Origin of the sequence: Galbibacter orientalis DSM 19592 (genome assembly GCF_000260115.1) — a bacterium.
In the GTDB taxonomy this organism is placed as follows: Bacteria; Bacteroidota; Bacteroidia; order Flavobacteriales; family Flavobacteriaceae; genus Galbibacter; species Galbibacter orientalis.
Window position 1 is genome coordinate 1,896,200 of sequence record NZ_JH651379.1, and the last position, 224,666, is coordinate 2,120,865.

General features: G+C 35.7%; 193 protein-coding genes, 2 tRNA genes, 2 pseudogenes and 1 riboswitch (1 of these 198 cut by a window edge). Of the genes and pseudogenes, 117 read left to right on the forward strand and 80 right to left on the reverse strand.

Features of this window, described 5'->3' with window-relative positions; translation table 11 throughout:
• The 4 genes from JOOMADRAFT_RS08375 to JOOMADRAFT_RS08390 form a co-directional block, all read left to right on the forward strand.
• A protein-coding gene (locus tag JOOMADRAFT_RS08375) for an aconitate hydratase (protein ID WP_008612553.1) crosses the window boundary here: on the forward strand, positions 1-1,328 show its 3' portion. It extends 937 nt beyond the left edge of the window; only the last 1,328 of its 2,265 coding nucleotides appear in the window; the start codon falls outside the window, past its left edge; its stop codon occupies positions 1,326-1,328.
• A 146-nt stretch (positions 1,329-1,474) separates the two neighbouring features.
• Positions 1,475-2,155, forward strand: a complete 681-nt coding sequence (locus JOOMADRAFT_RS08380; protein ID WP_008612554.1) for a Crp/Fnr family transcriptional regulator — start codon at positions 1,475-1,477, stop codon at positions 2,153-2,155.
• Between the two features lie 58 nt (positions 2,156-2,213).
• Complete coding sequence (locus JOOMADRAFT_RS08385; RefSeq protein WP_008612555.1) at positions 2,214-3,119, forward strand: anti-sigma factor; 906 nt, start codon at positions 2,214-2,216, stop codon at positions 3,117-3,119.
• Between the two features lie 83 nt (positions 3,120-3,202).
• Complete coding sequence (locus tag JOOMADRAFT_RS08390; RefSeq protein ID WP_008612556.1) at positions 3,203-3,763, forward strand: TlpA family protein disulfide reductase; 561 nt, start codon at positions 3,203-3,205, stop codon at positions 3,761-3,763.
• 7 nt (positions 3,764-3,770) lie between these two features.
• Here JOOMADRAFT_RS08390 and JOOMADRAFT_RS08395 read toward each other — a convergent pair whose 3' ends face one another.
• Positions 3,771-4,670, reverse strand: a complete 900-nt coding sequence (locus JOOMADRAFT_RS08395) for a MerR family transcriptional regulator (protein ID WP_008612557.1) — start codon at positions 4,668-4,670, stop codon at positions 3,771-3,773.
• A 225-nt stretch (positions 4,671-4,895) separates the two neighbouring features.
• Here JOOMADRAFT_RS08395 and JOOMADRAFT_RS08400 point away from each other — a divergent pair, with 225 nt between their 5' ends.
• Complete coding sequence (locus JOOMADRAFT_RS08400) at positions 4,896-5,834, forward strand: NAD-dependent epimerase/dehydratase family protein (protein WP_008612558.1); 939 nt, start codon at positions 4,896-4,898, stop codon at positions 5,832-5,834.
• 238 nt (positions 5,835-6,072) lie between these two features.
• Positions 6,073-6,696 (forward strand): HPP family protein, encoded by a 624-nt coding sequence (locus tag JOOMADRAFT_RS08405; RefSeq protein ID WP_008612560.1) that lies wholly within the window; start codon positions 6,073-6,075, stop codon positions 6,694-6,696.
• On the opposite strand, the gene JOOMADRAFT_RS08410 is transcribed toward JOOMADRAFT_RS08405, so the two are convergent.
• The 3 genes from JOOMADRAFT_RS08410 to JOOMADRAFT_RS08420 all read right to left on the reverse strand — a co-directional run bounded on the left by JOOMADRAFT_RS08410 (position 6,685) and on the right by JOOMADRAFT_RS08420 (position 7,508).
• The gene (locus JOOMADRAFT_RS08410) at positions 6,685-7,053 is read right to left on the reverse strand and encodes a group III truncated hemoglobin (RefSeq protein ID WP_008612561.1); all 369 of its coding nucleotides are present in this window, start codon (positions 7,051-7,053) and stop codon (positions 6,685-6,687) included. The two genes, JOOMADRAFT_RS08405 and JOOMADRAFT_RS08410, sit on opposite strands and share 12 nt — an antisense overlap.
• Before the next feature lie 217 nt (positions 7,054-7,270).
• Positions 7,271-7,354 (reverse strand) — tRNA-Leu (locus tag JOOMADRAFT_RS08415).
• Between the two features lie 81 nt (positions 7,355-7,435).
• Positions 7,436-7,508, reverse strand: a tRNA-Lys gene (locus JOOMADRAFT_RS08420).
• 154 nt (positions 7,509-7,662) lie between these two features.
• Here JOOMADRAFT_RS08420 and JOOMADRAFT_RS08425 point away from each other — a divergent pair.
• A complete protein-coding gene (locus tag JOOMADRAFT_RS08425) occupies positions 7,663-8,178 on the forward strand; it encodes a shikimate kinase (RefSeq protein WP_008612562.1) in 516 nt (171 codons plus the stop codon).
• On the opposite strand, the gene JOOMADRAFT_RS08430 is transcribed toward JOOMADRAFT_RS08425, so the two are convergent.
• The 6 genes from JOOMADRAFT_RS08430 to JOOMADRAFT_RS08455 all read right to left on the reverse strand — a co-directional run bounded on the left by JOOMADRAFT_RS08430 (position 8,170) and on the right by JOOMADRAFT_RS08455 (position 13,828).
• Complete coding sequence (locus JOOMADRAFT_RS08430; RefSeq protein ID WP_008612563.1) at positions 8,170-8,673, reverse strand: phosphoribosyltransferase family protein; 504 nt, start codon at positions 8,671-8,673, stop codon at positions 8,170-8,172. The two genes, JOOMADRAFT_RS08425 and JOOMADRAFT_RS08430, sit on opposite strands and share 9 nt — an antisense overlap.
• 252 nt (positions 8,674-8,925) lie before the next feature.
• Complete coding sequence (locus JOOMADRAFT_RS08435) at positions 8,926-10,350, reverse strand: amidohydrolase family protein (RefSeq protein WP_008612565.1); 1,425 nt, start codon at positions 10,348-10,350, stop codon at positions 8,926-8,928.
• Between the two features lie 219 nt (positions 10,351-10,569).
• Positions 10,570-11,484 (reverse strand): AraC family transcriptional regulator, encoded by a 915-nt coding sequence (locus tag JOOMADRAFT_RS08440; RefSeq protein WP_008612566.1) that lies wholly within the window; start codon positions 11,482-11,484, stop codon positions 10,570-10,572.
• A 7-nt stretch (positions 11,485-11,491) separates the two neighbouring features.
• The gene (locus JOOMADRAFT_RS08445) at positions 11,492-12,325 is read right to left on the reverse strand and encodes an SDR family NAD(P)-dependent oxidoreductase (protein ID WP_008612567.1); all 834 of its coding nucleotides are present in this window, start codon (positions 12,323-12,325) and stop codon (positions 11,492-11,494) included.
• A gap of 265 nt (positions 12,326-12,590) precedes the next feature.
• Complete coding sequence (locus JOOMADRAFT_RS08450) at positions 12,591-12,989, reverse strand: RNA-binding S4 domain-containing protein (RefSeq protein ID WP_008612568.1); 399 nt, start codon at positions 12,987-12,989, stop codon at positions 12,591-12,593.
• Between the two features lie 65 nt (positions 12,990-13,054).
• Entirely contained in the window at positions 13,055-13,828 is a 774-nt protein-coding gene (locus JOOMADRAFT_RS08455) for a hypothetical protein (protein WP_008612569.1), read from the reverse strand.
• A gap of 166 nt (positions 13,829-13,994) precedes the next feature.
• On the opposite strand from JOOMADRAFT_RS08455, the gene JOOMADRAFT_RS08460 reads away from it, so the two are divergent.
• The gene (locus JOOMADRAFT_RS08460; protein ID WP_008612570.1) at positions 13,995-14,939 is read left to right on the forward strand and encodes an FKBP-type peptidyl-prolyl cis-trans isomerase; all 945 of its coding nucleotides are present in this window, start codon (positions 13,995-13,997) and stop codon (positions 14,937-14,939) included.
• A 154-nt stretch (positions 14,940-15,093) separates the two neighbouring features.
• Here JOOMADRAFT_RS08460 and JOOMADRAFT_RS08465 read toward each other — a convergent pair whose 3' ends face one another.
• The 3 genes from JOOMADRAFT_RS08465 to JOOMADRAFT_RS08475 all read right to left on the reverse strand — a co-directional run bounded on the left by JOOMADRAFT_RS08465 (position 15,094) and on the right by JOOMADRAFT_RS08475 (position 17,742).
• The gene (locus JOOMADRAFT_RS08465; protein WP_008612571.1) at positions 15,094-15,672 is read right to left on the reverse strand and encodes a porin family protein; all 579 of its coding nucleotides are present in this window, start codon (positions 15,670-15,672) and stop codon (positions 15,094-15,096) included.
• Between the two features lie 55 nt (positions 15,673-15,727).
• A complete protein-coding gene (locus JOOMADRAFT_RS08470; RefSeq protein ID WP_008612574.1) occupies positions 15,728-16,681 on the reverse strand; it encodes a transketolase family protein in 954 nt (317 codons plus the stop codon).
• Between the two features lie 215 nt (positions 16,682-16,896).
• Positions 16,897-17,742, reverse strand: a complete 846-nt coding sequence (locus tag JOOMADRAFT_RS08475) for a transketolase (RefSeq protein ID WP_008612575.1) — start codon at positions 17,740-17,742, stop codon at positions 16,897-16,899.
• Between the two features lie 247 nt (positions 17,743-17,989).
• Between JOOMADRAFT_RS08475 and tgt the strand changes: the two genes are divergently transcribed.
• The 15 genes from tgt to rfbA all read left to right on the forward strand — a co-directional run bounded on the left by tgt (position 17,990) and on the right by rfbA (position 33,064).
• The gene (tgt, locus tag JOOMADRAFT_RS08480; protein ID WP_008612577.1) at positions 17,990-19,120 is read left to right on the forward strand and encodes a tRNA guanosine(34) transglycosylase Tgt; all 1,131 of its coding nucleotides are present in this window, start codon (positions 17,990-17,992) and stop codon (positions 19,118-19,120) included.
• A 92-nt stretch (positions 19,121-19,212) separates the two neighbouring features.
• Positions 19,213-20,292, forward strand: a complete 1,080-nt coding sequence (locus JOOMADRAFT_RS08485) for an LptF/LptG family permease (protein WP_008612578.1) — start codon at positions 19,213-19,215, stop codon at positions 20,290-20,292.
• Positions 20,279-21,181 (forward strand): DMT family transporter, encoded by a 903-nt coding sequence (locus JOOMADRAFT_RS08490; protein ID WP_008612579.1) that lies wholly within the window; start codon positions 20,279-20,281, stop codon positions 21,179-21,181. Before JOOMADRAFT_RS08485 ends, JOOMADRAFT_RS08490 begins: the two co-directional genes overlap by 14 nt.
• A 48-nt stretch (positions 21,182-21,229) precedes the next feature.
• A complete protein-coding gene (locus tag JOOMADRAFT_RS08495; protein WP_008612580.1) occupies positions 21,230-22,183 on the forward strand; it encodes an acetyl-CoA carboxylase carboxyltransferase subunit alpha in 954 nt (317 codons plus the stop codon).
• Positions 22,184-22,352: 169 nt separating this feature from the next.
• Positions 22,353-23,894, forward strand: a complete 1,542-nt coding sequence (dnaB, locus tag JOOMADRAFT_RS08500; protein WP_008612581.1) for a replicative DNA helicase — start codon at positions 22,353-22,355, stop codon at positions 23,892-23,894.
• A gap of 630 nt (positions 23,895-24,524) precedes the next feature.
• Positions 24,525-25,322, forward strand: coding sequence for a 3'(2'),5'-bisphosphate nucleotidase CysQ (gene cysQ / locus JOOMADRAFT_RS08505; protein ID WP_008612582.1), 798 nt, complete (start codon positions 24,525-24,527; stop codon positions 25,320-25,322).
• The gene (locus JOOMADRAFT_RS08510; RefSeq protein WP_008612583.1) at positions 25,323-25,736 is read left to right on the forward strand and encodes a DUF2061 domain-containing protein; all 414 of its coding nucleotides are present in this window, start codon (positions 25,323-25,325) and stop codon (positions 25,734-25,736) included. It begins immediately after the preceding gene.
• A 2-nt stretch (positions 25,737-25,738) separates the two neighbouring features.
• A complete protein-coding gene (gene cysC / locus JOOMADRAFT_RS08515) occupies positions 25,739-26,332 on the forward strand; it encodes an adenylyl-sulfate kinase (protein WP_008612584.1) in 594 nt (197 codons plus the stop codon).
• A gap of 44 nt (positions 26,333-26,376) precedes the next feature.
• On the forward strand, positions 26,377-27,282 hold the full coding sequence (gene cysD, locus JOOMADRAFT_RS08520; RefSeq protein ID WP_040879991.1) for a sulfate adenylyltransferase subunit CysD: 906 nt from the start codon (positions 26,377-26,379) through the stop codon (positions 27,280-27,282).
• 23 nt (positions 27,283-27,305) lie between these two features.
• Complete coding sequence (locus JOOMADRAFT_RS08525; RefSeq protein WP_008612588.1) at positions 27,306-27,689, forward strand: four helix bundle protein; 384 nt, start codon at positions 27,306-27,308, stop codon at positions 27,687-27,689.
• Positions 27,690-27,721: 32 nt separating this feature from the next.
• A complete protein-coding gene (gene cysN, locus JOOMADRAFT_RS08530; protein WP_040879993.1) occupies positions 27,722-28,978 on the forward strand; it encodes a sulfate adenylyltransferase subunit CysN in 1,257 nt (418 codons plus the stop codon).
• A gap of 325 nt (positions 28,979-29,303) precedes the next feature.
• On the forward strand, positions 29,304-30,569 hold the full coding sequence (locus tag JOOMADRAFT_RS08535) for a nucleotide sugar dehydrogenase (RefSeq protein WP_008612590.1): 1,266 nt from the start codon (positions 29,304-29,306) through the stop codon (positions 30,567-30,569).
• A gap of 79 nt (positions 30,570-30,648) precedes the next feature.
• Positions 30,649-31,743, forward strand: a complete 1,095-nt coding sequence (gene rfbB / locus JOOMADRAFT_RS08540; RefSeq protein ID WP_008612591.1) for a dTDP-glucose 4,6-dehydratase — start codon at positions 30,649-30,651, stop codon at positions 31,741-31,743.
• Between the two features lie 66 nt (positions 31,744-31,809).
• A complete protein-coding gene (locus tag JOOMADRAFT_RS08545; RefSeq protein ID WP_008612592.1) occupies positions 31,810-32,169 on the forward strand; it encodes a four helix bundle protein in 360 nt (119 codons plus the stop codon).
• A gap of 34 nt (positions 32,170-32,203) precedes the next feature.
• Entirely contained in the window at positions 32,204-33,064 is an 861-nt protein-coding gene (gene rfbA, locus JOOMADRAFT_RS08550; protein WP_008612593.1) for a glucose-1-phosphate thymidylyltransferase RfbA, read from the forward strand.
• Between the two features lie 224 nt (positions 33,065-33,288).
• On the opposite strand, the gene JOOMADRAFT_RS08555 is transcribed toward rfbA, so the two are convergent.
• From JOOMADRAFT_RS08555 to JOOMADRAFT_RS08590, 7 genes are all read right to left on the reverse strand, one after another.
• Positions 33,289-35,235 (reverse strand): DUF349 domain-containing protein, encoded by a 1,947-nt coding sequence (locus tag JOOMADRAFT_RS08555; protein ID WP_008612594.1) that lies wholly within the window; start codon positions 35,233-35,235, stop codon positions 33,289-33,291.
• A 1,687-nt stretch (positions 35,236-36,922) separates the two neighbouring features.
• Complete coding sequence (locus JOOMADRAFT_RS08565; RefSeq protein WP_008612595.1) at positions 36,923-37,666, reverse strand: shikimate dehydrogenase family protein; 744 nt, start codon at positions 37,664-37,666, stop codon at positions 36,923-36,925.
• 42 nt (positions 37,667-37,708) lie between these two features.
• Complete coding sequence (locus tag JOOMADRAFT_RS08570) at positions 37,709-38,740, reverse strand: DUF368 domain-containing protein (protein ID WP_008612598.1); 1,032 nt, start codon at positions 38,738-38,740, stop codon at positions 37,709-37,711.
• Positions 38,741-38,742: 2 nt separating this feature from the next.
• Positions 38,743-39,657, reverse strand: a complete 915-nt coding sequence (locus tag JOOMADRAFT_RS08575; RefSeq protein WP_008612599.1) for a DUF368 domain-containing protein — start codon at positions 39,655-39,657, stop codon at positions 38,743-38,745.
• Positions 39,658-39,689: 32 nt separating this feature from the next.
• Positions 39,690-41,090: a tetratricopeptide repeat protein gene (locus JOOMADRAFT_RS08580; protein WP_008612600.1), complete on the reverse strand. Its 1,401-nt coding sequence runs from the start codon at positions 41,088-41,090 to the stop codon at positions 39,690-39,692.
• Between the two features lie 87 nt (positions 41,091-41,177).
• Positions 41,178-42,371 (reverse strand): aspartate aminotransferase family protein, encoded by a 1,194-nt coding sequence (locus JOOMADRAFT_RS08585; RefSeq protein ID WP_008612601.1) that lies wholly within the window; start codon positions 42,369-42,371, stop codon positions 41,178-41,180.
• Entirely contained in the window at positions 42,371-44,173 is a 1,803-nt protein-coding gene (locus tag JOOMADRAFT_RS08590) for an OstA-like protein (protein WP_008612602.1), read from the reverse strand. Before JOOMADRAFT_RS08590 ends, JOOMADRAFT_RS08585 begins: the two co-directional genes overlap by 1 nt.
• A gap of 313 nt (positions 44,174-44,486) precedes the next feature.
• On the opposite strand from JOOMADRAFT_RS08590, the gene JOOMADRAFT_RS08595 reads away from it, so the two are divergent.
• The 4 genes from JOOMADRAFT_RS08595 to JOOMADRAFT_RS08610 all read left to right on the forward strand — a co-directional run bounded on the left by JOOMADRAFT_RS08595 (position 44,487) and on the right by JOOMADRAFT_RS08610 (position 54,256).
• Positions 44,487-47,618: a SusC/RagA family TonB-linked outer membrane protein gene (locus tag JOOMADRAFT_RS08595; protein ID WP_008612603.1), complete on the forward strand. Its 3,132-nt coding sequence runs from the start codon at positions 44,487-44,489 to the stop codon at positions 47,616-47,618.
• Between the two features lie 30 nt (positions 47,619-47,648).
• Positions 47,649-49,271 carry a RagB/SusD family nutrient uptake outer membrane protein gene (locus JOOMADRAFT_RS08600; protein ID WP_008612604.1) on the forward strand — a complete coding sequence of 541 codons (1,623 nt, stop codon included), beginning with the start codon at positions 47,649-47,651 and terminating at the stop codon, positions 49,269-49,271.
• A gap of 361 nt (positions 49,272-49,632) precedes the next feature.
• Positions 49,633-52,794, forward strand: a complete 3,162-nt coding sequence (locus JOOMADRAFT_RS08605) for a SusC/RagA family TonB-linked outer membrane protein (RefSeq protein WP_008612605.1) — start codon at positions 49,633-49,635, stop codon at positions 52,792-52,794.
• A gap of 13 nt (positions 52,795-52,807) precedes the next feature.
• Positions 52,808-54,256 carry a SusD/RagB family nutrient-binding outer membrane lipoprotein gene (locus tag JOOMADRAFT_RS08610; protein WP_040879628.1) on the forward strand — a complete coding sequence of 483 codons (1,449 nt, stop codon included), beginning with the start codon at positions 52,808-52,810 and terminating at the stop codon, positions 54,254-54,256.
• Between the two features lie 153 nt (positions 54,257-54,409).
• Here the strand turns inward: JOOMADRAFT_RS08610 and JOOMADRAFT_RS08615 are convergent, their stop codons facing one another.
• The 5 genes from JOOMADRAFT_RS08615 to JOOMADRAFT_RS08635 all read right to left on the reverse strand — a co-directional run bounded on the left by JOOMADRAFT_RS08615 (position 54,410) and on the right by JOOMADRAFT_RS08635 (position 60,661).
• Positions 54,410-55,681 carry an adenylosuccinate synthase gene (locus JOOMADRAFT_RS08615; protein ID WP_008612607.1) on the reverse strand — a complete coding sequence of 424 codons (1,272 nt, stop codon included), beginning with the start codon at positions 55,679-55,681 and terminating at the stop codon, positions 54,410-54,412.
• Positions 55,682-55,699: 18 nt separating this feature from the next.
• Positions 55,700-56,143 carry a Fur family transcriptional regulator gene (locus JOOMADRAFT_RS08620; protein ID WP_008612608.1) on the reverse strand — a complete coding sequence of 148 codons (444 nt, stop codon included), beginning with the start codon at positions 56,141-56,143 and terminating at the stop codon, positions 55,700-55,702.
• A 124-nt stretch (positions 56,144-56,267) separates the two neighbouring features.
• Positions 56,268-58,472 carry a RelA/SpoT family protein gene (locus JOOMADRAFT_RS08625; RefSeq protein WP_008612610.1) on the reverse strand — a complete coding sequence of 735 codons (2,205 nt, stop codon included), beginning with the start codon at positions 58,470-58,472 and terminating at the stop codon, positions 56,268-56,270.
• Positions 58,473-58,603: 131 nt separating this feature from the next.
• Positions 58,604-59,836, reverse strand: coding sequence for a M48 family metallopeptidase (locus JOOMADRAFT_RS08630; protein WP_008612611.1), 1,233 nt, complete (start codon positions 59,834-59,836; stop codon positions 58,604-58,606).
• A gap of 27 nt (positions 59,837-59,863) precedes the next feature.
• Complete coding sequence (locus JOOMADRAFT_RS08635) at positions 59,864-60,661, reverse strand: TrmH family RNA methyltransferase (protein WP_008612612.1); 798 nt, start codon at positions 60,659-60,661, stop codon at positions 59,864-59,866.
• Between the two features lie 279 nt (positions 60,662-60,940).
• Between JOOMADRAFT_RS08635 and JOOMADRAFT_RS08640 the strand changes: the two genes are divergently transcribed.
• From JOOMADRAFT_RS08640 to JOOMADRAFT_RS08655, 4 genes are read left to right on the forward strand one after another with little or no spacing between them, the layout of a single operon-like run.
• Positions 60,941-61,612: a TetR/AcrR family transcriptional regulator gene (locus tag JOOMADRAFT_RS08640; protein WP_008612613.1), complete on the forward strand. Its 672-nt coding sequence runs from the start codon at positions 60,941-60,943 to the stop codon at positions 61,610-61,612.
• Positions 61,609-63,255, forward strand: a complete 1,647-nt coding sequence (locus JOOMADRAFT_RS08645; protein WP_008612614.1) for a peptidase domain-containing ABC transporter — start codon at positions 61,609-61,611, stop codon at positions 63,253-63,255. The genes JOOMADRAFT_RS08640 and JOOMADRAFT_RS08645 overlap by 4 nt, the downstream gene beginning before the upstream one ends.
• A gap of 3 nt (positions 63,256-63,258) precedes the next feature.
• A complete protein-coding gene (locus JOOMADRAFT_RS08650) occupies positions 63,259-64,626 on the forward strand; it encodes an HlyD family secretion protein (protein WP_008612615.1) in 1,368 nt (455 codons plus the stop codon).
• 6 nt (positions 64,627-64,632) lie between these two features.
• Entirely contained in the window at positions 64,633-66,048 is a 1,416-nt protein-coding gene (locus JOOMADRAFT_RS08655; RefSeq protein ID WP_008612616.1) for a TolC family protein, read from the forward strand.
• Between the two features lie 178 nt (positions 66,049-66,226).
• On the opposite strand, the gene JOOMADRAFT_RS08660 is transcribed toward JOOMADRAFT_RS08655, so the two are convergent.
• From JOOMADRAFT_RS08660 to JOOMADRAFT_RS08670, 3 genes are all read right to left on the reverse strand, one after another.
• The gene (locus JOOMADRAFT_RS08660) at positions 66,227-67,522 is read right to left on the reverse strand and encodes an amidohydrolase family protein (protein ID WP_040879994.1); all 1,296 of its coding nucleotides are present in this window, start codon (positions 67,520-67,522) and stop codon (positions 66,227-66,229) included.
• 93 nt (positions 67,523-67,615) lie between these two features.
• A complete protein-coding gene (locus JOOMADRAFT_RS08665) occupies positions 67,616-70,621 on the reverse strand; it encodes an amidohydrolase family protein (RefSeq protein WP_008612618.1) in 3,006 nt (1,001 codons plus the stop codon).
• A 182-nt stretch (positions 70,622-70,803) separates the two neighbouring features.
• The gene (locus JOOMADRAFT_RS08670) at positions 70,804-71,871 is read right to left on the reverse strand and encodes a DUF3810 domain-containing protein (protein WP_008612619.1); all 1,068 of its coding nucleotides are present in this window, start codon (positions 71,869-71,871) and stop codon (positions 70,804-70,806) included.
• A 140-nt stretch (positions 71,872-72,011) separates the two neighbouring features.
• Here JOOMADRAFT_RS08670 and JOOMADRAFT_RS08675 point away from each other — a divergent pair, with 140 nt between their 5' ends.
• The gene (locus tag JOOMADRAFT_RS08675) at positions 72,012-73,475 is read left to right on the forward strand and encodes an aminoacyl-histidine dipeptidase (protein ID WP_008612620.1); all 1,464 of its coding nucleotides are present in this window, start codon (positions 72,012-72,014) and stop codon (positions 73,473-73,475) included.
• A 222-nt stretch (positions 73,476-73,697) separates the two neighbouring features.
• On the opposite strand, the gene JOOMADRAFT_RS08680 is transcribed toward JOOMADRAFT_RS08675, so the two are convergent.
• The 3 genes from JOOMADRAFT_RS08680 to JOOMADRAFT_RS08690 are packed head-to-tail and all read right to left on the reverse strand — an operon-like array spanning position 73,698 to position 76,430.
• Positions 73,698-74,813: a peptidylprolyl isomerase gene (locus JOOMADRAFT_RS08680; RefSeq protein WP_040879995.1), complete on the reverse strand. Its 1,116-nt coding sequence runs from the start codon at positions 74,811-74,813 to the stop codon at positions 73,698-73,700.
• Positions 74,814-74,847: 34 nt separating this feature from the next.
• The gene (gldI, locus tag JOOMADRAFT_RS08685; RefSeq protein ID WP_008612623.1) at positions 74,848-75,420 is read right to left on the reverse strand and encodes a gliding motility-associated peptidyl-prolyl isomerase GldI; all 573 of its coding nucleotides are present in this window, start codon (positions 75,418-75,420) and stop codon (positions 74,848-74,850) included.
• The gene (locus JOOMADRAFT_RS08690) at positions 75,417-76,430 is read right to left on the reverse strand and encodes a DHH family phosphoesterase (protein WP_008612625.1); all 1,014 of its coding nucleotides are present in this window, start codon (positions 76,428-76,430) and stop codon (positions 75,417-75,419) included. The genes gldI and JOOMADRAFT_RS08690 overlap by 4 nt, the downstream gene beginning before the upstream one ends.
• Before the next feature lie 74 nt (positions 76,431-76,504).
• Between JOOMADRAFT_RS08690 and JOOMADRAFT_RS08695 the strand changes: the two genes are divergently transcribed.
• Both JOOMADRAFT_RS08695 and JOOMADRAFT_RS08700 read left to right on the forward strand, forming a co-directional pair.
• On the forward strand, positions 76,505-77,533 hold the full coding sequence (locus tag JOOMADRAFT_RS08695; RefSeq protein WP_008612626.1) for an alkaline phosphatase D family protein: 1,029 nt from the start codon (positions 76,505-76,507) through the stop codon (positions 77,531-77,533).
• A gap of 151 nt (positions 77,534-77,684) precedes the next feature.
• Positions 77,685-78,104 carry a nucleoside-diphosphate kinase gene (locus JOOMADRAFT_RS08700; protein WP_008612629.1) on the forward strand — a complete coding sequence of 140 codons (420 nt, stop codon included), beginning with the start codon at positions 77,685-77,687 and terminating at the stop codon, positions 78,102-78,104.
• A gap of 281 nt (positions 78,105-78,385) precedes the next feature.
• On the opposite strand, the gene JOOMADRAFT_RS08705 is transcribed toward JOOMADRAFT_RS08700, so the two are convergent.
• Both JOOMADRAFT_RS08705 and JOOMADRAFT_RS08710 read right to left on the reverse strand, forming a co-directional pair.
• Entirely contained in the window at positions 78,386-78,682 is a 297-nt protein-coding gene (locus JOOMADRAFT_RS08705; RefSeq protein WP_008612630.1) for a DUF721 domain-containing protein, read from the reverse strand.
• Positions 78,682-79,095, reverse strand: a complete 414-nt coding sequence (locus JOOMADRAFT_RS08710; RefSeq protein ID WP_008612632.1) for a lipocalin family protein — start codon at positions 79,093-79,095, stop codon at positions 78,682-78,684. The genes JOOMADRAFT_RS08705 and JOOMADRAFT_RS08710 overlap by 1 nt, the downstream gene beginning before the upstream one ends.
• A 179-nt stretch (positions 79,096-79,274) precedes the next feature.
• Between JOOMADRAFT_RS08710 and JOOMADRAFT_RS20295 the strand changes: the two genes are divergently transcribed.
• Positions 79,275-79,436 (forward strand): hypothetical protein, encoded by a 162-nt coding sequence (locus tag JOOMADRAFT_RS20295; RefSeq protein WP_008612633.1) that lies wholly within the window; start codon positions 79,275-79,277, stop codon positions 79,434-79,436.
• Positions 79,437-79,490: 54 nt separating this feature from the next.
• Here the strand turns inward: JOOMADRAFT_RS20295 and recF are convergent, their stop codons facing one another.
• Positions 79,491-80,573, reverse strand: coding sequence for a DNA replication/repair protein RecF (gene recF / locus JOOMADRAFT_RS08715; protein WP_008612634.1), 1,083 nt, complete (start codon positions 80,571-80,573; stop codon positions 79,491-79,493).
• A gap of 206 nt (positions 80,574-80,779) precedes the next feature.
• On the opposite strand from recF, the gene JOOMADRAFT_RS08720 reads away from it, so the two are divergent.
• The 7 genes from JOOMADRAFT_RS08720 (at position 80,780) to JOOMADRAFT_RS08750 (ending at position 87,231) form a co-directional block, all read left to right on the forward strand.
• The gene (locus JOOMADRAFT_RS08720; RefSeq protein ID WP_008612635.1) at positions 80,780-81,559 is read left to right on the forward strand and encodes a tetratricopeptide repeat protein; all 780 of its coding nucleotides are present in this window, start codon (positions 80,780-80,782) and stop codon (positions 81,557-81,559) included.
• A gap of 62 nt (positions 81,560-81,621) precedes the next feature.
• On the forward strand, positions 81,622-82,104 hold the full coding sequence (gene ribH / locus JOOMADRAFT_RS08725) for a 6,7-dimethyl-8-ribityllumazine synthase (protein ID WP_008612636.1): 483 nt from the start codon (positions 81,622-81,624) through the stop codon (positions 82,102-82,104).
• A gap of 241 nt (positions 82,105-82,345) precedes the next feature.
• Complete coding sequence (locus JOOMADRAFT_RS08730) at positions 82,346-82,639, forward strand: hypothetical protein (RefSeq protein WP_008612638.1); 294 nt, start codon at positions 82,346-82,348, stop codon at positions 82,637-82,639.
• Positions 82,639-84,474 carry a DNA mismatch repair endonuclease MutL gene (gene mutL / locus JOOMADRAFT_RS08735; RefSeq protein ID WP_008612639.1) on the forward strand — a complete coding sequence of 612 codons (1,836 nt, stop codon included), beginning with the start codon at positions 82,639-82,641 and terminating at the stop codon, positions 84,472-84,474. Before JOOMADRAFT_RS08730 ends, mutL begins: the two co-directional genes overlap by 1 nt.
• Before the next feature lie 16 nt (positions 84,475-84,490).
• Positions 84,491-85,234 carry a rhomboid family intramembrane serine protease gene (locus JOOMADRAFT_RS08740; protein WP_008612640.1) on the forward strand — a complete coding sequence of 248 codons (744 nt, stop codon included), beginning with the start codon at positions 84,491-84,493 and terminating at the stop codon, positions 85,232-85,234.
• 91 nt (positions 85,235-85,325) lie between these two features.
• Positions 85,326-86,189: a rhomboid family protein gene (locus tag JOOMADRAFT_RS08745; protein ID WP_008612641.1), complete on the forward strand. Its 864-nt coding sequence runs from the start codon at positions 85,326-85,328 to the stop codon at positions 86,187-86,189.
• Between the two features lie 28 nt (positions 86,190-86,217).
• Positions 86,218-87,231 (forward strand): endonuclease/exonuclease/phosphatase family protein, encoded by a 1,014-nt coding sequence (locus tag JOOMADRAFT_RS08750; protein ID WP_008612642.1) that lies wholly within the window; start codon positions 86,218-86,220, stop codon positions 87,229-87,231.
• Between the two features lie 76 nt (positions 87,232-87,307).
• Here JOOMADRAFT_RS08750 and JOOMADRAFT_RS20510 read toward each other — a convergent pair whose 3' ends face one another.
• From JOOMADRAFT_RS20510 to JOOMADRAFT_RS08825, 15 genes are all read right to left on the reverse strand, one after another.
• Positions 87,308-87,637, reverse strand: coding sequence for a DUF6122 family protein (locus JOOMADRAFT_RS20510; protein WP_008612643.1), 330 nt, complete (start codon positions 87,635-87,637; stop codon positions 87,308-87,310).
• Between the two features lie 16 nt (positions 87,638-87,653).
• A complete protein-coding gene (locus JOOMADRAFT_RS08760) occupies positions 87,654-88,274 on the reverse strand; it encodes a WbqC family protein (RefSeq protein ID WP_008612644.1) in 621 nt (206 codons plus the stop codon).
• A gap of 297 nt (positions 88,275-88,571) precedes the next feature.
• Entirely contained in the window at positions 88,572-90,128 is a 1,557-nt protein-coding gene (gene lepB, locus JOOMADRAFT_RS08765; protein WP_008612645.1) for a signal peptidase I, read from the reverse strand.
• Between the two features lie 130 nt (positions 90,129-90,258).
• Positions 90,259-90,960, reverse strand: a complete 702-nt coding sequence (gene dapB / locus JOOMADRAFT_RS08770) for a 4-hydroxy-tetrahydrodipicolinate reductase (RefSeq protein WP_008612646.1) — start codon at positions 90,958-90,960, stop codon at positions 90,259-90,261.
• A gap of 51 nt (positions 90,961-91,011) precedes the next feature.
• Positions 91,012-91,488, reverse strand: coding sequence for a hypothetical protein (locus JOOMADRAFT_RS08775; RefSeq protein ID WP_008612648.1), 477 nt, complete (start codon positions 91,486-91,488; stop codon positions 91,012-91,014).
• Complete coding sequence (locus tag JOOMADRAFT_RS08780) at positions 91,472-91,696, reverse strand: hypothetical protein (protein ID WP_008612649.1); 225 nt, start codon at positions 91,694-91,696, stop codon at positions 91,472-91,474. The genes JOOMADRAFT_RS08775 and JOOMADRAFT_RS08780 overlap by 17 nt, the downstream gene beginning before the upstream one ends.
• Before the next feature lie 300 nt (positions 91,697-91,996).
• Positions 91,997-92,761, reverse strand: a complete 765-nt coding sequence (locus JOOMADRAFT_RS08785) for a DUF5683 domain-containing protein (protein WP_008612650.1) — start codon at positions 92,759-92,761, stop codon at positions 91,997-91,999.
• The gene (locus tag JOOMADRAFT_RS08790) at positions 92,761-93,657 is read right to left on the reverse strand and encodes a ParB/RepB/Spo0J family partition protein (RefSeq protein ID WP_008612651.1); all 897 of its coding nucleotides are present in this window, start codon (positions 93,655-93,657) and stop codon (positions 92,761-92,763) included. Before JOOMADRAFT_RS08790 ends, JOOMADRAFT_RS08785 begins: the two co-directional genes overlap by 1 nt.
• Entirely contained in the window at positions 93,658-94,431 is a 774-nt protein-coding gene (locus JOOMADRAFT_RS08795; protein ID WP_008612652.1) for a ParA family protein, read from the reverse strand. It abuts the gene before it with no gap.
• A gap of 766 nt (positions 94,432-95,197) precedes the next feature.
• Entirely contained in the window at positions 95,198-96,079 is an 882-nt protein-coding gene (locus tag JOOMADRAFT_RS08800) for an SDR family oxidoreductase (protein WP_008612653.1), read from the reverse strand.
• 277 nt (positions 96,080-96,356) lie between these two features.
• A complete protein-coding gene (gene scpA, locus JOOMADRAFT_RS08805; RefSeq protein WP_008612654.1) occupies positions 96,357-98,486 on the reverse strand; it encodes a methylmalonyl-CoA mutase in 2,130 nt (709 codons plus the stop codon).
• Positions 98,483-99,859: a methylmalonyl-CoA mutase subunit beta gene (locus JOOMADRAFT_RS08810; RefSeq protein ID WP_008612655.1), complete on the reverse strand. Its 1,377-nt coding sequence runs from the start codon at positions 99,857-99,859 to the stop codon at positions 98,483-98,485. The genes scpA and JOOMADRAFT_RS08810 overlap by 4 nt, the downstream gene beginning before the upstream one ends.
• Positions 99,860-99,914: 55 nt before the next feature.
• Entirely contained in the window at positions 99,915-100,241 is a 327-nt protein-coding gene (locus JOOMADRAFT_RS08815) for an FtsB family cell division protein (RefSeq protein WP_008612656.1), read from the reverse strand.
• 1 nt (position 100,242) lies between these two features.
• Positions 100,243-100,851, reverse strand: coding sequence for a uridine kinase (gene udk, locus JOOMADRAFT_RS08820; protein WP_008612657.1), 609 nt, complete (start codon positions 100,849-100,851; stop codon positions 100,243-100,245).
• Positions 100,852-100,980: 129 nt separating this feature from the next.
• Positions 100,981-101,859, reverse strand: coding sequence for an IS982 family transposase (locus JOOMADRAFT_RS08825; protein WP_008610872.1), 879 nt, complete (start codon positions 101,857-101,859; stop codon positions 100,981-100,983).
• A 471-nt stretch (positions 101,860-102,330) separates the two neighbouring features.
• On the opposite strand from JOOMADRAFT_RS08825, the gene JOOMADRAFT_RS08830 reads away from it, so the two are divergent.
• The 9 genes from JOOMADRAFT_RS08830 (at position 102,331) to JOOMADRAFT_RS08870 (ending at position 114,552) form a co-directional block, all read left to right on the forward strand.
• A complete protein-coding gene (locus tag JOOMADRAFT_RS08830; protein WP_008612658.1) occupies positions 102,331-102,747 on the forward strand; it encodes a hypothetical protein in 417 nt (138 codons plus the stop codon).
• A gap of 165 nt (positions 102,748-102,912) precedes the next feature.
• Complete coding sequence (locus JOOMADRAFT_RS08835) at positions 102,913-103,998, forward strand: efflux RND transporter periplasmic adaptor subunit (protein ID WP_008612659.1); 1,086 nt, start codon at positions 102,913-102,915, stop codon at positions 103,996-103,998.
• A 25-nt stretch (positions 103,999-104,023) separates the two neighbouring features.
• Positions 104,024-107,266 (forward strand): efflux RND transporter permease subunit, encoded by a 3,243-nt coding sequence (locus JOOMADRAFT_RS08840; RefSeq protein ID WP_008612660.1) that lies wholly within the window; start codon positions 104,024-104,026, stop codon positions 107,264-107,266.
• Positions 107,256-108,707, forward strand: coding sequence for a TolC family protein (locus tag JOOMADRAFT_RS08845; RefSeq protein ID WP_008612662.1), 1,452 nt, complete (start codon positions 107,256-107,258; stop codon positions 108,705-108,707). Before JOOMADRAFT_RS08840 ends, JOOMADRAFT_RS08845 begins: the two co-directional genes overlap by 11 nt.
• 311 nt (positions 108,708-109,018) lie before the next feature.
• Positions 109,019-109,342: a four-helix bundle copper-binding protein gene (locus JOOMADRAFT_RS08850; RefSeq protein WP_008612663.1), complete on the forward strand. Its 324-nt coding sequence runs from the start codon at positions 109,019-109,021 to the stop codon at positions 109,340-109,342.
• Positions 109,343-109,480: 138 nt separating this feature from the next.
• Positions 109,481-109,720, forward strand: a complete 240-nt coding sequence (locus tag JOOMADRAFT_RS08855) for a DUF7218 family protein (RefSeq protein ID WP_008612664.1) — start codon at positions 109,481-109,483, stop codon at positions 109,718-109,720.
• Between the two features lie 108 nt (positions 109,721-109,828).
• Entirely contained in the window at positions 109,829-111,622 is a 1,794-nt protein-coding gene (locus JOOMADRAFT_RS08860; RefSeq protein ID WP_008612666.1) for a rhamnogalacturonan lyase, read from the forward strand.
• Between the two features lie 141 nt (positions 111,623-111,763).
• Entirely contained in the window at positions 111,764-113,203 is a 1,440-nt protein-coding gene (locus JOOMADRAFT_RS08865; protein WP_008612667.1) for a glycoside hydrolase family 88/105 protein, read from the forward strand.
• An 11-nt stretch (positions 113,204-113,214) separates the two neighbouring features.
• The gene (locus JOOMADRAFT_RS08870) at positions 113,215-114,552 is read left to right on the forward strand and encodes a TolB-like translocation protein (RefSeq protein ID WP_008612668.1); all 1,338 of its coding nucleotides are present in this window, start codon (positions 113,215-113,217) and stop codon (positions 114,550-114,552) included.
• Positions 114,553-114,730: 178 nt separating this feature from the next.
• Here JOOMADRAFT_RS08870 and JOOMADRAFT_RS08875 read toward each other — a convergent pair whose 3' ends face one another.
• The 9 genes from JOOMADRAFT_RS08875 to JOOMADRAFT_RS08915 all read right to left on the reverse strand — a co-directional run bounded on the left by JOOMADRAFT_RS08875 (position 114,731) and on the right by JOOMADRAFT_RS08915 (position 130,734).
• Positions 114,731-115,744 (reverse strand): family 43 glycosylhydrolase, encoded by a 1,014-nt coding sequence (locus tag JOOMADRAFT_RS08875; protein WP_008612669.1) that lies wholly within the window; start codon positions 115,742-115,744, stop codon positions 114,731-114,733.
• Entirely contained in the window at positions 115,745-117,886 is a 2,142-nt protein-coding gene (locus JOOMADRAFT_RS08880; RefSeq protein WP_008612670.1) for a hypothetical protein, read from the reverse strand.
• A 5-nt stretch (positions 117,887-117,891) separates the two neighbouring features.
• Entirely contained in the window at positions 117,892-121,518 is a 3,627-nt protein-coding gene (locus JOOMADRAFT_RS08885; protein WP_008612671.1) for a DUF4450 domain-containing protein, read from the reverse strand.
• Between the two features lie 3 nt (positions 121,519-121,521).
• A complete protein-coding gene (locus JOOMADRAFT_RS08890) occupies positions 121,522-123,066 on the reverse strand; it encodes a glycoside hydrolase family 28 protein (RefSeq protein ID WP_008612672.1) in 1,545 nt (514 codons plus the stop codon).
• Positions 123,067-123,282: 216 nt separating this feature from the next.
• Complete coding sequence (locus tag JOOMADRAFT_RS08895) at positions 123,283-124,698, reverse strand: purine-cytosine permease family protein (protein WP_008612673.1); 1,416 nt, start codon at positions 124,696-124,698, stop codon at positions 123,283-123,285.
• Between the two features lie 9 nt (positions 124,699-124,707).
• The gene (locus tag JOOMADRAFT_RS08900; protein WP_008612674.1) at positions 124,708-125,859 is read right to left on the reverse strand and encodes an alpha-hydroxy acid oxidase; all 1,152 of its coding nucleotides are present in this window, start codon (positions 125,857-125,859) and stop codon (positions 124,708-124,710) included.
• Between the two features lie 6 nt (positions 125,860-125,865).
• A complete protein-coding gene (locus tag JOOMADRAFT_RS08905) occupies positions 125,866-127,239 on the reverse strand; it encodes an FGGY-family carbohydrate kinase (protein WP_008612675.1) in 1,374 nt (457 codons plus the stop codon).
• Between the two features lie 10 nt (positions 127,240-127,249).
• Entirely contained in the window at positions 127,250-128,527 is a 1,278-nt protein-coding gene (locus JOOMADRAFT_RS08910; protein WP_008612676.1) for a sugar isomerase, read from the reverse strand.
• A gap of 110 nt (positions 128,528-128,637) precedes the next feature.
• Positions 128,638-130,734, reverse strand: coding sequence for a bifunctional rhamnulose-1-phosphate aldolase/short-chain dehydrogenase (locus tag JOOMADRAFT_RS08915; protein WP_008612677.1), 2,097 nt, complete (start codon positions 130,732-130,734; stop codon positions 128,638-128,640).
• A gap of 177 nt (positions 130,735-130,911) precedes the next feature.
• Between JOOMADRAFT_RS08915 and JOOMADRAFT_RS08920 the strand changes: the two genes are divergently transcribed.
• From JOOMADRAFT_RS08920 to JOOMADRAFT_RS08930, 3 genes are all read left to right on the forward strand, one after another.
• Positions 130,912-131,973 carry a GntR family transcriptional regulator gene (locus JOOMADRAFT_RS08920; protein WP_008612678.1) on the forward strand — a complete coding sequence of 354 codons (1,062 nt, stop codon included), beginning with the start codon at positions 130,912-130,914 and terminating at the stop codon, positions 131,971-131,973.
• Positions 131,974-132,049: 76 nt separating this feature from the next.
• Positions 132,050-133,348, forward strand: a complete 1,299-nt coding sequence (locus JOOMADRAFT_RS08925) for a rhamnogalacturonan acetylesterase (RefSeq protein WP_008612679.1) — start codon at positions 132,050-132,052, stop codon at positions 133,346-133,348.
• Positions 133,338-136,214, forward strand: a complete 2,877-nt coding sequence (locus tag JOOMADRAFT_RS08930; protein WP_245547662.1) for a glycoside hydrolase family 2 protein — start codon at positions 133,338-133,340, stop codon at positions 136,212-136,214. Before JOOMADRAFT_RS08925 ends, JOOMADRAFT_RS08930 begins: the two co-directional genes overlap by 11 nt.
• A 69-nt stretch (positions 136,215-136,283) precedes the next feature.
• Here JOOMADRAFT_RS08930 and istB (JOOMADRAFT_RS08935) read toward each other — a convergent pair whose 3' ends face one another.
• Complete coding sequence (gene istB / locus JOOMADRAFT_RS08935) at positions 136,284-137,015, reverse strand: IS21-like element helper ATPase IstB (RefSeq protein WP_008612681.1); 732 nt, start codon at positions 137,013-137,015, stop codon at positions 136,284-136,286.
• A 16-nt stretch (positions 137,016-137,031) separates the two neighbouring features.
• Positions 137,032-138,576, reverse strand: coding sequence for an IS21 family transposase (istA, locus tag JOOMADRAFT_RS08940; protein WP_008612682.1), 1,545 nt, complete (start codon positions 138,574-138,576; stop codon positions 137,032-137,034).
• 435 nt (positions 138,577-139,011) lie between these two features.
• Between istA (JOOMADRAFT_RS08940) and JOOMADRAFT_RS08945 the strand changes: the two genes are divergently transcribed.
• From JOOMADRAFT_RS08945 to JOOMADRAFT_RS08970, 6 genes are all read left to right on the forward strand, one after another.
• A complete protein-coding gene (locus JOOMADRAFT_RS08945; protein WP_008612684.1) occupies positions 139,012-139,800 on the forward strand; it encodes a hypothetical protein in 789 nt (262 codons plus the stop codon).
• Between the two features lie 164 nt (positions 139,801-139,964).
• On the forward strand, positions 139,965-140,330 hold the full coding sequence (locus tag JOOMADRAFT_RS08950; RefSeq protein ID WP_008612685.1) for a hypothetical protein: 366 nt from the start codon (positions 139,965-139,967) through the stop codon (positions 140,328-140,330).
• Between the two features lie 267 nt (positions 140,331-140,597).
• Positions 140,598-141,068 (forward strand): DUF4339 domain-containing protein, encoded by a 471-nt coding sequence (locus tag JOOMADRAFT_RS08955; protein WP_008612686.1) that lies wholly within the window; start codon positions 140,598-140,600, stop codon positions 141,066-141,068.
• Entirely contained in the window at positions 141,068-141,406 is a 339-nt protein-coding gene (locus JOOMADRAFT_RS08960) for a hypothetical protein (RefSeq protein ID WP_008612687.1), read from the forward strand. Before JOOMADRAFT_RS08955 ends, JOOMADRAFT_RS08960 begins: the two co-directional genes overlap by 1 nt.
• Positions 141,407-141,957: 551 nt before the next feature.
• Entirely contained in the window at positions 141,958-142,869 is a 912-nt protein-coding gene (locus JOOMADRAFT_RS08965) for a hypothetical protein (protein ID WP_008612688.1), read from the forward strand.
• A gap of 135 nt (positions 142,870-143,004) precedes the next feature.
• A complete protein-coding gene (locus tag JOOMADRAFT_RS08970; protein WP_040879635.1) occupies positions 143,005-143,757 on the forward strand; it encodes a hypothetical protein in 753 nt (250 codons plus the stop codon).
• 52 nt (positions 143,758-143,809) lie between these two features.
• On the opposite strand, the gene JOOMADRAFT_RS08975 is transcribed toward JOOMADRAFT_RS08970, so the two are convergent.
• Complete coding sequence (locus JOOMADRAFT_RS08975) at positions 143,810-145,060, reverse strand: site-specific integrase (protein WP_008612690.1); 1,251 nt, start codon at positions 145,058-145,060, stop codon at positions 143,810-143,812.
• A gap of 437 nt (positions 145,061-145,497) precedes the next feature.
• Between JOOMADRAFT_RS08975 and JOOMADRAFT_RS08980 the strand changes: the two genes are divergently transcribed.
• A complete protein-coding gene (locus JOOMADRAFT_RS08980) occupies positions 145,498-145,872 on the forward strand; it encodes a YkvA family protein (RefSeq protein ID WP_050989677.1) in 375 nt (124 codons plus the stop codon).
• Between the two features lie 35 nt (positions 145,873-145,907).
• Here JOOMADRAFT_RS08980 and JOOMADRAFT_RS08985 read toward each other — a convergent pair whose 3' ends face one another.
• The 8 genes from JOOMADRAFT_RS08985 to crcB form a co-directional block, all read right to left on the reverse strand.
• Positions 145,908-146,333, reverse strand: a complete 426-nt coding sequence (locus tag JOOMADRAFT_RS08985; RefSeq protein WP_008612692.1) for a universal stress protein — start codon at positions 146,331-146,333, stop codon at positions 145,908-145,910.
• A 26-nt stretch (positions 146,334-146,359) separates the two neighbouring features.
• A complete protein-coding gene (locus tag JOOMADRAFT_RS08990) occupies positions 146,360-147,553 on the reverse strand; it encodes an MFS transporter (protein WP_008612693.1) in 1,194 nt (397 codons plus the stop codon).
• Positions 147,546-148,130: a phosphatase PAP2 family protein gene (locus tag JOOMADRAFT_RS08995; RefSeq protein WP_008612694.1), complete on the reverse strand. Its 585-nt coding sequence runs from the start codon at positions 148,128-148,130 to the stop codon at positions 147,546-147,548. The genes JOOMADRAFT_RS08990 and JOOMADRAFT_RS08995 overlap by 8 nt, the downstream gene beginning before the upstream one ends.
• Before the next feature lie 74 nt (positions 148,131-148,204).
• Entirely contained in the window at positions 148,205-148,549 is a 345-nt protein-coding gene (locus tag JOOMADRAFT_RS09000) for a DUF190 domain-containing protein (protein ID WP_008612696.1), read from the reverse strand.
• Positions 148,546-149,859, reverse strand: coding sequence for a voltage-gated chloride channel family protein (locus JOOMADRAFT_RS09005; RefSeq protein ID WP_008612697.1), 1,314 nt, complete (start codon positions 149,857-149,859; stop codon positions 148,546-148,548). The genes JOOMADRAFT_RS09000 and JOOMADRAFT_RS09005 overlap by 4 nt, the downstream gene beginning before the upstream one ends.
• 9 nt (positions 149,860-149,868) lie before the next feature.
• Entirely contained in the window at positions 149,869-151,149 is a 1,281-nt protein-coding gene (eno, locus tag JOOMADRAFT_RS09010) for a phosphopyruvate hydratase (protein ID WP_008612698.1), read from the reverse strand.
• A gap of 4 nt (positions 151,150-151,153) precedes the next feature.
• Entirely contained in the window at positions 151,154-151,693 is a 540-nt protein-coding gene (locus tag JOOMADRAFT_RS09015; RefSeq protein WP_008612699.1) for an inorganic diphosphatase, read from the reverse strand.
• A 2-nt stretch (positions 151,694-151,695) separates the two neighbouring features.
• On the reverse strand, positions 151,696-152,070 hold the full coding sequence (gene crcB, locus JOOMADRAFT_RS19860) for a fluoride efflux transporter CrcB (protein ID WP_008612701.1): 375 nt from the start codon (positions 152,068-152,070) through the stop codon (positions 151,696-151,698).
• 15 nt (positions 152,071-152,085) lie between these two features.
• Positions 152,086-152,146, reverse strand: a riboswitch (Fluoride riboswitch).
• 461 nt (positions 152,147-152,607) lie between these two features.
• On the opposite strand from crcB, the gene JOOMADRAFT_RS09020 reads away from it, so the two are divergent.
• The 14 genes and pseudogenes from JOOMADRAFT_RS09020 to JOOMADRAFT_RS09075 form a co-directional block, all read left to right on the forward strand.
• On the forward strand, positions 152,608-153,282 hold the full coding sequence (locus JOOMADRAFT_RS09020; RefSeq protein WP_008612702.1) for a response regulator transcription factor: 675 nt from the start codon (positions 152,608-152,610) through the stop codon (positions 153,280-153,282).
• Between the two features lie 28 nt (positions 153,283-153,310).
• Positions 153,311-154,570 (forward strand): sensor histidine kinase, encoded by a 1,260-nt coding sequence (locus tag JOOMADRAFT_RS09025; protein ID WP_008612704.1) that lies wholly within the window; start codon positions 153,311-153,313, stop codon positions 154,568-154,570.
• A gap of 110 nt (positions 154,571-154,680) precedes the next feature.
• Positions 154,681-155,148: a PepSY-like domain-containing protein gene (locus JOOMADRAFT_RS09030; RefSeq protein WP_008612706.1), complete on the forward strand. Its 468-nt coding sequence runs from the start codon at positions 154,681-154,683 to the stop codon at positions 155,146-155,148.
• Between the two features lie 382 nt (positions 155,149-155,530).
• Positions 155,531-156,244 carry a glycosyltransferase gene (locus JOOMADRAFT_RS09035; RefSeq protein ID WP_008612707.1) on the forward strand — a complete coding sequence of 238 codons (714 nt, stop codon included), beginning with the start codon at positions 155,531-155,533 and terminating at the stop codon, positions 156,242-156,244.
• Positions 156,241-156,870 (forward strand): annotated as a pseudogene (locus JOOMADRAFT_RS19865) (lipid-A-disaccharide synthase N-terminal domain-containing protein). The gene JOOMADRAFT_RS09035 and the pseudogene JOOMADRAFT_RS19865 overlap by 4 nt, the downstream one beginning before the upstream one ends.
• A gap of 69 nt (positions 156,871-156,939) precedes the next feature.
• Positions 156,940-158,595: an ArnT family glycosyltransferase gene (locus JOOMADRAFT_RS09040; protein ID WP_008612708.1), complete on the forward strand. Its 1,656-nt coding sequence runs from the start codon at positions 156,940-156,942 to the stop codon at positions 158,593-158,595.
• A gap of 151 nt (positions 158,596-158,746) precedes the next feature.
• A complete protein-coding gene (locus JOOMADRAFT_RS09045) occupies positions 158,747-159,499 on the forward strand; it encodes a methyltransferase family protein (protein ID WP_008612709.1) in 753 nt (250 codons plus the stop codon).
• 33 nt (positions 159,500-159,532) lie between these two features.
• A complete protein-coding gene (locus JOOMADRAFT_RS09050) occupies positions 159,533-160,126 on the forward strand; it encodes an HD domain-containing protein (RefSeq protein WP_008612710.1) in 594 nt (197 codons plus the stop codon).
• A 29-nt stretch (positions 160,127-160,155) separates the two neighbouring features.
• A complete protein-coding gene (locus JOOMADRAFT_RS19680) occupies positions 160,156-160,827 on the forward strand; it encodes a phosphatase PAP2 family protein (RefSeq protein WP_008612714.1) in 672 nt (223 codons plus the stop codon).
• Between the two features lie 25 nt (positions 160,828-160,852).
• Positions 160,853-162,127: a TolC family protein gene (locus JOOMADRAFT_RS09060; protein WP_008612716.1), complete on the forward strand. Its 1,275-nt coding sequence runs from the start codon at positions 160,853-160,855 to the stop codon at positions 162,125-162,127.
• A gap of 10 nt (positions 162,128-162,137) precedes the next feature.
• Positions 162,138-163,064, forward strand: a complete 927-nt coding sequence (locus tag JOOMADRAFT_RS09065) for an efflux RND transporter periplasmic adaptor subunit (protein ID WP_008612717.1) — start codon at positions 162,138-162,140, stop codon at positions 163,062-163,064.
• 17 nt (positions 163,065-163,081) lie between these two features.
• Positions 163,082-166,189 carry an efflux RND transporter permease subunit gene (locus tag JOOMADRAFT_RS09070; RefSeq protein WP_211206190.1) on the forward strand — a complete coding sequence of 1,036 codons (3,108 nt, stop codon included), beginning with the start codon at positions 163,082-163,084 and terminating at the stop codon, positions 166,187-166,189.
• 106 nt (positions 166,190-166,295) lie between these two features.
• Positions 166,296-166,613: a DUF6660 family protein gene (locus JOOMADRAFT_RS20730; protein WP_083833461.1), complete on the forward strand. Its 318-nt coding sequence runs from the start codon at positions 166,296-166,298 to the stop codon at positions 166,611-166,613.
• Between the two features lie 103 nt (positions 166,614-166,716).
• Positions 166,717-169,350 (forward strand): annotated as a pseudogene (locus JOOMADRAFT_RS09075) (efflux RND transporter permease subunit); the annotation flags it as partial.
• A 103-nt stretch (positions 169,351-169,453) separates the two neighbouring features.
• On the opposite strand, the gene istB (JOOMADRAFT_RS09080) reads toward JOOMADRAFT_RS09075, so the two are convergent.
• Both istB (JOOMADRAFT_RS09080) and istA (JOOMADRAFT_RS09085) read right to left on the reverse strand, forming a co-directional pair.
• Positions 169,454-170,182 (reverse strand): IS21-like element helper ATPase IstB, encoded by a 729-nt coding sequence (gene istB, locus JOOMADRAFT_RS09080; RefSeq protein ID WP_008610934.1) that lies wholly within the window; start codon positions 170,180-170,182, stop codon positions 169,454-169,456.
• A gap of 17 nt (positions 170,183-170,199) precedes the next feature.
• Positions 170,200-171,744: an IS21 family transposase gene (gene istA, locus JOOMADRAFT_RS09085; RefSeq protein ID WP_008610833.1), complete on the reverse strand. Its 1,545-nt coding sequence runs from the start codon at positions 171,742-171,744 to the stop codon at positions 170,200-170,202.
• Positions 171,745-171,906: 162 nt separating this feature from the next.
• Here istA (JOOMADRAFT_RS09085) and JOOMADRAFT_RS09090 point away from each other — a divergent pair, with 162 nt between their 5' ends.
• From JOOMADRAFT_RS09090 to JOOMADRAFT_RS09130, 10 genes are all read left to right on the forward strand, one after another.
• Positions 171,907-173,733, forward strand: a complete 1,827-nt coding sequence (locus tag JOOMADRAFT_RS09090) for a TolC family protein (protein WP_280985324.1) — start codon at positions 171,907-171,909, stop codon at positions 173,731-173,733.
• 11 nt (positions 173,734-173,744) lie between these two features.
• On the forward strand, positions 173,745-174,977 hold the full coding sequence (locus JOOMADRAFT_RS09095; RefSeq protein WP_008612720.1) for an efflux RND transporter periplasmic adaptor subunit: 1,233 nt from the start codon (positions 173,745-173,747) through the stop codon (positions 174,975-174,977).
• A gap of 104 nt (positions 174,978-175,081) precedes the next feature.
• The gene (locus tag JOOMADRAFT_RS09100) at positions 175,082-175,420 is read left to right on the forward strand and encodes a P-II family nitrogen regulator (protein WP_008612721.1); all 339 of its coding nucleotides are present in this window, start codon (positions 175,082-175,084) and stop codon (positions 175,418-175,420) included.
• Between the two features lie 13 nt (positions 175,421-175,433).
• Positions 175,434-175,850, forward strand: a complete 417-nt coding sequence (locus tag JOOMADRAFT_RS09105) for a Fur family transcriptional regulator (RefSeq protein WP_008612722.1) — start codon at positions 175,434-175,436, stop codon at positions 175,848-175,850.
• 10 nt (positions 175,851-175,860) lie between these two features.
• On the forward strand, positions 175,861-176,337 hold the full coding sequence (locus tag JOOMADRAFT_RS09110) for a Fur family transcriptional regulator (protein WP_050989681.1): 477 nt from the start codon (positions 175,861-175,863) through the stop codon (positions 176,335-176,337).
• A gap of 29 nt (positions 176,338-176,366) precedes the next feature.
• Positions 176,367-177,083, forward strand: coding sequence for a ZIP family metal transporter (locus JOOMADRAFT_RS09115; protein ID WP_008612724.1), 717 nt, complete (start codon positions 176,367-176,369; stop codon positions 177,081-177,083).
• A gap of 119 nt (positions 177,084-177,202) precedes the next feature.
• Positions 177,203-177,379 (forward strand): hypothetical protein, encoded by a 177-nt coding sequence (locus JOOMADRAFT_RS20300; protein WP_008612725.1) that lies wholly within the window; start codon positions 177,203-177,205, stop codon positions 177,377-177,379.
• A gap of 23 nt (positions 177,380-177,402) precedes the next feature.
• Positions 177,403-177,759, forward strand: coding sequence for a SpoIIAA family protein (locus JOOMADRAFT_RS09120; RefSeq protein ID WP_008612726.1), 357 nt, complete (start codon positions 177,403-177,405; stop codon positions 177,757-177,759).
• An 11-nt stretch (positions 177,760-177,770) separates the two neighbouring features.
• Positions 177,771-178,667 carry a cation diffusion facilitator family transporter gene (locus tag JOOMADRAFT_RS09125; RefSeq protein ID WP_008612727.1) on the forward strand — a complete coding sequence of 299 codons (897 nt, stop codon included), beginning with the start codon at positions 177,771-177,773 and terminating at the stop codon, positions 178,665-178,667.
• A 10-nt stretch (positions 178,668-178,677) separates the two neighbouring features.
• The gene (locus JOOMADRAFT_RS09130) at positions 178,678-180,642 is read left to right on the forward strand and encodes a heavy metal translocating P-type ATPase (RefSeq protein WP_008612728.1); all 1,965 of its coding nucleotides are present in this window, start codon (positions 178,678-178,680) and stop codon (positions 180,640-180,642) included.
• 210 nt (positions 180,643-180,852) lie between these two features.
• On the opposite strand, the gene JOOMADRAFT_RS09135 is transcribed toward JOOMADRAFT_RS09130, so the two are convergent.
• The gene (locus JOOMADRAFT_RS09135) at positions 180,853-181,710 is read right to left on the reverse strand and encodes a helix-turn-helix domain-containing protein (RefSeq protein WP_008612730.1); all 858 of its coding nucleotides are present in this window, start codon (positions 181,708-181,710) and stop codon (positions 180,853-180,855) included.
• A gap of 101 nt (positions 181,711-181,811) precedes the next feature.
• Between JOOMADRAFT_RS09135 and JOOMADRAFT_RS09140 the strand changes: the two genes are divergently transcribed.
• The 30 genes from JOOMADRAFT_RS09140 (at position 181,812) to JOOMADRAFT_RS09280 (ending at position 217,072) form a co-directional block, all read left to right on the forward strand.
• Positions 181,812-183,713: a heavy metal translocating P-type ATPase gene (locus tag JOOMADRAFT_RS09140; RefSeq protein ID WP_008612731.1), complete on the forward strand. Its 1,902-nt coding sequence runs from the start codon at positions 181,812-181,814 to the stop codon at positions 183,711-183,713.
• Positions 183,714-183,831: 118 nt separating this feature from the next.
• Positions 183,832-185,781, forward strand: a complete 1,950-nt coding sequence (locus tag JOOMADRAFT_RS09145) for an FTR1 family protein (protein ID WP_008612732.1) — start codon at positions 183,832-183,834, stop codon at positions 185,779-185,781.
• 165 nt (positions 185,782-185,946) lie between these two features.
• Positions 185,947-186,363, forward strand: coding sequence for an HYC_CC_PP family protein (locus tag JOOMADRAFT_RS09150; RefSeq protein WP_040879644.1), 417 nt, complete (start codon positions 185,947-185,949; stop codon positions 186,361-186,363).
• A gap of 136 nt (positions 186,364-186,499) precedes the next feature.
• Positions 186,500-190,327, forward strand: a complete 3,828-nt coding sequence (locus JOOMADRAFT_RS09155) for an efflux RND transporter permease subunit (protein WP_008612734.1) — start codon at positions 186,500-186,502, stop codon at positions 190,325-190,327.
• Positions 190,324-191,556: a TolC family protein gene (locus JOOMADRAFT_RS09160; RefSeq protein ID WP_008612735.1), complete on the forward strand. Its 1,233-nt coding sequence runs from the start codon at positions 190,324-190,326 to the stop codon at positions 191,554-191,556. The genes JOOMADRAFT_RS09155 and JOOMADRAFT_RS09160 overlap by 4 nt, the downstream gene beginning before the upstream one ends.
• A gap of 2 nt (positions 191,557-191,558) precedes the next feature.
• A complete protein-coding gene (locus JOOMADRAFT_RS09165; protein ID WP_008612736.1) occupies positions 191,559-192,125 on the forward strand; it encodes a helix-turn-helix domain-containing protein in 567 nt (188 codons plus the stop codon).
• Positions 192,126-192,190: 65 nt separating this feature from the next.
• Positions 192,191-194,602 (forward strand): multicopper oxidase domain-containing protein, encoded by a 2,412-nt coding sequence (locus tag JOOMADRAFT_RS09170; RefSeq protein WP_008612737.1) that lies wholly within the window; start codon positions 192,191-192,193, stop codon positions 194,600-194,602.
• A gap of 11 nt (positions 194,603-194,613) precedes the next feature.
• Positions 194,614-194,805 (forward strand): SHOCT domain-containing protein, encoded by a 192-nt coding sequence (locus JOOMADRAFT_RS09175; protein WP_008612739.1) that lies wholly within the window; start codon positions 194,614-194,616, stop codon positions 194,803-194,805.
• Between the two features lie 67 nt (positions 194,806-194,872).
• Positions 194,873-195,196: a four-helix bundle copper-binding protein gene (locus JOOMADRAFT_RS09180; protein ID WP_008612740.1), complete on the forward strand. Its 324-nt coding sequence runs from the start codon at positions 194,873-194,875 to the stop codon at positions 195,194-195,196.
• A gap of 122 nt (positions 195,197-195,318) precedes the next feature.
• Positions 195,319-195,909, forward strand: coding sequence for a DUF3347 domain-containing protein (locus JOOMADRAFT_RS09185; RefSeq protein ID WP_008612743.1), 591 nt, complete (start codon positions 195,319-195,321; stop codon positions 195,907-195,909).
• A complete protein-coding gene (locus JOOMADRAFT_RS09190; protein WP_008612744.1) occupies positions 195,910-196,362 on the forward strand; it encodes a heme-binding domain-containing protein in 453 nt (150 codons plus the stop codon). It begins immediately after the preceding gene.
• 197 nt (positions 196,363-196,559) lie between these two features.
• Positions 196,560-196,697: a hypothetical protein gene (locus JOOMADRAFT_RS20305; protein WP_008612746.1), complete on the forward strand. Its 138-nt coding sequence runs from the start codon at positions 196,560-196,562 to the stop codon at positions 196,695-196,697.
• Between the two features lie 16 nt (positions 196,698-196,713).
• The gene (locus JOOMADRAFT_RS09195) at positions 196,714-197,379 is read left to right on the forward strand and encodes a DUF2231 domain-containing protein (protein WP_008612747.1); all 666 of its coding nucleotides are present in this window, start codon (positions 196,714-196,716) and stop codon (positions 197,377-197,379) included.
• Positions 197,380-197,429: 50 nt separating this feature from the next.
• Positions 197,430-198,659: a permease gene (locus tag JOOMADRAFT_RS09200; protein WP_008612748.1), complete on the forward strand. Its 1,230-nt coding sequence runs from the start codon at positions 197,430-197,432 to the stop codon at positions 198,657-198,659.
• Between the two features lie 2 nt (positions 198,660-198,661).
• Positions 198,662-199,219 carry a helix-turn-helix domain-containing protein gene (locus JOOMADRAFT_RS09205; protein WP_008612749.1) on the forward strand — a complete coding sequence of 186 codons (558 nt, stop codon included), beginning with the start codon at positions 198,662-198,664 and terminating at the stop codon, positions 199,217-199,219.
• A 77-nt stretch (positions 199,220-199,296) separates the two neighbouring features.
• Positions 199,297-202,023: a heavy metal translocating P-type ATPase gene (locus JOOMADRAFT_RS09210; RefSeq protein WP_008612750.1), complete on the forward strand. Its 2,727-nt coding sequence runs from the start codon at positions 199,297-199,299 to the stop codon at positions 202,021-202,023.
• 18 nt (positions 202,024-202,041) lie between these two features.
• Positions 202,042-202,530: a DUF305 domain-containing protein gene (locus JOOMADRAFT_RS09215; RefSeq protein ID WP_008612751.1), complete on the forward strand. Its 489-nt coding sequence runs from the start codon at positions 202,042-202,044 to the stop codon at positions 202,528-202,530.
• A gap of 20 nt (positions 202,531-202,550) precedes the next feature.
• The gene (locus tag JOOMADRAFT_RS09220; protein WP_008612752.1) at positions 202,551-204,284 is read left to right on the forward strand and encodes an efflux RND transporter periplasmic adaptor subunit; all 1,734 of its coding nucleotides are present in this window, start codon (positions 202,551-202,553) and stop codon (positions 204,282-204,284) included.
• 239 nt (positions 204,285-204,523) lie between these two features.
• The gene (locus JOOMADRAFT_RS09225; RefSeq protein ID WP_040879647.1) at positions 204,524-204,928 is read left to right on the forward strand and encodes a hypothetical protein; all 405 of its coding nucleotides are present in this window, start codon (positions 204,524-204,526) and stop codon (positions 204,926-204,928) included.
• Positions 204,929-205,131: 203 nt separating this feature from the next.
• A complete protein-coding gene (locus tag JOOMADRAFT_RS09230) occupies positions 205,132-209,532 on the forward strand; it encodes a CusA/CzcA family heavy metal efflux RND transporter (protein ID WP_008612754.1) in 4,401 nt (1,466 codons plus the stop codon).
• Between the two features lie 32 nt (positions 209,533-209,564).
• Positions 209,565-210,764 (forward strand): efflux RND transporter periplasmic adaptor subunit, encoded by a 1,200-nt coding sequence (locus tag JOOMADRAFT_RS09235; RefSeq protein ID WP_008612755.1) that lies wholly within the window; start codon positions 209,565-209,567, stop codon positions 210,762-210,764.
• A 33-nt stretch (positions 210,765-210,797) separates the two neighbouring features.
• Complete coding sequence (locus tag JOOMADRAFT_RS09240) at positions 210,798-212,054, forward strand: MFS transporter (protein WP_008612757.1); 1,257 nt, start codon at positions 210,798-210,800, stop codon at positions 212,052-212,054.
• Between the two features lie 50 nt (positions 212,055-212,104).
• Positions 212,105-212,317, forward strand: a complete 213-nt coding sequence (locus tag JOOMADRAFT_RS09245; RefSeq protein ID WP_008612758.1) for a hypothetical protein — start codon at positions 212,105-212,107, stop codon at positions 212,315-212,317.
• A 53-nt stretch (positions 212,318-212,370) separates the two neighbouring features.
• The gene (locus JOOMADRAFT_RS09250) at positions 212,371-213,060 is read left to right on the forward strand and encodes a HupE/UreJ family protein (protein ID WP_008612759.1); all 690 of its coding nucleotides are present in this window, start codon (positions 212,371-212,373) and stop codon (positions 213,058-213,060) included.
• 11 nt (positions 213,061-213,071) lie between these two features.
• Positions 213,072-213,704, forward strand: a complete 633-nt coding sequence (locus JOOMADRAFT_RS09255) for a hypothetical protein (RefSeq protein ID WP_008612760.1) — start codon at positions 213,072-213,074, stop codon at positions 213,702-213,704.
• A 183-nt stretch (positions 213,705-213,887) separates the two neighbouring features.
• Complete coding sequence (locus tag JOOMADRAFT_RS09260) at positions 213,888-214,193, forward strand: SpoIIAA family protein (RefSeq protein WP_008612761.1); 306 nt, start codon at positions 213,888-213,890, stop codon at positions 214,191-214,193.
• Positions 214,194-214,271: 78 nt separating this feature from the next.
• The gene (locus JOOMADRAFT_RS09265) at positions 214,272-215,123 is read left to right on the forward strand and encodes an RteC domain-containing protein (protein WP_008612762.1); all 852 of its coding nucleotides are present in this window, start codon (positions 214,272-214,274) and stop codon (positions 215,121-215,123) included.
• A gap of 295 nt (positions 215,124-215,418) precedes the next feature.
• Positions 215,419-215,703, forward strand: a complete 285-nt coding sequence (locus tag JOOMADRAFT_RS09270) for a helix-turn-helix domain-containing protein (protein ID WP_008612763.1) — start codon at positions 215,419-215,421, stop codon at positions 215,701-215,703.
• A 3-nt stretch (positions 215,704-215,706) separates the two neighbouring features.
• Positions 215,707-216,426, forward strand: coding sequence for a hypothetical protein (locus JOOMADRAFT_RS09275; protein ID WP_008612765.1), 720 nt, complete (start codon positions 215,707-215,709; stop codon positions 216,424-216,426).
• Positions 216,410-217,072: a P-loop NTPase family protein gene (locus JOOMADRAFT_RS09280; RefSeq protein WP_008612767.1), complete on the forward strand. Its 663-nt coding sequence runs from the start codon at positions 216,410-216,412 to the stop codon at positions 217,070-217,072. Before JOOMADRAFT_RS09275 ends, JOOMADRAFT_RS09280 begins: the two co-directional genes overlap by 17 nt.
• Before the next feature lie 49 nt (positions 217,073-217,121).
• Here JOOMADRAFT_RS09280 and JOOMADRAFT_RS09285 read toward each other — a convergent pair whose 3' ends face one another.
• From JOOMADRAFT_RS09285 to JOOMADRAFT_RS09310, 7 genes are all read right to left on the reverse strand, one after another.
• Positions 217,122-217,451: a YnfA family protein gene (locus JOOMADRAFT_RS09285; protein WP_008612768.1), complete on the reverse strand. Its 330-nt coding sequence runs from the start codon at positions 217,449-217,451 to the stop codon at positions 217,122-217,124.
• The gene (locus tag JOOMADRAFT_RS19875) at positions 217,451-217,657 is read right to left on the reverse strand and encodes a GDCCVxC domain-containing (seleno)protein (protein ID WP_083833466.1); all 207 of its coding nucleotides are present in this window, start codon (positions 217,655-217,657) and stop codon (positions 217,451-217,453) included. The genes JOOMADRAFT_RS09285 and JOOMADRAFT_RS19875 overlap by 1 nt, the downstream gene beginning before the upstream one ends.
• 11 nt (positions 217,658-217,668) lie before the next feature.
• Entirely contained in the window at positions 217,669-219,015 is a 1,347-nt protein-coding gene (locus tag JOOMADRAFT_RS09290; protein WP_008612769.1) for a dihydrolipoyl dehydrogenase family protein, read from the reverse strand.
• Between the two features lies 1 nt (position 219,016).
• A complete protein-coding gene (gene merTP, locus JOOMADRAFT_RS09295; protein ID WP_008612770.1) occupies positions 219,017-219,619 on the reverse strand; it encodes a mercuric transport protein MerTP in 603 nt (200 codons plus the stop codon).
• Positions 219,616-219,990, reverse strand: coding sequence for an ArsR/SmtB family transcription factor (locus JOOMADRAFT_RS09300; RefSeq protein WP_008612771.1), 375 nt, complete (start codon positions 219,988-219,990; stop codon positions 219,616-219,618). Before JOOMADRAFT_RS09300 ends, merTP begins: the two co-directional genes overlap by 4 nt.
• A 153-nt stretch (positions 219,991-220,143) precedes the next feature.
• Positions 220,144-220,800 (reverse strand): class I SAM-dependent methyltransferase, encoded by a 657-nt coding sequence (locus JOOMADRAFT_RS09305; RefSeq protein WP_008612772.1) that lies wholly within the window; start codon positions 220,798-220,800, stop codon positions 220,144-220,146.
• A 296-nt stretch (positions 220,801-221,096) separates the two neighbouring features.
• Positions 221,097-221,591 (reverse strand): N-acetylmuramoyl-L-alanine amidase family protein, encoded by a 495-nt coding sequence (locus JOOMADRAFT_RS09310; RefSeq protein ID WP_008612774.1) that lies wholly within the window; start codon positions 221,589-221,591, stop codon positions 221,097-221,099.
• 189 nt (positions 221,592-221,780) lie between these two features.
• Here JOOMADRAFT_RS09310 and JOOMADRAFT_RS09315 point away from each other — a divergent pair, with 189 nt between their 5' ends.
• Positions 221,781-222,068 carry a hypothetical protein gene (locus JOOMADRAFT_RS09315; RefSeq protein WP_008612775.1) on the forward strand — a complete coding sequence of 96 codons (288 nt, stop codon included), beginning with the start codon at positions 221,781-221,783 and terminating at the stop codon, positions 222,066-222,068.
• 16 nt (positions 222,069-222,084) lie between these two features.
• On the opposite strand, the gene JOOMADRAFT_RS20660 is transcribed toward JOOMADRAFT_RS09315, so the two are convergent.
• Entirely contained in the window at positions 222,085-222,333 is a 249-nt protein-coding gene (locus JOOMADRAFT_RS20660) for a hypothetical protein (protein ID WP_040879650.1), read from the reverse strand.
• Between the two features lie 5 nt (positions 222,334-222,338).
• Here JOOMADRAFT_RS20660 and JOOMADRAFT_RS09325 point away from each other — a divergent pair.
• On the forward strand, positions 222,339-224,666 hold a 2,328-nt coding region (locus JOOMADRAFT_RS09325; protein ID WP_008612777.1), incomplete at its 3' end, for a TraG family conjugative transposon ATPase.

Here is a 224,666-nt window from a genome sequence, read left to right on the forward strand (position 1 = left end):
AGATTAATTTAGACGAATTAAGACCTCATTTAAATGGACCTTTTACTCCAGATTTAGCAACTCCTGTTGGAGAGCTTGGAGTTAAAGCAAAAGAAAACGGTTGGCCAATTAAAGTAGATTGGGGACTAATAGGGTCTTGTACAAACTCTTCTTATGAAGATTTAACAAGAGCTGCTTCAATTGCTAAGCAGGCTGTAGATAAAAAGATTAAATCTAAAGCCGATTTCGGAATTAATCCTGGTTCAGAACAAATTCGTTACACTGCAGAGCGTGATGGAATTTTGAAAATATTTGAAGACCTTGATGCTACAGTATTTACAAATGCTTGTGGACCTTGTATTGGACAATGGGATAGAAGTGACTTAAAAGGAGAAGAAAAGAATACAATAGTACACTCTTTTAATAGAAACTTTTCAAAACGTGCAGATGGTAACCCTAATACACACGCTTTTGTAGGTTCTCCAGAAATGGTTGCTGCAATAGCAATTTCAGGGCGTCTAGATTTCAATCCTATGACAGATACTTTAATCAATGAGGATGGAGAAGAAGTTAAATTAGACGAGCCAAGAGGTATTGAGTTACCGCCAGAAGGGTTTGCTGTAGAAGATGCAGGATATGTGGAGCCTTTAGTAGATGGTACTGGAGTTAATGTTTCTGTAAGTCCAGAATCAGAAAGGTTGCAATTGTTAACGCCTTTTGAGCCAATTGGAAGTGAAATAAAAGGTGCTAAATTACTAATCAAAGCTTTCGGTAAATGTACTACAGACCATATTTCTATGGCTGGACCTTGGTTGCGTTTCCGTGGACACTTAGATAATATTTCTAATAATATGCTTATCGGTGCTGTAAATGCATTTGGTAAGAAAACAAACTTCGTTAAGAATCAATTAACGGGAGAATATGGAGGAGTTCCAGATGTTGCTAGAGATTATAAAGCTAAAGGGGTTTACTCTGTAGTAGTTGGAGATCATAACTATGGAGAAGGTTCTTCTCGTGAGCATGCTGCAATGGAGCCTAGACATTTAGGAGTGGCTGCTGTAATAGTGAAATCTTTTGCTCGTATCCACGAAACAAACCTTAAAAAACAAGGAATGTTAGGGTTGACTTTTGCAAATGAAAATGATTACGATTTAATCCAAGAAGATGATACTTTTAACTTCTTAGATTTAAATGAATTTGCACCAGACAAACCTTTAACTGTGGAGGTAGTTCATGCAGATGGTTCTAAAGATGTGATTAAATTAAATCATACTTATAACGATTCTCAAATTGCATGGTACAATGAAGGATCTGCATTAAACCTTATTAAAAAGCAAAATGCTTCATAAATAAGATTTTTAAACATCTCTTGGGTTTATCCTGAGGGAATTATTATAAATTTTCAAAAAGCTCTCGAATTTTCGGGAGCTTTTTTTTGTAAGTAACGAGTTGTTTTATAGACTATAATGCTAACTGGTAACTTAAAATAGTCAAAATGACATGTACGTGGTCTTTAATAGATGTAAACCTTTTCAGTATTCTATGTCCTCATAAATATGCTTGTTACAAAGAGAATCACACTTTTCATAAGTATTCTAAAGAAGATTATATTTATTTTGAAAAGGATAATGCTGATAAAATTTACCTCATAGAGAGTGGTAAAGTTAAGATTGGTTACTATACTGAAGATGGGAGAGAAATTGTTAAAAGTATCCATGGAAAAGGAGATGTATTTGGAGAAAAAGCTATTATAGGGGAAGAAAACCGTAATGAGTTTGCCGTAGCTTTGTCAGATACTTCTATTTGTTGTTTGTCTATAGATACAATTTTGGAACTCATGAGAGATAATCAACATTTCAGTTTGAAAATATATAAATTTATAGGACTTCGTTTTAAAAAGATTGAAAGAAGGTTGTCTATTCTACTGTTTAAAGATGTTAAATCACGACTCATAGAATTCCTAAAAGAGTTGTCAGAAGAGTATGGATATAATTGTAAGCATACTGGAGAGCATATAATTAAACATCCCTACACACAAAAAGATATGGCTAGTCTGTTAGGGACTTCAAGACCCACATTAAATGGATTATTTAATGAGTTAAAAGACGAAGGAGTGTTAGTGTACTATAGAAATGAGATTATTTTATCAAAAAATCAAGAAATGTTAGCTAGCTAACATTTCTTGATTTTTACAATTGGTAGCTTTAGGGGATAAATAATTAAATAAAATAATCATGATTAGAATAGTAAAAAATGGATTGGCATTGATGCTGATAGGAGTTTTAACGCTTGTTTCTTGTAGTAGCGATGACGATAATAATGGGCCAGATTTAGAAGCACTCCGTTTAAATATTAATGGACTAGAAGATCTTGGAGAAAATTATGTTTATGAAGGATGGGTTATAGTTAACGGTAGTCCAGTAAGTACAGGAGTGTTTACAGTAAATTCTGAAGGAGTTCTTTCTCAAACTAATTTTGAAATAGAAGAGACTGTATTAGATGCAGCAACAACTTTTGTTCTTTCTATAGAGCCTTCAGTTGATTCTGATCCAGCGCCAGCCGATACAAAAATTTTAGTAGGAAATTTTTCTAATGACAATGCTTCGTTAACAACAGGTATTGTTGGAGATTTTACTGATGCTACCGGAAGTTTTTTCTTAAGAACACCTACAGATGAGACTGGAACTAATAACGGAAATGATGAAAATGGAGTGTGGTTTGGATTACCAGGAATGCCTCCAGCAGCGGGTTTAGAGCTTCCTGATTTACCAGATGGTTGGGTTTATGAAGGTTGGGTTTATGAAGGTTGGGTTGTTGCAGATGAAGGGCCAATTACAACTGGTACTTTTACCGCTCTTGATGCTGTAGATAGTGGGAACCCTTTTAGCGGAGCTGAGGCTAATGCTGGTCCTCCTATTCCTGGGGAAGATTTTTTCTTAAATGCGCCTAGTGGATTTGCTTTTCCGTTGGATGTAAGAGGGAAAACAGTTGTTATTTCTGTAGAACCATCTCCAGATAATTCTCCGGCACCGTTTACATTGAAGCCTTTGGTGGGAACTGCAGGTACTGCAACAGCACCAGAGGTACATAGTTTAGGTTTAAATTTAGGAAGCTTGCCAACTGGTACTGCTACTCGATAAATTTTTGTAATTTTAAAGAAGTTTTTTGCTAAAAAAGTGTGCTTCCATTGTATATGAAAGTACACTTTTTAAATTATTAAGATGTGCATATAAAAAAATCAACCGTTAGTAATTTATTATTTCTAGGATTAATAATTGTTTTATTATTTACTCCAATTGGAACATATATAAAAGTACATGTAACAAGGCTGTTAGCCATGAGTCCTAGTGTTGAAACTACTGAAGAAAGAAAGGTGTTAGAAAATTACAATTGGAGTTTGGTTAGTTTAGAAGGTGAACAATTAGAATTTTCAGATTTAAAAGGAAAAGTTGTACTTGTAAATTTTTGGGCCACATGGTGCCCACCATGTATTGCCGAAATGCCTTCTCTGCAAAAACTGTATAAGGATTATGGAGATCGGGTGGTTTTTGTCTTTGTTAGTAATGAAGAAAAGAAGACTTTAGCGAAGTTTTTAGAAAAACATCAATATACACTTCCAGTGTTTAATAGTTTTTCTGAAGTACCTAAACATTTAATTTCTAAATCTATACCTGCTACGTATTTAATCTCTAAAGATGGAGGTATTGTTATTGATGAAAAAGGAGCCGCTAATTGGAATAGTGACAAAATGAGGAGTACGCTAGATAAATTAGTGTCAGAATAAAAAAAGATTATATAGCGTGTACGGCTTCATCAATTCTTCTAAAGGTTTTTACGTTTTTCAATGTATCAGAGATATTAATATCTTGTATTTGACTTCCTAGCACCCATATATTGTTAGTCTCAGAATTGCCAACATAAGAATTAAATTCTTCTAAATAACTATTTACATTTTCCTTGAGTGGGGTAATTGTAAAATAGCTAACAAAGGTAATATTTTGATGATGCTGTGCAATATTTTGGAGTCCATGAACGGGCAGTGTTTGCCCTAAGTAAATCGACTTATAACCTCGTAACATTATTTCGTAATTTAGATATAACAATCCTATTTCATGAATCTCATTATCTGGTAGAAATAGCACAAAAACACGGTCTGTATGGATGGGAGCTTGTTGTTGGAACTTCTCTGTGTTAATAATAATTTTTTGTTTGATTAAATGAGTTATAAAATGCTCATGCGCAGGAGATATCGTTTCGGTTTGCCATAAAAGACCAAGCTCATCAAGAAAAGGAATGAAGATTTCAAAAAATATTTCTCTAAAGGATTTTACAGCTAGAAGACTATTGTAAACAGAAAAAAATAGACTCTGATCAAAATTCATCATTGCTAATTTTAAATCGTTTAAATAGTAGTTTTTCTGATTCTTATTACTGGTAATTTCCTTCACTAAAATAAATAAATCCTTTTCAGGAAGTTTAGCTATTTTAGAAATCTTATGCCCATTATTGTATAATGTTGTTATGTTTAGCAGCTTCTGTAAGCTTTTTAAAGAGTAGTAACGAATGTTAGTGTCGGTTCTATTAGGTTCAAGTAGGTTGTATCTCTTCTCCCAAATACGAATGGTATGTGCCTTTATTCCTGAAAGGTTTTCAAGGTCTTTAATGCTAAAATGTTCTTTTATAATGTTCATCTCAAACCGAAAAGTCTTTAAACAAAAGTAGTGATTTTAAAAAGATTGTCTATGGCTTGTTTTGAATAAAAAAAATTACAATTAAATTCTCAATAATAAAGAGAAGTTAAAAAATAAAAAAAATGCTTTTTGCTTTAAAAACTCCTTAAAATTTAAGGATATTTGCGAATGTGAAAATTTGAAGTTTTCAAAGGATTGTTTTTTACAAATTTTTTAATTTCTAATATGGGTAAAATACTTATAACTGGCGCTGGAGGTCAATTAGGATCGGAGTTAACTGCTGCTTTGGCAGATAAATTTGGAGGCGCTACTATTATAGCTACGGATATAAACGAAAATGCAAAAGATAAATTTGATTATTGCACTTTTGAGGTTTTAGATGTTCTTGATAATAATCGCTTAGTTGAGCTTATTGATAAATATGAGGTTTCCGAAGTATATCATTTAGCAGCAATTTTATCGGCAGTTGGAGAGAAGAATCCACTATTTACTTGGAAATTAAATATGGATAGCCTTTTAAATGTTTTAGAACTTGGAAAGGCAGGAAAGATTGAAAAAATTTATTGGCCTTCATCAATAGCGGTTTTTGGAAAAAATACCCCTGCAGATAATACACCTCAAGATTGTGTAATGGATCCAACAACAGTTTATGGAATATCTAAACTTGCTGGAGAACGATGGTGTGCTTATTATTTTGAAAAGTACGGGGTAGATGTACGTAGTTTAAGATATCCAGGATTAATTGGTTATAAGTCGGCCGCTGGTGGTGGTACTACAGATTATGCGGTTGATATTTTTAGAGCTGCCATTGAAGGAGAGGAGTTTGAGTGTTTCTTAGCAGAAGATATGTACCTTCCAATGATGTATATGCCAGACGCTATAAAGGCAACTTTAGATTTGATGCAGGCTCCAAAAGAAGATATTAGTATTCGCTCATCTTACAATGTTTCTGCAGTTAGTTTTTCGCCTAAAGAAATATATAGTGAGCTTTTAAAATATTACCCTGATTTTAAGATTAAGTATAACCCAGATTTTCGTCAGGAAATTGCTGCTTCATGGCCAGATAGTATTGACGATACAAGAGCGCGCTTGGATTGGGATTGGCAGCATAATTATGATATGTCTAAAATGGCAAAAGATATTTTAGACCATCTAACAAACTAGTTTAGAGAAAGTAAATATAGCATAAAAAGAGACCTAAATAATATTCCAACGTAAGTCCTTTGTTTAACAAAGAGTAGGTTTTGGAGCGTATAAATTTGTTCTTTCTTAATCAGAAATGTATAAATTATAATTTAATCCTAACATTTTGTTTGATTATTTTAATTTATGGTAGGTCTATTAAGAGTGAGTTATTTTTGTGCTGAAAAAAAAGAAATTTCTTTAGAAAATTGTAAATCCATTGAAAAAGCAAATTAAAAGAAGCGCGAGGATAACACGGTATGTTGTTTATAAAGAAACGCTAATAGATATAAAAGAACACTTTTGGTCGTTTATTGGAGCTTTTATTGGAATTGGTTTAATGGCTTTTTTTCACAGCGAATCCTTATCAAGATATGAAAATTTATTCCTGATAGGTTCCTTTGGAGCCTCGAGTGTGTTGGTGTATGGTTCCATTCAAAGTCCATTTGCTCAGCCTAGAAATTTAATTGGTGGTCATGTTATTTCGGCTATAATTGGAGTAACAGTTTTTCAGATTCTTCCAGATATAATATGGTTAACCGCACCATTGGCTGTGGCTTTGTCTATTGTGTTTATGCAAATAACAAAAACGTTACATCCGCCAGGAGGGGCTACTGCATTGATAGCAGTAATAGGTTCTGAAAAGGTTAAAGATTTGGGATATATGTATGTAATTTCTCCAGTATTAACAGGATGCCTTATTTTATTAGTAGTAGCTTTAGTTTTTAATAATATTACTTCGAGTAGGCAATATCCTACTAATAAAAAGTACACACGTATTTTTAAGCTAAAAAAGAAAATATTGAATAATAAGGTGTTAAAGAAAGCAGGGTTAACTTCTTAAATATTCAATTTTATATAAAAACATTTCGGCCATTTTTTCAGCACGCCATTTTGCTTCATCAGCTTTTTCTCCTTCAAAATTATCATTAAGGGTCTGAAAAAAAAGAAGTTTCCATCGGTCAAAATGTTCTTTTGTTACAGGTAGTTTGGCATGTGGAGCAAAAGGTCCTCCGTAGTATGTGTGATTTTCCAATAAAACAGTTTCCCAAAAACGATACATTTTTTCAAGGTGAATAGACCATTTATCTTGAATAACTTCATTAAAAATATCCTTGAGCAAATCGTCTTCTCTAACTTTATCATAAAATGTATTTACAAGAAGTTTTATGTCGTCTAGCTGGGTTATGTCTTTTTTCATTTTATAACTGTATATCAAGTGGCTATTGCATGCTATGCAAAAGTAAATCAATATTTATGTAAAAAAAGGATAAAGCCTTTTAAAAACGAGATTATGGGCTTAAAATTTGATGTTTCAGTTCCTCTGTATGAGTATAATGATAATTTACAATAATTTGAATAAATAGAACTATATACATTAAAAAAGGCTCAGGAAATTACTTCTGAGCCTTTTGTTGTACCGGGAATGGGAGTCGAACCCACACGCCCTAATGGACACATGGCCCTCAACCATGCCTGTCTACCAATTCCAGCATCCCGGTGTTTGTAGGTAGCTAAAATAAAAAAAGTTAAGCAAGAAGCTCAACTTTTTTATCTTTAATGACATTTAAATTGTCATTTTGTGACCCGACTGGGGCTCGAACCCAGGACCCCAACATTAAAAGTGTTGTGCTCTACCAACTGAGCTATCGAGTCATTACGTAATGTTAAAAGTACGTCGCAAACTTTTCCCGTTTGCGGGTGCAAATATAAGATGATTTATTTATTATTCAAGCCATTTTTACTATAAATTTGTCTTTTTTTTATGTTGAATATATAAAACAGTGAAAATTAATAAATTGGAAAATAAATGATGCAGATTTTAATAGGGTATATGGGAAGCGGAAAATCTACAGTGGGGAAGGTTTTGGCAAAAAACAACAATTTAATGTTTATCGATTTTGATGATTATATTGTGGAAAAAGAGAATTTATCTATCCCAGAAATCTTTAAATTAAAAGGAGAAATATATTTCAGAAGAAAAGAAACAGAATATTTAACCGAATTACTTTCTCAAAAACCAGAAGCAGTAATTTCTTTAGGAGGAGGAACTCCTTGTTTTGGAAATAATATGGAGGTTGTTTTAGAGGCTACTCCGAATGTTTTTTACTTAAAACTATCTGTTGATAAATTAGAAGAGCGTCTTCAGAAGGAGAAAGCACAAAGACCTTTAATAAAAGATATTGCCGATAAAGAATTATCAGAATTTATAAGGAAGCATCTTTTTGAAAGAAACTTTTATTATCTAAAGTCGCATCACATTATTTCGGTAGCGAATGAAACTCCAGAGGAAATTGCAACTAAAATCTCAGAAAAATTAGCCTAAATAGACGGCGTCATTTCCCTCTTCAAAAACAACATCTACATGTTCTTGTAACGAAGTGGAGAGGGAGATTCCTTTGAAATCAGCTTTTACAGGGTATCTTTTATGATTTCTGTCTACTAAAACTACCGTTTTTAATTTCTTTAAAGGAACGTTTAAAAAATGTTTAACCACATAAATAAGAGTTCCTCCAGAATTTAAAACATCGTCTACTAAAATAACGGCTTTGTTTTGGTATTCTTTTTCGCTTATAGATGTTTGAACAGGAGTTAAAAGATTCTCTTTGTCAATTTTAACTTCGCAAAAAGTAGTTTTAATTTCAGAAATTTCTGTAATTACTTTATTTATTTTTTTTGCTAATTCTAGTCCGCTAGAAGCAATTCCTGCAATAACAATTTCTTCTTCATCTACATAAGTTTCATAAATTTGATAAGCGATACGCTTTATTTTATGCTCAATTTCTGTATGGTTGAGAATTTTATTTTGTTGAATTGTCATTGCTCAATAATTTTATCCAAAGATACTAAAGTTTGATTTTGTATGCATGAAAAGTTAATAGATGCATCCAAATTTTTAATAACAATAGTTTTTGGATAAAGATTTAAGACCGCTTCGCTGAAAGAAAAAAGAGGCAAAGTTTTAAATTTGTGGATGAGCCAATTTGGAAATTTAAAAATGTAAATTAAGGAATAAAAATCTTAGGATTCCTGACTTCGGACTTTTTCTTTTACCTCTTTAATAGTTTTTTTATTAATTTTTTAAACTATTCAAAAGTTCTTTCCAGTCATACTTTTCTTTATTAATATTATTCCAATTCTCAATTTCGGATAGCATAATATCTGTTTTATTTTTGTTAATCCACTTACCGTTTACAAAAACACCTGCAATTTTTAGAGTATTACTAATGTTAGCTAAAGGGTTGTTGTTTAATAAAATTAAATCTGCAAACTTGCCAGTTTCAATAGTTCCGATTTTATCATCAATTTCAAGCCATTCAGCACCTAATCTTGTTGCAGATGCTAAAGCTTCTTCATTAGTTAAGCCAGCTTCTACTAATAATTTAAGCTCATTGTGAAGCGAAAACCCCCAAATAACGCCAGAAATTCCAGCGTCTGTCCCAGCAACCATGGGTACGCCAGCTTCTTTAAAAGCTTTTACAATTAGAAAATGAAAGTCATATAAATTAGTGTAATATTCAATTAGTTTTTCAGATGCTCCATAGTAACCATTTGAAGTTAACCATTTGCTTTGCATAAGAGGATGAACATATTTAAAACCTTGTAAGTTTTTGATGTTTTGTAATGATTTTGCCTGTTGGCTAATTGAAAGCATATTGGTTAAATTAGGAATTAACCAAGTATTATTTTCTTTTGCTAAACGAGCAAACTCTTGAGCCTTTTCATAACTATAATCGTCTGTTTGTTTTGATAATTCTTCTGCGTGTGCTATTAAACCAAAATGAGGAACAAAAAAATCTTTTGCTTGTTTTTTCTTGAAAGCTACTGGAATATGACCTACTACTTTCATGTTCTGTTTATCGGCTTCATCTATAACTGCCTTAAAAGTTTCTTCATTTAACCAAGTGTAGACCTTGATAAATTCATATCCTTCTTCTTTAGCAAAACGTACTGCATTTCTTCCATCAGAAGGGTTTTTAGCAATAAAATTCGATTTATTCCCACCAATTACTTTGGCTAAAGCCATCCTTGGTCCAATTACGTTTCCTCTTGTAATTTCGTTGCGTTGTCCTATATGTTCAGGTCTCGCTCCTAATTCAAAAACAGTTGTAACGCCATTTGCTATGTATAGTGTCATTAAGTTTTGAGTGTCATAATTTACCAGAGGACCTTTTGTGTGGTAGATAACCCAAGGACTTGAACTTGCGAGGTTATGAACATGCATATCAATTAATCCAGGAATTAGCCATTTATCTTTGCCGTCAATTACGATTGAATTTTCAGGTATTGTTTTATTAATTGAATGGATTTTGTTTTCTTTTATTACTATAGTTGCTTTTTCAATGACTTTATTTTCTTTTGTCATTGGTATTACATTTACATCCTTAATGACGTAGATTGCATTCTCTTGTTGATTGTTTTCTAATTTTGAATTGTTTTGTGCATTTAAATTGAAGCTGATAACAGCAAACAGCCTTAAAAGTTTTAAGTATTTCATTTTGATTTTTGATTGATGATTTACTTTACAAGACGGAAAATCTTATATTTTGTTACATCTTTTGGTCTAAATTGTGCCTAACTATCAACTCAAAGAGGCAAAGGTTTTAAATTTGTGGATGAGTCAATTTGGAAATTTGAAAATGTAAAATAAGAGATAATAATCTTGGACTCCTGACTTCTGACCTTTTTCTTTTAACAATGTTAGCGGTAGTTGCATTCAATTAAACGACTGTCGATATTCCATAGGTGTTTGCATAGTATTTTTTTTAAATAACTTACTGAAGGATTGAGAATATCCAAACCCCAACTGATAAGCAATTTCACCAACTGATAAATTTGTGGTAGATAATAATTCTTTTGCCCTTTCGATCAAATGATTTTGAATATATTGTTGTGTATTCTGCCCTGTCGTACTTCGTAGCTGGTCGCTTAAATAACTGGGTGAAAGATTTACTTCATTGGCTATACCCTGAACTGATGGCAAACCTTTATTTAGTGCTGTTTCAGTATTAAAATAGTTGTTAAGGATTGCTTCCAATTGAACCAACAAGTCATTATTTACAGCTTTGCGTGTCAAAAATTGCCGATTGTAAAAGCGGTTAGAATAATTGAGTAACAGATCTAAATGCGACACAATTACATCTTGACTATAATGGTCTATATTGTTGTTTAATTCATTTTGCATTTGCACCAACAAAGAGGATATGATGGTATCCTCCTTGGCGGAAAGGTGCAAAGCTTCTGAAACGGAATAGTCAAAAAAGCCATAGTTATTGATGCTTTTACCTAAGGGGTAAGGGCGAATTAGATCAGTTTTAAATACCAACATAAAACCTGTAACAGGATTGTCATTTGTTGCTGTTACCGAAAATACTTGTCCCGGTTTGGTAAAGGTCATCATACCTTCTTGGAAATCATAACCCTGTTGTCCGTACTTGAAATTTCCATTGCCTCCTTTTTTAAGGGTGATGCAATAAAAATCATTGGTGAAATGCTTCCAAATATCACTGTGTTTATAACTCAGCAATTCAAAATCAATCACACTTACTAACGGGTGTTCAGGCTTTTGTAAGCCAAATAATTTATGCAGTTCTGAAATGGACTGAATTTTATGAGGAGCAGCATTTTTCATTCAATAACTATTGAAAATCTGTTGATAAAGATAAGTTTTTCCATTCTTCCAGTTCTTTTTGCTCGTTGTCACGTATCGCTAAAATGGCATTGTAACTGTCTGAACCTAGAGGAAGATGTAATGGTGGATTAGACATTTTAGTGATTTTAAGTAGTACTTCTGCCAATTTTTTAGGATCGCCTAATTGTTTGCCATCAAATCCCGTAAATAGTTCAACCTGTTTGTCTAAATTATATACATCAATTTTATTTTTCACAACGTTTAGATTACTTGGATTCATAAAATTCGTACGGAATGATCCTGGTGCAAGAATCGTTACTTTTATCCCAAAAGGAGCAACTTCTTGTGCAAGGGCTTCTGATATTCCGATAACTGCATATTTAGACGCACTGTAGCTTCCGTTACCGGGATAACTCGTGTAGCCCATCATAGATGAAGTATTGATAATATGACCTGATTTTTGCCTACGTAAATGTGGCAATACTTTCCTAATGATATTGGCTAATCCAAAAACATTTACATTCATTGTTTCCTTAAACTCTGCATCACTTAGTTCTTCAACATTTCCTAGAAGATTATATCCTGCATTATTCACCACAACATCTATTTGACCAAATTTCTCTATGCTTTTTAAAATGGCGTGATCAACATCTTTTTCTTTAGTGATGTCTAACTTTAGAAGAAGTACATTCCCCTTGTAATTAGTAACTTCTTCTGAAAGCGTTTCCGAATCTCTAGTAGTTGCTATTACTTTATCTCCATTATTTAATACTGCTTTTGTAATCTCAAGCCCCATACCCTTTGAAGACCCTGTAATAAACCATACTTTTTGCTTGCTCATATTTTTTTGTTTTTTAATTATGATGTAAAGTTCTGCAAGCGTTTTTATTTACTTGTGTTCCAATCAAGGATTGTTGTGTTCAAGTTCGGGATGTCAGCTTTGGCATTACCGCTAACTATCAACTCAAAAGAGGCAAAGTTTTAAATTTGTGGATGAGCCAATTTGGAAATTTAAAAATGTAAATTAAGGAATAAAAATCTTCGGACTTCGGACTTCGGACTCCTGACTCCTGACTCCTGACCTTTTCTCTCTATTCTTTATATTTTCAACTATCAACCTTTTTCGGAGTGTCCAATGTTCCTTCTTCTTTATAATCGTCAATATCTCGACGGTCTTTTTTTGTAGGTCTTCCAGTTCCCTTTTTTCTATAATAATCTTTAGAATATTTTAGAAGGTCTACATGTTCAAAAGCCTCTTTAGGAGTGGTGTCTTTTCGGTAAATATCTACCAACTTAGCTCCAACGCGATTTTCAGGGATGTCTAAAACCTTGATTGTATAGTTAATTTGATTCTTGCGGAGCTCTATTTTATCAGAAGGAAAAACATCGCGAGAAGGCTTTACTTTTTGCTCGTTAATTTTAACGTGACCCTTTTTACAGGCTTCAGTAGCCATATTTCGGGTTTTAAAATACCGAATACACCATAAATACTTATCAATACGCATAAAAAAGGAGTTTTATGTAAAAATAAAACTCCTTTTTTATAAAACTTATTAAATTTTAAAAAAAATTAATATACTCTAATGGAACTAATTTTATTATCCCAGCGATGAAAAAAACTTATTTTTTTATCTTGTAATTTTTTTATTCCTACTTGCCCAACACTTGTTGTTCCATCTAATACAAATGATTTTCCTCTATAATTTGGGTGTTCGTAAAATCTAACAATTAACCCCTCTACTAAAACACTTGCAATATTATCATCAGGTTTTACAGGAATTTTATATGGAGGAAATTGAACTTTATTTTTAAAGTCTACTTTCCAATAATCATTTATATAAAGATATTTTAGTCTAAGAGTAATCATTTCATGAGAATTTGCTGGATAGTTATTTGTTCTATAGGTGAAAAACATAACGCCTTCATCAACCCATGGAATTTGGGAGGATTTATTAAAATCCTTTTCAGCATATAGTTGTAAAGCTTGATTTGTCCAATAAGCATTTTTGGAAGCCACATTTTTTTTATGATTTATTTTACCTGAATTTTCAAGAAATTCACTGAAATCTTGATCGCTTTTAAATAGGATAGACTTATTATATTCTACAGAATATTCTATTAGTTCAGGATTCTTTGTAAAAATATCCTCTACACGCCTAGCAGCATCGTTTTCAACAATTATGACTGAGTCTTTTGTTTCTATGAAGTCTATCTCAATATGTTCTCCCTCGTAGATATATTGAAATGTGCTTTCTGCTTTCGTAACTTCTTCCATAATAGAATTAGTGTCATCAGTTGAACAGCTGACAATACTAATAATTAAAATAAAAACTATCTTTTTCATATATTTATAAATTGAGTTTATATGCTACAATATATAGTTTATATATTCTAATTATCTCATCTTAGTAGTTAAATATTTGTTAATTAAAAGAAGCTTCTTTCCAAACGTTAAATGATAATAGAATTTAAAAGAGAATCTTATATTTGCAACAAATTAAATTATAGAAATGAAATTAAATTTTATATTTATTCTCGTAGTTGTTATTTTTTTTACAATCTCATGTAATAATGATGATGATGATGCAGGAGATACAATAGAAGTAAGGGATGTTGCTGAAGTTGAAGCTGAAGATGATGCTGAGTTACAGTTGTATTTGCAAACTCATTTTTATAACTATGAAGAGTTTCAAAATCCACCTGCCGACTTTGATTATAAAATTGTATTTGATACGATTGCAGGGGTCAATGCTGACAAAATTCCATTGATAGAACAAGTTCAAGAAGAGATTATAAATTTTCAAGATGTACCGCACACTTTATATTATATAATTGCGCGTGAAGGTGTTGGAGAGAATCCTGTTTATGGGCATGAAGTAATTACCAAATATCAGGGTAGTTATATTGGTGGAGAAATTTTTAATGATCTTAATGTAGAAACAAAGTTTAGTACTACAGGAGTTGTATATGGTTTTGGAGCACTTTTGGTAAAGCTTAAAACTGGAACCTCTTTTACTGAAAATATAAATGGAACATTAGAGTGGAATCAAGATTATGGGATAGGAGCTGCTTTTATGCCTTCTGGGTTGGGTTATTTTAATAGTCCTCCATTAGGATCAAGTATTCCATCATACAGTCCACTCATTTTTAAAGTAGATATGCTTGAATTTAACGAAATAGATGAAGATTATACTATAATTAATGCTCAAGGAGGAACAGCTTCAACACCAGACGGGATTCCTTCTCATTTAGAAGATGTAGATGGAGATGGAGACCCAAGAAACGATGATACCGACGGAGATGGAATTCCTAATTATTTAGATGCCGATGATGATGGAGATGGTGTTTTAACAAAAGCGGAATATGATTATGATGAAGATGGAGTTGTAGACGATTCAGACGGGGATGGTGTTCCAGATTATTTAGATCCAGATTCTCGAATTGAAGGTAATTAATTTTTCTAGAGGTTTAAATAACTGAAAGTTATGTGGTTAAATCTACTCTATGTTTAAGTTTATATCGAAAAATTACCAAAGAAGATAAAGCAAAGCATAAAAAAAACCAGCGTTTACTGCGCTGGTTTTTTTTATGCTTTATAAATGAATGCTTTTATAGTTTTACCGATAAACTCAATATAAGTTGAGAAGGTCTGGTGTCTATTCTTCCAGTTCCTGATAAACCAACAAATTCAGCTTCATTATCACTAAATCCTCTTTCGTAACGCAGGTCTACTCCTAATCGTTCTCCTAGATTAACGCCAACTCCCATATTTAAGCCTACTGTAAAATCATTCTCAACATCGTTTATAGTAACTCCTTCTAAATCGGTGTCGAGTATGTATTGTAAAGAAGGTCCTGCAAAAATATGTAACGGACCTACAATATTAAGTCCAACCAATAGTGGCATGTCCAGTTTACTCATTTTAAATTTATCGCCGTCATAATCAGAATTGGTGTTAGTGTATACCAATTCTGGTCTAACGTATAAGGTTCCGAAATCTAATTTCCCGAAAGCTCCTACATGGAAACCTACCTGAGAATCGGAACCAATATCTCCAATGTCACTACCTATAGAGGCATCTCCATTGGAGTTAAAGTTTAAACCTCCTTTAAGTCCGAAACCTGATTCAGATTGAGCAAAACTTGTGAAACCTGCTAGTAGGCAGATTATTAAGATTGATTTTTTCATGTTTGTCTGTTATTTTTTAAATGTTAATTATGTTATAAACTGAAATTACTGCCGTTTATTTTCTTTTTAACACTTTTGTAACAGCTTTAACAATAGCTTCACTATTCAATCCGTATTTGTCCATTAATTGAGCTGGAGTTCCACTTTCTCCAAAAGTATCTTGCGTAGCAACAAATTCTTGTGGCGCAGGAGTATTTTGTGCTAAAGTTCTAGCTACGCTTTCTCCAAGACCTCCCAAGAAGTTATGCTCTTCTGCAGTTACTACACAACCAGTTTTTCCTACAGAAGCTAAAATAGCTTCTTCGTCTAAAGGTTTTATAGTGTGAATGTCTAATATATCTGCAGAAATTCCTTGTTCTGCTAATTTTTCACCTGCAAGAATAGCTTCCCAAACTAAATGCCCAGTTGCTATAATTGTTACATCGCTACCCTCGTTAATTTTAACAGCTTTTCCTATTTCAAATTTTTGATCGGCAGGGGTGAAGTTTGGAACCGCAGGGCGACCAAAACGTAAATAAACAGGCCCTTCATGTTCTGCAATGGCAATAGTAGCTGCTTTAGTTTGGTTAAAATCACATGGATTGATAACGGTCATGCCTGGAAGCATTTTCATAAGTCCAATGTCTTCTAGAATTTGGTGTGTAGCACCATCTTCACCTAAAGTTAAACCTGCGTGAGAAGCACAAATTTTTACGTTTTTATCAGAATAAGCAATAGATTGTCTTATTTGGTCGTAAACTCTTCCTGTAGAAAAATTTGCAAACGTACCTGTAAATGGAATTTTACCACCAATGGTTAAACCAGCTGCAATTCCCATCATGTTTGCTTCTGCAATTCCGATTTGGAAAAATCTTTCAGGGTTTTCATTAATAAAATCCTGCATTTTTAAAGATCCTACTAAATCAGCACAAAGCGCAACTACATTTGGATTGGTGCGACCAAGTTCGGTAAGACCTGCTCCAAAACCACTTCGTGTATCTATTTTTTCTGTGTATGTGTATTTTTTCATTTCTTTAATTTCTGTGTTTTACTCGATAATCGAGATTTAAATGCTTTGACATTTGCGTCAAGATGTTTTCAACTTTTCCTTTGAATGCTTCTTGAGCTTGGTCTGAAGCATTTTACTCACTATACGAGATGTAAATACGCTGCAAATTGAGTTATAAATAATTGATATTAGCTCACTAAGAGTTATACATCAATTAATAATCTCTCGGCAACAGATTAATAATCTCCTAAAGTTTCAGGATTTTGAGCCAATGCTTTTTCTAATTGCTCATCGTTAGGAGCTTTTCCATGCCATGCATGTGTTCCCATCATAAAATCTACACCATTACCCATAATAGTATGAAGTAAAATACAAACTGGTTTTCCTTTTCCAGTTCTAGATTTAGCTTCTTTAAGTCCTGCTATAACAGCTTCAAGGTCGTTTCCTTTTTCAACTTCCATAACATCCCATCCAAAAGCTTCAAATTTTTGTCTAATACTTCCCATTGGAAGAACATCGTCTGTTGCTCCGTCTATTTGTTGTCCGTTTAGGTCGATTGTAGCTATGTAATTATCTACTTTATTACCCGCTGCATACATAATAGCTTCCCAATTTTGACCTTCTTGAAGCTCTCCATCTCCATGTAAGCTATAAACAGTATGTGTGTCGTTGTTTAGTTTTTTTGCAAGTGCAGCTCCAAGAGCTACAGACATTCCTTGTCCTAAAGATCCAGAAGCAATTCTTACTCCTGGTAAACCTTCATGGGTGGTTGGGTGTCCTTGTAAACGAGAATCTAATAATCTAAAAGTATTTAATTCTTCCACAGGGAAATACCCTTTTCTTGCTAATACGCTATAAAAAACAGGAGAAATATGTCCGTTAGAAAGGAAGAATAAATCCTCATTAATACCATCCATTTTAAAGTTGGTATCTACTTCCATAATTTCGTTGTATAGTGCTACTAAGAATTCTGTACATCCCAAAGAACCACCAGGGTGTCCTGAGTTTACTTTGTGCACCATCCTTACAATATCCCTTCTTACTTGGGTTGTCAAATCGTTTAATTGTTGTGTGTCTGGCATCTGTAATTGTTAATTAATTATCTTAAACAAAAATAAACCTTTATAAAACCATAGCAAAGTAAATTTTACATAGATATGCTACATATTTGTTTTAAATGTAAGGTTTTAGAGGTTCTTTATGAAGAAAGAGCAATTTTGTTGATTATCTTTGCAGATTTAAAACTCACTTTGTGAGGAAACATAAGGAGGATTTAGGTTGATGTTTATTGCTATCAAAATCCAAAAATCTTAATAGTTAGAAACAAGAATGGAATTTAAGTTAAGTGGAAAAGATGCCGGAAGTAAGGCAAGGGCAGGAGTAGTAACAACCGATCATGGTGCAATTGAAACACCTATTTTTATGCCAGTTGGTACTGTGGCCACTGTAAAAGGAGTACATCAAAGAGAATTAAAAGAAGATATTAATCCTGATATTATTTTAGGAAACACCTATCATCTTTACCTAAGACCAAAAACTTCTATTATTGAACAAGCTGGTGGGTTGCATAAATTTATGAATTGGGATCGAAATATCTTAACAGATAGTGGGGGATTCCAAGTGTATTCTTTATCTGATAATCGAAAAATTAAGGAAGAAGGAGTTAAGTTTAAAAGTCATATTGATGGCTCTTATCACTTTTTTACTCCTGAAAATGTTATGGATATTCAAAGAACCATCGGGGCAGATATTATCATGGCTTTTGATGAATGTACCCCGTATCCATGCGATTATAATTATGCGAAGCGTTCTATGCACATGACGCACCGTTGGTTAGATAGATGCATTAAACGCTTTAATGAGACACCAGATAAATACGGATACGAACAAACATTGTTTCCTATAGTTCAAGGTTCTACTTATAAAGATTTAAGAAGACAATCGGCCGAGTATATTGCAAATTCTGGTGCGCAAGGAAATGCGATAGGAGGGCTTTCTGTAGGGGAGCCTGCTGAAGAAATGTATGAAATGACAGAGGTTGTTTGTGAGATTCTTCCTGAAGATAAACCTCGTTATTTAATGGGGGTAGGAACTCCTATCAATATTCTTGAAAATATTGCACTTGGAATTGATATGTTTGATTGTGTGATGCCAACAAGAAATGCTAGAAATGGAATGTTGTTTACCGCGCATGGTACAATTAATATAAAAAATAAAAAGTGGGAAGCCGATTTTTCTCCTATCGATGAAATGGGAATTACCGATGTAGATACGTATTATACAAAAGCTTACCTAAGACATTTATTTGCTGCAAATGAATATTTAGGAAAACAGATTGCTACAATTCATAATTTAGGGTTTTATTTGTGGTTGGTTCGTGAAGCTAGAAAACATATCTTAGCAGGAGATTTTACAGATTGGAAAAATAAGATGGTTAAGCAAATGGATAAAAGATTGTAATTTTTTAAGCTGAATACTAAATAATTTAAGCTTACAGTTTTATTAACCATAGTTGAGAGGAGTAAGTCTGAAACCCCAGAAATAAAGAACAAGTGAAAATAATAGATTGGTATATTCTTAAGAGGTATTTAGCTACCTTTTTTGTTATGATAATGTTGTTCGTTCCTATTGGAATTATGATTGACGTATCTGAAAAAGTTGATAAAATGATAGATAATGAAGCGCCTACTGCCGATATTCTATCCTATTATATTGACTTTACTTTCTATTTTGCTAGTTTATTATTTCCAATATTTCTCTTTTTATCAATTATATGGTTTACTTCTAAGTTGGCAAATAACACAGAAGTTATTGCTATTTTGAGTTCTGGAATTTCTTTTTGGCGCTTTTTGAGACCTTATTTTATTGGAGCTTCCATAATTGCAGTATTTTCGTTTGTTATGGGAATGTTTATAGTGCCAAAAGCTAGTGAAGGCTATAACGATTTTCGAATAAAATATTTAAAAGGGGGAAGAGATAAGGACCGAGAGACTTCGCGGGTTTTTAATCAGGTAAATGATAACGAGTATATTTATGTAAGTAGTTTTACTCCGAGTACAAAAATAGGGTACAACTTTACATTAGAACATTTTGACGGAAACGAGTTGGAATATAAAATTACGGCTAGCAATATTCGTTGGATAGATAAAGATAGTATTTACCGTTTGAGTGGATATATGAAACGTACTATTGGAGTTAATGATGATATCCTTGAAAAGCAAAATAGACTTGATACGCTGTTTGAATTTGATTTAGACGATCTTACACCTGTTTCTTATGTGGCTGAAACAAAAAATTTATTCGAATTAAATAGTTTTATTGAAGAGCAACGTAAGAAAGGAGCTCCAAACATAAACACATATTTAGTAGTAAAATACAAACGCTGGAGTTTGCCTATTTCAGCATTTATTTTAACCATTATTGCTGTTTCTGTTTCTTCAATGAAACGAAGGGGAGGAATGGGAGTAAATTTAGCTGTGGGAATTTCTTTGGCTTTTATCTATATTTTCTTTGATAAAGTTTTTGGAACCATGGCAGAACAATCTAATTTCCCACCTTTATTGGCTGTTGCTATTCCTAATATTTTATTCGGTATCCTTGCGATCTACTTATTAAAAAATGCTAAACGATAAATTAAAAAACTACCTCCATTTACATTTGGTTGTGTTTATTTGGGGGTTTACCGCTGTGCTCGGGGCACTTATAACTATAGATGCAATTCCACTTGTATGGTTTAGAATGCTTTTGGCAACATTTTTTGTAGGACTCTATGTTATGTTTAAGAAATTCTCACTTAGAGTTCCTAAAAAAGCATTGAGAACATTAATTATTGCAGGAATTACTATTGCATTGCACTGGATCTTCTTTTTTATGGCAATAAAAGTTTCTAATGTTTCGGTAACATTGGCAACAGTATCTACAGGAGCTTTCTTTACCGCAATTTTAGAACCTATCTTTTATAAACGTAAAATGATTTGGTATGAAATTTTTTTCGGACTTGTTGTTATTGCCGGTTTGTATATAATTTTCAGTGTAGAAACACAGTATGTGTTAGGGATTGTTTATGCTTTAATAGCTACATTACTTTCTGCTACTTTTTCTTTAATCAACGGAAAATTAGCCAAACAATATAAGCCTTCTATTATTTCCTTTTATGAATTAGGAAGTGGTGTTGCGTTCATAACATTATATTTATTATTTACAGGTGGTTTCTCTGCTGAATTTTTTATACTTTCGGCATCAGATTGGATGTATTTGCTGTTGTTAGCAAGTGTTTGCACGGCATATGCATTTATAGGATCTGTAAAAGTAATGAAGCTAATAAGCCCATATACAGTAATGCTTACCATTAATATGGAGCCTATTTATGGAATTGTTTTAGCTTACATGATTTTAGGATCATCAGAAAAAATGAGTGAAGGTTTTTACATAGGCGCCTTAATTATTTTAGCTACTGTGCTGGCCAACGGTATTTTAAAGAATTCGTTGAAAAGAAATGTCTCTCTAGGGCAGGCTAAATAGTTTAAAGTTTTATATTTGTACGCTAATAAAATTATCAAAACAAGACTCATGGAGTATTTAGATTTTGAGTTACCAATTAAAGAGCTTGAAGAACAATTAGATAAATGTAAAGTTCTCGGGTCAGAAAGCGATGTTGACGTTACTGATACATGCACTCAATTGGAAAAAAAGTTAGAAAAGACTAAAAAGGACATCTATAAAAATCTTACTGCTTGGCAGCGAGTACAATTGTCCAGGCATCCCTCAAGGCCTTACACTTTAGATTATATCAAAGCGTTATGCGGAAATACATTTTTAGAGCTTCATGGCGATAGAAATGTAAAAGACGATAAAGCTATGATTGGCGGATTAGGAAAAATAGGAGATCAAACCTATATGTTTATCGGTCAACAAAAAGGATATAATACTAAAACCCGTCAGTATAGAAACTTTGGGATGGCAAATCCAGAAGGATACCGTAAAGCGCTACGCCTAATGAAAATGGCTGAGAAGTTTGGAATTCCTGTGGTGTCATTAATAGATACTCCAGGTGCTTATCCAGGTATTGAAGCTGAAGAAAGAGGGCAAGGAGAGGCTATTGCAAGGAATATTCTTGAAATGACACGCCTTAAAGTGCCAATTATTGTTTTAATTATTGGTGAAGGGGCTTCTGGTGGAGCTTTAGGTATTGGAGTAGGAGATAAGGTTATGATGTTAGAGAATACTTGGTATTCTGTAATTTCTCCAGAATCTTGTTCTTCTATTTTATGGAGAAGCTGGGAATACAAAGAACAAGCAGCAGATGCACTTAAATTAACGGCTACCGATATGAAGAAATTACATTTGGTAGACGATATTATAAAAGAGCCACTTGGGGGGGCGCATTCCGATAGGGAAACAACTTTTAAAACCGTAGCAAAGCAAATTACTACAGTTCATGATGAGTTGAAAAAGTTATCCCCAACAGAATTAGTAAATCAAAGAATGGATAAATATGCAAACATGGGAGTATTTAAAAATTAAATCCCCGTATTTGTTACCTTATTGTTAAGACCGGAGTTTGCGCTTCGGTTTTTTTTACCTTTATTAACAAGAAAAACAAGTTATTAACAACTAGTTTGTTGACAGTTAGTTAAAAACCAAGCGTTCAATTTAACCACTTTTCAGGTTACAATTATATACATTCGCATTCATGGAAAAAATAAACCCGATACAAGGAATTAAAGTTGATAAATCAAATGTGATTCAGCTGGAGAAAGGTAAAATCCCTCCGCAAGCTATTGATTTAGAGGAAGCTGTATTGGGTGCAATGATGATTGATAAAAAGGGTGTTGATGAAATTATAGATATACTTCATCCCGATGCCTTCTATAAAGATGGTCATAAATATATTTATGAAGCTGTAGTTCAGCTCTTTGAAACTTCAGAGCCAATAGACTTATTAACAGTTTCGGCGCAATTAAAGAAGAATAAAAGATTAGAAGCTGTTGGAGGCGACTTTTACTTAATTCAGCTTACTAAAAAAGTGTCATCTTCAGCGCATATTGAGTTTCACGCACGTATAATCTTACAAAAATACATTCAGCGAAGTCTTATTAAAATTTCTAGTGAAATTATTGAAGAGGCTTATGATGAAGGAACCGATGTTTTTGATTTGTTAGATAATGCAGAGGCAAAATTATACGAAGTAACGCAAGGAAATATTAAAAAATCTTCAGAAACAGCACAGAGTTTGGTAATTCAGGCTAAAAAGAAGATTGAAGAAATTTCTAATAAAGAAGGTTTAAGTGGAATTCCATCTGGTTTTGATAAATTAGATAAACTTACTTCTGGTTGGCAGCCGAGTGATTTAATTATTGTAGCTGCAAGACCTGGTATGGGGAAAACAGCTTTAACACTTTCCATGGCGAGAAATATTGCTGTAAATTCCAATATTCCTGTAGCTTTTTTCTCTTTGGAGATGTCGTCAGTACAGTTAATAACACGTTTGATTTCTTCGGAAACAGGCTTGTCTTCAGAAAAATTGAGAACAGGAAAATTAGAAAAACACGAGTGGGAGCAGTTAAATGTAAAAGTAAAATCTCTTGAAACTGCACCTTTGTTTATAGATGATACACCTTCGCTTTCCATCTTCGATTTAAGAGCAAAAGCACGCCGATTAGCATCTCAGCACGGAATTAAAATGATTATTATTGATTACTTGCAGTTAATGACGGCTGGAGGGAGTCAGAAAGGAGGAAATAGAGAGCAAGAGATTTCTACAATTTCTCGAAACTTAAAAGCTTTAGCAAAAGAGTTGAGTGTTCCTGTTATTGCACTTTCTCAGTTATCGCGTGCGGTAGAAACACGAGGAGGGAGTAAAAGACCTTTACTTTCCGATCTTCGTGAGTCGGGTGCGATTGAGCAGGATGCGGATATTGTATCTTTTATTTACCGACCAGAATACTATAAAATTGAAGAATGGGATGACGATGAACGTAGTCCAACTCAGGGACAAGGAGAGTTTATCGTTGCAAAACACCGTAATGGTGGTTTGGAGAATATCCGTCTGAAGTTTATCGGTCAGCTTGGTAAGTTTGATAATTTAGATGACTTTGATTCGCCTTTCGAATTCCAATCTAAAATGAATGATGGCGAAGAGAATCCGTTTGCAACTAAAGATTTACCGAGTGCAGACGAAGCTTTTGGAAGCTCCATGAATCAAGACTTTGGAGAAGATGACGTGCCGTTTTAATTTATAAACTTTACGCTGTAGGCTCTAAGCAATATGCGTTTCTAGTTTTCTAAAAAAATTAAATCTTTCAAAATTTAAAAGTTCAGTGTTCAGTGTTCAGTATTCAGTAAACGGTAATCAGTTTTTTATCATTCAACATTAAGCATTCAAAATTCAAAAGTTCAGTGTTCAGTAAACAGTAATCAGTTTTTTTATCATTCAACATTAAGCATTTAAAATTCAAAAGTTCAGTGTTCAGTATACGGTAATCAGTTTTTTATCATTCAACATTAAGTATTTAAAATTTAAAAGTTCAGTTTTCAGTAAACAGTAAACAGTAAACAGTAATCAGTAATCAGTTTTTTATCATTCAACATTAAGCATTCAAAATTCAAAATTTCAGTGTTCAGTATACAGTAATCAGTTTTTATCATTCAACATTAAGCATTTAAAATTCAAAATTGAAATTCAGTTTTTTATCATTCAACATTAAGCATTCAAAATTCAAAAGTTCAATGTTTAGTAAACGGTAATCAGTTTTTATCATTCAACATTAAGCATTCAAAATTTAAAATTCAAAATTAAATCTTTCAATTTTCAACTTACTACTTTTATTGTATTTTTAAGGTTTTGTAATTAGTTTCAGTTTATATGAATCATAAAAACAAAGCGCTATTAAATATTGCGATACGAGCATCTATTGAAGCAGGGAATGAAATTCTAAAAATATACCATCAAAACGATTTCGGAATTCAAAAGAAATTGGATGATTCTCCTATTACCTTAGCCGATAAAAATGCAAATGCTGTTATTAATACATATTTGCAGGCTACTCAAATCCCTATTATTAGTGAGGAGAATAAAATAATGGATTATAAAACCCGTAAACAATGGAATTGTTGTTGGGTTGTAGATCCGTTGGATGGTACAAAAGAGTTTATCAAAAGGAATGGAGAGTTTACCGTAAATATAGCTTTGGTTGAAAATAACCTTCCGATAATGGGTGTTATTTATGTTCCAGTTTCTGGCGATTTATACTTCGGACTAACTTCAGAAAAAAAGGCTTATAAAATCAATACTGTTACTTTTTCAGAAGATTTATTGGGTAAAGCTGAAGAGTTGAATGGAGCGGTTGGTGCTTCCACTGTAAAAAAAGTAATTGGGAGTAGATCTCATTTTACATCAGCAACAAAAAAATATATTGAAGAAATCAGGCAATCGGGAGAGGAAGTAGTATTTGTTTCTGTAGGAAGTTCGTTAAAATTTTGTTTCTTGGCTGAAGGAAAAGCTTCAATTTATCCTAGATTTTCTCCTACAATGGAGTGGGATACCTGTGCGGGAGATGCTATCTGTTCTGCCGTAGGTTTAAAGGTAATAGATGCCGAGACTAAAAAACGATTAGTGTATAATAAAAAAGAGTTGGTAAATCCTTCTTTTATTGTAAATTAAATGCAAGATAAAACAAGAAAAAGACATATTGCTAAGGCTATTACTTGGCGTATTGTTGGGACAATAGATACGATTATTATATCGTGGATTATTTCGGGAAACCCTTTTACAGGATTAAAAATCGGGTTAGCAGAAGTAGTAACCAAGATGTTGCTTTACTATTTTCATGAAAGGATTTGGTTTAAGGCAAATGTTCCTGATAGTAGAAAACGGCATGTTTTTAAAACCATTACTTGGCGACTTTTAGGAACTTTGGATACCATGATGTTAGCTTGGTTTATTTCTGGAGACCCATTTACAGGTCTTAAAATAGGAGGTGCCGAAGTGGTTACAAAAATGGTTTTATATTATTTGCATGAACGTACATGGTATAAAATTAACTTTGGATTGGATAAACGAAAGAATAAAATTTAATAATGGAACCGAATATTTTTCCATATAAATTTAATATAACGCAAAGCGATAGGAATTTGCTGAATAAACATAATTCCTTGCTTGTTTGGTTTACTGGATTATCAGGTTCTGGTAAATCTACGGTTGCAGACGCCTTAGAACAAAAATTATATTCAGAAAAAATAAGAACGTTTATTTTGGATGGAGATAACATGAGAGGGCGGCTTTGTAAGGGGTTGGATTTCAGTGAGGAAGACCGAGCAGAGAATATCAGAAGAGTGGCTGAAACAGCTAATTTATTACTGAAATCTGGGGCTGTAGTTTTGGCAAGTTTTGTATCACCCTACAAAAAAGATAGAGAATATGTAGAAAAGACAATAAAACCTAATATATTTGTCGAAGTTTACATGAATATAGGGCTTGATATTTGTAAAAAAAGAGATAAAAAAGGACTCTATAAACTGGCAGAAAGCGGAGAGTTGAAGAATCTAACAGGGGTTAATGCTCCTTATGAGGCTCCAGAGAATGCCGATGTTGAAATTACAGAAAGCGACAGTGTTGATGGGGCTGTTGAAAAAATATATTTAGAAATTAAAGATAAGTTGTATCAGTTTTAGTAAAATATTTTAGCTAAAAATTGATGTTAAAACTCAAAATAAGAATGAGTAAGTATTATTTAAATTATTTAGACGAGTTAGAATCGGAAGCAATATATGTATTGCGAGAAGTATGGGCTCAATTTGAAAATCCTGTAATATTATTTTCAGGAGGAAAAGATTCGATAGTGGTAACTCACTTAGCTAAAAAAGCATTTTATCCAGCAAAAATTCCATTTGCATTGATGCATGTAGATACGGGGCACAATTTTCCTGAAACTATAAAATTTAGAGACGATTTAATAGAAAGTTTAGGCGTTCAATTAATTGTTGGTTCGGTTCAAGAATCTATCGATCAGGGGAGAGTTGCCGAAGAAAAAGGAAAAAGTGCTACCAGAAATGCCTTACAGATTACAACGCTTTTAGATGCTATTGAAACTAATAAAGTAGATTGTGCAATTGGAGGTGGACGTAGAGATGAAGAAAAGGCGAGAGCTAAAGAACGTTTCTTTTCACATCGAGACGATTTTGGTCAGTGGGATCCAAAAAATCAGCGCCCAGAATTATGGAATCTTTTTAATGGAAAGCAATTTGAAGGAGAGCATTTCCGAGCTTTTCCAATAAGTAATTGGACAGAAATGGATATTTGGAATTATATCAATAGAGAAAATATTGAAATTCCGTCTTTGTATTTTGCTCATGAGAGAGAGGTGGTAAGAAGAAGTGGTTCTTGGATTCCGTATTCAGAATTTCTGCAATTAGAAGAAAATGAAGAAGTACTTACAAAGAAAATTCGTTTTAGAACTTTAGGAGATATTACAATTACAGGAGGTATTGAGAGTGATGCCGATACTGTAGAAAAAATAGCACAAGAAGTTTCTGCAATGCGACAAACAGAGCGTGGAAATCGTTCAGATGATAAACGCTCAGAAACAGCCATGGAAGATAGAAAGAGACAGGGGTATTTCTAGAAAAGCTTTAAGCTGTACGCTTTATGGCATTAAGCTCTATAGATCTAAATTGTATGAGGGATTTTAAAAAATATAATATTTGGAGCTTAAGTCATGAGTTTACTTTGGAAATTTACAAAGTGACGAAGAATTTCCCTTCTGAAGAAAGATTTCAATTGATGTCTCAAATGCAGCGGGCAGCTTATTCTATTCCCTCGAACTTTAGTGAAGGATGTGGTCGGGATTCTGATAAGGACTTTAATAGATTTATTCAAGTATGTTTAGGTTCTGCACATGAGTTAGAGTATTTCATTCTTCTTTCGAAGGATTTAAATTATATCTCTGAAGACATTTTTGATGAGTTGACTATAAAAATTAATGAGATAAAAAGTAAATTATATAATTTAAGCAAAAAGCTAATAGCCTAATGCGTATAGCTTATTGCCTAAAGCCTAAAATAATGCAAATAGATAACAACCAATTATTAAGATTTACCACAGCGGGAAGTGTAGACGATGGAAAGAGTACGCTTATTGGTAGATTATTATACGATTCAAAATCGATTTTCGAGGACCAATTGGAAGCAATTGAAACTACGAGTAAGAAAAAAGGACATCAAGGTGTTGATTTAGCTTTGTTTACAGACGGACTTCGAGATGAAAGAGAGCAAGGAATTACAATAGATGTAGCCTATAGATATTTTACAACTCCAAAGCGTAAGTTTATTATTGCTGATACTCCTGGACATATTCAATACACTCGAAATATGATTACCGGTGCCTCTACAGCAAATGCTGCAATTATATTGGTAGATGCACGCCATGGAGTGATTGAGCAGACTAAACGGCATGCTTTTATTGCTTCTTTATTGCAAATACCACATATTATTGTTTGTATTAACAAAATGGATTTGGTAGATTTTAGAGAGGAAGATTACAATAAAATCATTGCGCAGTTTGAGGAATTTTCTTCTAAATTATTAGTTAGAGATGTACGTTTTATCCCTATAAGTGCTTTGTTGGGAGATAATGTTGTTAAGCGTTCTGAAAATATGAATTGGTATCAAGGTTCTCCGTTGTTGGATACTTTGGAAACCATGCATATTAGTAGTGATATTAATAAAGTTGATGGTCGTTTTCCAGTACAAACAGTTTTACGTCCTCAGAGCGAAGAGCATAGAGATTATAGAGGTTATGCTGGAAGAATTTCTAGTGGAATTTTTAGAAAAGGAGATGAAATTACAGTAATGCCTTCTGGATTCACCTCTAAAATTAAATCGATTGACACTTTTGAAGAAGAGTTAGACGAAGCCTATGCACCAATGTCGGTTTCTATTACTTTGGAAGACGATATTGATATTAGTCGCGGAGATATGATAGTGCGCACTAAAAACAAACCAGAATCTTCTCAAGATTTAGAAGTGATGTTGTGTTGGTTAAATAATGAATCGGCAAAACCGAGAACAAAATATGTGGTTCGTCATACTTCAAATGAGCAAATGGCTATGATAAAAGAAGTGATTTATAAGATAGATATCAATACTCTTTCTCGAAAGAATGATGATAAAGAACTTCATATGAATGATATTTCAAAGGTAAAAATTAGAACTACAAAACCTTTGATGTACGATTCATACCGTGAGAATAGAATGACAGGAAGTTTAATTCTTATAGACCCAGCAACTAATCAAACAGTTGCAGCTGGAATGATTGTTTAGTAAAAAAAATATTTACAACAGGGAGAGGCTTTTGATTTATTTCAAAAGCCTCTTTTTTTTTGTTGCTACAATTAGGAGTTTCTCATGGAGAAGGTTAAAGTTTCTTAATAAGAAAGCCTATTTTTACAAACGCTTCGTATATGATAAAAAGATATATTATTTTGTGAGTTGTTAAAAATTGGGGGCAAGATATAGGAACTCAATTTTTAAATGATAAATAATAAAATTAAATAAAGGTGAAACATCCATGTATGATTTTTGAACACACAACGGAATGATTATTTGGATGTTCCATGTGACCGCAAAAAAAACAATAAATATACACATGAAAGAAAAATATAAAATAGCCGTAATAGGTTTAGGATACGTAGGGTTACCATTGGCAGTTGAATTTGCTAGAAAAGAATTTTCGGTAATAGGTTTTGATATCAATAAAAAGAGAGTTTCAGAATTAAAAGAAGGAAAAGATGTTACAGATGAGGTTTTAGATGATGATTTAAAAGACGCTAAAGGACTTATTTTTAGCTCTGATGAAAGCGATCTGAAAGATTGCAATATGTATATAGTAACGGTTCCAACACCAGTAAACGATTTTAAACAGCCAGATTTAACACCATTAATTTCTGCTAGTACAACTGTAGGGAAGTATCTTCAGAAAGGAGATATTGTAGTGTACGAATCTACAACATACCCTGGCTGTACTGAGGAAGATTGTGTGCCAGTATTAGAAGCTTCAAGCGGATTAGTATTTAATGAAGATTTTTATTGTGGATATTCCCCAGAACGAATAAATCCAGGGGATAAAGAGCGAAGACTTCCAAATATTATGAAAGTAACCTCAGGAAGTACTCCCGAGATAGCTGAAGAGGTGGATAAACTTTATAACTGTATTATTACCGCAGGAACTCATAAAGCATCGAGTATAAAAGTGGCAGAAGCTTCTAAGATTATTGAAAATACGCAACGAGATATTAATATTTCCTTAGTGAACGAATTGGCACTTATTTTTGATAGAATAGGAGTAGATACCGTTGAGGTATTGGAAGCGGCAGGCACTAAATGGAATTTTTTACCTTTCCGGCCAGGTTTGGTAGGTGGGCATTGTATAGGAGTGGATCCATATTATCTAACTCATAAAGCAGAACGATTAGGATACCATCCACAGGTAATTTTATCTGGACGACGTATTAATAACGATATGGGAATTTTTATTGCCAATAAAATCGTTAAACTGATGGTGAAAGATCAGCTTCCAGTAAAAAATGCAAAGGCATTGGTGTTGGGAATTACCTTTAAAGAGAATTGCCCCGATGTTCGAAATTCTAGAGTGATAGATGTTATTGAAGAATTAGAAGGCTTTGGTTTGAATGTAGATACTTACGACCCATATGCAGATAAAGAGGAAGTGAAAAAGTATTATGGAGTAGATTTAATAGATGAAATAACAGAGAGATACGAAACTATTGTTTTGGCAGTTGGTCATAATCAGTTTTTAGAATTGGATTTTGAAAAGTTAAAATCTAGTCCGCGAACGGTTATTTACGATGTGAAAAGTTTTTTACCTAAAGAATTGGTTACAGAGAGATTGTAATACCTTTGTGATAGGAGTGAAAAAAATATTGGGAATCGCCTTAAATTTTTTTTCATAGGTAAAGAAAACCAAGGTTAAAATGAATAATAGTTCTGATAATAAAAATAAAAAAATCTTAATAACTGGAGGAGCAGGATTTATAGGGTCTCATGTGGTTCGGTTGTTTGTAAATAAATACCCATCTTATCAAATCATTAATTTAGATGCTTTAACCTATGCAGGGAATTTAGAGAACCTGAAGGACATAGAGAGTGCTGCTAACTATACTTTTGTAAAAGGAGACATTACAGGTGAGTCGTTTATAAATCAGCTATTTCAGCAATATAAATTCGATGGAGTAATACACCTGGCGGCAGAAAGTCACGTAGACCGTTCTATTGAAGATCCGTTGGCTTTTGTTAAGACAAATGTTATCGGGACAATGAATTTATTGAATGCGGCAAAAAAACTTTGGTTACACACTCCTCACCCCAATGGGGGAGGCTGGGAGGGGGCTCGTTTTTATCATGTAAGTACCGATGAGGTTTATGGGTCTTTAGGAGAAGATGGTTTGTTTACCGAAACCACTTCATACGATCCAAACTCGCCATATTCCGCTTCCAAAGCAAGCTCAGATCATTTTGTAAGAGCTTATGGAGAAACTTATGGGTTGCCATATGTTATAAGTAATTGTTCTAATAATTATGGGCCTAATCACTTTCCGGAGAAATTAATTCCATTATTTATCAATAATATCATTCAGAAAAAACCATTACCAGTTTATGGAGATGGAAATTATACGCGCGATTGGTTGTATGTAATAGATCATGCAAGGGCTATTGATTTAGCTTTTCATGAAGGAGGAAATCAGGAGACTTATAATATTGGAGGTTTTAACGAATGGAAAAATATCGATTTGGTTAAATTGCTATGTAAATTGATGGATGAAAAATTAGGCAGAAGTGAAGGCGAATCGGAAGCATTGATTACCTATGTAAAAGACCGACCAGGGCATGACTTACGTTATGCTATTGATGCTTCTAAAATTAACAAAGAACTAGGGTGGGAGCCTTCGGTTACTTTTGAAGAAGGACTAGCAAAAACTATCGATTGGTATTTAAATAATAGTGATTGGTTGGCGCAAGTAACCTCTGGAGAATATCAGAGGTATTATGATAAGCAATACGGGTGTTAGTTGAAAAGTTGAGAGTTGAGAGTTGAGAGTGAAGTGTAAAGTTTTATAGACCTAAACCATTAAAAAATGAGCGAAAATAGATTTGGGTTTGAAAGTCTAAAAGTGTGGGAAAAGAGTATTCAGCTTGTTAAATTTATTTATAAATTAACTTCTGATTTTCCAAAAGAAGAACAATATTCATTAACCTCGCAAATTCGACGATCGGCAATTTCGATTCCTTCAAATATTGCAGAAGGAACTTCTCGGGACTCAAAGAAAGATAAAAAAAGATTTTACACTATAGCTTATGGGAGTTTAATGGAATTAGTGAATCAAATTATAATTACTAAGGAATTGAGTTATATAAGTACCGAAAGCTCTCAAATGGTAAAAGATATGGCGATGGAAATTGCTAAGATGATTAGTGGATTGAAAAAATCAGTCTGAAAATGAACACTAAACTTTAAACATTTAACTAAAAATGAAAGGAATTATTCTCGCTGGAGGCTCAGGAACACGATTACATCCATTAACATTATCGGTTAGTAAGCAGTTAATGCCTATTTATGATAAACCGATGATTTATTATCCGCTTTCTACGTTAATGCGAGCAGGAATTCGAGAAGTATTAATCATTTCTACTCCAAAAGATTTACCGTTGTTTAAAGAATTGCTGGGAGATGGTAAAAAGTATGGTTGTGTTTTTGAATATGCGGTACAAGAACATCCTAATGGTTTGGCAGAAGCTTTTATTATTGGAGCAGACTTTATTGGAAATGATAAAGTAGCTTTGATTTTAGGAGATAATATATTTTATGGAACTGGATTAGATAAGTTGTTACAAGAAAATAACAATCCTGATGGCGGAATTGTTTATGCATATCATGTTCATGATCCAGAGCGATATGGTGTAGTAGAGTTTGATAAAAATGGGCAAGCTATTTCAATTGAGGAGAAGCCACAAAGTCCAAAATCGAATTATGCGGTTCCAGGGATTTATTTTTATGACAATGAGGTGGTGGCAATAGCAAAAAATATCAAGCCAAGTAAAAGAGGAGAGTTAGAGATTACCAATATTAATAAAGTGTATCTTGAACGAGGAAAATTACAGGTTGGTATTATGGATAGAGGGACTGCATGGCTAGATACAGGAACATTTCAATCTTTAATGCAGGCTTCGCAATTTGTTGAAGTTATTGAAGAGCGACAAGGACTTAAAATTGGAGCTATAGAAGGAGCTGCCTATGAAATGGGTTATATTACAAAAGAAGAATTTATAGCTTTAATTGAGCCGTTAATGAAAAGCGGTTATGGAAAAAGGCTATTGAGTATATTGAAATAAAAAAAGGAAAATGTATACTAAAAATTCACCAATTTTCTGTGTTTTCATAAATGAATGGAATAAGAAAACCCCGATTTTAACTCTGAACAGCCTTTTTCGGGGTTTTTTGTTATTTCAATTTAATGCATAACCGCATACTTATATGGAATAAGGGTATTTTCTGAATACACCTTTTTAGATTGCTTTTTTTTAATAAAATAGTATGCAACCTTACTTTGAATATATTATTGATTTATGTTTTTAAGCTTTTTGAGTTTTGCTTTCCATAAATTTAAATCTTCATGGTGTTTATCAATATTATTCATCACCTCTTTTACAATAGGATTGCTTTCATCTGCATTAAAGAACTGTAAATTATTCTCCAATTGACGTATTTCCGATTTTACTTCGTCAATTTTTCTACGGATAAATACACGCTCATTATTAATTAGCGTATCATTATCTGCATTTGCCAGTTGATCTAGCTTGTTCCCATATTTTATAAGTTCCGCCTTTTGCTTATCGAGGTCTAATTTCTTGAATAATGCATCCAATATTTTGTTGAATTTTCCTTCAATGCTTTTTTTGCTGTGAGGGATTCTTCCGATAGCCTTCCAGTCGGCAATAATAGCTTTTACTTGCTCTAAGTCTTTTTCCTTGTCTCCAGATAATTGGAATTCTTTTAAATTATCTAAATATGCCTTCTTCTGTTCGAAAGCTTCCATTTCATCTTTAAAATGCTCGTTTTTCTTAGCATGAAGTCGATCGAAATAATGGTTACAAGCAGACTTAAATTCATTCCAGATTTTATCAGAATATTTTCTTGGAACATGACCGATATTTTTCCAATCAGATTGAATTTTCTTCATTATTGGCGTAGTTTTTTCCCATTCATCACTGTCTTTTAGGGATTCAGCCAATTTTACCAATTCCATTTTTTTATCTAGATTGTCTTGCTGGTCTTTTTTAAGTCCTTTATAAAAAGAATTTTTATTTCTGTTGAATTTACGCACAGCTTCTTTAAAGGCAGCCCAAGTTTGTTCATTTACTTTGTAAGGAACTCTCCCAGCATTAAAAAACTCTTCTCGTAAAGCTTCTACTTCTTTTATGAGTTTTTGCCAGCTACTGTGGTTATTTACTTTTTGCTGCGTAATAGCTTCAATCTTTTTAATAATATCTTGTTTTACTAAAAGATTAGCTTCATGTATTACATCTTGATTCTTAAAATATTCTTGTCGCTTTTGATGTATTGCTTTGGTAGCAGCGCTAAAACGATCCCAAATAGCATCTCGATGTTCTCTATCTACAGGGCCTAAATCTTCTTTCCATATTTTATGAAGCAACTGTAATTCTCTAAATGCCTTGTTTACATCACCCATTTCGGCAAGAGATTCTGCCTGAGCAATAATTTTTTCTTTTTCTTCTAAATTATGTTTAAAATCTAAATCGCGTAGGTCTCTATTTAAATCTAAGAAATCGTAAAATATCTCCACATGGTGGTGGTAGGTGCGCCAAACATCATTGTAATTTACACGTGGAATCGGACCAGCATTTCGCCATCGTTCTTGTAACTCCTTAAAGTGTTTATAAGTGTCGTTAATATTTTCTTCAACATTAATCAAGCCCTTTAATTCTTCAATAATATCTAATCTATTTTTTAGATTTAGATCCAATCGATGTTCTAAATTCTTATAATATTGATTGCGTTTATCTCTATATTCATTATATAGTTCGTTAAAACGCTTCTTAACTGGCGAAGAATAATTAAAGTCAATTTCATTGCCTCCCTCTTGGATAAAATCTTCTTTTTTCTGTTCTAAGAGTTCTTGAAATTTTAGATCAAACTCCGATTTTATTTGGTCAACATGACTTTTTATAGCCTGTATTTTTTCTTTTGTAATAAGTATATTGAGTTCCTCAACTAACGTATCCATATTCATGGCATGATAGTCTAGCATAGGAATTTCATGACGCTCTTTGTGTCCTTCATCTTCCGCATCTTCCGCATTCGACTCATCTATTTCATTCTGCGGATCATCATTATTTTCTCCTTCAGCATCAGCAGTTACTTCCCCTTCACTTACCGTTTCTTCGGTAGTAACACTCTCTTGATTGTCAATTTGCGGCGTCTCGCTATTTTTTTCACTTCCGTCTGCCTCTGGCTGCAGGTTATCATCTTTTTCTTCTAACATTTTGTAAATGTTTAAGGTTCGTCAATACTTTCAAGTTGAAAGATACTAACAAGTAACAAATTAGCCAAGTGTTTTGTTTGGAACTGTTGAGTATTAGGTGAAAAAGTTTAAAGTTGAGGGTAAGTTTTGAAGTCGGAAGACCGAAGTCGGGAGATGGAAGTAAAAAGTTGGAAGTTGGGAGGAAGCAAGAGTAAAGAAACAAGATATATAGATTTTTGTATTCTGATACTTTTTGAATTTTTAGTTTATCAAAAGCCTATTGCTTATTCAAAGATTCAAAGATTCAAAGATTGAAAGATTGAAAGATTGAAAGATTGAAATAGTCTGAAGTCCGGAGTTGGAAGTTGGAAGTTCGGAGGAAGCAAGAGTAAAGAAATAATATATATAGATTTTTGTATTCTGATACTTTTTGAATTTTTAGTTTATCAAAAACTGAAAACTGAAAACTAAAAACGACAAACCATAAACCAACTGCAATCTGTCTACTGAACACTCCCGACTTCGGTCTTCCGACTTCAAACCTTTTTTCACTTCCGCATATCCAAATCTTCAAATTGACATCTTTGTCCCTTTGCACCTTTGAACCTATGCCACTTTGAGTTAAAAAGTTAATGAGTTAAAGAGAAGAATATAGAATAAAGAGAAAAGAATATAGATTTTTTTGTCCTTATTCTTTTGCGAATTTTTAATTTACCAAAAGCCTATTGCTTATTCAAAGATTCAAAGATTCAAAGATTCAAAGATTGAAAGATTGAAAGATTGAAATAGTCTGAAGTCTGAAGTCGGGAGATGGAAGTAAAAAGTTGGAAGTTGGGAGGAAGCAAGAGTAAAGAAACAAGATATATAGATTTTTGTATTCTGATACTTTTTGAATTTTTAGTTTATCAAAAACTGAAAACTGAAAACTAAAAACGACAAACCATAAACCAACTGCAATCTGTCTACTGAACACTCCCGAATTCGGTCTTCCGACTTCAAACCTTTTTTCACTTCCGCATATCCAAATCTTCAAATTGACATCTTTGTTCCTTTGTCCCTTTGAACCTATGCCACTTTGAGTTAAAAAGTTAATGAGTTAAAGAGAAGAATATAGAATAAAGAGAAAAGAATATAGATTTTTTGTCCTTATTCTTTTGTGAATTTTTAATTTACCAAAAGCCTATTGCTTATTCAAAGATTGAAATAGTCCGAAGTCCGAAGTCGGTAGACGGAAGTTGGAAGTTGGAAGTTGGAAGTTCGAAGGAAACAAGAATAAAGAAACAATATATATAGATTTTTGTATTCTGATACTTTTTGAATTTTTAGTTTATCAAAAACTGAAAACTAAAAACTAAAAACTAAAAACGACAAACCATAAACCAACTGCAATCTGTCTACTGAACACTCCCGAATTCGGTCTTCCGACTTCAAACCTTTTTTCACTTCCGCATATCCAAATCTTCAAATTGACATCTTTGTCTCTTTGCACCTTTGAACCTATGCCACTTTGAGTTAAAAAGTTAATGAGTTAAAGAGAAGAATATAGAATAAAGAGAAAAGAATATAGATTTTTTGTCCTTATTCTTTTGCGAATTTTTAATTTACCATAAACCATAAACCATAAACCATAAACCATAAACCAAAAAGACTGCAATCTGTAAACTGAACACTGTCTAGCTTCTGACTCCCGACTTCTAGCTTCCGATTTCTACCCATTCCAAATTTCCCAGGCTTTTTCAGCTTGGAGTTCTAGCATTTTGCTTCCGTTTACTGCGGTAGCGCCATTTGCTTCAGCATATTTCATGAAAGCTGTTTTTGGAGGGTTGTAGATTAAGTCAAAAACTAAATGCCCTTCAGTAAGAAATTCATATGGAATAGCAGGTTTAGCTTCCGTATTTGGAAAAGTACCAATTGGAGAGCAATTCACAATTACTTGGTGTTGCTCCATAACTTGTTTTGTAAGCATCTCGTAACTCAATTTGTTTTCCGACGCAGTTCTGGATACAAATTGAATCTCCAAACCTAAGTCAATTAAAGCGTGTTTTACTGCTTTAGAAGCACCTCCTGTACCTAGAATTAGTGCCTTTTTATGGTGTGATTTTATAAAGGGTTCTATAGATTTATAAAAGCCATAAATATCTGTATTGTAGCCTTTCAAACCGTTCTTGGTTATTTTTACGGTATTTACAGCGCCAATTTCTTTTGCTTTTGGGTCTATTTCAGTTAAAAAAGGAATAATAGCTTCTTTGTAGGGAATGGTGATATTAAAACCAACAATATCTTTATCTTGTGCTAAAACATTTTTAATTTCTTCAATGTTTTGTAAATCGAAATTAACATAAGAATGGTTATCAAGATCGAGCTGCTTAAATTTTTCCGTAAAGTAACCAGCAGAAAATGAGTATGAAATATTCTTTCCTAATAATCCGAAATGTCTAAGTTCTTTTTTCATTAAGTAAGTTTTATGCGTTTTGGCGGTTGGTGTATATTAAAATTAATGTTTTACAGTTTCGCCTTGAGTTAGTTTTCCGTACCAATCCAATCCTAATACAATTAAGATTCCAACAATAACAAAGCCAATGGCAATCCATGTTTCTGTATTATTTATATGTGGTAGGTAGCGTTGGTAGTTAACAATTATTTTTTCTCCAGCCGAATCTTTCATTATTTCTCCAAATTCGTTGAGTCTGTATATTGTTTTTTTCCAAGGCCAAACAACTCCCAGAGAGCCAGTAATAAACCCTAGGATAATGGCGGTGGTAATATGTTTAAAATGCTTTAAAACATAGCTTAATAAATGCGAAAGTGTAACCAAACCAGTAACCGATCCTAAGGTGAAAACTGCTAAAATTTTCAACATTTCTATTCGCTGTTGGTTGTTTATAAAGCTAAAATCGCCTTTAAATATTTCAGCAAAAGTATCATAAAGGGCATTTACAGAATCTACTAAAAGGAGTACATAATTTCCAAGTAGAATTAAAATAAAAGAACCAGATAAGCCTGGTAGCGTCATCCCAGAAACACTTATTATTCCGCAGAAAAACACAAAAAATAGATTCTCATTTTGTTTTGCTGGGTTAAAAAAGCTTAAGGAGATACCTATCATTATTCCAATGATACAGGATAAAATGGTTTTCCGATTCCAATAATGAAAATCCTTGGCTATATAATAAATAGAGCCTAAAATCATTCCGAAGAAAGCGGCCCAAACATACAATTCTTTTTGCGCTATAAAGTAGTCTAAAAGTTTAGAGACGCTAAAATAACTCACTAGCATTCCTAATAGCAATAAACTTAAAAAGCGACCATTTATATATTGATAAAAGCTTCTAAACCGTCCATTAAGGATTAATTTTAGAGCTTTTAAGTTTACTTTCTGAAGCGAGTAAATAAATTCTTCGTAAAAACCAGCAACAAAAGCAACCACCCCTCCAGAAACGCCAGGAACTTTATTGGCGGCTCCCATGGCTAATCCCTTTATGAAAAGGAAAAACTTATCGAGAAGTGTACGCGTTGGTTGTTGCATTTTTATTTTTTTATGGTAGCCAATTTTTCAAGGAGAAAGATGGTTAAAAAACCGATAATAGCCAAAATTATTGCCCATAATAGCTGCGGGTCGCCATCATAATTAAAAGGACTCGTACTTTCGTCAATAATAATAGTTTTATCGCCAAATTTTTTGATTTCGGTAACCAATTTCCAGGGCCATATTTTATTTAAAGAGCCTAAAATAAAACCTGTTAAAACAGCCAACGTAACATTTTTATAATTTGTAAATAGGTATTTTAAAAGTTTAGAAAAGCTTAATAATCCAAAGATAGCTCCTAGCCCAACAATAGCAATTGTTTGAATGTCTCTCTCGTTTACTGCTGCCAAAATGGTACCATAAGAACCTAAGAGAACTAAAATAAAAGCTCCAGAAATTCCAGGTAAAATCATAGCACATATGGCTAAGGCTCCAGAAAAAAACAAATGAAGAGCTCCACCAGTTTCATGCATAGGGGGGAGGGTGGTAATATAAAATGCAACCGCAGCTCCAGCTATAAAGGCAATAATGCTACCAGCATTCCATTTTGTAATTTGTTTTCCAACAAAAATAATACTTGCTACTACAAGTCCGAAAAAGAACGACCATAATAAAATTGGATGCGTCTCTAATAGCCATGCTAATAATTTGGCTAAGGATAAAATACTAATTGCAATACCAAGAAACAAGGCAACTAAAAAATTACCATTGATATGATTCCAAGCTTTTTTAAAACCTTCTTTTCTTAGAATATTAAAAGTTTCTATGCTGATATTATTTATGGAGGTTATAAGTTCCTCATAAATACCAGAAATAAAAGCAATAGTACCTCCAGAAACGCCAGGTACAACATCTGCTGCACCCATAGCAATACCTTTAAGGGTGATAATAAAGTAGTCTAAAATTGATCTTTGCATATTTTGTTCTTAGGGGAACAAAAATAGCAATTTTATAGGGACGCATTTTTAAAACTATGGATTATATTTTTTACTGTTTTGCGGTTATAAACTGCGGGGAATAAAATTTCCATAGTATCGTGCTCCTCATAGTTGTGTTTTAAGGCGTTTTTTAAATGATATGTTCCTTTTAAAGCATCAGAAGATAGGTAGTACATTCCTGCCAAACGGTATTCTAAATCTGCATGCTCAGGATAAAATTCTAAAGCCTGTAAAAGTGTGTGAATAGCGCTGTCATACTCGCCTAATTTCAATAAAATATCCGACCATGAAATCCATGTTTGTAATTCATAGTTTCCTAATTCTACGGCTTTTTGATAGGCAAGATCTGATTCTTCATAAAAATGAAGTAATTCATTTATTTTGGCGCTTCGTTTCCAATATAATACATTTTCACTATCAATATTTATAGCTTTATTGATGTAATATAGCGCTTTTTGATAATTCCCTTGCTTAAAATAAAAGTCGGTTATAGCAATCCAGCCTTTGTCTAAAAGCGGATCTTCATGAACGGTACGATAAAAGAATTTTTTTGCTAATTCTAAATTCCCTAGCTTGTCATGACATTTTCCTATTCTTAAATAAGCATAAGAAGTAGGATCGTCTAAACCTAAAGTGATTTCGTAGTTTTCAATGGCTTCATTATATCTTTTTAAACGTTCCAATACCCGTCCTTTTTCTAGGTAAGCACCTATAAAAGTATCGTCGGAATAAATAGCAAAATCAAAACTAGAAAGCGCTTCTTTGTACATTTTTTTACTTACAAATTGCTTTCCTAATTGATGCCATGCAACTTCGCAATACGGATTCTGATTTAGATACGAATTTAAAAATGTAATAGCACCATCAAAATCTTCTAAGAAATCGAAGCAATAAATTACATTATATAGCGCAGCATAATCTTCATAATCTTCATTTAAACAATTAATAAATGCATCTTTAGCCGATTCATAATCGTCTAAAAAAAGATATTCCATTCCTAATAAAGAATAAATATCTGCATTATCATCTGTCATAGATAAAGCATCATGCAGTAATTCTATTGCCTTTTGATGGTTGTCTTGTTTGGAATAAATATTAGCCTTTTGGATTAATATTTCTTCGTTAGAAGATTCTATTGCTTCCAATTCATCTAAAATTACTTCAGCAACATCAAACCGATTTTCAAAAACAAGAATCTCTACTTGTAAGAGTTTTAACTCTGAAGAAGTAGGGTGTTGTTGTAAACCAATTTGTATAGCTTTTTTAGCTAAAGCAACTTTTCCAGAATCAAGATAATGATGTGTTATCTCTTGGAAGTCTTCCGAATCAAAGAAGTAAACGTCATTAGTTTTCAACATTGATTCAAATTTTGCTAACGGTGGGTTATGATCTTCGTGAGCACTAAATGGCATAAGCGATGCGTTTTTAGATTTCTACGTTAATAAATTTAGGGCTTGAAGCGTTATGATTGAATCAAAAACCTTATTGTTATTAACAAATTAGTTAACATTTTGGTTATTCCACTCATTTAGAAGCTCTAAAATAGTGTTACAACCTTTTTCAATTTCTTCATTTGAAATGGTTAATGGTGGTGTAATTCGTACTGCTCTTGTTTCAAATAGAAGCCAAAAGAGAATGAGTCCTTTTTTCATTCCTTCAAGTACTAAAAAGTTTGCAACTTCTGCATTTTCAACAAGTATTGCCAACATTAATCCTTTTCCTCTAATCTCCTTAATCAAAGGATGTACCAAAAGTGATCGGAAGTGTTTTTCTTTTTCTAGTGTTTGTTTAATTAAAGTTGTGGTAGTTAATTCTTTTAAGGTGGCAAGTGCAGCCGCGGCTACAACAGGATGTCCTCCAAAAGTAGTTATATGCCCCATTTTTGGAGCTTCTTTTAATTGTGCCATCATGTCATATGAGGCGGTAAAAGCGCCAATAGGCATTCCGCCAGCCATTCCTTTCCCCATTACTAAAATATCTGGAGTAACATGGTAGTTCATAAAACCAAAAAGTCTTCCTGTCCGCCCGAAACCAGGTTGAATTTCGTCGAGGATAAGTAAAGCCCCAACTTCTTCACAACGTTTTTTTACCTTCTGTAAATAGTTGTTTTTCGGTTCTATAAATCCGGCTCCTCCTTGGATGGTTTCAAGAATAACTCCAGCAGTTTTAGTAGTTATATTTTTTAAATCTTTTTCGTTATTAAATTCAATAAATTTTATACCAGGCAATAAAGGGCGGTACGCTTTTTTTCTTTCTTCATAGCCCATTAAGCTCATAGAGCCTTGAGTATTACCATGATACGCATGCTTTGCAGCAATAATTTCTCCTCTTCCAGTAGCTCTTTTTGAGAGTTTCATAGCCCCTTCTATAGCTTCTGTGCCAGAATTTACTAAATAAGTGCTGCTCAAAGGTTCTGGTAATTGTTGTGCTAATAACTTTGCAAGCTCAACCGCAGGGCCTTGTGCATATTCTCCATAAACCATTACATGCATATAAGAAGCAGCTTGCTCTTGCACAGCATTCACAACTTTTGGGTGACTATGGCCTAACGTATTGGCAGAGACTCCAGCAACAAAGTCTAAATAAGATTTTCCATCAAGATCATAAATATAGGAACCTCTTGCGTGAGAAACTTCTATACCTAAGGGAGTTGGTCCCGTTTGTGCTTGATATTTTAAAAAGTCTTGCTTCATTATTTAGAACTTTCTTCTTTTTCAGCTTTCTTAACAGGCGCTTTTTTAGGAAGTGTTGCTTTTTTATTTACTGAATTAGCAGTGTTTGTAGGCGTTTCCTCTTTTTCTTCTTCTTCAGGATTAATAGGAGTTAATTCTTCTGGAGCTAAATTAGGATTATCAATATCTATAGGATTGTTAACTCCATTAATTACAGGGAGTTTTATGTTTTTATCTTCTTCACTAAATAAATCGTCTACACTAGAAATAATTTCATCGCCACGCCAATAGAAACCTCTAAATTTACGACCGTTAACAGGAAGTTCAGAATCGGGATAAATAATTCCTTCTACATTAATAAAAGAGGTGGTATTGTCAATTTCGTTATCTTCCATTACCATTTGGATAAGTCCACAAAGACGTTTGTCTATCCCTACCAATTCATCATCATCATTCCATAAGTAATATATAAGTTCCGCATTTTTGACAATATCCACAATTCTTAATTCATTTTCTTCAAATAAACCATAGAGATATTTTCCTTTTATCTGGTTGTAACCTTGTTTAAGAGAGTCTTTAAACTTTACACCACTTAAGGAGTCTTTCTGAATAATAAAAGCATTGTCCCACACCTTGAGGGAGTCTAGCTTCTCGGTTTTTACATTGGAGATAATATGAATGCTATCTCCTGTCATTTGTGTTTCTCCGCTCCAAAGTACGGGTCGGAAAGCGGAAAGTTTGTTTTCTGGAGTATTTGGCGGAATTTTAGTTATGAGTTGCGCAATTCCAGTTTTTTCGTCCGTATGAATAGAATCACATTTTCCACTTAAATCTGTTTTAAAAAAACGCGCGTCTCTAAAAGCTCTAACAATACGCTCATTTTCTTTTCCTGTAACCATTAAAGTATCTGCATGGATATACATGGAATCTTTTTCAAAAAGACTAATAGCCAAGGCTTTTTTAGTAACTAAAACAGAATCTTTTGCTTTATAAATCTCTGCATAATGACCTCTTAAAACTCCATCGTTTACAGTGTCTATTACTTTAATGTTGTTGGTTGCTGAAGCAAATTCTGTAGCCTTGTTAAAATATAAGCTATCTCCATAAATAATCCGATCACTGTAATCTATACGCGTATTTTTAACCCCATAACCAGTTTCTGCAACCGTATTGTAGAAACCACGCTCGCAATACATTTTATAGTCTTCTCCAACCACAGTTGATGGTCCGTACATATATGCGTTTTTGGTATTGGTGTAATAATCCATTCGGGCTGAATTAATTACATAATCAGGATTGGTAATTTTTACATCACTTTTAAACTCGTATTTATCAATTTCCATGTAATAGCGACCTTTATCGCTTGTTAGGACATTGGCACTATCTTTTACAGTTCCGAAATTATCGTAAAATGCTTCTTGTTTATTTCTGTCAAATTCTAATTCTTCGGTATTTAGCGTCATTGAGTTGTTTCTTAAAACAACCTTTTCCTTAGCCAAAGCAATTTTTGTAGTTCCATCGTATTCTACATATTCGCTATTCATTTTAATGGAATCTCCTTGTTGAAAAAAGACATTTCCATAGGCTTGTATTTTATTTTCTTTTTGATAATAAACAGCAAGATCGCACCAAAGATCAATTCCTTGATGTTCAAATTGAACCTGTCTATCGTCTTTACTAAAAATAGAGGCACCTGGATATTTTACTTCATCTTTATTAAAATCTCCTCCATGAATGATGGTAATTTCTTTTTTCTCCTGAGCCAATAACACAGTAGAAAAACAAAAGAGGATGAGGGATAGATATGTACGTATTTGAGTCAACCGTTTAAATTTTGCATCAAAAATAAAGTTTTTTCATTTAGTTGATGATTTGTTAGGAAGAATTTATAAAAAAGAAAGGCGAAACCTTTAATTTATCTGGTAAAATTTCAGGAAAAAGACTTCCAAACTAGTTAATTTGAATTATGAATTTATTGAAAATGGGCTCTTCAAAATAAGATATTATGAAATTATAATTTGGATTTTTGTATATCCATAATAACGGATAAAATTCTTACTGAAAAGCATTCTTTCCTACAAAAAACTGACTTTTTTGGCTACTTTCGCGGCACTAATTTCTAAACTTATTTAAATAATGAAATCAAAATTACATGTGTTTTTTTCGCTATTCTTAGCGTTTCTTGTTCAATTTGCCGTTGCACAAGAAGTAACCGTTTCGGGAACAGTTACCGACCAGGACAATATTCCTTTGCCCGGAGCTAATGTGTTGGTCAAAGGTTCTAAAAATGGAAGTCAGACCGACTTTGATGGGAATTATTCCATTAATGCATCTACAGGAGATATTTTAGTTTTTTCTTACGTAGGGCAAACTACAGTAGAACGTAAAGTAGGAGCTTCAAATATTATTAATGTTGCCTTGCAACAAGATGCGCAGACGTTGGATGAAGTTATAGTAGTAGCTTATGGAACTTCTACAGAGAAAGACTTTACTGGTTCTGCAGATGTTATTAAAGCTGAAGATTTTGGCTTAAGAACATTAACCTCTCCTATTGGAGCAGTAGAGGGGTCTACAACTGGAGTTCAGGTTTTATCAACTTCTGGTCAGCCAGGTTCTTCACCTAGTATAGTTATTAGAGGTGTGGGTACATTAAACGGAGATACAGATCCGCTTTATATTGTAGATGGTATTCAGTTTGAAGGAGGTATTAATAGTCTAAACCAAGATGATATTGCATCTATTACGGTTTTAAAAGACGCAGCTTCAACCTCATTATATGGTTCTCGTGCTGCAAATGGAGTTGTTATGATAACAACTAAGAAAGGTAAAAAAGGAACTGGTATTAAAGTAAATATGTCAAGTCAATATGGGGTAGTTACAAAAGGTGTTCCTGAGTATGAAGCTGCATCGCCTGGTCAATATTACGAAATGATGTGGCAGGCATATAAAAATTCTTTAGGAGGAAGTGATCCAGCTACAGAGGCTTCTGCATCTATTTATAATCGTTTGGGTTATAATCCATTTAATGTTCCTAATGATCAAATAGTAGGGGTAGATGGAAAATTAAACCCAAATGCCCAAGTAATTGCTCAAGGTTTAGATTGGTATGATGCTTTGGAGAGAACAGGAAGCCGACAAAATCTTTCTTTAAATGCTTCTGGAGGTGGTGAAAATCATAACGTGTTTTTCTCAACATCTTATTTAGATGAAAAAGGATATGTTGTAACTAGTGATTATAAAAGAATGACTAATCGTTTAAGTGGGAGCTTTTCTCCTGCAGAATGGTTGAGTTTAGGAGCAAACATGAATTTTTCTTCTACCACACAAAAAGGACCAATGTCTAGAGGAAGTTCTATTGCCAATCCATTTGGTTTTGCAAAAGGAATGGGATCAGTTTATCCAGTATATGTGGTGGATCCAACTACAGGGGATTATATTTTAGATGCTGAAGGAGCAACTCAGTTTGATTATGGTGAAGGATATTCAGATTATGGAATTCGTTCTAGACCCGTAAACGTAGGGCGTCATGCTATTGCTGAAGCTTTATTTAATAGTGATGTTACTAAAATTAATAATATAAGTCTTAGATATACTGCAGATTTTAAAATCTTAGAAGGCTTAAATTTTAAATTATTATATGGTCAAGATACTAATGATTATATAAATAAGGAATACGAAAACAACATTGTAGGAGATGGAGCGCCTGCTGGTCGCTATGGTGAGTTGAGATTTAGAAGAACTGTAGAAAACTTTAATCAGATTATTACCTATAATAAGGACTTCGGGAGACATAATTTTGACGTTACTTTAGGACACGAAAGTTTTAACCGTCATTATAGTGAAATGGATGGTTCTAGTAATACCCAAACAGCTGTAGGGATTTATGAGTTCGATAATTTTTCTACTATCTCAGATTTATCTGGATATAGCTCAGATAAGAGACTTGAAGGATATTTTGCAAGGTTGAATTATAACTTCGGACATAAATATTATATAAGTGCCTCTGCAAGACGCGATGGATCATCAGTATTTAATAAAGATGTTAGATGGGGTAATTTTTATTCAATAGGAGGATCTTGGAGAATAGACCAAGAAGGTTTTATGGAAGATGTTGATTTTGTTAATAATTTAAAATTGCGAGCGTCTTTTGGTCAAGTAGGTAACGATGATTTAAACGATTATTACATTTCTCAGCCTAGATACTCATTATATACAAATGCTGGGGATCCAGGGATATATTGGTCAGATTTAGGAAACAATGCTTTGACATGGGAGACAGTAGATAGCTGGGATGTTGCATTGGAGTATGGTTTCTTTAATAATAGATTACACGGTTCTTTAGAGTATTACAGAAAAAATTCTTCTGACTTATTATACAACGTACCGCTTCCACTTTCAAATGGTTTAAATGAAGGACCAGCAAATATTGCAGACATGTACAATGAAGGTTTTGAAATTGGTATTACTGGGGAGTTACTAAGATCAAACGATTTTAATTGGGATTTAACTGTTCAAGCTTCTACTTTGAAGAATGAGATTACAGATATTCCATCACCATTTATTGATGGTTCGAAGAGATGGGATGTTGGACGTTCTAGGTACGACTTCTTTATCTATGATTATGCTGGAGTAGATCCAGATAATGGGGATGCATTGTATTATATGTATGAAGATGATGTAGACACTGGGGGCCGAGTTCCTGTACTAAATGCAGATGGAGACCATGAAACTACAAATGATTATCAAGATGCAGGGAAAGCATATGCAAACTCCACGCCAATACCAGATTTATTTGGATCGATTACCAATCGCTTTAGATATAAAAATTTAGAGCTTAGTGTACTTCTTTTGTATTCTATAGGGGGAGAAGTTTTAGATTATGGTTATGCGGCTATGATGCATGAGGGAGAATATGGAGAATCGCTTCATCCAGATATGATGAATGCTTGGAAAGCACCTGGAGATATTACAGATGTTCCAAGATTGGAAAATGGAGCACCAAATCAATTGGTATCAGGATCTACAAGATTTCTAACCGATGCATCTTATTTTGGAGTTAAGAATGTAAGCTTAGCATATAATTTTAGTAATGATATCCTAGATCCGTTAGGATTAAGTAAACTTCAATTTTATGTTACTGGAGAGAACTTACTTATAGATTCTGAAAGAAGAGGATTGAACCCAATGTATAATTTATCAGGAACACCAGAAGGAAATGATTATAACCCATCTAGAGTAATTTCTTTTGGAGTTAATGTTTCATTTTAAGGGGAATTAAAAAATAATAAATTGAAAATTATGTTACGAAAAATTTATATGTATTTGTTGATAGTCTCAACAGTACTTTTTACCATAAGTTGTTCAGAAGATTATTTGGACACAACACCAACAGATGCTATTTCAGCAGACGATGCACTTTCTTCTCCTGAAAATATGATGTTAATACTTGAAGGTCTTCATAGGCAAATGTATGCACAGTCTCCATTGCCAGGGGCTGAGAGTTCTAGAAGTGGACAAAGTCACTTTATACCTGCTTTAGATGCAATGGGAGGAAATATAATCCACTCTTCTCCAGGGAATGGTTGGATGACTTCAGATTTACAATGGCGTACCCACATCAATGCTGGTTCTACTACTGTGGAAAATTTTTGGTACCAACGTTACCATTTTATCGCTAGTTGTAATTCTATTATTAATGAAGTTGCTGAAGGAGAGTTTGTAATTGATGAGGAAATGAATAATATCCTTGCACAAGCACATGCTTATAGAGCTTGGGCTTATCATCAATTAATAATGACTTATGCAAAAGGGTATTTGGTAGGTAGTCCAGATACAGATCCAGGAGTACCTTTGTTATTAGCAACAGAAGCACCATATACAAGTCAACCACGTTCAACAGTGGCAGTTATTTATCAACAAATAGCAGATGATATAAATACTTCTATTGGGTATTTCAAAAATGCTTCTGCAGCAGCAAATAAATCTCATATATCAATAAATGCCGCTTATGGTATAAAAGCAAGAATTGCATTGTCAAAAGGAGCATGGAAAGAAGCTGCTGATGCAGCAGCTTTAGCTAGAAGTGGTTACTCTTTAATTGATGAAGCTGCATGGAAAACAGGATTTAATACTACTGATTTATCAGAAGTTATTTGGGGTGGACGTGTAATAGATGCTGAAACGAATTATTTCCAATCCTATTTCTATTATATATGCTCAACCTTTAATGGGTCTCAAAATAGAAGTAATCCTAAGTTAATTAGTAGTGAATTATATAATCAAATTCCTGCTACAGATTATCGTGCAGATGCATGGTTGCCTTTAGCTCCTAACACAAATTCTGGTGCTTCTAATGATCAAGGAGGAAGTTATGAAACTGATCCTAATTATGATAATGACGATGACTTTTGGGATGCTTGGGAAGATATTATAACCACTTATGGTATGACTACAGGGCATAATACGCATCCATATATGAATGTTAAGTTTTTACAGAAAAATCCAGGAACCACAGATCCAGATGATGTAATATACATGCGTTCCTCAGAAATGGTATTGATAGAAGCAGAAGCAAAGGCTATGTTGGGAGATATTTCTGGCGCTCAAAATGCATTGGCTATTTTAGGAGAGAAGAGGGATTCAGCTTTTGATAAAACTGCTTTTGGAACTAAAGAATCATTGATGGATCAAATTAAATTTCAACGTCGTGTAGAGCTGTGGGCTGAAGGATTTAGCTTTCATGATAACATTCGTTGGGATGAAGGTTTAGATCAATCAAATTCAGGAGCTGCTGAGGTTTTATATCAGAATGGATTTATGCAAGCTAAGCCATCGGTGAATCCAAAATGGATATGGAAAATTCCACAAGCTGAGATTGATGCAAATCCAAACTTAACAGAAGACGATCAAAATAAATATTAAAGTTTTCTATCTAAGTTAATAGATAAGATAGAAAATTATACTATTTATTATTGAATAATGAATGGCTAAAATGTCGTTTGGAACTAGTTCCAAACGACATTTTTTTTACGTTTAGTGTATCTTTTTTCAGATAAAATAGAATTGTATTATCTACTAAATCTATAGACTTTTCTTACTTGATTAACAATATTTAACACATTCTTAAAATATTAGATAGATATTATATTATTGATTTTTTTTCACCTAATTATTTAAATCACTAATAATAATTCATTAAAATTAACTATTCTTTAGTTTTTCAATATAGTTTTAACATAAATTTCTATAAGTTAGTACCGCTAATCAAAAACTATATTTAATAATGAAATCAAAATTGAGTGTATTTTTAATGCTAGTACTAGCATTTAATGTGCAATTTATTTTTGCGCAAGAAAAAACTGTAACCGGAGTGGTTACAGATCAAGATGGTTTACCCCTACCTGGAGCAAATGTTGTAGTAAAAGGAACTGCAGTAGGAGCTCAAACAAATTTTGATGGTGAGTATTCTATTCAAGCTAATGTAGGAGATATATTAGTTTTTTCATATGTAGGACAAAAACCAGAAGAACGTACAGTAGGGACTTCTAATGAAATTAATTTAGCGCTCGTGCAAGATGCTCAGGCCTTGGCTGAAGTAGTAGTAACAGGGCAAGGAATTAGAAGGGAGAAAAAAGCACTGGGTTTTTCTCAGCAATCTGTAGAAGGAGATCAGTTAGTTCAGGCTAGAGAAACAGATGTTAATAATGCCTTGGCTGGTAGGGTTTCTGGGATTCAGGTGGTTGGAAACAGTAGTTCTACTTTTGGGGAGTCTAAAGTTAGACTTAGAGGAAATGACGATTTGCTTTATGTAGTGGATGGGGTTAGGATTAATAATTCTAGTGATATAAATACAGATAATATTGCTGAGATGTCTGTTTTAAAAGGGGCTTCTGCAACTGCAATTTATGGCCCTGAAGGAAGAAATGGGGTAATCATCATTACCAGTAAATCGGGTACTATAGGTGCTGCTAAAGTGGAAGTGAATTACTCTGTTGGGTTGAGTTCGGTTTCTGCCCTACCAAAATATCAAAATGAATATGGAGGGGGATATAGTCAAACTTTTAATACGTTTAGTTATGATCCTGCTCAAGACCCTGCATCATGGGCTTCATTTGACGGACAGCAATATCCAGATTTTTGGGCTGATGAAAGTTGGGGGCCAAGGTTAGATGGACAAATGGTGAGACATTGGGATAGTTGGATTCCAGGTACTCCTGAATTTGGAGAGCTTAGACCTTGGACACAATCTCCAAACGATGTAAGAAGTTTTTACGATTCTGCCCTCACCAATAATACTACGGTTTCTTTTTCTAAAGCTGGTGAAGATTATAATGTAATGAGTACAGTGTCTTATGTTAATCAAAATGGTGTGATTCCAAATACAAGTAACCAATACACTAAAGTAGCGTTAAATGCTTTTTATAATGTTACCGATAAATTAAAGTTTGTAGCAAATATTAATATAGAGGATAGAGATAGATTGAATAACCCGGATCAAGGTTATGGCAATTTAGGCTCTAATTTTAATCAATGGTGGCAAAGACAATTAGATTTTAATAGACTACAGGATTATATGAGAAATGGACAAGCAGTGTCTTGGAATATAAGAGGTCCAAGAGATGCTAGGCCTTTGTATTGGGATTCTCCTTATTTTCATTCTTATGAAAATGAAAGGCATGATTATAAAAACTCATATTTTGGTAAAATAGGGATTGTTTATGAGATAACAGATGATCTTGATTTTACATTCGATGTAAGAAGAACTTTTTATTCCTACTTAGCAGATGATAGAGCTACAACAATTAGTTTATTAGATCCTGCTTTTTATTCAGAGCAGCAAAGTAGAAGAGAGCGGCAAGACTTCTTTGGAATGCTTAATTATCATAAGCGTTTATTTAATGAAAATTTAGATCTTGACATTGTTGTTGGAGGGGAAAAGATAGAGGAAGATTACAGATCATTATTCAGTACTACCAATGGAGATCTTACAATACCTGATTTCTATAATCTAGCTGGTTCTCAAGATCCTGTTACAGCTGAAAATCTAACTGAAAGAGAGAAGAGAAATGGATTGTTTACTAAAGCATCCTTAGGATATAAAGGAACAATATATATAGATGGGTCATATAGATTAGATTGGTCTTCAACGGCTAGAGCCGATGATAACCGGGTAGAAACATATGGAGGGTCTCTTAGTTTTCTGTTGCATGAAATACTTCCCAAAAATGATATTTTAACATTTGCTAAACTAAGAGCTGGTTATGCTAGCGCACCTTTTTTTCCAGATCCATATTTAACTAGTAATGTTTATGATGTGGATGTTTTGTATCAAGGGAATGGAAGACTTTCAGTATCTAATAATCAAGAAAATCCTATTTTAAGAGGAGGAACTAGGGATGAATTTGAAATAGGATCTGAGTTACAATTTTTTAGAAATAGAGTTTCTTTGGATTTAACTTACTTTAATAGAATAGACAATGATCTTCCTATTAATGTGCCTTTAGACGGTGCAACAGGATATTCTAATATTACCGTGAATAGTGGTAAACAAACTACAAATGGTTTTGAAGTTGGAATAACAGGAGATATTATAAAGAGTCAAGATGTAACTTGGACTCTTGGGGTGAATTTTGCAACTTTAGAAAAGGTTGTCAACGAACTTTATCCAGGGATTGATGCTAGAGATTTAAGTACCTATAGTACTAGTATAAGGTTGCAAGAGAGAGTAGGGGAAGAATATGGATTGTTCTACGGAACAGGATATGCTAAGGATGAAAATGGGAATATTCTTTTTACCGAAAATGATGGAAACTATTACTATAGTATTCAGCAGAATAAATTTTTAGGATCCCTATTACCAGATTATACAGGCGGAATTGTTTCAAACTTCAAGTATAAAAACCTCTCTTTTAATTTAGGATTCGATTTTCAAAAAGGAGGAAAGTATTACTCACGTACAGAGCGTTATTTAGACCATTCTGGACTTTCTGCTAAAACTGCTGGTTTAAATGATTTGGGGAATCCCAAGAGAGATCCTGTAAGTAGTGGAGGAGGAGAGCATATTGTAGGGGTGCTTCAAACTGGATTGGATGCTGACGGAAATCCAATTAGCGATGGAACTGTTGTGGATGCTTATGTAGATCCACAGGTATTATATAACTCTGGAAACTTAGGGACCATCTATGAGAATAACCTTCATGATGCTACTTATATAAAATTAAGAACCATTCGTTTGAAATATGACTTTAATAAGGCGTTAATAGAAAAACTGAGTCTTTCAGGAGCTTCAATAAGCTTATATGCCAATAATGTTTGGTTAATTTATTCTGATGAACCATGGATTGACCCATCAGAATTAGAAAAAAGAAATGATATAAATTGGGCAGAAGGGGGGACTTTACCAATGACTCGTACTGTTGGTTTAAACCTGAATTTAATTTTCTAAAAAAACAATGATGATGAATACCATATTAAGACATATAAAGATAGTGGCATGTATAACTGTATTATGTAGTTCATGTAGCACCATAGATTATGACGATACCAATGAGAATCCAAATGGACCAACCAGTGCGGTTACTTCTCAACTTTTAACTAATGCATTAACAAGCATTCCTGATATTGTAGTGGATGAAACCCCAATATTATATATGCAACATATTACAGAAGGGCAGTATCCTGGAGCTTCAAGATATTCTGGGCTAACCTATAGTTACGACGGATGGTATACAGGAGCTTTACAAGATTTAAATGAAATTATTGCTATTAACAGTGACCCTGAAACCGCGGAGGATGTGGCTGTTTATGGAGCTAATGCAAATCAAATAGCAACAGCTAAAATAATTAGAGCTTATTTTTTACAGTATATGACAGATCGTTGGGGGGCACTACCTTGGTCTGAAGCTTTTATGGGAATAGATAATCCGCAACCTAAATTTGATACTCAAGAGAGTCTTTATGATTTTATGTTTGCTGAAATTGAAGATGTATTGGCTACCATAGATCATAGCGCATCAGGGCCAAGTGGCGATATATTATTTGCTGGAGATATGGATCGTTGGGAAGCATTTGCTAATAATTTAAAAATGACCATGGCATTGAGAATTTCCGATGTAAATCCATCATTGGCTAAAACTAAGTTTGAAGAGACTGTGGCTTCTGGATTGTTAGTAATGGACAATGCCGATAATATTGAATATCATTATGGAACAGATGATGCCAGTGATAGTCCATGGATGGATAATTTTAGAACAAGAGAGGATTATATCCTGTCGCGAACTATGGTTGAATCTTTGAGAGATAATATGGATCCAAGGTTGTTTGAGTTTGCAGTTCCTGCTAGAGATAGTATCTCAACAATAACTAATTTCCCTGGAGGGATAGATGCTGAATATGTAGGGGCTCCTAATGGGAATGTAAATGGAAACGTTCCTAGTTATTCTTTTATAGCGAGTGAGATTATTTACGAACCAGATTATCCATCGCCAATTTATACCGCTGCACAGATAAAATTTGCTTTGGCGGAAGCTTCAATGAAAGGATGGAATGTAAATGGAGATGCTGCTACTTTTTATGAAGAGGCCATAAGCGCTTCCATGGAGTATTGGGGAGTAGAGGCTACAGATATACAAAGCTATATTACTGCACATCCTTATGCTGGTATAGCAACTATAGCTTATGAAAAATGGGTGGCATTATATTTAAATGGACCAGAGGCTTGGGCAGAATGGAGAAGGTTAGATGCTCCTGCACTAACACCATCGTCTTATGCTAATGACCCTCGAATTCCAGTAAGACATGCTTACGATGCTTCTATTTCTGATAATAATGCAGCTAATTATCAAGAAATGATTCAGTTTCAAGGACCAGATAATTTACACACTAAACTTTGGTGGGATGTAAATTAAAGATTGTTCTCAATTTGTAAAAATTGAATTTAAGAGAGAGCCTTTAGTATTTATACTTTAGGCTCTTTTGATTTGTATAGATGCTCAAGTTCGAAATAAAAAAGCCTCAAATCTTAATGAAATGAGGCTTTATAGTTTGTAATATTTTTAAAACTATCTATTAATAGTTTGAGTTCTGTCTGGTCCAACAGAAACTATTTTTATAGGAACATTTAATTCTTTTTCAAGGAAATCTATATAATCATTTAATTCCTTCGGAAATTCTTCTGTTGAGCTTAATTTAGTAAGGTCTTTATCCCATCCATTCATTTCAGTATAAATAGGAGTTACATTTTCAGCTTCAATATTATAAGGTAAATGCTCAATAGTTTCTCCTTTATATGAATAAGCGGTACAGACTTTTAATTTTTTAAATCCGCTTAAAACGTCAGCCTTCATCATCATTAATTGGGTTACTCCATTAACTTGTACAGCATATTTTAAAGCAACTAAATCCAACCATCCACATCTTCTAGGTCTTCCCGTTACAGCTCCAAATTCATTTCCAATTCTAGCCATGTTTTCTCCATCTTCGTCAAATAACTCTGTTGGGAAAGGGCCACTTCCTACACGAGTGGTGTAAGCCTTGAAAATTCCAAAAACTTCACCAATTCTGTTTGGAGCAACTCCTAAACCTGTACAAGCTCCAGCAGCAGTTGTGTTAGAAGAGGTTACAAATGGGTATGTTCCAAAGTCAATATCTAATAAAGATCCTTGAGCTCCTTCAGCTAGAATAGTTTTATTTTCTTTTAAAGATTGATTTAAAAACTCTTCACTATCTATGAATTTTAATTTTTTCAATTCGGTAATAGCTTCAAAGAATTCTCTTTCAAGTTCTGCTAAATCATATTGAATATCTACATTATAAAAGCTAATCATAGCCTCATGTTTATCGGCTAAAGCTCTATATCTATCTTTAAAGTCGCTTAACTCAATATCTCCAACTCTTAGACCGTTTCTTCCAGTTTTGTCCATATAAGTTGGACCAATACCTTTTAAAGTAGAACCTATTTTGGCTTTTCCTTTGGAAGCTTCAGAAGCGGCATCCAATAATCTGTGTGTTGGAAGAATAAGATGCGCTTTTCTAGATAATATAAGTTTCTTAACGTAATCTATTTTAAATTGATCTAACCCTTCTAGTTCTTTAACAAAAACTACAGGATCTATAACAACCCCATTTCCAATTACATTAATAGAGTTTTCATGAAAAATACCTGATGGAATTGTTCTTAAAACGTGTTTTATGCCATCAAATTCTAAAGTGTGACCAGCATTTGGGCCTCCTTGGAAACGAGCAATGATATCATAATTTTTGGTGAGTACATCAACGATTTTACCTTTTCCTTCGTCTCCCCATTGTAATCCTAGTAGTAAGTCTACTGCCATTTTCTGTAAATAAAATTATTAGCTTTTTTCATTTTTTGTACCGTAAAAGTACAGTGAATGATTTTGAATTTTTATGTCGAAAACCTCTTCAATAGTTTTCTTGATATTTTGTATACGTGGATCGCAAAACTCCATTACTTCTCCAGTATCTGTTAAAATAACATGGTCGTGTTGCTTGTCAAAATATGATTTTTCGTAATGTGCTTGATTTTGTCCAAACTGATGTTTTCTTACTAAACCAGATTCCAACAAAAGCTCTATAGTATTATAGAGGGTAGCACGACTTACACGATAGTTCTTATTTTTCATTTTGATATACAAAGATTCTATATCAAAATGTTCAGTACTATCATAAATTTCTTGTAGTATAGCATATCGTTCAGGTGTTTTCCTGTGTTTGTGTTCTTCCAAAAATTTGGTAAACACATTTTTAACGATTTCTTGATTTTTTTCGTTCGCCATAATCAAATCTACGAATTAGGATACAAATGTAATGTTTAATGACGAAATATGCACCAGAAAATAAAAAGTACTCGCAAAACATTATAACAATATTAAGAGAGTGCTTTGTTCTTAATGTGCTTATTTAAATGCGTCTAACTTTATCAATACCATTAATTTTTTTCAAATTTTCTAACAATTTTTTCAGAATGGTTTTATTTTTAACTTCTACTGTAATTTTACCTGAAAAAACACCACCTTCTGTTTCGAAGTTGATATTTTTCATGTTTACATGCATATTGTTAGAAATTACTTTGGTAACATTACTTACTAATCCTAAATTATCAATACCATCTAATTTTATGATGGCTGTAAATTCTTGCTGTGTAGAATCTATCCATTTTGCAGAAATAATCCGGTACGCATAATTTGATTGTAAAGTAATAGCGTTAGGACAGTTTTTTTTATGAACCTTAATGCCTTCGTTTACCGTAATAAAACCAAACACATCGTCTCCAGGAATAGGATTACAGCAATTGGAGAATTTATAATCTAATTTTTCTTCTTCTTTACCAAACACAAGCTGGTCGTAATTAGTTGTAATTTCCTCCCGATTAATTTCCTCTTGAGCGGCTGGTTTCCGCATTTTATTCTTGAAGAAATTAATAAAGGTATTGTTACGCGAAGAAGCAAAATCTTTCAACATCTGGTTGTCAATTGTGCTAATTCCTACACGGTAGAAAAGATCTAAACTTGTTTTTAATTTAAAATATACTACCAAATCGTTAACAACACTTTCATTAAGTGTTATTTTGAGTTGTTTTAGTTTACGGCGTAATATTTCTTTTCCTTCTTCGGCAATTTCTTTTTTCTCGTCTTTAAGAGAAGATTTTATTTTAGCTCTTGCTCTTGCTGAGGTAGCATAATCTAGCCAGTTGGCGTTTGGTTTTGAGCTTTCCGAAGTTATAATTTCTACCTGATCTCCGCTTTTTAACTCTCTACTTAATGGAACTAATTTTCCATTTACTTTTGCACCTCTAGTTTTTAAACCTATTTCTGTGTGGATACTGAAAGCAAAATCTAATGGCGTAGCTCCTTTTGGTAAGGACTTTAGTTCTCCTTTTGGGGTAAAAACAAAAATTTCTTGGGAATATAGATTAAGTTTAAATTCTTCAACAAAATCTACGGCATTTCCGTCGGCGTTTTCTAGTGCCTCTTGTAGTCTGTTTAACCAGATTTCTATTCCTTGTTCTTTTTGTTCTCCGTGTTTATATTTAAAGTGAGCAGCATAACCTTTCTCGGCAATTTCATGCATTCGTTCACTTCGTATTTGTACTTCTACCCAACGTCCTTTCGGACCAATAACTGTAATATGGAGTGCTTCATACCCTGTAGTTTTAGGAGAAGAAATCCAGTCTCTTAAACGGGTTGGATTTGGTCTAAAATGGTCTGTTACAATGGAATATATTTTCCAAGCGAGGAATTTCTCATTGTCACGATCGCTCTTGTAGATTATTCTAATGGCAAACTTATCATAAACTTCATCAAAGCTCACATTTTGAGCTTTCATTTTTCTACGGATAGAAAATATAGATTTTGGTCTTCCTTTGATAGAATAATTTAAACCCTCTACATCCAAACTTTCTTTTATAACATTGCTAAAAGACTCTATATAGGCCTCTTGGTCTTCCTTAGTTTCTTCCATCTTACTTAGAATGTCGTTGTAAACATTCGGTTCGGTGTATTTTAAACCAAGGTCTTCTAGTTCTGTTTTAATATTGTAAAGTCCAATTCTATGGGCTAGGGGAGCGTATATGTACAGCGTTTCCGAAGCTATTTTTACCTGCTTATGTGCAGCCATGGAATCCATGGTTTGCATATTATGGAGTCGGTCGGCAATTTTTATAAGAATTACTCTAACGTCATCATTTAAAGTAAGAAGCATTTTTCGGAAATTTTCTGCTTGCAGTGAAATATCCTGCTCCGAAGTCATTTGAGATATTTTTGTAAGACCGTCTACAATTCGGGCAACAGTTTCCCCAAATAAACGTTCCATATCTTCTAAAGTATAAGAAGTATCTTCAACAACATCATGCAACAAGGCTGCCGCAATGGCAGTAGCATCCAGTCCAATTTGCTGCGCTACAATTTTAGCTACCGCAATTGGATGGAAAATATAGGCTTCCCCGCTTTTTCTGCGTTGGTCTTTATGCGCATCAACAGCTGTGTCAAAAGCCAAACGAATGAGTTTTTTATCCTCATCTGTTAGGGTTTGATAACTTATGCGCAATAACTCTTTGTATTGCCTAGCAATTTGCTTGTTTTCCTTTTCTACCTCTAATACCGTCATAGAATAAAAATAACATAAAGTTTATTATTAACCAACAAAATCTATGCCTTACGATTAATTCTTTAAGAAATGTTTTTCCTTGTAAGAAGGCAATAAGCAAAGTGTAAGATTAGTATTACCAATTTTGGTTTCTACTTAACCAAATTTGTAAAGCGTTCCAATAATGTTGGGTGAGAATAATGTACAAAAACATAGGCTGGATGTGGTGTAAGATTACTTAAACTATTTTTTGATAGTTTTTTTAATGAAGTAACTAGTGGCTCCCCAGCATAGGTGTTTTTTGCAAAATCATCTGCTTGATATTCAAATTTCCTTGAAAAATAATTCATTATGAGTCCAGTGATTTCTGAAATCGGACTGTAAAGAATTCCAAAAGCGATTAATCCCGCATGAAAACTCGGTTGATTTACACCAATTGCAAGTGACAATTCGGGGACATTAACAAACAATGATAGAATGAATAGTGTAATCCCTGTTAAAATGATAGAAGCAACTATATTGAAAATAATGTGTTTCTTTTTATAATGACCAACTTCATGAGCTAACACGGCTACAATTTCTTCTTCTTCTAAATCGTTTACAAGGGTGTCAAAAAGTGTTATTCTTTTTTGCTTTCCAAAACCAGAAAAATAAGCATTTGCTTTGGTAGAGCGCTTAGAACCATCAATAACAAAAATATTATCAAGCTGAAAACCTACTTTTGCAGCGTAGTTTTCAATTTTGGTTTTTAAACTCCCATCTTCTAAAGGGGTTTGCTTATTAAAAAGTGGAACAATTATTTTACTGTAAAACATATTCATAAAAATGGTAAATACAGCTACCATAATCCATGCGTAAATCCAAAAATTAGCACCTGCTATTTGATAAAACCAAATAATAAGAGCTAGAATTCCACCTCCTAAAACAGTTAGCATTAACCACCCTTTAAGTTTGTCTAGAAAGAAAGTTTTTTTTGAAGTTTTATTGAAACCATACTTTTCTTCAATAACAAAAGTATGGTAATAAGAAAATGGTGTGGTAATAATATCACTTGCAAAAGTTATTATTCCGAAGAAAATTAAAGCGATAATAACTTCATTATTGCTTATATTTCTAGCTATCTCATCAACATATTCAAATCCGTCAAAAAAGAAGAAACCAAGGGTTAGGCATAACGAAAATAAAGAACTGATATTAGAGAATTTATAATTCGTTTTTTTATAAGCCTGCGACTTTTTATATGCTTCTTTATCATAAACATCTGCTAAAGCTTCTGGAACTGGATTGTCAAAATTTTTAGCATTTAAGCTGTCTAAAATTTTATCAACTATAAAATCGATACTAAGTATGGCAATAATGATGTAAAATATTGTTTGTGGACTCATTTTAAGATAGATTAAATAATTTGGCTGTTAAAAGCCACGTTGTCTTTTGGCTTCAAATATAACAATAGCTGCAGCTACAGAAACATTCATAGAATCTATTTCTCCTTGCATGGGAATAATTATATTTTGAGTAGAGGCTTCAAGCCATTCTCCGCTCAATCCAGTAGCTTCAGTTCCTACAACAATGGCTGCTGCTTGCTTATAATTTACTTTGCTATAATTAATGGAAGCCGTTAAGGCAGCGCAATTAATAGAAATATTTTTCTTTTTTAGAAAAGAAATAATTTCTGAAGTGCTCCCAGTAGCAATATTATTTGTAAAAATACAACCAACGCTAGAACGTAAAATATTGGGATTATATAAGTCGCTTTTAGGATTTGCAATAACTACAGCATCCAAATTGGCAGCATCTGCTGTACGTAGCAAAGCACCAATATTCCCTGGTTTTTCAGGTGCTTCGGCAACCAAAATCAACGGATTTTCATTTTTAAATTGAAGGTTAGAGAGGTTATGCGTTTTTGCTTTTGCAATTGCCAGAATACCTTCGGTGGTTTGTCTGTATGCTAATTTCTGATAAACTTCTTTTGAAATTTTAATTAATTCTACATTCGGATGTTTTTGAAGTATTAATTTTACCGCTTCTTCCGAAATAATGGATTCATTAAAAAGAACTGTTTCTAGATGGTATGCACCCTTTAAGGCTAGCTCGGTTTCTCGGATACCTTCAACAATAAATAAACCCGATTTTTTACGCTCTTTGGATTTTTCCTTTAAGTGTAAAATTTGCTTTACCAAACTATTTTGTGTGCTTGTAATCTCTTTCAACAGTATTTTTTTTCAAAAATACTTTAAATCTGTGGTTTTTCAAGATGTGAAATCAAGGAAAACGATTTTTTGTAATACTACAAGGGTTTATTAAAGTTTATTTTCTGTTATTAAAATGATAATTTGGCAACTTGAATAGGTGGTTTTTTACATATTGATAATTTTTTATGCTTTTATTTTTAATATCATTTTTATACAGTTAATTAATGTTAAATAAACATATGTTGATAGTAATACTATTAATTTTGAATGCTGTAATATCAATAAAAAATAAAGGCTATGAAGTTGCCTGGTAACCTGAGGTTTACGATAAATGAGAAGCTATTTTTAAAAGACCCTGAGTCGTCTGACTTAGGGAGAAAGATTCTGAAGCACTCTATTTTAATGATAGATGAAATAGGATTTGATGCTTTCACTTTTAAGAAATTAGGAGAGTGTATAGGTTCTAATGAGAGTTCTATTTATCGGTATTTTGAAAACAAACACAAGCTGTTATTGTACTTATCATCTTGGTATTGGTCTTGGGTAGAATATAGAATGTTATTTGCTATTCAGAATATCGACGACTCTAAAGAAAAGCTTCATAGAGTAGTCTATGAGGTTACTTGCGAGGTAAAAGACGATATAAGAACGGAATATATTGATGAAGCTGTTCTAAATAGAATTATTATTTCTGAGTATTCCAAAGCATTTTTAACTAAAGAGGTGGATACAGAAAATAAAGACGGTTTTTTCTTGGTCTATAAAAAAGTGATATCACTGCTAGCAAACATTATTGCTGAAGTAAATCCCGAATATCCATACAGTAAATCGTTGGCTTCAAGTGTTGTTGTTGGAGCTTTAAATCAGCATTTTATAAAACGACACTTTAAAAGTATTACCGATTTTTCAGAACCAGATAAAAATGTAGCATCATTTTACATCCAAACACTTGATAAAATATTGTTATGACGCCATTTCAAAGATTTAGAGGCTTATTAAAAGTCGATAAAAAGGATATATATCAAATTATTCTTTATTCCATTCTAGCGGGAGTTATTAGTTTATCGCTTCCATTAGGGATTCAGTCCATTGTAAACTTTTTACAAGCCGGAAAAGTTAGTACTTCATGGGTAGTACTAGTTATTATTGTAGTATTGGGAGTAGCTATGGTAGGGGTTTTTAAGATTATGCAATATCGAATTACGGAGAATCTTCAGCAAAAAATATTTGTACGTTCTTCTTTTGAGTTTGCTTTTCGGTTCCCAAAAATGAAATTCAGTAAGCTATATCCATACTTGCCTGAAGAGCTAGCAAACCGATTTTTTGATACCATTAATGTACAGAAAGGAGTATCAAAGCTTTTATTAGATATGAGTGGTGCTGCCTTACAAGTTTTCTTCGGAATTATCTTATTATCGCTCTATCATTCCTTCTTTATTTTCTTCGGATTGATGCTTATTACGCTATTATATTTTATTTTCAAATTAAACTTTAACCCTGGGGTTGATACCAGTTTACAAGAATCGAATTTAAAATATAAAGTAGCACATTGGTTACAAGAAGTAGCACGTAATCATATGAGTTTTAAAAACAAGCGTGTTTTTAATTTTTCGTTGGATAAAAATGATGAGTTGGTAGGGGGATATTTAAAGTATAGAGAAAGTCATTTTGCCATTTTAAGAAGACAATTTATACAGCTAACAGGATTTAAAGTATTAATGACAGCTGGTCTTTTAATTATTGGGGGGATATTGGTACTTAATCAACAAATGAATATTGGACAGTTTGTAGCCGCAGAAATTATCATCTTAAATATTACCAACGCAGTAGAAAAGCTTTTTTCTGGAACAGAATTGTTTTACGATGTGTTGGCATCCTTAGAAAAAATAGGGAAAGTGATGGACATAGAATTGGAGTCTGAAGAAAAAGGGCAGTATAAATTAGAGGAAACTCCAATTTCAATTGAAACTAAAGAATTGAGCTACAAGTTTCCAGATTCTGAACACTATGTGCTTAAAAATATAACCCTAAAAATAGATCCAAACGACCGTATTTTAATAGAAGGACCAAATGGCTCTGGAAAAACTACTTTGGTAAGAGTTTTAAGTAGAATTGTAGAACCCACCGAAGGAATGGTGTATATAAATGGAACTAATTATAAAAAATACTCTCTAGAAGATTATAGGTTTAATATGAGTTCTATTAGTGTAAATGATAATGTTTTTGAAGGGACAATTCTGGAAAATATTACGTGTAAAAATCCAGAAATATCACTTTCTAGAATATTAAAAGTTTTAGAAGAATTGAAACTCTCAGATTACATTAGGTCGCTTCCTAATGGATTGGATACACAAGTACATTCTGGAGGGAAACAATTATCGTCTTCTATAGTCGAGAAAATATTATTAGCACGTTGTGTACTTTCAAATCCGAGGATAATATTTTTAGAAGAACCACTAGAAAATGTAGATAAAGCTTCTTCCATAGACATTATAGATTATATGACCGCACCTGATAAAAACTGGACTTTAATAGTAATTTCCAAAAATCCATATTGGAAATCAAAATCTAATAAGAGTTTTTATATGGTAAATGGAACCTTAAAAAGTTAGACTATGCTGAATATTTCAAATAATAGAATTCACAATTATGTAGATTCGAGTAGGTTTAAATCTATGACAATCTTTGCAGATAATAAGCATTATAAAATTATTCGGAAAGTAGTATGGGGGGTGTTTATTGCCATGGTATTGGTGTTGTTTCTTCCGTGGACGCAAAATATTAAGGGAAGCGGATTTGTTACTACGTTAAAACCAGGACAAAGGCCACAAGCTGTACATGCCATTATTGGTGGTAGAATAGAAGCTTGGTATGTACAAGAAGGAGATTTTGTTAAAAAAGGAGATACTATTTTACATATCTCTGAAACTAAATCGGAATATTTTGATCCAAATTTAGTTGAAAATACTGGAATTCAAGTAAAGGCAAAAGAGAGTGCTGTAGTGTCTTACACGGCAAAAGTAGAAGCTTTGGCACAACAAATTAATGCTATAAAACGGGAAAGACAACTTAAACTGAAGCAAGCTGGAAATAAATTGAAACAAAGTAGGCTGAAAGTTAAAAGTGATAGTATTGATTTGGAAGCTGTAAAAACTCAATTGAGTATTGCTGAAACACAGTATGAACGAGCTTTTAAACTAAATGATGAAGGTTTGAAACCGATGACTTATGTGGAGGAGAAGAAAGTAAAGCTACAACAAATGCAAGCCAAAATAGTAACACAAGAAAATAAGTTACTAACCAGTGAAAACGAATTAATTAATAGTGAAATGGAACTTACACGTTTGGAGGCTTCTTATGCTGAGAAATTAGCTAAGGCTGCGAGCGATCGACAGACGGCTCTAAGTACACAGTTTGATACCGAATCTCAGGTAAGTAAGTTGCGTTCTCAATATACGAGTTATCAAATTCGTAACGGGATGTATTATATTACTGCACCACAGGCGGGTTACGTAAACCGCGCCTTACAATCGGGACTCGGAGAAACTATTAAAGAAGGAGCGTCTGTGGTAAGTATTATGCCTTCAGATTTTGAGATTGCCGTAGAGTCTTATGTAGAACCAATGGATTATCCGTTAATTAATACAGGCGAAAAAGTACGTATTTGGTTTGATGGTTGGCCAACAATTGTTTTTAGTGGTTGGCCTGGAGTGTCTTATGGAACTTTTGGTGGAGTTATTGTTGCTAAAGAAAACTTTATTAGTGCTAATGGAAAATATCGTGTTTTAATTGCACCCGATCCAGAAGAAAAAACATGGCCTAATTTATTGAGTATTGGTGCAGGTGCACAAACATTGGCGCTTTTAGATACCGTGCCAATTTGGTTTGAAATTTGGCGAACACTAAATGGATTCCCTCCTAATTTTTATAAGACGCAAAACAAAGTGGTAGATAAAAGTAATGCAGAAAAAAACGAAAAATAAGTTTTTATGGAGATCAGTAAGTTACATATCTATGTATTCTCCTTGTTCTTAATAGGGATGTTTTTTGGTGTGCAAAAAGGAAATGCTCAAGAAGAAACTTTTAATGAAACATTTACTTATGAAGAGTTCTTGGGCGTTGTAAAAAAATACCATCCTTTGGTAAGACAAGCCGATTTAATTTTAACCACTTCAGAAGCAAAACTTTTAAAAGCCCGTGGTTATTTTGATCCAAAAGTAACGGCAGATTTTAATAAAAAACGTTATAAAGACACAGAGTATTATTCTTTATTTAATGGGAGTTTTAAAATTCCTACTTGGTATGGAGTAGAACTAAAGGCAGCTTTTGATAAAAATCAAGGAGATTATATCAATCCAGAAAATTATGTTCCAGAAGATGGTTTAGCAAGCTTTGGAATTTCGGTTCCTGTAGGACAAGGATTATGGATTAATAAAAGAATGGCTGAAGTTAAAAAAGGAAAACTCTATCAAGAATTAGGAGATTATGAACGTACATTGGCTGTAGTTGATGCCATAACGGAAGCATCTGCAGCTTATTTTGACTGGAAACAGCAATATGATAAAGCAAAACTGTATGAAACGTTTTATGAAAATGCTAAAGAGCGTCAGGAATGGATTGTTAAATCCATTGTATTAGGCGAACTTTCTCCAATTGATAGCGTAGAATCTGGAATTAATTTAAAAACTCGTAGGTTAGAGTGGGAGCAGGCAAATTTAAAATTGACAAAAAGTAGACTTTCTTTATCTAATTATATTTGGACAGAAGATGAAATTCCTCTTGAAGTTTCTGAACAAATGCAACCAGAGGAAACTTTAAAAGATAATATCCTTTCTGTTTTGAATATCAATCCTGTTTCTGAGGAAGTAGATCTTGAAAATCATCCAAAATTAAAAGCCTTGAGTACAAAAATAGCCATGAAAGATGTGGATAGGAGACTAATGGCAAATAAACTTTTACCAAAGCTAAATGTAAATTATAATTACATAGCAACACCAGATTATATAGACAACTATAATTGGGATGATTATAAAATTGGAGCTTCGCTTTCTTTTCCTATTCTATTGAGAAAAGAGAGAGCTGATGTGAAAATAGCAAAGGCAGAATTGAGTAATGCCCAATATGGATTGAAGTTTCAAATGCAAGAACTTCAGAATAAAGTAAAGGCTAAATTTGCGGAGCTAAATTCCTACCAAGAACAAATACTAATGAATGCCGATTTAGTATCAGATTATCAGCAAATGCATAATGCTGAAGTCCGATTGTTTGAAATGGGAGAAAGTTCTATTTTTTATATCAATACTCGAGAAAATAAATTGGTAAAAGCAAGGGTATCACAAATAGAACTAGAAAACGATTATTTTTTAATTGCTGCTGAATTGTATCGAACTTTAGCAATACTATAGATTTTGTGTTCTTATGCTTTTTTGAATTTTTAGTTTATCACAAACTACAAACCAAAAACCAAAAACTACTGCCTACTGAACACTGCTTACTGTTATAGAAGAGTCGGGAGTAAAAAAGGAGCCTGTGGAAGTCATCCTTCGACAGGCTCTGGATGACTTCGACAGACAGCTATAGTATTTATTGTTGTTTGTATTTATTGCTATAACGGTGCCATAATTCCGTTTGATGTGTTTCTAGGCTAATAGCTCGACCTTGAATAAAAGCATTACTAATAATATTGGTACGCATATCAAGCGCATCTCCTTCAGAAATAAATAATGTAGCATCTTTTCCTGTTGTAATAGTTCCAGCAAAAGCATCAATTCCTGCAATTTTAGCTGCATTTTCGGTTATTAACTGTACCGCTTTTTCTTTCTCTAATCCATAGGCAGCAAAAGTTCCTGCGTAAAAAGGTAGATTACGAGTGTTCATGCGTTCCATACCTCCAGAAGGATCAATCCCGCATAGTACTCCAGCTTTATTTAAAAGAGAAGCTAGCATGAATGTATGCTTTATATTTTCATCATTATTAGATGGTAAGCGGTGTGGGCGTTGAATAACAACTGGAATGTTTTTGGAAGCTAACATATTTGAAACTTTATCTGCTTGGTCTCCCCCTACAATAACCATATTTTGGACACCTATTTTTTCTCCGAAGTTAATAGCATCTGTAATTTCTCGAGCTCCATCTACATGGATAAATAGTTTTTTTGAACCATTAAAAAGTCCTTCGGTAGCTTCAAAAGGGAGATTTCTTGGCTTTTCATCTCCAGAGAAATACGCTTTAGCTTCTGTAAGAAAGCTTGTTACTTCGTTTATTTCATTATTATAATCTTCATTTGGTTTAAGACCTGGTTCTTCTCCTCTCCATGGGCGACCTCTTTTTAAGCTGTTTGGCCAATTAAGATGAATAGCGTCATCGGTTTTTATGGCAGCATCTTCCCAGTTCCAAGCATCAAATTGAACCACAGAAGAAGTCCCAGAAATTCTCCCTCCACGAGGAGTTATTTGACCCATAAGTACTCCGTTAGGACGCATAGATTCTACTATTTTTGATTCTGCATTGTAGGCAATTAGACTTCTAATATGTGGTAGCAGCGACCCAACTTCGTCTTCATCGTCGGTGGCTCTTACCGCGTCTATTTCTACAAGACCTAAAGTAGAGTTCAAAGCAATAAATCCAGGATATACATGCTTATTACTAGCGTCAATTACTTGGTTGTAATTAGAAGTATTCGCTTCGGAAGCTTTCCCAATAAAAGTTATTTTACCATTTTCAAACCCAACCGCACTGTTTTCAATAACAGTTCCATTACCAATATGAGCAGTAGCTCCTGTTATTAAAATACTCTCCTTTTGTGCTGGGGCAGGTGTTTGTTGCGCTACAGAAATAGTAACGAACATTATTAGTATGAGTTGTATTATGTTTTTCATGTGTTTATTTTTATTGTTTTTAGCGGTCACATAGAACATCCAAATAATTATTCCGCTATGTGTCTAATAATTAGACCTGGATGTTTCATTTTTTTACAATTGATAGATTAAAGTGTCACAATGGAATTCTTCTTCCTCTTTTACTTTTGGAGCCTGAGTTTTTACCCCTTTATTCTTCTCTCGAATCATCATATTGATAAGCTCATTTTTAGTTTGCTGAACTTCTTTTTCTACTTGCTGCATTTTTTCATAATCATAATATACAGCTCCTTCAATAATAGTTTTTTCAGCAACGGCATAAACAGACATAGGGTGATTGCTCCAAAGTACAACATCAGCATCTTTACCTTCTTTAATACTTCCAATTCTGTCGTCTAAATGCAAAAGTTTAGCAGGATTTATAGTAACAAACTTCCATGCTTCTTCTTCGCTCATGCCTCCATATTTTACTGTTTTTGCAGCCTCTTGGTTTAGGCGTCTAGACATTTCGGCATCATCAGAGTTTATGGCTACTGTAATACCTTGATTGTGCATAATTGCTGCATTATAAGGAATAGCGTCGTTTACTTCATATTTGTATGCCCACCAATCGGAAAAAGTAGAGCCGCCAACTCCGTGTTCCTTCATCTTATCGGCAACTTTGTAACCTTCTAAAATATGAGTAAAAGTATTTATATTGAAGTCAAATTTATCTGCAACCTTCATTAGCATATTAATTTCACTTTGCACATAAGAGTGACAAGAAATAAAGCGTTCTTTATTTAAAATTTCAGCTAAAGTTTCCATCTCTACATCATAACGAGGAGCTTTAGATTTTGATTTTTTTGAAGAAGATGAATTATTAAAAGCTTTCCATTGCTCATCATATTCTTTAGCACGCTGGAAGTAATCGGTAAAAACTTGCTCAACTCCCATGCGCGTTTGTGGGAAACGGATGGTGTTATTGCTTCCCCAATTAGATTGTTTAACATTTTCTCCCAAGGCAAATTTTATAAATTTTGGTCGGTCTTTTAATAATAAATTATCAGCATCTTCTCCCCATTTTAATTTAATAATTGCTGAACGTCCTCCAATTGGATTAGCCGAACCGTGTAAAATTTGAATGGTAGTAACTCCACCAGAAAGGTTTCTGTAAATATTTGAATCGTCTGGATTTACAACATCTTCAATAGTTACTTCTGCCGAACTGTTATGACCAGCTTCATTAATAGCTGCAGCAGCAATATGGGAATGCTCATCTATAATTCCTGCGGTAAGGTGTTTCCCCGTAGCATCAATTACAGTTGCCCCAGAACCAGAAAGGTCTTTTCCTATTTTTGCAATCTTTCCATTTTTAATTAAGACATCGGTATTTTCTAAAACCCCAGCATCTTCACTTGTCCAAACCGTAGCATTTTTAAATAAAATAGTTTGTTGTGTAGGAAGTGTTTTTACGCCATAAGCTTTGTTTGGATAAGTAACTGGTAATAATTTAGGAAGTTCATTATCTTCTTTTTTATCAGTTTCTTTTTCTTCGGAAGATTTTTTAACGGCTGTCCATGTTGCATTATTTCCGTTGGTTAGAACTGCCGTACCACTTAGATTTCCTTCCGTAGCAACTTTAGTAGAAAGTCTGATAAACTCATCTTTATTAGTAGCTCCTTCTGGATTGTAAAAAAGCGTTAGCCACCCGTTATTGTATGAAGCATTGGAAGCTATTTTAGTAGTTCCTTGCTTTAAGGTAGATTTTATTTTTTCAGGTTCGCCATCTATTTTTAAAGTATAGCTATTTCCATTTAAAGTAAGCGTATAATCTCCTCTAACATCAATTATATTTATGTTGTTTACCACATATTTAGAGCCTTGTACCCAGTTTTCATAGAGGGTAGTTTCTTTTTCAAAAATATCTCCAGAGGTAATTAAAAAGTTTGCATAATGCCCTTTCTCTAAGCTTCCAATCTCATCTGCTTTATTTAAAAGCGTTGCAGGAGTAGTTGTAAGCGCTTCTAAAGCTTTAGTCTTGTCCAAACCGTAGGCAATAGCTTTTAATAAATTGCTTTTAAAATCGGTTGTTTTTTTGTTGTCAGAAGCAGTAAAAGCAAAGGTAATATTGTTGTCTGCTAATACTTTTGGATTGGTAGGGGCTTGGTTCCACAGAAGCATTTCTTCTAGGGCAATTTTGTTAGCAATATATGGATCGGTAACGTCATATGCTTCAGGGAAGTCTAATGGAATAATGTAAGAGGCATTTGTTTCTGTAATTTCTTCGATGCGCTCAAATTCATTTCCGCCACCTTTTATAATATAGTTCAATTTAAACTCGTCTCCGAGTTTGTCTGCGCGGATGTCGTTGTACTTATCATTAGCTACAAATATCTGCGGAAGACTTTTATTATTATTTAAAGCTTCTAATGATAAATCTTTCCCATCAGCATTTCCATTTTGGTACCATTCAGCATCATAATACATTTGACGTAAAAGTGCTATAGCTCCCATAAGCGATGTTGGGTACGCCTGCCTTGAAGCATTACTTTTTTCAAAGGACAAAACTTGCGATGCTTTTTGAGTAATAATACGTTTGCTATTAGAAGCATCGTTGTTTAATGCTATTAAAGAACTTGTACCTCTTACAATTCCATCGGAAATATGAGAGTTTACTACTCCAAATCCGGCTTTAAGTAATTCTTCAGCTTTTTTCTTATCAAAAGCGAAGTTTTCAACAGCGTTGTTTTCTGGCATAATATGGTCGTTCCAATAATACCCTTCTCTTGAGGCATCGTATTGCGGACTGTTATCCGATTGTGGTTTTTTAGGTTCAGCAATACCAAAATCGGAATACATATCAATAAAAGAAGGATAAATGTATTTACCATTTAAATCAATACTTACTGCATTTTCTGGAATACTCACAGAGTTTCCAACAGCAACTACTTTTCCATTTTGAATAAGTAAAGTTCCATTATCTAAAATTTTAGTTGGAGAAACATAGATTTTAGCATTTTTAAATGCTGTGTAATTTGAGTTTTTAGTTTTAACACCGTCATTTTTTGGGAAGTATTCCTGTGCAGAAACAGTAATACAAAAACAAAACAGTGCTAGAAGGCATAATTTTAGCTTCATGTTTTAAGTTTGAGTTATGAATTAGTTAAATGAGTTTACTCGATTATCGAGATTTAAATGCTCCGAGGCTTGACTCGAAATCAAAATATTTTCCTATTTAAACGCCTCGTGGGCTTGCCTTGAGGTAGTTTACTGGTAAAAATATGATTTTTTGTTTCAAAATCAACAATTAATAGGCAGAACTATAATTTTTTATCTTTATAATAATTTACCAATAGCGCCACTACATAACTATAACTTTTTAAGCCCTTTTTTTGATTATTTGCTTTTAGGAAAGAATTGAAAGTATTCTTAAAAAAGGGTTCTGCTTTGGTTTTATGTCTTCTCCAGAAATTGGCTACTTCGATATAGTTTTTTATAATTCCAGGATGAATTTCGGTGTTAAATTGATCATATTTTTTAATATCTCTTCGTTTTACTTCAGCTAAACAATAGCGAAGCACATAAATATATCCTGAGTATTTAAAATATAAATCGTTGTTGGAGGTAGCAGCTAGAAAGGCTACAAAATTAGCTTCATTCTCCGCAGAATAACCTATTTGATGCGCTTCTTCATGGCAGCTTACGGTAGGATATTTAAAGTCTATTTGCAGTCCGTTTACTTGTGCTTCATTGGTAAAAGGGTTTAGATATCCACTGTATCCCATATAAGTTAAAGCAGTGCTATAAAGAGAGGTTTTTATGCTTTTTGGATGGTAAGTAAAAGCAGGAATCTCTTTGGATAGGATTTGATATCCATCTAGTGTTTTTTGGTAAATTTCTGCTTTTGAATATGGGATTTTTACTATTAAGGAATCGTTTTGTGTTAGTTGAAAGTGAGTTTCGTTACTTTTTTTAATGAGTTGTTCTGTAAAACTGTAAAGTTCTTCGGAAGTATAGGTATCAGAAATAGTTAGTTTTTCATGAATGGGAAGACGGTAATAATTTAAACCCCATAATAGATGAAACAAAAAATAAATGGTAGAAATGGCCACAAATAGTTCCCGAAAAAAATATTTTGAATTGGTAATAAGAGTTTTTCCTTTCAGAATAAAAAATCGAATAATTAAAATGGCAAGGGCTGTATAAAGAATATCTCCTACAGAAAAAGGAATCCATCCTAATAAAAATCTAGAAGTCTTAGCAATGCCTTGATATAAAAAATTACTGTAGTATTTTTCTACAATTTCAGGATAGTAAGCCAACCATTTTATCAAAATAAATTGAGGAATTATGGAAAGTGCTATATACGTTTTAATTCGGTCGGACATACTGTCAAAAATAGAAATTATTTAGTTGATAAAAATGCTCTTAACATACTAATAAGAAGTTATGTTTTCCGACTTTTATAATAGCCTTGTAATTTATTAAAAAAGCAATGCTTATTTTTGTGAAAATCTAAGTTATAAATATGAATTCAGAGATAAGAGACTTACAGCCTAAGGAAGTTTGGAATAAGTTTGCCGATTTAAATGCGGTTCCAAGACCCTCAAAAAAAGAAGAGCAAGTTATTGCTTTTATGTTGGAGTTTGGGAAGAAACTCAATTTAGAAACTTTTAAGGATGAGGTTGGAAATGTTATTATAAAAAAACCTGCAACAGCAGGGATGGAAAGCAGAAAAGCAGTAGTGCTACAGTCGCATTTAGACATGGTACACCAAAAAAATAATGACACCACTTTTGATTTTAGCTCACAAGGAATTGAGATGTTTGTAGAAAATGGCTGGGTAAAAGCCAAAGGAACTACATTAGGAGCAGATAACGGACTAGGAGTTGCTGCTATTATGGCGGTTTTAGAAAGTAATAACATAGCACATCCAGCTATTGAAGCGTTATTTACTATAGATGAAGAAACAGGTATGACTGGAGCTCAAGGCTTAAAAGGTGGGGTTTTAAACGGAGAAATCCTTTTAAATTTAGATACCGAGGAAGATGATGAAATTGATATAGGATGTGCTGGAGGAGTAGATGTTACTGCAACTAGAAAATATCAAGAAGAGGAGACGCCAGAGCGTGTAACTGCCTATAAAATTTCTGTAAAAGGACTCCAAGGAGGACATAGCGGAATGGATATTCATAGAGGTCTTGGGAATGCTAATAAGATTATGAATCGTCTACTTTTTGATGGTTTTGAAAATTTTGGACTCCGAATAGCAGCTATTGATGGTGGCGGATTAAGGAATGCAATTCCAAGAGAAAGTGAGGCTACAATTGTGGTAGAAGAAATGCACCATGATGCATTTGCTTTAGAATTTAACCAATTGGCAGCGGTTATTAAAAAAGAATATAAAACTACAGAACCCTCGTTGTCTATTACTGCAGAAGTTACAGAAACGCCAAGTAGCGTAATGGGAATAGGAGTTCAGGAGGGAATTACTAGAGCTCTGTACACAGCGCATAATGGAGTGTATGCTATGAGTCCAGATATGGAAGATTTAGTACAAACCTCAAATAATGTTGCTCGTGTAAAAATTGGAGAAGGAAAAATAAAAATACTTTGTCTTACACGTTCTTCTGTAGAATCCTCAAAAATAGATTTAGCAAATGCCTTAAGAGCAGCATTTGAATTATGTGGATGTGAAGTAAAATTTAGTGGAGAATATCCTGGGTGGAAACCAAATCCAGAGAGCCCTATTTTAAAGGTGTTAACCGATAAATATCAAACATTATTTAATGAAACTCCAGATGTGGTTGCTTGCCATGCAGGATTGGAATGTGGAATTTTAGGGCAAAATTATCCTGAAATGGATATGATAAGTTTTGGACCAACAATTAAAGGAGCGCATTCTCCAGATGAAAGAGCGCATATTGCTTCCGTAGAAAAGTTTTGGAAATTCTTAAAAGAGATTTTAAAAGATATTCCTGTGAAGGGGTAAATTTAAATTGAAGGTTACAATCCGTAATGAAACAAATATTGCCTAAAAAACAACCCCGAAGATTATATAATCTTCGGGGTTGTTTTTTGTAAATAAAGCTTAAATCTTCATTGAGGGTTTTATTCCCAGAGCCTGTCCTATGTTTGCCGAAGGCTCTACGTCGAAGAGGATTAAATTGTTTCCCTTTGAATACCTCGTAGGCTTGCCTTGAGGTAGTTTACTTTATTCTTGGACACCAACCATTTCTAAATCGAATACCAAGTCAGTATTTGGAGCAATAGGCCCATATCCAGCTTCTCCATACGCTAAATAGGAAGGGATAAATAACCTAACTTTATCTCCAACTTTTAACATCATTAATCCTTCTTTGAATCCAGGAATTATAGTTGCATCTGGACTGATAGGCATTGGAGCAGGTTGGTACATTCCTCGGTCTCTTTTTGCGGGATTTACATTGCCAAATTTTTCGGCAATTTCTAAAGAGCTTGTGTCAAAAACATTTCCATCTTCAAAATACCCAGTATATTCTACAAGAGCAGTTTTTCCTACTTTAGGTTTTTCTCCATCTCCTTCTTTAATCATAAGATATTTTAGTCCAGAATCTGCAGTTTCTGCTTTTTCTTTTTGAGCAGCAAACTCGGTAGCGATATCACTTTTAGTTTTTTCGATTGCCTTTTTAGCTTCGGCAGCTTCAGCAAAAGAAGCAGCAAATACTTTAGCAGAATCAAAACCTTTAGCGTCTTTTCCGTTTCTAATAATCTCAATATGCTTAATTATTACAGAATCAATTGGTCTATCTCTCGTCATTGGATCTTGAGAGGTTTTTACATTTGCTATGGTATCTACAACAGCTAAACCTTCTACAACTTCTCCAAAAACAGTATGTTTTCCATTTAAGAAAGGAGTTTCTTTATGGGTAATAAAAAACTGACTCCCATTTGTTTTAGGACCTGCATTCGCCATAGAAAGAATTCCCTTTTTATCGTGTTTTAAAGAATCTACAAATTCATCTTTAAATTTGTAGCCTGGATTTCCACTTCCTGTTCCAGTTGGATCTCCTCCTTGAATCATAAAATCCTTTATAACTCTGTGGAAAATAACGCCATCATAATAAGGTTTTCCTTTTAAAGAATCTATAACGTAAGTGTTTGTTCCTTCAGCTAAACTAACAAAATTCCCTACAGTAACTGGGGTTTGTTTGTAGAAAAGCTTAACTACCATATCTCCTTTGTTGGTTTGAATATCTGCATATAAACCATCTCCTAAGTCAGGGTATTTAGAGGTAGAGCACGAAACTAGTACGGCAACTAGGATAAAAATGAAACTTAATTTTTTCATTGTATACATATTAAAATTGATTGTTTTATTATAATTATTCTTTTGAAGTAGTATTTGTGCTATCAATAGCTTTTTGATCGATATCCAATAATGTAATTGTACTTTTTATGGTCTGATTAGTACCTACTTTATCATCATCTCCATGGTAGCCATAAGCTAAGGAAGATGGGAATAAAAAAGTGGCTTTTTCTCCCTTTTTTAATAATTTAACAGCTGTTCTTAAACCAGGGAAATAGTCTTCTTTGTCTACTTTAAAGTCTACAATTCCAATTTCTTGACTAGAATAAATAGTATCTTCGGCAAGGGTGCGAATATCATAGTTTATTTTAACAACATCTCCTTCTTTTGGAAGGTAGCTTTGTGTGGAATCTCTAGTTATAAAATAATAAGAATATCCATTGGAAGAAGAGTGGTATTTATTTAAAGAATCTATTTTGATTATACTATCTATTAAAGATTCTTCATATTCTAAAAGGCCTTTATTTCTTTCAATAGAAGCTCTCATAAACGACCCCGATTTTACACTTACTGGTCTCCGGGCTTCGGGTTGTTTGCAGGCCATAAATAATAATACAATGGCAAGTAATGGGACGTAGGTTTTTATCATTGTAATTGAGATTTATAATCTTTTAAAACGGATTCAAAGTATTTGGTGGTTTCAGTTAACGATAAGTCGCTTTTTCCCCCAGCCGCATTATTGTGTCCACCTCCTTGAAAATGACTTCTAGAGAATTCATTTACAGAAAAATTGCCTTTAGAACGAAGCGAAATTTTTACGATATCTTCTTGTACACTTTCAATAAAAATAACAGCAAATTTTACGCCTTGTAATGAGAGTCCGTAGTTTACAAAACCTTCGGTGTCGCCTTTTTTATAATTGTACTGCTGTAATTCCTCTCTAGAAAGGGTAATGTAAACGGTGTTGTATGCTGGTAATGCTACTAAATTTTTTAAGGCACAACCCAATAAATGTAATTTATCAATGGAATTGCTGTCAAAAATAGCATTATGGATGTATGAATTTTCTGCTCCTTTATCTATTAGGTTGGCAATAATTCTGTGCGTATTACTAGTGGTTGATGGAAACCTAAAAGAACCTGTGTCAGTCATAATTCCAGCGTATAAACAACTAGCTATTTCGGCAGTAATTTTATTGGTGTCTTCAAAAAAATCAATAAAATTATAGACCATCTCACAAGTACTACTCATTGAAGTATCAGAATACATAAAACGCGCATAATCGTCGGGGGCTTGATGGTGGTCTATCATAATATAATCCCCCTTAAAACTTTCTAATGCATTTGCAACATCGTCAATTCTGCTTAAAGAATTAAAATCTAAAGTAAAAACCAATTCAGCTTCTTTTATTTTTTGAGAAGCCAATTCTGTTTGGTATTCATATTTTATAATATTACTTTCTCCTGGCATCCATTTTAAAAATTCAGGATACTCATTAGGTGCTACAATACTGAGGTCATGCTTGTATTGTGTTAAATAATGATAGAGTCCTAAGCAAGATCCAATAGCATCCCCATCTGGGTTTTTATGCGGTATTATCACTATCTTTTTTGGAGTAGATAGGAGTGTTTTTAATTCTTTTATTTGCGTTTCTTCCATGGTCGGCTAATATACAATTTAATAATATAATACTTAAAAAAGGAATAGTACATTTGTAGTCTTAAACTATATTTATGCGTGTAATTTTTGTTGCGTTATGTGTAGCTATTCTTTGCTGCGGATGTAAAACAGCTAAAACATCTATTTATCCCTTGCAAGGAGATGATTTTGTCATTGCTTTTGGATCTTGTAATAAGCAAGACGAAGAAAACGTATTATGGGATGATGTTTTATTGAATAAACCTTCTGTTTGGATTTGGGGAGGCGATAATATTTATTCAGATACTGATGATTTTCGCCAAATGAGAAAAGACTATGAAGAGCAGCGGTATCAAGATGGTTATAAGGCAATTGTAAAGTCAATGGATGTTATTGGTACTTGGGACGACCACGATTATGGTTTAGGCGATGGTGGTGTCGATTGGGAGATGAAAGAAAAAGCGCAGGAGTTGTTTCTTAATTTTATGAATGTCCCAAAATATGATCCAAGGAGAAAACAAGAAGGGGTTTACAGTTCTAAAACATATAAAACAAAGGCTGGAGATGTAAAAGTAATACTTTTAGATACGCGTTATTTTAGATCTCCACTTACAAAAAATTTAGGAGATAGTGGCAAACGCTATATGCCAAATCCAGCGGGGGTAGGTACAATATTGGGAAACAAACAATGGCAATGGCTTACTAACGAACTTACTAATTCTACAGCAGCTTTTAATATTATTGTAAGTAGTATACAGGTGCTCTCTAATAAACATGGATTTGAAGCTTGGGGGAATTTTCCGAGTGAGGTAGAAAAACTTTTTAAGCTTATAAAAACAAGCAATGCAAAACGAGTTATATTATTATCTGGCGACCGACATATTTCTGAGTTTTCGGAAATTAATATAAGCGATTTAGCGTATCCTATAATAGATTTTACTTCTAGCGGACTTACACATACGTATGAAGCTTATTCAGGAGAAGAAAACCCTTACAGAGTAGGCGAAGTAGTAAAAGTAAAAAGTTTCGGTTTGTTAAAATTGAATATGAAAAATTATCATGTAAAAATGGAGATGAGAGGCGATGGAAATAAGGTTTTAAACCAATTAGAACAAGGGTATTAGGGAGAATATACGGTTAGAATACGTATTTTGTGTTTCCTATGGGAATAAGTCAAATAAAACCCTTACTTTTGCGGCAAAATTAAAAAAGCCCAAAAAGGGCGTTTGTTAATGTGCAATTAACTATAAAATTGCAAAATTTGATTTAAAAGAAATGGCAACAAACAGAACATTTACAATGATTAAGCCAGATGCTGTAAAAAACGGACACATCGGGGCTATTCTTGAAAAAATTACTGCTTCAGGGTTTAATATCGTAGCAATGAAGTATACGCAGTTAAGTAAGCGTGATGCAGAGCAGTTTTACGCAATTCACAGTGAGCGTCCGTTCTTTGGAGAATTAGTAGAATTTATGACTAGCGGTCCAATTGTTGCAGCAATCTTAGAAAAAGATAATGCTGTGGACGATTTTAGAACCTTAATTGGTGCTACTAATCCAGAAGAAGCTGCAGAAGGAACTATCCGTAAATTATTTGCAACTTCTATTGGAGAAAATGCAGTTCATGGTTCTGATAGCGATGAAAATGCTGCTATAGAAGGTTCTTTCCACTTTTCTGGAAGAGAGATTTTCTAAGCAAAAAAGTATAATTATAAAAAAGCTCCATTTTCTTTTGAAAAATGGAGCTTTTTTTGTGATATCAAAACACCATTGTCCAGTAAGAGGAAGTTTACATATTGAAACTTTATTAATGGCAAAGGTTTGAGAAAAATTTCAGGAATATATCTCTTTTGCTATTAAAAATAGAGATGAAAATGTACTTTAGATGCCATCATTTTATGATAGTTACAATTTAGTATTTGCTCTTTTTTCTGTAGCGAAGCGGTCTTGCGTTTTTATCCAGAGAGATTATTTGCTTATCTTAAAACAATACTTTTTACAATTTCTTTGCCTAATTCGTCATTTAACATCTTTACAATTTTTTCCTTTCCATAGCTTAATTCTTGGCGTAACACAGAGGAGGATAAAGAGACATAGAGCGTGTCTTGCTTTAATTGCACTTGTGTGGTGTAGTTGTTTACGCCGTTTCCCATAAGATTTTGCCAAGCGTTTCGAACGTCCACTTTATCCATGCCTGTCTCTAATTTGTTTTCATTTACAAATTCTTTCAGTGCATCACTTAATGAAATATATTCGTTTCGTCTTTTGGCCATTATTTTAAAGAGAATTTTTCAAAACGTTTGTAATAATAAGTTTTGTCTTGACTGTTTACGATACCAAATCTATCTTTGGTGAGTAAGATTATTTTTTCTTTTCGGACATTTCCATCGTTATTGTACTCAATGTAGAGTCCGTCGTTTTCTTTTTTTATACTGAAGTTTTCAAACTCTTTCATGTTAAGAAACCTTCCGTCTAATCGAGGCATTACTTTTTCTTTTGTTCCAGTAGAATCTTTTAATTGCCAATAGTCAATCACAGTATTTACTTTGTAATCTTTATTTTCTCCGGAAGGGAATGTAACTTTTTCAATTTCCCAATAGCCATTAAGAAGCGAGATGTCTTCGATTTGCGTTTTGTTGCAGCTTAAAAATATACTGCAAAGAATGATAAGAACTCTAATTTTCAAAGCTAAGTTTTTTGGAAAAACAAAGGTAGCTAAAAGTTGTTGGCTAAGTGAAATTTGAAAGGATAGATTTTTTAAATGTAAATTAGCGAATTAGCGATTTTTTAAATCAACACATTTTCAAATCATTAAAAAGCTTTTATATAAGGATATTTTTATATTTAGCTAACCAAAATTAAACAATGAACAAAATAAGAATCATAGGGCTGGCAATATTAGTAATCGGAATCTTAGTTCAATATATTGCAGATCAAGAGGGAACAGATTTTATATCGGGGATTTTAATAGGAGTAGGAGCTGGATTATTAATAGCTGGAAATTTAAAAAGGAAATCTAGAGAATAATTTTTTAATGTAAATTATCAAATTAGCGAATTTTCAAATCAACCAAAAACTTTTCTATTTTAAAACAATCATTTTATAAGACTGATGTGTTTGTTTAACAACATTTTCGGTTCTTTCGGCATGGGTATCACTTATAAATATTTGTCCGAATTTGTCTTGATTTACTAGGGTTATAATCTGACTCACACGATTTTCATCAAGTTTGTCAAAAATATCGTCCAAAAGCAAAATAGGAGTGTGTCCAGCTTGTGCTTTAATAAAGTCAAATTGCGCAAGCTTTAAAGCAATTAAAAACGATTTTTGTTGCCCTTGACTTCCAAATTTCTTGATAGGGAAATCTCCTATTTCAAAACTTAAATCGTCTTTGTGGACTCCTACAGAAGTATATTGTAAAGCTTTATCTTTATTCAAATTTTCTTTAAAAAGGGTGTTGAGGTCTTTTTCTGTTAACCGACTTTGGTAGCTTAAATTAATTGCTTCTTTTCCACCAGAGATAGAGGCATAACGCTCTTTAAAAATAGGAATAAAAATGTCTAGAAAATCTTTGCGTGCTTCATGGATTTTATGCCCGTAATCGTGTAATTGGTCGTTGTAGACTTCAAGAGTATCAGCATTAAAAGTATTGTTGAGTGCAAAATATTTTAAAAGCGAATTACGTTGCGCTAAAACTTTATTGTAGTTTATTAGATTTTGTAAATAGGATTTATTGCTTTGAGAGATAACACTATCTATAAATTTTCGGCGTGTTTCACTTCCTTCAATAATAAGGTCTCTATCTGCAGGAGAAATAATTACAAGCGGAATAAAACCAATGTGTTCGGATAATTTGTCGTAAATTTTTCCGTTGCGTTTTATAATTTTTTTCTGCCCTTTTTTTAAGCTACAAATAATTCTTTCTTCTTTTTCATCTCTTAAAAATTCCCCATCAATTACAAAAAAACTCTCCTCGTGTTTAATGTTTTGAGAGGCAATTGGATTGAAATAGCTTTTTCCGAAGGAAAGTAAATAAATAGCATCTAGCGCATTTGTTTTTCCAATACCATTTTGACCTACAAAACAGTTTATTTTAGCGTCAAATTCAAAACTTTGCGAATCGAAATTTTTAAAATTTATAAGCGATAATTTTTGTAATTGCATTTGTAGGATTCTACGGAATTATTTTTTCAGTTAAAAATAAATAGTAATGTTATAACATAGCTAAATTAATAGACTAATGGCGTTATTGGCAAATATAAAACGACGAAATTAGTAAAATAAAAAAGACAGATAAAAAATAATAAAATAAATTCCCTTTCCTATTTGAATAAAAATTTTATTTTTGCGAGGCTTAATAAAATATAGATATGGCAACGTATAAGAAAAGAGGCTATAAGAAACCAACGAAAAAGGAAGGAGATCTTTTGGAGAACGAGGTGTACGATGGTGAAAGTACTACAGAAGAAGTATTTAATACATTAAACGAAAGTGCTAGCAAAACAGAAGAGTGGGTTGCAAGTAACCAAAAGTTTATATTAGGTGGAATAGGAGTTGTAGTGCTTTTAGTGCTTGGGTTCTTGGGATACCAACAGTTTATTTTAAAACCTAAAGAGGCTGAAGCTTCTAATGAAATGTTTTTTGCGCAACAATATTTTGATGAGGCTGTAAATAGCACTGCAAAAGATTCGTTGTACGGATTGGCATTGAATGGAGCAGATGGAAAATACGGTTTAATCGACATTATCGATAATTACGGGGGTACAAAGGCTGCTAATCTTGCGCATTATAGTGCTGGAATGGCATTTTTAAATACTCAAAAGTATGATGAAGCAATTAAATATCTTCAAGATTTTAAATCTGATGATCCAATTTTAAGTGCTTTGGCAAAAGGAGGAATTGGAGATGCATTTGTGCAATTAGGACAAGAGCAAGACGGTTTGGAGTATTATGAAAAAGCAATTGCTACCTCTGAAAATGCTTTTACAACCCCTAAATTTTTATTTAAAGCGGGTGTAATTTCTTTACAGGCTGGAGATGCAGCTAAAGCATTAAAATATTTCAATAGAGTAAAAAATGAATATAGCGATTCTGAAGAAGGAAGAACTATAGATATTTATATTGGAAAAGCAGAAACGCTTAAAAAGTAATTGGTTGGTTGTTCTTTTATTAATGTAAATTGATATTGAATGATTAACTTAGCGTAAAAAGTATGGCTACAGAAAATAAAAATTTATCAGTATACGATAAAGCTACAATCCCAAATGCGAAAGATTTTCGATTTGGGATTGTTGTTTCAGAATGGAATTCAGAAATAACAGAAGGACTATGTCAAGGAGCTATGGATGCTTTATTGGATTGTGGGGCTGTTGTAGAAAATATCATTCGTTGGGATGTTCCAGGAAGTTTTGAGCTTACATATGGAACAAAGAAAATGATTAAAAAACATGAGCCAGATGCTATTATAGCTATTGGAAGTGTTATTCAAGGGGAGACTAAGCACTTTGACTTTGTTTGTGGAGCTACCGCAGAAGGGATAAAAGATCTTAATGTTAAATATGATACCCCAGTTATTTTTTGCGTCTTAACCGATAATACCATGCAACAAGCCATTGATAGGAGTGGAGGAAAGCATGGAAATAAGGGTACAGAGGCTGCTATTGCTGCTATAAAAATGGCTGCTTTAGGAAATTAATATCTTCTAGTTTCTAGGATTCCGTAATAGAATAATTATATTTTATTAGAGAGTCCTTAGTAATAATTTAGTTAGCATAAATAACTATTTTTCTTAACAACTTTTAGGATTTATAGGTGGTAAGTCTATTCCTTTTTGAGTAATTTTGATATTTATCGCAATAAATTTATATTGTTGATTGAAGAATTTTATTTTTCAGTCAGATAAACATTTACATTAAATTTTAAAAAACCATAAAGCTGTGAGACTTCCTTCACTTTTTAAGACAAGCGCCAATAAGTCGTATAACTATACGCCAAGGTATTATGATGAAAGAAAAGAGCGTTTAGAAGAGCTTAAAAAGAGCAAAGAGAAACGTTCTGATGAGGAGTATTTTAAGGGGTATAGGAGAAAAGCATACCGAGATGATTGGAAAACGGTACGTTCTACTTCTTCTAGTATGAACTCACGAATTCGTTTTATAGTTATTTTAATTTTCTTACTAATGTTTGCAATGGTAGCGGTACGATATATTAATTTAGATAAACTTATTTAATGGCAGATATTATTCAGCTTTTACCAGACCATGTTGCAAATCAAATTGCAGCGGGGGAAGTGGTACAAAGACCCGCTTCTGTTGTTAAAGAACTTATAGAAAATGCAGTTGATGCAGGGAGCACTTCTATTAAACTAATTATTAAAGACGCTGGGAAAACACTTATTCAAGTAGTAGATAATGGTAAGGGAATGAGTGTTACCGATGCCAGAATGTCTTTTGAGCGCCATGCAACTTCTAAAATTAAAGCAGCAGAAGATTTATTTCAATTACATACAAAAGGGTTTCGTGGAGAAGCATTGGCTTCTATTGCGGCAATTGCTCATGTAGAAATGAATACCTGCCAGGAAGGAGATGAGGTTGGAACACAACTTAAAATTGAAGGAAGTAAAATTGTAGATCAAGGAGTTACAGTAACTCCAAAAGGGACTTCTTTACTGGTTAAAAATTTGTTTTTTAATATTCCTGCACGTAGGAATTTTTTAAAATCGGATACTGTAGAGCTTCGCCATATTATAGATGAATTTCAGAGGGTGGCTTTGGCGCATCCCACTATTCAGTTTGATTTTTATAATAATGGGAGTGAGCTTTTTAACCTTCCAGCATCCAATTTGCGACAACGAATTGTGCATATTTTTGGAGGGAAAACAAATGAAAAATTAGTTCCTGTAGAAGAAGATACAGAGGTTGTAAATCTGAGTGGGTTTATTTGTAAACCTGAATTTGCAAAGAAAACACGGGGGGAGCAATTCTTTTTTGTGAATAATAGATTTGTTAAAAATTCATATTTACATCATGCGGTTTGTTCCGCTTTTGAAGGACTTATGAAAGAGCAAACCCACCCTAGCTATTTTTTATTTTTAGAGGTAGATCCTTCTGGGATTGATATCAATATTCATCCAACAAAAACAGAAGTTAAGTTTGACGATGAGCATGCTCTTTACGCTATTTTAAGGGCTTCTGTTAAGCATAGTTTAGGACAATTTAATGTGGCTCCAGTGCTTGATTTTGAGCGAGATGCCAATTTGGATACGCCTTATAATTACAAAAGTAAAAATGCAGACTTTCCAACGGTAGAGGTAGATGCAAATTTTAATCCGTTTGAAAAAGAAAGCAAAGGAGGGATTTCTGTTGGATATCAGAAAAGAGAGAAACCGCAGGCTAGTTGGGAGAATTTGTATGTAGGTCTAGAGCGAAAATCAGATTTTAGTTCTATTGAGTTAGAGTCAGAAGAAGTTACCGGTTCTTTGTTTAATAATGAAAATGAAGAGTTAGCTGCAACTACGTATCAGTTGCATAAAAAATATATTGTTACTACTATAAAATCGGGAATGGTTATTATAAACCAACACCGAGCACATCAACGTGTGTTGTATGAGCAATATTTAAAAAATATTACGGTTGATAAAGGGGTGAGTCAGCAATTGTTATTTCCTTTAATTTTGAGTTTTTCGAAAACTGAAATAGCATTATTGAAAGAATTAAAAGACAGTTTAGAAAATACAGGATTTTTATTTTCTAATTTTAAGGAAGATGAAGTGGAGGTAAGTGGAATTCCTTTAAATATTTCTGAAAGTGAAGTAGCAATTATAGTAGACCAATTGTTATCAGATTTTCAGTCGGAAGTGCCAGAGAGTTCATTGTCTCAAGCGGATATTTTAGCAAAGGCTATGTGTAAAACATTAGCAGTAAAAAGTGGAGAATTATTAAATATAACATCTCAAGAAGCGTTAGTAAATAATCTTTTTGCAACCAAAGAGCCAACAGTGTCCCCATTTAATAAGCCTACATATATTACAATGACCGTTGAAGAAATAGATAAACGATTTTTATAAAATTAAATTCCAAGTAATGGGAAGAATTACCGATGCAGTAAAGCATTTATTAATTATTAATGTGTTGTTTTTTATTGCAACACAGCTTATGGGGCAGCAGATGTACGATTTGTTTTCACTGTGGTTTCCTAAAAATGAACATTTTCAACTCTGGCAGGTTGTTACTCACATGTTTATGCATGGAGGTTTTATGCATATTTTGTTTAATATGTATGCTTTATGGGCTTTTGGAACTCCTTTGGAGCAAATGTGGGGTAAAGGAAAATTCTTTTTCTTTTACTTTTCTGCAGGTTTAGGAGCCGCTTTAATACATACACTTGTAAACTATTATTATTTTAATGAAGGGATGCAAGCGTTGGTTGAGCAAGGTTATAATCAAGCAGAAATATTGAACATTCTTAGTCAAGGAAAGTACGACACTTCTTGGGCTAATGTGATATCTGAAAGTACCCTCCAAAATTTTATAAGTTCTTATATGACACCTGCTGTAGGAGCGTCTGGAGCCATTTATGGAGTTTTAGTAGCTTTTGGAATGATGTTTCCTAATGCAGAATTGATGCTGATATTTTTACCTATTCCTATAAAAGCAAAGTATTTTATTCCAGTAATTATTGCCTTGGATTTATTTTCTGGGGTAACAGGATATTCTATTTTTGGACAAGGAATAGCACATTTTGCGCATTTAGGAGGTGCCTTGTTTGGTTTTATAATGATGTGGTATTGGAAACGAAATCAATTTAACGGAAATCGTTGGAATTGATTCTTTATTAGATAGAGATAAAATATAGAATTACAACATGCCAAACCTTTTAATAATGGGGTTATAGTATTTTACAGAAATAAAATAACGAATGAGTATTACAAACGATATTAAATATAAATTTTCAACATTAAATATAGCAGAAAAGCTCATTGTTGTAAATGTTGCTATATTCATTTTAAATGCATTGATAGTTTTTTTGCTACAACTAATGCCAGATGCTATAATGCAATGGTTTCAGTTGCCAAAAAGCTTCTTAGACTTTATTGTACAGCCTTGGTCTATTGTTACCTACGCATTTTTTCACGGAGGCTTTATGCATCTTTTTTGGAATATGTTGTTGTTATATTTTTCATCAAGAATATTTTTAAACCTTTTTAGTAAGAGATATTTTTTAAATGTTTATTTCTTAGGAGCTGTTTTAGGCGGTGCTTTTTTCTTACTTAGCTATAATATATTTCCTGTTTTCTCGAGAGTAAATTCTCCTTTAATTGGAGCTTCTGCTGCTATTATGGCAATTCTTATTTTTGTTTGTACCTACATTCCGAATCAAGAAGTAAGATTAATTTTCTTCAATATTAAACTCTGGTATTTAGGAGTTGCTTTTGTGTTGTTGGATTTAGTACAGTTACCACTAGGAAATTCTGGCGGCCATATTGCGCATTTAGGAGGAGCTTTGTTGGGGTATGTGTATGCTAAAAAGCTTCAAGAAGGGAAAGATATAGGTTCAGGAGTTGATGGTTTTGTTTCGTCTATTTCTAATATTTTTAAAAGGAAAAAAAAATCTCCCTTAAAAACAGTTCATAAAGATACAAAACGGGCATCTGCTAATAAAGCTTCAAAAAATGAGCATCAGAAAAAAATAGATGCTATCTTAGATAAGATTAGTAAAAGTGGCTACGAGAGTTTGTCCAAAGAAGAAAAGGATTTTTTATTTAAAGCAGGCAAAGAATAAAAGGGACTTCATATAAATTATATTAAACATGAAAAAGCTTAACTGGATTAATAAAGGTGTTTTTACTTTGAATACAGTATTTGCTTTTTTATTACAAATAAGCCTTTTAGTACCATATATTCCTGTTAAATCGTTTCCTAAAACAGCTATTTTTAGTCTTGCAACGCCTGTACTAATTTTATTAAATATAGCCTTTCTTGTTTATTGGATAGTAAAGTGGAAACGACATTTTTTACTTTCGTTTATTATCCTCTTATTAGGGTATGGTCAAGTTTCTTCATTATATCAATTTTCTGGAACTAAAAATGTTGTTAGTCAGTCTGCAATTAAAGTAATGACCTACAACGTGCGTATTTTCGACCTTTATAAATGGTTGGATAGAGAAGGAGTATCCGAAGAAATTATGGATATGATAAAAGAGGAAAATCCAGATATTCTATGTTTACAAGAGTTTCACGATTCTAAAGAGAAGGAGTTTAAGAATTATAAATACCGTTTTATAAAATACAAGACTAAAGGTACTGGGCAAGCTATTTTTTCTAAATTCCCAATTGTGAAAAGGGGGTCTCTAAACTTTCCCAACTCTCAAAATAATGCAATTTTTATTGATATCTTAAAAGATAATGATACTGTTAGGGTGTATAATTTACATATGCAATCGTTCCATATTAATCCTCAAGATGAAGAAATTTCTCAAGAAAACTCCAGTAAATTAGCTAAACGGATGGGGGCTGTGTTTTCAAAACAACAAGTCCAAACAGATATTTTTGTTTCTCATAAAGAGCAATGTCCATATAAAACAATTACTTGTGGCGATTTAAACAATAATCAATATTCGGCAATTTATAAGCAAATTAAAGGAGACGATGTAGATACGTTTGATGAGCAGGGGAGTGGCACAGGGAAAACTTATTACTTTAAGTATTTTCCGTTTAGAATTGACTTTATTTTGGTGGATGAAACCATAGAGGTGATGTCTCATAAGAATAGATATGAGCTACTTTCAGATCATTATCCTATTATCTCTCAATTGAAAATTTAAGAGCGACTAGCGTGTTTATTTCATATATATGTTTTTTTTTCAAGAGTTATATGGGACATCTAAAATAATCATTCCGCTATGAAAATAGACATGGATGTTTCATGAGATAACAATCGGTTAGATCTGCAATTATATGTATCATTAAAGCGATACCTATAATTCGCGTTTTTTTGAAAAATAGCAATGCAAAATAAAGCGCAATTAGATAATAGCTATGCAGAAAATGGAATCCAATGCTACATCTATTAGCATCAAACATAGGAGAAGCCCAGAGGTGGTCTATGTCTATTAGAATTCCAAGTAAAAGAATCCCGCTTACTTTTAAAAAATCTTTTTTGTAAAATAAATACGCAACAAGAAGGGGAACTATAAAATGGATTCCGTAATGGACTATAAATCGGAGCATATACTTTTAAAAAATTCTACTTAGATTGGTTGTCTAAATAATTTGAAGCATTGGTTCCTTCGTTAAAGAGTAAATCCAAGCCGTTTAGATTTTCTATAAAACCATGTTTATCATCAAAAACTTGTGTATAGACATCAAAATTATAGTTCTTTTCTTCTTTTGCTTTTGCTAAGTGTCGGTTATCTAAAACTCCACTGATCTCTTTTTCAAATTCCGTAGTAAAAGAAAAATCCAATTCTATTTGAAAGCAATCTGCTAAAATCTCAATACTTTCCATATTCATATCATAAAGAAATTTGTGTTGCTTTTCAAAAAAAGGAGCAAATTCATCTTCATAAAACTCAAAAAAAGGAGAAGTTCTATAGGCAGTTTGTATGGATTTCCAATGTTGCTTTTTCCAATCAAAATTGGTCTCTAGTTCAACATCTTTATACTTTTGATGTGCTTTATTTTTATTGTGTTTTATAGGAATAGAAAGCATTTGTATGCCATTTGGACTGTATATATAGGTTCTATTTCTATAAGTTTGCTTTTGGTAATTGTCTTCTTTCTCAAATATTAAGTTTTCAGCAGCCTTATTGATTTCAATCCAATGTGCTACAGAAGGAAAATATGTAGGATGAATAACAGTTTGCATTCTAGAGTTTGTAATTAAGTTAAAAGTTTTAAAGTTTAAAGTTTAAGGTTTTTTAATTATTGATAAAATCTTATTCATTAGAATTATACAATTTTCGGATTTATTGATGCTCCACAATCTTTTATTTTAATCCCTCATAGAGGATCTAATTCCCGAGAGCCTGTCCTGAGTTTACCGAATGGCTCTGCGTCGAAATGAATTAAATTTGTTTCCTTTGAATACCTTGTGGGCTTGCCCCGAGGTAGTTGATTGTAAAAAAAGCAACTTTATAACTTTTGTGATTTTAGAATTTAACTACTAACTATTTTCTTTTTTACGTTTTCTGAATTTACTTATTCCATACCAAAGAGCTATTGCTACTAAGAAATATACGAGGTAAGAACGTGGTTTTCCGTCACCACCAACTGTTGTAAATACTCGATCCCAACGTACTTTATTCCAAAAAGGACCACTAGCATTGGTATCGTAACTAAACCAAATAAACACTGGTTTTCCAACAATGTGATCTTCTGGAACAAATCCCCAATAACGACTATCCTCAGAGGCATGACGGTTGTCTCCCATCATCCAATAGTAGTCTTGTTTAAAAGTATAAGAATCTGCCGGATTTCCGTTAATTGAAATCTGATTTCCGTTTACGGAAAGGGTATTTCCTTCGTATTCTTCTATTACTTTTTTATAAATAGGAAGAACTTTTAGGTTTAAAGCAACTGTTTTTCCTTCTTGAGGAATGTATATTGGACCAAATTGATCTTGATTCCATTTATAATCTTTAGAATTAGGGAATACAGTACCCATTTGCGTGTTACCTTGGGTGTCTATATTTCTTTTAACGCTAATAACATTCGGATTATCCTCAAGCTGTTTAGCTGCTTCGGCAGTCATGGCGCTAAAGAAGTATACGCCTTGCTTAACTTGTCCAAATCGTCCTGTTACTCCATAGCGTTCATACATGTATTGAGGGGTTAACTGCCCTTTTGTTTGAACGTAATAAGAGAATTGAGGCTTGGCGCGGTCTGGTAAAACTGTTTGTTTCCCGTTAATAAATACATAGCCATCCTTAATAGAAAGAGAATCTCCTGGGAGTCCAACACAACGTTTTACATAATTAGATTTTTTGTCTATTGGTTTTCGGATCCTCTTGTTAGTTTTTACAAAAAACTGTTCTACAGTATCCGCAGGCCAGCTAAAAACTACAATCTCATTGCGTTTAATTTTTTGTAAACCCGGAAGTCTGAAATATGGTAATTGTGGTTTTTTTAAATATGATTTTGTTTTAATTACAGGAATGGTATCATGTACCATAGGGAAAGCAACCGTTGTCATTGGGGTTCTAGCACCGTAATGAAACTTACTAACAAATAGGAAATCGCCTACCAATAAGGTTTTTTCTAAAGACGAGGTTGGGATTACATAAGGTTGCATAAAATACGTATGAACCAAGGTGGCTGCTACCACAGCAAAAAGTATTGAGCTTACCCATTCTCCAGTAGCGGTACGAGGTTTTAAGCTTCTTTCTTCAATATATTTTACATCTAAAGCATAATTAACATAGAAAATATATAAGCCCAGCGTAAGCACTACAAGCCAAGTATCGGCAGTGCTGTTTCTTCCAAAACTTCTAATTGTTTCTACCCAAACAACTGGAAACATAATAAGGTTTATAATTGGGATGAAAAGTAGGATTGTCCACCACCACGGGCGGTTAATTATTTTCATTAAAATTACTGCATTGTATACAGGAATTATTGCTTCCCAAGCTTTTCTTCCTGCTTTAACATATAGTTTCCAAGTTCCTAAAAAATGAATTACTTGAATTATCAGAAAGAAAATAAACCATTGTGTAATCGTCATAATAATATGCTTTGTTCCTATTTGATATATCTATAAGACAATCAAAAAGGATTTTAGTTACGGTAAAAATATATTTTTTATCGGTTTAATAAGCGTATGTGCCTATATTTAGAACCCAAAAAGGATGTTTTTAACCCAAGTTTAACACATCTTTCATACTAAAAACTCCTGTTTTGCCGATAATCCATTCTGAAGCAACCACAGCTCCTAGAGCAAAACCTTCTCTGTTGTGAGCTGTATGCTTAATATCAATGGTGTCTACCTCGCTTTTATAAGAAATAGTATGTGTTCCAGGAACTTCAGGCTCTCGTAAAGCTGTAATCGGAATTTCATTTGATGCAGCCTCCTCAAGTTTCCAGGCTTCTTTGTTGGAGTTGTTTATAATTCCTTCAGCAAGTGTAATGGCTGTTCCACTAGGAGCATCTAATTTTTGAGTATGGTGAATTTCTTCAATAGCTACCTCATATTGAGAGAGGTTTTTCATCATTTCAGCTAAATATTCATTCAGCTGAAAAAAAACATTTACTCCTAAGCTAAAGTTAGAAGCATAGATAAAAGCGCCATTATTTTTGTTGCAGAGTTCTACTGCTTTATCGTAGTTGTCAAGCCAACCAGTAGTTCCAGATATAACAGGAACATTATTCTCTAAACAAAGAGAAATATTTTTAAAAGCAACAGAAGGGATACTAAAATCGATGGCTACATCGGCAGTTTTAATATCAAAATCTTGTGTGCTTTCGTCTACTTTGGCTACAATTTCATGTCCTCGGGAAATAGCAATTTGCTCAATCATTTTTCCCATTTTTCCATATCCAAGTAAAGCTATTTTCATGTTTTTATTTTTATTATTACTCTATGTTTTGTAGTGTTTTTTTATTTCTATTTAGTTATTTTTTTCAGTCTTATTTTTGTCAACTGTAACATTTATTGTAGAATTCTGAAACTGAAGAATAAAGGCTATTGCTGCTATAACTAAAGCGAAAATAAAAGCACTTAATAATCCTGCCCAAAAGCTTTTCCAAAATCCTGATGTAAGAGGTTTTATCGTATCTTTTATTAATTGGGTGTAATTTTCTTTAGTTTCTTTTTCTATATCCGAGTAGATTTCGCTTATAGTGTTTTCAAAGAAAGCTTGCATAACTATCTCTGCTTTTATTTTATAAGCTTCTATTGAGGATGCTGTTGAAGATATTTCGTGAAAAGGTATTAATATTTTGTTCTTTATTTCAAGATTTTCTTCTTTTTTGGAAGTGATATAATCTATTTTATCTTGCTTGTAAATAGAATATGCAATATGACCAATTATGTCATTTTTATCATCTACTAATTTTTCGTAGATATAGTTAAACTTTTTGGACATAAGCGTGTAATGCTTTTTTGTAGGCTTCTTTGATATCTGAATTAGAAAAAGATTTTTTTACAATTCCGTTTTTGGTCTGGTACTGTATATTAATATCCCCGTTATAAGCATTCCTTGATTTTTCAGATATTCCGTTGCGAATAAGTAAAGAGTTTGCCTTACGAATAGTTGCAGAAGATATTTTATAATTTACAATCTTTTTAGACATTTTCTTAAACTTTGTATTAGTAAATATATTGCAAAATTTATTCCAAAACAATTTTATTTTATTTATAATGTCAGTTATACATTAGCTACAGCATGCTTGAATACAGCTTGTAGCGTGTAAATTAGTGATGATTTTTCACTTAAGCATGGACTTTTTTTATGATCCTCTTCAATAAGATAAATTAAAAAAATGGCAGACTTGTAAATATCCCTTAACTTTAATTAATTAGCTAATTAACTATGAGTTATATATGGCTTGCTGTACGCCGTTATCTTCTATTTTAAAACCCTCTGTGAGAGGTTAAAAGCTCAAACTTAACCGCATTCCATAGTTGGGAGTGTAGTCAATTTGATTGTATTCGTAATAAGGTTTTAATGCAAGTTTATCGCTCACGTTAAATTGTTTTAGATGTGCAGTAACATTGGCATCAATAATATTTAAGGCGTACAATCCTATCGTAATTAGGAGAGATAAATCTCTATTTTGTTGATAGTATTCTTGCGCATCTCTTAAAGCATCATCACTAACATCTGGAGTTCCAGGAATTACTCCATCTCCATTAATATCGTAAAACTCGTCGTCATAAAATCCTGCTAACCTACGTTTATAGGCATCCCGATATTTATTGTAATAATTGGTATTGTTAATGTAAAAATACATTCCAGTTCCAATTGCTCCATATACAATAGGTACTTTCCAATAGGTTTTATTGTAAATCTGACCTAAACCAGGGAGAATGGCAGAATAAAATGCAGCTTTTGCAGGAGAAAGCGGATCAATATCGATGTTTAAACTTGCTAAACTATCTATTTCTCGTTGCTTTCTAAGTTTGCGTTTTTCTCTTCTCGACAGAGTGTCAGAAGCAATTGCTAAAGTATCTACTTCTTCGTATTTCTGAAGAGAATCTTGGGCTTCTTTTTCGAGTTTTCGCAATTCTCTTTTGGTCATTTCATGCGTGGCATCGACCTCGGTATTTTTACTTACTGAGTCGATTACTTTTTCTTGAGCTGATGAAATAAAATGAAAAAGTAATAAAAATAAAACGGCAATACTTCTTTTAAACACTATTTAAAAAGTTTTGTGAGGCGTAAAAAGTCTTCTTTTGAATGAAAAGGAATAATAAACTTTCCTTTACCATTCTTTGCTACTTTAACGTCTACTTTAGAAGAAAAGTATTCGGTAAGTTCCTCTACATTTTTTGAGATGTACTCTGGAACTTCAGAAGTAGTGGTTTTTTCTGTTTTCTGTTCCTTTCCAGTTTGATATTCTCTAACTAATTTTTCGGTTTCTCTAACAGAAAGATTATTAGTAATTACCTTTTCGTAGATTTCTAACTGGTCTTTTTTATTTTCAATATTAATCAAAGCTCTTCCATGCCCCATGCTTACAAAACCGTCGCGCATTCCTGTTTGAATAATTGGGTCTAGTTTTAATAAACGTAGGTAATTGGTAATGGTAGAACGTTTTTTACCCACACGGTCACTAAGTTGCTCTTGCGTAATATTAATTTCGTCTATAAGACGTTGGTATGATAATGAAATTTCAATAGGGTCTAGATCCTGACGCTGAATGTTTTCAACTAATGCCATTTCTAGCGACTCTTGGTCGTTAGCAATACGGATATAAGCAGGGATTGCTTTTAATCCTGCTAATTTAGAAGCTCTTAAACGTCTTTCTCCAGAGACCAATTGGTATTGGTTAAACTCCATTTTTCTAACGGTAATTGGTTGTATAACACCCAATTCCTTAATAGAAGTAGAAAGTTCTTGTAACGTTTCTTCGTTAAAATTAGTACGTGGCTGAAATGGATTTACTTCAATGGCATCAATATCCAATTCCACAATACTACCTACTACTTTATCTGCATTTTTATCTGAAGCCGATTTAATATCGTTTTCAGGGTCGTTTAATAAAGCAGATAACCCTCTTCCTAAAGCTTGTTTTTTTGTTGCCTTTGCCATTTAAACTGTTTGCTTATTCTTTTTAATTATTTCATGTGCTAAGCTTAGGTAATTGGTAGCACCTTTACTTGTAGCATCATAATTAATAATTGTTTCTCCATAACTTGGTGCTTCACTTAAACGAACATTTCGTTGGATTATGGTATCAAATACCATTTCACTAAAGTGTTTTTGCACTTCTTCTACCACTTGGTTAGAAAGTCTTAATCTAGAGTCATACATGGTGAGTAATAACCCTTCTATATCTAGATTAGGATTGTGTATTTTCTGAACACTTTTTATAGTATTCAATAGTTTTCCAAGTCCTTCTAATGCAAAATATTCACATTGAATAGGAATGATAACCGAGTCTGATGCTGTTAAAGCATTTAATGTTAATAGGCCAAGAGAAGGCGCACAATCAATTAAAATATAATCGTAAGAATCCTTCAGTCGTTCCATAGCTTTAGCCAACATATATTCTCTTGAGTCTTTGTCTACCAATTCTATTTCGATAGCTACAAGATCTATATGGGCAGGTATTAAATCAACGTTTGGGGAATCCGTCTTAATAATAGTGTCTTCTGGTTTTACAGAATGCTCTAATAATTGATATGTACCTCCTTCAACCGACTCAACATCAATACCGAGACCAGAAGTAGCATTCGCTTGGGGGTCTGCATCAATAAGAAGTACTTTTTTCTCAAGTACTCCCAAAGAAGCAGCGAGGTTTACAGATGTTGTAGTTTTTCCAACACCACCTTTTTGATTAGCTACAGCAATTACTTTGCCCATGTTTGAAATTCGATTTAGTAAGGTAAATTATAGTTAGGTAAAAATACAACTATTTGCGAGTTTAGAAAATGAATTTTGTTAACAGTTATTCAACACCTCATCGAAGCATAGATTATCTATAGGATATTTATTTGTATTTCAGTTGATAATTTTTTTTATAGATGCTTTTTTATCTGAATTTTTATTGGTTTTAGTCACAGATCCACGAATGATAAAAAGTCATTAATGTCCGAGTAAAAATACAAGACCGCTTCGCTATAAGAACAAAGAAAAAAGAAAAAAGACTAAATCTTAAGTACCATAAAATAAGTAGTTTAAAGAAATAGCATTTCAAAAATCCTCTTTTTATATATTTTTATTAATAGCAAGAGGTCTATTTTGAAAACCCTATTTGAACCTTGATATAAGTGGAGTTCAATAAATTCCATTAACTTTTATCGGACAACAATAATAAAAAGTCATTAATGTCCGAGTAAAAATACAATACCGCTTCGCTATAAGAACAAAGAACAAAGAACAAAGAACAAAGAACAAAGAACAAAGAACAAAGAACAAAGATTAAATCTTAAGTACCATAAAATAAGTAGTTTAAAGAAATAATATTTCAAAAATCCTCTTTTTATATATTTTTATTAATAGCAAGGAGTTTATTTTGAAAACCCTATTTGAACCTTGATATAAGTGGAGTTCAATAAATTCCGTTAACTTTTATCGGACAACAATAATAAAAAGTCTAAATACTTAATACTGCATACTTAATACTATTTTATTGCTTCTTTTTACTGCGAATCATTGCTTCTAGCATATCCCACATTTCTTCTGGTACAGCTTCTAACAAATTAAATTGACCAGCACCTTTTAACCACTCTCCTCCATCTAAAGTAATTACTTCTCCGTTAAGATATGCTCCAAAATCTGAAACCATATAAGCGGCAAGATTTGCTAATTCTTGATGATCGCCAACTCTTTTTAAAGGCACTTTTTTAGCTAAGTCGAATTTCTCTTTTAAGTCGCCCGGCAACAATCTATCCCATGCACCTTTTGTAGGAAAGGGGCCTGGGGCAATTGCATTAAAACGCATTCCGTATTTTGCCCATTCTACGGCTAAACTTCTTGTAAGTGCTAATACTCCAGCTTTTGCTGTAGCAGATGGAACTACATATGCAGAGCCTGTCCAAGCATAGGTGGTTACAATATTTAATACATTGGTGTTTTCTTGCTTTGTATCTATCCAATGTTTTCCAAAAGCTAGTGTACAGTTTTTGGTCCCTTTTAATACAATGTCAATAATGGTATCAAATGCATTAGCAGAAAGTCTTTCTGTAGGAGATATAAAGTTACCAGCTGCATTATTAAGGAGTACATCTATTTTTCCAAATTTGGCAATTACTTTATCTCGCATTGCTTCTACTTGGTCATAATGGCGAACATCGCAAGCTACAGCAAAGCAAGTTCCACCTGTTTCAGCCTCTAGTTCTTTAGCTGTAGTTTCTAATTTTTCAAGACTTCTAGAGGTAATAGCAACATTGGCTCCTAACTCTAAAAAGTATTTGGTCATAGCCTTGCCTAAACCGCTACCACCACCTGTTACTACTATTGATTTTCCTTCAAGCGCTCCATCACGAAGCATTTTATCTGTGTATTTCATATGTATGTTTTTTAGTTAGTTGAAAGTTGAAGGTTGAAAAGTTAAAGGTTGAAAGTTAAAAAATTAAAGATGTGTAAAGTCGCAAAGGGGATTAAATTCTGATGTTTCTAGTTTCCTGTTTCTGGTTTTTTGTTTCCTGTTTCTGGTTTTTTTCTATTAATTTCAGGTTCAAAATCTCAAAATTGTAAAGATTTTTTGAAACTTCCGACTCCCAAGTCTTTCAACCCTTCAATCTTTCAATCCTTTAATCTTTTAATTATTTAATCTTCCGACTTCCTCACTCCTCAATCAAAATTTCTAAAATTTTAATAGCGGCTTCACTTACTTTGGTTCCAGGTCCAAAAACAGCTACAGCGCCAGCATCAAATAAAAATTGATAATCTTGTTTCGGAATCACTCCGCCTACAATGACCATAATATCATCTCGACCATATTTCTTTAGCGTATTAATTACCTCTGGAACTAAAGTTTTGTGTCCAGCTGCCAAAGAGGAAACCCCAAGGATATGAACATCGTTTTCTACGGCTTGCTTAGCAGCCTCTTGTGGTGTTTGGAAAAGCGGACCAATATCTACATCAAAACCAATATCTGCATACCCAGTAGCTACAACTTTGGCGCCTCTATCATGACCATCTTGTCCCATTTTGGCAATAAGAATTCTAGGTCTACGGCCCTCTTGCTCTGCAAATTTATCGGTCATCGATTTTGCTTTTTCAAAACTCTTATCTTGTTTTACTTCTTTTGAATACACGCCACTAAAAGATTGAATTTTTGCTTTGTATCTGCCAAAAACTTCTTCTAAAGCAGAGGAAATCTCTCCCAGAGTAGCTCTATTTTTGGCAGCTTCTATAGCTAAAGCTAGTAAATTATTTTCGCCCGATTTAGCCGATTGTGATAATTTTAATAAAGAAGCGGTAACAGCAGCCTCATTTCGTGTAGCTTTTATGCTTTCTAGGCGTTCAATTTGTTGTTTTCTAACGGTTTGGTTATCTACCTCTAGTATTTGGAGTGGATCTTCTTTCTCTAATCTATATTTATTTACCCCTACAATTATATCTTGATTGCTATCAATTCGAGCTTGTTTTCTTGCTGCGGCTTCTTCAATACGCATTTTAGGAATACCAGCTTCTATAGCTTTTGTCATGCCTCCTAAAGTCTCCACTTCTTCAATAAGTTTCCATGCTTTATTTGCAATTTTATGGGTGAGACTTTCTACATAATAGCTTCCTGCCCATGGGTCTACTGTTTTTGTAATTTCAGTTTCTTCTTGCAAAAACAATTGCGTATTTCTTGCTATTCTTGCTGAAAAATCTGTAGGAAGTGCAATAGCTTCATCTAAGGCATTGGTGTGAAGCGACTGTGTGCCGCCAAAAGTAGCAGCCGTAGCTTCTATACAAGTTCGAGCAACATTGTTAAAAGGATCTTGCTCGGTTAAACTCCAACCACTAGTTTGACAATGGGTGCGGAGCGATAAAGATTTTTCGTTCTTCGGATTAAATTGCTTGACTAATTTTGCCCATAGCATTCGAGCGGCTCTCATTTTAGCAATTTCCATAAAATGATTCATCCCAATCCCCCAGAAAAATGAGAGTCTGGGTGCAAATGTATCGATATCCATGCCAGCTTTTATCCCTGTTTTAATATATTCCAATCCATCTGCTAGTGTATATGCAAGTTCAATATCGGCAGTAGCACCCGCTTCTTGCATGTGGTAGCCAGAAATACTAATACTATTAAATTTTGGCATGTTCTTGCTGGTGAATTCAAAAATATCTGCAATAATCTTCATAGAAGGTGTAGGAGGGTAGATATAGGTATTTCGAACCATAAATTCCTTTAAAATATCATTCTGAATAGTTCCGGAGAGGGTTTTTATATCCACCCTTTGCTCTTGAGCGGCAACAATATAAAAAGCCATTATAGGGAGTACCGCACCATTCATGGTCATAGAAACCGACATTTTATCAAGGGGAATTTGATCGAAAAGTATTTTCATATCTTCAACCGAATCGATAGCCACTCCAGCTTTTCCTACATCGCCAACTACTCTTTCATGATCCGAATCATAACCACGATGCGTTGCCAAATCAAAGGCTACTGAGAGTCCTTTTTGACCAGCTTCTAAATTTCTTCTATAAAAAGCATTACTTTCTTCAGCAGTAGAAAAACCAGCATATTGCCTTATAGTCCATGGTTTTCGAACATACATGGTGCTATATGGACCCCGAAGAAAAGGAGGAAAGCCTGCAGCAAAATTTAAATGCTCAAGCTGCTTCATATCGTCTTTATTGTAAACCGCTTTTAAATTTATTTTTTCAGCAGTAGGAAAAGTAATATTTTCAGAAGCATTTCCTTCTTTAGTTAAAGTTTTTTTTAAGGTAATATGTTGAAGGTCTTTCCGTTTCATAAAACTTCCTTTTTTAATCGTTCTTGTTCAGAAGCTTCTGCTAATCTTCGCTCTATAATTGGCTCAATTAGTGTTTTTCTGATTTCAGTTTTTACAAAAGGATAGAGCTCAAGCTCATTTTGCATGCGGTCTTTTTGATTCTGATATTTATTTGTGCCTACTAATATTTTACTTTTTTCGTTGAATTTTGTCTGCTCGGTATTTGCATTTTCTTTTATCTTTTTCTGAATAAGATGTTCTTTTAATAAAGTTAAAAAACCATTTTTTGCTTCAATCTTTTTAAATAATTCGAGTCCTTTTTTAGCTAAATCTTCCGTAATAGATTCAATATAATAACTTCCATCTGAAGGATTCTTTACTTTGTCAAAATAGCTTTCATGTTTAAGAATTAACAATTGATTTCTTGCAATTCTTGAAGCAAATTCCTTGTCTTTATGATAAAAACTATCATAAGGAAGTGTGCAAATAGTATCGGCACCACCAATTATAGCACTCATGGATTCTGTGGTGGTTCGCAACATGTTTACATTATAGTCGTACAGCGTTTTATTCCGCTTTGTTGGGGTACAAAAAAGGAAACAATTAGCAGTAGAATTATATTCTGAAGCTATGGTTTTCCATAAAATACGCAATGCTTTTAGTTTCCCAATTTCAAAAAAGTAATTGCTCCCAACAGCTATTTTAAAAGTTACTGCAAAATCTTTTCTTTCTAAATAGGTAAAGTACTCATTTACATGTGCCAGCCCATAAGCTAGTTGTTGTACCATATTGGCACCAGCATTTTGGTATAAAGAAAGATCAACAGTTACAACGGTTTTAAATTGGGGAATATCGGTAAGAATGCTTTGGATGTTATTATAAATAGCAAAGTCTTTTTTAAAATTGAAATACCAATTCCCTGTTCGTGCAAGATTTCCAATAATGTCTATGTGTAGGAAAATATGTGCTTGTTTATTTTTAAAGAAATTAACAAGTTGCTTTACAAAATCAACAGATAAAAAAGCTGTTTCTATATGAATTGCTACAGTTTTAAAAGGAAAACTTTTAAATAAAGTATGAAGGTCGGCTGTATCATCGGGGAAAAAGAAAAGGATACTTTGAGCCCCTTTCTTAATGTTTTCAATAGCTTTTACATTAGCTCCCGAAGCTTTAGCCACAAATATTTTTTCACAGATATTCCATTCAGGATTTATAATACTATTGTTTTCTGCCGGAAAATCATCAGAATTATAGAAAGGTTTGATATTAATATCTTCGGGTGTTTTAGTTACCAAAGTATCATTATAATCTTCTCCTTTTAATTCAAACTGTATTTTTTGTTTCCACTGTTTAGTAGAGATTTCTGGAAACTCATTAAAAAGTGAATTAGTCATAGTGGCTTATTTCAGTTTTGGTTTAGGAAGTAGTCTTTGTTTTAGACCTAAAAAGTTAGTCGTTTTTTATACTATCGGCATATTCAATAAGGTAAATTTCTTCATCATCTTTTTTTAGATAGTATTCTTCTCTAGCAAATTTTTCTATTTCTTCTTTGCTGTTTAACTTCCGAAGAATAGATTTATCTTTTTCTATAGCTTCTTTTAGATGAACTTTTTGTTCCTCTAATTTTTCTATTTCTTTATCCAATTCTCTATGTGTAAACCACCAAGAATTGGCATCAAAAAATAACATCCAAATAACAAATACGGTTAGGACAAGCACGTAAATGTTGCTGAAAAATTTAAACCATCTAGATTTTCTTATTTCTTTAAATGTCATTTTATAGCAAGCGTTCGTTTATAATGGTTCTTACAATATCAACGGCAACAGTATTGTATCTATTGTTTGGAATAATAATATCTGCAAATTCTTTTGTAGGCTCAATAAATTGTTGGTGCATCGGTTTTAGCGTTGTTTGGTAACGTAATAAAACTTCGTCAATATCTCGCCCTCTTTCAGAAATATCTCTCTTTATTCTACGTATTAATCGCTCATCAGAATCGGCATGTACATATATTTTAATATCAAAAAGTTCTCGTACTTTAGGATTTGTAAGGATTAAAATACCTTCCACAATCATTACTTTGTGGGGGTGCGTAAGGATAGAATCTTTTGTTCTATTATGTTTTACAAAAGAATATACAGGTTGCTCTATAACTTCATTATTTTTTAAAGCTACTAAATGATCGTATAAAAGATCAAAATCGATAGCCCGTGGATGGTCAAAATTTATTTTTGTACGTTCATCATAGCTTAAATGAGAAGTTTCATTGTAATAAGAATCTTGAGAAATAACTCCTACTTCGTTCTCTGGAAGTTCGTTTACTATTTGATTAACAACGGTTGTTTTCCCACAGCCAGTTCCACCAGCAATTCCGATTATGAGCATATTCGTTTTATTTTTTACAAAAATATGAATTTTAGGTGTTAATTATAACACAAGATATAAACACTTCTTAATCTCGATATTATTTATGCTGTTATTTTTATCAGAATATAAGAAAAACCCGTTGTGCATTTAGGCAATATTGATTTTTAGGTTATTGATATTTCTGTTGAATTCAAATATGTTTATATATTGAATGACCGTCATAGCCGTAATCTTAGATAATATTCTGTTTTTGAATCCCTCAAAAGATTTAGCATAATTCCTTCGAATCATAAATTGGTCGCAAAGTTGAGAAAACAATGTTTCAATACGCTTTCTGGATTTCTTAAAAACGTACGGCTGCTCCCTATAGTTATGCTGGTTTGTTCTCATAGGGGTTTCAAGTCTAATATTATGATATTCAAATAAATTCAATTGATATTCAGCCGACAAATACCCTTTATCACCAAGTAATATGCAATCACTTAATTGATGCTTTATATCCTTTAAATAATTAATATCGTGCACAGAGGCTGGACTAATATCCATACTTTCGATAACACCCTGAGCAGAACAGACAGCATGTAATTTATATCCATAATAATGGCTTGATTGACTTGCACAATATCCTTTTTCGGGCAGACTGTAGTTTTGTTCTTTACATATCTTACTTCTAGCGCTTCTTGATAATTTACAGACCTCTAACGGCATACTGTCAACAATATAACAATGCTCAGATTTATTCAACTTTCTCACTAATGCCTTGCGAAGTGATTCTCTAAAAGAAAACAACTTACGCTTTCTTCTATTGTAGACACTGCGCTCTATTTTGCTGGATAGACCAGCAGGTAACATTCGAAAAAGCTGGCATTCACTATCAACACTCATATATTCTGATGTTAAATCAATAGCTATAAGCTCTTTATCTCTTAATTTAGGTTTACGGATTTGATGTAAATAATCCATTTTACAATCCAATTCTTTTAAAACCTTGAGGATTTTGTCGTAATTTGCTTGAAAGTTGTGCATATAAATTATAGTGTGGTTACTACAATTTACTGCATTTTAGCAGTTTGCACAACTTTTTCTAAATGCACAACGGGTTAAGAAAAGTATTTTTATCTAAATATTATTGTTGTCCGATAAAAGCAGACAGCGTTTATTGCATTCCACATAATATATCAAGGGTTAATAGAGGTTTTTAAAATAGCCCCATTGCTATTAAGAAAAATGAATAAAAAGAGGAGTTAAGTAATGTTATTTCTTTAAGATGCTCATTTTGTGATAGTTAAGATTTAGTCTTTGTTCTTTTCTCTTGCAGCGAAGCGGTCTTGTATTTTTACTCGAACATTAATGGTTTTAAACACGCTGATTATCAGTTATTTATAATTTTATTTTTTTAAATTGAAGAAAAATAGAAAGGCATAAAAAAGTTATAACAATATTTAACGATTCTTATCTTGTAAGAAATTGACTCTTTTTGTAGTTTTAGCCCCGTAAATGAAACTACTCTATAAAATATTAATATCTTTCATTGTTGTCCTTATAACTGGCTACAGTTTACTGTTTGCTAATAGTAATAAGGAAGAATGCGGTATTTCTATTATAAATGGTATTGAAAGCTCTACACATTCTGGAGTTGAACTTATTAAAAATGCACAATCTTTAAGTGCATATTCTTTTTCTAATTCAGAAAAAAAGAATCACAGATTAGAAATAATTGAAAGCGAAGTTGAGGAAGAGGTAACTTCTTATAAAAAACAAGTAGAGTTAAATAATTTTATTAATTCTACACTTTTCTCTTTAGCACTTATAGCTTTCTTTCCTTTTCCAAAAAAACATTTATTTCACTGTAAGAAATTATCTAACTCATTATCTTACAGATTGTATATCATATTTCGAGTATTCCGAATTTGATTTTAAAGTATTAGAAGGGCAAGAGTCATTGTCTTTCACTTCCGTTTAGTTAAAATTTAAACACAAAGTTATTAGCAACAATTAAGGTTGCTATAAGCATCTGCTGTGTTTTTCAAATTTTTAAATAATCTTAAATAATCCTTACGCTTTAAAAGCAAAATTGTTATGAAGAATACGCTCATAGTGATGAGCTTGTTTGCCTTGTTAAGTCATACAAGTTGTTCATCAAAAAAAGAAAAAGAAAAGAAGGAAGAAGTTAAATTTGCAGTAACTACTCCTAAAGTTAAAGACACAATTATTACCGAAGATTATGTGTGTCAAATACAATCCATTAGACATATAGAATTAAGAGCCCAAGAACGTGGGTATTTACAAAAAATATATGTAGATGAAGGTCAGCATGTAAAAAAAGGCCAATTATTATTTCAGATAATGCCAAAATTATATGAGGCAGAATTTGAGAAAGCAAAGGCAGAAGCAAATTTTGCAGAAATAGAATACAATAACACTAAAAATTTGGCTGATAACGATATTGTTTCGCCAAACGAATTAGCAATGGCGAAAGCAAAATGGGAGAAGGCTAAAGCTGAGTTGGCGCTATCTAATGTTCATCTTCAGTTTACAGAAATTAGAGCCCCATACGACGGAATTATAGACCGTTTTCTTGTAAGAGAAGGAAGTTTAGTAGACGAAGGAGAATTACTTTCTAGCCTTTCCGATAATAGTGAAATGTGGGTATACTACAATGTACCAGAAGCAGAATACTTGAATTACACTACTAGTTTTAGTAAAGAAAATCCTATAGATGTTAATTTATTGATGGCAAATAATCAACTGTTTAAGCACCAAGGAGAAGTAAGTACTATTGAGGCTGAATTTAATAATGAAACAGGGAACATTCCATTTAGAGCAACATTTCCAAATCCTGAAGGATTGCTTAGACATGGAGAAACAGGAAGTATTATGATGGAAGTTCCATTTAAAGACGCTATGATAATTCCTCAAAAAGCAACCTTCGAAATTTTAAGTAAGAAGTTTGTTTTTGTAATTGATAAAGATAATAAAGTGAGACAAACAGAGGTAAGTGTAAAAGCCGAGTTACCACACTTGTTTATTATAGATAAAGGTCTTTCCGCAAACGATAAGATATTACTCGAAGGGATCCGAATGGTTAAAGATGGTGAAAAGATAGCGTATGAGCTTGAAAAACCAGATGCTGTTTTAGCAAACTTAGATATGTACGCAGAGTAATTCAAACCCATAAAATTACAACAAAATGTTTAGTAAATTTATAAAAAGACCCGTGTTGGCTATTGTCATATCGGTGGTCCTCGTTTTTACGGGATTACTGGCTATGAAGCAATTGCCAATATCGCAATTTCCGCAAATTGCACCAACTACTGTTAATATCTTTATTGCATACCCAGGAGCAAGTGCAGATGTATTAGTAAATTCAACCTTAATTCCTTTAGAAACTTCTATAAATGGGGTACAAGGAATGCGTTATATAGCTTCAGATGCAACCAGTGCAGGAGAAGGAACTTTACGTATTATTTTCGAACCAGGTACAGACCCTAATCAGGCTGTAGTAAGAGTAAAAACTAGGGTTGACCAAGTAATGCCCTTACTTCCAGAACTAGTACAAAGAGAAGGGGTGGTAATTACCCCTGTACAGCCGAGTATGCTTATGTATGTTAACTTGTTTAGTAAGAATGAGAATAACGATGAGAAATTTCTATACAACTATGCATACACTAAAATAGTTCCAGAAATACAGCGTATAAAAGGAATTGCAAGTGCTAAAATTTTGGGAAGTCGTAAATATGCAATGAGAGTTTGGTTAAAGCCAGACCGTATGAGAGCTTATAAAGTTTCTGCTGAAGAAGTTTTAGAGGCTATGGACGAACAAAGTATTATAGCTAGGCCAGGACGATTAGGTAGAAGTTCGGGTAAAAAGGCACAAGCTTTAGAATATGTACTTACCTATCAAGGAAGGTACAATGAACCTGAAGATTATAAAAACATTATCATTAAAGCCAATGAAGATGGGGAGGTTTTAAAATTAAAAGATATAGCCGATGTTGAATTAGGAAGTGAGTTTTTTGATATTTACTCCAATTTAGATGGAGATCCAGCGGCGTCTATAGTTTTAAAGCAAACCTTTGGAAGTAATGGTAGTGATGTAATAAAATCTGTAAAAGATAAACTTAAAGAGTTGGAAGCAGATTTACCTCCAGGGGTAGATTATCAAATTGGATATGACGTATCAAATTTCTTAGATGCTTCTATTGAACAAGTAGTACATACCTTACGAGATGCTTTTATTCTGGTAGGAATTGTTGTGTTCTTGTTTTTAGGAGATTGGCGCTCCACGCTGATTCCGATTATTGCAGTACCTGTATCTTTAATAGGAACCTTCTTTGTTATGCAAATGTTTGGACTCTCTATTAATTTAATTACCCTCTTTGCATTGGTATTAGCTATTGGTATTGTGGTAGATAATGCTATTGTGGTGGTAGAGGGAGTCCATGTTAAAATTCATGAAGAGAACCTCACGCCATACAAAGCCTCATATGCCGTATTAGAAGAAATGGGAGGAGCTATTGTTGCTATTACCCTTGTAATGGTTTCCGTATTTATTCCAATTTCCTTTATGTCTGGACCAGTGGGAGTTTTCTACCGTCAATTCTCTATAACAATGGCGGCTGCCATTATTTTATCGGCGGTTGTAGCATTGACGTTAACCCCGGTTTTATGTGCTATTTTATTAAAAAACAATCATGGTAAAAAGCGTAGATCTCCTGTAGATAAATTTATAGATTGGTTTAACTCTAAGTTTGATAAGCTTACAGGAAGGTATGTAAAACTACTTACATTAATAGTTAATCGTAGAGTAATAACTTTCGGACTTTTAACAGCTTTCTGTGTAGGGATATTCTTTACTAATCAGGTGTTGCCAGCAGGATTTATTCCGAATGAAGACCAAGGAATGATTTACGCTATTATTCAAACTCCTCCAGGAGCAACATTAGAGCGTACAAATGAAGTTGCAAAAAAACTGCAAAAGATTTGTGAAGAAACCGAAGGAGTAAAATCTGTTTCCTCATTGGCAGGTTATGAAATTATGACCGAAGGTAGGGGGTCTAACGCAGGTACTTGCCTTATTAACTTAAAACCATGGGATGAGCGCCAACACAGTGTTCATGAAATCATGGAAGAGTTAGAAGAAGAAACCAAAGACCTTGGAGCTGTTATTGAGTACTTCGAGCCACCTGCGGTACCTGGTTTTGGATCTTCAGGAGGTTTTGCAATGCGTTTACTCGATAAAACAAGTTCAACAGACTTTCATGAGTTCGAAAGCGTAAATAACGATTTTATGGATGCATTGAGAAAGCGACCAGAAATTACAGGTTTATTTACCTTCTTTGCTGCCAATTATCCACAATATGAGTTAGTAATTAATAATAAAGCTGCTATGCAAAAAGGAGTTTCTATTGGAAAAGCAATGGAAAACCTTAATATATTAATTGGGAGTACGTATGAACAAGGATTTATTAAATACGGAAGATTTTTTAAAGTATATACACAGGCAGCTCCAGAATATAGAGGAATGCCATCCGATTTAGAAAAGCTGTATGTTAAAAATGAAGAAGGAGAGATGGTTCCTTATTCTGCTTTCATGAAAATGGAAAAGAAATTAGGACCTAATGAAATTACCAGATACAACTTATATAATTCTGCCGCAATTAGAGGACTTCCAGCTAAAGGTTATACCAGTGGAGATGCTATTAAAGCTATCCGTGAAGTAGCCGAGCAAACGCTGCCAAGAGGGTATGATATTGGTTGGGAAGGTCTTTCTTATGATGAAGCTTCTAGAGGAAATGAATCTTTATACATTTTCGGAGTCGTATTAATATTTGTGTATTTAGTACTTGCTGCTCAATATGAAAGTTTCTTATTGCCATTGGCAGTTATTCTTTCTTTACCTGTAGGGGTTTTTGGATCTTTCTTATTATTAAAATTAACAGGATTAGCAAACGATGTGTATGCACAGATTGGAGTTATTATGCTGGTTGGATTACTGGGTAAAAATGCCGTATTGATTGTAGAATTTGCAGTTCAAAAAAGGCGACAAGGATCTAGTATTATTGATGCTGCTATTGAAGGAGCAAAAGTTAGGTTTAGACCAATTTTAATGACCTCCTTTGCCTTTGTTGCTGGATTAATTCCTTTAGTAATTGCAACTGGGGCAGGGGCAATAGGAAACAGAACTATTGGGAGCTCTGCCATGGGAGGAATGCTTATAGGAACTATTCTAGGGGTATTAGTTATTCCAGGGTTGTACTTTGTTTTTGCTAAAATGTCCGACGGACGTGAGCTTATAAAGGATGAAAATACGGAGCCTGTTTCAGAAGAGTTTATGCGTACCGGAGAAGGGGAGAGAAAAACAGAAATGAAACTTCGCAGAATTGATAAACTCATGAAAAAATTAATGAAAAAATCTGACGATGAACAATAAAAAGGGAATTATGTTACACTCTAAAAAAACGTATCTGGTTGGGATTATTGCTATAACAACCCTTTATTCTTGTGTTCCAACTATTAAAAGTATGGAAGCAGATAAGTCGGTTCCAGAGCAATTTAAGAATCAAACTACAGACAGTTTGAATACCGCCCAAATTAAATGGAAGGAGTACTTTACCGACCCATATTTGGATAGCTTGATTGGAATTGCTTTGGAAAACAATCAGGAATTAAATATTACGTTACAAGAAATCCAAATTGCTAAGAGTGAAGTGAGAGCCAAAAAAGGAGAGTATATGCCTTCAATTGGACTTGGAGCTGGAGCAGGGCTTGAAAAACGTGCGCGTTATACAAGTTTAGGAGCTAATGATGCCACTACAGATATTAAACCAGGAGAAGAAATGCCAGATCCGCTTCCAGATTTTATGCTGGGAGCGCATGCCTCTTGGGAAGTAGATATTTGGGGTAAACTACACGATGCTAAGAAAGCAGCAGTGAGCAGGTATTTATCTTCTGTGGAAGGGAAAAATTTTGTGATTACTAATTTAATTGCTGAAATAGCTAACTCTTATTACGAATTATTAGCTCTTGATAATCAGCTTGAAATTGTAAAACAAAATGTAGCGATTCAATCTAATGCTTTAAGGATTGTAAAACTTCAGAAAGAGGCTGCTAAAGTTACAGAGTTAGCAGTTCGTAAATTTGAAGCAGAAGTGCTTCACACAAAGAGTTTACAATTTGATATTCAGCAGAAAATAACGGAAACGGAGAATAAAATTAATTTCTTAGCAGGAAGATATCCTCAGCATATAGAGAGAGATTCAAAATCGTTTACAGAATTATCTCCTAGTATGATTCATACTGGAGTTCCCGCACAATTGCTAGAAAATCGTCCAGATATTAGACAAGCAGAATTGGAATTAGCAGCTTCTAAATTGGATGTTAAAGTTGCCAAAAAAAGATTTTATCCTAGTCTAGATATTACAGCAGGGATTGGATATCAGGCTTTTGATACCAAATATCTTTTTACTTCTCCAGAATCTCTATTGTATAATGTTGCAGGAGAGTTAACAGCGCCTTTAATTAATAGAAGTGCTATAAAAGCAACATATTACAGCGCAAACGCACAGCAAATACAAGCTGTTTATAATTATGAACAAACGGTTTTAAATGCGTATGTAGAAGTGGCAAATCAGCTAGCAAAAATAGATAATATTAAGCAAAGTTATGACCTTAGATCTCAGGAGGTAGCTGCGCTTACCAGATCAATAGATATTTCTAATATTCTGTTTAAATCTGCCAGAGCAGATTATATGGAAGTGTTGTTAACGCAACGCGATGCATTAGAGTCTAAGTTTGATCTTGTTGAAACAAAAATGGAACAAATGAGTGCGATGGTAGAAATGTATCGCGCACTTGGTGGCGGATGGAATTAGCATTCGTAATGATTAATTAATCCTGAATTTAGTGTTAGTAAGGTTCCCTCATTCTTACTTTAAAAATAGGATTAGTTTTTTTTGATTAGTGTTTGGTTGATGTCCATTTTGGATGCAACCAAAAGAACAGAATAGTGGTTAGAGATTAGTAAAACTATCTGTTTAAAGAAGCCTTCAGCATTTTTTTTGCTGAAGGCTTTTTGTATGTTAAAAAGATGAAAAAGAGTGCTAAAGTTTTGATAAACCACCTGAATATTATTGTGTTACGGTTTTATGATGTGTAAATTTAAGTAACCAAAAAGTTAGAAATTATGAAAAAAGAAGCATTAATTTCCATATTATATAAATGTGTTGCCAAATGTTACCATTGTGCAGATGCTTGTTTGGAAGAACCAATGGATATGAGTAACTGTATTCGATTAAATAATGTATGTGCTACTACATGTAATGCTTTAGCAGAAGTATTATCAACCAATTTCAAGGAAACCTCAGGGTTGATTAATTTCTGCTTCTTTGTTTGTCAGCAATGTGAAAAGGAGTGCGAGCAACACACTAATAATCATTGTCAAGTTTGTGCACAGGCTTGTAAGGAATGTGCTAATGCTTGTCAGGAATATCTACAAGAACACGATTAAATCCCTCATTGAGGGTTTTATTCCCCAGAGTCGAGTTTACCGAAGGGCTCTACGTCGAAATGGATTAAATTATTTTCCTTTGAATAGCACGTAGGCTTGCCTTGAGGTAGTTGATTTAACTATTAAAATTTTAAGAAAATGCCAAATCCAAGAATAAAAAATGAAGAGCAGTATGAGGCTTTACGAGATAAAGGTTATAGTAAAGAAAAATCTGCCCGAATAGCAAATACACCAGATTCAGGAAAAAAAGGAGGGAAAGCAAAACCTTATGAGCAATGGACAAAAGAGGAGTTGTATGAACAAGCCAAAAATGTTGGTATTTCTGGACGCTCTAAAATGAAGAAAAAAGAATTAATAACAGCTTTACGGAATAACTAAATAATTTATAATTCTTAACTTCAGGATAGTACAGGATAAGAGGTTTCTTACAATGGCATACTTTTAAGAATCTAAATTACAAGTCTTAAAATCTTAAGAAAAGCCAATATGAAAGCCAACTACCTATGGATGCTGTTATTTACAATTGCAGGATTATTTAATACCAGTGCACAACATAAAATGGAAGATTTAAACAGAGGGTTAGTCGCCATAAGAACAAATCCTAAGGAGGTATATGTGGCTTGGAGATTATTGGAAAGCGACTCTAAAAATGTTTCTTTTAATGTGTATCGAGATGGGGTTTTATTAAATAATCAACCTATAAAACAATCTACAAATTTCCTTGATGCTACTATTAAAAACGCTACTTACCAAATAAAAGCTGTTCTGGATAATAAAGAGGTCTTAGCTTCTGAGAAGGTAAAAGTATGGCAACAGAATTATTTAGAAATTCCATTACAAATTCCACAAGGAGGAACAACCCCCGATGGGGTTTCTTATACTTACACTGCTAATGATGCAAGTGTGGGAGATTTAGATGGCGATGGTCAATATGAAGTTATTCTTAAATGGAATCCTACTAACGCAAAAGATAATTCGCACGAGGGTTACACTGGGAATGTTTATATAGATGCATATACAATGACTGGAAAGTTAAAATGGCGTGTAGATTTAGGGATTAATATACGTGCTGGAGCGCATTATACGCAATTTATGGTATATGATTTGGATGGCGATGGAAAAGCAGAAATGGCTTGTAAAACAGCAGACGGAACTAAAGATGGACTCGGAAATATCATCGGGGAAACAAATAAAGATTACAGAAATAAAGTAGGAAGGATAACACAAGGGTCAGAATATCTTACCGTTTTTGATGGAGAAACAGGAAAAGCTATATCAACCACAGATTATTTGCCTGCTAGAGGAGATTTAGAAGCTTGGGGAGATACTTATGGTAATAGGGTAGATCGTTTTTTAGGCGGGGTAGCATATTTAGATGGTCAACATCCTAGTTTGGTAATGTGTAGAGGTTATTATACACGAACTGTAATTGCAGCTTGGGATTTTAAAGATGGGCAACTTCTTAAACGTTGGGTTTTTGATACAGATGATAAAGTAAATCAAGAGTATGCAGGACAAGGAAATCATAGTTTAAGTATTGCAGATGTAGATGAAGATGGGAAAGATGAAATTATTTATGGTTCGATGACGGTTGATAATGATGGAACAGGTCTTTATACAACTGGTTTAGGACATGGAGATGCATTACATGTGTCTGATTTTGATCCAAACAGACCAGGGTTAGAAGTTTTTATGCCTCATGAAAATAAAAAAGATGGAGTTACTTTTAGAAGCGCTCGTACAGGAGAGATCATTTGGCAGCATAAAAAAAATATTGATGTAGGAAGAGGACTTGCAGCCGATATAGATTCTACTCATTTAGGAGCCGAGTTCTGGGCAATGGGAGATATGGGAGTGTATAATGTTAAAGGAAAAGTAGTAGATTCAAAGATTCCATCTATAAATTTTGCTATTTGGTGGGATAACGATTTACAACGAGAACTCCTAGATGGAACAACCATTTCTAAATATGGAATAGGAACTATTTTTACTGCTGAAAACTGTAGCTCCAATAATGGAACTAAGGCTACTCCAAGTCTCCAAGCAGATCTGTTTGGAGATTGGAGAGAAGAGGTTATGTTTCGAACGTCAGATAATTCGGCTTTACGCATTTATATAAATTCTGATGTTTCTACTAGAAGATTAACCACGCTAATGCACAACAGACAATACAGAATGGCTATTGTATGGCAAAATGTAGGTTATAACCAACCTCCATGGCCTTCTTTTTATTTAGGATATGGTATGGATTCTTTAGATAAAACAACTATTAATAAATAACAATAGCAAAAGTTGATACTTTATATAGAACAATATCCTGCTGTAAATGCTTAAAAATATGTTACAGGACAGAACAGGATGTATTACCATAGCATAAGTTTTAATTTGTGTGAATTATTAATTAACTCACTAAACTAAATTATGCTTCTTCCAAAGTTCACAACCAAAGAAAAGTCGGCTTCAAATAAGCACTTCATTTATTTTATAATATTTGCGTCTTTTCTATTTCCTTTTTCACAGGGTTATGCACAATACACCCAAAAATCGGGAACCGATTCAGACACTCCTTTACATTTATTAAAACCGAAGTATGATGTTCCATACGGGGTTCCAGAAAAGCAAGATGTGCTTAATTCATTAGAAAAAGTATATAATTATTTAAATGAAACTACTCCTGCGGAAATAGTGGATGCAACTACCAAGGAAGTAGTTGTTATAAAAGACTTTTCCAAGCATGATAAAATTGCTTTCAAGCAAGGAGATTTTAGATTAATTAGTTACGAATGGGGGGTAACCTATGCTGGAATGCTTTTAGCAGGAACTGTTACAGGTGACAAAAAATTTAGCGATTATACGATGGATAGAATACAATTCTTGTCGGAAATATATCCATCCATGGTGGCTCGAGATAAGGAAAATCCAGATGCATTAAACCCAATAAAGTCTGTAATACATCCGCATGCCTTAGATGATGCTGGAGCTATTTGTGCCGCTATGATTAAAGCAAAAGGGCAAGGATTCTCAGGAGAATTAGATGGAATGATTAATAACTATATTGATTATATAAGTAATAAACAATATAGATTAAAAGATGGAACCCTAGCTAGAAATAGACCTATGAAGAATTCCTTATGGTTAGACGATCTTTTTATGAGCGTACCTGCGCTAGCGCAAATGGGAAAGTATACCAAAGACAATAAGTATTATGATGATGCGGTAAAACAGGTATTACAGTTTTCTGAGCGAATGTTTGATACCGAAAAGAATTTATACATGCATGCATGGATTGAGAGTATGGAAGAGCATCCAAAATTTCATTGGGGGAGAGCAAATGGTTGGGCAATTATGACAATGGTGGAATTACTTGAAGTGCTTCCAGAGGATTATAAAGGTAGAAAAGAAGTATTAAAACTCTTACAAAATCATATTAAAGGTTTGGCAAGCTATCAATCTGCTACTGGTTTATGGCATCAATTAATAGATAAAAGTGACTCATTTTTAGAGACTTCTGCAACCGCTATTTTTACGTACGCCATAGCTCGTTCCATAAATAAAGGATATGTAGATGCAAAAGCTTATGGACCTGTTGTTTGTTTGGCTTGGAATGCTATTAGTACAAAAATAAATAATAAAGGACAGGTAGAAGGAACTTGTGTAGGAACTGGAATGGGCTTTGACCCAGCGTATTATTATTACAGACCTGTAAATGTATATGCAGCTCATGGTTATGGTCCTGTATTGCTAGCAGGAGCAGAAATGATTTCTTTATTGGAGAATAATTATCCTAAAATGAATGATAGTGCCGTAATGTTCTACTCGCATCCAATTACAACTGATGCTCCTATTTTTAAAGAAGAATAAAAAATTAAGATATGAAAGTCCAGTTAAAGACAACACTAGCTTTATTTTGCCTAACAGTTTTTTTGTTTGTTAGTAGTTTATCAGCACAAATAGGAAGACGTTTTCCTTCAGAAAAAAAAGTGATTAAAGATTCTGTAACTGGTACGGAATTAACTTTTTTGACTAGTCAGCCTCATGGGGATTCTAAAATATACCCAACCCATAATCAATGGACTTCAGATGGGGAATGGGTTATTTTTAGATCTCATCGAGTAGAAGGAGAAGCAATGGCTGTAAATGAAAAATCTGGGGAAATTGTTCAGGTAACTGAGGGAGGATATTCTGGGATGTTAAATGTAGCTCGTAATAGTATGAAGTTATATTTTATGAGGAAAGTATCTGAAAGTAAAGAGGTTGAAATTGTGGTAGTTAATTTAGAAAAGCTTTTTGACGACAGTTCAAACAGAAATTTAAAATCGGCTGATGCCTATCAAAAAGTATGTGGTGTTACTCCAGGAGAATTGGGCGCTGGTGGGGATATGGCTTTAGATGCTGATGAAGAATGGGCTTGGTTTCGGGTAGGAAAAGAAGCTGCACAAAAACATTTAGCTAAAGGAATAAAGATTGAAGAAGATTTTGGCCCGAGAAATATGGGAGCAGGTCCTGGCGGAATTGCTGGGATGAATCTTAATACAGGGGAAATAAAATATGTTACTTCGGTTCCGTTTCAAGTAGGGCACATCCAAACCAACCCTTGGGTTTCTGGTCAAATTATATTTTGTTGGGAAACTGGCGGGAAATCTCCACAAAGAACGTGGATAGTAAATGCTGACGGAAGTGGTTTGAGACCGCTTTACCCTGAGTCAAAATATGAGTGGGTAACCCATGAGGCGGTTATAACACCCAATGAAGTTGCATTTGCTATTATGGGACATCGACAAATTCCAGAGTCTACCGTTAAAGTATCTGCGGGAACGGATGTTAAGGGAGCCAATCCTGGTCAAGATTCAGAGTGGGGACCTTCTGGAACAAGAGAAAAACCTACAGGACTTGGAATTGTAAATATAAATACTAGAGAAATGACTATTGTAGGGCAAACCCCTTCAGGGAGTGGTTTATGGCATGTGCATGGATCTCCAGATGGACGTTTTGCCGTTGGAGATGATTTTTCAAGAAGTATTTATTTAATTAATAGGAAGACCCGAGAAATGATGTTGTTATCCACGGGGCATAAACAAACAGCTGCCGATCATCCGCACCCTACTTTTAGCCCTGATGGTACTAAAATAGAAATTCAATCGGCTATGCTTTCTAAAGATGGCAGAAGCTTAAATATTTGTATTATTCCTGTGCCTAAAAAGTGGCTTTAAAAATGTATAATTTCTAATTACCAATTAAACCCGAAATATGCATTAGACAATCTATTACAGCTTTAAAGTGCTTCAAAATCAGTCACGCTGTTTCTGTTTTCGATCTCACCATAGCGGTGCTATGGCTCCATCTCCAAACCGCCTGATTTTCTTCCACTTTAAACCTTCACTACGAATTCTAATGCATAATCCGGGTTAAATTAAGAGTTACTTTTTGATCTCTGTTACAGGTAATTGTTATGTCTTTTTCATTAAAATGTAGTTCCGCTACTTGAATGCTACTTCTGCGGGTTTCATAACTGTCTTTTCCTTTATTTGAAGGAACTCTTCCTGGATGCGTAAAATAGAAAATATAGGCTTTACCATTATCAATAACCACATCAGGATGCCCACCTTTTACTTGGTCATCAATACCTTTTCCTGGTTCTTTTAAAATGTTATGTTCCTGTTTGTTCCAATTGGTAAGATCGGTAGAATTATAAACAGATAAGCCATCCCAGCTATCACATATCATCCAGTACAATTCTTTCCATTTAAATACTACAGGCCCTTCACCGCGTTCTTTTACCGCTTTTTTACTTGGGTTAGGCCATTGGTTTAAGTTATCACTATCAGTATAATATATAGATTTTCCATCGTTTTCATTGTTGTAAAATAGTCGCCAATTCCCATTCGGAAGTTTTATTATATCTGCATCAATTACTCTTTCTGAAGCTAGTTTTAACTCCATTACAAAATCCCAATTTATTAAATCGCTACTTGTTAAATGAATAATTTTTCGTTCGTGATACCAATCAGAAAAAATACCGGGAACATAAGTTAAAAACATATGATATATTCCCTTGTTTTCTATTACCTCTGGAGCCCAATAGGAATATTGGTCAGTAGGTTGATAGTCTATTGTACATATCCCTTTGTAACTCCAAGTTGATCCATTATTGGATGAGGTTGCAATGCCTATTTCTGTTCCATGTACCCAACTAACATTATCTAAGCTATCAATATTTGCCCTTCTATTGGTGTAAAACATATACCACAACTGCTCTTTTTTATTCCAAATAACGCAAGGATCTGCAGCCCCATTATGTATTGGGTCTCTATATAAAGGCTTATCTGCAACATGAGAATTTTCATGTTGCGCATTTAATAGGTTGGAAAGACCTATAAAAACCACTAAGATTATAATTTTCATTTAAAACATTTTTTGAAGTCCTTCCCATTTTACATCCCAATTTCCATCTTTTGGGAATCCTGGATTTTTAACGGTATTTCCATCCCATCCAGCACACATAAGGGCAACAGCTGTAAGTACGCCACCATTTCCTGGAAGATATAAAGTTAAGCGTTCGTCCTGAAAATTATGCCCATTTGGAAGGTAGGTATTGGTACGAATATCCATAAGTAAGGCTTCAACTGCTTTTTCTGGCATATGTAAGCGTGTTGCAGTCATAGCTGTCATTGGGAAATCCCAACCCCAAGTATCTTCCCAAGTCCAATCTGTCCAAACAAGATTAAACGTATTCTTCATAATGTCGAGATCGACTTTTTTAGTTAAAGGAAGCATGCCTAAAGTTCCTAAAACTGATGGATGGTCTGTTTTAAAAACGGGATTTGTGTAAGAATCTTGGGCGCTTTCTGTAGCTAGATATACATCATTTAAAATAGGTAAATCTGATAAATTATTCATTACCTCAATCCACTTTTTAGGAGGAGTTTCTCCCAGTCTTTGTTTCCATTCAATAGCCGTTTTTAACCCCCAATACCAATAATTAAGTTCGTAAGTTGGATTATAGGTTTCGGTTGCCTTAAAACGTTCTTGTGCGGCAATCACACCTGGTCCTAGTTCATATCTATTTTTTTCTTCGTTATAATTTGCAAAAGAAGCCATAAAATCGGCAGTTGCATATACATTGTCTTTGTAGGTATTTAGAATGTCTTTTGAAGGATTTTCTTGATAAAAGAGTTCGGCAAAAGTTATGTAATGGGGTTGTTGCCAAATAAGAAAAGAACCTACAGATGACGGACTTTCATTTCCATAAGGATCTGTCATTTTTTGCCATCTCAGTCCATCAAAACCTTGTCTTTTGGCTATCTCAAATGCTTTTCCACTGGCTTTATCATACCATTGCATAGCGTTTTTTAGTAAATCACTTCGGTTCCATAACGCAAAATGGACACCATGCCACCAATGCATTTCAAGATGTGGTTTTCCATACCAACTATTATAAGTAAGTCCAGTTTCTTGAGGAGGTTGATTGGAGGTACATTGCAATTTGGTTAAATATTGAGAGAGAACCACACGTCGCTCAATTTCAAATGCTCTAGGATCTGTACACGATGAAAAGTCAATAGCACCACCACTTAGCCAAAAATCTTTCCAATTTTCTTCACTATTAGTTACCGCTTTATCAAAGTTAGAAATATTTTGATTTTTATTTTCAGGGGTAAATTTACAAGTGAAAGAAAAATTGTTTTCAGTAGGAGAAATAATAAAATAATGCTCTTCTTTTTCAGTAATGCTAGCCGATTTTTCTTTCCATTGAAAATAGGTATGGTAGGTTAAAGAATCCATTTTATGAGTTACCAAAGCCTTTTTTGGATTAATAGATTTTAAGGTACTTGTATAATTCTCAGAACCATTCCAATTTACGCCAGTATCTTTCCAGTTATTTGAAGGATATGGAATACGATATCTAATTTTAAGTTGTCCTTTATTAATTAAGTCGGATGTTACTTTTACGGCAATTAGATCTTCATCATGATGAGAAAGGGTTTCAACCTTAACAGGCACACCTTCAACAGAAAAACTACTGGTAATGATTCCGGTCCATAAATTTAACTCCTGATTCATATCCGTAAGATCTTTCGGACTGATTAGCTCTCCATTCTTCTTAGTAATTTCAAAACCAATATTTCCAAGCTGGATACGATGCGGGTTTTCTCTAAACCAATTAACTGCATCGTTATTTCGTTTTGGAGTTTTTATCTGTACGGAATACGAAACTTTACGTCCATATTGGTCATAGTCTTTAAGCGTTTCTTCAAAAGTGTAGGAATTCGGGTTTTTATTGGAGTCCCATCCCCATTCGGATTGTGTTCCTAATGCAATGCCTCCTTGATAATAGTCTGGAAATGTTTGAAGTCCAGTTATATCTGTAGTAAAAGCAAACTTTCCGTTTCCTACAGTGAGAGAAGCCAAAGTATCAACCGAAGTTACAACAACGTTATGGCGAGTAACCAGTGCTTTTCTATCTATTTTTTGAGCAAATCCCTGATGAATTATACTAATAAATAAAAGAAAAATGTAAAGCTTAATGGTGGAAGTAGTTTTCATAATAATTATTTTAAGAGAGTAATACTCATAATGCCGATAACAACATCATTAGCAATGGTTTTTAATTCTATGTTTTTTAATTCTTTAGTTGCGTCTAACGGAAGGTCTAAAATAGTGGCAGCACCACCATCTATAGCAAAGTTGGTAAATCCTTTAATAGATGTATAATCTTTAAAATCAAGAAAGATTTCTCCTGTTTTTAGATGAACACGAGGTGGTTTTGACGCTTTAGTAGTAAAAGCAAAATTATCGGTATAATAATCTTGTTCTATAGGCCACCAATTTTCAGGGTTTTTAAGGGGTAAGTTTGTATGAGTCCCATCTTTATAATGAACTATAATTTCTCCATTTGTAATATTACTTTGCATTGGATTAGTAGTTCCAGCCATTAGAAGGTATAGGTGTTTGGCTTTCCCAGAAAGTTTTATTTGTATCTTTTCAGGGAAATTATCCCATTGGGAAGTAAATACAATATCATTGGCGTTTTTTGGAGCTATTTTAAAAGGAATGTTATTATAAATAATATTTCCATTGTTTGCTGCCGCTTTTTGCTTAATTCCTGTAGCATCTATTTCTGGAGCAATAAAAGGGTAGCACCAATTTCCAATGCCTTGTGTAGGAAGTTGTAGGGTAGGAGATGTAGGACGAGGTTCCATATATTCTTGTTTAAATATATTAGTTACCTTACTGTTAAAGCTTCTACCTATATCTATAGTTTCAAAACTGCTGTTAGCTGCTGCTTTTACTTTCCAATTTTGAAAAGTGCCAACTTTGTAGCGTTTATTTTTTTTAGATGAAACGTGTAATAAATTAGAACCAGGAATTAAAGCATTTTCTTCAATGTTAAGAGTAGAATTCTTTTTATTTAGAACACCTTTCTTAGTATTGTTTATCCAATATTGAAGAGATTCTTGCTGAGGATTTTTTCTTTTTAAGGTAATTTGTGAGCCCTTATCTAGCGTTACAACCTTAGCCAATTTAATGGCTGGAATCAATTTTACATCTATGGGCTGCCACCATGTAAAAGCTCCTTGCTTTAGTTGAAGGAAAAAGGTTTTAGCTCCAAGAGATTCATTAAAATTACCCGAAAAATCATGTTTATTAAGATATTGGTTTCTAAAAACTAATTGTGGATCGTATATTTTTTTGAATTGAACTGTTTTATTTAACAGTTTAAAAGTATCGTTAGGGGTATAATTTACTGGAAATTGAACTTTCTCAATTTTAGTTCCTTTCCATGTAATATCTATTTTATAATCAGTTCTATAAATATCAGTAATTATAATTTTTGGTTTTACAATTGCCGTAGTATCAACGTACCAAGAGATTACTTTTTCATCATTAATCTTGATTTGTTCAATAGCTTCTCTCTCCGCATTTACTATTAATTTCAGTTTCATTTTCTTGGGAAAGGAAGGAGAGATATGGTAAATACTTTTATTATTTTTTGAAGAGAACGAATATTGGATGTCTGGAAGTTTAATACTAGCATTATCCCAACTTTCAGGAAATCCAGGTTGAAGAGTTAAGGTGTCCGAAATAGCATTAGGCTTTATTCCGTAGAGTCCTTCTACAAGACTTCTAGCAGCCATTCCAATTGGGTCGGCAAAATCTCTGTAGAGTTCCCCCCGCATGGCATCGTAGAAAGATAATTGTTGAAATCCTCCTGGAGATGCCCCTAAATACATACTCTCCATAATTCCACTTTGCCACAATTTATATGCCTTTTCTGGACGTTGTCCTTGCCAATAAGCTAACGAAGTATGCAAAACTTCTGCTAATGCAACATTGTTAACAGACCAAGTGTAAGGTTGCCAATTGGTTGTAGAAATTAGTTCCAAATTATCAAAAGGTAAACCTTCTGCTTTTACTGGAATATGAGGAATTTCAGTATCAATATAGCGGAGCATTTGATAGGCTTGAAATTTATCTGCAACCCCTTCATCTATAGTGTGATAAATACTCCAAACCCCTGGACTATCATGTGTTAATTGGTTTCCTAATAAATCTTTGTACTCTGAAAAAACACCCTTTTTTGGAATCCAAAGCTCATTATTTAAAGCCTTTTTTATTTGATTACTTTCTTGGGTGTAATTATCTTTATTAGAACTTGTGATATTATTTTTTTTGGCAATTGCACCAGCAAGTTTATTAGCACTGTAATTATATGCAGAAGAATAACTTACCGATCCTCCACTATATTGGAGGGCATCGCTAGCCCAAATGGTTGCATAAGCATCGTAGAGATGGTTGTTGTCTGAATCAAAATTTCTTTTTTCCCAAGCTAAATGTCGCTCAATGGCAGGCCATAACTCTTTAATCAGCGCATCGTCTCCCGTCCATAAATAATGACGGAACAACTGATTAAAAAACACCGAATTCATATCATAATGATGTGCAATGGTATTATTGTTGGGCCGTCTACTAATATATCCACTACTAAACATGGCTGTGCCAATTTCTTCTTTTTGTCTAGCAAAATTTCTTGTTGTATCTGGTACAACAGGTCCTGTTGGAGGATCGATTACTTGCGAGTTTACATAACTTGTAAAATGAGATTCGGCTCTATCATGCCATCCTAAGGGGTTGGCTACATAAGCACCGCGCCATGCATTTAAATGCATTCGCCATGCAATAGATCCGTGTAAAAAAGCGGGACTTTCCCAAATAGCATCTGCAGCGGTTGCCAATGCTCCCCCAATTGTATTGATGTATGGATTAGGAGTTTGTACCGTTAAAATTTGAGCTGTTTTATTAACTTTTTCAATCCCTGCTTTAAAATCGGATTCCAATGATGCTTCTATTGCTAATGCATCAGAATTTTCAAACTTCCAATAGAGCGGTTGTTTTAAGGAGTTTACTTTTCCTATTATTACTGGAAAAGAATCTTTTTCAGATTGATATACAGCTAATGGATTTTCTTGATTGGAGGCAGATGCTATTTTAATTTCTGAAGTAGGAAAAACCCCAGACATTGTTCTGTTATTTCCTGTTTTCTCTTTATTATTTTCTGAACCGTATTTTACTATAAACGAATTATTAGTAACCGAATATTGATTATTGATGCAATATTTTGGTTGAAGATAAAAAACAGACTCTGGATCGGCTCCTATATCTCCATCTCGATGAAACTTTTTACCACTAGCACCTCCATATACCCAAATAAGTTTGACGGTTTCTGGTATATCTATAGAAGTTGCTTGGAGCATAAACCCTTCACTTTTTGCTAAAGCAACTACTTTAAGGTGTATGCTTCCCTGTTTTAATAAAGAATCCGAAATTTGATAATTCATAATTCCTGGGGTATAAACAGTAGTTATACTATCACATTCGGTTAACCATTTACTTGAGCCATCTTGAGTAATAATTCCTAGTTTAAAATTACCTCCCATTCCAGGCATATACATTGCAAATTCTGGTAAATCTCCAGTTTCTACTCTAAATCCTGTATTTGTACCGTATAAAGCTCTGTTGAATTTTCGCTCCCCATTTTGTAATTTAAAACCTTTTTCAAAGGGGAGGTAATGTACTTTTCGAATGCTATCATGCCAATATTGAGAATTTTGGGCATTCAAAAATGAAACTAAAATAACGGTAAATAAAAATGTTATGCAGATTCTAAATAGGGTCATGCTTTAAGGAGTGTTAAAATGAATTCCTTCTGTATTATTCAGGGTTATTTCTGATTTGTCTTCAGTTTTTATAGAAACATTTTCTAAATTCCAGTCTTTACTGTATGAAATTCCTCCAGCAGTTTTAGCTTCTATATGAACATCATTTAAAGAGATATTTTCAATAATTGAATTCTCTAATCCTTTTACGTTCATGGCTTTTTCTGCTCCTTTAACATCAATATTACTTAATGAAATATTTTTAAATGTAGGGATACCCTTAGATGCTGGAACCTCTTTAAGGAGTTTTTTCCAGTGTATTGGAATACTGTCTATATCATACCCTTCAGGAAGTTTTGAATAGCTATAACTAGGATTCCAGTTCATGGAAATTTTCACAAATGTTTTCACACTATCCATCTGAATATTTTGCAAGGAGATATCCTCAACCGTTCCGCCACGGGTAAGAGCCGATTTTATATTTAAACCATTGCTAGTTCCTAAACCTTTAATATTAGAAACATACACATGTCTAATACTTCCAGCAGTCTCACTTCCTAGGGTGAATAATCCAGCACCTTTTCTTGCAATACAATTCCTTATAACTACATATTCGGTAGGTCTATTTACACGTTGTCCATCCCAATCGCGACCTGCTTTTAAACAAAAATTATCATCATTACAATCGATATCACAATTTTGTATTAACACCCATTTAGAAGAATCAATATCAATGCCATCTGTGCTGGGACCGTGTCCGCCAATATTATTTTTTATAATGAGCCCGTCTACAGTTATTTTTTCAGAATAGAGGACGTGTACTGTCCAAAAACCAGCTTTTTGTATGTTTAAATCTTTTAAGGCAATATTCTTTGAATCGGAAATCAAGATGGTTCGAGGACGCTTAGCATCGTAATCTACAATCCATCGTAATCCTTTTGGTTCGTATTCATTTTTTCGTAAATCCCAATAATAATCCCAAAACACTTTTCCTTGTCCGTCAATTAAACCTTCCCCATCTATAATTACATTTTCTTGATTGGAAACATTGATAAGAGCTGCTGGCCATTTCATTTCAATTCCAGCAACACGGGTGTCAATTTCTTTATAATCATTAATATCTTGACTCCCTAAAATGGTTACATTTTTACCAATTTTAAAATGAATATTTTTTTTAATGAATATTGAACCAGATAAATAAGTTCCTGGTTTAAACGCTATCGTACCGCCACCATTTTCTGCACATTTATCAATAGCTTTTTGAATAGCTTCTGTATTGATGGTTTTGCCATCGCCAATTCCACCAAAATCATTTACAAAATATACGGTATCCTTGATAATAGCATTTTCTGCACCAACTTTATCAATCCAAGCAGGAGTGTCTTGTTGTGGGGTGTTTTCTGACTTGTTTTTACAGGATAAACATATGCTAAATAAGCATAGTATGAAGCATCCACGTCTAATTTTTAGAAACACAGTAGAATGATTATTTGGCTGTTCCAGATGACCATTAAAAAGCAATAAAAATAGATATTTGGAAAAAGTGGTGATTTGGTAAATAGGTTTCATTTTTTTAATTTCTTAGATACCGTAAGTTTCTAAAATATCATGAAAAGTGCATCCTGTACATCCATGTATGAAAAAAGTGACTGTCTATAAAGCAATTTGTAGTTATCAAAATAAGCCTGTCAAAATTTTTAAATAACTAACATTCAAAAGATTCTTTGACCTACTCAGGATGATATTTAGAATTTAGATGCTTTATGGAGAGTCACTTACATTTTTTTAAATTGTATGTTTTTTCTGATAGTACTTGCTGAATAAAATATATAAAATCCCACAGCAGAGCCATGTTGGTAAGGTGACAAAGGATAAGAAAATATCAAATTTTACAGAAATAAAATAGAATACCCCAAAGCTTATTAGCCAAGCCCATAATACGGCATAATTAAATGAGATATTTGTTTTTTCAGCAAAGAAAGAGCTAATGCCACTTTTTTCAGCAAAGAAATGGTCAAAAACAATAATGGCACCAATAGGAGCAAGAATAAATCCGTACAGCGCTACAAAATCTAATAATTTCATTGCAAAAGCAGGAAAAAGACCAGCAATTGTAGCAATGGAACCCGCTAAAATAGTAACCCAAAAAGTAGAAGCTTTTGGGATTATGGCTTGAAAGGCCAAACCTGCTCTATAAATTGTAGGATTGGCTGTTGTCCAGCCCGCTAATATAACTGCAATAATCCCGAAAACACCAATGGCATTATAAGCTAAGGGACCGGGAGCTACTGTTGGAGCTTGACCTCCTGCTAAAAAAGCCTGTGCTTCTGGAGATTTTAAATATACTGCATACAATAAAGCAGCAGAGATCCAAGCTATATAATGACCAATGTATATTCCTCCAGCAGTTGTCCATCCAATAGATGGTTTTTTTGCGAATCTAAAAACAGAGAGATCGGACATTCCAATATGCATGGCTGCATTAGCAAACCACGACCATAAGAAAACATGCCAAAAAGTATATTTTATTTGTCCTGGAAAAGGTTCACTTCCTTCACCCCATAGATTCCAAAAATCTGAAAAACTATGTACATTAAGTTGAGATAGCGCTACGATTCCGCAAACTATAAAAGCGAGTACAATTATAGGCGACATATAGTTTGCAGCTTTGGCTACCGTATTGTAACCTTTGGCAGCAATTAAAGAAATAATGGCACCTAAAATCAATACAATAACAACCCAAGTAATGCTATTAGGCATTGTATCTGTTAATTTGGGCATTTCCATATCAAAAGGAATTCCTACAGCAGTAGCAGAAACGGTAATCATGGCTCCAGCTAGAAAACAAAATAAAATTCCGTTTGCCAAATTGTAAACCGTCACTAATTTTTTACCACATATTTTTTCCAAATGAAAATAAAGAGTATATCTAAATTTAGTCCCTATTTCTGCTGTTAAAAATCGCCAGCTCAATACCGCCATTAAATTCCCTAATAAAAGACCTACAATAAGGTCAAAAGCGCTTACTCCAGTGGTAAGAAATAAAGGACCAATTACAAATTCGGTTCCTGCGGCGTGTTCCCCAGCATACATTCCTAAAAAACTTTTCCATCCTTTAAGTTTTGATTCTGGAACACGTTGTCTTTCATATTCTCCTCCTGCAATTTGCTCTATATCATCTTCAATGCTGTATTGTGTCATAATTTGGTTTTAGTGGTTAATTAAATGTTTAGGTAAATCGGCTATTTTTTCACAACACAATTGATCCATTACTTGTTTTAATTGAACTTTTAGCATGGAAATTGTATGGTCGCCACCTTGGTTACCCAATGCTGCAGCCCCATACATAAAAGATCTTCCCATGAAGGTAAATTTGGCACCGCTTGCTAAACTTCTAGCAATATCAGGCCCCGAACGGAGTCCGCTATCCATCATTACTTCAATCTGATTTCCGTATTTTTCTGCAATGTTTGTAAGAGGTTTGATGGTAGATTCTCCAGCATCCAATTGTCTCCCTCCATGATTGGAAACAATAACACCATCAAAACCTAATCGAATAGCTTCTTGAGTATCCTCTTCAGAAGCAACTCCTTTTAAAACCAATTTTCCTTTCCATTGATCGCGGATTGGTTTTATACGTTCTTCGTTAAGTCTCCCAGAAAAAGTTTCATCCATAAACTTCCCTAATTGTTTTAAATTAAGTCCGTTTGGCATATAGGGTTTTATATTTTCAAAATTTGGTTGTCCATGTTTTAAAGTTTCAAGAGCCCAACTTGGTTTTCCTAGAATTTGCAAGATATTTTGTAAACTCATTTTTGGAGGTAGCGCTAGCCCATTCCTAAAATCTCGTGGGCGGTAACCAAAAGTAGGAACATCACATAATAATACTAAAACTGGGCATTGAGCATCTCCAGCTCTTTTTATAATATCTTTTCGGATGTAATCGTCAACTGGATTATAAAGTTGAAACCATGCGTTTCCCTCGGTGAGTTCACTTGCTCGTTCTATATTGCAAGTGGTTACTGTACTTAAAATAAAGGGAATATTATGGTTAAAAGCCGCTTTTGCTAAAATTTCAGGCGAATTTGGCCACATGAGTCCCTGTAAACCTACTGGAGCAATACCAAAAGGAGCATCGTATTCCTTACCAAATAAGGTGGTTTTTATAGAGCTATCGTTATAGTTTTTAAGGTATCTAGGCTCTAACTGAACCTCTCTAATCTCAGCAGTGTTTCGTTGGATATTAACATCTTCATTGCAACCGCCATCCAAATATTCAAAAGCAAACCTTGGAATTCTTTGTTGTGCTTTCTTCCTTAAATCATCAACCGAAGGATATTTATAGTTAAAGTTTAATGCCATAACTTGTTACTTTATAATTAGCGGAACATGTTTTTTTAATGAATAGTTCTTTTTAAGGAACTTAGAATTAAGCTGGGTGTCAGAAATACTAATAGCAGCGCCCAAGGCAGACCCTAAGGATGCATCGGTAGTACGTAATTCCATGTTTCTAAGATAGTGAGATAATAATTTAATATATACATCATTATCACTAAACCCGCCATCTACATACAATTTTGTTATTTGGTCATCTCCTTTGGCAGTTTCTATACTTTGCACCTGAAGCTTAACAAGCTCAATCATTAAATGATGATAAGCATCTTCAAAAGTATTGTATGGAAGTTCTGTGGCTGTTAGTTCGATATCATTTTTAATACTTTCCCATTTAAAAAGGTGCTCAAATTCTTTAGTTATTTCATAATAAGCATCTTCATCAAACTGAACAGTTTTATGATAATCTTCTGAAACCTGATATATTTCTGATAATTTTTTTACCTGAATTTTATATTCATTTCCCAGAAATAATCGAGAGGCTTTAACTTGTTTACCATTAATTCTCATATAGTTAATACAATTATTTGTAACCTCAACGGTGGTTAGCTCAGAAGAAGTAAATGGATTTAAAGCGATACTCCAAGTACCAGTAGATACCAAAACAAAAGGTTCTGTTAAACTCCTTACATACGGTAAAAGAGCAGCAGAACTATCGTGAATTCCAACACCAATTTTAATACGTTTTCCGTTGTAATTCATATTAATACTCGTTTCTGTGGAAACGATAGGGGGTAAAATTTTATGAATTTCTTCTTTATATACCCATTGATGATAATCTTTTTTATTGTAATCCCATAAAGCAGTATGGCAACCAATACTTGTATATTCACTCAAAGGAATTCCCGTAAAAATATAGCTGAGGTATTGTGGCAGATGCAATGAAAATTTTATTTTTTTAAACACCTCTGGTTTGGTATGTTTTAGCCAATACAACTGCATTCCTGAGTTTAAAAGACCTTCTTTAGAAGAGCCTGTTTGCCGTGTGAACTCCAATTCAGGACCGTATTTTTTATAAAATGAATTGATTAAATCTTCTTCAATCGGTTTTGTATAATTGTACAAGGGGGTGAGTGCTTCTCCATTTTCATCTAAATGAACAAAACTGGCTCCATAGGAAGAAAAATTGATAGCTTTAACATCAAACTCTTCCGCCTCTAAAATTCTATGAAATAATTTTTTTAACCAATTCTGAAGTTTTCCCAAGTTTTCGGTAGGATAACCATCTTCATCTTCAATAGATTCAAAACGAGCATATTCGCGATATACCTCTTGAAAATCTTCATCGAAGAGAAAGAATTTTTTATTAGTTTTTCCAATATCAAAAACAGCAGTAACTTTCCTTTTCATGTTTCAATCGTTATAGTCCAGTTGCAACCGTATTTTTTCCTCTTTCTTTTATCAATTGTTCTCTTATGGAAAGCAATCTATATGCTTTTAAAGGATCTAAAGCTCCTTGTTGTTGCAGTCTAGCTTGTTTTACAAGCGGACGTACATCTGTTAAATAAGCGTTTTGAAGAATTTCCTGACATAAACTTACATCGTGATTTTCCTGTGCTTGTTTAAGTTTGGTTTGATCTACCAATAAGGCTTTGGCATATGTTATTTGAATGGTTTCTAATGATTGAATAAGGTCCTCTAAAGGGTCCTTTAGATTATGACTAGCGTCAATCATCCAAGAAAGTTCTGGATTTTGCGGATTGTTTTCCATTCCGTAAACCAATTCATTAAAAATTAAGAAAAGCGCATAAGGTTTTATAGAGCCCACTGTAATATCATCATCGCCATATTTACTATCATTAAAATGAAAACCACCTAGCTTTCCTTTAAGCATAAGTGTAGAAACAATTTGCTCGATGTTAGTATTTGGTAAATGATGTCCAAGGTCTACAAGTGTAAAAGCTTTTTCACCACATTCATTAGCAAGCATAAAGGAAGTCCCCCAGTCCTGAATAACAGTGCTGTAAAAATAAGGTTCGTAGGGTTTGTACTCTATAAAAAGCTTCCAATCGTTGGGTAACGATTTATAGATGTCTTTTAAACTGTTTTGGGTATGTGAAAGTGCCGTTTGAAAATTGCTTTGACCAGGAAAAGAACTCCCATCTGCTAACCAAACAGTAATACTTTTAGAACCTAATTTTTCTCCAATATTAATAACTTCTTTATTATGAGCTATAGCTTGGTCTCTTACCGCTTGACTTGTATTGCTAAGCGATCCAAATTTATAAGACTCTTTTGCATTGGGTTGATCTTGAAAAGTATTGGAATTAACAGCATCAAATTTTATATCGAGGCTATTTGCTAATTCTTTAATTGCGTTATAATCCTTTGGAATGTCCCATGGAATATGTAATGAAACTGCTCCAGCACTTTTGGTAAGGCTATGAATTACTCCAATATCTTCTAGTTTTTGTTCTAGTGAAGAAGGCTCTCCATGGTAAGAAAATCTTCCAAACCTGGTACCTCCAGCTCCTAGAGCCCAACTTGGAATTGCTATTTGAAAATTGGCTAATTTATTTACAATTTGATCTACTTGAATATTTTGCCTCGAAAGAGAAGAAGCTAAGTTATCAAATTGATCTTTATGAATAGATATATCGTCTTTATTGGTATTTAGTTGGTCTGGGTTTAAGATCATAAGTTTAGATTATTTTAGGTTGTAAAACCAAAGTGAATTTAAAAATAAATCTCCATAGGTTGGTAAAAACCTATGGGAGATTTACTTAAGCTAACTAACAACTATTACATTTATCTAACAAATGCATTTGCCATTCCACCATCTACATTTATAATGTTTCCGGTAGATTTATCCAAAATAGCAACGAATGAAAATACTCCGTTAGCAATATCTTCTGGATAAATTATTTCGTTTAATAAGTTTCTTTTTGCATAATGAGCAGGAAGTTCGTCTACAGAGATTCCATAGGCTTTAGCTCTTCCTTCCGCCCATTCTCCTTCCCAGATTTTGCTCCCTACAATAACACCATCTGGATTTACAGTATTTACTCGTATTTTAGCCTCTCCAAGTTCTGCTGCTAAAAGTCGAGTCATATGTTGTTGTGCGGCTTTGGCAGTTCCATAGCCAACATTATTAGGGCCAGCTACCAGTCCATTTTTACTTGCAATATTTACAATATCACCGCCGAGCCCTTGTTTTTTTAATATAGCTACTCCTTGTTGCGCCATTAAAAATTGACCTTTTACCAATATATTTTGTAGTAAATCCCAATCTTTTAATTCGGTATCTTCAAGAGATTTAGAAATGGCTAAACCAGCAGAATGAACAATAATGTCAACCCCTCCAAAGGCAAGACATGCCTTACTAAAAGCTTCTTTTATAGAATCCTCCTTAGTAACATCGCAAAGGGCAATGGCTACTTGGTCTTTTTTGTATGTTTTTTCTGCGTCTTTTAAATAGTCTTCATTAATGTCTGTAAGTACAACATTAGCACCTTCAGCAACTAATTTATCAGCAATAGATTTACCAATACCACCACCAGCGCCAGTAACAATAGCCACTTTTCTAGAAAGTGGTTGTTCAGCAGGCATCCGTTGTAGTTTTGCTTCTTCCAACAACCAATATTCAATATCAAAAGCCTCTTGTCTAGGTAAAGATGTATAGGCAGAAATGGCTTCTGCTCCTCTCATAACATTTATAGCATTTACGTAGAACTCACTTGCTACACGTGCTGTTTGTTTGTTTTTAGCAAAAGAGAACATTCCAACTCCTGGATATATAATTATAACAGGATTTGGGTCGCGCATTGCCGGACTATTATCATGCTTACACGCATTGTAATAATCGGCATATTCTTGTCGGTATTGCTCAAAAGCAGGCTGTAACTTTTTTAATATGGAATCGGTATTACTAACATCTTCCGCAGTATCCAAATTAAGTACAAGCGGTTGTATTTTAGTACGTAAGAAATGATCTGGACATGAAGTTCCCATAGGCGCTAAACGCTCTAAATCATTACTATTTATATATTCTAGAACTACATCACTATCTGTAAAATGGCCTATCATAGGTTTTTCAGAAGAACATAATCCTCTTAAAAGTGGCATTAATTCTGAAGCTTTTTCTTTTCTTTTTTCTGAAGGAAGACTTTTAATTTTTTCGCCTCCAAAAACACTTCCTTTTTCTTTTGTTTTCTGTTCTATATACGCAGAAGCTGTTTCAATAACTTCTAGGCTATTCATATAACATTCATAAGAAGTATCTCCCCAAGTAAAGAGTCCGTGACTACCTAAAACGATTCCTCGAATTCCAGGGTTTTCATTTAGACATTTTTCCAATTGGAGTCCTAAATCAAATCCTGGTCGCTGCCAAGGAACCCATCCCATAGTGTCACCCCAAATTTCTTTGGTAATTTTCTCACTATCTTCAGCTGCCGCAACCGCAATTAAGGCATCTGGATGTAAATGATCTATATGTTTAAATGGTAATAACCCATGCAAAGGCGTGTCAATAGATGGAGCTCTGCTATCCAAATCGTAAATACAATGGTTAAAAAGCCCCACCATTCTATCTTCGTCATCTAGACCTTTATATACATTTTTTAAGTTTCTTAGGCGGTTGGTGTACAGTCCTGCTATACCAGAACGTGTAAGGGTTCCAATATCTCCACCAGAACCTTTTATCCACATTACTTCAACATCCTCATTGGTTAAAGGATCTTTTTCAATGGTTTTACAGCTGGTATTTCCTCCGCCGTAATTAGTAATCCTAAGGTCTGCACCTAATATATTAGAGCGGTACAAGAAAAGGTCAACTTCTTTTCCTTTTAATGCATTAGCTTTTTTATCATCCCAAAGATAGTTTACGTACTTAAAGGTTTTGTCCATTTTTAATTCTAAATTGATTTTGATAAATCAAATGTAATTCTTAAATCATACCATTGTATCCTGTAGTGTACTGCATAGGGCAAAAAAAGAGTTTCTGATAAAAACGATTATATTGATAAAAATTATTTAATTTTACGCAATTAATCCTTTAAATAACCGCCGAAATCACAATAAATTATGAGTTCCTCCGTGGCACAACCTATTATAAATATAACCATTAACGAAACCTCTAGGGTTCCTAAATACAAACAGATTGTTGATTCTATAATTAACGATATTAGTAAAGGAAGACTCCAAGTGGGACAGAAAATTCCTTCAATAAATGAATTGAGTGAAGCTTGTTACTTATCTAGAGATACGGTAGAAAAAGCATATAAGCAATTAAAGGAAAGAAAAGTAATTGTATCTGTAAAAGGGAAGGGGTATTATACTGCTAAAACCGATCTTATATCCAAAGCAAATATCTTTTTCATGATTAATAAGCCTAGTTCTTATAAAATGATGATCTACAATTCTTTTGTAAATGCTATCGGGGTAAATGCACATGTAAACTTATTTATTTACCATTGTGAGGAGTCATTATTTGTTAAAACACTAGAAAAACATATGGGCGCTTATGATTATTATGTAATCATGCCTCATTTTAAGTTAGAAGATTTAAGTCATGTTAGCTATACCGAAATGGTATTGGATACCATCAATCAAATCCCAAAAGACAAGCTTATTATAATGGATAATGCTAAACCATTTATTCAAGGAGATTATGGGTCTGTTTTTCAAGATTTTCAAGAAGATATATACAATGCTCTTAAAGAAGGATTGGATAGGTTAAAAAAATATGATAAAATATTATTAGTATATCCTACAAAATCTGTTCATCCATATCCAAAACGAATTCTTCATGGTTTTAGACAATTTTGTGTAGAATACAATTTTGATTTTGAGATTTTAGATGAAATCTATGATGATATGGAGCTTCAGAGTAAAGATATTTATATTACAATTGAAGAAATGGATTTGGTAAATTTAGTAAGACAAATCCGTAAGAAAGGACTTGTTTTGGGGTCAGATATTGGAATTATTTCATATAATGAAACTCCACTAAAAGAATTATTAGGAATAACTGTTATTAGTACAGATTTTAAGGCAATGGGAGAAACTGCTGCCTATATGGTTCTAAAAAATAAAAAGGAAAAGGTGAAGAATGTGTTTAAATACATTGAAAGAAATTCCTTATAATAGTAGCGGTCATCATAGTACAGGATGGAGGTTATATGTAGCCTTGATATATTTAGGCAAAATATAACTCCAACCAATGCACATAAAACAAATAAGATTTTTCCTTATAATCTTAATTATTTCAAATTCTACATTTGGCCAAAACGCTAGTATTAAAGAACTACACTATTATTTTGGTACAAAAGAGTCAAATAACGCTGTATCTGTTTCTCATGCTAAGGTTTTTAAAGAAAACTACGGATTTGATTTCCAGACTTCTTCTTTTGTTAAAATGAAAAAGCATTATATGCTCGCTACAGAAACGGTTTATTTCTCAATAGCAATTCCAGATGGAAATTACAAAGTAACTATTAAATTAGGAAGTGAAACCGCCTCAACAATAAATACCATAAAAGCAGAATCTAGGAGAGCTATGGTTTGTGAGGAACAAACAAATGCAGGGGAGGTTATAAGTAAAACCTTTGCTATAGATGTTAAAAATGCTAAAATAAATAATACGGAAACTGTTAATTTGAAAGACAGGGAAAGATTAGCTTTAAATTGGGATGAAAAGTTAACTCTTGAATTTGCAAAAGGAACAGCTGTTAGAGAATTAATAATTACCAAAATAGATGCTATTAAGACACTTTTTTTGGCAGGAGATTCTACGGTAACCGATCAAGATTTATCGCCTTGGGCTTCATGGGGGCAGTTTATTACACAGTATTTTAATGATGAAATTGTGGTAGCCAATTATGCGTCTTCTGGAGCTTCATTGGCTTCTTTTAAAGGAAGAAAAAGATGGGCAAAAGTTTTATCACTTATCAAAAAAGGAGATTATGTAATGATTGAATTTGGGCATAATGATGAAAAAAGAAAAGGAGAGGGAATAGGTCCGTGGCAATCGTATTCAAATTTGCTAAAAGAATATGTGAAAGGTGCAAGAGAAAAAGGTGCAATTCCAATTTTGATAACCCCAACTCAACGCCGTTGGTTTGACAAAAATGGTAAGCTAAATGACACACATGGAGACTATCCAGCTGCTATGAGAAAAGTAGCAAAAGACCTAAATGTAGCATTGATAGATCTAACAAAAATGACTACTGTGCTCTATGAAAGTTGGGGGGATGAAATCTCTAGAAATGCATTTGTACAATATCCAGCTCAAACTTTTCCAGGACAAAATAAAGCGCTTGAAGATAATACTCATTTCAATGATTTTGGTGCGAATGAGATTGCTTTATGTGTTGTTGATGGGATAGGAAAAAACACTACTGGATTAGAGAAATATTTGAAGAAAATAAGTAATTACACTCCAGATAAACCAAATAATATAAAAAACTGGACTTTCCCAATGAGTCCGAGATTTGAAGCTATCAAACCAGATGGAAACTAACAAACCAACAAGAATGAAAAGTGTTATAGTAAGATTATTAGTAGTGGTTTGCATATTGTCTATACAGATAATATGGGGACAAGAAACGGCTAAAATATATCTGTCAGGAAAAGATTTTAAGCATCCAGTAAAATGGAAGTTTATGTGTACTGATGGAGCAAATAGTAATAAATGGACTACCATAAATGTACCTTCTCAGTGGGAATTGGAAGGCTTCGGAACGTATACCTACGGAAGATGGTATAAAGAATTAGATCAAGAAGAGCCTAGTAAAGAAGAGGGGTTTTATAAGTATGAATTTGAAGTCCCTAATCGGTATGAAAATCAACAAGTGAATATCTTTTTTGGTGGCGCTATGACCGATACTGAGGTTAAAGTAAACGGACAAATAGCTGGGGCAATTCATCAAGGAGGTTTTTATGAGTTTAGTTATGATATTTCAGACTTGTTAAAAACAGAAGGAAAAAACCTTTTAGAGGTTCATGTAAAAAAGCATTCCGAAAACGCCTCTGTAAACAATGCGGAACGAAAGGCAGATTGGTGGCTATTCGGGGGGATATACAGACCTGTTTGGCTTGAAATTAAACCGAAATCGAATATCGACCATATTGCAATAGATGCAAAAATGAATGGGAATATGACTCTTGATTTCAAAGGAACTAATATTCCTAAAAATGCCTTTGTTGAGGCTTCAATAAGCCTTGTAGGTGGAACCAATACTACTTCGTCATCACAAAAAATAGCTATAAATGCAGCTAATGCTTTATTAGAATTTCATTGGAATGAAATACAACTTTGGTCGCCAGAAACTCCCAATTTATACAGTTTAAAACTTCAATTAAAACAAGGGAATAAAGTCCTGCACGAAGTAAACCAGCGTTTTGGTTTTAGAACCATAGATTTCAGAAAAAAGGATGGGATTTATGTAAATGGAAAAAAAATAATAATGAAGGGAATCAATCGGCATACCATTTGGCCCGAATCTGGAAGAAGCACAGATAAAGAAATTAGCATTATGGATGTTAATTTGTTAAAAGATATGAATATGAATGCAGTTCGGGGACATTATCCTCCAGATGATCATTTTCTAGAGGTATGCGATTCTTTAGGATTGTTTGTCTTGGACGAACTAGCTGGTTGGCAAAATCCATATGATATAGAAACTGGAACAAAACTAATAGAAGAAACGGTTTCTAGAGATGTAAACCATCCTTCGGTTATTATTTGGGATCAAGGCAATGAAGGAGGATGGAGAGATGAGTTGGATTCAGTCTTTTATAAGCACGATCCGCAAAAGCGAATAGTTATTCATCCGTGGGCGGATTATAATGGTTGGGATACGCATCATTATCCTACATATTTAACAGGAGTGCATAGATTTGTAAGTGGAGAAAATGTGTTTTTTCCTACTGAATTTATGCATGGAACGTATGATAATGGTCACGGATCTGGACTAGAAGATTTCTGGAACCGATTTAAGGAGAGTCCGCTTTTTGCTGGTGGATTTATGTGGGCATTTTCAGACGAAGCTGTATTAAGAACAGATTGGAAAGGAGATAGAAAATACGATTCAAAGGGTTCTTTGGCTCCCGATGGAATTTTAGGGCCTCATAGAGAAAAAGAAGGAAGTTTCTACACCGTAAAAGATGTTTGGAGTCCTATTCAGTTTGATCCGCTACGGATTACATCTTCTTTTGATGGTGAGTTTTTTATATCCAACGAATATATTTATACAAATTTAAATAGCTGTACTTTAAGTTATGAGGTATTTTCTATAGATAAAGATGCTCTTTATTCAACTAAAAAAGCAACCTCCATAACTAATGGAAAAATTGAATTACCTTCTATAAAGCCAGGAGAAAAAAGAGGAGTAAGTATGGATGTAACTTCGACTTTTTTTAAAGGAGATTGGTTGGAGGTTAAAGCCCACGATCAGCATGGGAGACTTATAAATACATGGACATGGACTATTCATCAGCCAACATATTATACTCAAAAATTAATAAAAGTTGGAAGTGAAAAAAAGGCAGAAGTAGAAGAATTAAACAGTTCTGTGGTCTTAAAATCCAAAAATATCCGTGTTGAAATAGGAAAAGAAGATGGAATTATAAAAAGTATTTACCGCGGAAAAAAATTAGTTCCATTTAATAAAGGTCCTTACCCTATTGGAATGAAAGCAGAAGTAAAGCAGGTGGATACTAAAATGGAAGCCAATAACGCGGTTTGTATAGTACATTATACTGGAGGAATAGATCATATAAAGTGGACATTATTTCCTGACGGAAGGTTAAAAATGCAAATGCTAGCATTAAAAAATTCAGGGAGAAGTAGCGGTTTTGATGGTGCTTTTTACGAAGGCGATATTGATAAGTTTGGTATTACATTTTCGTACCCAGAAGATCAAGTAGAAGGGATGAAATGGTTTGGAAGAGGACCATACAGAGTTTGGAAAAATAGAATTAAAGGAACCAATTACGGTTTATGGGAAAAAGAGTATAATAATACAATTACTGGAGAGAGTTTTGAAAATTTAATTTATCCAGAATTTAAAGGGTATCATGTCAATTTAATAGCAACAACGATAGCTGCAAAAGATGATACTTTTAGGGTATTTAGCGAATCTGAAAATGTATTTTTAAGATTATTCACTCCAGATGAGCCTAAATATGCTTTGAAGGGTGCCGATGCGTACCCAGATTTTCCTTCAGGAGATATTTCCTTTATGTATGAAATTCCAGCAATGAAATCTTTTAAACCAGTTTCTCAGCATGGTCCCCATAGTCAGCCTTCTAATATTCGTATAAAAAGTGGGGACGATGGAATTTCTATGAACTTATGGTTTGATTGGATAGGGCGGGCAAAGTGAACCACCTACAGCGGATGAAAGTGAGCATAGCAAAGTAAGTGCTCAAAATCGATTCATTTGTGGTTAAATTTAGTCTTTATTTTTCATTTTTTTACGCATAGATTCTCCTTTAATATCTATTCTGTGTGCATTATGTACAAGACGGTCTAAAATGGCATCTGCGATGGTTTGTTCTCCTATAATTTCATGCCATGCTTCCACTGGTAATTGTGAAGCGATAATAATACTGTGTTCTCCGTGCCTATCTTCGATAATTTCCATAAAGGAATGCCTATTTATGGCATCTAAAGCTTTAAGTCCAAAATCATCAATAATCAGTAGGTCTTGTTTTTCTAGTTTATTGATTTGTTTTAGATAAGAGCCATCTGCTTTTGATGTTTTAAGCATGGTAAAAAGTTTATTCGTGTTATAATACATGACCTTATATCCCAATGAACACGCCTGATGACCGATAGCTGATGCCATATAGCTTTTTCCAGCACCTGTACTTCCCGTGATAAGGATATTCTGTTTTTGCTTTATAAACTCACAGCTAGCAAAGCGTTGTATTTGATTTTTATCCAGATGTCTTGAAGCATCAAAATCGATAGCTTCCATAACGGCACTGTACCTAAAACGCGCCGCTTTTGTTAACCGTTCTATTTTTCTGTTTTGACGATCATCCCATTCGCTTTGGAGCAGATATGCGATGAGTTCATCATTGGTGTAGTTTATACTTTGTGGCGATAAACTGCTGTCAAAGGCTCTGTACATACCGTATAGCCTTAGTTGTTTCATGTGTTCCAATGTCTGTTTATTCATTGTTTTTGGCTTAAATTTATTTGTAATAATGACTTCCCCTAATATTGCTATGGTTTGGGATATCTGGTTGGTCTTCGATATTTTCATCTAAAGTGTCCCAGCCGTTTTTAAGGATACGTTCTATGATATTATAGTTATGAGCACCATAGTCCAAGGCACGCTTGCAGGCATTGTCCAACCTCGTATTGCCTACCTTCTTAGTGAGGTGCAATATGCCCAGACATGATTTATAGGATTGCTCTGGGTGTTGTTTCTTTTCTAATATGTTAATGATTAGCACCTTGCAATGTTCACCAACCTGCTCTGCCCAGGCAATGAATTTTTCACTGCTCCACTCGCTGATAAAGCGGTGATGGGAAGGCATGTGTTCCTTTATCGTGCTATACCCATATTTTTGTTTGTTTCTTGGATGGACTGTAAGTAGTTCCTGTTGGTAGAACATCTCTATGGTGCTATCTGAGTAAACCACTTTAATACGTTTGCCTATATGCTGATAGGGCAAACTATAATAGTGTTTGTCTTTGCTAAAATAAATGTGGCTGTTTTTATGAACCGTTGCATTAGCGTAACGTTTAATCTCATAGCGTTTTGCTGGCAATGGTTTAAGCTGATGTTTTTCAATCTCTTCAAATAACGAATAGCGAGAATATTCACGCCCCCTAAAAGATGTGTTGTTATGGGTTTTAAGAAGTTCTAATATAGCCTTATTCAGTGCAGTTTTAGTATGAAAAGTTTGGTTGCGCAGTGGCGCAAAGACCCGTGTATATATAATACGCACGGCATTTTCGACGATGGCCTTGTCCCTAGGCCTGTAGGCCCTGGTTGGAAGTACCGAGGTTTCATAATACTCAGAAAAATCAATAAAAGTTTCATTTACTTTTGGTTCGTAACGACTGCTTTTAGTGACTGCTGCCCTCAAGTTATCGGGCACTAAAGCCTGTGGTACACCGCCATAAAACCAAAGTGCGTTTTCTATACAAGCTATAAAATCTTCTTTCTTTTGACTCTCACAGGCCTCAACATAAGTATATTGGCTACTGCCCAATACACAGACAAAGACCTCTAGATCTTGTATTTCACCTGTGTAACGATCTACTATGGAAAGCTTCTTGCCCGTAAAATCAATGAAAAGTTTATCGCCCGCTTTGTGTGTAAAATGCATCACTGGAGACACTTCTTTAACCCACTCACGATACCAATACCTAAACTGGGAAAGTTTGTAGCCATCTGGATGTTTGGAAAGGTACTCTTGCCAAAGCAACTCTTTGGTTACCCCTGTTTTGCGCAGTTCTTTGTCAAAATAGGGAAAATACGTCTCTAGGGTCAATAGTTGCTGGCTCTTACCTTTTTGGTTGGTTTTAAAAAGTCTGTTCAGCTCCTCGAGCGTCATGGCGGACACTTCGTAATCGGTAAGCCGATAGCGCTTAAAAAAGTCAATGTACTTAGTGATGGTATTACGCGACAGCCCTGTGATTAGGCTTATTTGGCGCTTACTGATTCCTTCACTGAAGAGTTTGAAAATCTGTTTTATTTTTCGCATATCTATTTGTTTGTTGGCCATAATATCTTTTTATAAAAAAAGATATTTAAAGCTTTACAAATAGAATCGATTTTTTAGTGGTTCACTTTCGTCCGCTGTAGGTGGTTCACTTTCACCCGCCGCACTATGCTCAATTTAATCCGCTGTGGGTGGTATACTATGCCCGTTTTTTGCACGTAATGATAATATTTAATCTTTAGTTTCCTTTGTTAAGTAATTTTTATGATTAAGGAATTTATTAAGCGTAGAATAAAGAAACTTATATCTATAAAAAGCTTCATTGCTAGAAAAAAATCACTGATTTTAATGAATTATATTTATTTTAGTTTAAATACATATGATATGGACAAGGTTAAGGTGCTATCGTCTAATTGGAAAGACGCCCGACACTAAAAGATATTTAAATTATCTCGGGAAATGTAGGTTCGAATCCTAACAGCACCACAAAGATATATAATGGAAACACTAGAGATAAAAAGATTAATACGGGAAATTGGAGAGTCAGTACACTCCATGAATACAATAGCGGTAGGGTTATCAAAGCTAAACGACAATAACTGTGATATTCCAAATGGTCTTGAAATTTCTTGGAAACCTAATGATATAGAAACTTCAAAAATAAAATCTAGAAACTATGCAGAAAGGGCTGCAATGATTTATTCTGTAGAAAGTTTCTTTGATTATTTGGAGACAATTTCAGAAAACCCATTTTGGAATCACCCTGAAATTAATTTTAAAGAAGATAATAAAAAGGCTATTAAAGTTTATAATTTTCTGAATCAGATTCCTTCAATAAGAGATGAAGTTAAAATATTAGCTGAATTTGCATGTCATTGGAGAAATAAGATTGTTCATTCAAGTGCATCTAAAGCTAAATTATCAAATGATAAGATTGGAAGGTTGAGACAATTAGGAGATTATATCAATGAAAACTATTATCATTTTGACATAAATGTCGCTTTTGACAATTATGATTCTAAAAGGATTACATTAAAAGATTCATCAACTTTAATTACAATACTAATTAAGGCTGCTAGACAAATTGATGAATTTTTCTTCAATGAATTCTCTTTTGAATCCAGCATTAAAAGAATTAAAGAAAAACTTAAAGATAGTGACTGTTTAGAGAAAATTGTGAAGCAGCAAGAATCAGATAAGAGGAATAGACAAATAAGAACAGTTGTTAAAATGTCATTTCCTTTTTTAAATTCAAATCAAATAGAACTGACAGCTAAAGAATTATAAAACCCAAACCATAACAAAGATGTATACAACAAGTAGGCGTGACAGTATTGAATTCAACGGTTTTAGTCCGTTTCAATTATGTAACGGTTTAGTAGTTTTGAAGTCAGCCCCCTTATTTGCCATATCCACACTGTTGTGTGCAAATTAAAAATACTCTGAAATAAATGATAATAACTAAACCCTCAAAAACAAGGAATATAATACTGACCATTTTCCTTTCAATTATTTTCTTAACTGATTTAATCGCTACTAAAAGTTTCTTACTTGATAATAATTTGAAAGAATTAAATAAAACGGAATTAATATTCGGAATACTTGGCATTGTAGACCTGATTTTAATCGTGTTTTTGTTTTATTGGAAAAAATGGGCTTTCTGGGCATTATTGGGAACAAGTATAATCACATTAATAATTAATTTTAGTATAGGAATTGGAGCTATTTCTTTTGTTGGATTACTTGGAATACTATTAATTTACCTGTTGTTGCAATTGAAAAAAGGTGGAATTAAAGGTTGGCACAACTTGGAATAAAACCAGCATAAGCTGTGCATACAAGTGGTTTGAAAGCGTAAAATGAACAATATCCTAAGTTATTTTACCATAGGCAAATGGGATATGTTTGGTAAATTAGTATATTAGATTTTTATAAGAAGAACCGTATGATGGGAGACTATCACGTACGGTTCCCTGTGAGAGGCTCGGGGTGAAACTCCCTTTTTCTACTCGACACAAAACCGTTGTACACAATTTTCGAGAATTTTAAACCTTATAGAAAAATAACCAACCAAATAAACATAAATGAAAGAGTATTTTATTTTTATAAACAACAAAAAAACTGGACCATATAAACTAAGTGAATTAGATGTTTTGAAAATTAACAAAAATACACTCGTATGGACGAATGGAATGGATCAATGGCAAAAGGCAGCTGAAGTATCTGAAATAAATTCTTTACTAGATAAAGCACCACCCCCACTTCCTACACATGTTAACGATGGATTTTATCTTTATCTTAAAAAAAATTATAAGTACATATTTCTGACTTTTGGAATCAGCCTGATTGCTGGGTATTATATTCATGAAAACTTTTTTGATTATTGGCTTACCGAACAATACAATTTGAGATATGATAGTCCCGTATTTGTAGCCAATTCAAGTAGCATGACCAAAGACATTATTCTGCTAAGGGATTTTTTTAAAATACTTGTCTGGGGGCTAGGAATTTTTATTATTCCAATATTTTATATTTTTAAGAAAAAAGGAAAGTAATGGACAAATCAGAATTTATAAAAGAAATAGATTGGTTAACAGAGTTGCATAAAGAAGCGGTGACTCTTGAAAGAAAATTTAAAAATGGAGCAAATAAGAAAATAAGAAAATCTTCAGAGGAGGACTTACGGTCAAAAATGTACCTTTTTGAAAGAAAAATCGAAAATAACCCATCTCTTTTTAACAAAATTTATCCGAAAGAAATGTCTGCAGCGGGAAGGACAATTTACTCTGAGGGATTTGAAAATGTTCGGCATTTCACTGAAGATTTAAGCGATTTGTTGGTGAGATTAAATCAGTCTTTAAAAAACTATACGGACAAAAACTGTGTACAATAACTAGCGTTCGTGTGGTCGGTACGACGTAACATGAACACCTTGTTGACTGAACCGGTTTTCGGTTGGTTAGCCTACTATGGGATTAGTCTGGTTATACAGTGTTTAGAGTATGGTTTTATTAGGCTATTGGAAGTTGGTTTTAGCCTAATGGGATTTTATTAGTTTTTCTTTTTACATTTTAATTTTCGATTGCACTTATTTCTTTTGGTTTTATGCCGATTTTGGGTTTATCCTTAAATTTAGGCAAATAATGCCCTGTTACGTGCCTGATTTCAGTCTCAACCTCACGGTTAACAATTTTAACGCTTGCTTTGCTTCAGGACGTTACTCTTGCGTATCACGGGCTTTCACCCTTTGGGTTATTCAATTCAATGAACTATATTTACCATTTAAGGCATACATGTCGAATCGAATATAAGTGACTTATGTTCATGTTGTTATATGGAAATGGAATTATAAATCAAAGGTTAGAACTAAACCGAAAAGTTAAGGTAAGAAGTCCTCAATTGCACATAGCTGCAAACCGTTAGTGAATATTGTAAAAAAACAAAATGCGAAATACGAAACCAACTTTATTGTTAGTCGAAGACTTAATTGAACCTATTGAAAATTCTATAAAAGAACTAGAATTAATTTATAAAGATAATCTAAAAAAAAAGTCTGATTATATTTTAAAAGGAACCTTTGTATATGTAATATCACTTTTTGAATCTTCTTTTACAGAATGTCTGAAAAGATTTTTAATATCATTCCCAGATAAAATAAGTGACGGAAAGATTTCAGGAAAAGAAAGCAAATATTTGTTAGAAACGGTTTTTGCTTCAGATGCTATTGAGTTTATAATTGACGATTTTTTATATGAATACACTTATAAAGACGTATCAGAGATTATGAAACGAACTTTCAGTTTATTAGATATTGACTCAAAAAAAATCAGTTTTAATAATGATAATTTAATCGAAAGAAAAGAACGAAGAAACATTCTTGTACATAATGACTTAAAAGTTGATAAGAAATATATTAGAAATACAAAATGTGATCCACAAATTTTAAGGAAAAAACTAAATATAGATGAAAAGTATATTATTGATACTATTACTTTAACGGAATCAATATTAGAACAAACAAAGAGTGAGCTAATTCTAAAATACGGAGATTACACTCGGAATAAATTATTGAGAAATGCTTGGAATTACGTTTTTAATTCACCGTTATTGAATTATGATGATTACTGGAATGAAAATCACGGTTTTATATTTGAGAACAATAAAAAAATTGACATAAGTAATTTATCTTCAGGAGAGAAGACTTGGCTGGCATATTGGATTCAACATTATTCATCTAGTATTTTGGACAAATATTTTAAATTTTCAGATATGCATATGTCTTCTTATCAATCAAAAAAAATGAATTTCTTAATAGAGTTTTTTAATAAATATCCTTTAATCCTTCAGCATTCATAAACAACATTTGCTAGCAGAGCATAACAAAAATGGCAAGATTTGTACTGAAACGGGAGTTTTGTGTATTTTTAGAAAAGCAAACCTTAACCAAAAAGTTTGTGCATTTTTGCACGCTACAAACCATTAGTGCCAATTATGAGAAAAATAAATTTAATTCTAATTTTAAGCTGCTTTCTAATTGGTTTTAGCCTGATTGTACCGCTATTATTTTGGATTAAAGATTATTTCATAAGTATAAATTCACCGATAAATTCAACTGTACTATCTGAATTTGCGTCATTTCAGGGTTTAATAATTGCTTTTTGGGGCTTAATTATTAATGCTATATTGGTTTTTCTAGCTTACAAGGCATTTAAAAACTTTGATGTAAAAAAGCAATTTCACAATAAGCAGTTAGAAATTGTTTCAGAATTAGCTACATCAATTAGTTCTTTGGAAATATCTAATATGATGTATGAAATGACTCCTAGCCCTTCTGGCAAAGAACATCAAATAATAACAGGATTTACATTCAGTTTTTTTGAAATTGGACTAGGGTTTAACTATTCTAAATTTGACCTTATCTGTGTGAGAGGAAATAATATAGAAAACACTTTTCCTTTTTTAAAATTTAAAAATCATCCTCTATTGCCTAAATCTATTTCTAATGAACTCAAAAAACTTTATCGGCCATTACAATATTCTTTTTCGGTCAGTAAAGAGGATTTAAAAACCAGAAGTTACGTTTTATTATATCACGATAAAAAAGTAGATTCTGATGATTTGTCAGCTGGTTGGACTTATGCATTTTATAAAAACCCTTCTGATTTTAATAAAGATGTTGCCTCATTAAGAAAATCGATAATCGAATGGTACAAAGAATATGGAGCAGATAATTTAAATATATAAAATGGTGCTGTAAGCTTCCTTTAAAACTGAACAATTCAAAACTCTCATTAACCTAGCTTTTGGTCTTTAATTTTTTACCTCTTATTTTAAATTTATCCAATAAATTCGAGATATCCTCACTAATCTTTGTTTCTACTACTCTAGCATACAACTGTGTAGTAGTAAGCTTAGAATGTCCCAATAATTTTGACACCGTTTCAATAGGGACACCATTAGAAAGCATCACCGTTGTAGCAAAAGTGTGCCGGGCAACATGAAATGTAATATTCTTATGAATTTTACACGTTCCTGCTATCTCTTTCAAATATTTATTGGTCTTTTGGTTGGAACTTATAGGTAATAAATATCCCATTAAATCCGTCACCTGTAATACTCTGTATTTTTCAATGATTTCCATCGCCTGGGGTAGCAAGGGGACTTTTACGCGTTCGTCCGTTTTTTCCCTTTTAGTATATATCCAATGCTTACCATCAATACCCTTTACGATATTGTCTTCGGTAAGTTCCTTTACATCCACATAAGACAAGCCAGTATAGCAGGAAAATACAAAGCAATCCTTTACTCGCTGTAACCTTTCACTTTTAAATTCTGTGCCTTCTAATAGTTCCAGTTCTCTCTCACTTAAAAATGCTCTATCGTATTTCTGGTACTTTAATTGGAATTGGTTGAACGGGTTCTTGTGCATCCATTCAAGTTTGACAGCAAGGTTTACCATTTTCTTGAAACGTTCCAAATGTTTCATAACCCCGTTGTTGCTTAACATGAGTTGTCTCTTGGAGTTCCTGTAATTACGAAGGAAGTGTTCAAAATCGGTTACAAATTCGTAGTTCAATTGTTTTAAGTAGATGTCCTTTAATCTTCTTTTCTTCAGTAGGAATTTATACAGGTATTTTTCAGTGGTATAATAATTTTTCATTGTCCCTCTTTTCAGGACAAATACCATATTTCCATGATGGTATGCAACGAGTTCCCGTAGGGTCTTACTGTTATCATCCTCTCCTAAGTATCGGGCTTTGATAGCTTCCGAAGATATAAACTTGTCTTCTGCCAAAAGTTCTTTATGGCATTCCAAAAGCCTATTATATACCTCGTCTAAATAAGTGTTTAAGGTTCTTACCTTTTGCGAACCGCCCCTGCCTCGGCTTTTGTTGCTGTCCCAGTCTTTGACTGGAATAACTCGCTTTAAACTTATTTCTGAACGTTTTGCATTAATAGTAATCCGTACATAGATGGAAAGTTGTTTGGGATTACTCCTTGATTTTCTGGTAAAGAAAATTACCGTAAAAGTGTGTTTTGTCTTCATTTTCAATGACTTTGAGTTAAACAATAATGTTAAATCGAAAGTCAAATCATATCTGAAAGCCCTCTAAAGATAGTACAATTTTGATGAAACATTGCACACCGAATTGCACACCTTTTATATGGTTTTAAATGAAATCAAACAAATGCATAAAAAACAAAAAACACTGAAAATCAAAAGATTAACAGTGTTTTGTTGTGACCTATTTCTAGGTTCGTCGGGGTGGCAGAACTAACTTGCCACTAGACAATATTTTAATAACCAGACACTTATATTGTTTCAATAAAACGAGGTAACCGAATAGGTAACCTTTGCCTCGATTTTATTCGTGAAAACAAAGATATATGAATATCTTAAACTAAAAAACAATAAATACCTTCAAATTTTATCTATTTTTTTGTGTGCTAATCCTTTAGCATCTGAATACCTTCTGTATAATTATGAAAAAACTAAAAGCTTGGGCAAAAAAGCTAAAGCTACAATTGGTGCTACTGCATTTGGCCTATAAGGATAAAAGAACACCTTGGTATGCCAAGGCATTGATATTCGTAATCATTGCCTATGCGCTGAGCCCCATAGACCTTATTCCAGATTTTATCCCGATAATTGGCTATTTGGACGATCTAATTTTGTTGCCGATAGGCATTTATTTAGCTTTCAGGCTTATCCCTGATGATGTGAAAGCGGAGTGTTTGACAAGGGCAAAAGACTATAATTGGAACAAAAAGAACAACTGGGTGATCGGGGGCATAATCATTTTGATTTGGGCGTTTATGGGTTTTTGGATTTTTAAAAGCGTATCCCCAATCAAATAGTTCAGAATAAAAGCTAAATGTGTTAATTCCAATTTTCAAGAAACCATCATTACCGGAATATCGGAATGGCGCATCACCCGTTCTGCAACACTCCCCATCAAAAGATGTTTTAACCCTGTCCTTCCGTGAGTTCCCAGTACAAGTAGATTGGCCTTCCAGTTTTGTGCGTTTTTTAGGATATCCTCTTCCGGATTGCCCTCGGGCATAAATTTCATAAGTTCATTGCCATTGTACATTTCTGCCAATTCATCCAAGGTTTGCTCCGCCTCTTTCTTTAATACAATCAAGGCCTGTTCGTGTGTGATCCCGGCATCTACATTGCCAAATGCTTTCGATTTTTCGATTACAAAAAGCAATGCGGCCTTAGCCCCTAATTGATGAGCGAGTTCCAAGCCTTTTTTGGCGGCTTTCATTGAATACTCACTGCTATCTACGGCAATTAAAATTTTCTTGTACGCCATATCTATTTATTTTTGAATTAAAAAAGTTATTGTGGATGTTCCATTTTATTTTTGGTTTTGGGAACAAAAAACAACATAAACAGAAATACTAAGATACTCATTATTGCGGTAAGCAGAAAGGTAACCGATGCGCCGTAAAATGTCCATAACAACCCGGCAAACGCACTGGCAACCATCAATGCGATACTTTGCAGGGCTACAAATAGCCCCATTGCCGTGCCCACTTCTTCATTTTTGACCAGGCTGGCCACCCACGCTTTTGAGATGCCTTCGGTGGCTGCCATATAAATTCCATAAATCCCGAAAAGAACATAAAAAAGGGTATTGTTTCCCGCTTCTGCCATTCCGAAGTAAATGCCCGAAAAAAGGATCAGTCCAAAAAGGAAAATCTTTTTTATACCGATATGGTCTGCCAATAATCCAAGCGGAAATGCGGCAACGGCATAGATGAAGTTATAAAAGATATAAACTGTGAGGACATTGTTTTCGCTTCCCGTGGCTTCGTTCACTTTTAGCAATAACAACATATCCGAACTATTGAAAAGTGCAAAAGCAATAAGGCCCACAATTAACCTTTTGTATGTGGGGCTTGCAATTTTCCAATACTTAAAAAATGAAAAGAACCCCGGGGAACTTATTTGCTTTTTTGTTGGCAATGGTTTCTCCTTTATAAAATAGGTAATGCCTACCGAAATAATCCCCGGCACAAAAGCAATATAAAAAAGCCACCTAAGTTGGCCCGGATAAAAATATAAAAACAGTAGTGCAAGTGCAGGGCCGAATACCGCGCCCAAGGTGTCCCAGCCTCTATGAAAACTGAATACCTGCCCTTTGGTCTTTAACGTGGCCTCTCCTGAAAGCAGCGCATCCCTTGGTGCGGTACGAAAACCTTTCCCAAGACGGTCAATAGTCCTTGAAAAAAATATCCAAATCGGATAAATGAAAACGGCCATCATCGGTTTGGAAAGTGCGCTCAAAAGATAGCCCACCCGTACAAAGGGCATCCGTTTTCCAACTCTGTCGCTCCAGTTTCCAAAGTAGCCTTTGCTAAGTCCTGCGGTCGCTTCGGCAAGTCCTTCCAGAACACCTATTAAAAATATGGAAAACCCAATGTTTTGAAGGTAAACCGGAATAATGGGATACAGTATTTCGCTTGCGATATCGGCAAACATACTTACCAATGAAAGTATCCAGACCAGACGGGTTATATTTTTAAACATTAAAAGGTTGTTTTGCGGTTTTTTTTATATAGAAAAAATACAATTTGCTTATTGAATAGCCTAAACCTATTCCTAACAATGCGGCTACTATTACATCCCCCGGATAGTGAACGCCATTATAAATCCGACTGTAGGAAACCAGAAGTGCCCAAAAGCCCAATATCCATTTCAACCAGTTGAATTTTTTTGGTAAAATAAAAAATAAAAATGAAGCAAGGGCAAAAGCGTTGGCCGCGTGGGACGACACAAACCCATATTGACCTCCCGGCCCGGCTTTGCTCAAATGGATTAATCCTTCCAATGCCGGATTATGAGATGGCCGCAAGCGTTTTACCATATGCTTTATAAGGTGCGAGGCTATCTGATCTGCCAAAGTAATAAGAATCCCAATGGAAATGAAAATCGGGATACTCCATTTTTTGTAATGCCATATCAAAAGAGCTGCGATAGCAATGTAAAAGGGTACCCAAAACAGTTTATCACTTGCCCAATACATAATCGGATCAAAAAAAGCTTTGTGCTTTCCGTTAAGGTAAAGGAAAAGCTTAGTGTCAAGTGAGCTGAATTTTTCTATCATTATCAACTATTTTTGGGTGGTTGCCATAATTTTTCTTAGATCGTATATTGATAAAGCTTGACCTATTCAATTCTTTATTTTTTCAATTCAATTTCACTTTTTACCACTACGATTTTTGTTTCCTCAAGCAATAGCTTTTGATGTTGTAAGAATTCATTGATTTTTTCTTCTGTATCTGTGAGTTCTACCACGTGTGGATGTTTATAATGCCTTGTTTCACTAATTCCCCAGTGAATTTTTCCTTTTTCAAAATACCCTTTGCTCACGTTAAAATTCAACGCCTGATCTAAATCAAAAGCTTTGGCTTTTTTTATCAATTCTGAAGCAAAATCCCCGGCCTTCAACCTGTTCCAAAAAGAAAGGTTTTTGATTTTTTGACCGTATTCAAAGTAAATCCTGATGGTTATATGGTTTTTCATTTATTATTGTTTTTATTTCGTCTATGTTTAATTTCAGCTAATTGAAGGCCTTTTTCGCGGGTATATACCGGATGCTTGGGGCTTCCTATAATTTGGGAGGAATAAACCCCGGAGTGGCCGGAGAATAAATAAGCAGTACTACAAGCTAACGCTATAAAGACACCTGATTCTATTCCGAAAAGTTCTATTCCCATTACCGTACAGGCAATAGGTGTATTGGTTGCCCCGGCAAAAACGGCCACAAATCCCATACCTGCCAACAAACCCATTGGCAAAGGAATAAACCAAATCAAAACGTTGCCCAATGTAGCCCCGATATAGAACAAAGGGGTTACTTCACCTCCCTTAAAGCCTGCGCCAAGGGTAAACGAGGTGAATAAAACTTTTAATAAAAAATCATAAGAATTGAGATGAATATTAAAAGAATCGACAATAGTTGGAATGCCAAGCCCTATATATTTGGTGGTTCCCATAAAATAAATAGCGATTGCCAAAATAACCCCACCAATTACCGGTCGTAAAGGCGGATAATTGATATATTTTTTAAACAAATCTCCCCAAAAATGGGTCGATTTGGAAAACAGCATCCCTACCAGTCCAAAAATAATCCCTGCCAATAATGCCCATAACAAATTTGCCGGGTTCATATTAGCTACTTCGGTTATATGATATTGGGTATGGGAAACGCCCCAAATCCTGCAAAAATAATCAGCAAAAACAGCCGCCATAAAACTTGGGATAATAGCATCCAATCTTATACGCCCCAATACCAAAACTTCAAGGGCAAAGATCCCCCCGGCCAAGGGTGTTCCAAACACCGAAGCAAAACCGGCACTTATCCCGGCAATCAACACAATTTTACGGTTTCGTCTTGAAAGTTTGAACAGCTTCGTAAACCTGTCGGCCACTGCGCCACCTACCTGAACTGCCGTTCCTTCACGTCCTGCCGACCCCCCGAAGAAATGGGTGAGAACAGTTCCGAACAATACCAAAGGTGCCATCCGGAAAGGAATGATCTTTTTTGGGGAGTGAAATTCCTCCAACAATAAATTATTGCCCTTAACAACGCTGTTACCATATAAATGATAGGATAGCCCGATTATAAAACCACCTACGGGCAATAAGGCAATAATCCATAAATGGGATTCCCGCCAAGCCGTTGCCCATTCCAGGCTTAAAAGAAAAAACGCAGAAATACTTCCGGCAATGGCACCTATTAACAAGCAGATCAAGATCCACTTTAAAAGGTATAGCAGGGAGGGTATTTGTTCTATTGAGGCTAAAGATTCTTTAATTTTTTTCAGATTCATACGGCCTAATTAATTATTTTTAAAGGCTTTTATCCCCGTAAACACAGCTTCTTTGCCCAATTCCTGTTCTATCCTGATGAGTTGATTGAACTTTGCAATGCGCTCGCCACGGCTACCGCTTCCCGTTTTTATTTTTCCGGCTGCCGTTGCCACGGCCAAATCTGCGATAAAAGTATCCTCGGTCTTCCCGCTTCGGTGGGAAATGAAAAAACCGTATTTGTTCTTCTTTGCCAATGCTATTGTTTCTAAGGTTTCGGTAACTGTACCTATTTGGTTCAACTTGATGAGAATGGAATTACAGGCGTTTTTATCGATGGCTTCCTGTAACAGTCTTTTGTTGGTACACAGCAGATCGTCCCCGATCAATTCGATCTTGCTCCCCAGTTCATTTGTGAGGGTCCGCCATCCTTCCCAGTCGTTTTCCGCCATTCCATCTTCCAACGAAATAATGGGATATTGATCTACCCAGCTTTTCCAAAGATCAATGAGCTGGTCGCTTGAATATTTTTTTTGAGTGCTTTTAAATAAAACATAGTTCCCATCCTGCCATAGTTCGCTCGCTGCGGGATCCAAGCAAATGGAAATATCGATGCCCGGTTTATAGCCCGCTTTTTCAATGGCTTCAAGGATTACTTCAATCGCTTCTTCATTAGATTTTAAATTAGGTGCAAACCCGCCTTCATCGCCAACTCCGGTAAAGTAATTTTTATTTTTCAGGATACTTTTCAAGGCGTGGAAAGTTTCTTCTCCCATTCGGATAGCTTCATAAAAAGCGGGGGCGTTATGGGGGGCAATCATAAATTCCTGAAAATCCACATTGTTATCGGCGTGAGCCCCGCCATTTATCACGTTCATACAGGGCACCGGCATTGTGAATTTTCCATCGGTATTCAAATAACGGTATAAAGGCTCTTTCGAAAATGCTGCTGCCGCTCTGGCAAATGCCATAGAAACGGGCAGTATGGCATTGGCGCCAAGATTTGATTTGTTGGGGGTGCCGTCCAGTTCCATTAGAAAATTGTCCAACTCCTGTTGGTTATCGAACACTTTATTGGAAAGGGCCGGTGCGATAATTTGGTTAACGTTGTTTACCGCCTTTAATACCCCTTTGCCATTGTATCGCGTTTTGTCCCCGTCCCGGAGTTCAACAGCTTCCTTTTCCCCGGTACTTGCACCGGAAGGGCAGATGGCACGGCCAAAAAATCCTTTTTCTAAAGTAACTTCTGCTTCCACAGTTGGATTTCCACGGGAGTCCAAAACTTCCCTTGCAATAAGTTTTTGAATTTTCATAATTTTAGTTTTTAAATTCTTTTTGATAGTCTGTAATTGCTTGTTGAATAATTTCTTTCGCCATTGCCGCATTTTGAAATTCTTCCACCCGGACAGTTTTATTTTCCAGCTTTTTGTAATCCTCAAAAAAGTTTTTGAGCTCCAGGGCAAAGTGTTTGGGCAGTTCTGAAACATCGTTGATATGGTTTACGCTCATATCATTTTTCGCGACCGCGATTATTTTATCGTCGGCTTCGTCATTATCTATCATCCGCATTACCCCGATTACTTTGGCCTCCAAAATACAGAGCGGTTGCACATCGATTTGCGAAAGCACCAATATATCTAGAGGGTCGTGGTCCTCTCCTAAAGTTTGGGGGATAAACCCATAATTTTCGGGATAATTGACCGAAGAAAACAGCACCCGGTCCAACCGGAGCATCCCGGTTTCCTTATCCAGTTCATATTTAGCCTTACTTCCCTTGGGGATTTCAATAATGGCCTGAACCATTTCAGGTTGTTCGTTTCCGATGGGCACGTGGTGCCAAGGATTAAAGTTTTTCATATTCATATTTTTGTTAAAGTTATTCCCCCAAATACAGCTAATAAGCCAAGCGTGAAACTGCTTATTGCGTAGATGGCAAAAGTGAGGTAGTTGGAATTCTGAAGTAAAATTGTGTTTTCTAAAGTAAAGGATGAAAATGTGGTGAAGCCCCCGCAAAAACCGGTTGTAAGAAAAAGCCGCAGTTCCGGCGTGAGCCATTCAAAGCGTTGCCCAAGGCCAAAAATCACCCCGATCAACAAACAGCCCAATATGTTTGCCGCAAATGTTCCGTAAGGAAATGCAGAGGGGAAGTGTTTGGTCAACCATATTGCCGTGAGATACCTTGCAATACTGCCCAAAAAACCCCCAGTGCCCACCAATAAAAAAATCCTACCCATAACCGTTTTAGATTAAATTGAGTAGGAGTCATTAGCTTTTTGGGCGGTTTTGGCGAACTCCATCGCCTTTGTATGTTAAGTGTGCGAATTTAAGATTATTATTTGAAAATGCTTATTTTATTTCCAATTTCTGAAACGAATAACATTATTCTTGACCTGCTGATTGTTCAACAGTATTCTCGGCCAAAATGATTGACCCAAAAAATTTCGTTTTTAAAAAAGATAAGTAAAAAAAAACCACCTAGTTAAGACTGTTGAAATCCAGTAAGTTGATCAATTTATGTTTTAAAAATATTATTCTATGACCGTTTTAAAACTTACTTATATTAGTCCCTGTACGGCCTTAATTTTTAAATGGATCAGTAGCCGCCTTCCGATGAGTTTTTTATTAAAAGAAGAAAATTGCTGTATGTGATCAAAATCTATTTGTTACCGTGTCTTCCCAAAGAAAATGATTATACTATTCCCCGTTATTTATTTTCTTTAAAATCCCTTTAGAATTTTATATTACTTTTATTTTTTAATTATTAACAACAAATGAAATATTTAATTGCCGAAGACGAGAAAGATTTACAAATTTCCATCGCTAAATATTTAAGCAGTGATGCAAATATTTGTGAAACCGCATCAGATTATCTTGAGGCTTCTGAAAAATTAGAATTATATGAGTATGATCTTGTGATACTCGATATCAACCTGGTAACGGGAAGTGGTCTTGTCTTGCTCAAAAAACTTAAAAAGCAACATAAAAAATGCGGGGTTATTATCATATCGGCAAATAGTTCCCTGGACAATAAACTGGAAGGGCTCGATCTGGGTGCTGATGATTATATCACTAAACCCTTTCATCTTGCAGAACTAAATTCTCGTATCAAAGCGGTACTCAGAAGAGGACAGTTTGGTGGAAATGATACCATTACATTTAAAGAGATACGACTTGATACGTTGGCACGTAGTGCTTATGTAAACGATAAACCAATCACACTCACACGGAAGGAATATGACCTTCTGTTGTTTTTTATCATTAACCAAGGCCGAGTGCTTTCCAAGGCCATTATTGCAGAACATTTATGGGGTGATGATAGTGACTTACTTGACAATTTTGATTTTATTTATGTACACATTAATAATCTAAGGAAAAAGCTCACAAAAGAAGGGGCTAAATATATACAGACCGCCTACGGTAGCGGTTATAAATTTATAGCAGATTAGTACCAAAAGTAAAAATAAAACACCTCTTTTGAGAAAGGCATCTAAAACCTTTCTGATTACCAGTGTCATTATTATGACGCTTTCTGGTATTGGTCTTTATTTTTATCTGAAACAATTATTACAAAATGAGATAGAAGAAGAGCTCTTTTCAAATAAAGACCGTGTAGAACATTTACTGGAACAAAATCCTAATCTGTTAGGCGTCCCCCCAATAATGATGGCCGAAAAAACAGAAAAACCACACAAAAACATTCTCGTAGATACGCTTATCTATGATCCACTTCAAGATGAAATAGAGCTTTTTAGGCAATTATCTGGAACAAAAAACATCAATGGACAAGAATATAAGGTCACCGTGCGGTCAATGGTAATCGAATCGGAGGACATTTTATCTACCATTGTGTTTATGTTTTTGATGGTAATATTCCTTGCTTTTATTTTCTTGTTCTATCTTAACAAATCCCGGAATAAAAAACTTTGGAAGCCTTTTTTTAGTAATCTTGAACGGCTTAAAAAATTTTCCTTAAAGGCTGATAGCCCATTGACCTTTGAAGATTCTGAAATATTGGAATTTTACGAACTCAATAAAGAGATAAAAATACTGACATCAAAAATCCAGACAGATTATCGTAACCTCAAACAATTTACCGAAGATGTCTCTCACGAAATGCAAACACCACTAGCTATTATGCAAGCTAAAATTGATACGGTGATCAATGATGCCGAAATAAACGAAGTGCAATTCCATCAATTTTCCTCCCTACAATCTGATATTTCACGTTTAAAGCAGCTTAATAAGAAACTAATTCTTCTTGCTAAAATTGAAAACGATCAATTCACAGCGAATGAGACAATTTCAATTAATAATATTGTTGAAGAAACGATTGAAAACTTTAAAGAACTCACATCAATCGATATTCAGCTTAAGGAACAGAATACGATTAATATAATAATGGATCCTTCCCTTGCAACGGTTTTGTGCAACAACCTATTATCTAATGCAGTCAGACACAATCTTAATAATGATCGTATACTTATTACTATTTATGATACAAAGCTACAAGTCATAAATAGTGGAAATGAAACTTTAGACCGACCCGATCAGGTTTTTGAACGTTTTTATAAAGAAAGTAGGCGGAAAGACTCAACTGGATTGGGGCTTTCCATTGTTAAGAAAATTTGCGACTATTACGGGTTTTTGCCTTCATACCGTTTTCGGGCTTCAACAGAGTTACAGGAAGGACAAGGAAAGCATATATTTCAAATAGATTTCAATCTAAAAATGTAATTATCAGCAATAAGGGGAAAATTGCTACCAATAGAATCTCTTTAGAATCCCTTAAAGCCATCTTTAGAATTACAACGTAAGTTTACTCTATAACTAAAAAATATAATACAATGAAAAAAGCAATTTTAGGTATAGGCTTGCTATTTTTGGCCATTACCGCAGTAGCATTTACTACGAGAAACCAAGAGAAAGTACCCCAAACCGTAAAGAATGCTTTCGCTAAAAAATTCCCAACCGCAAAAAAGGTAGATTGGGGAAAAGAATCTAATGATGAATGGGAAGCCGAATTTAAAATGGACAATAGGGAATATTCCGCAAATTTCCTGCAAAATGGAACCTGGATGGAAACCGAGCACGAGATTGAAAAATCGGAAGTACCAAACACGGTAATTTCATCCCTTAAATCGAATTTCCCAGGGTATGATATTGAAAGTGCCGAAATGACCGAAACTACAGACGGCAAGTTCTACGAGTTCGAGATCGAAAAAGGAAATAGCGAAATGGAAGTGGTTATAGACAACAATGGCAAGGTGGTTAAAAAGTATTCCGAAGAAGATGAGGAAGTTGATGAAGATTAAATTTTTTCTTTGATTAAATTTGTAATGTCCAAATCTATACCTGATTTGGACATTTTTTTATAATTTGTTCTTAACCCAATTAACTGTTCTAATACTCCTTCTTCAAGTTTTATATTTGGATAGTAATTCAGTAATTTTTGAGCTCAATAATCGCCTTGGTTCTTAATTGATCACCTGAACGAGGAGGTTTTTCTTCAATTTTGATAGAGGTTTCAAGCAACCTTTCTATAACTGTTATTGCTTGCCCGTTTGTGTATTCCTTATCCGTTCTCAGATTGATGTCCTGACCGTTAGGTTTATGGCAATATTTTCAAAATAGGTAAATCTTAAAAATTGCTTTAGAATGCTTGTTTATTATTAAATCCATTTTTGAAATTAAACAATGAGCGAAACCTTTACCATTATAGTCCCTGTTTATAATGAAGAAGAAAATTTACGACGAGTTGAAAAAGAACTCCAAGAGTACATAGATTGCGCAGAAATACCTACTTCGGTTTTATTTGTAAATGATGGATCCAAAGATTCAAGTTTGAGCATTATAAGACAAATATGTGATCAAAGCCTTGTATTCAACTACATTGATTTTGACCAAAATTATGGTTTGAGTACTGCTATAAAAGCTGGATTTGACTATGCCGAGAGCTCGCTTATAGGCTACATCGACTCAGACCTTCAAACTAGTCCAATGGATTTTAATCTCCTGCTGGAATATATTGATGAATATGATTTAGTTACAGGAGTTCGTTCCAATAGAAAAGACAGTTTTACCAAAAACCTGTCCTCTATAATTGCCAATGGCGTACGCCGCAGTTTCACCCACGATGGTATGGACGACACAGGTTGTCCACTTAAAATTATTAAAAGAGACTGTGCCAAACGCATTACGATGTTTAAGGGACTGCACCGCTTTTTACCAGCAATGGTTCTCTTGCAAGAAGGAAAAGTGAAGCAAGTACCGATACAACATTTTCACAGGATTGCCGGTAAAGGGAAATTTGGTTTGTGGAACCGCCTGCTCGGCCCCTTAATGGATTGCTTTGCTTTCTTATGGATGAGAAAAAAATATATTAACTACAAGGTTGAGGATAAGGGGTGAATATTTGGTTGATATATAGTATTGGTTTTACTGCCCAACTCCTATTTTCAGGGCGCTCCATCTTGCAATGGGTTCTTTCTGAAAGGAACAAACGTGTGCTCACCCCGGTGCTTTTCTGGCAATTGAGCTTAATTGCATCATTTCTCTTATTTGTGTATGGTTATTTAAGAAATGATTTTGCGATAATGCTGGGACAGATTTTGACATATTTCATCTACATACGAAATATGCACTTACAAAATCAATGGATTAAATTTCCAAAGCTTTTACGTTGGTTCTTGTATCTATTTCCATTCATTATTCTCTATATTGGTTATAACAACAAAGTATATGACCGCGTTTTGTTGTTCCAGAATGAAAATATCCCATTTTGGTTATTGATACTTGGTATCATTGCACAAACAATCTTCACTTTGCGTTTTGTATATCAATGGTTCTACAGCGAAAAACGAAAAGAGTCTTAGCTCCCTATGGGCTTTTGGATATTAAGTTTAACAGGCTCAACGCTTATACTTTTCTATGCGGTTTTGCGAAAAGATCCTGTATTACTAGCAGGTCATTTACTCGGGATTTTTCTTTACACAAGAAATATTTTACTATTAAAAAAAGAAAAAACACTTCTTTAGATTTGCTTTAGATTCCGTTCAGGTTTTAATAAGAATCCCTTTCCACATTTGCATTCTAAAAATGTAGATGTGACGCTTAAAAATTCCACCGACCGTTATTACCTTTTATTTCTTTTTATAGCCTTTCTTATACTTATTATAGGATTGGGAAGTTATGGGCTTGCAGAAACCAGTGAAGCTCGTTATGCAGAAATAAGCCGTGAAATGTTATTGAACGGCGATTACCTTAACCCTGAACTGTTGGGAATTTTTCACTTTCACAAGCCCCCCATCACCTATTACATTACAACTTTGGGTTATCAAATTTTTGGTGTTAATGAGTTCGGCGCTCGCTTCTTTTTGCAAGTGGCCATTATCATTCAGTTGTTATTAATATATCGTTTGGCATATTTACTCTATAAGGACAAGCGTATTGCCTTCATAGCAGGATTAGTATATTTTTCGTTTCCAATAGTCTTAATTTCAAGCCGTAACCTGACCACCGATGCATTCCTGACAACTTTTATCCTTGGAGCTATATATTGTTGGCAAGTGTATGACCATAAAAATAAGACTGTCTTTTTATACTTTTTTTATACTCTCGTGGGGGTTGCCTTATTGACCAAAGGACCGGTCGCCCTTCTATTTGTTCTTGCTTATATCATTACCAGAAAATTGATTTATGGAGATGGGGCGAAAATTACCAACCACCACGTAATTGGTTTTGTATTGTGCGCCTTAATAGGGGCTAGCTGGTATATAGCAGTAATTATGGAGCACCCCAAAATTTGGGATTATTTTATCAATAAACAGCTTGCGGGGAGGATGACAGGTAACGCATTTAAGGAAAGGTCGAAACCTTTTTGGTACTATTTCCCAATTTTGCTTGGCCTGCTTTTACCTTGGTGCTTATCACTAATTTCAAACTTTAAAAAGTATATAAAATCATTTTTTGCAAAGCAGAAGGAAACCAAAGTGTTAATCTATTCAAGTGCTATTTTGTTTTTTTTATTTTCTGCATTCAGCACAAAATTGATACTGTACATCTTGCCAATTTTCTGGATGGTTGCAATAATTATAGCGGTCGGGTTACCTAAGATTTCCAATACTTCTAAAAATATCGTAAATCTTACTTATGCCTCATTATTGACAATGCTTTTTGTTGGTCTGGTTTTTAGCTGGATTTTCAAAACCAATATGGAAAATGTTTCAATAAAAACACTTATAGTAGCACTTATTTCCCTTATCATTTTTGGATTAGTATATCATTTTATTGAAAATGAAAAGTTTTATAAGCCCCCTGTATTGGCCGCAACATTTGGCGGTGCAATAATTTTGATTTCAACTTCTTTTATGTCACATAATAGTCCCGTGACCAATTCTACGAAAGATATGGTTAAATTCATAGACAATGTTTCCAACGAAAGGAACAAAACTATTTTAGTTTACGATTACCTTCTCTCGTCTATTCCGTTTTATACTAATGATACCTTAATAACCCTAAAATATTCCCATCATACTACCCAGCGCGAAACACAATTTGAAAATAATGACACTTACAAACAAAATCTTTGGGATATGCATAAAGAAACCGAAATAAATAAGCTTTCTAAAATTTCAAAAAAACACTCCACCTATCTCCTTGTTCGCAATAAACGGGATTTAGATAAAAAATTTTCCTTTTTAAAAGAAAATTTCGACAGCGAAAAGCACTATCAAAAGTGGACGTTATATTACCACAAATAGGTTTATAACACTTTAGATTTCCTTTAGATTCTCTTCAAATTTCAAAAAGATTGGTAGGTTATTTTTGGTCAAAATTAAAATCATAAGCCTATAGGCCAAAGGTTACAGTCGGCATAACACAATAATTGTTTCCAATATTATTTTAAAAAATATGGCATTACAAACAGAATTTAAGGTACAGGGGGATTTCCTTTTTAAGAACCGTAGCTATTTACCGCTACTTTTTCTGGCAGCGGGATTCGGCGTGTATCTATATGGGATATATTTTGAGCCACGGCAAGTTGAAAAAGTACCTGAAGGTTATTATCAGTTTACCTGTTTAATGTTGAGTCTCTTGGGTTTGCTTATTCGGGTAACCACTATAGGGTATACACCTAGAAACACATCTGGCAGAAATACAAAAAACGGTCAAATAGCAGATGAATTGAATACCACTGGAATGTACTCGCTCTTGCGCCACCCTTTATACTTAGGGAATTTCTTTATGTGGTTCGGGATAGCAATGCTTACTGGAAATATTTGGTTTACAGTAGCTTTCGTATTGCTATACTGGTTGTACTACGAACGCATTATGTATGCTGAAGAAAGCTATTTGATCAAAAAATTTGGCACAGATTACCTAAGGTGGTCAGCCATTACACCCGCTTTTATACCAAATTTTAAAAATTACCGCAAGGCAAAATACCCTTTTTGCCCTAAAAAGGTCCTGAAAAAAGAAAAGAATGGGTTCGCGGCCATATTTATTGTTTTCTGGTTTTTCGAATGGATTGGCGGTATGGTTGAAAAACAAAAAATAACCGTTGAATTTAATTTTTGGTTTTATGCTGCCATAGCAAGCTGTTTCATATATCTCATTTTAAAAATAATGAAAAAGGGAAGTATGTTGACCGAAACCAATGTTTAGTGATCTAAAGTTTAAAATATAAGTGTTATTGTTATGGATAATTTGGGATTAATAGAAAAAACGAGGGTTTATTGCAAAAGTACAATGGAAGCCAACAGATGTAAGTATCTACCCTTCCACAATTGGCAGCACGCCAAAGATGTTGCGCGTAATTCAAAATGGATAGCCCAACACGAAAACCTTCCTGAAGATATAATGGAAGAGCTGGCCATTGCATCTTATTTTCACGACCTGGGACATATTAATGGTGCTACCAATCACGAAGAGCTGAGTTGTGAATATGCCCGAAATTTCCTTTCTAATGAAGACTTTCCGGAGGAGCGTATTATTAAGGTCCTTAAAAATATACAGGCAACCAAAATGCCTCAAAATCCAGAAACCGTATCACAAAAAGTTATTTGTGATGCAGACCTTGCCCATCTGGGCAAAAAAAATTTTCTTGTTAAGAACGCAAAGATTCGTAAAGAGTGGGCTCTATTCAATAATCAAAAATTTTCTGATGAGCAGTGGGTAGTAATGAATATCAAATTCTTAAACAAACATAACTTTCATACAAACTACGCCAAGAAATCCTATTCTGCACAAAAGTTGAAAAACATAAATAACCTCAAACAACTTCTAAACTAATTTGGTTTCGATCTAATAATGATTTAAATATGCAGATTTTAAGATATTTCAGATTCCTAGAAGACAAAGAAAAAGCTTACCATTTATTAATTATATTAATTATCCTTTTTGCTTTATTTACGGCCCTTGTTTATTTTTTACCCACTACTTTTATAGACATCGAATTTTCTGAAGAAGTCCAAGAGCAAAGTAGCCCGGCTCTCAATTTTATTATGAAATCTATCAGCTGGTTTGGTAGTAGTACTGCCGCATTGGGTATTACTTTGGGTACCGCACTTTTATTTTTTATTTGTAAATTCAGGAAAGAAGCTTTATTCTCAGCTTCTACCCTAATAGTGTCCCTTCTTACTTTTGGAATTAAAGTTTTGATAAACCGGCCACGGCCAACTGCCGATTTGGTAAATATCATAGAAAAAGCACAACATCAGAGCTTTCCAAGTGGACATACTTCTTATTATGTGGCCTTCTATGGGTTTATAACTTTTCTAATGCTAAGGTTGACCAATATAAAAAGGATAATTCGTATCCCGGTGATAATATTATCACTTTTCTTGATTTTCACAGTACCATTTTCCCGCATTTATCTTGGGGCCCATTGGTTTACTGATGTCGCAGGAGGGTTCATTTTGGGACTTGTTGTTCTTTATGGTATTATACGCTTTTATATAAGGGAAAAACATTCCAGGAACAACAAGTATTAATTCTTAGAATAATATTAAAAAATATATGAACAAAATTTTTTCAATATTTTTCCTCCTATTGATTGCAGGTCAGCTCCAAGCACAGAAAACGCTCGGTTATTACCTGGAGACCGCAAGGGTCAACAGCCCTTTGGCCAATGATAATGAAAACAAGGCCAAAGTGAGCGAACTGGAAGCGGAACGGCTTTCGGCTGTTTACAATAGGCCCAAAATCGACCTGAACGGGAATTTTCTTTTTGCGCCAATCCTTTCTACAGAAAACAACAAAACCCGTTTTGAGGCAAATTCAAACGGCTCAACCGACTATTATGGGTACGATCTCTCAAGTACCAACGGTGGGCTTTATCAAGGCGTTGCCAAATTAACGCAGCCTCTGTTCAATGGGGGCAAAGCTTTTGAAAAACAGGCAGAAATTATTGCGGAGGTCAACCGCAATATGGCAAAACTCAATATTCACGATCTTGAAAAACTGGTTACCGACCAGTACATCCTCTGCCTCAAGGATAAAAACCAGATAGCTTTTGTCGATTCTATGCTCAAACTGCTCGACAATCAAACCAATCTGGTGAAAAAATTGGTCGATAATGCATTGTTGAAACCCTCTGACCTATCCTTGGTCAATATCGAACAAAAAAATTATAGAGGATTACGAACTACGTTCAAGGCGAATTACAGGAGCGACCTGATGGATTTAAATGTCCTTTCGGGCATTAAGGACACCACCTTGGTAGAATTGGAAAAGATTGACCTAAGTGTTCCTCCACGCGAAACAAATAATGCTTTTCTGGAAAAGTACAGGTTGGATAGCTTGAACCTCCTTGCAGGACAGGAGGTATTTGAGGCCAAATATAAACCACAGCTCAATTTTGTGGCTGATGCCGGGCTGAACACTACCTACGCCCCAGATATCCCCAATCGTTTCGGGCTAAGTGCCGGGCTGAACTTTACCTGGAACCTATTTGACGGCAGGCAAAAATCGATTGTTCAGAACAAGACGGATATCCAATTGCAAACGGTTTCCTTTTACAGGGAGAACTTCCTCAAAAAAAACGGGGTCAGAAAAAACAAGTTGTTGAACGAACTCAAATCCTATGAGGATAGGATGGCAATAGCCGAAGCCCAACTGGAAGAATATGATAATCTATTGACCAATTTTAGAAAGGAAATCCTTTACGGGCAACTTTCCATCATCGACTACATCACTACTTTAAAAAACAGGAATATGGTAGAGCGGGACTTTATACTCCTAAAAACAAACCGACTCCTATTGATCAATGCTTACAATTACTGGAACTGGTAAATAAACCCTTATGAAGAAACTATTTTTGATTTTAATGAGCGTTACGGCCCTTACCGCCTGTAAGGACAAAGCTTCAAACGAGGAAAAAAACACCGTTGAACCTAAAACTGCCGTGAAGGTTACCCGTATCCGCCAAGGTTCTGTTGAGGACAATCTGGAACTGTTTGCCACCACCGTTTATCTCAAACGCAATATCGCGACTGCCCCAATACCCTCTTATATAACCAAGGTCAACATCCGCTTGGGCGACAGGGTCAGCAAAGGCAAGGTCTTGTATGAACTGGAAAGCAAGGAACGCCGTGCCTTGGGCGAATCCATAAAACTCGATTCCTCGCTAGTAGGATTTGGGCTGATCAAGGTAAGGGCACAGGTTTCCGGAATCGTCACGACACTTGACAAACAGCAACCCGGTGATTACGTTCTGGAAGGGGCAAAACTCTGTACCATTGCCAAAAGCGGGGATATGGTTTTCCAGATCAACGTTCCTTACGAATATAACAGCTATGTTAAACAAGGCGAAAAGTTAAAGTTTGTACTCCCCAACGATTCCATAAGAATGGCCGAGATCACAACCACGCTGGCAGGAATGAGCGGCACCGCACAAACCCAAAAAGTATTGGCAAAGCCCGTTAAACCCATCTTTCTGCCCGATAGCCTAATCGTAAAGGCACTTTTTAGCAAGGGCAACAACGATAAAAAACAGATTGTTCCCAAAGCTGCACTCCAAAGTGATGAAATGATGAAGGATTTTTGGGTGATGAAACTTATCAATGACAGTACTGCGGTAAAAGTCCCGGTAACCGTGGGGAGCAAAGACCAGAATGAAGTAGAGATCCTTAGCCCGACCTTTAGAAAATCAGACCGCATCATTACAGCGGGGGCTTATGGTATGCAGGATTCAACCCTTGTGAAGATAACTGGTCAAGAGAAAATGTAAATCTTTCAATGCGCAAAATGAACAGGAAAAACTACTTTCAAATATTCTCAAAACCCATCATCTTCATTGGGCTGCTCTTCCTGATGGCCGGTATATTCTCGTATACCAAAATGCAGACCAACCTCTTCCCGGAAGTTCTTTTTCCGCGGGTCACTATTATTGCCGATGCGGGTCAACTCCCCGTTGACCGTATGATGATCACCGTCACCAAACCTTTGGAAAGTGCGGTAAAAAAAGTAAGGGGGGTCAATGTGGTAAAATCGAATACCAGTCGGGGAAGCGCAACGATCAGCGTGTTTTTTGACTGGGGGCTTGATACCTATACCACAAAATTACAGATGGAGAGCCGCATCAATGAGATAAAAAATTACCTGCCACAAGGGCTTACCCTTTCGGTAGAGGCGATGAACCAGTCCCTTTTTCCCGTGTATGGGTTTACTTTGGAAAGCAAAAATAACGGTTCGGTTGCCTTACGCGATAAGGCCAAACTGGTGGCACGGCCTATTTTTTCACAAGTAAAGGGTATTTCAAATGTTGTAGTGAGGGGCGGAAGGGCAAAAGAGTACGTGATCATACCCGATGCCGCCAAAATGTCGGCCGTGGGCGTAACGGTAAACAGTTTTGTTACCGCATTCAACAACAATAATTTTGTGCTCTCGAACGGAAATGTGGCCGATTATGACCGTTTGTACCTGACCCTGACCGATACGCGCGTCAAGGATGTCGAGGAGCTAAAAGACATCATCATTAAAAACGATGGCCAACGCATTTTAAAAGTAAAAGATCTGGCCACCGTAGAGATACAGGAGCAAAAAGAATTTGTAAAGGTCAATGCAAACGGGGAAAGGGCGGTCTTGATAGACCTTGTGAAACAACCGGGCGTCAACCTTGTTGATTTTGCCAAAAATGCGGATGAAAAGGCCAAGGAGATCAGAAAGCTTTTACCGGACGGCTATGAACTAAAACCCTATTACAATCAAAGTGCCTTCGTGGGGGACAGTATTGATAGCGTTATCAAGACCATTTATGAAGGTCTTTTCTTGGCCGTCATCGTAATGATCTTTTTCTTAAGGTCGTGGCGGGCAAGTTTGGTCGTGATGCTCACTATTCCGGTCACTGTTACCTTTACTATCTTGGTGCTGTACCTGTTCGGGATTACGATAAACGTGATGTCGCTGGGTGCGATCGCCGCTTCCATCGGGCTCATTATCGATGATGCCATAGTCATTATAGAACAGATTTACCGAACCCACGAGAATAATCCCGAAAAAGATCGTTTTACCGTTGTAAAAGAGTCCATACACCTTTTATTTCCAGCAATGATAGGCTCTTCCTTGGCCACTATTGTGATTCATTTTCCATTTGGTCTGATGAGCGGTCTGGCGGGTAGTTTCTTCAAAGAACTTTCGGACACAATGCAGATCACTATGGTCTGTTCCTTCCTTGTCACTTGGCTTTTGCTCCCGGTACTGCACTTGATCATTGGTTATAAGAAATCTTTAAAGCCCCATCACAATGATGAGGAAAAGTCCATAAAAAAGCTTCGGTGGCTTACCTGGTTTTTCGATAAGCCCATTATTACGGGCGTTTTCATTTTGTTCTTGGGGGTTTCGGCTTGGTTGGCATCAGGTGCGCTGGAGACAGGTTTCCTTCCAGCTTTGGACGAAGGCACCATTGTCTTGGACTATTTTTCCCCGCCCGGCACCAGTTTGGAGGAAACGGATCGTTTGAACCGGCAAATGGAAGCTATTATTTTGGCCAACCCCAATGTGGATACCTATTCTCGCAGAACCGGTATGCGTATGGCCTTCCGTACCGTAACGCCCAACTACGGCGATTACCTGATATCCCTGAAAACCGACCGCACCAAGACTACCGAAGAGGTCATTAGTGAGCTAAGGGAAAAAATAACGGCCTCGGTACCGGTGATGAACGTATCCTTTGGTCAGCGGATCGCCGACCTTCTGGGCGATTTGATGAGTACTTCGGAACCTATTGAAATAAAATTGTTCGGGGATAATTACAATATCCTTCAGCAAAAAGCCGAGGAAGCGGAAACTATAATCAAAGGCATTCCAGGACTTGCTGACATCAATAATGGTCTGATCACGGCGGGGCCTTCCCTGGTCTTTGTTCCCGATCAGGAAAAACTGAGCCAATATAACATCCCGCTTTCAGACTTCCAAAAACAGCTCACGGCCTACACCGGGGGAGTTCCCTTGGGCCTAAATGCCGCCAACCAACCCACGCCCTCGCCGGCACAGGCAGCTATGACGGGCGGCCTGCAAATAGGGGAGCTACAGGATGGGGAACAAATGCGGAGGATATTGCTCAGGTTTACGGACTTTGACAAGAATGACGTTGAAAAACTTAAGGAACAATTGATTTTTCTTCCGAATGGAACTACACGTCCGCTATCATTTTTCAGTAAAGTAGAAGTTGTCCCCGGGGAGATCGAGCAAAAGAGGGAAGACCTTAAATCGGTCATTGGCCTTACGGCAAGGCTCGATAATCGGGATCTGGGGAGCGCAGTTTCGGAAATCCAACAAAAGCTCAAAGAAAATCTGGCGCTGCCTAAGGGCTATAGCATTGTTTACGGGGGTGCCTATGCAGAACAGCAACAGTCCTTTAATGAACTTTTGCTTATTCTGGCAATGGCATCGCTCTTTGTGTTTGCTGTGATCCTGTTCCTTTTTAAGGATTGGGGGATCGGCCTGATCTTGTTGTTTATTTCCGTAATGGGGATTTCGGGGTGCATATTGGCCTTATTTATTTTCGGCATTCCGTTGAACGTCAGTAGTTATACGGGCATTATAATGATCGTAGGGATCATTGCCGAGAACGGGATTTTTACCGTCAACCAATTTAAACAGAACCTATTGAAAAGTAAGGATATTGATTGGGCTATAAATTATGCGACCGCCCTTCGTCTCCGGCCTATACTAATGACTGCCTTGGGGGCTATTTTAGCCTTGATGCCACTTGCACTCGGCATTGGTCTCGGTGCACAGATGCAGCAACCTTTGGCAATTGCCGTAATCGGGGGTTTTGTTGTTGGCCTGCCCTTATTGCTTTTCGTACTTCCCAGCCTGATTAGGGTTTTGTATAGAAAGAGAAGGCTGTGAGAATAAATTCAATCAAAATAGAATGAAAAAGATGTCTGTGAAAAATTAAAACCTATGGGATAAACTTTGCACACCCTATGCATCACAATTTTGTTATCTTTGCAACGTGAAATTACTAACATTCATATTCGGTTTATATGTGCTAACGCTCAATGCGTTTCCCTGTACTGATGTTAGTGCGGATGTGGTTTCCGATAATTCTCAGACCGTGGTCGTAGCCGCTTCAAATTTGGATCATAACCATAGCTTGTCAGATACTTGCCCCCCTTTCTGTACCTGCCATTGCTGTCACGTACATACGGTGGAATTTGCTTCAGCGAATTTTAAGCCAATTAATACAGAAATATCTTCTAAGGTTTTCCTTCATTTTGATAGTTTGGGCGAAGAGCCTATTTCGTCCCTTTTAGATCCTCCAAGAGTTTAATTCATTTTTTATAGGATAGCTATGCTATATCCTTTTTCGACAGGTCAAGATTCTTTTGGCCACTCTTTTACATTTCAAAAACTGAATTAAATTTTCAACTTTTATGATCAATAAAATCATCGCTTTTTCCATCCGGAACAAGCTTATCGTGGGACTGATGGTACTCGCACTCGTGGGAGTGGGCGTCTATTCAATGTCCACCATTAACCTGGGCGCACAGCCCGATATTACCAATAACCAGGTACAGGTTATCACACAGTCGCCCAATCTGGCCACCGAAGACATCGAGCAATTTGTAACCTATCCCGTAGAGTTGGCGATGGCCAACCTACCGGGCGTTACAGAAGTAAGGTCTATCTCGCGTTTTGGGCTTTCGGTGGTGACCATTGTTTTTAAGGACGATATGGGCACGTACCTGCCCCGCCAACTGATTTCTGAAAAGCTCAACGAAGTAAAATCCGAGATTCCCGAACAATTCGGTAGTCCTGGAATGGGGCCGATCACCACCGGTCTGGGCGAAATCTATCAATATTCCCTAGTACCACAAGAAGGCTATGAGGATAAATTTTCTCCGACCAAATTACGAACCATACAGGACTGGATCGTAAAACGCCAATTGGCCTTAACGGAAGGTGTTGTGGAAGTCAATGCTTTTGGTGGGAAGATCAAGCAATATGAAATTGCCATCGATCCCGCCAAACTCAATGCGATGGATGTAACAATGACGGAAGTCTTTGATGCCCTTCAGGAAAACAATGTGAATACCGGGGGCGCTTACATCGAAAAGAACAAAATGGCCAATTTCATCCGTGGGGAAGGTTTGGCACGTTCGCTGGACGATATCCGTCAGATCGTGATAAAAAACGAAAATGGCCTGCCTATTTTAGTGAAAGACGTTGCCGAAAAAGTACATTTTGGGAGCCAAGTCCGCTACGGTGCCTTTACGCAGGATGGTCAAGAGGCTGTAGGGGGAACAATTATGATGCTGCGCGGTGATAACCCCAATTCAGTCGTGAATACCGTTAAGGACAGAATTAAAGAAGTACAGAAATCTTTGCCGGAAGGATTGAAGATCGTGCCTTTTTTAGATCGAAGCGAACTCATCGGAAGGACTACGGCAACCATAGAGAAAAACCTTATAGAAGGGGCACTTATCGTGATTTTTGTACTGGTGCTGCTCCTCGGTAGTTTCCGTGGAGGATTGGTTACCGCTTCGTTAATTCCGCTTTCCCTGCTGTTTGCCTTTATTTTGATGAAAGCTTTTGGGGTCTGGGCCAACCTGATGTCCCTCGGGGCAATCGACTTCGGTATCATTGTCGATGGTGCTGTGATTATTGTGGAGGGAACGGTACACGAGATTGAAAAACGCATTAAACGTGGAAAACAGAGTTTTAATCAGTCCGAAATGGATGAAGTGGTCTATGATGCGAGTAGTACCGTAATGAATTCGGCCTTCTTTGGACAGATCATTATCCTGATCGTATTTACACCTATTTTATTCCTGACCGGGATCGAGGGCAAAATGTTCCGCCCTATGGCATTTACCTTCGGGTTTGCAGTATTAGGGGCGATTATATTATGCCTTACCTACGTACCGATGATTGCCTCGCTTACAATGAAACCGGCGACGAAAAAGAAAAATTGGTTTCATAAGATTGAAGATAAAATCTCGGGCTTTAGCAACGGGATGATGAGCCGTATCAACAACGGCTATCGGCCGGTAATCCTGAAATCCCTGAACCACCGCATTATCGTACTGGTCATCGCAGTTGTACTGCTTGTCGGTGCCGGATATTCTTTTAGCCGAATGGGCGGGGAATTTATCCCAAGTATCGATGAAGGCGATATCGCAATGCAGGCCTTGTTAAGGCCGGGAAGTTCTTTGACCGAATCCATCGAGACTTCAAAGAGGATAGAGAATATTGTGCTGGACAACTTTCCCGAGGTGGAAACGATGGTGGCCCGGATCGGGGTGGCCGATATCCCGACCGACCCGATGCCAATGGATATTGCCGATTCCTACATTATTTTGGACAAGGACAAGGATAATTGGACTTCGGCGGAAACAAAAGAGGAATTGATCGAAAAAATCAAAGAAAAATTATCGGTCGTTCCCGGGGTCAACTTCGTTTTTAGTCAGCCCGTGGAACTGCGATTTAACGAACTGCTTACCGGTGTTCGGGAAGATGTAGCGATTAAATTGTATGGTGAAGATCTTGATGTTTTAACTGAAAAGGCTTCTAAAATGGCCAATATAATCAAGACCGTGCCCGGTGCCGGCGATGTGAACCTGGAGGCCACCTCGGGACTGCCACAAATGACAGTTCGATTTAACCGAAGAAAGGTAGCCCAATACGGCCTGAACATCCAAAAACTGAACCAGTACGTAAGCACTGCTTTTGCGGGGAGTTCCGCAGGGGTCATCTTTGAGGGCGAAAAGCGCTTTGATATGGTTGTAAGATTGGACAAGGAACATCGCCAAAGCATCGATAATCTAAAAAACCTATTGATCGACCTGCCCGGTGGAAACCAGATCCCCATAAAAGAGGTGGCCGATATCAGTTACCAACCGGGACCGATGCAGATTTCCCGGGACAATACCTCTCGAAGGATTTACGTAGGGGTGAACGTACGGGGTCGAGATGTAGAATCAATGGTGCACGATATCCAGGCAAAAATGGATGAGCAATTGGATCTGCCGCCCGGCTACCATATTGAATACGGCGGTGCTTTTGAATGTAAATTCCTGTAAAGTTGACCCACCCATTCCTGTTTAAATTGAGCATAGTAAAACAGGTTCTAAAAAGAGCAGTTTTGTGCTTATAAAAATATAAAATTTATCATTGTTTTTTTCTTTTTTTTCTCATGGATTCACCTTTAAGTTCCACTCTATGTGCTGCATGTACCAGTCGATCTAAAATAGCATCAGCAATAGTTTGTTCTCCGATAATTTGATGCCATCCCATAATTGGTAGTTGTGAGGCTATGATAGTAGCACGTTTTCCATGTCTATCTTCGATGATTTCCATAAAAGCTTGTCTTTTATTAGTATCAAGTTCTTGAAGTCCAAAATCATCAAGAATGAGCAAATCCTGTTTTTCTATTCTATCGATTTCTTTCATGTATGAACCGTCTGCTTTAGCTAGTTTGAGTTTAGCAAAAAGCTTATTGATATTGTAATATTTGACTTTATACCCTAGAGAACAAGCTTGGTATCCAATAGCTGAGGCAATAAAGCTTTTACCAACACCTGTGCTTCCTGTAATGAGTATGTTTTCCTTGTTTTTAATAAACTCGCACGATGTGAACCTAATTAATAGGTTTTTGTCAATCATTCGGCTGGATTCAAAAGATATCTCTTCTACAGAAGCTTTATATCTAAACTTGGCTGCTTTGGTTAATCGTTCTATTTTTCTATTGTGTTTATCATCCCATTCAGATTGTAATAAATACGCTACTAGCTCATCATTAGTATATGCTAGATGATTTGCTTCTAGTGTTGTCGTAAAGGCTCTATGCATGCCATATAGCCTTAGTTGTTTCATTTGTTGTAATGTTTGGTCATTCATAATTTATAATGATTTAATTATTTATAATAATCGCCCCCTCTGATGTTTCCATGCTTAGGGATTGTAGATTCTGTATTGGTATCTTCCTGTATAAAATCCAATCCTTTTTCAAGAATACTTTTAACACTTTGATAATTGATGCGTTCATAATCTAAAGCTCGTTTACAAGCATTATCAAGACGTTCATTCCCAACTTTTTTAGCTAGCCCTAATACACCAGCACAAGATTTATAGGATTGTTCAGGATGTTGTCTTTTTCCTAATAATAAAGTGATGAAAGTTTTACAATGGCCTCCAATACCTTCAGCCCAATTTAAAAAGGTGTCAGGATTCCAATCAGCTACATAACGATGTGTTGAAGGCATATGCTCGCTATCGGTAGTGTAACCATGACGTTTTAAGCCTCTTTTATGAACAGCAATCCGTTTTTGCTTATAGTAAATTTCAACGGTGTCTTTTGTATAAATGATGCGAACCTTCTTTCCTATATAACGATAAGGAACGCTGTAATAATGCTTATCTTTATTAATGTGGATATGAGAGGTCTTATATACTGTTCCCATTAGGTAGGCACGTAGTTGATATTTATCTGTAGGCAATGGCAATAATTCTTCTTGCTCCAAAGATGTAAATAAATCTAACCTAGAACAGTCCCTTGCTTGAAAGTTAATTTTATTATGCTTCCCCGTGAGTTCTAATACAGCTTCATTTAAAGCACTTAAGGTATAATAATCATTCCCATTTAATGGAGCAAAAACTCTTGTGTAGATAATCTTTACAGCATTTTCTACTAGTGCCTTATCTCTTGGACGATAGGTTCTTGTTGGAAGTATCGTGGTATCATAATGAGTTGCCATAGCCAATAAACTCTCATTAAGGATAGGCTCATACTTGCTACTTTTTGTAACAGCTGACTTTAAGTTATCAGTTACTATTGCTCTAGGAACGCCTCCGAAAAAATGTAATGCACCTACTATGCACCCAATAAAATCCTCTCGTTTTTGTGAACGACAAGCTTCTACATAGGTATAGCCGCTTGCTCCTAGTACAGCAATAAATACTTCCATTTCTTTTAGTAAACCAGTAGCGGGATCTATGATAGCTAATTTCTTTCCTGTGAAGTCCACAAACATTTTATCCCCAGCCTTATGGTTAAATCGCATGACTGGATTTTGAGTACGAGACCAAACTCTATACAAATGACAAAATCTAGAATAAGAGATAAATACCTTTTTATTTTGATAATAGTCCTCCCAGATCATGTAACGAGTAACTCCAACCTTTTTAAGGCGTTTGCTTACCTCTGGGTATAACTTAAAAACATACTCATGACGAGTCGTTATGTGGGTCTCATCAATATGCAATAATATACGTAAATCTTCAAAACCAAGCTTATCAACCTCTTCACTTGTAAGCTTGCTCTTTAGTAATAATTCGATGTATTTGCGAACAGTATTCCTGGATATACCAAGTTGTTTACTGATGCTCCGCTTACTAACTCCTTGAGTATGTAAACGATATAGTTGTTTGATTTTTCGCATGTCTAAATGTATGTTTGCCATGGTTATTTTTCTTGATTATAACCATACAAGTTATTTAATACATGCTCTTTCTAGAGGTGGGTCAATTTAGACAGGAATACCCGGGTCACTTTAAATAGGATTCAGTGGGTCACTTTCGCAGGATTACATGGGTCAGTTTGGCAAGAATTTCCATTTGAAAACCTGCAACGGGCGAAAGACCGTTTAGTCATTGTGGTTCCCATTGCTTTGGCGCTTATTTTCCTATTACTCTATTTTGCGTTGGGTTCGTTATCACAATCCATTATGATCTATATGGCGGTTCCCTTGGCGGCCATCGGCGGGATTTTTGCGCTTGCCATACGTGGGATGCCCTTTAGTATCTCCGCGGGTGTTGGTTTTATCGTACTCTTCGGGGTTGCGGTATTAAACGGCCTGGTACTCATCAGTAGATTGAACTCATTAAAAGAAGAAGGTGTTATGGATATACAGGAACGTATTTTAATAGGGACACAGGAACGGATCCGTCCCATTTTATTGACGGCCCTGGCCGCAATAATGGGCTTTTTTCCGATGGCACTTTCCCACGGGGCGGGTGCTTCGGTACAGCGACCATTGGCAACGGTTGTCATTGGCGGATTGATAACCGCGACCTTGCTTACGCTTATCGTAGTTCCCATTTTATACAGTTTTGTTGAAAAAACTGGAAAAAACAACAACGGAAAATCGGGTAAAGTTGCTATAAACCCTGCCCTGATCGCCGTTTTATTGGGTCTTATATCAATGGCCATCCCGGCAAGTGCAAGTGCGCAAACGCAGGATAGCCTCCAGCAAAATGCGCCCCGGCAGGATAGCCTTCAGGTTGAACAAGGGTTTACCCCAATTTCTTTACAGGATGCGGTTGAAAAAGCCAAAGCGAACTATCCCAAGTTAAAAGCGGCCCAATTGGAAATAGAGAATCAACAGGCTCTGAAAAAAACGGCTTGGGATTTGGGAACTACTAATATTTTTACGGGCGGTGAAGAGTTGCCGGACAGTCCCAATGGCGATGAAGGTATTTATACCACCATTGGCGTCCAGCAGCAGAATATCGATGTGTTCAGTATCGGTGCCAAAAATAGGGTACAAAATGAGAAAATTGCCCTAAGTGAAACGGCACTCGATCTAACCTCCCTTCAAGTCGAACGGGAAGTGAGCAAGGCCTGGGGCGATGCCTACACCTCCAAACGGAAGTACCAATTGTATGTGGAACTCGATTCCATTTTTAGCGATTTTGAACGGGCGGCGCGTATCCGTTATGAGACCGAGGCTTCCTCGAAGCTGGAATATTTGGCCGCCACCAATCAGGCCCGGCAGGTAAGCCTTCAGAAAATGCAGGTCTATCGGGATTATCTGGGCAATCTGCAAAAACTGAATTTATGGCTGGTGAGCGATACGCTCTTTACCGTTGCGGATGCAGGTGTAGATGAAATGGACACGCCCATACTACAGCGAAAGGATTCGATCACGAGCCACCCGATGCTGCAATATTATGAGCGGCAGATCGAGGTGGCCGATGCCGAGCGTAATCTCAGCAACAAAGCGTTTTTCCCAAAGTTCAACGCACAATATGGGCGGCAGAAAATTGCGGGACAGAACGGATTCTTCAACTTTCAGGTCGGGATTTCCATTCCGCTCTTTTTCGGCCCTGAACTGGGGCAGGCGCAATCGGCCAAAATACAGACCCAGATTGCGGAGCAGAATTTCAGGGAAAAACAGCTTCAGGTCAATTCAAAATATAAGGACCTGCAACAGGACTATCTAAAATGGCTGGAATCTTGGCAGTACTATGAACAGGAAGCCCTTCCGCTGGCCAAAGAGCAACGGGACGGGGCGGTTTTTGCCTATAAAGAGGGCGGTATCGATTATACCACCTTTCTGCAAACGGTACGCGACGCCATAGGCATTCAAAGTAAGTCCTGGGATGCACTTAACAATTATCTGAGATCAAAATACGAACTGGAATTTTTCCTCAATTCCGCTAAACAATAAAGACAGAAACTATGAATTTCAATATAAAATCAATTTTTTACGCAGCCCTGGTCCTATTCAGTTTAAGTTCCTGTAAACAGGAAAAAACCGCTGAAAGTGGGCACGAAGAGCATAATGAAACAGCTTCTGCCGAAAATGGTGGCGAGCATCAGGAAGAAAGCGCAGGCCTCGAGGGCAAAAAACTGCACCTGTCCCAACAAAAGTTTGAAGCGATGGGATTGAAGGTGGATAGCCTGCCCACCAAGAGCCTTACTGGGCTCGTGGAGGCCAACGGGCAATTGGAAGTGCCCCCGCAAAATGAAGCTGCCGTTACCGCAATTATTGGAGCCAACGTGACGAGCATAAAGGTCATTGAGGGCGATAAGGTGAGCAAAGGGAGCATTTTGGGGTATTTGAGCCATCCCGATCTTATCAAATTGCAGACCGATTATTCCAATGCCTATAATCGGATGAACTTTTTAAATAAGGAATATGACCGTCAAAAACGCTTGTACGATGCCGAAGTGGCTTCCGGAAGAAAATTTCAGGAAACTGAATCGGAATACAACAGTATGAAGGGGATGGTTAAGGGGCTGGAATCCAAGTTACGCTTATTTGGAGTTAGTCTGGACCGCATCAGGAACGGGAATGTTTATAGCCAAGTTCCCGTGGTAAGCCCAATCAACGGTTACGTGGAAAAAGTGAATATTAAAGTGGGACAATTTGTCCAGCAACAGACCGAAATTTTCGAGATCGTGAATACCGAACATATCCACGCCGACCTTATGGTATATGAAAAGGACGTCAGCAAGGTTAAAGAGGGACAGACGGTGGAATTTAATATCGAATCCCTTCCCGAATCCGATCTGAGTGCAAAAATTTATTCCGTAGGAAAAACATTCGAGCAGAATCCCAAAGCGGTTCACGTGCACGCTGAGATCGAGAAGAAGCAGGGCAATCTGTTTCCTGGTATGTACATTACGGGTAAGATAGCCACTTCAGAGAATCAGGTACCCGCCCTTCCCGAAGAGGCGATCATTACCGAAAACGGGGAGCCGTACATTTTTACGGCCAAAAAGGTAACCGAAGGTGGCGAGGAAGAATGGGCGTTGAGCCCCTTAAAAGTCGTAACCGGCCAAGAAGATGATGGATGGGTTGAGATTAAACTATTACAACCTTTGCAGTCCGGCGAAAAAGTGGTCTGGAACAAGGCATATTACCTGATCTCGGAAATGAAAAAAGGGGAAACAGAACACGGGCATTAAATTTATCATTAGCTGGGCTTGCCAAAGACTGTTTGTCAATAGGTTAGTAAAGATTTTGGTAAGTCCTGTTTTTACAAAAAAGTTTAACAGATAAAATCAGAAAAATGAAAGAAATTAAAGCATTTATAAAGCCCAACAGGGTACAAAAAACAATTGAGGCATTGAGTGATGCCGGATTCAAAAGTATGACGCTCTCACAAGGCGAAGGTACGGGCAGGTTCAAAGCTAAAGGAGCTTCCCCGTCTTTGGACTTTCATATAACCGATAGCCCGGTGGTCAAACTGGAACTGGTGTGCCAAAACGAAGAAGCGAAAAGGGCCATTGATATTATTATTGAAAATGGAAAAACACCAACCCCCGGTGATGGGATCATCTATCTTTCCAATGTAGAAGATGCTTTCCAGATCAAGACCGGAAAGTCGATAAAGCAATTTCAGAAGTAAAATGCATTGAAATATGAGTGAAATCGAAACCCTTCTGAACAAGCATAATGTGCGGCCCACCGCAATGCGCATCCTTATTTATAAGTTTATGGCGAAAAAGGAAAGGGCCGTAACATTGACCGAGATAGAGCAGGCCTTTGTTAAATCGGACAGGGCTACGCTATCCCGAACCATTAAAACCTTTGAGACCAATGGAATTGTACATCAAATAGACGATGGCACCGGCATACCCAAATATGCCCTCTGTGAAAGCGGGTGCAATTGTGAGGTAGATCAGGATTTGCATATTCATTTTCATTGTACCAACTGTGATGAGACGGTTTGCTTAACCGATCATAAAATACCCCACATCAACCTGCCGGAAGGGTATATGGCCGAAAATGTCAATTTGGTTGTTAAAGGTATATGCGAAAAATGTAGTGTCGTTTGATTATTTAAAGATGAAAGAAGCTGAAAAAATACTTGCTGGCAAAGGGATTAGACCTACCGAAACGAGGTGTACTATTTATAAATACCTCAAAAGGAAGTTTTATGCCATAACATTAAGGGAAATAGAAAAGACTTTCATCAAAAAAAACGATGATAATAAAACAGCGGACAGGACAACAATTTTTAGAACCATAAAACTATTTCAAGAAAAGGGAATAGTACATCAAATAGATGACGGAATGGCAGTCGCCAAATATGCGCTTTCCGATGAAAAAGGTTTGGATCTTCACCTGCACTTTCATTGTACACATTGCGGAAACACATTCTGCTTGCCCAATAAAGTACGCCGGGATAGTCTGCCGGATAAGTATGAAATAACCGATGTGAATTTAGTTATAAAAGGCCTGTGCATAAAATGTAGAAAAGCAAAAAACACAAAACGGAAAACGGATCAATCAGATTATAAAAATTTAAAGTTATCGCGTTAAAAATCAAATCAGATATAAACAAAACACCGATGGAAAATTATTCAAATGTCTTGATGTACGGTGCTATTGCCCCAATTGCGCTATTGCTGGGTGGAATCGTTTCCATTTTAAAAAAACCAAATGTCCAAGTACGGAGTGCTATCCTACATTTTGCCGCAGGGGTGATATTCTCGGTGGTTTCAGTTGAAATCCTTCCGGAAATTATGGCTAAGCACGACGTTCCGGAAATTGCAATCGGTTTTGGTGCAGGTGTACTTCTAATGCTGGGGATTCGCTATTTTTTAGAACCTCAAAAAGAGCAAAAGAAAGAAACCGGATTCCCCACAGCTTTTATACTGGTAATCGCGATCGACTTGTTGATCGACGGGGTGCTTATGGGCATCGGTTTTGTCACCAATCAGGAGACCGGAATTTTTTTAGCCGTGGCAATTTCTGTGGAACTGCTTTCATTGGGGATGGCCACCTCCATCACGCTGGGAAACGCTAACATCAACCGCAAAAAAATAATCTTTACCATACTTGGGTTATCCATTTTGGTTTTTGGAAGTACCTTGTTGAGTGCTGCCTTATTGGCGGGGGTTTCGACAGGTTTTCTGGAAATCATTTTGGCCTTTGGATTGGCTGCCCTATTGTACCTGGTTACCGAGGAATTGTTGGTGGAGGCGCACGAAAGCAAGCAAAATATTTGGTTGACCGCCGCTTTCTTCGGAGGCTTTTTGTTGTTTATGCTGCTGCCGGGAGGTTGATGAAATCGACGATAAACACTCCCGAATGAATATGAAGTAAATAAATATAAATCTGATTTTAAAACGGAGGTGGAAAAAAGGAAATTTAATCATATCGTTCTAAATAATAACGTAATAAGATGGACTCGATGTTCGAAGATTTTAAAACAGACCTAGATTCCCTTAATCCCCTTGTTAGGAAAAAGGCACTGGAAATTGCCAAACAACTGGTGTTAAAGAAAAACTATACGGAAAAAGAAGCTATCACTAAGGCCATTATAAAAGCAGAGGAATGGTTTTACGATTTAGAAGGATAATAATCACTTAACACCTAAAAAAAATGTTACATATAATCGAGTTGGAAGAAAAAAATATTGTTGCAACAAAAGCGACCGGCACACTGGGAAAAGAGGATATAGAAAAAATCTATCCGCTTATCCACGCTATACTGGACAAGGGAATGAAGGTTCGGTGGTATTTTGAAATGGAAGATTTTACAGGCTGGGATTTTCCCGGGTTATGGGAGGACCTGAAAATGGACACGGCCCACGCAAAAGATTATGAAAAAATAGCGATGGTGGGTGAAAAAAAATGGCAGGATTGGATTGCCCAATTTATGAAACCGTTTACCAACGCGGAGATCAACTATTTTGATTTGGAAAATAGGGAAATAGCTAAACAATGGATAAAAAAATAAAATAGATAATTATGGCACACGATCATTCACACGGTTCACAGAACTACGGAAAGGCTTTTGGTATAGGAATAGCACTAAATAGCATCTACGTTGCAGTAGAACTCTACTACGGATTTGTGGCAAATTCTTCCGCGCTCTTGGCGGATGCAGGCCACAATGCAAGCGATGTATTTAGTCTGATACTTGCTTGGGCGGCAATTAAAATAGCCACAAAAAGACCCTCAAAACGCTATACGTATGGTTTACGAAAAACCACTATTCTCGCCTCAATGATCAATGGCCTGATTATTATTGCAGCTGCGGGACTGATCGCTTGGGACGCCATTCAAAAATTCCAAAATCCAGCAGAAATTTCCGGTAACATCGTAATGATTGTAGCGGCTATTGGTTTGGTGGTAAACACCGGTACGGCTTTCCTTTTTTGGAAAGGTTCAAAAGGCGATTTGAACATACGTGGTGCATTTTTACATATGGCCGCCGATGCCGGGGTAACTTTAGGAGTGCTTCTTGGTGGACTTGCCATTAAATACACAGGATTAACGTGGATAGACCCTGCGCTTAGTTTGGTCATTGTCCTGGTCATTTTATATAGTGCCTGGGGGCTTTTGAGGGACTCCGTAAAAATAGCCATTGATGCCGTTCCCAAAAACATCGACATTGATGAAGTGGAAAAATATTTAATGAATATTGAAGGGGTCGAAGAAGTACACGATTTACATATCTGGGCGATGAGCACTACCGAAACCGCACTTTCTACCCACTTGGTCGTTCCCGATGGGCACGAAGATCAATTTTTATATGATATCCGGGAACAATTGCACGATAAATTTGAAATAACCCATACCACTCTGCAAATAGAACAAGAGTTCGGGGATAAAGAATATAAACCCTATCAAGGTTTGAAATAATAAAATCAAGATGAAGAAAAAACAAAATCTAAGGGATATCGATAACCAGAAACATTCTGGCGAACATAGCCACGATGATGGCCATAACCATAGTAGTCCGGAAAAGGCATCAAAATTTAGAACCTACCTACCCGCTATTTTCAGCTTTGTAATGCTGATTACGGGTATTGTCATCGATTATTTTGATGCCTTCCCGTTTTTCGAGGGTTGGGTTCGAATAATCTGGTACGTTGTAGCCTATATTCCTGTTGGGTTTCCCGTTATTATTGAAGGTTGGAAAAGTATAAAAAATGGGGATTTCTTTACCGAATTCCTTTTAATGTCAATCGCAACATTGGGGGCATTTGCCATAGGCGAATATCCCGAGGGCGTGGCAGTAATGCTTTTTTACGCTGTTGGCGAGCTCTTTCAAAGTGCTGCGGTCAAAAAAGCGAAGGGCAATATAAAAGCGTTGTTAGATGTGCGTCCCAATGAAGCCTTGGTATATCGAAAAAGTGATTATGTACCCGTTGACCCAGAAACGGTAGAGATCGGCGAAAAAATTCAGGTTCGCGTAGGCGAAAAAATTCCTTTGGACGGTAAGCTTTTATCCGAAAAAGCTTCGCTGAATACTGCTGCCATTACTGGCGAAAGCAAACCCGGTACCGTTACAAAAGGCGAGAAGGTTTTTGCCGGAAGCATCAACCTCGATGGCGTTATTGAAATCGAGACCACAAAAGAATTCAAGGACAGTTCCATTGCCCGTATTCTCGATCTGGTACAGAACGCCACTGCCCGCAAATCAAAGACGGAATTGTTCATCAGAAAATTCGCAAGGATTTATACGCCTATAGTAGTATTCCTTGCTATTGGACTGACCTTTTTACCATATCTATTTGTCGATAATTATGTTTTTGAAGATTGGTTGTACCGTGCCTTGATCTTCCTTGTTATTTCTTGCCCCTGCGCCCTGGTTGTTTCGATTCCGTTGGGCTATTTCGGTGGTTTGGGTGCTGCCTCTCGCAACGGTATTCTTTTTAAGGGAGCGTCATTCTTGGATACAATGACCAAAGTGAATACCGTGGTAATGGACAAAACGGGAACGGTTACCAAAGGCGTGTTTAAGATCAAGGATGTTGTTAATAATAATGCCTTCCCGGAAGCGGAATTTATGAAATACCTGATGGCGATGGAAGAACAGTCCACCCATCCCATTGCCAAGGCGATTCTGGAATATAAGACCGAAGGTGCGGATTTTGAAGCTTCCGAAGTATCCGAGGTGGCAGGAAAAGGCTTGAAAGGCACAGTAAACGGTAAAACGGTTTTAGTTGGTAACAAGGCCTTAATGACCTCAAACAATATTCAAGTCCCTGCGGAAACTGAAAGCATTGTAGAATCTATTGTAATGGTTTCAATTGATGGTCAATTTGCAGGCTACGTAACCATTGCTGACGAACTGAAGGAAGATGCCCACGAAGCAATCAAACAAATCCGTAAAGCGGGGATATCAAGAATCATAATGCTTTCTGGCGACAAGGATTCCATAACCAAAGAAGTTGGTAGGGAAATGGGTGTGGATAGTGCAATGGGAGGATTATTACCGGAAGATAAACTCAACGAAGTTGAGCGTCTCAAAAGGGAAACCGGTACCACAGTAGCATTTATTGGGGACGGTATCAACGATGCCCCCGTTTTAGCCACGAGTGATGTAGGTATGGCTATGGGAGGTCTGGGCAGCGATGTGGCCATTGAGACCGCAGATGTCATCATCCAAACCGACCAGCCCAGCAAAATTGCAAGGGCCATTCAAATAGGGCGTTCTACCAGACGAATTGTTTGGCAGAATATCGGTTTGGCATTCGGGGTTAAAATTGCTGTTATGGTCTTAGGTGCTTTTGGAATGGCTACAATGTGGGAGGCCGTATTTGCAGATGTAGGTGTCGCATTCCTGGCCATACTCAATGCCATACGTTTACAGAAAATGAATTGGAAATAATATAACTAGATGTCTCAAAACAGAAGAAATAGAAGAAAGAAAAAAGTTCAGAAGCCATCTAAGAACAAAATCACAAAAAAGGATAAGGTCAAGGGTATTATTGTACTTATCCTTCTGGTTATCGCCGCATTTCTGCTTTACTTTTTTGTGCTAAAAGGGAATATTCATAAGCATTGAGATTTTTTAACAAGGTGTAACTAACGGCTTGCTTCAATCAATGGTGTCTTTGTATTGATAAGCGGTTTTACCATAAGCTTTTTTAAAAATTTTGTTAAGGTGACTACCATCTGTAAAATTCAGTTCATCGGCAATTTCTGAAATGCTAAGGTTACTGAACTTTAACCTGGTTTTAATAAGTTCAATCTTATAAGCATTGATGTAGCTTTTAATTGTTTTGCCTGTTTCCCGCTTAAAATACCGGTTTAAATGATCGGGCGATTTATTAAAATTGTCAGCTAATGATTTAAGTTTAATAAGATCCTTTTCATAAATATTTTGTTGTATATAGGTAATGATTTCATATATCTTGTTTTTTGGATCCTTTAGTTTAGAATGTGCGATAATGTTTTCTTGAATATTTCTAGCCACAAGATGAAGTAGTAAAAAAACGATGTTTTGTGCTATAATAAACCTGTATTGTCGATTATTGTCTTCCTCATTTAGCAACTGATCGATCAGTGCCCGGTAAATCATTTTATCGTTCTCCGTAATAATATTCCCCTGTATATTGTGGTGGTTATGGAAAACATATTCCAGTTCTTTAAAGAACCTGCTCAAATCCGCTTTCCCAGTTTTCTTCTTGGGATTTTCGCTAAAAAAGCTTTCCGTAAAATCTATGATACAGAAGGTAGTTGTTTCGGCAACGGCAAAGTTATGTATATCTTCAGGAGTCAACAAAAACAGGTCTCCCTTTGAAAAATCATAGTGGTTTTTGTTGATCGTATGCTTGCCTTTTCCTTTTAATACATATATCAACTCAAAATAATTATGACTATGCGACCGTGATGTATTGGAACTAATGGTCTTGGTGAAAATTTTTACATCGGTATAAATATGGGCGGAATTCATTTCGCTAAGGTACTCAAAAAAGTCGTTTTTTTACCTAAATAATTTTACTTTGTTGCCATATATTTGTACGACACGGTCAATTTATATTCAAACAAGGGGTTATGGAAGCTACGCTCAGTACTAAAAAAGGTTTTTCGTTCGGTTTATGGGAAAGTCACGGGTCGGCAATCGTTACTTCGTTTTGCCTTCTATTTATCATTCTGGCCTATTTGGCGAGGATAAATGACCATTTCTTTCTTGAAATTACCCTATTTCTGTTTGCATATCTTATTGGAGGGTATCAAAAAGCACTAGAAGGTCTCCATACGCTGTTCAAGGAAAAGGATTTAGATGTCGATCTGCTAATGGTGATCGCCGCAATTGGTGCTGCCGCAATAGGGTATTGGATGGACGGGGCCATTTTGATTTTTATTTTTTCGTTGAGCGGCACTTTGGAAGGATATACGATGGAACGGACCAATAAGGATATTCGCTCCATTCTGGACCTCCGTCCGGAAAAGGCGGTTTTACTAAGAAATGCCAAACAAGTACCGATCAAAGCAGAAGAATTAAAGAAAGATGACACTATTTTGGTCAAGCCCGGGGAGCGTATCGCAGCTGACGGTATTATTTCCCAAGGATATTCTGCAATATATCAAGCTACCATAACCGGAGAATCGGTTCCCGTGGACAAAACTGTTGATGATGAAGTTTTTGCAGGTACGGTAAACGGTTACGGCGCCATAGAGGTCAAGGTAACCAAGCTGGCGGGAGAAACGATGCTCTCCAAAATTATTCATTTAGTGCAGGAAGCTACAAAGGAAAAACCGCCCAACCAGCTTTTCGTTGAAAAATTTGAGGGTATATATGCAAAAATCGTTGTATTAACGGCCATAGTCCTAATGATTGCCCCTCCTTTTTTGATAGGTTGGTCGTGGAAGGAAACCATTTACAGGGCTATGATTTTCTTAGTTGTGGCTTCCCCCTGCGCGTTGGTATCCTCTATTATGCCGGCTATATTGTCGGCAATATCGAACGCTTCCAAGGAAAGGGTTTTGTTCAAAGGGGGTGCGCACCTTGAAAATATCGCAGGGGTTAAGGCAGTAATTTTCGACAAAACAGGAACCCTTACTTACGGCCAACCCGTTGTGCAGGAGATCATTTCATATGAAGGTACTCCTGAAATGGAATTATTGAAAATAACGGCTTCCATAGAGGCTTTATCCGAACATCCCATCGCAAGGTCAATAGTTCAATATGCCATAAATAATGATCTTGAACTGGAGCACTCCACAAACTTACGGTCTCTTCAAGGTTTGGGGGTTGAAGGCTCATTGAATGGAATAAATTATAAAGTGGGCAAAAAGGATATGTTAGATAACATAGCCCTGACCAAAGAACAGGAAAATTTGGCGCTCAAATTTGAACAGCAGGGAAGGACGATCATATTTGTTTCCAACGAACAAAGCCTTATAGGAATGATTTCAATTTTTGACCAAGTAAGGCTCGAAGCTAGAAGTGTGATCAAACAGTTAAAAAATATGAATATTCGTGTAGCGCTTTTAACGGGTGATAACGAGGTAACGGCTAAAAAAATTGGGGAAAACGCAGGGATAGAAGAAATTTATTCTGGTCTTTTACCGGAAGACAAGGTTGAATTTATAAAAAAAATGACCACTAAATATGGGAAGGTGGCAATGGTTGGGGATGGAATAAATGACGCACCTGCCCTGGCCGCTGCATCCGTAGGTATCGCTATGGGCGCAGCAGGCACGGATATAGCAATAGAAGCTGCCGATGTCGTTTTAATGGCCGACAATATCGAAAAAATACCATTTGCCATTTCCTTGGGCAAAAGGACCAACAGGATCATCAAACAGAACGTGGCCTTTGCCATTGGCGTAGCGCTTACCCTTATTGTCTTAAATTTTATAGGAGGAATTATAAATTTACCAGAAGGTGTCGTTGGGCACGAAGGAAGCACCGTGTTGGTTATACTTAGCGGTTTGAGGTTACTGCGATAACTAAAAAAAACAGTAATACTATTTAAGATTTTCGATGATGACGCTTAATAGGTCTCAAAATATGATACCTTTGTTTATATTTAGTCTAAATAATAATTAGTTATTTAATATTATCCCAATGCGATTACAACTTCATTCAATCCCGTCATACTTCCTATATATTTTTATATTTTTCTCGTCTCTTCAGGTTTCTGCCAAAGAAAAGGATACTAATATTCAAAGTGTAATCCACCTTTTGGATTATCTTTCAAAAGATTATCCAATGGCGGTAAGGGATGGTGAGATACTGGATAATGCGGAGTATGCCGAAATGCAGGAGTTTAGCGACAAAATTTTCAACTTAGCACAAAAAATAAAATTACCATCCGAATCAGGGCAATCTATCCTTTCTGACTTAAATGATTTAAAAACCCTTGTTCGGAATAAAGCTTCCAGTAAAAAAATCAAGGATGTAGCGGAAAAAGCAAAATGGGCGATCATTAAAGCGACCGGTTATGAAGTTGCGCCCATAAATTGGCCGGACAATGCAAATGGCAAAAGTCTATATATGCAGAACTGCGTTCAATGCCACGGACCAAAAGGCGGAGGAAACGGAACTTTAGCCGCCGGCTTAAAACCTGCACCTGCAAATTTTTTAAATGATTCATTAATGGCAGGCCTGTCCCCATTTGAAGCCTATAATACAGTCAAACTGGGCGTGGAAGGAACAGCTATGCGGTCGTTTACAGAACTAACCGATAAAGAAGCTTGGGATTTGGCCTTTTATGTCAAATCATTACGGTTTCAAAAACAAAAAATAGATTCTGTATCCTTGAAAAAAATATTCGATGAAGAATATGGCAATACCACTCTAAAATATGTCGCTACCCTATCCGATAATGAATTAATAAACAAACTCGGCCCGGATATACAGGGTCAAAAAAAGTTGAAGGCGTTAAGGATTTTTTCCCCTTCGGGAAAACTATCGCAATCCAGTTTGACTGTTGCGAGAGATTACCTTCATCAAGCATTGTTAAACTATAAAAATGGCAAGAAAGACGAAGCCCGTCAAAAAGCCTTGGCTGCCTATTTAGAGGGTATTGAACCCGTAGAAGTAAGGCTAAAAGCCAATGACCCTGCATTTACTTCCCAATTGGAGCAAAAAATGATGGATGTTAGGCAGGTCATTGAACAAGGCAAAAATTCAAGTGAGGTCGAAAATAAAATAAATAATGCTCTCTCAACAATAGACAGCGCCGAAAAAATGATGAAAGATGAAAAGCTCAACTATTGGCTTTCTTTCTTTTTGGCAGCATCTATAATGCTTCGGGAGGGACTGGAAGCCTTTTTGATCATTGCGCTTATCTTGGCGCTAATACGGAGTACACCAAAGGCTAAAAAAGCCCTGCCCTATATACACGGCGGATGGATAACCGCTATTTTAATGGGGGTGGCAGGATGGTTTCTTTCAGATTGGATTATTGGCATAAGTGGACAGAATAGGGAGATAATGGAAGGGATTATTTCCCTGATAGCGGTAATCGTACTTGCCTTTGTCGGTTTTTGGCTTCACAACCATTCCCATTCCAAAAAATGGAAGGAGTTTATTGAAAAAAAGGTCGGGGCACAATTGAAGGGTGAAAGAATGATCGGGCTGGCATTCTTTTCATTTATGGTGGTTTTCCGCGAAGCTTTTGAATCGATTCTTTTTCTACAGGCTATTGGTTTGGAAACCGAATCCGGTGATCAATCATCTATCGGGTTTGGAGTGTTGGCGGCTTTTGCATTGATAGGTCTGCTCGCATTCCTTTTTCTGAAATATTCAAAAAAAATTCCGGTAAGGCAACTTTTTAGATATTCTTCTTGGGTAATTACCCTTCTGGCTATAATTCTAATAGGTAAAGGTATTCACGCCATTCAAGAGGCTGGTTGGCTTTCTGTAACAGGTTTCCCTGTTTCTCTTAAAATAGATTGGTTGGGGATATATCCTACCACAGAGACTTTAATATCACAAGTGGTCTTGTTAGGGTTTCTATTGCTATTATATTATTTGAGCAGTCATAGAAATAGGGTTGTTCAAGTCAAATAAGGAGGTGCGTAGAGTTGGTTTCCTCAATTATTTTTGAAAATTAAATACAAACTGAGAACATTTCAAAAGTTTTAAATCAAAACACTTAGACTATTTTTATTGTTAAAAAAATTAAAAAAATGTTAATAAGAACCGAAACTCTTAAATTTTCGTAAATTTGCTAAAGTGAAAAAAATCTTCAATAAAATACTATCTGTTTTAATGGCATCTATAGTGCTGTTTACTACAATGTCGTTCGCGGTAGATATGCATTATTGTGGAGATTCTCTGGTTGATTTTTCTTTATTTCATAATGTTAAGACCTGTGGAATGGAGAATCAACAACCCCAAAAAAGCTGTGAAAAAGGTTTCTCTGAAAAACCTTGCTGTTCTGATACGCAAATAACGATTGATGGTCATAATGAATTAAAATCATCATTCAATAATCTAACTTTTGAGCAACAAGCTTTCGTTGTCACTTTCTTCTATACTTACATTAATCTTTTTGAGGGCTTGGATGAGAACATCATCCCTTTTAAAGATTATACGCCGCCCTATCTCATACGGGATGTGCAAGAATTAAACGAGACTTATTTAATTTGATTTTAAAACAGTTCCCGATGATTATCGGGAAAATTAGCCCTATGGTTTCTACCATTTTGGGCTCATTTTGTTGTGTTTAATTTTCTGATACGATCAGGATTTTATTCAATGTATAACTGTTTAATTATCAATACCTATGTTAAATAAGGGTATAAAATTCCTCATAGAAAATAAACTTATCGCTGTACTTATGCTCACGATTTTTGTGGGCTGGGGCATCGTTAATGCCCCATTTAATTGGGACACCGGTTTTCTTCCCACAGATCCAGTTGCGGTAGATGCAATCCCTGATATTGGGGAAAACCAGCAAATCGTATTCACTAAATGGGAAGGCCGTTCCCCACAGGATATTGAAGATCAGATAAGTTATCCGCTTACCACCGCGTTATTGGGTATTCCGGGGGTAAAGACCATCCGTAGTTCTTCAATGTTCGGATTTTCCAGCATCTATATTATTTTTGATGAAGATGTTGAATTTTATTGGAGCCGAAGCCGCATTCTTGAAAAATTGAATTCCCTGCCCAATGGTCTTTTGCCTGATGGCGTAAACCCAAGTTTGGGTCCAGATGCGACCGGATTGGGTCAGATTTACTGGTACACTTTGGAAGGCCGTGATAAAGACGGAAATGTAACCGGGGGATGGGATTTACAGGAACTGCGCAGTATTCAGGATTATTACGTGAAATACGCCCTTTCTTCCGCTAGCGGGGTTTCTGAAGTAGCTTCTATTGGTGGTTTTCAAAAGGAATATCAAATAGATGTAGACCCCGAAAAAATGCGGCAGTACAACATCGGTCTAGGAGATGTTGTAACCGCAATAAAAGAGAGCAACAAGGATATTGGTGCACAAACCCTTGAAATAAACCAAGCTGAATATCTGGTGCGCGGTTTGGGCTATGTGAAATCGGTAGGGGATATTGAAAATGCAGTTGTTACTTCCGAAGATTATACTTCGATACGGGTCAAAGATATTGCCCACGTGCATTTAGGCCCTGCCCCACGTCGTGGGATTTTGGACAAGGAAGGCGCCGAAGTGGTAGGTGGTGTTGTAGTGGCCCGAAACGGGGCAAACCCGATGGAGGTCATCAACAACGTAAAGGGCAAAATAAAAGAACTGAGTTCGGGATTGCCGACCAAGAAATTGAAAGATGGCCGGACTTCCCAATTGACCATCGTTCCTTTTTACGATCGAACAGAGCTTATTAACCAAACATTAGGTACGCTCGATGAAGCACTGACCCTTGAAATATTGATAACGATTCTGGTGATCATCGTGATGGTCTTCAATTTAAGGGCGTCTTTACTTATTTCAGGATTACTTCCAGTCGCGGTGTTGATGGTGTTCATTGCGATGAAATTTTTTAATGTGGATGCCAATATCGTGGCTCTATCGGGAATTGCCATTGCCATTGGGACAATGGTGGATGTGGGGGTAATCCTCTGTGAAAATATTATCAGGTATTTAGACGAAGAAGATAAACGGGTTCAACAAGGGGAAATCAGACAGCCCATCAACACGCTTGTCTATAATGCTACTGCGGAAGTTTCAGGGGCAATTATCACTGCGGTACTGACCACAATCATCAGTTTTATTCCCGTATTTACGATGATAGGTGCGGAAGGAAAGTTGTTCCGCCCATTGGCTTTTACCAAAACAATGGCATTAACAGCATCTCTTATTGTTGCTTTATTCCTTATTCCGCCATTTGCCGCATTCCTGTTCCGAAGAAAAAGCATCCGAAAAACGACCGCGCATATCATCAACGTAGTATTGATCTTTTTGGGGATCACCGTGATAGTTTTTGGATATTGGTTGGGCCTTATTTTGATTGCCTTCGGAATTGTGGGTCTTTTAAAAGATGAAAAAATTGCATCAAGGGTTTCGGACAGACTGTGGCTTTCTGAAAAGCGTGCGAACATCGTCAATATGATTATTTCCGCAATCGCCATCATATTTCTTTTGGCAGAATACTGGCGACCCTTGGGCTTTGACCGAAGCATTATGATCAACCTTCTTTTTGTGGGGATTATCTGTTTTGGTCTTTTGGGTGCATTCTGGGTACTTAAACATTATTATTCCAGCATTTTGAAATGGGCTTTGCGCAATAAAGTGTTATTTCTTTGCATCCCTACCACCGTTTTCGTCTTGGGCGTTTTAATAATGACAAATATTGGCAAGGAATTTATGCCCTCGCTCAACGAAGGTTCATTCTTGCTAATGCCCACATCGCTGCCACACGCCGGTGTAGCGGAAAACAAGCGGGTATTACAGCAACTGGATATGGCCGTGGCAGGAATACCCGAGATTAAGACCGTAGTGGGAAAATCGGGACGGACGGAATCGGCGCTCGATCCCGCTCCCTTGTCGATGTATGAAAATATCATCCAGTATAAATCGGAATATATGGAGGATTCCGATGGAAGTCCACAACGCTATAAAGTGAACGAAGATGGGTTTTTTATACTGAAAGATGGCGGTTTGGTGACCAATCCTAACAATGAGGTTACCAATTCGGAAAACTACAAAAATGCTAAAATTGAAGATCCGCTCCTTATTAACACAGGAAACCTTATACCGGATGAAGACGGGGAATTCTACCGAAACTGGCGTCCAAAAATACAATCCCCCGATGACATCTGGAACGAGATCATAAAGGTCACCAAACTTCCCGGGGTCACTTCCGCTCCTAAATTGCAACCTATCGAGACCCGTTTGGTAATGTTACAGACTGGGATGAGGGCACCAATGGGTATAAAGGTCAAAGGTCAGGATCTGAAACAGATTGAAGCCTTCGGTTTAAAATTGGAAGATATTTTAAAACAGGCGAAAGGTGTAAAAAAGGAAGCTGTTTTTGCGGACCGTATAGTCGGTAAGCCCTATCTGTTGATCGATATAAAAAGGGAACGGCTTGCCCGTTACGGCATTTCCATTGAAGATGTACAACAGGTTCTTCAAGTTGCCGTGGGTGGGATGCCTTTAACGCAAACCGTTGAAGGCCGTGAACGTTATGGCGTTCGAGTGCGGTATCCAAGGGAACTTCGCGGAAACGCTAATGAAATAAAAGATATTTATGTACCCGTGGAAAAAGGCAACCCGGTGCCCCTTGGGGAATTGGTGGACATCCGTTACGAAAAAGGGCCTCAGGTCATTAAAAGTGAAGATACATTCTTGGTTGGTTATGTCCTCTTTGATAAACTCGATGGCTTTGCAGAAACCAATGTAGTGGAAAATGCCCAGGCACTTATCCAACAGAAAATCGATACCGGTGAACTTACCGTCCCAAAAGGGATCAATTACAAATTTACGGGAACTTATGAAAACCAGATACGAGCCGAAAAAACCTTATCGATAGTCGTTCCGCTTGCACTCATCATTATCTTTTTAATCCTTTATTTTCAGTTCCGTTCAGTATCGACTTCTTTAATGGTTTTTACTGGGATTGCGGTCGCTTTCGCGGGTGGATTTATAATGATCTGGCTGTATGGGCAGGACTGGTTCTTCAATTTCAACTTCTTTGGGGAGAACCTCCGGGATCTTTTCAATATGAAAACCATCAATTTAAGTGTGGCCGTCTGGGTGGGCTTTATCGCTTTGTTTGGTATTGCCACCGATGATGGGGTGGTTATGGCGACTTACCTCACCCAGACATTTGATAAAAATGACCCAATGGACAAAGCGGCCATTAGGGAATCTGCTTTGTTTGCGGCCCAAAAACGTATCCGCCCCTGCTTGATGACCACGGCAACCACCATACTTGCTCTGTTGCCCGTTTTGACCTCCACCGGCCGGGGAAGTGATATTATGATCCCAATGGCGATACCAAGTTTTGGTGGGATGATCATTGACGTCACCTCCTATTTTATTGTACCCGTATTATTTAGTTGGAAAAAGGAAGCTGCACTTTCGCGGAAGAAGAAAGCACTAAAAAACAAATCAGGGAATACCAAAAATATTTCGAGATGATAAAAAAAAGAAAATACAAAATAATTTTGGTACTTGTTTTTTGCTTGTATGCAGGTTTTGCCGAAGCACAACAACTGCAATCCTACATTCAGGAAGCCGAATCCAACAATCCGGATATCCAAGCGTATGAATTGCGGTATAATATTGCAGAAGAAAAAGTGAACGAGGTAAACTCGCTGCCCAATACCGAATTTGGGGCGGGCTATTTTGTGAGCGAGCCGGAAACCCGTACCGGGGCGCAGCGGTCTCGTTTTTCGGTCAAGCAGATGCTGCCTTGGTTCGGTACAATAACCGCAAGGGAAAATTACGCATCTTCAATGGCCGATGCAGAATACGTGGAGATTGCCATTGCGAAAAGAAAATTGGCACTTTCTGTTTCACAATCCTACTATCAGCTGTATGCCATTACCGCCAAACAGCAGGTTTTGGAAGAAAACATCCAGTTGCTCAAAACATACGAGCGGTTGGCACTTACATCGGTAGAAGTTGGTAAGGCTTCTGCCGTAGATGTACTTCGGTTGCAGATCAGGCAAAATGAACTGGAAAAGGAAAAGGATATTTTGATGGAAGATTTTCTTGCCGAAAAAGTCCAGTTCAACAACCTGCTAAACAAGGCAGAGAAAGCTCCAATATCGGTAGTTGATACGATGATCGTTCCTTTGGAAAAAGCTGATTTTTCTTCCGAAGACTTAAAACTTCATCCAGAGATTTTAAAGTACGACAAGTTATTTGAATCGATAGCACAGTCAGAAGCACTCAATCAAAAAGAGAGTCTGCCCAACATAGGTGTGGGACTGGATTATATACCCGTTGCCGAACGCCCAGCGATGAATTTCAGCGACAACGGAAAAGATATATTAATGCCAATGGTGTCTGTATCCATTCCCATATTCAACAACAAATACAGCTCACTTACCAAACAAAACAAGTTGAGGCAGCAAGAGATAACGGCTCAAAAACAAGACCGTTTAAACAAATTGAAGACCCTTTTTGCCCAGGCGATCCAAAACCAGAATTCAGCAAGGATAAGCTACGACACCCAATTAGAAAACTTGAAACAAGCAAATGATGCCGAAGATATCCTGATCAAGAACTATGAAACGGGAACGATAGATTTTAACGATGTGCTTGATATTCAGGAACTGCAATTGAAATTTCAGATGAACCAAATCGAGTCGGTTAAAATGTATTATGTGCAATCGGCCATTATTAATTATTTAACCAACTAAGAATGGAAACAACACTCTACATAAAAAATATGGTCTGCGACCGGTGCATCAAGGTTTTAAAGAATGAGCTGGCCGATGAAAACATTAAAGTATTGGGTATAAAACTGGGAGAAATAACGGCAGACATTCAAATAAGTAAGGAGAAAAAGATAATACGAAAAGTCGTGGAATCAAACGGGTTTTATATTATCGATGGCGAAAATTTTAAATTGGTCGAACAGACAAAATTAATATTGATCAACCTCCTGAAAAACTTGCCATTAGCTGGAAATGAGAAGCTTTCAGAAATACTTTCAAATGAGATGTACCACGAATATTCAAAAATAAGCAAGATTTTTTCTTACAATGAAAAGATCACCATTGAAAAATATTTCATCAAACTGAAGATTGAAAAAGCCAAGGAGCTTATACACTACAAGGAACTCAACTTTACGGAAATAAGTCAACTGTTAAATTACAGTAACCTCACACATTTGAGCAATCAATTTAAAACTGAAACAGGGATGAGCCTCACAGAATATAAAACTATGGAAAAGAATTTTAGGAGTTCATTAGACCAAATTATATAAGTATAAACCAAAATTATTAAACAACAATTTTAAAGTAAACAATATTTTTATTAAAAATCAATTCAATGAAAAAATTAGTATTGACATTTTTGGCAATGTTTGCGCTTATTGATTTGCAGGCTCAGACCGCCAACGGTTCAGAGGAAAATGTGGATAATTGGCCTGTTCACGAATATAACCTCACTATCGATTATGAAACGGTAAACTTTACAGGGAAAGATGTAAAAGCAATGACCGTAAATGGCGGGATTCCGGGTCCTAATCTGGTATTTACAGAGGGTGAATTTGCGGTTATAAACGTAACCAATAATATGGACGAGGAAACATCGGTCCATTGGCACGGAATGATATTGCCGAATTTCTATGATGGCGTACCCTATCTTTCCACTCCCCCCATACGGTCCGGTGAAACGTTTCAATACAAATTTGCCATCAAGCAGACCGGTACATATTGGTATCACTCCCACACGGGCTTGCAGGAACAGCGCGGTGTTTATGGTTCCATCCAGATCAACCCAAAAGAAAAAACCTTGGATTATGACAAAGATTTGGTTCTTGTACTTTCTGACTGGATGGACGAAGACCCATCTTCCCAGCTTAAAAACCTAAAACGGGGCAATGAATGGTATCTGATCAAAAAAGGACAGATCCAAAGTTGGGATAAGATCATAAAGAAAAAAGCAGTCGGCGCCAAGTTAAAAATGATTTGGCAACGGATGCCCGATTTTGCCATTTCCGATAATTTCTATGAAAACTTTTTTATAAACGGAGTTACTAAACAGGAATATCCAGATTTCAAACCCGGTGAAAAGATACGCTTGCGGTTTGTAAATGCTTCGGCAGCTTCTTACTTCTGGTTGACTTTTGGCGGCCAAGACCCGATGTTGGTTTCGGCAGACGGTAAGGACGTTGTACCCGTAAAGCATAATAAAACTCTTATCGCGGTAGCCGAGACTTATGATTTTATTGTTACCGTGCCCCAAAGTGGTAAGTTGGAAATTAGAGCAATGGCACAAGACGGCTCTGGTTTTGCAACTGCATATTTAGGTCAAGGCCCTGTGCTAAAGGCTCCGGTCGTCCCCAAACCTGATCTTATTGAAAATATGAAACGGATGATGGCTATGGATATGAAAATGGGTGCACCGGCTTCAAAATTTAACCCTTCAAAAAATGATTCCATTAAATATATGAAGAAGTACAGTATGGATATGGGTGGAATGAAGATGGGCAATATGAAGGATGGCGATGACAAGATGAAAATGAATGCAATGTCTATGAAGGATGAGAGTATGGATATGAAAGACAAAATGAAAAAGGATTCAACCAAGATGTCTCAAATGGATCATTCCAAAATGGAGATGAAAAAGGAAGGAATGAAAATGGATAGCAGCAAGGATATGGACGAGATGAAAATGGGCTACGTTGTCCCAGCTGACAAGGTTATTGGTGATAATATGAAGACTGGTGGAAACCCGCAGTTCAATTATGATTATTTAAAATCGCCCGTAAAAACCACTTTTGAAGGCGATAAACCCGTCAAGGAAATGCTTTTTAACCTGACCGGGAATATGAACAGATACGTATGGAGTATCAACGGTGTGCCACTTTCAGAGACCGATAAGATCAAGATCAAACAAGGGGAAGTCGTTCGTATTACGCTAAATAACCTGACGATGATGCACCACCCTATGCACCTGCACGGACACTTTTTTAGGGTGCTGAACAAAAATGGTGAGTATTCTCCATTAAAGCATACGGTGGATGTTGCGCCTATGCAGAAAGTGGTCATTGAATTTGATGCCAACGAAACGGGTGATTGGTTCTTTCATTGCCACATTTTATATCACCTTAATGCTGGTATGGCTCGTGTTTTTAGCTATGATGGCCCACGCGACAAACGCCTTAAAGGTTATCCCCTTACCAAACTGACCAATGAAGCCGACCATATGTTTACCTGGGGCGAATTGACCGCCGCAAGCCATATGACCGAACTCTATGCCACAGCGACCAATATCAGGAACCAGTTCACCTTTAGGGGCGAATATGGTTGGAACAAAAATATGGAAATCGAGGCGACCTATGAGCGTTATCTTAACGATTATTTTCGGGTCTTTGGTGGTGTGAATGTTGAAAACGAGCTCGATGATAGTTTGGATAAGATCAATACCACGGCCATAGGGGGAATCCGGTATTTAATGCCGCTGCTTATCAATGCCGATCTTAGGATAGACAGTGAGCTACGGCCACAGATCAGCTTTTCCAAAGCGACGATGATCTTCCCCCACGTCCTGCTTTATGGGGAATATGAATATCAAGCTGATTTTGGATGGGTCAATGATTTTGAACCCGGTAGGGATTATGAGAAAGAAACCACTTGGCAGGTGGGCCTTGAATATATTTTGGGAAGGAACTTTTCCTTAATGGGAAGTTATGATAACCGCTTCGGTGTTGGAGGGGGGCTTTCCGCGAGATTTTAAAAAGCAATGTTATGATGTACGAGTGGGACTGGTTGATTTTAATAGGCGTGATAATACTTGGTGTTTTTATCTATTCCGGGAGAAAAAATAAAAAGCTGAAAAAGCGGAAAGATGCCCTGAAAATACTGGATGAACGGTACGCCAAAGGCGAAATTACCAAGGAAGAGTATGTAGAACATAAAGAAACGATAAAACAAAAATAAAAAAGGATGAGGGTAGCAACCGCTCAATTTTAACAATTAACTCAAATATTAATTAAAACCAGAAACTATGAAAAATTCAAAATTGATTGAAGCATTGAACAACTGTGTTGCTCATTGTAATTATTGTGCAGATGCTTGTCTGGGCGAAGATGACATCAAAATGATGGTAGATTGCATAAAAACTGACAGAGCTTGTGCAGAAGTATGTAGTGCAACGGCAAAACTACTTGCCGCAAATTATTCAGATGCCCAGGAAATGGTGGAATACTGCCATAAAACCTGTAAAAAATGTGCTGATGAATGTGCAAACCACGATGCCCAGCATTGTAAGGATTGTGCAGAAGCGTGTAAAAAATGCGCAGAGGCCTGTGAAGCTTATTTAAGCTATTAATAATTAGTAATCTTCCCCTATTTAAAGGGGGAAGATTAATCAAAAATCCAATCTGGAATAGACCCTAAAATATGGGTATGACAGAAATTAAATTTTTAAACAACAATTAAAATTAAATCAAGATGAAAAAAATAAGAATGACAGTAGGTATTTTGACAATGGCATTGGTTTCGCTAATTACAATGTCCTGTAAGGATGGAAAAAAAGAAGGGGCTACAGAACCAATGTCCAATGAGATGCATCAAGAAGATGCAGCATCTGAAATGATGGCAGATAATTCAAGTAAAGAAGGTTCATCTGCAATTTTAGATAATTACCTGAAAATCAAAAATGCTTTGGTTGCAGATAACCAAGAAGATGCCGCTAAGGCCGGTGGGATGTTATTTGCAGATTTTAAAAAATTTGACAAAAGTAGTTATTCCTCTGATGAGCAGCAGGAATTGACAGATATAATTGAAGATGCTAAAGAAAGTGCGGAACATATCTCAGACAGTCCTATTGAACATCAAAGGGAGCACTTCGATATTTTGAGCAAAGATGTTATTGATATGATCGCCATAACGGGAACTGATCAAAAATTATATCAGGATTTTTGTCCGATGTACAACGATAATAAAGGGGCTCAATGGTTGAGCACCACTGAAGAAATTAAAAACCCATATATGGGCAGCAAAATGCCGGGATGTGGAAAAGTACAGAAAGAGATCAAGTAATTGAAGGTCTTTAAAACCATAGCGTGGATTTTATTGATTGCTTTTGTGGGGATTCAATTTTTCCCCACAGACCGCAATCAAAACGAAGCCGTGTATGTTTCCGATTTTATGAGGGTCAATAATGTCCCTCCTGTGATTCAAAATAAGATAGAGGTATCTTGTTATGATTGCCATAGCAATAACACCAAATATCCCTGGTACAATAGAATACAACCGGCTGCTTGGTTTCTCGAAGATCACATTAAAGAAGGCAAAGACGAATTGAACTTTAACGAATGGGACGATTATTCAGACCGAAGAAAAAACAGCAAACTACGTTCGATTATCAGTCAGATTGAAGATGATGAAATGCCGTTAGATTCCTATACCTTAATTCATAGGGATGCGAAATTTTCAGAATCGGAGAAAAAGGAAATTATAAAATATATGACCAAACTTAAAAATAATCTATAACATCTAAAATTTAAGTGGTTATTGAAAAATAAAGTAAATAAAGTTATACCCGAAAAAAGGAAAGAAATTTTTTCATTGATTGGTTAGTTAGAACTTTCCTTTTTAGGGTATAGTGATAAAGTCCTGTAAGGGAAGGGTATTCTTAATTTGGTTAGTTTAAAAAACCCCTTCCCTTGACAGGCACAAAAAGAAAGCCGATGAAAGATTGTTGCAAAACAGGAAATGAAAAAGAACAAAAGAAAGGTGGCTTTAGAAAGTGGTTCAACTATATCATTTATGGAATTATAGCCATTATAATTATGGGGGCATTGTGGCTCCAATTAACTGGAAACTAATTTAAAAACCATAGAAATGAAAACTAAACAACTATTTTTTACCGTATTGGTGTTGGTCTTTTTTGGAAACTTTTCAAACGCCTTTGCGGCAAATAATTCACTTACAGATAGTGGCGCAACTGAAATCTCAAATGAGAAATCTGTTGCAGCCTTTGAAAAAAGTGGTTCTGTACCAAATTTACAAACCGATCCTAAAGCCGATTTAGATGAATTTCCAAACCTGCACCCCTTGGTTGTTCATTTCCCCATAGCACTATTGCTATTGGCTGTTGTATTGCAATTGATACAACTTTTTACAATGAACCGGACGATGGATTGGGTTGTCCTGCTAACAGTAGGAGCAGGATTTATAGGGGCTTATGTCGCTGGAACATTTGTACATCCACACACCGAAGGACTTACAGAAGCTGCAAAAAAGGTATTGGAACAGCACGACAAATATGCTATGTGGACAATGTGGTCCAGTGCTGCCGCCGCTGTTTTAAAACTGGGAAGTCTTTTCCTTTTAAAGCAAAGAAGATGGTTTGAGGTTTTAGTGTTTTTGGTGCTTGCCTTTTCAGGGTATTCTGTTGGCTGGGCAGGACATTATGGTTCCCAACTGGTTTATATTGAAGGTGTAGGTCCTCAAGGAAAGTATTTGGGAAATGAATCTGAAGAAGGTCACGGTGGACATTCACATTAACCCTTATGTTCAATTTTGCATTTATTAGAATCCTTAAAATAAAATAATATATGAACGATTTTTTAAAACAATGGGGCGAAGCCGCATATACCACCACCGGATTTTTCTGGATGGCCTTGTGGGCATTCGTATTGGGCTACATCATCAGTAGTATGATCCAGATTTTCGTTACAGAAAAACGGATGCAAAAAACAATGGGCGGTGCAGAATCCAAGGGTGTATTGCTGGGTACGTTTTTTGGATTTATAAGCAGTTCGTGCAGCTTTGCGGCACTTGCATCCACAAAATCCCTTTTCAAAAAAGGAGCTAGTTTTATATCGTCCATTGCGTTTTTATTGGCTTCGACCAATCTCGTCATTGAGCTTGGGATCATCATTTCCATCTTTTTGGGATGGCAGTTCGTAGTGGGCGAATATGCCGGGGGAATTTTATTGATAGGGATCAGCTGGATTTTAATACGGCTCATCAATCCCAAAAAGCTTATTGACAAGGCAAGAAAAAATCTTGAAAAAGAGGACGGAGATTCAGGAATGGACGACTCCAAGGATTGGAAAAAGCAGATGCAAAAAGAAGATTCTTGGGCAAAAGTGGGCAAGAAATATAAGATGGAATGGCAAATGGTCTGGAAAGATGTAACCGTGGGCTTTACCATTGCCGGTATTGTTGCGGCATTTGTACCTGATGCGTGGTTTCAGACCCTCTTTATTGGGAGCGGTCAGGGAAATACGGACTTTTCTTTTTTTGAAATTCTGGAACACATTATAGTTGGCCCCGTTGCAGCGTTTGTAACATTTATAGGGTCTATGGGCAATATTCCCTTGGCTGCTTTGCTCTTCGGAAAAGGGGTCAGTTTTGCGGGGGTAATGGCCTTTATTTTCAGTGATCTGGTCGTTTTTCCAATTTTAAGGATCAATGCGAAGTACTACGGTTGGAAAATGTCATTATTTATTCTCTTCTTACTATTTACTTCGTTAATTGGAGCCTCACTTATTTTGCACTATTCTTTTGACTTGATGAGCCTTTTACCAGATCCATCACAGGTACAGGTTCAGGATAGCGAATATTTTAAGATCAACTATACCTTTTACCTAAATCTTGCTTTTCTGATTATATCAGGATACTTGATTTATCTGGGCTTTTTCAAAAAGAAGGATGTGGACAGCAAAATGGGTGAAATGGCTCCAAAAAGCCAATTGCTCGAAAACATCTTAAAATATGCGGCCTTTATCAGTTATATATGGATTGCGGGAGGATTGGCTGTAAAATTTTTAATCCAATAGATATGAAGGTTAAACTGAAAAATATGGTTTGCGACCGTTGCAAAACGGTCCTAAAACAAGAATTAAAGCAAGCAGGAATAGATATTTTATCTATTGAATTGGGCGAATTAATTGTTATGGATGAAGCGTCAGTTAGTCAAAGTGTTTTAAAAGAGATAGCAGAACGTAATGGATTTGAAGTTATTGATAGTAATACTTCCGTTCTAGTAGAGAATGTCAAAACAGCTTTGATAAAGAAAGTCGAAAGCCTCCAAGGCTTAAACGAAAAGACGTCCACTTTCCTTTCCAATGAACTCAATGTTGATTACTCTGTCATTAGCAAGTCTTTCAGTGTTTCAACAGGAATTACAGTCGAAAAATATCTAATAAAACTGAAAGTAGAAAAAACAAAAGAACTATTGCAAATGGGTAATAAGACTTTTGCTGAAATAGCATATTTCTTGGATTATAATAGTGGAAGCCATCTCGCAAAACAATTTAAAAATATGACGGGGATGTCGATGACCCAATACAGAAAACTACAAAAATGGAATCGTAGGACGCTGGATAGAATTGTATAAGAATTAACCTGAATTATCAAAGCTTCCACCTTGAAAGCTGCATAACTTGTTCACCTTAACATTAAATAGTTTTTAAGATGAAACATACATATCAAATTGAAGGAATGACCTGTAAGGGTTGTATGAGAAACGTTAAATCAGCCTTGTGCGATGTTCGAGATGTTATCGATGTTGATATAGACTTAGATGCATCAACTGCAACCATTGAAATGCAAAACCACATCTCAATAGATAAATTTGAAGAAGCGGTACAAAAAAAGAAAAGCAAATACCATATACATCCAGTTAAAGCCAATGGTATAAAGACGCGCACCTACCCGATTAATGGAATGACCTGCAACGGTTGCAGGTCTCACGTTGAAGATACACTTTCCAAAGTAAATGATGTTGTAAACGTATCTGTAAGCTTGGAAAAAGCCGAGGCGGTTGTTGATATGAAATCTGAAATATCAATAGAGAAATTTCAGGATATCCTAAAGAAAGATGGTGGCGGTTATACTATTTACAAAGCAGGTCAGCGTCCTGAACCTACCAAGGAAAAGATTGAAAAGCCAAAAGGCAAAGGAACGGGCGCGTTCTATTGCCCAATGCATTGCGAGGATGATAAGACCTATGACAAACCGGGTGATTGTCCAGTATGTGGGATGGATTTGGTCGAAGAACAAAATTTATTTGCTACTTCAGGTGATCAATGGACCTGCCCGATGCACCCTGAAATCGTAAAGGACGAAGCGGGTGCCTGTCCTATTTGTGGGATGGATCTCGTCCCGATGGAACCAGATCTTTCTTCTGAAGAAAAGACCTACAAAAAACTGCTTAAAAAATTCTGGATAGCACTGGGTTTTACATTGCCCATTTTCTTAATGGCAATGAGCGAAATGATTCCAAATAATCCATTGTACGATTTGATGGAACAGAAATGGTGGAACTGGGTTCAGTTTGGTTTATCCATTCCTGTAGTATTCTATGCTACGTGGATGTTTTTTGAACGCGCTTACCGCAGTATCAAAACGTGGAATTTGAATATGTTTACGCTTATTGGCATAGGGGCGGGCGTCGCGTGGCTTTTCAGTGTATTGGGGATGTTCTTTCCAGATTTCTTCCCCGAACAATTTAAAACGGATTCTGGCGCAGTACACGTTTATTTTGAAGCTGCTACCGTAATCCTCACATTAGTATTAATGGGACAAGTATTGGAAGCCCGTGCACATAGTAAAACCAATTCCGCAGTCAAGGAATTACTAAAATTGGCACCTAATAAAGCGGTGCGTGTGGTAAACGGTAACGAAAAAGAAGTTTCTATTGACCAGATTGAAAAAGAGGATATCCTAAGAGTTAAACCAGGTGATAAAATTCCCGTGGATGGCGTAATTACAGAAGGAAATACAACTGTAGATGAATCTATGATCTCGGGAGAGCCTATTCCAGTTGATAAAGCTGAAAATGATAAGGTAAGCAGTGGAACCATAAATGGCAATCAATCTTTCTTGATGAAAGCCGAAAAAGTGGGTAGCGACACCTTACTTTCCCAAATTATACATATGGTAAATGATGCGAGCCGCAGTCGTGCGCCTATTCAGAAATTAGCTGATACGGTTTCCGGTTATTTTGTTCCAGTAGTGGTTCTAATTTCCTTAATTACTTTTGCAGTTTGGGCGATATGGGGACCAAATCCAGCTTATGTATATGCCTTGGTCAATGCCATTGCAGTGCTTATTATTGCGTGTCCCTGTGCATTAGGATTGGCTACGCCAATGTCTATAATGGTAGCGGTTGGCAAAGGAGCGCAAAATGGGGTATTAATAAAAAATGCTGAAGCGCTGGAGAAAATGGACAAGGTGAATACCCTTATCGTAGATAAAACAGGAACGATTACAGAAGGAAAACCTACCGTCGAAAAAATAGGTGTTTTTGGTTCAAATTTTTCCGAAAATGAAATTCTAAAATTCATCGCTTCCCTAAACAGTTCCAGTGAGCACCCACTTGCAGAAGCGACTGTAAAATACGGAAAAGAGCAAAATACCGAATTCTCTAAAACCGAAAACTTTAGCGCAGTAACAGGAAAAGGAGTAGAAGGAACGGTTGATGGGAAAAAGCTCGATCTGGGAAATGCAAAAATGATGGAGTACGCTAATGCAACTATCTCAACAGAAATGGAAGCCGAAGTACAATCTTTTCAGAAACAAGGAAAAACAGTTTCATATTTGGCGATAGAAGGTAAAGTTTCGGGTTACGTAATGATAGGCGATAAAATTAAAAAGACAAGTGCCAAGGCCATTAAAGAACTGCAAGATAAGGGTATCGCGGTAATAATGTTGACGGGCGATAATCACGACACCGCACAAGCCGTGGCAAGCGAACTCAATCTCGCTGATTTTAAGGCAGGAATGCTCCCAGAAAATAAATTGCAGGAAGTGGAAAAACTGCAAAACGAAGGCAAAGTAGTTGCAATGGCAGGCGACGGTATCAACGATGCACCTGCTTTGGCCAAAAGTGATGTGGGGATTGCAATGGGAACGGGAACAGATGTGGCGATTGAAAGCGCAATGATCACATTGGTCAAAGGCGATCTGCACGGTATCGTAAAAGCAAGGAATTTGAGCGATGCGGTTATGAAAAACATTAAGGAAAACCTGTTTTTCGCCCTCATCTATAACACCTTGGGAATCCCCATAGCCGCTGGTTTACTTTACCCTTTCCTTGGAATTTTATTATCCCCTATGATTGCGGCCTTGGCAATGAGCTTCAGTTCGGTTTCCGTTATAGGAAATGCACTCAGATTACGAACAAAATCTATCAACTAACCAATAAATTATAAAAAAATGAATTCAACTGAAAAAAATAACATCGGAACGAAGAAAAGCAACTATGGCAAATTTATAGTGATGCTGGTGCTTTCATTTATAGCAATGTACATTACAATGTATTTGAACACCTATGAGTGGAACCACGTCTATTTCAGCCTTACACGGTTTTATATGGCTTGTTTGGGGATTTCGGCAATGGCGGTAATTATGCTTTCCTTGATGCACCAAATGTATAAAAACAGAAAAAAGAATATCGCAATTTATCTCGGCAGCCTAGTACTTTTTATTGGTGCCCTGTCTTTGGTACGTACCCAAAAACCGATTGGAGATGTGCTTTATATGAAAGCTATGATCCCCCATCATTCCATAGCCATACTTACCAGTAAAAGAGCCGCGATCAAAGATCCTAAAGTAAGGAAATTGGCAGATGGGATTATTAAGGCACAGGAAAAAGAAATCGCTGAAATGAAAGCATATATCAAGCGATTGGAAAATAATGAATAAATAAACTAAGGAAATAAGTTATGAATAAGAACCTAATATATATAGGCATTGCAGTACTCGTAGGACTGCTTGCGGGTTGGCTCATTTTTGGAACATCGGTAGATAAATCAATGGCGGTTAAGGACGTGTCAACTATGTCAGATGATCACGATCATTCCGCTGAAACCGCAGAAGGAATGTGGACGTGCTCAATGCACCCTCAGATTATGCAGCCCGAACCCGGTGACTGCCCCATTTGTGGGATGGATTTGATTCCGGCAGAATCGAGTGCGGATGGTCTTGCAGCCGACCAGTTTAAAATGACAAAAAATGCAATGGCGTTAGCAAATATTCAAACCAGTAGGGTTGGGAATGCAGAAGGGAAAAATGGGAACACCATTTCGCTTACCGGAAAAATTGTAGAAAATGAAGAAGCAAATTCCGTTCAGGCAAGCTACTTCGACGGAAGGATAGAACGCCTCAATGTAAGTTATGAAGGACAGGAAGTCCGGAAGGGACAGCTCTTGGCAACCATATATGCGCCCAATCTTGTCGCAGCACAACAGGAGCTTATTACAACTGCATCGCTTAAAGAAAGCCAACCGGCACTTTATAAATCTGTAAGGAATAAATTAAAGCTTTGGAAACTTTCTGAAGGCCAAATCAACAGTATTGAAGAATCAGGCAAAGTACTTGAAAATTTCCCGATTTATGCCACGGTTTCTGGAACAGTTTCCGAGAAAATGGTGGAAGAAGGCGATTACGTAAAACAGGGTCAGCCTATTTTAAAATTAAGCAACCTAAACTCTGTTTGGGCAGAGTTTGACGCCTATGAAAACCAAATTTCTCAATTTAAAAAAGGGCAAGAAATAAAAATGACCACCAATGCCTATCCCAATAAGGAATTTGATGCTATCATCTCTTTTATTGACCCGGTATTAAACACCCAAACCAGAGTGGTAACGGTACGGGCTACCATACAAAATAATAACAACCTTTTAAAACCGGGAATGTTTGTTGCTGGAAACATAGAGGGTGTTAGTGCTTCCAAGAAACAGCAACTTGTTGTTCCAGCATCTGCGGTAATGTGGACAGGAGAACGTTCGGTGGTGTACGTAAAAACCAATCCTGACGAACCTGTTTTTGAAATGCGGGAAGTAACCATAGGGAATAGAAACGGTGAAACCTATACCATAATAGATGGTCTTGAAAATGGTGATGAAATCGTAACCAATGGTACATTTACGGTAGATGCAGCTGCGCAGTTACGCGGTAAAAAATCAATGATGAACCAAGACAATGTTGAGGATGAAACCACGATACCAGAAATGAAGATGGAACTGTCTCAAGAAGCGCAAAAGACGATTGAGAAAAGCTTAAAACCATATCTAAATATGAAAGATGCATTTGTGGAAGGGAATATTGCCGATGTTTCTGCTTCCGCCAAAACTACATTGGAGCAACTAAAATTGATACCAGAAAGGGATTTGGGGAAAATGGAACAATCCCACATTTCCAAAATCAAGCGAATGCTAATTGCTATTAATGAAGCGGACAACATCAAAAATCAAAGAGATCATTTTGTTGTATTGAATCAAAATATGGTGCCCCTTGTAATGAATATTAAGAATATCGATCCTCAAATATTGATTCAAAAATGTCCTATGGCCAATAATAACAAAGGTGCATTTTGGCTAAGCACCAATAAAGAAATCCGCAATCCATATTATGGAGAGCAGATGATGACCTGTGGGAGTACAATTGATTCTTTGTAATAGATAATTCAGAATAAGACGTCGAATAAGCAAAACGTTAATCTTCTAATCAACCTGCCAAGCGTAAATTCTTAAACCCAAAAGTATAGTATAACTTTTCAATGATTCGGATTTTATTCAGTGAAGGCATACACCTTGATCAGTTTTGAGAGAAATTTTTACTCACTAAAAATACCTTTTCTGTTTTTTTAAGAAAAAACTTATCGCTATTTTCGCAAAGAAATTTTAGAATCAAATTTTTGAAGCTATTTAGAAATATATTATTCTTTACGGCAGCCTTCATTATGATAGGTCACGACATCGTGCCTCATAATGACATATCCTCTGATGGCAAACAGATTTCTTTTTCTATTGCTTCAACAACAGGTTCTCAACAAATAGCTCAAGAACATTTAGAACTAGGTCATATATTTGAACACTTTCAGCATACTTCTAATGAAAGGACTCTAAAATATGTAGTTGGAACGGCTAAAAACCTTAACTTTAAAACTAAAATCCTTCAAAATACCGCTTTAATAGTTGATATAGAAAATCAATTTATTTGGCATACAAACCTTGAAAAGCAACGCTTTCGGGATTGTCCCATAATTCCATATTTTTCAACATTTTCCTCCTATACCCTTCGGGGACCTCCTTCTTGTTAATTCCCTAAAGTGATATTTATATTCAAGTCTCAATTGAACTTGATACTACCTATATCACGATTTAGTTATGTAATACTCTTTTGTCATAACTATATTCATCTTTAGCATTAAAAAAATATAAGCACTTTTTTTAAAAAGGTTTATAAACTCAGCTCTTGGTGATTTCTATTTTCGTTTTTCCATTTTAAAATTCTTCTACTATAATGTTAGATAAAATCATTCAATTTTCGATCAACAATAAGCTTGTTGTCGGAATATTAACCTTGTTCCTTATTGGGTGGGGAACCTATTCACTTACCAAACTGCCCATAAGCGCCGTACCGGATATTACAGATAATCAGGTAATGGTCATAACCGTTTCCCCCACCCTTGCCGCGCAAGAGGTCGAACAGCTTGTTACTTTTCCGGTCGAACAGACAATGGTAAGTATCCCTGAAATAAAGGATATGCGGTCATTTTCCCGGTTTGGGCTTTCCATAGTAACCATCGTTTTTGAGGAAGATACCGATCTGTATTGGGCACGGCAGCAAGTGCAAGAACGCCTATCATCCGCAGCAGACGAAATCCCGGAAGGCGTGGGAAAACCTGAAATGGCACCGGTCACAACAGGACTTGGGGAAATATACCAATACACCGTACTTCCCGAAGAAGGTTATGAAGACCAATACGATGTTACCGAACTGCGAACGATACAGGATTGGATCATTAAACGGCAGTTATTGGGAACGAAAGGAGTTGCCGAAGTGAGCGGTTTTGGTGGCTTTGTAAAGCAATATGAAATTGCCATAGACCCCAATAAGCTTCAAAGTATGGATATAACCATTGAAGATATTTTTACGGCACTTGAAATGAACAACCAGAATACGGGCGGGGCTTATATTGATAAAGGCCCCAATGCATACTTTATTAGAAGTGAGGGCTTGGTCAACAATCTGGATGAAATAAATAAGATAGTTGTCAGGGAAAGTAATGGAACCCCCATACTGATAAGGGATGTCGCCAAAGTACAGTTTGGCCACGGGATCCGTTATGGTGCTGCAACCCGCAACGGTGAAGGCGAAGTGGTCACGGGAATTGTAATGATGCTCAAAGGAGCAAACTCTTCCGCAGTTATTTCCGATGTAAAGGAAAAAATTGAACAAATTAAGCAAACCCTTCCCGAAGGGGTGACCATTGAGCCCTTTCTAGATCGGAAACATCTTGTGGATCGTGCAATCGGCACCGTGACCACAAACCTTGTAGAAGGTGCATTGATCGTTATTTTTGTTTTGATACTCTTCTTGGGTAACCTACGTGGTGGCTTGGTGGTAGCATCGGTGATACCGCTCTCAATGTTATTTGCAATAGCAATGATGAACCTCTTTGGGGTCGCGGGTAACCTGATGAGCCTGGGTGCGATAGATTTTGGCCTTATTGTAGATGGGGCGGTGATCATTGTTGAATCTGTAATGTTCGGTATTCATAGCGGTAAAAAGAAGTATGCCGGGGTTGAAAAGTTGTCTTCTGGACAAATGGATGTTGAAGTAAAAAGCTCAGCAGGTAAAATGATGAATTCCGCTGCCTTTGGACAAATCATCATACTCATCGTTTACCTGCCTATTTTGGCTTTGAGCGGGGTCGCAGGAAAAATGTTCCACCCAATGGCACAAGCGGTGATGTTTGCTATTCTGGGGGCATTGATATTATCGCTTACATACGTTCCGATGATGTCTGCCCTTGCATTGGGCCGCAAAACAGCACATAAGAGGAATTTTTCCGATAAAATGATGGATTTTTTCCAGCGTATTTATAGCCCCATTATAGAAGCTGCCCTTCGCGCGAAGCTTTTGGTCCTTGGATTGGCAATAGGTTTATTCATTATTACGCTAATAATGTTTTCCTATATGGGTGGCGAATTTATTCCTCAATTGGACGAAGGGGATTTTGCGGTGGAAACCAGAGTACCTGTGGGAAGTTCCGTTCAGCAGTTGATCGATGTTTCCCAAAAAGCGCAGACCATTTTATTAAAGGAATATCCGGACGAAGTAACACAAGTGGTCAATAAAATTGGTTCTGGGGAAATCCCAACAGACCCTATGCCCATTGAGGCCGGCGATATGATGGTGATCCTGAGCCCGAAAGACGACTGGACAAGTGCCGATGGTAGGGAAGGTTTGATAGCGGAAATGCAGGAATCTTTATCAGTTATTCCTAACGCTACCTTTAGTTTTCAACAACCCATACAGATGCGTTTTAATGAATTATTGACCGGGGCAAAACAAGATGTGGTACTGAAGATTTATGGGGAAGAATTGTCCACGCTTTCAGATTTGGCCAATGAAGTGGGACAGAAAATAAAATCTGTAGAAGGGGTCAACGATTTATATGTGGAGGAGATTACGGGTTTACCTCAAATCAAGATCAAATTAAACCGTGATAAAATTGCGCAATATGGCTTGAATGTGGCCGATATAAATAACGCCATTGAAACCGGTTTTGCCGGAAAATCGGCGGGAATGGTATTTGAAGGGGAAAGGCGTTTCGATCTCGTAGTACGTCTGCAAGAAGAAAGCCGTGGCGATATAACAGATGTTGAAAATCTATACATAGGTACTCCCGAAGGCCAACAAATCCCGCTCAGTGAGGTTGCCAATGTATCCTTTGAGCCCGGCCCCGTCCAAATACAACGGGATAATGCAAAACGTCGGGTTATGGTTGGCTTTAATGTACGTGATAGGGATGTTCAAAGTATTATTGAGGACATCAAGCAGATTATGGCTACTAATGTTGATATGCCACCAGGTTATTATGTAACCTACGGCGGACAATTTCAGAACCTGAAAGAGGCCAATCAACGGTTAATGATCGCACTACCTGTAGCTTTACTATTAATCCTAATACTGCTCTATTTTGCTTTTGGCTCTATAAAACAAAGTTTACTCATTTTTACGGCCATACCTTTATCTGCTATTGGTGGCGTGTTTGCGCTGCTTCTTCGTGGTATGCCATTTAGTATTTCGGCCGGAGTTGGTTTTATTGCCTTGTTTGGAATTGCTGTTTTAAATGGAATAGTGCTTATTGCAGAATTTAACAGGCTAAAAGAAGAAGGGGTCACAGATACTTATGAACGTGTTCTTAAAGGTACACGCGTGAGACTCAGACCCGTATTAATGACCGCTACCGTAGCTGCCCTTGGATTCTTGCCAATGGCATTGGCCACATCATCCGGTGCAGAGGTACAGCGGCCATTGGCCACGGTGGTAATAGGTGGGCTAATTACGGCTACGGCATTAACCCTAATCGTGCTTCCTGTCCTGTATATATATTTTACGGAAGGAAAGCTAAAATTGAATTTAAAAAGAAAGAAAATTTCCACTGTTTTAGTTGTAATTGGAGGAATGTTCTTTCCGGCGATGCAACTTCAAGCACAAGAAATGGATCAGGTGCAGGAGCGGGAACTTACTTTACAGCAAGCCATTGAAATTGCACTTCAGAATAATAACCGTATTAAGATCGCACAATATGACATAGATGTTGAGGAAACAGGAAAGTACGGTGCGATAACCATTCCCAAAACAGAATTTTCCTATTCAAGTGGCGAATTTAACACACCCACAATAAAGGATAATTCATATGGAGTTATCCAGCGGATCAATTTTCCTACAGTTTACACTAGTCAGTTCAAGTTGGCAAAAGCCAGGGTCAAAAGTAGTGAACAACTTAAGGCCATAGCCGAAAATGAACTGATTGCCGACGTAAAAGTTGCCTATTTAAGGTATGTGTTCTTAATGGAAAATAAACAATTGCTACAGCGCCAAGATAGCCTGTACAGCAACCTTGACAGATCCAGCTCGATGCGTTATAAAACCGGCGAATCCACAAAGCTGGAAAGTGTGACCTCGGCAACACAATCGATGCAAATAAAGAACAAGCTTCAACAGAACGAGGCCGATTTGAGAATTGCCAATAAACGGTTACAGGTAGTCTTGAAAACCAATGATAATATTAGTGTTGCTGATGCTGAACTGGTTCCCCGGGAGATTGATTTGGATATCGAAAGCCAATCCGTGGAGCAAAGTCCCTTGTACGTTTATTTAAAACAACAATTGGCCGTAAGGAAACGGGAGACCAACGTGGAAAGGAACAAAGTATTACCTGACCTTATGTTCGGTTATAACAGCCAAACCTTTGTAGGGGATCAATTTATAGATGGTCAGGACATTCAATATGATAGTGGTGATCGGTTTTCCTATTTTCAGGTAGGTGTGGCTATCCCTATTTTTCCGGGAGGGCACCGTTCCAAGATCAACGCGGCAAAAATTGAAGAGGATATCGCCCAGTCTCAAATGGAGCTGAAGCAGACCCAATTGGAAGGCGAGTTACAAAACTTGTTACAGGAATATTACAAACTTCAGGGCACTTTAAATTACTATCAAAATGAAGCCCTGCCACAAGCGGAACTAATCATTAATAATTCGGAAAAGAGCTTTAAAAGCGGTAATGTTTCTTATGCCCAATACCTGCAAAACCTCACTTTGGCGAATAGTATTCAGACAGAATATTTAAATACACTTTATCAATATAACCAGTCCATCATAGTAATCGAAGCCTTATTGGGCCTGTAACAAACTTAATGCTACCATTAAAATATAAAAAGATGAAAATTCAATTCAATACAAAAATTTCACTGCTCATTTTATCCACCCTATTTATAGTGGCTTGCGGCAACAAGGATTCAGAAAAAATGGAAACTTCCGCAGGATCTTCTATGCCAAAAGAACAGCCTGCTGCAAACGGGGCCAAACAGATCACTTTTACAAAGGATCAATACAATCTTGCCGGAATAGAAACCGGGGAGATCGAAATGAGAAATCTTAGCAACATTATTAAACTCAACGGTGTTATTGATGTGGAACCCAAAAGTATGGCCTCTGTATCTGCCCCGTTAGGTGGGTATGTAAAAACCGCCGGAAAGTTACCTGGAGAAGAAGTCAAAAAAGGACAGGTCCTGGCAACGATCGAAAACCCTGAATTTATCCAAATCCAACAGGATTACCTTGAAAGCTTAGGCAAGCTGCAATTTCTTGAAGAAGAATATAATAGACAAAAACAATTAAGGGAAGAGGACATCAATTCTGCAAAAACTTTCCAACAGGTTTCTTCAGATTATAAAATAACACAAGGCCGGGTCAAGGCGTACGAACAACAACTTGCGCTTGTCGGAATCAGTAGAAAATCTGTTCAAAACGGGAACATTTCACGGACAGCAAACCTTTATGCACCTATAACAGGTTTTGTAAAAACAAGCAATGTGAATATCGGTGATTATGTGTCACCACAAGATGTGCTCTTTGAAGTGGTTAATTTGGAGGATATTCATTTGGCATTGAATGCCTTTGAAAAAGATCTGGGAAAAATCGAAGTAGGCCAAACCGTAAAATTCTCCCTTGCCAATGATAATAAATTCAACCGTACAGCAGAAGTTTTTTTAATAGGAAAAGCTACAGGAAACGATCGCATCACACCTGTTTACAGCCATATAAAAAAAGAAGACAAAAAAGGCATATTACCGGGAATGTACGTGAAAGCCTGGATAGAAAGCGGTACAGATAAGCAAAAGGCGATCCCATCGGAAGCCATTGTTCAATATGAAGGAAAGGATTTTATAATCCTTCAAACCGAAAAATCTGATAATGCTTATACTTTTAAATTGGAACAGGTAAAAAAAGGAATTGAGCAGGAAGGATACACGGCCATAACCTTTGCTGAAAATGCTGATGTCAGCAATTTCAAGCCGGTGGTCAAGAATGCCTATTCCATTTTGTCCGCATTGAGAAATTCGGAAGAAGAAGAATAGTCCCAATTTGAAAAATAATTTTAAGATATCAGGATGAAATTCGGCAAGGCCATATCCAAATTAACAGAACCCTTTCAGGCACTGCAAAACAAGCTGTTTGCGAAAGTATATCTGGCACAGACTATTATCCTGCTGGGGGATGCCTTTACCTGGGTTGGCCTTGCATTACTGGCCTATCAATTTGGGAAAGGAAGGGCTGCGGTAATTTTGGCCACGGCACTCACTTTACGGGTAACCGCTTTCATCCTCTTTTCTCCATTTGCCGGTGTGCTTGCAGACCGCATAGACCGGAAAAAGATTCTGTACACGACCCATTTTATCAGAATGGGGCTTGTCGCCTTGCTGCCGTTCGTTAGCGCCGAATGGCAAATTTACGTTTTGGTGTTTCTTATGAATGTTTTCAATGCCTTTTTTAGCCCTACCTATCGTTCTGTGATTCCTCAGATCGTAGATAAAAAATTATATCGGCAGGCTATCGGTTTATCGGCTGCCACGTATCAGTTATTAGGAGTTTTGGGTCCAGGACTGGCGGGCATACTTGCAGTTTGGTTGGGTGCCAGGGAAATATTCCTGGTTGATGCGGGAACATTTATTATCGCAGGGATTTTGCTCCTAACACTTCCGAAAAGCTTTTTAAATGCTCCAAAAGAAGAAAAGGTTCTACAGAAACACCCTACTACCTGGCAAGATGTTACAAAAGGGGCCAAGCTCTTGTTTCAAAATAGATATATATGTTTTGCCCTTTTCATAGAACTGGTATCGGCGATGGCCGGAGCTTTCATATTGGTAAATACCATCATTCTCGTAAAGGGTGGATTGAGCCTGACCGATAGGGAATATGGTTTGATTATGGCCGCTTTCGGTATTGGCGCAACGGTGGCCGCCTTCGTTTCCGGGGTTATTGATAAATCCAAATCGAGGCAGGTTTCCTTAATAGTGGGAGCACTGGTATTGGGACTGTCAATTAGTGCCGCAAACTACCTGAATTTCTCTTTGCTTTTTGTGTTCTGGATCTTTGCCGGTTTGGGGCAAAGTCTTGCAGAAATTCCTTCGGAAACGCTTATCGGTGAAAATATCGCTGACGAAGAACAAGGCAAAGTATATGGCTCCCATTTTGCATTTTCACATCTGTGGTGGGCTATCGCATATCCGATAGCCGGATTATTGGGAACTAATTTTCCTGAAAAGGAATTTCTCTACGGTGGTATCCTGGCATTATCGCTGTTACTGATAATGTTTCTACTGTTAAGGCCAAAAGAGAAGCCCAATATTAAAATCAATTTAAATTAAGAACATAGAATAATAAATTTTTTAATCACTAATATCAAAATCAATAAATTATGAAAAGAGTATTTTTTATTACAGCCGTTACAATGACCTTATTGGCATCTTGCAAGGACGAACCCAGAACTAAAATGGGACCAACAACGCAGGATGAGATTAAGAAAGACAATAATGCAGAAATGCTTAGGACCCAGGATAGCATCCAAATGGCCCACAAAAAAACAATGGATAGTTTAGAACAGGTAAAATCTCACGGGCACGCCCATTAATAACTATAATCCCATTTTAGCGTAATGCAAGATGGGATTTAATCAAGTTTACTATGAAAATAAAAAAGATAATATCCTTTCTGATACTGACCATCGTTTGCGCACTTTGTAGTACTGCATTTGCGCACGGTGTCGATGAAAACACACAAACGTTTTTATTAGGAAATAGTGGTGTTGCATTTGGCCCCTTTCTTTACATAGGAGCAAAACATATGATTACAGGCTATGACCATCTACTATTTTTGGTAGGCGTTATCTTCTTTTTGTTTAAACCGAAAGAAGTGCTTTTGTATGTTAGCTTTTTTACAATTGGTCACAGTACCACTTTACTATTAGGTGTTTTAGCCGACATCAATATTAATGCATACTTAATAGATGCTATCATTGCGCTCTCTATTGTATATAAGGGATTCGACAATTTGGGAGGTTTCAAACGTTTCTTTGGCAAACAACCAAACACGAAAGCAGCAGTTTTAATATTCGGGCTGTTTCACGGTTTTGGTCTTGCCAGTAAACTGCAAGAATTCAAGTTTGATAAAGAAGGTCTTTTCACTAACCTGATTGGTTTCAATATAGGTGTAGAAATAGGACAATTTATTGCTTTAGCGGTAGTGTTGATTCTTATAACCGTATGGAGAAGACAACGCAGTTTTATGAAATTTTCAACAATTACGAATACAGCTTTGATGGCCGCTGGGTTTTTATTGCTCGGTTTTCAATTAACAGGCTACTTTACATCTTAAAAAAAATAACTATGTCAGAAATGAAACATCCAGTATTGGAAAAAAGTAAAATTATAAAAGCAACCGCCATTTCACTAATCGTCGGTGCGCTATTATTGGTTATAGCGGTTTTACCGGCAGAATTTGGAATGGATCCCACGGGTGCGGGAAAATTATTGGGATTTAGCAAACTTTACGTTCCCGAAGAAACCGGCACATCTAGTTTGGGAGCTATGTCAACAAATCCCTCGACTCAAATAATCAAACTCGAAAAAGCAGGTTCGGGGCCCAAAGTGGAAAGACCTGTAGAGGCTGATAATCCTCCTCCGACCACGCAATTAAGTTCACGTGAAGATGAAACCAAAGTGGTTGTTCCAGCAGGGAAAGGTATCGAATTCAAAATAAATATGCTTAAATACGGGAAAATGAAATACGAATGGACTACCGCAAATGGTGAGGTTCTTTATTTCGATTTTCACGGTGAGGTAAAACAAGAAAAAGAAGTAAAGGAAGTTTACTTCGAAAGTTACACCATTGCCAATTCCAACAATATGGTGGGTACTTTTTTAGCCCCTTATGAAGGAAAACACGGATGGTTTTTTAGGAACACCGGTGATGAGGACGTTATAGTAAATTTAAGACTGAAAGGTCAGTATGCATTATAATTTTAAGTCCTGCAATGGAAGGTCAATTTCTACAACCTAATAGAAATAGCCTTCCATTCAGCAGGCACAAATCATATCCACATATTTCAAAAAATTATTGCTATTCCGGCAATTCAAACATATTTAAATTTTAAAAGTGAACTTATTTTGATATTACTCTACTCAAATAAATATGCAGTCTATATGATTGTCAAGGAAAAGGTTGATTTTCAAGATTGCAATCAGGCACTAACTTTCTTAAAATCAAAAGTTACGGAAGAGATTGATATCAGGCTGTACTTAGAAGTTAATGAATTTGCTATAGAGGAATTGTTGCGGGAAATCAGTTTCAAATTTCAAAGTAATATAAAGAAAATGGCAATCGTTTGTAACAACGAATCTATAGAAAGTATTCGAAAAATAACCAATAAATTTTATGATTCGGAAGTTAAATTTTTTGAAATTCAAGAAAATACAAAGGCTAAAAAGTGGATTCAATTGAAAGCTTGAAAGAATTATTTATGAACCCGGATTAGAGTTTTTGTCAATGTGGGTCTATTTAAATTAACAAATAAACCCAGATAGGATTTGGAAAAACTTTTACTTAGAATAATAGATGACTACAAAAAAGAAATGAAACCCGTAGAAGAATCCAACCTCAATGATTTCAGCATCGTTGAAAAGGGAATCTCGATTTCCAGACAGTATTTACAGAAATTACGAATATGCGTTCGTGAAAATGAGTTCAAAAATTCAGAGGAAGAAATCACATTTTTCAAAAAGCATAAGCCCTATGTTTACAGTCGCTTGAAATATTATGCTAAACTTTATAATTTTCTGATTAACCGGCCTGCCGGAACCATTAAATCGCAGCAACTTTTCATAGACGATGAGATTAAAAAACTTCAGGAAAGCAATCGCCGCCATTTAGACTTTATAAAGTATTATAGAGAAGGATCAACCATTCTCGATGAGTTCTATTTTTTGCGGGGAAAAGACAAAATCAGCTTGGTTTCAGACACCTCGCATTTTTATACCGATGCAGAATTTTCCACGAGCCACGATAATGCCGTTGCCAAAATTATGGCCTATGATCTTTTAGTCAACCACTACATTCAGGAACTGGACGATTTAAGGGATTTAACTTATGGCAAATCGCGGAAAATAAACACTTTAGCCAATGGAGACCGACTGAGTTGGACCGCTTCAAAAACCGACTTGATCGAATTGATATATGCTTTACAAGCCTCTGGAGCCATAAAAAGTGGAACTGCCGGAATCAAAGAAATGGCTATTGCTTGTGAAAGTATTTTTGATCTTAATCTTGGAAATGTCTATCGAACTTTTTTAGAAATACGTGAACGAAAAATTGACCCTACCAAGTTTATTGACAGGCTAAAATCCACACTTTTACAAAGAATGGAAGAAACTGACGGTTAATTTATATCAATCCTGAAAATGTTAAATTTTCTCCCAAGTGGGGTGCGACTTGGGAAAAAATAAGATTAATTTTTTTTAATGGTATTTGGTATTGGCTTTCCAAAGGCAAACAATCAAATAAAACCAATTTAACTCATTGAAAATGAGAAAATAAAAACACCCAACTTGGATGTAACTTGGGAATAAAACCCAATAAACCACCCCAAATTTGTAGAACGAAAGTCAAATCCTGCGAAGGGCTATCAAATTAGTTTAGACTGAGGCGATAGCCCTTTTCATTTAAAACCGTTCTATTATGCCAACAAGTATCATTACCACAGACGATCTTCGGGAATTCAAAATGGAATTGCTCGACGACATTAAAAAGCTCCTATCCCGACAAGCCACAGGGAAAATCAAAAAATATCTGAAATCTTCCGAAGTAATGGAACTGCTTCAGGTCAGTCCGGGAACACTTCAAAATCTTCGCGTCAATGGCACGTTACCCTACACCAAAGTGGGCGGTATCATTTACTACGATGCCGAGGAAATCCAGAATGTGATGACCGCAAACCGTGTGCAGCACGGATTAAATTCTTAAGCGATGAATTATATAAAGCTACTCAATGCGGCTTTTGAAAAATTCTTCTTCGATGACCGCTTGAACCCAACGCACATTAGCCTGTATATGGCCCTGTTCCAAGAATGGAACAGCAGCCGCTTTGCGGATGAGTTTTACGTCAACCGAAGGGAACTGATGCGCGTGGCCAAGATTGGTTCAAAATCTACGTACCATCGCTGCGTAACCGACCTTGATACGTGGGATTACCTATCCTATATCCCATCCAACAATCCGTACAAAGGCAGCAAAATCAAGATGGCCATTATCGGGACAAGTGATGAACCGGATATGGGACGGTACAATCCCGAATTGGAACAGCTTGCGGAACGGTACCATCCCATACGTGAACCAGTAGTGAACCAGCACCGTCCCACCAACGGACAAGCATTGGTATCTAATATAAACAATACCAAACAGGTAAACATTAATAAACAACCAAAGGGCAGGCAGGCGGTTTTGGATTTTTTTATTGAAAAAGATTTTAATGCTGATGAAGGAAAAAAATTCTTTGCGCATTATGAAGCCAACGATTGGAAAACAAGCGATGGAAAAGCAATTAGGGATTGGCGAGCCCTAGCCACAAATTGGATGGATCGAACCGAATTGTTTGCCGAAGAAAACACACCAAACAAGAAGGGAGCGTCCCAAAATAGGGACAACCTCAAAACCACTAAAACCAAAGATTATGGACAACCCCTCTAAAATAACCGAAGGCGGCGTGGAATACTCGCTGGGAAAATTTGACGGGAAATGTGTGCTTTACGACTTCCCAAAAATCCTGATTTATCTCAATGCCAAGGGCAAATTGCTTTTTGGCAAAAAATTCAAAATCTATGAAGAGGACAAGGATATTTTACTGAAACTCTGTTCCTACTTCATCAAGGATAAAGAAAACTGTCAAAAATTTGATCTCGATGTTGAAAAAGGGATTTTGTTATCGGGCCCAGTAGGGTGTGGTAAAACGAGTTTATTAAAACTTTTACGGCATTTAGTGCCGTTACAACGCCCTTATGAAATGATCCCTTGCCGAAATGTTGTGTTCAGTTTTAACCATCTTGGTTTTAAAACCATCGAGGATTATGGAAACACGAAATTCTTCTGTTTTGACGACTTGGGCGTAGAACCTGCCGGAAGGTTTTATGGCAAGGATCTGAATGTGATGGGTGAAGTTCTACTATCCAGATACGAGCTGTTCCTACAGACCAAACACAAAATCAAGACCCACGCCACTACCAACCTAAATGCCGAGGAACTGGAAGAACGCTATGGGAACCGCGTTCGTAGCCGGATGCGGGAACTTTTTAATTTGATTGCTTTTGATGAGAAGGCTGGGGATAAAAGGAAATAGATTTGAAAAAAACTGACACTATTCAAAGTATACTTGCTTCTGTTTTTTTTCAATTTCTCGGTGCATAATAAATAATGCAAACACCCAATAGTGCAATCAATGCTCCTATTATATCGTATTTGTCGGGCGAATAATTGTCAAACTTCATCGACCATAGTAGTGACATTACAATAAAGACTCCGCCATAAGTTGCATAAACTCTCGCAAAGCTTGCGGTTTGCAAAGTTGCAACCACACCGTAAAATGCAAGAATTAGGGCCCCTATTAAACCATACCAAATAGGCTTATCTTCCTTCAACCATAGCCAAATAAGATAACCTCCACCAATTTCGCAAAGTCCTGCTAAAATGAATATGGGAATTGATTTAATAATCTGCATTAGCAACAACTTTTGTTTTCTTGAATTGGCGGACAAGGTACAGTTCCATAAGAGCAATAAACACAACAATTACCTTCGTTTGGTTTTAGAACCGTTTTACAATTCTCACACTCGTAAAAGAATTGACAGGCGTTTGTTGGCATATCTTCCACTTTTTTATGTCCGCAGGTTGGACAGGTAATTTCTGATTTTAATATAGTTTCCATTCGATTTTTTGTTAAAGCATATGTGTTATGTCCGAAGCCAATGTTGGATATGAGAAAATCATTGTTCTAATATCATTAACCTTCATCTTTGTTTTTATGGCCATTGCGAAGAGATTTATGGTTTCTTCTGTATGTGGTCCGATTAAATGCGCTCCCAAAATTGTTTGGGTTTCATTGTCAATTATAGTTTTGAACGCATATTCTTCTACATTCAAGCGTTTAGCATTGAACCAATTGCCAACCCCTTTATAGTTTATCCTAATGTTGTAATTCAGCTCTTTCGCTTTCAATTCAGTAAAGCCAACAGAAGCCATAGTAGGCAAAGTAAAAACTACCGTTGGCATTGGTGGATAACTTATTTCTTTAGAATTGCCTTTAATTATATTTGAAGCAACAATATGACCTTCCAAAACAGCAATAGGGGTTAATGGCAAACCTGCTGAATCTGCGGCATCGCCCGCTGAATAAATATTTGGATTTGAAGTATTTTGAAGATATTCGTTTACTGAAATACCCTTTTTAGTAAAGGCTATATTGGCTTTATCCAAGTCTAAATCAAAAATTGCAGGTGGTCGTCCTGCAGAATTAAAAACAGCTTCGGCTTCAAAATATTCAGTATTCTCTGCGGATTTTCCTTTCACTCTATAATTGTTTTCGGTTTTTTCAATAGCCGCTACTTCGGTTTCAAGAATGAGTTTTATTCCTAATTTCTTTGTGGCAGAAACAAGATGTTTTACAATATCTTGTTCAAAATTTTCTAAAGGATTTTTACCACGATGAACAATGGTTACTTCTGCTCCACATCGAGCTGCTATATGTGCAAACTCAAAAGCAATATATCCACCACCGATAAATAATAATGATTTCGGCAATTTTTCTAAATTCAAGAAATAGGTACTGGATTTGGCATAATGACCACCTTCAAATTCTAAAATTCGTGGCTTCGCGCCAGCTGCAATTACAATTTTTTCAGCTTTTACCTTATCACTTCCAACTTCCAACGTGTTTTCTGAAAGAAATTTTGCTGAACTATGAAAAGTATCAATTCCGTTATTTTTGTACCCCTTTTCAATTTTTGGTGGCATTTCATCCACAAACGTTTGTTTAAAGGCCATTATGTCCTTCCAATTGACTTTAGGTATGGTGTCAATGCCATTACCTTTAAGTCTTTTGGCAAAGTCTCGTACTTCCGTAGCGCCTATAATCACTTTTTTTGGGTCACAACCTCTCAATGCACAAGTGCCACCGTAAGGTAATTCATCCGTTATCCCGACTTTCAGGCCTTTTGAGGCACATTTATTGGCGATGGTCATTCCTGCCATTCCCGAACCAATTATAAATACATCATATTCTTTCATACTAATTGATTTCTTTTTTGTCGGTTACTTTATAACCTGTTGATTTAATTGCTTTTTCGATTTCCGTTTCGTTGGTTTTAGTTTTGTCAAATTCAATGATTGCATTTCCATTTTCGTAGGACGCATTTGAGTTTACAATTCCGTTGAGTTTATTTACTTCGTGATTTACGTGTTCTTCGCAACTCGCACAGGTCATTCCGCTGATTTTAAATTCAGTTGTTTTAATGTCCAATTTGTCAACTACAATTATTTGCTTTTCTGTGTTTGGGTAAAAAATTCCTGAATAATATGGGAAAGACAACATTACAATTGCAAATACGGTCACAATTCCTAAAAACTTTTTTGATTGAATAAATTTTGGTTTTTCGTCCGTCTCACAATCACAGTCGATTTCTTTTTGAGGTTTAAGTTTTTGATACCAAGCAAAGCCAAGAACTAAAATTGTCAGTCCAATTAAATAAGGTCTAAAAGGTTCAATCCAAGAAAATGTTGAAGCAATTCCGCTTGTTCCAGCGATTAGAGCCAAAACTGGCGTAATACAACATAATGAAGCTGTAATAGCAGTTAACAAACCTGCACCAATTAATTTGTTTTCGCTTTTCATATCGTTTCTAAAATTTTGTTTTTGTCAAGTATCTCAAAGAATGGATTTAGTAATTTTTCGTATTCAGCCGTGAGTGAGTAAAAAATCGTTTGAGCTTCTCTATCGGTTTCTAATAGATTTCGGTCTTTCATTTTCCTTAAGTGTTGGGAAATAGCAGAAATGTTCATTCCAAGAATATCGCTTAAATCACAAACACAAAGTTTTTTTTCCTCAAAGAGTAAGTAAAGTATTTTAAGTCTTACGCTGTTTCCAACTAAAGAAAGTCCATTCGCTAAATAGTCGAACGATTCATTTAATTCTGAAACTATGTTTTTGCAACGATTTATTTGTTCAATATCGGCTTGTTGTCTTATGCAAGAATTATTTTCCATAGCACAAAGTTACATTTATTTCTTATTTAAGCAAATACTAAATTAATGAAGTGCAAAAAAACTTAGATTTTTTAATTTGGTAGCTTTTGAGTAGGCTGGTGATACAAAAAGTAAATTTAAATTGAATGCTTTTTCATAAACAGTGTATAAGGTTTATTCGGGTTTACTACCAGAAGCGACAAATACACCTCCATAATTAAAACTATCATCCACTTTAAAATTGGAAACCTTCGTCTCTAAATATTGGTATATTGGTCTGTCCACTTCGCCTTTCCCAATCCATTTTCCAAAATCGCCCTTTAAACTTGGTTTTTCAAGATACCAGTCGAGAATAACAATTCTACCGTTTGGTTTTAAAATTGAAATCATATTGTCGATTATGTTTCGCCATTCGGGCAGCCCAGACAAACCAAGGTCGCAAAAAACGGAGTCGATGATAATTTGTTCATCCCGATAATCAAGCCAATTCTGATCAATTTTTGTGGCGTTGTTTAATTCTATTTTGACATTTGTCCAACCGTTTTTTTCTATTTTTTGTTTGACCTTATCAAGCATTCCACTCGACAGGTCAATGCCAATGATAAGTCCTGTATTGTTCAAATATTCGTTGAAATATTTAAAGTTGACCCCTGTTCCGCAGGGCACGTTTAATACGGTCTGTCCATTTTTGAGTTGAAGCTCTTTGATGGCATAGTTCCTGGCTTTTTTATAATACCAATTTGAGATGTAATCGTAAAGGACGGAAAGCTTATCGTAGTAACGAATAGCGTTTTCCTGTTCTTCCTTTGTTCCGTACATTTGAGTTTCCATTATGCTTTTTTATCTGGTGATGAACTTGTTGTATAAAAATACTCATTTCTTATTTTTCAGGTCATAAATCTGCCTTAGAACTTCTGACAAAAAAACTTTCAATACTTCTCGGATGCTTTTAATTGTTTCGATGAATACGTCTTTCATAATCGTTTATTTGAGTAGTTATAGATTCCTTTTAAAATAGCCATCGCCACGGCCTTGACTTTAGAAGGCTGCAAAAAATAGAACCCTTCATCTTCGTTGGAAAGAAATCCAACTTCTACTAAAACAGCAGGGCGGTAATCAACACTTTCTCAAAGCACCTGAAAATTCGCAAACTTCACGCCTCTACTCTCAAAACCCAATTCTTTTTTAAAACAAGCCTGCAACAGATAAGCAAGCAAGGTTGAGAGGCCTGAAAACTGAGATTTAGTATTAGTCACATAAACTTCAATGCCTCTTGCGTTAGCATTATCTGAATGATTGCAATGCAAGGAAATAAACAAATCAGCTTTAAGAGCCTTTGCCAACTTGGTTCTATCAGATAATGAAATAAGCGTATCGTTATACCGGGTCAAAAAAATATCCAACGGTGTTTTTGACTTTTTGTTAAGCCTTAAAACTTCCAGAGCGATGTTCAGTACGACATCCTTTTCCTGTACGAAATTAATTCCTACCGCACCGGAATCTTTTCCGCCGTGACCAACATCAATAACAATTCGTTTTTGAGTTGCTGGTTTCTGCCCAAAAACGATGCACATTTTTAGGAGCAAAAAGACAAAACTGACGTTTTTGAGCACTTTTTTCATTTTCAATCTTTGAGTTATCAACAACTTGCCTTCCAAAATTCATAAAATTTGATACCAAATAATGGCAACGGAATTCAATTAATACCAAATAATATTTTATTCACAAATATTTGATTTTCAGGTATTTGAATACAAATATATGTACTTTTCCCTTAACGAAAACGAATCAAAAAATTAAACTGTTCCGTTATGAAAAAATCAATCTACTTGGCAACTTTTCTTTCGTTGCTCTCAACATCACTTTTTGCACAAATTGGAGGAATCGAAGATTCAGTTGACGATGTTTCTAGCACAATTAGGACAATTTTTCCAATAATCCTTGGTGTAATCTTCCTGATTGGCTTCCTGTTCAACGCGGGACATTTCTTCGGGGAAAACGCCGATCTCAAAAAAGGGATTACCCGTGTGCTCGTCTTTGTCTTGATTGCTGGTGCAGTAGTAGGCATTTTCACCTACCTAATCGGAATCGTAGTATAATGAAGCGGTTCGAGGTTTATAAAAACATCAGGAAACGGGCGGTCATTTTTGGGCTGCCCATATCCCTCTTTGCAATAATGATGGTTTCCATTCTTGCTTCGCTACTCATCATCATCTTTTCGTTCAGCTTCGGGATTATCATTGGCGTATTGCTTATCAATTCAGTTCTATATATCGCCCTGACCCGAATTACAAGCAATCCACAAATTTTCCAGATGGCAAAAGCTTTCCCAAAAATCATCAGTAACAAAAGAAATTCCGGCATCAATTATGAACAAGATTAATCTTTCGGCATACCAATCCATCGCAGATATTCAGAACAATATCATCTTTGCCAACAATGGCAATGTGGTTTTGTGTTATGAAGGCAACCTGCCTGAAATATACTCGCTGTCCGAAAAGGATTTTGAGGATATGCACGGGGCTTGGTTTCAGGCCTTAAAATCATTACCTGTTGGTACGGTTGTCCACAAACAGGATGTTTATCTCAAAAAGAGCTATACATCAGAACAACTTCCCAATAAGACCTTTTTGGAAAAGGCGACCCACGACCATTTCAAAGGACGTGAGTATATGGAGCACCGCTGCTTCCTGTTCTTTGTTCTGACCAAGAACAAAGCGCTCAACAATCCCAAATATGTCAACCCGTTCCGAAAGGTTTCAAAGAGTATTATCAGGGAACTAGATGATACCGTGCAACGTTTTATCGGTTCGGTCAACGATTCGGTTTCCTTTATCAACAACAGCCGCAAAATGGAATTTTCTCCACTTGATGCGGATTCAATTCAAAATCTAACGAATGGCTATTTCAATGGCTTCAACGAAGGTTTTGATACCGATATTTTACTGGAAAAAAAGAACGTCAATATCGGCGAAAATTATTTTGATGCCCTGGCCATCAACAGCGAACTGTGCTTTGGCGAAAGTGTACAGAGCAGCAAGACCAATGAGAAATTCACTTCTGACGATTTTGTGTTTCATCAAGGGTTTATTGATGGCATAGGGCTTACGCTTAACGAAAGCCACATTGTCAACCAAATCCTGTATCTGGACGACAAACAAAAATGGCGCAAGCTGCTGGACAAAAAAGTCGAGGAACTGAACAAGAGTTCCAACTTTGGTTCGCAAAACAAAGTGGTATTAGGAAAAATCCAGCACATCCTTGACCAGATCAATGCCGATGATAATGCACGGATTATCCGTGGTCATTTGAACATCGTCTATTGGGATAAAAATGCCGCCAACCTAAGCCGCATCGGTTCTAAAATCAAGACTGAATTTAAGGAACTGGACATTATTCCATATTATCCAAGGGGCGAAGAACGTAAAAATTATATCCTGAACAGCTACTGCTGCTTTTCCTCCAATTTCTCTAACAATGATTTGTACGTAACGGATCTCAAACACGCGCTTTGTCTGTTCATCAATAATACCAACTACAAGTCGGATGATACCGGTATCATCTTCAATGACCGGGAACATAACATCCCAGTTCTGAAGGATGTTTGGGACGAACACAAAAAACGTATCAAGGCACGCAACTTTGCCATTTTCGCACCCACCGGTGAAGGGAAATCCTTTTTGGCCAATAATATTCTGCGCCAATATTTTGAAAGTGGCGTGCGCCTGGTCATCATTGATCTGGGCGGTTCTTATACCAAATTCGCCAAACTCTATCCAGAACAGTACACCGTCTTGCGCTATGAAAGTGGAAAGAACCTGGGAATCAACCCATTTTACATCAGCGATATCAATGACCTAACACCGGAACGCTTGGAAGATTTATCGGTGTTCCTATTTGAGCTGTTCGCTTCCGATTTAAAAGTAACCAAGGCACAATCTGTTTCCGTCAAGAAAATATTGCGCCATTATTATGATAGCACTTTAGAAAACCACTCCTTGGATGGTTTTTATCATTTTATCGAGCGCAACCAAAAAGATCTTTTGGGTCAGCTCAAAATCCATCCTGACTACTTCAATGTTACGGGCTTTTTGCACGTAATGTCGGAGTATGTTGGCGATGGGCTATATAGCTTCCTCTTTGAAGTTAGCGAAGATCAGACCTATAAAATCGAGGATAAACGGCTCATCGTTTTTGAACTGGACGAAGTGAAGGACAATAAGGAAATCCTTTCCGTAATGTTGAAACTGATAAAGTCTGCCATCCAAAGAACCATTTGGAAAAACAGAGCTGAAAAAGGCATCATCCTGTTCGATGAATTTGCCAAGCAACTGAAGTTTGAAAACGTACTGGAAAGTGTTGAATTCTACTATCAGGCCATCCGTAAACAGAACGGAGCGATTGGGATTATTCTGCAATCCATCAATCAACTTCCAAATAATTCAACTTCGGCAAGCATCATAGAAAATACACAGGTTATCTACAGCCTGAACAACGAGAAAGGCTATGCGGAACTTGTCAAGCGGCTTAACCTATCAAGCCACGATTTAAACCAATTAAAATCCATCAAGAACAATCTTTCCGGAAAACGAAAGTACACCGAAATGTTCATCAAGATTGGTAAGGAGAGTAACATTTTTAGGCTTGAAGTTCCCAAGGAAGTATATGCCGCTTATCTCACGGATGGAAAGGAAAAT

What these genes read in the sequence shown, in the direction of transcription:
- JOOMADRAFT_RS08380 (WP_008612554.1), top strand. Translation starts at nt 1,475, where the DNA reads ATGACATGTACGTGGTCTTTAATAGATGTAAACCTTTTCAGTATTCTA.
- JOOMADRAFT_RS08385 (WP_008612555.1), top strand. Translation starts at nt 2,214, where the DNA reads ATGATTAGAATAGTAAAAAATGGATTGGCATTGATGCTGATAGGAGTT.
- JOOMADRAFT_RS08395 (WP_008612557.1), bottom strand. Translation starts at nt 4,670, where the DNA reads ATGAACATTATAAAAGAACATTTTAGCATTAAAGACCTTGAAAACCTT.
- JOOMADRAFT_RS08400 (WP_008612558.1), top strand. Translation starts at nt 4,896, where the DNA reads ATGGGTAAAATACTTATAACTGGCGCTGGAGGTCAATTAGGATCGGAG.
- JOOMADRAFT_RS08410 (WP_008612561.1), bottom strand. Translation starts at nt 7,053, where the DNA reads ATGAAAAAAGACATAACCCAGCTAGACGACATAAAACTTCTTGTAAAT.
- JOOMADRAFT_RS08425 (WP_008612562.1), top strand. Translation starts at nt 7,663, where the DNA reads ATGATGCAGATTTTAATAGGGTATATGGGAAGCGGAAAATCTACAGTG.
- JOOMADRAFT_RS08430 (WP_008612563.1), bottom strand. Translation starts at nt 8,673, where the DNA reads ATGACAATTCAACAAAATAAAATTCTCAACCATACAGAAATTGAGCAT.
- JOOMADRAFT_RS08435 (WP_008612565.1), bottom strand. Translation starts at nt 10,350, where the DNA reads ATGAAATACTTAAAACTTTTAAGGCTGTTTGCTGTTATCAGCTTCAAT.
- JOOMADRAFT_RS08440 (WP_008612566.1), bottom strand. Translation starts at nt 11,484, where the DNA reads ATGAAAAATGCTGCTCCTCATAAAATTCAGTCCATTTCAGAACTGCAT.
- JOOMADRAFT_RS08445 (WP_008612567.1), bottom strand. Translation starts at nt 12,325, where the DNA reads ATGAGCAAGCAAAAAGTATGGTTTATTACAGGGTCTTCAAAGGGTATG.
- JOOMADRAFT_RS08450 (WP_008612568.1), bottom strand. Translation starts at nt 12,989, where the DNA reads ATGCGTATTGATAAGTATTTATGGTGTATTCGGTATTTTAAAACCCGA.
- JOOMADRAFT_RS08455 (WP_008612569.1), bottom strand. Translation starts at nt 13,828, where the DNA reads ATGAAAAAGATAGTTTTTATTTTAATTATTAGTATTGTCAGCTGTTCA.
- JOOMADRAFT_RS08460 (WP_008612570.1), top strand. Translation starts at nt 13,995, where the DNA reads ATGAAATTAAATTTTATATTTATTCTCGTAGTTGTTATTTTTTTTACA.
- JOOMADRAFT_RS08465 (WP_008612571.1), bottom strand. Translation starts at nt 15,672, where the DNA reads ATGAAAAAATCAATCTTAATAATCTGCCTACTAGCAGGTTTCACAAGT.
- JOOMADRAFT_RS08470 (WP_008612574.1), bottom strand. Translation starts at nt 16,681, where the DNA reads ATGAAAAAATACACATACACAGAAAAAATAGATACACGAAGTGGTTTT.
- JOOMADRAFT_RS08475 (WP_008612575.1), bottom strand. Translation starts at nt 17,742, where the DNA reads ATGCCAGACACACAACAATTAAACGATTTGACAACCCAAGTAAGAAGG.
- tgt (WP_008612577.1), top strand. Translation starts at nt 17,990, where the DNA reads ATGGAATTTAAGTTAAGTGGAAAAGATGCCGGAAGTAAGGCAAGGGCA.
- JOOMADRAFT_RS08490 (WP_008612579.1), top strand. Translation starts at nt 20,279, where the DNA reads ATGCTAAACGATAAATTAAAAAACTACCTCCATTTACATTTGGTTGTG.
- JOOMADRAFT_RS08495 (WP_008612580.1), top strand. Translation starts at nt 21,230, where the DNA reads ATGGAGTATTTAGATTTTGAGTTACCAATTAAAGAGCTTGAAGAACAA.
- dnaB (WP_008612581.1), top strand. Translation starts at nt 22,353, where the DNA reads ATGGAAAAAATAAACCCGATACAAGGAATTAAAGTTGATAAATCAAAT.
- cysQ (WP_008612582.1), top strand. Translation starts at nt 24,525, where the DNA reads ATGAATCATAAAAACAAAGCGCTATTAAATATTGCGATACGAGCATCT.
- JOOMADRAFT_RS08510 (WP_008612583.1), top strand. Translation starts at nt 25,323, where the DNA reads ATGCAAGATAAAACAAGAAAAAGACATATTGCTAAGGCTATTACTTGG.
- cysC (WP_008612584.1), top strand. Translation starts at nt 25,739, where the DNA reads ATGGAACCGAATATTTTTCCATATAAATTTAATATAACGCAAAGCGAT.
- cysD (WP_040879991.1), top strand. Translation starts at nt 26,377, where the DNA reads ATGAGTAAGTATTATTTAAATTATTTAGACGAGTTAGAATCGGAAGCA.
- JOOMADRAFT_RS08525 (WP_008612588.1), top strand. Translation starts at nt 27,306, where the DNA reads ATGGCATTAAGCTCTATAGATCTAAATTGTATGAGGGATTTTAAAAAA.
- cysN (WP_040879993.1), top strand. Translation starts at nt 27,722, where the DNA reads ATGCAAATAGATAACAACCAATTATTAAGATTTACCACAGCGGGAAGT.
- JOOMADRAFT_RS08535 (WP_008612590.1), top strand. Translation starts at nt 29,304, where the DNA reads ATGAAAGAAAAATATAAAATAGCCGTAATAGGTTTAGGATACGTAGGG.
- rfbB (WP_008612591.1), top strand. Translation starts at nt 30,649, where the DNA reads ATGAATAATAGTTCTGATAATAAAAATAAAAAAATCTTAATAACTGGA.
- JOOMADRAFT_RS08545 (WP_008612592.1), top strand. Translation starts at nt 31,810, where the DNA reads ATGAGCGAAAATAGATTTGGGTTTGAAAGTCTAAAAGTGTGGGAAAAG.
- rfbA (WP_008612593.1), top strand. Translation starts at nt 32,204, where the DNA reads ATGAAAGGAATTATTCTCGCTGGAGGCTCAGGAACACGATTACATCCA.
- JOOMADRAFT_RS08555 (WP_008612594.1), bottom strand. Translation starts at nt 35,235, where the DNA reads ATGTTAGAAGAAAAAGATGATAACCTGCAGCCAGAGGCAGACGGAAGT.
- JOOMADRAFT_RS08565 (WP_008612595.1), bottom strand. Translation starts at nt 37,666, where the DNA reads ATGAAAAAAGAACTTAGACATTTCGGATTATTAGGAAAGAATATTTCA.
- JOOMADRAFT_RS08570 (WP_008612598.1), bottom strand. Translation starts at nt 38,740, where the DNA reads ATGCAACAACCAACGCGTACACTTCTCGATAAGTTTTTCCTTTTCATA.
- JOOMADRAFT_RS08575 (WP_008612599.1), bottom strand. Translation starts at nt 39,657, where the DNA reads ATGCAAAGATCAATTTTAGACTACTTTATTATCACCCTTAAAGGTATT.
- JOOMADRAFT_RS08580 (WP_008612600.1), bottom strand. Translation starts at nt 41,090, where the DNA reads ATGCCATTTAGTGCTCACGAAGATCATAACCCACCGTTAGCAAAATTT.
- JOOMADRAFT_RS08585 (WP_008612601.1), bottom strand. Translation starts at nt 42,371, where the DNA reads ATGAAGCAAGACTTTTTAAAATATCAAGCACAAACGGGACCAACTCCC.
- JOOMADRAFT_RS08595 (WP_008612603.1), top strand. Translation starts at nt 44,487, where the DNA reads ATGAAATCAAAATTACATGTGTTTTTTTCGCTATTCTTAGCGTTTCTT.
- JOOMADRAFT_RS08600 (WP_008612604.1), top strand. Translation starts at nt 47,649, where the DNA reads ATGTTACGAAAAATTTATATGTATTTGTTGATAGTCTCAACAGTACTT.
- JOOMADRAFT_RS08605 (WP_008612605.1), top strand. Translation starts at nt 49,633, where the DNA reads ATGAAATCAAAATTGAGTGTATTTTTAATGCTAGTACTAGCATTTAAT.
- JOOMADRAFT_RS08610 (WP_040879628.1), top strand. Translation starts at nt 52,808, where the DNA reads ATGAATACCATATTAAGACATATAAAGATAGTGGCATGTATAACTGTA.
- JOOMADRAFT_RS08615 (WP_008612607.1), bottom strand. Translation starts at nt 55,681, where the DNA reads ATGGCAGTAGACTTACTACTAGGATTACAATGGGGAGACGAAGGAAAA.
- JOOMADRAFT_RS08620 (WP_008612608.1), bottom strand. Translation starts at nt 56,143, where the DNA reads ATGGCGAACGAAAAAAATCAAGAAATCGTTAAAAATGTGTTTACCAAA.
- JOOMADRAFT_RS08625 (WP_008612610.1), bottom strand. Translation starts at nt 58,472, where the DNA reads ATGACGGTATTAGAGGTAGAAAAGGAAAACAAGCAAATTGCTAGGCAA.
- JOOMADRAFT_RS08630 (WP_008612611.1), bottom strand. Translation starts at nt 59,836, where the DNA reads ATGAGTCCACAAACAATATTTTACATCATTATTGCCATACTTAGTATC.
- JOOMADRAFT_RS08640 (WP_008612613.1), top strand. Translation starts at nt 60,941, where the DNA reads ATGAAGTTGCCTGGTAACCTGAGGTTTACGATAAATGAGAAGCTATTT.
- JOOMADRAFT_RS08645 (WP_008612614.1), top strand. Translation starts at nt 61,609, where the DNA reads ATGACGCCATTTCAAAGATTTAGAGGCTTATTAAAAGTCGATAAAAAG.
- JOOMADRAFT_RS08650 (WP_008612615.1), top strand. Translation starts at nt 63,259, where the DNA reads ATGCTGAATATTTCAAATAATAGAATTCACAATTATGTAGATTCGAGT.
- JOOMADRAFT_RS08655 (WP_008612616.1), top strand. Translation starts at nt 64,633, where the DNA reads ATGGAGATCAGTAAGTTACATATCTATGTATTCTCCTTGTTCTTAATA.
- JOOMADRAFT_RS08660 (WP_040879994.1), bottom strand. Translation starts at nt 67,522, where the DNA reads ATGAAAAACATAATACAACTCATACTAATAATGTTCGTTACTATTTCT.
- JOOMADRAFT_RS08665 (WP_008612618.1), bottom strand. Translation starts at nt 70,621, where the DNA reads ATGAAGCTAAAATTATGCCTTCTAGCACTGTTTTGTTTTTGTATTACT.
- JOOMADRAFT_RS08670 (WP_008612619.1), bottom strand. Translation starts at nt 71,871, where the DNA reads ATGTCCGACCGAATTAAAACGTATATAGCACTTTCCATAATTCCTCAA.
- JOOMADRAFT_RS08675 (WP_008612620.1), top strand. Translation starts at nt 72,012, where the DNA reads ATGAATTCAGAGATAAGAGACTTACAGCCTAAGGAAGTTTGGAATAAG.
- JOOMADRAFT_RS08680 (WP_040879995.1), bottom strand. Translation starts at nt 74,813, where the DNA reads ATGAAAAAATTAAGTTTCATTTTTATCCTAGTTGCCGTACTAGTTTCG.
- gldI (WP_008612623.1), bottom strand. Translation starts at nt 75,420, where the DNA reads ATGATAAAAACCTACGTCCCATTACTTGCCATTGTATTATTATTTATG.
- JOOMADRAFT_RS08690 (WP_008612625.1), bottom strand. Translation starts at nt 76,430, where the DNA reads ATGGAAGAAACGCAAATAAAAGAATTAAAAACACTCCTATCTACTCCA.
- JOOMADRAFT_RS08695 (WP_008612626.1), top strand. Translation starts at nt 76,505, where the DNA reads ATGCGTGTAATTTTTGTTGCGTTATGTGTAGCTATTCTTTGCTGCGGA.
- JOOMADRAFT_RS08700 (WP_008612629.1), top strand. Translation starts at nt 77,685, where the DNA reads ATGGCAACAAACAGAACATTTACAATGATTAAGCCAGATGCTGTAAAA.
- JOOMADRAFT_RS08705 (WP_008612630.1), bottom strand. Translation starts at nt 78,682, where the DNA reads ATGGCCAAAAGACGAAACGAATATATTTCATTAAGTGATGCACTGAAA.
- JOOMADRAFT_RS20295 (WP_008612633.1), top strand. Translation starts at nt 79,275, where the DNA reads ATGAACAAAATAAGAATCATAGGGCTGGCAATATTAGTAATCGGAATC.
- recF (WP_008612634.1), bottom strand. Translation starts at nt 80,573, where the DNA reads ATGCAATTACAAAAATTATCGCTTATAAATTTTAAAAATTTCGATTCG.
- JOOMADRAFT_RS08720 (WP_008612635.1), top strand. Translation starts at nt 80,780, where the DNA reads ATGGCAACGTATAAGAAAAGAGGCTATAAGAAACCAACGAAAAAGGAA.
- ribH (WP_008612636.1), top strand. Translation starts at nt 81,622, where the DNA reads ATGGCTACAGAAAATAAAAATTTATCAGTATACGATAAAGCTACAATC.
- mutL (WP_008612639.1), top strand. Translation starts at nt 82,639, where the DNA reads ATGGCAGATATTATTCAGCTTTTACCAGACCATGTTGCAAATCAAATT.
- JOOMADRAFT_RS08740 (WP_008612640.1), top strand. Translation starts at nt 84,491, where the DNA reads ATGGGAAGAATTACCGATGCAGTAAAGCATTTATTAATTATTAATGTG.
- JOOMADRAFT_RS08745 (WP_008612641.1), top strand. Translation starts at nt 85,326, where the DNA reads ATGAGTATTACAAACGATATTAAATATAAATTTTCAACATTAAATATA.
- JOOMADRAFT_RS08750 (WP_008612642.1), top strand. Translation starts at nt 86,218, where the DNA reads ATGAAAAAGCTTAACTGGATTAATAAAGGTGTTTTTACTTTGAATACA.
- JOOMADRAFT_RS20510 (WP_008612643.1), bottom strand. Translation starts at nt 87,637, where the DNA reads ATGCTCCGATTTATAGTCCATTACGGAATCCATTTTATAGTTCCCCTT.
- JOOMADRAFT_RS08760 (WP_008612644.1), bottom strand. Translation starts at nt 88,274, where the DNA reads ATGCAAACTGTTATTCATCCTACATATTTTCCTTCTGTAGCACATTGG.
- lepB (WP_008612645.1), bottom strand. Translation starts at nt 90,128, where the DNA reads ATGACGATTACACAATGGTTTATTTTCTTTCTGATAATTCAAGTAATT.
- dapB (WP_008612646.1), bottom strand. Translation starts at nt 90,960, where the DNA reads ATGAAAATAGCTTTACTTGGATATGGAAAAATGGGAAAAATGATTGAG.
- JOOMADRAFT_RS08775 (WP_008612648.1), bottom strand. Translation starts at nt 91,488, where the DNA reads ATGTCCAAAAAGTTTAACTATATCTACGAAAAATTAGTAGATGATAAA.
- JOOMADRAFT_RS08780 (WP_008612649.1), bottom strand. Translation starts at nt 91,696, where the DNA reads ATGTCTAAAAAGATTGTAAATTATAAAATATCTTCTGCAACTATTCGT.
- JOOMADRAFT_RS08790 (WP_008612651.1), bottom strand. Translation starts at nt 93,657, where the DNA reads ATGGCAAAGGCAACAAAAAAACAAGCTTTAGGAAGAGGGTTATCTGCT.
- JOOMADRAFT_RS08795 (WP_008612652.1), bottom strand. Translation starts at nt 94,431, where the DNA reads ATGGGCAAAGTAATTGCTGTAGCTAATCAAAAAGGTGGTGTTGGAAAA.
- JOOMADRAFT_RS08800 (WP_008612653.1), bottom strand. Translation starts at nt 96,079, where the DNA reads ATGAAATACACAGATAAAATGCTTCGTGATGGAGCGCTTGAAGGAAAA.
- scpA (WP_008612654.1), bottom strand. Translation starts at nt 98,486, where the DNA reads ATGAAACGGAAAGACCTTCAACATATTACCTTAAAAAAAACTTTAACT.
- JOOMADRAFT_RS08810 (WP_008612655.1), bottom strand. Translation starts at nt 99,859, where the DNA reads ATGACTAATTCACTTTTTAATGAGTTTCCAGAAATCTCTACTAAACAG.
- JOOMADRAFT_RS08815 (WP_008612656.1), bottom strand. Translation starts at nt 100,241, where the DNA reads ATGACATTTAAAGAAATAAGAAAATCTAGATGGTTTAAATTTTTCAGC.
- udk (WP_008612657.1), bottom strand. Translation starts at nt 100,851, where the DNA reads ATGCTCATAATCGGAATTGCTGGTGGAACTGGCTGTGGGAAAACAACC.
- JOOMADRAFT_RS08825 (WP_008610872.1), bottom strand. Translation starts at nt 101,859, where the DNA reads ATGCACAACTTTCAAGCAAATTACGACAAAATCCTCAAGGTTTTAAAA.
- JOOMADRAFT_RS08830 (WP_008612658.1), top strand. Translation starts at nt 102,331, where the DNA reads ATGAAACTACTCTATAAAATATTAATATCTTTCATTGTTGTCCTTATA.
- JOOMADRAFT_RS08835 (WP_008612659.1), top strand. Translation starts at nt 102,913, where the DNA reads ATGAAGAATACGCTCATAGTGATGAGCTTGTTTGCCTTGTTAAGTCAT.
- JOOMADRAFT_RS08840 (WP_008612660.1), top strand. Translation starts at nt 104,024, where the DNA reads ATGTTTAGTAAATTTATAAAAAGACCCGTGTTGGCTATTGTCATATCG.
- JOOMADRAFT_RS08845 (WP_008612662.1), top strand. Translation starts at nt 107,256, where the DNA reads ATGAACAATAAAAAGGGAATTATGTTACACTCTAAAAAAACGTATCTG.
- JOOMADRAFT_RS08850 (WP_008612663.1), top strand. Translation starts at nt 109,019, where the DNA reads ATGAAAAAAGAAGCATTAATTTCCATATTATATAAATGTGTTGCCAAA.
- JOOMADRAFT_RS08855 (WP_008612664.1), top strand. Translation starts at nt 109,481, where the DNA reads ATGCCAAATCCAAGAATAAAAAATGAAGAGCAGTATGAGGCTTTACGA.
- JOOMADRAFT_RS08860 (WP_008612666.1), top strand. Translation starts at nt 109,829, where the DNA reads ATGAAAGCCAACTACCTATGGATGCTGTTATTTACAATTGCAGGATTA.
- JOOMADRAFT_RS08865 (WP_008612667.1), top strand. Translation starts at nt 111,764, where the DNA reads ATGCTTCTTCCAAAGTTCACAACCAAAGAAAAGTCGGCTTCAAATAAG.
- JOOMADRAFT_RS08870 (WP_008612668.1), top strand. Translation starts at nt 113,215, where the DNA reads ATGAAAGTCCAGTTAAAGACAACACTAGCTTTATTTTGCCTAACAGTT.
- JOOMADRAFT_RS08875 (WP_008612669.1), bottom strand. Translation starts at nt 115,744, where the DNA reads ATGAAAATTATAATCTTAGTGGTTTTTATAGGTCTTTCCAACCTATTA.
- JOOMADRAFT_RS08880 (WP_008612670.1), bottom strand. Translation starts at nt 117,886, where the DNA reads ATGAAAACTACTTCCACCATTAAGCTTTACATTTTTCTTTTATTTATT.
- JOOMADRAFT_RS08885 (WP_008612671.1), bottom strand. Translation starts at nt 121,518, where the DNA reads ATGACCCTATTTAGAATCTGCATAACATTTTTATTTACCGTTATTTTA.
- JOOMADRAFT_RS08890 (WP_008612672.1), bottom strand. Translation starts at nt 123,066, where the DNA reads ATGAAACCTATTTACCAAATCACCACTTTTTCCAAATATCTATTTTTA.
- JOOMADRAFT_RS08895 (WP_008612673.1), bottom strand. Translation starts at nt 124,698, where the DNA reads ATGACACAATACAGCATTGAAGATGATATAGAGCAAATTGCAGGAGGA.
- JOOMADRAFT_RS08900 (WP_008612674.1), bottom strand. Translation starts at nt 125,859, where the DNA reads ATGGCATTAAACTTTAACTATAAATATCCTTCGGTTGATGATTTAAGG.
- JOOMADRAFT_RS08905 (WP_008612675.1), bottom strand. Translation starts at nt 127,239, where the DNA reads ATGAAAAGGAAAGTTACTGCTGTTTTTGATATTGGAAAAACTAATAAA.
- JOOMADRAFT_RS08910 (WP_008612676.1), bottom strand. Translation starts at nt 128,527, where the DNA reads ATGATCTTAAACCCAGACCAACTAAATACCAATAAAGACGATATATCT.
- JOOMADRAFT_RS08915 (WP_008612677.1), bottom strand. Translation starts at nt 130,734, where the DNA reads ATGGACAAAACCTTTAAGTACGTAAACTATCTTTGGGATGATAAAAAA.
- JOOMADRAFT_RS08920 (WP_008612678.1), top strand. Translation starts at nt 130,912, where the DNA reads ATGAGTTCCTCCGTGGCACAACCTATTATAAATATAACCATTAACGAA.
- JOOMADRAFT_RS08925 (WP_008612679.1), top strand. Translation starts at nt 132,050, where the DNA reads ATGCACATAAAACAAATAAGATTTTTCCTTATAATCTTAATTATTTCA.
- JOOMADRAFT_RS08930 (WP_245547662.1), top strand. Translation starts at nt 133,338, where the DNA reads ATGGAAACTAACAAACCAACAAGAATGAAAAGTGTTATAGTAAGATTA.
- istB (WP_008612681.1), bottom strand. Translation starts at nt 137,015, where the DNA reads ATGAATAAACAGACATTGGAACACATGAAACAACTAAGGCTATACGGT.
- istA (WP_008612682.1), bottom strand. Translation starts at nt 138,576, where the DNA reads ATGGCCAACAAACAAATAGATATGCGAAAAATAAAACAGATTTTCAAA.
- JOOMADRAFT_RS08945 (WP_008612684.1), top strand. Translation starts at nt 139,012, where the DNA reads ATGGAAACACTAGAGATAAAAAGATTAATACGGGAAATTGGAGAGTCA.
- JOOMADRAFT_RS08950 (WP_008612685.1), top strand. Translation starts at nt 139,965, where the DNA reads ATGATAATAACTAAACCCTCAAAAACAAGGAATATAATACTGACCATT.
- JOOMADRAFT_RS08955 (WP_008612686.1), top strand. Translation starts at nt 140,598, where the DNA reads ATGAAAGAGTATTTTATTTTTATAAACAACAAAAAAACTGGACCATAT.
- JOOMADRAFT_RS08960 (WP_008612687.1), top strand. Translation starts at nt 141,068, where the DNA reads ATGGACAAATCAGAATTTATAAAAGAAATAGATTGGTTAACAGAGTTG.
- JOOMADRAFT_RS08965 (WP_008612688.1), top strand. Translation starts at nt 141,958, where the DNA reads ATGCGAAATACGAAACCAACTTTATTGTTAGTCGAAGACTTAATTGAA.
- JOOMADRAFT_RS08970 (WP_040879635.1), top strand. Translation starts at nt 143,005, where the DNA reads ATGAGAAAAATAAATTTAATTCTAATTTTAAGCTGCTTTCTAATTGGT.
- JOOMADRAFT_RS08975 (WP_008612690.1), bottom strand. Translation starts at nt 145,060, where the DNA reads ATGAAGACAAAACACACTTTTACGGTAATTTTCTTTACCAGAAAATCA.
- JOOMADRAFT_RS08980 (WP_050989677.1), top strand. Translation starts at nt 145,498, where the DNA reads ATGAAAAAACTAAAAGCTTGGGCAAAAAAGCTAAAGCTACAATTGGTG.
- JOOMADRAFT_RS08985 (WP_008612692.1), bottom strand. Translation starts at nt 146,333, where the DNA reads ATGGCGTACAAGAAAATTTTAATTGCCGTAGATAGCAGTGAGTATTCA.
- JOOMADRAFT_RS08990 (WP_008612693.1), bottom strand. Translation starts at nt 147,553, where the DNA reads ATGTTTAAAAATATAACCCGTCTGGTCTGGATACTTTCATTGGTAAGT.
- JOOMADRAFT_RS08995 (WP_008612694.1), bottom strand. Translation starts at nt 148,130, where the DNA reads ATGATAGAAAAATTCAGCTCACTTGACACTAAGCTTTTCCTTTACCTT.
- JOOMADRAFT_RS09000 (WP_008612696.1), bottom strand. Translation starts at nt 148,549, where the DNA reads ATGAAAAACCATATAACCATCAGGATTTACTTTGAATACGGTCAAAAA.
- JOOMADRAFT_RS09005 (WP_008612697.1), bottom strand. Translation starts at nt 149,859, where the DNA reads ATGAATCTGAAAAAAATTAAAGAATCTTTAGCCTCAATAGAACAAATA.
- eno (WP_008612698.1), bottom strand. Translation starts at nt 151,149, where the DNA reads ATGAAAATTCAAAAACTTATTGCAAGGGAAGTTTTGGACTCCCGTGGA.
- JOOMADRAFT_RS09015 (WP_008612699.1), bottom strand. Translation starts at nt 151,693, where the DNA reads ATGAAAAACTTTAATCCTTGGCACCACGTGCCCATCGGAAACGAACAA.
- crcB (WP_008612701.1), bottom strand. Translation starts at nt 152,070, where the DNA reads ATGGGTAGGATTTTTTTATTGGTGGGCACTGGGGGTTTTTTGGGCAGT.
- JOOMADRAFT_RS09020 (WP_008612702.1), top strand. Translation starts at nt 152,608, where the DNA reads ATGAAATATTTAATTGCCGAAGACGAGAAAGATTTACAAATTTCCATC.
- JOOMADRAFT_RS09030 (WP_008612706.1), top strand. Translation starts at nt 154,681, where the DNA reads ATGAAAAAAGCAATTTTAGGTATAGGCTTGCTATTTTTGGCCATTACC.
- JOOMADRAFT_RS09035 (WP_008612707.1), top strand. Translation starts at nt 155,531, where the DNA reads ATGAGCGAAACCTTTACCATTATAGTCCCTGTTTATAATGAAGAAGAA.
- JOOMADRAFT_RS09045 (WP_008612709.1), top strand. Translation starts at nt 158,747, where the DNA reads ATGGCATTACAAACAGAATTTAAGGTACAGGGGGATTTCCTTTTTAAG.
- JOOMADRAFT_RS09050 (WP_008612710.1), top strand. Translation starts at nt 159,533, where the DNA reads ATGGATAATTTGGGATTAATAGAAAAAACGAGGGTTTATTGCAAAAGT.
- JOOMADRAFT_RS19680 (WP_008612714.1), top strand. Translation starts at nt 160,156, where the DNA reads ATGCAGATTTTAAGATATTTCAGATTCCTAGAAGACAAAGAAAAAGCT.
- JOOMADRAFT_RS09060 (WP_008612716.1), top strand. Translation starts at nt 160,853, where the DNA reads ATGAACAAAATTTTTTCAATATTTTTCCTCCTATTGATTGCAGGTCAG.
- JOOMADRAFT_RS09065 (WP_008612717.1), top strand. Translation starts at nt 162,138, where the DNA reads ATGAAGAAACTATTTTTGATTTTAATGAGCGTTACGGCCCTTACCGCC.
- JOOMADRAFT_RS09070 (WP_211206190.1), top strand. Translation starts at nt 163,082, where the DNA reads ATGAACAGGAAAAACTACTTTCAAATATTCTCAAAACCCATCATCTTC.
- istB (WP_008610934.1), bottom strand. Translation starts at nt 170,182, where the DNA reads ATGAATGACCAAACATTACAACAAATGAAACAACTAAGGCTATATGGC.
- istA (WP_008610833.1), bottom strand. Translation starts at nt 171,744, where the DNA reads ATGGCAAACATACATTTAGACATGCGAAAAATCAAACAACTATATCGT.
- JOOMADRAFT_RS09095 (WP_008612720.1), top strand. Translation starts at nt 173,745, where the DNA reads ATGAATTTCAATATAAAATCAATTTTTTACGCAGCCCTGGTCCTATTC.
- JOOMADRAFT_RS09100 (WP_008612721.1), top strand. Translation starts at nt 175,082, where the DNA reads ATGAAAGAAATTAAAGCATTTATAAAGCCCAACAGGGTACAAAAAACA.
- JOOMADRAFT_RS09105 (WP_008612722.1), top strand. Translation starts at nt 175,434, where the DNA reads ATGAGTGAAATCGAAACCCTTCTGAACAAGCATAATGTGCGGCCCACC.
- JOOMADRAFT_RS09110 (WP_050989681.1), top strand. Translation starts at nt 175,861, where the DNA reads ATGAAAGAAGCTGAAAAAATACTTGCTGGCAAAGGGATTAGACCTACC.
- JOOMADRAFT_RS09115 (WP_008612724.1), top strand. Translation starts at nt 176,367, where the DNA reads ATGGAAAATTATTCAAATGTCTTGATGTACGGTGCTATTGCCCCAATT.
- JOOMADRAFT_RS20300 (WP_008612725.1), top strand. Translation starts at nt 177,203, where the DNA reads ATGGACTCGATGTTCGAAGATTTTAAAACAGACCTAGATTCCCTTAAT.
- JOOMADRAFT_RS09120 (WP_008612726.1), top strand. Translation starts at nt 177,403, where the DNA reads ATGTTACATATAATCGAGTTGGAAGAAAAAAATATTGTTGCAACAAAA.
- JOOMADRAFT_RS09125 (WP_008612727.1), top strand. Translation starts at nt 177,771, where the DNA reads ATGGCACACGATCATTCACACGGTTCACAGAACTACGGAAAGGCTTTT.
- JOOMADRAFT_RS09130 (WP_008612728.1), top strand. Translation starts at nt 178,678, where the DNA reads ATGAAGAAAAAACAAAATCTAAGGGATATCGATAACCAGAAACATTCT.
- JOOMADRAFT_RS09135 (WP_008612730.1), bottom strand. Translation starts at nt 181,710, where the DNA reads ATGAATTCCGCCCATATTTATACCGATGTAAAAATTTTCACCAAGACC.
- JOOMADRAFT_RS09140 (WP_008612731.1), top strand. Translation starts at nt 181,812, where the DNA reads ATGGAAGCTACGCTCAGTACTAAAAAAGGTTTTTCGTTCGGTTTATGG.
- JOOMADRAFT_RS09145 (WP_008612732.1), top strand. Translation starts at nt 183,832, where the DNA reads ATGCGATTACAACTTCATTCAATCCCGTCATACTTCCTATATATTTTT.
- JOOMADRAFT_RS09155 (WP_008612734.1), top strand. Translation starts at nt 186,500, where the DNA reads ATGTTAAATAAGGGTATAAAATTCCTCATAGAAAATAAACTTATCGCT.
- JOOMADRAFT_RS09160 (WP_008612735.1), top strand. Translation starts at nt 190,324, where the DNA reads ATGATAAAAAAAAGAAAATACAAAATAATTTTGGTACTTGTTTTTTGC.
- JOOMADRAFT_RS09165 (WP_008612736.1), top strand. Translation starts at nt 191,559, where the DNA reads ATGGAAACAACACTCTACATAAAAAATATGGTCTGCGACCGGTGCATC.
- JOOMADRAFT_RS09170 (WP_008612737.1), top strand. Translation starts at nt 192,191, where the DNA reads ATGAAAAAATTAGTATTGACATTTTTGGCAATGTTTGCGCTTATTGAT.
- JOOMADRAFT_RS09175 (WP_008612739.1), top strand. Translation starts at nt 194,614, where the DNA reads ATGATGTACGAGTGGGACTGGTTGATTTTAATAGGCGTGATAATACTT.
- JOOMADRAFT_RS09180 (WP_008612740.1), top strand. Translation starts at nt 194,873, where the DNA reads ATGAAAAATTCAAAATTGATTGAAGCATTGAACAACTGTGTTGCTCAT.
- JOOMADRAFT_RS09185 (WP_008612743.1), top strand. Translation starts at nt 195,319, where the DNA reads ATGAAAAAAATAAGAATGACAGTAGGTATTTTGACAATGGCATTGGTT.
- JOOMADRAFT_RS20305 (WP_008612746.1), top strand. Translation starts at nt 196,560, where the DNA reads ATGAAAGATTGTTGCAAAACAGGAAATGAAAAAGAACAAAAGAAAGGT.
- JOOMADRAFT_RS09195 (WP_008612747.1), top strand. Translation starts at nt 196,714, where the DNA reads ATGAAAACTAAACAACTATTTTTTACCGTATTGGTGTTGGTCTTTTTT.
- JOOMADRAFT_RS09200 (WP_008612748.1), top strand. Translation starts at nt 197,430, where the DNA reads ATGAACGATTTTTTAAAACAATGGGGCGAAGCCGCATATACCACCACC.
- JOOMADRAFT_RS09205 (WP_008612749.1), top strand. Translation starts at nt 198,662, where the DNA reads ATGAAGGTTAAACTGAAAAATATGGTTTGCGACCGTTGCAAAACGGTC.
- JOOMADRAFT_RS09210 (WP_008612750.1), top strand. Translation starts at nt 199,297, where the DNA reads ATGAAACATACATATCAAATTGAAGGAATGACCTGTAAGGGTTGTATG.
- JOOMADRAFT_RS09215 (WP_008612751.1), top strand. Translation starts at nt 202,042, where the DNA reads ATGAATTCAACTGAAAAAAATAACATCGGAACGAAGAAAAGCAACTAT.
- JOOMADRAFT_RS09220 (WP_008612752.1), top strand. Translation starts at nt 202,551, where the DNA reads ATGAATAAGAACCTAATATATATAGGCATTGCAGTACTCGTAGGACTG.
- JOOMADRAFT_RS09230 (WP_008612754.1), top strand. Translation starts at nt 205,132, where the DNA reads ATGTTAGATAAAATCATTCAATTTTCGATCAACAATAAGCTTGTTGTC.
- JOOMADRAFT_RS09235 (WP_008612755.1), top strand. Translation starts at nt 209,565, where the DNA reads ATGAAAATTCAATTCAATACAAAAATTTCACTGCTCATTTTATCCACC.
- JOOMADRAFT_RS09240 (WP_008612757.1), top strand. Translation starts at nt 210,798, where the DNA reads ATGAAATTCGGCAAGGCCATATCCAAATTAACAGAACCCTTTCAGGCA.
- JOOMADRAFT_RS09245 (WP_008612758.1), top strand. Translation starts at nt 212,105, where the DNA reads ATGAAAAGAGTATTTTTTATTACAGCCGTTACAATGACCTTATTGGCA.
- JOOMADRAFT_RS09250 (WP_008612759.1), top strand. Translation starts at nt 212,371, where the DNA reads ATGAAAATAAAAAAGATAATATCCTTTCTGATACTGACCATCGTTTGC.
- JOOMADRAFT_RS09255 (WP_008612760.1), top strand. Translation starts at nt 213,072, where the DNA reads ATGTCAGAAATGAAACATCCAGTATTGGAAAAAAGTAAAATTATAAAA.
- JOOMADRAFT_RS09260 (WP_008612761.1), top strand. Translation starts at nt 213,888, where the DNA reads ATGATTGTCAAGGAAAAGGTTGATTTTCAAGATTGCAATCAGGCACTA.
- JOOMADRAFT_RS09270 (WP_008612763.1), top strand. Translation starts at nt 215,419, where the DNA reads ATGCCAACAAGTATCATTACCACAGACGATCTTCGGGAATTCAAAATG.
- JOOMADRAFT_RS09275 (WP_008612765.1), top strand. Translation starts at nt 215,707, where the DNA reads ATGAATTATATAAAGCTACTCAATGCGGCTTTTGAAAAATTCTTCTTC.
- JOOMADRAFT_RS09280 (WP_008612767.1), top strand. Translation starts at nt 216,410, where the DNA reads ATGGACAACCCCTCTAAAATAACCGAAGGCGGCGTGGAATACTCGCTG.
- JOOMADRAFT_RS09285 (WP_008612768.1), bottom strand. Translation starts at nt 217,451, where the DNA reads ATGCAGATTATTAAATCAATTCCCATATTCATTTTAGCAGGACTTTGC.
- JOOMADRAFT_RS19875 (WP_083833466.1), bottom strand. Translation starts at nt 217,657, where the DNA reads ATGGAAACTATATTAAAATCAGAAATTACCTGTCCAACCTGCGGACAT.
- JOOMADRAFT_RS09290 (WP_008612769.1), bottom strand. Translation starts at nt 219,015, where the DNA reads ATGAAAGAATATGATGTATTTATAATTGGTTCGGGAATGGCAGGAATG.
- merTP (WP_008612770.1), bottom strand. Translation starts at nt 219,619, where the DNA reads ATGAAAAGCGAAAACAAATTAATTGGTGCAGGTTTGTTAACTGCTATT.
- JOOMADRAFT_RS09300 (WP_008612771.1), bottom strand. Translation starts at nt 219,990, where the DNA reads ATGGAAAATAATTCTTGCATAAGACAACAAGCCGATATTGAACAAATA.
- JOOMADRAFT_RS09305 (WP_008612772.1), bottom strand. Translation starts at nt 220,800, where the DNA reads ATGGAAACTCAAATGTACGGAACAAAGGAAGAACAGGAAAACGCTATT.
- JOOMADRAFT_RS09310 (WP_008612774.1), bottom strand. Translation starts at nt 221,591, where the DNA reads ATGAAAAAAGTGCTCAAAAACGTCAGTTTTGTCTTTTTGCTCCTAAAA.
- JOOMADRAFT_RS09315 (WP_008612775.1), top strand. Translation starts at nt 221,781, where the DNA reads ATGAAAAAATCAATCTACTTGGCAACTTTTCTTTCGTTGCTCTCAACA.
- JOOMADRAFT_RS20660 (WP_040879650.1), bottom strand. Translation starts at nt 222,333, where the DNA reads ATGCCGGAATTTCTTTTGTTACTGATGATTTTTGGGAAAGCTTTTGCC.